This is a genomic window from Xenophilus azovorans DSM 13620 (assembly GCF_000745855.1).
In the GTDB taxonomy this organism is placed as follows: domain Bacteria; phylum Pseudomonadota; class Gammaproteobacteria; order Burkholderiales; family Burkholderiaceae_C; genus Xenophilus; species Xenophilus azovorans.
Genome location: NZ_JQKD01000005.1, coordinates 1 through 222,616, shown reverse-complemented (window position 1 = coordinate 222,616; position 222,616 = coordinate 1). Strand labels below are relative to the sequence as shown.

Sequence of the window (222,616 nt, the reverse complement as noted above, 5' to 3'; positions counted from 1 at the left end):
GCCTTCACGGCCTCGTCGATGTCTGCATCGTCCAGAACAACCAGGGGCGACTTCCCGCCCAGCTCAAGCAGGCAGCGCTTGAGCTGGCGCCCCGCTTTCTCCGCGATGATGCGGCCCACGCGGGTGGACCCCGTGAAGTTGATGCGGCGAACGGCCTTGTGGGAAATCAGCGCATCAATCACGTCGGGGGCATCGATCGGAGCGTTCGTGAGGACATTGAGCACACCGGGGGGGAGTCCTGCTTCCACGAGCGCCTCCGCAATCATCAGGTGCGTTTTCGGGCTGGTCTCCGAAGCGCGGAAAACCACCGAGTTGCCGCAAATGATGGGATAGGCGATGGCGCGTGCTGCAAGAACCACGGGACCGTTCCAGGGCACGATGCTCAGGATCACACCCACCGGTTGGCGCACTGTCATGGAAAGTGCGCCGGGCTTGTCGGTCGGAATGGTCTCTCCCTGGATCTGAGTGGCCAGCGCGGCGGCCTCACGGAAAAGATTGGCTGCCAGCACCACGTTGAACCCGGACCATAGTTCTGAAGCGCCAATCTCCTTGGCCATGACCTCGATGAACTGAGGCGTCTTGGCTTCGAGGATGTCTGCCGCTTTCAGAAAGATGCGTCGACGCTCAGTCGGTCCGCTTTGCGACCAGGACTGAAATGCACGATGGGCGGACTCCGCTGCCGCTACCGCATCCTCGACGCTCGCAGCCGCTGCCCGGGTAACGGTATCACCTGTGGTCGGGTGGATTCGGGTGTATGTGGCGCCGCCGGAAGCGGGCACGTCCCGGTTGTCGATGATGAGCTGAGTCTCCATGAATGTTCTCCTGAGTCGGGTCGATGTGCGAAAAAGCACTCGACAACTCTAGGAGCACATATGCCTCCGGTAAAACAGAGATTCCGGATGCCACGTATCGGTCAGGCCGATGGCTGGATTGCCCGGGCATCATCAGATGTTGCGCGAGAACCCGGTTGTGGCTCCTGCACATGAGGCCTGCCGCACCATCTGTCGCAACCATGTCAGATCAGGGAATTCATCTCGGCTCCGAGCCCAGATCATCACGAGATTCATTGTTGGCAATTCAAAGGGGGGCTTGAAGATATCAATCTCAAAGATCTGCACATAATGGAGCGCAAGTGAACGCGGCACCAATCCGATAATATCGGTGCCTACGACCAATTGGGGAAGAAGCGTGAAATAGGGCACCTGAAACTGGGTACGTTGTCGCAACCCAAGACGGGTCAGCGCCTCTTGCTCAATGGTGTCATGCCCGTCCGTTCGGCAATACATCGCATGCGGCCGATCAAGGTATTCGTTCTGTTTCAACGCCGTGCCGCAACAGGCATGGCCCTTCCATTGGATCGCCACCAAGTCATCCTCCATGAAAATCTCATGCTGGAAATCGGGGTCGTCACGGCTGATGCCGCAGGCTTGCCAATTCGATGGAAGATTGGGGCAGATGATCAGGTCGAGCGAGCCCTGCTGCAGTTCCTTGGCGGATGTGCCCGGCGTGGGCGTGAGTGTGAGCGTGACATTGGGCGCCTGGGCCTGCAAAGTAGCCCCAAGCCTTGACGTGACGAGCGCTGAGACATAGTCGGCTGTGGCAATGCGAAAGCGCGTTTCAGCCGTCAGGGGATCGAATTGCTCAATCTGGAATAGGCGGCCGGCGAGCTCCATGATGCGCTCAACCTCTGGTACAAGCCGCCTCGCTCTTTCAGTAAGGACCATCTCGCGTCCCCGCTGAACCAACAGTTCATCGCCGAATATGTCTCGCAACTGACGCAGCGAGCCACTGACCGTCGATTGCGTGAGATTCAGCCGGCTAGCTGCCCTTGTGACATTGGCGGACCGCAGCAATTCGGTCAAGATGGGAAGCAGGTTCATGTTGACACTGCGTAGCATGCTGACGGGATTCTTCATGACCTGCCGTTTCGTACTATGTACCTGACCGAAGACGCCAACTACAATTGACTAGTGAAATGCCCCTCGATTTAGATTTTGAATGTGATGAGATTCGACATCAAGTCAGACGGCATCAGGCTGCGCCGAAGGAGATGCACGGCGAAACGCGTCCAACTCATTGCAGGCCTTCTCTACTGCGAATATCCGGGGCCAGCGAGAAATGTCCACCATGAAGCGGCGAGCACTCTCAATCTGAGGAACCAGATAGACGTCGGCCAGGGACGGGGCATCACCAAAGCTGAAGCCCCCTCTCTTTGTATCCGAAGCGAGCAACGCTTCATAGGCGTCAAATCCAGCGGTGATCCAGGTGCCGCACCATGCATTGATGGCAGCTTCGTCGGCACCGAAGTTCTTGCGCAGGTACTCCAGGATGCGGCGGTTGTTTACCGGGTGGATGTCGCAACCGACAATGGCTGCGAGCGCGCGCACCTGGGCGCGGTGCTGCGGATCGGACGGCAGCAACGCGGGCGTGGGGTACTTCTCCTCCAGCCATTCGATGATGGCCGGCGACTGGATCAGCACGTGGGCGCCCAACTCGTCGGCCTGCAGCGCAGGCACCAGTTGCTGCGGGTTCACGGCCTTGAACGCCTCGGTCAGATGCGCCTCCTTGCCGAGATGCACCGCAATGTACTCATAGCTCAACCCCTTGAGATTGAGCGCGATGCGAGTGCGGTGCGAGGTGCCGCTACGCCAGAAGTTGTGCAGCTTCATAGCCATGTCGTGCCCCCCGCTCAGGCGGCCTGGCCGATGGTCAGGGCCACCTCGGCCACCCCTTCGACGCGGCCGGTGATCTGGTCGCCGGTCACCACCGGGCCCACACCCTCGGGCGTGCCGGTGTAGATCAGGTCGCCGGGCTGCAGGTGGTAGAACAGAGACAGGTCGGCGATGATTTCCCGGATGTTCCAGATCAGCTTGTCCACGTTGGACGACTGCTTGGGTTCCCCGTTGACTTCGAGCGCGATCACGCCCTTGTCGATCACCACGCCGTCCATGGGCACAATCTCGCTGCAGACCGAGCCGTCCTCGATGTCCTTGCCCAGGTCCCAGGGGCGCCCCTTGTCGCGGGCCACCAACTGCAGGTCGCGGCGCGTCATGTCCAGCCCGGCGGCATAGCCGTAGACGATCTCGTGGGCGTTCTCTGCGCTCACGCGAAAGCCAGGCTTGCCCACAGCCAGCACCAGTTCCATCTCGAAGTGATAGTTCTTGGTTTCCGGCGGATAGGGTACGGTGGCGCCGCTTTGGACCAGGGTCTGTGGCGATTTGGTGAAGTAGAACGGCCGCTCGGCCGACTTGTCCACCGGCCTGCCCATCTCCACCGCGTGCGCGTGGTAGTTGCGGCCGACGCAGAAGATGCGGTTGATGGCGAAGCGCTCGGTCTTGCCGCGGATCGGCAGGGATTGAACGGCGGGAGGGGCAAAGAGGTACTGGGTCATGGAGGGCTCGCGAGGGCGGTGTCTGAGTTCAGGATTGGGAGGGCATGGAGGGCTGGTCGCCGCTGCGCACCTCGTACACGCCAAGCTTGCGGTGCAAAGGCGATTCGTCGGCCACGAAAACGAAGGCCGGCACCGTGTCCGATAGGTTGCTCAGCGTGGTGGCGGCGTAGCCGGGGATGCAGCAGGTGTCGGCAGGCGCGAGATCGAAGCCCTGGGACTCGGTGGTCACGCGGGCGCCGCCTTCGATGACGTGGTAGACCACGGCCGGCGAGCGCGCGGGCAGCGCCAGCGTCTGGCCCGGACGCAGCATCAGGGCGTGGAAACCCAGGATGTTCTCGGCGTCCTCACCTGTCTCGGGATTCACATAGGTCACCTGCACGTGCGCCAAGTCGGGCTGGTTCGCGGCCAGCGACTGCAAGGCAGCCCTGGCGTCGGCCCAGGGGTAGCGCAACAGGGGATAGCGACGGCCGCTGCGGCCGAACACCGGGGTGGGCACCACACCAGCGCGGGCGTAGTTCCGCTGGCCCTCGCCGGGTTTCGTGTCCTGGCGCGCGCCGTTGAGGTGGTAGCTGACCTCCAGGTAGTAGGCCAGCGGCAGATCGAGCACGTCGAGCCAGATCACAGGGTCGGCGCCGTCGTGGCCGTGCTCGTGCCACAGCCCGGTGGGCGTGAGGATCAGGTCGCCCCGCTCCATGGGGCACTTCTCGCCTTCCACCGTGGTCCAGGCGCCCTCGCCCTCCACCACCATGCGCACCGCGTTGGGCGTGTGGCGGTGGCTGGGCGCCCATTCGCCGGGCAGCAGCAGCTGCATGCCCAGGTACATGGCGCTGGAGGCCTGCATCTTCTCCAGCGTGTGGCCGGGGTTGGCCAGCACCAGCACGCGGCGCTCGGCCTTCTCGATGGGCGTCAGCTCGCCGGCCTTGAGCAGCAGCGGCTTGATGTCGGCATAGGTCCAGTGCGTAGGTCTCGTCTGCCGCGTCGGCTGCCGCGGCGGCAGCACACCGCGCAGGCTGGGCCACAGTGGCACCAGGTTGCGCTCGCGCAGCGCCGCCACATAGTCGGCGGGCAGGTCTTCAAGACGTCCAAGTTCGTTTGTCATGCGGTTCTCCTATGGACATGGGCGAAGTCTGACGATCCGGCACCCATGAAGCAGGCCTCAGGCAAGCCCCAGGGGGGCCGGGGTACGTTCAACGATTTCGCGAAAGCGCTGGTGAAAGGCATCGGCTTCGCCAAACCCGCTCAGCGGGTCTGCGTTCTGTGCAAAGGCATGTGCAATTTCGTCCCAGTCGGCATCGGTGAGGTGGCTCTCGGCAAGCGGAATCAGCTCGTGCTCCTCCGCCTTCACATGCCTCCACGTGAATTCGGCATAGGCCGACATGGTCCGCACCAATGCGTCCATGCTTCCCGGTACGTTGGCCTGAACATTTCCCAGCCAACGCCTGATCTCGCCGAGTGCTTGCGGTTCGTGCGCGTGTTGCCGCTGGAGTTCGCCGATCAATGCATCCGCCTCATGCGTTCTCTTGCGCAAGAGCCGAAAGAGCCATTCGTCTTCCTTCGGGTGGTGCAACCGATTCGGGAAGGCATCGATGTAGTAGACCATCGACCACAACAGCGGAAAGTCGGCCCTTATACGCTGGGCATGCACCTCGGCCAATAAATCCTTGAGGTTGTGTATGACCGCCGCCAACGTCCGGTGTTCGGCACGAATGGTATTGAGTGCCTGGGTGCGTGAATCGTTCATGGTTTCAACTCCTTTGGGAGGCGCGCGACGCAGTCGTCACACCCCAAGGTACTCGTGGACGATGCGTGAGTTGGCACGCAGCCCCGCCGAATCGCCCGACCAGACCACGACGCCCTTTTCCATGACGTAGTGCTTGTCGGCCAGTTCCAGCAGGGGTCCCAGGTTCTTGTCAATGACGATGAGCGACAACCCTTCCGCCTTCAGTTCACCCAGCGAGCGCCAGATCTCGGCACGAATGATGGGTGCCAGCCCTTCAGTGGCCTCATCGAGGACGACCAGTCGCGGGTTGGTCATCAGCGCGCGTCCGATGGCCAGCATCTGCTGCTCGCCCCCCGAGAGTTGGGACCCGAGATTCGAGCGGCGTTCCTTCAGCCGGGGAAAGAAGCCATACACCCTGTCCAGCGTCCAGGGCTTGAGTTTCCCGCCGGAGCGCATGCGCGCTGTGGCAATCAGGTTCTCTTCCACCGTCAGGTTGGGGAACACCTGGCGGCCTTCGGGGACGAGACCGAGGCCCAGCTTGGCAAGCTGATGGGAGGCCAGCCGTTCCACGCGGCGACCATCCATTGAGATCTCCCCCGATGAAGGAGGGAGCAGCCCGAACAGGCATTTGATGGTGGTGGAGCGTCCCATGCCATTGCGGCCGAGCAAGGTCACCACCTGCCCTTCCTCGACGGAGAAATCCACACCGAACAGGACTTGGGCGGCACCGTAGCCAGCCTTCAGCCCATGGACTTTGAGCAGTGTATTCATGATTCGCTGATCTCCTCATCTCCGAGGTAGATGGCGCGAACCTCTTCATTGCCTCGAATTTCCTCGGGCGTTCCCGTCACCAGGATGCGCCCATAGACCAGGACACTGATGCGGTCAGCGAGCGCGAACACCGCGTTCATGTCATGCTCCACCAGCAGAATGGTGTATTGCTTCTTGAGCGTCTTGAGCAGTTCAACAACGGCGGCCGACTCCTGGACGCTCATCCCGGCCATAGGCTCATCAAGTAGGAGAAACTTGGGTTCGGCAGCAAGTGCCATGGCCAACTCAAGTTGCCGGCGCTCGCCGTAGCCAAGTTCCGAGGCCAATGCTTGCGTGCGGGGATCAAGTCCAGCAGCCTGTATCCCGCGCTTTGCAGCAGCTAGTGAAACCTCGTCATCCAGCAGACCCTTCCAGAAGTCAAATGCATTTCGACGCGCGCCTCGGGCTGCCAGGGTTGCATTTTCGAGCACGGTGAATTCATCGAACACCGATGTGATCTGGTACGAGCGGACCAGCCCGCGGCGTGCACGGGCATGGATGCCAAGCGGCGTCACGTCCTGGCCAGCAAACTCAATCCGGCCCGAACCGGGTGCAAGTTCCCCGGAGAGTTGGTTGATGAGGGTGGTTTTCCCTGCCCCGTTTGGCCCGATGATGGCGTGCAGTTCGCCCTCCTTGACGTCGATCGAAACTTCGTCGGTGACCAACAGCGCGCCATAGCGCTTGGTGATGGCATGTGTTTTCAGCAGTGAAGTCATCGCGGCGCCCCCCCTGCCGGCGCTTTCCTCAAGGCGCGATCGGCCACGGCCTTTACCCAACCGGCGATGCCACTTTTTCCGAACATTGCCATGACCAGAATCACGATGCCGAAGACAGCCATCCAGTGCTCGGTGTAGGCCTTGATGACCTCTTCAAGACCCAGAAAAGCCAGGGCGCCGATCACCGGCCCGATGACAGTGCCCATTCCCCCCATGACGACCATCACGATGAGTTCACCGGAGATCATCCAAGACATGCTGCTGGGAGAGGCATAGGCATTGAGGTTGGCCAACAGCATCCCTGCGAAGCCACAGGGAATCGCGGACAGGACGTAGGCCGTGAGTTGATAGCGCTGTAAAGGCAAGCCCACGGAGTTGATGCGCCGCGAGTTCTGCCGCCCTCCTCGCAAGACCATGCCAAAGGGCGACTTGCGCAAACGCATGACCCAGTAGGTCAACGCCAGCAGAAGTCCCCAGGCACAGTAGAAGACCGCCTCGGGCGAGTTCAAGGCCACGCCGAAGAAGTTGCTCGCCCGCGCCACGCCCAATCCGTCGTCCCCGCCGTACTGCTTGAGACTGACGATGACGAAATAACCCATCTGAGCAAAGGCCAGGGTGATCATGATGAAGGCAATCCCGGATGTGCGAAGGCTGATGAGCCCGGTGACAGAGGCAATCACGATGCAGACCGCCACGCACACGGCCAGGTGGACCCAGCCGGAGTCGATACCGTAGTGCACGGGCAAGGCGACGCTGTACATCCCGATCCCGATGAACAAGGCGTGCCCCAGGCTGACCATGCCACCGAAGCCCAGTGCGATGTTGAGCGCGCATGCCGCAATGGCATAGATCAGAACGCGGGCACTGAAAGCCACGAGAAAGCTGTCGTCGATGGCTCTCGACAACGCTGGAACGAAGACCAGAGCCGCCAAGAGCAATGCGGGCAGATAGTTCAGATAGCGAAGTGCTGTCTTCATGCATGTCCTTTGTGGGCAGGAAAGAGCCCCTGAGGCTTCCACGCCAGAACGATGGCCATGAGCAGGTAAATCGACATCGATGCCAAGGCCGGCCCCGCCGCGTTCGCAACCTCTCGATCCGCGAACTCACGGATCAGCATGGGCAAGAATGTGCGTCCCAGTGTGTCGACCAAGCCAACAATGATTCCCGCGTACAGCGCTCCATGCACAGATCCAATGCCGCCAATGACAATGACGACCAGCGTGGTGATCAGGACAGGCTCGCCCATGCCACTCTGAACGGACAAAATCGGTCCGGCCATGGCTCCGGCGAGAGCGGCCAGCGCAGCCCCCAAAGCGAAGAGCATGGCGTTAAGCATGCGGATGTTCACCCCCAGCGCGCCCACCATCTGCGGATTCACCGACCCAGCCCGAATGAGCATGCCGACTCGCGTTTTGTGAATCAGCCACTGGCTCCCTGCCGCGACCAGCAGGCCTACAGCGATGATGAGAAAGCGATAAGTGGGATAAGTGAACCCGAACAGGTCAACCGTTCCGGAGAGCGATTCGGGCAGGGAGACGAACATGGGCTGCGGTCCCCAGATCATCCGGACGACTTCGTTGAAGAAGAGCACCAGGCCGAAGGTCGCCAGAACATGATCGAGGTGGTCTCGCCGGTAGAGGCGGGATACCGCGACCCATTCCAGCAGCATGCCAACGATCAAACCAGTCGCCACAGCAGCCAGAACACCGAGAAAGAACGATCCGGTGTGCACGCCCACCACGGCTGCGGCATAGGCTCCAAGCATGTAGAGGGAGCCGTGAGCGAGGTTGACGAAGCTCATGATGCCAAAGACCAGCGTCAACCCGGCGGCCAACAGGAACAGCATGACGCCGTACTGCAGGCCGTTGAGCAATTGTGCTAACAGCAGAGAAGCCGACATGGCTTACCTCGCCTTGCACTGGGACACGTAGGCGTCCTCGTGGTTCTGCAGCGGGGTTCCAAGCTGCTTGATCACCACCTGGGAGCCCTCTTTGGCCACTTGGAAGGCGTAGTAGTTCTGCACAGGCATGTTGTTGGCGTTGAACTTGAACGGGCCCCGAATGGCCTTGAGTTCGCTGCCCGCGGCCTTGACGGCGGCAGCGAAGGCGGCCTTGTCGGAGGTATTGCCCTTCACCTTGCCGACAGCGATGTCCAGCAAGCGCGCGGTGTCATAGCCAACCGCGGCGTAGTGGCTGGGCGTGCGCCCGTACTTCTTCGTGAAGGCAGCAACGAACTCCGCATTGCCTGGTGTTGCAAGGGCAACATCCCACATGGCTCCGCTGATGACCCCTACCGACGCATCGCGCAGCGCAGGCATGGTGGTGCCATCGACCGTGAAGGCAGACAACATGGGAATCCGTTTGGAAAGACCTGCCTGGCTGAACTGCTTGACGAAGTTCACGCCCATGCCGCCGGGGTAGAAAACGAAGACGGCATCCGGGCCAGCAGACTGAAGTTGCGCGATTTCTGCGGAGTAGTCCGGCTGGTTGACTTGGGTGTACACCTCGTCGAGGACTTCGCCCTTGTAGTAGCGCTTGAAACCCGCGATGTAGTCCTTGCCTGCCTGGTAGTTGGGCGCCATCAGGTACACCCGCTTGTAGCCGCTGTCCTGCGCAAACTTGCCCATGGCTTCAGCGGTTCCATCGTTTTGCCAGGCAGTGGAAAACACATTGGGCAGGCATCCCTTGCCAGCCAACGGGGATGGACCTGCGTTGGTCGCGATGGCCACGGTTCCGGACTCGACGATTCGGGGCAGACTGGCCATGAGGACGTTGGAGAAACCCAGGCCGACAATGGCGTCCACCTTGTCCCTATCAATGAACTTGCGGGTGATCTGGTTGCCCAATTCCGGCTTGAGCTGGTCATCCTCGCGCAACACATTCACGTTCTGGCCACCGAGCTTCTTGCCGAGGGATTCAATGCCCAACATAAAGCCGTCGTACTGGTCCTGCCCCACGGCCGCGACCGGTCCCGACAGCGGACCAGAGAATCCAACGGTCACGTCTGCGTAGGCAGACTGGAGGGCCACGACGCATACACCTGCACAAACTGCCTTGAAGGAATAAGTCGATTTCATAGTTGTCTCCTGACAAAGTGGGTGAGGCCATACCGCTGTAGTACAGCAACGGGGGAAAACGCAAACGGAGCCAGGCAATCCCGGCTTGGATCCGGTCAGTCCAGGCGCAGCATCACACGCATGTTCTCGATCCTGACCGGGTACGTCTTGATGTCCTCGGTCAGCGGAGCGCACATCGCCTTGCCGGTGCAGACATCGAATCGGCCCTGGTGCAGGGGGCACTCGATCTCGCGGCCTTCAAGGAATCCATCACTCATGCGCGCTGCACCATGCGTGCAGATGTTGTCTGTGGCATAGACCTCGCCCTCCACCTCGTAGAGCGCGATGTCCTTTCCCGCCACGTTGACACCAATCACATCACCCTCGGGAACAGCGCCACGGGCAGCTGCGTCGATCCATTTCTCGGTCATGCGGCCAACCTCAGATCGGATAGATGAGGGAGTTGGCAATCATCTCGCTGTCGTACACGCACAAGCGAGACTGCAACTTCAGGCCCTCGGGCGTCCGCACGATGGCATCGCGATAGAACCCGGTGTTGAACACGGTGGATTCACCGTCCAGCTTGGTCCGGATCACGGTGTAGTTCGCTTCAGCCAGAATGCGTTCGCCGTAGATGTCACGCTCCACGGAGGTGATTCGAGGCGTGCCGACGATATGCCGCTGGTAGTACGGGTCGTGATACATGGTCTCTTTGACGCCGTAGACCCGGTCACGAATCATTGCCTTGCTCTCAAGTGCCAGCAGGCAAAGGGGAAGACCTTGTTCGTGGTTTTCGCGCGGCTGCAGCCGATAGGTGCCTGCGTCGACGAAGAACTCGGGCCACTTCTCCCACTCTGCCGAATCGCAGACCATGGCGTAGTCGCTGTACAGGTTGAGAAGCTCGAAGTAGGTTTTGAAGTCGATCATGGCTATTCCCCCATCACTTGACGCCAGTAGTTGTACATACCGCGAATCAAGGTCTCCGTGACCATGTGATCGGTGTCACCGATTTCGTGACCGCCCATCTCGATGACCGTGCGGTGACCAGGGTTCTGCTCAAAGCCCTCCTGCGACCACTCGATGACTTCGCCATCGTCGGCAGAGACAAAACCAGCAGGTCCGAATAGATTGGCTTGGATCAGACGACGCTCATGCATCTCAGGCGTATCGTCCTCAAACCCGAAGTGAGTCCAGACGAAGTCGAATGAGCCGTGACCAGACGGCTGGATATGGCGGGTCGACACGCTGTTGACCTGCTGCTGGATGATCACACTCGGGAAGATCGTGGTCATCACAGCGGTGGGCCCGCCCCACCAGGGTTCGGGCACGATGTCCAGCAGGCGCGGGTCGTTGACCTTCATCGACTCCTTGAAGCTGTCGACGCCCGTGACCACCTCCTCGTTCTTGCCGCCCTGGCCACGCGTGGAAATCATGGCTGCATGGCGAAACTTCTCGTCCATCTTCAGCTCGGATTTGTTGTCGGCGCGCCAGAGCCCGAAGGTGGAGAACCAGGTGTGCAGGAGACCAGGGTGATATGGATCCTTGATGTTCTCCTGCATCAGCTTCCAGTTGCCTGGAATGCGCTGGCGGCGGTAGCCCAGAACCTTGAGCTTGCGGCCGTTGAACACCCGGTCGAAGTACTGGAGGATGGTCGGGCCGAGAAACTCTTCGAATGGTTCGACGTCATGGTCGAACGAAGCAAAGACGACACCACCGCGCGTGGCCACCTTCAACTTGGTCAGACCGTGCTCTTCCAGCTTGAAGTCCTTGGGCATACCGCCGTTGATCTTTCCATCCTGCTTCACGCCACGGCGGAAGGGAACCCCCTGCAGATCGCCCTTGAGGCTGTAGTTCCATTGGTGATAGGGACAGAAGAAGTCCTTTGCATGGCCATTGCGTTCGCGGCAGAAACGCATGCCGCGGTGGGCGCAGACGTTTTCGACGACGTTCACTCCACCGTCGGTATCCCGCACCATGATGACTGAGCGCTCGCCGATCACGGTGCGCCTGAAGTCGCCCGGATTGGGAATCTCAGCCTCAAGACCGACGTAGCACCAGTGGCCGGAATAGAACAATCGGTCAAGCTCGCGCTTGTAGAGATCCTCGCGGGTGTACGCCCAGAAAGGAACACGACTGGTCCCATCGCCTGGCCAAGTAGGGTTTGGGGGAAACACTGTCTTGCCTTCACTCATCGTGGGTCTCCTTTAATGAAGTGTGTGGGGAATGGCGGTGCGGTCAGACACCACTGGGATAAAACGCGTCTGCATGGACATGCTCAGGAGCAATGCCCTGCTTTGCGACGAGCAGGCTGAGTGCCTCGACCATCGCCGGCGCACCGCACAGATAGGCTCGCCATCCTTCCAACGACTGAAGGTCGTTTTGGATGGCATCGGTGACCAGTCCACTGCGCAGGCCGTTGCCCGCCGGACCGGTAGCCACGACGATGTGCACCTGGAGGTTGGAGTTCTGGTCTGCAAGCACCCTGAGGCGGTCTGCGTCGTAGAGGTCTTCCTGGCTGCGGACCCCAAAGTAGAGGTGAATCGGGTTCTTCATACCCTCCGCGAGCGCGCCGCGAACGATCGATAGAACAGGAGCCAGTCCGGTCCCTCCGCCCACGCAGAGCATCGGGCCGGCGTGCTTTCGCCTCAGATACGCAGTTCCCAAAGGACCGCTGATTCGGAGGTTGGCTCCTGTCTTCAGTTCCCTGAAGATGTAGTCCGTCACCCGTCCGCCATGCACCTGACGGACTTGGAACTCCATTTCTTCGTCGCCCGGGAGGCCTGCCATCGAGTACGGCCGAATGTGGTCCGGCGTGAACTGCACGGTCGCGTACTGGCCGGGACTGAACTCAAGAGGCTTGGAAAGCCTGACCTTGATTCGACGAATGTCGTGGGTGGCTTTCTCAATCGATGTGACGGTCCCTTTGATGATCTTCGCGGGGTGGGTCACCACCTCGTCAACATCCGGAACTTCAATCGTGCAGTCGCCGGTCAAAGTCGCCTGGCATGCCAGCACGTCTCCGGCCTTGGCCGAGTGAGGCCTGCCAGTCTCTGGTCCGCCATCGAGGACGCTGCCCTCGGTCACTTTGCAGCGGCATGTTCCACATCGGCCAGACATGCAACTGTACGAGATGGGGACGTCGTTCGAGCGCAGCACATCCAGCAGGTTCTTACCGATCTCTGTCTGCAGATGTAGCTTGAGTGGCTCTATAACCAATTCCATGTGGGGCGCTCACTTTGTCTCCGAGTGGCGCGATTCTGGGGACGAACGCTGTATTAGTCGATGCAGTAAGTCTGATAGTTACAATCACCACTATGAATAATGGGGTGTGACATGAAGCTTCGCGACCTGGACCTGAATCTGCTGGTGGTGTTCAACCAGATGCTGTTGGACCGCAGTGCATCGGTGGCCGCTGAAAAGCTGGACATGTCGCAGCCAGCCGTCAGCAACGCTCTACGACGCATGCGTGAGCTTCTCAACGATGAGCTGTTTATCCGGACATCCAAAGGCATGGAGCCAACGCCTTATGCGCTTCATCTGGCCGAACCCGTTGTCTACGCGCTTAATGCGTTACAGACCGCGTTTTCCAGCAGCGAACGCTTCGACCCGAAGACCAGTGCACGGACCTTCAATCTTGCGATGACCGACGTTGGCGAGATGTACTTCATGCCTCCGTTGATGGATGAGCTCTCCCGGATTGCCCCAAAAATACAGATTCATACGCATCGCACCAACTCTGGAAACATCAAAGAGGACATGGAGTCAGGGTCGATTGACCTTGCGCTGGGATCGATGCCCCATCTGCAGACCGGATTTTTTCAGAAGCGCTTGTTTCGGCAGCGTTATGTGTGCATGTTCAGGCGAGGGCATCCTATCGCCAAGTCCCCGATGACACTTGCGCAGTTCAGCAAGCTTGAGCATGTGGGCGTTACTGCTCGGAATACCGGACACGGTGAGATCGACAGTTTGCTTGCCCGTGCAGGCGTGACGCGCCGCATCCGCCTGGTGGTGCCCCACTTCATTGCTGTTGGCCACATCCTGCAGAGCACAGACTTGATTGCCACTTTGCCGGAGCGATATGCCGACCGTAGCAAGGAGCCCTTTGACCTGATCGTATCCCCGCATCCCGTCAAACTGCCGGAGATTTCCATCAACATGTTCTGGCACGCCAAGTACAACCGGGACCCTGACAACATGTGGCTGAGGCAGTTGGTCAGCGAATTGTTTTCTGACAACTGAAGCGACGAAGACAAGTTTCGCGCCATAGCGGCGGGAAGTTAGCTGATCTCGGCATCGGCGCACGCGCAGTCCGGCAAAGCGAGCACTGCTGCGCAGATAGGTGGGGGATCGGCGTCAGCGGCGTGAAGTCGCACGAGGATTCGCCAGTGGCACAACCAGGGGGCTGTCCAACTGGCTAAGCCGGTGCCGCGACAGCTTGGTTCGCGCGAGGCCCATCACTCGCCGGACAGCGTTCACACCGTTTCAGTGGATTGGCATGCGAATCAGGATCTTCCCGATCTGTCGCCCCGACTCCATCAGTCGGTGCGCGTCCGCCACCTCGGAGAGTTCGAAGACACCATCGGTGACAGGGCAAATGGCACCTGCTTCAATTTTTGGCCAGATGTATTCGGCCAGTTCAAGCGCAATCGACTGCTTGAATGCGGAAGAACTCGCGCGAAGGGTCGAACCAGTTAGCGTAACGCGCTTCTGCATGACGGCCATGACATCGAACTGCACATGGCGTCCACCTAGAAACGAGATGAACACCACCCGACCATCTGTTGCCACCGCGGAGATATCGCGCGCCACGTAGTCACCGGCGACCATGTCCAGGATGACATCGACACCTCTGCCATGTGTCGCCGCATCCACGGCCTGCACGAAGTCTTCTCGGTGGTAGTCGATCGCTAGCGTTGCGCCCAGTTCGATGCAGGCGGCACAGCGCTCGGGTCCCCCGGCCGTGACCATGACGCGGTGGCCCAGTGCAGCAGCCATCTGGATCGCCATGGTGCCAATGCCGCTTGCGCCGCCGTGCACCAGCAACGACTCGCCGTCCTTCAGTCGACCCTGTCTCCAGACCGTGCTCCAAACAGTGAAGCACGCTTCCGGGAGTCCGGCGGCATCCAGCAGCGACACGCCCGTGGGCACCGGCAGGCATTGACTCGCTGCCACTGTGCAGTAGGTCGCATAGCCTCCGCCAGTGAGTAGTGCGCAGACCTTGTCACCAACTCTGAAGGCCGTCACCCCTTCACCAAGTTGCGCGATGGTTCCCGACACTTCAAGTCCTGGCACATCGCTGGCACCAGGAGGTGGCGGATAGTGCCCCGTCCGCTGCGCCACGTCGCCGCGGTTGACGCCTGCCGCAGCGACTCGGATCAGCACCTCCCCTGCCCCGGGCACCGGGCATGGTCTTTCCACGACGCGCAGCACTTCAGGAGGGCCTGAATGCGCGATCTCGACGCACTGCATCGTCGTGACCACTTCCGCAGTCAAGTGACCATCCATGCTCAGTCCAACCTGACGTTCGTGGCGGATGCCACCGCCGCCCATTCGGCGCGATCCCTACGGATACGGTCCGCAAACTCTTGGGACGTGCCGACCAGCGGAGTAAGGCCTTGGGTCTCGAGGTATTGCTTCTGAAAGGCTGGATCCAGCAAGATCCGGTTGACCGCCTTGTTCATTTGCTCGACGGCGGCCGCAGGGATACCGCTGGGAGCAAACATGCCAATCCAAAGCCTTGGGCTCATCCCCAAACCCTGTTCCTTCACGCTGTGGACGTTCGGGAAGTACGGCGACCGGCTCTCTCCGATAACGGCAATGGCCTTGAGTTTCCCCTTCTGAATCCACTGGTTGACGAGCCCATAGGACAGCATTGTGGACTGGATGTCTCCCGACATCAGTCCGGACACCACTGCAGCGCCTCCTTGGGCGTAGGGGACGTGATTGATCCGCGTGTTCAGCGCGCGGTTGGCCTGTCCAAGATACAAGTGAGCAGAGCTCCCGATGCCGAATGTTCCCCAGTTGAGCTTTCCGGGATTGGCCGCATCGAACTGAGCAAGCTCCTTGAGATTCGATACCGGAACGTCTGCGGTAACCACGATCGCGGATTCGATGCCGACCAGGCTCGCAACAGCGACGAAGTCGCGATCAGAATCATACGGAAGCTTGCTATAGACGGACGGATTGATCGTGACCGTATCGTTCAGGAATATGCAGAACGTCTGTCCGTCAGGGGCGGCCGCCTTGCAGGCGCTGGCGCCAATGATCGTGTTCGCCCCCGGCTTGTTTTCGACGATGACCGACTGCCCAAGAGCGCGGCTGAGGCCCTCGCCGACTGCACGCGCCGCAGCGTCTGTCGGTCCTCCAGCTGCAAATGGGACGATGAGCCTGATCGGCTTGCTCAGTGAGTTGGCGACCTGGGCCGTCGCAGGCTGGACGCACATTGCAATGCCAAGCATGGCAATTTGAAGGGTCTGAAATATTCTCATGATGTCTCCTTGGTTAGTCTGGAACCGTTGCGCGGTTGCGAATGATTGAGGCATGCGTTGAAGGCATTTCCAGCCATGGCATCTTCATCGAGTCATGAGTGCTCCTGTGAAAGTGATCGAGACGTGTGGACGGTCTTACCGTCAGGAGGATTCGGTCGGGCAACTGTTCCAGAGGCGACACAGTTCCGTGGCCGTAAGGCCTGGCGACTCCAGCGGCGCAAGGTGCCCGCACCGGGCGACGGCAACGTGACGCACGCCGCGCAGCCGACGCTCGATCTCGGGAGCGAGATCGCTGCCTCCAATGCTGTCATCGTCGCCGGTCAGCACCAGCATCGGTCCCTCCCATCCGCTTTGCAGGATCTTCAGCAGGTCGGTGGCAAACAGCACCCGAGTGGCATCGCGCATACCCTGCTCTGTGATTCCTGCAGCTAGTTCCCTGGCCGCTTCCAGCAGTTCCGGTGAGGCGTGCGGACTGACAAGACTCGGAGCGGAACGCCGCGCCACCCCCGCAGGGCCCAGCTCACCCAGCATGCTCAGCCTGGAGGCAAGCAACGCGTTGCGCTGTTCCGGCGGAAGGCTGGCATACCCCGGGGTGGGGTTCAACAATGCCAGTGACCTCACGCGTTGAGGGAAGTCGCTCGCGAGGCTCGCGGCGAGCAAGGTCCCCCACGAGTGGCCGACGACATGGACTCGCTCCTCTCCGAGGCCGTCCAGCACGGTGGCCAGCGAATCTACATACTGATGCAGTTCAGCAGCGCTGTTCAAGGGCGAACTTGCGCCATACCCTGGTGCGTTCCAAGCCACGCGGCGGCCTGGCAGCCCTTTGATCAACTCGTCCCAGCCGGACGCCGTCGCTCCGATTCCATGAAGGAACAGGGACGTCTCCCCCGTCCCGCCTCGGCACAGAACCTCGATGGTTCCATGTGCGCCCTGAATGATCTGCCGACGCATGATTGACATCCCCTGCCCGGTTCAACCTCAGGCAGCAAGCGCCACCGGCTCGAACGCCGGCATGATGTCGCGCGCCATCAGTTCCACGGTGCGCATGGATTGCTCGCGCTTCAGGTTGCCGAATGCCAGGCGGCAAAGGAGATAGTTCACGCCGGCTTCGCCGGCCTGCTCTTGCAGCATCGCACGGACCGTGCTCGTCGAGCCGACGCAGCACAGTCCCATCGTGACTGCGTCCTCGAATTTTTCGGGAAAGCTCAGGGGAACCTGCAGTTTGTTCAACTTCCACAGATACGTCAGGTTGCCGTGCCACTGTTCGTAGGCAGGAGCCGCGATCGCGATCGCTTCGGCATCTGTATCCGCGACCACGACATGCCGGCTCATGCCCATCAAGGGCAGGCTCGAGGACGGATTGCCTGCCGTGGCCCATTCACTGCGGAAGCGGCTGGTGATCTCGGCCACGGTGCCGATGGCCCCGTTGCACATGATGTTGAAATTGTTCTGTGCAGCCCAGACCGTCGTCTCCGGTCGAGCCACGCCGTACCACATCGGAGGCAGAGGCTTCTGTACCGGCGCAAGTTCCATTGGAACGTCGCGGAAGGTGAAGTGCTTGCCTTCGTAGTTGACGCGCGGGGACGTGAGGCCTTGAAGGATGATTTCGCTCGCCTCGATATAGACCTCCTGCGCCTTGTCCCCGTGGACACCGTAGAAGCCCATCTCGATGGGAGAAATGCCGCGTCCGATGCCGACGTCCAGGCGACCTCGCGTGAGCATGTCCAGCATGCAGATTTCCTCGATCAGGCGCAGGGGGTGATACAGGCTGAGCGTGAAGACCATCGCCCCGAGACGGATCTTCTTCGTGCGCTGCGATGCGGCGGCCAGGAAGACACTGGGCGAAGGGCTTTGCCCGAGCGGCGTCGAGTGGTGCTCCGCCAGGTGATAGCCGCGGAACCCGGCTCGGTCGTAGGCCTCGATGAGGGAAAGCCGGTCTTCGTATTGCGCCATCAGGTCGTTGCCGGCGCGGTCCATGTGATCAAAAACTCCAAACTGCATTGCTTTTCTCCTGTCGAAAATGAGTGGGGAAGGAGTGGCCCGTCCTGCCTTGCCGGCGCGACGGACCGCCCGCGAATGGGCTCAGGTACCCGCTACAGGCCCCGGCGGGCCATGGCAGCGGAGATGCGACCCGCCTGCTCCCGGAGCCGCTGAACGAGCGTTCCGTCAGATCTGCAGTCGATGTCGTCCGAGTACCCCATCGCAGTCAGCGCCATCACCATGCGGCCCTGGCCATCGAAAATCGGCGCACTCAAAGCGTCAATGCCTCGGAGTTGCGCCGCCGAAGAGCGCAGATCGGTCGCCGTCGCGACGCCGGTCCTGCGCACCTGTTCCAGGACCGCCTCGACCTCTTCCTTTGTTCGGGGCGTGTGGTATTGCTGTCCTCGATGCGCCGTTGCGAGTTCCTGGTCGATGTAGGGGGCGACGACCGGACGCGGCAAATGAGCCGCGAACGCGACGCCGCCCGCAGAACTGAGCACCGGCAGCACCAGCCCCGTGCGCAATGGAACGTCCAAGGGATTCTTTGGTGCCGTCCAACGCACGATGGTGGGACCGTGGTTACCCCAGACGACAAGGCACGCCGTGAGTTCATGCTCCGCGCTGAACTCCTCCAGCAGCGGCTGCGCCAATCCGACCGCTTCGATGGAGGGGGCGAATGGAAGTCCCAGATCTCCAGTGAGGGAGCCCAGGTCGTGGGGCTGCACCACCATGTATTTCCCCTGCCCGAAGGCGAGCGGTGCGGATCCACTGACAACCAGCCGCTCGACCCTGCCGATAAAGATGATGTGGTCTCCACCCGGATACATCGCCTCCTTGCGGCATTCCAGGTAGGCGGCACAACCATCGATCAATGGCACGCCTCCCAGCCCGCTTGTGATGGGCAGCCCCTCGAAGCGCGTTCCGGCAGGGCTGCCAAACCTGTGCGATATCTCAACCTGGTTGGACGCGAGGATGTTGATCGCAAAGCGATCCGCATCGCGAAACGCCGGATGGCTGGCCGCCTGTACACGCTGGCTCCACAGAATCAGCGGAGGGTCCAAGGACACCGAGCTGAAGGAGTTCGCCGTCAGGCCGACCAAACTGCCGTCTACAGCACATGTGGTGACCACGGTCACGCCAGTCACGAACTGGCCAAGGCATCTTCTGAGCTCGCGCGCATCCACGGGATCGGCGAGCTTCAGGTTCTCTGCGGTGTTCATTGTTGTCTCCATCCTTCGCGTTGTCACGGGGTGCACGCGATGGGAGAACTATAGGTGCGAGACACTCTATAATTTCAACATGAACTAGTATTTTGATAATATTGAATTAACGAAAGGAGACTTGCATGAGCACGATACGTTTTCGCACCGCATTTCACATAGGGGAGGACTTGGATTCGCTGATCAGCTTCTACACGGAAGCCATGGGACTCAAGCTGAAATTTCGCGACGGCAGTCGCTGGGCTGAATTTCAGTTGGGGGACGGCCGGTTTGCGCTTGGTTCACCGGAAGAGGCCCCTGCGGGTATGCGCTCCGGGGCAGTGAGCGTCTTCCAAGTGACGGAACTCGACGTCCTGCTAGAAAAGGTTGCTCACGCTGGAGGCACGGTTCTCGATGTGCGCGACATGGGCACGCATGGACGCGTCGCGACGCTCCTGGACCCCGCCGGGACGGTCTTCCAAGCGTTGGAGCTCGCGGCGAAGTGAGGAACAGGCAGACAAAGGCAGGCGCTGCGCGTCACCTGCAGTCCCACCGGCCAGGTGGAGCTCCCAGCTGCCGGGAGACCTTTCTCGCGGTCGCAACCAGTTCGGCGATCTGCTTGCTCTTCGCGGAAGCGTCAATGGCACCCGTTGGGCCTGTGATGGTGAGTGCGTAGATGACTTGGTCCTCCGACGACCATACGGGCGCCGACACCGATTTGTAGCCAGGCAGTTCACTTAACTCCGTCACCGCGTACCCGGCTGCGCGCACGGATGATGCGATGCGCGAGTGCAACTCTCGCGCCTTCCGCGCGGACAAACCCTCCACGGCGGCTTCCTCGATGAATGCGGGCAAGGTCGCTGCGGCCTCAAGGTAGCCCACGAATACATTTCCGCCACCCGTGTGGAGGATCGAAACCGGGCCGTTGCGCAGGTCGAACGGGCCGCGGCGCTTGCCCTCCTTGAAGTACACAATGGACGTCCCCCCATGGGTCCACGTAAGGATTGCGACGCCGAGTTCGGTGCGCTCGGAGAGAACCACCGCCTCCGCCCGGACGACCTCAAACGAGTTGGTATGTCGAAGGGCTGAAAGCCCAAGCGACGCCGTACTGGGGCCAAGCTGATACTGTCCCCGGCCGACTGCTTCCACCATGCCGATTCTCATGAAGCTGGCCAGGTAGTTGTGAACTGCGCTTGAGGTCATCTCCGTACGTTCGGCAATGGCCTTTAGCGACGCCGGCTGCCCGGCCTGCAGGGCCACCAGTATTCGGTAGCCGATCTCGATAGATTGAATCCCGCGGCTTTTGTTGCTGACACTCATAGTCTGAGCAGTGTACGGCTCGTTCGCTGGTGGGGAGGACGGTTGCTGGTTTGATCAGACCGTTGACGTCCCGCCCCGGTCGACCAAGCAGGTCACCAACGGAGTTGGATGTCCCGTGCCGTTGGGGGGCACTGACGCACCAAAGATGGGATCAGCACAATGCCCCCCGACTGCGTGTGGCGCCAGCAGGTTGTTGCTGGAAAGTCCGCGTTTGCGTGAGACCAAGCCAGAAGGGCGCTCATCTACGGAGCGGTCTCCAAGTCGCTCGATCCGGCGTGGACTCATGCCAAGCCAAGCAGGAGCGCCGCGCGAGCACGGAATCAAACGCAATCGTGGGCGCGCTGAAACGCCTCGGCGTTACACGCGACGGCGATCTATCGACCTAGGCTTTTCGCCGAGACATCCGCAATCCCCCAGTTCTCCTTCGGTACGTCGTGCAGCCACACCCGCACGTTCTCCTTCGGCGCGTTAACGGCCTCGACGATCGCCTGGGTGACCTTCTCGATCAGCGCGCGCTTCTGCTCCTCGGTGCGGCCCTCGATCAGGTAGATCTGTGCAAACGGCATGGTGATGTGCTCCTATCGATCAGATGAAACGCAGTCCGACGCTGCCCATACCCTGTACCTTCAGCGTAACCGCGTCCCCTGCCTTCACGGCCACCGCCTCGGTGATGCCGCCCGACAGAATCAGCGTGCCGGCCGGAATCTCCTCGCCGCGCACGCCCAGGTGGTTGGCCAGCATCGCGATGGCTGCAGCCGGATGGCCCAGCACAGCCGCGCCTGCGCCAAAAGCCACCGGCTCGCCGTTCTTCTCGAGCACGATGCCTGTCGTGCGCAAGTCGACCTCGCTGACCGGCACAGCGCGGCCGCCAACCACGAAGCGCGAGGCCGAGGTGTTGTCGGCCACCACGCTCTTGAGGTCGAACTTGAAATCGCGATAGCGGCTATCGATCACCTCGATGCCTGGCAGCACGAAGTCGGTGGCCGCCAGGACTGCGCCGATGTGGCAGCCCGGCCCCTTGAGCGCACGTTTCGTGACGAATGCGATCTCGGGCTCCACCTTCGGATGGATCAGTTCGCTCACCTTGCACTCGCCTCCCTCGGGCACCGCGTAATTGTCGGCCATGAAGCCGAACACGGGCGTGGTCACACCCATCTGCTTCATCTTGGCATGCGAGGTCAAGCCCGCCTTCAGGCCGATGATGCGCTGCCCGCGCGCGAGTTTGCGGCGACGGATCTCGTTCTGGATGGCATAGGCGTCGTCCCAGTCCATCTGCGGATATTCGTCGGTGATCTTGGGCGTGTCGCGTGCCTCCAACTCGCAGGTTTCAAGAAGCTCGGCGAGTGCGGCGATGATCTTTGCGTCGAGCTTCATGCCGTCACCTCCTGCGCCGCATTCATAGCCGTCGAGGCCTGCGCGGGCTGCGCATTCTGCTCGGCCTCTTTCTCGCGCGCCAGTGTGATCGCCGTGTCCTCGATCATGTCCTCCTGCCCGCCGACCATGCCGCGCCGCCCCAGTTCGACCAGGATCTCGCGCGCCGGCACGCCGTACTTCTTCTCGGCCCGCTTGGCGAACAGCAGGAAGCTCGAATACACACCCGCGTAGCCGAGGGTGAGCGAGTCGCGGTCGATGCGGATCATGTGATCCATGATCGGCACGACGCGATCCTCGGCCACGTCCTGGATGCCGAACACGTCCACGCCGGTTTCGATGCCCATGCGGTCGCATACCGCGACGAGCACCTCCATCGGCGTGTTGCCGGCGCCAGCGCCCAACCCTGCGGCAGCCGCGTCGATGCGGTTTGCACCCGCCTCCACCGCCGCGATTGAGTTCGCGACACCCATCGCAAGGTTGTGGTGGCCGTGGAAGCCCAACTCGATCTCGGGCCTCAGCGCCGCACGCACGGCGCGCAGCCGCGCCTTCACGTCGTCTGGCAACATGTAGCCCGCCGAGTCGGTCACGTAGATGCAGTTGGCGCCGTATCCTTCCATCAGCAGGGCTTGGCTTACCAGCATCTCAGGCGAGGCCATGTGGGCCATCATCAGGAAGCCCACCGTGTCCATGCCAAGCCTGCGCGCCATCGCGATGTGCTGCTCCGATACGTCGGCCTCGGTGCAATGCGTAGCCACGCGCACCGTGTGCACGCCCAGGCCGTGGGCCATGCGCAGGTGATCGACGGTGCCGATGCCGGGGATCAGCAGCGCCGAGACCTTGGCCTTCTTCATCAGCGGGATCACCGCACCCAGGTACTCCTCGTCGGAATGAGCCGGAAAGCCGTAGTTCACCGAACTGCCGCCCAGGCCATCCCCGTGCGTGACCTCGATCAGCGGCACGCCCGCCTCGTCGAGCCCGGTGGCGATGTGCTTCATTTGCTCCAGCGTCATCCGATGGCGCTTGGGGTGCATGCCGTCGCGCAGCGTCATATCGTGCACTGTGACGCGGCGGCCTTGTAGGTTCGTGGTGGTTGTGGTCACGGGATGGTGCTCCTAGGCCTCGGCGTGTTCGGGTTGCGGGGCGCCGGCCAGCATCGACTCGGCGAACATCTCCGCCGTGCGCGCCGCGGCGGCAGTCATGATGTCGAGGTTGCCGGCGTACTTGGGCAGGTAGTCGCCCAGGCCTTCGACCTCGAGGTAGATCGACACACGCCGACCATCGAACACCGGCCCGTTCACCAGCCTGTAGCCCGGCACGTACCTGCGGACCTCGGCCACCATCTCGATCACCGAGGCCGTGATGCGCGCCTCGTCGGGCACTTCCTCGGTCAGGCAGTGCACCGTATCGCGCATGATCAACGGCGGCTCGGCCGGGTTGATGATGATGATGGCCTTGCCCCTCCTGGCGCCGCCTACCTTCTCCACCGCACCGGCCGTGGTGCGGGTGAACTCGTCGATGTTCCTGCGCGTTCCCGGGCCGACGGAGCGGCTCGACACCGTTGCGACGATCTCGCCGTAGGTCACGGGCTGCACGCGCGACACCGCCGCCACCATCGGGATGGTGGCCTGCCCGCCGCAGGTGACCATGTTGACGTTCGCGGGCCGCTCGCCCGGCTGCGCCAGCAGCGTCTTCAGGTTGACCGGCGGCACGCAGAACGGGCCGATGGCTGCCGGCGTGAGGTCGATCATCAGCACGCCGAGCGCGTTGAGCTTGGTGCTGTTCTCGGCATGCACGTAGGCGCTGGTCGCATCGAAGGCGATCTGCACGCCGTCGGCCTCCACATGCGGCAGCAGGCCGTCCACGCCCTCGGCCGTGGTCTTCAAGCCCATCTCGCGGGCGCGCTTCAGGCCGTCAGACGCCGGGTCGATGCCCACCATCCAAACCGGCTCGAGCAACGGGCTGCGCTGCAGCTTCGCCAGCAAGTCGGTACCGATATTGCCCGGCCCGATCAGTGCACATCGGATCTTCTTCGTCATGGGGTCGTTCTCCTTCAATGGAAGCGCACCGAGCAGCCGCCGAGGCCACCAATGGACACGCGGAAGCTGTCGCCGGCCTTGGCCGGGAACATGGCGGCGAGCGCGCCCGACAGGATCACCTCGCCCGCCTTCAGCCCGATGCCAAGCGCGCCGAGCGTATTCGCCAGCCAGGCAACCGCGTTGACCGGTGAGCCGAGCGCTGCCGCACCGGCGCCGGTGGCGATGACTTCCCCGTTCTTCTCGAGCACCATGCCGCAGGTGGAAAGATCGATGCGGCGCGGGTCGACCGCGCTGTCGCCCAGCACGAAGACACCACACGAGGCATTGTCGGCGACGGTGTCGGCGATCTTGATCTTCCAGTCGCGAATGCGCGAGTCGACGATCTCGAAGCAGGGCATCACGCACTCGGTGGCCGCCAACACATCGGCATTGCCGATACCCGGCCCCATCAGATCGCGCTTGAGGATGAAGGCGATCTCGCCCTCGGCCTTGGGCTGGATCAGCGTGCCGCTGTCGATGGACTCGCCCTCGCCGGCGATCATGCGGTCGAGCAGGTAGCCGAAGTCAGGTTGGAAGACGCCGAGCATGTTCATCACCGCGCGCGACGTCACACCGATCTTCTTGCCGACGATGCGCTCCCCGGCATCAAGGCGGCGGGCGATCATGCGCTGCTGCACGCCGTAGGCATCGGCGATGGTGATGCCCTCGTGGCGGCTGGTGAGCGGGTCGACGGCGCTGCGCGCGCGCAGCGCGTCGTAGAGCTCGTCGCCGAGCTTCTGGATAAGCGTAGGGTCCATAGTTAGTCTTTGCGGTGGATCAGTGAATGAAATCGATCGGCCTGAGCCTTCACAGCTTGATGCACACGTTGCGCAGCTCGGTGTAGAACTCCAGCGAGTGCACGCCACCCTCGCGGCCGATACCCGAAGTCTTGGCGCCGCCGAACGCGGTGCGCAGGTCGCGCAGGAACCAGCTGTTGACCCAGCAGATGCCCACCTCGACCCGCTTGGCCACGCGGTGCGCCGTGCCCAGGTTCTCGGTCCACACGGTAGTGGCCAGGCCGTAGTCGGTGGCGTTGGCCAGCACGATCGCTTCTTCCTCGGTGTCGAAGGGCGCGATGTGGCAGCACGGGCCGAAGATCTCCTCGCGGATCACCGCCGCCGTCTCTGGCAGGCCGGTCCAGATGGTGGGCTGCACCCAATGGCCTTCAGCCAGCGCGCCCTTCATGGACGGCACGCCGCCGCCGGTAACGACGGTGGCGCCCTCGTCCTTCGCCTTCTGGTAGTAGGACAGCACTTTCTGCTGGTGCTCGCGCGAGATCAGCGGGCCGATGCCGACACCGGGCTCCTGCGGCGGCCCCGGCTTCAGCGCCTCGGCCCTGACCTTCAGCGCCGCGACGAACCTGTCGAAGATCGGCCGCTGCACGTAGACGCGCTCGGTGCCCAGGCACACCTGCCCGCAGTTCTCGAACGCCGAGCGCGTGATGCCGGCCACCGCCTTGTCGAAATCCGCGTCGGCGAACACGATGCCAGCGTTCTTTCCACCGAGCTCGAAGGACACCGGCCGCACGCCCTTGGCGGCGGCCGCCATGATGGCCTCGCCGGTGCGCGTCTCGCCCGTGAAGGTGATGCCGTTCACGCCGGGGTGCCTGGTCAGGAACTCGCCGGCCGAGTCGGGGCCGAAGCCGTGCACCACGTTGTAAACACCGGGCGGAATGCCCACCGCGTTCATCACTTCGCCAAGCAACGTGGCGGTGGCCGGGGTTTCCTCCGACGGTTTCACGACCACGGTGTTGCCACAGGCCAGCGCGGGGCCGACCTTCCAGGTCATCAGCAGCAGCGGCAGGTTCCAGGGGCATACGACGCCGATCACACCCAGCGGCGAGCGCACCGCATAGTTGATGGCCTGTCCGCCGTCGGGCGTGGCCATCTCGAAGCTCTCGGCGGGCACGTTCTTCACGATGTCGGCAAACACCTTGAAGTTTGCAGCGCCGCGCGGGATGTCGACGTGCGAGGCAAGCGCGTGCGGCTTGCCGGTGTCGGCCATCTCCGCCGCCAGAAAATCGTCGAAGCGCCGGTTGATCTCGTCGGCCACCGCATGCAGCAGCTCGACGCGCTTCGCCACACTCATGCGACCCCATTCGCCGGTGAGGGCGGCGCGCGCCGCCTTCACTGCCGCATCCACCTCGGCTGCGCCTGCCTCGTGTACCAGACCGATCAGCCCGTTGTCGACCGGCGCCCGGTTCTCGAAAGTCTTCCCCGTGGCGACGAATTCGCCACCGATGAAGTTCATGAATTGCTTCATCGTCCGCTCCTCAGGTCAGAACACTCAGGAAGTTTTCGTTGAGTTTGCGGTCGTGATAGAAGATCGCGCGTCCGAGTTCGTCGTCGGTCCACACCAGCGGCGGCTTGTCCGGGTAGTAGATGTAGCCGCCCGAGAACACCTCGTTGCGGTTGCCGCTCGGATCGAAGAAATAGATGGTCTCGCCGCGCGTGATGCCGTGGCGCGTAGGGCCGATGTCGAGCGATACGCGCCTCTTGGTGATGATGTCCGCCGCCTTCAGCACCTCGCCCCAGTTGTCCAGCAGGAAGGAGGCGTGGTGGAACTTGTTCTTCTCCGGATGGCGGATGAAGGCGATGTCGTGTGGCTTGGTCGAGCAACTCAGGAAGGCCGCGATATGCATGCGCTCGGGGCCGGCCACCACGCTCTCGGCGAGCTGGAAGCCCAGCACGTCGATGAATAGCTTCATCGTGCCATCGAGGTCGTCGCCGTACAGCAGGCAGTGGTCGAAGCGCGAGGGTGCCATGCCCTTGAGATCGTCGGGATAGACCTCGGGGTTCTCGTAGGGCATGCCGTTGCCGACTTTTTCCTTTTCGGCGAAGAGTTCGATCGCGTGACCGGTGGGCACGGTGAAGCGGAAGCGCTGGCCGGTGCGCAGGTGTTCGCCGGCCTCGATCCATTGCATGTCCGTGGCCAGGCCGCTGGCCTTGACGTCGGCCGCGAGCTTTGCCAGCGTGGCTGGCGAATCGACGCGAAAGCCCATGAAATCCATGCCGGCCGTGTCGGCCTCACGCAGCACCACGCTGTGGTGGTCGTGCTCGTCCCAAGCCTTGAGATAGATGCGGCCCTGGGGATCGCGAGCGGTCTCGATCAGGCCTATGACGTCGCGGTAGTGCCGGACGGCGGCCTCTATGTCGAGCACGCGAAGCTGAACGTGTCCTGGGCGGATGATGCCGGTGATTGCCATGAGAGTTTCCTTTGTGGCTGGAAGAATTCAGGTGAGGGAGCGGGAAGCGGTGGGAGCCGGGCGAGCGGCATGGCGCTCGATGCAGCGCGCCAGTCTCTCGACAGCGCGCAGCGCGAGATCGCTCTGGGGATAGGCGCGGCAGGCGAGCACGAATCCTTGTGCCTCCTCCTCGGCGCTGACGTGGCAGCGGCTCATACGTTCGCTGCGTACTGCACCGGACTCGATGCGCACCTTGCACACGCCGCAGCCACCACCGCGGCAGCCGACCGGGATGCCCTTGCGGCCGAGTTGCTCCATGCCGCCGAGCAGAGTCTGGTCAGGGCGGCAGACATAGCGCTCGCTGGTATTGCGAATGGCAACCGAGAAGCTCATGGATGCAGCCCTCCCATCAAAGCGGCTTGAACATCAGGATGCGCGGTGGTGCGGAGGCGGCATCGGCCGAACTGAAGAGCTTCTCCGTGTAGACGTCGAGCTCGAACCGCCGCCCATGCATCAGTGCGGCGATGCAGGCCTTGGGCGTGGAGGTCCGCACAGGCAAGTGCTCATTCCCCTTGCAACAAGGCGCAGCACTGTCCGTGCTTTTCGACTCGTCGGAGCGAACTGATTCCCAGGCGACTGTTGCGTCCACGATATGTCTCCAGTGCTCTAAAAATGACCTCTTTAGCTTTGGGTCTCGGCAGGCAGCAAACTCTATCAGCAATGACTACTGAATTCAACACTGGATCATTTTTCAATATTATTGAATTTACGTTTCAGCCCCCGCCTTTGCCTGCCTTTAACAGTGAGCTGCCCGCTCAAGGGCCTCGGAAAGCCAGCAAGGCACCTCGGTTCATCGCTTGGAAGCCCCTGCGATGACACAGAAGCTTCCGCATTCGGCAGATCCGTCTGTGAGAGGCCGCGCTACCTGGAGCGTCTCGCGGTCATCATGCTGTCGATTCGTTGGTACCTTCGCTTCAAGTTCCGGTTCGGGGCGGTTGGCCATCGCCTCTACAGGAACATCGCCGCGTTTGGTCTTGCAGCTAAGCCTGGCCTGGGAGTCTGGGCGGCCGAACGCGAAGTTGCTGCCGTCGTGGGTAAGGTGTCGTCCGTTGATGGCGATGGCCGCAAACTACCTTTCCTGCGAGCCGCAGAAGATGCTGCTGCTTCCAGAGACACTGCAGGAATGGCCGAACCACCGAACGGTTTGATCAGGAACGTTTTGAGCGTCCGTCAGTTCAACGTGCGTGACTACACCCAGTACAAGCCGAGCGGAAACTCGTGTGCATGGCGCTGAATTTGCGAAGGATGGCGACGATGCAGGCGGGTTAAATTGCTGCATAGGCCCTCCAGACCCCTCTGAGGTGTCGCAGCGCCGCAATTTGCGACTCCTTGCACTCACACCGCGCCAATCCACTGCTGGAGCTACATTGAAGCCGCGCACTGTCCAACTGCGAACCGTCTGCCGCCCAGGACTCCTCGGCGACGTGCCGCATAGCGCGCTGCCACAGGGCACTGTTACGACGACGCAGCAGTTCTGTGGCAATTCGGAGGCTCACGCAAAGATGCGCCCATCGTTCTAATTCGGGGGCGGCAAGCATCCCGACCGCACCAGAGGATGGCGCGAGCATCCCTGCGCTCATTGGGTGGCCACACGCGGCGACGTAGCGTCTCAGCGCAGACGGCAACGATAGAAGTAGTTACATCTTAGTTGTGACTCTTTATTTGTACGGCCGAATCCGTGCTATGACGCAAAGTCTGTGTAGTTAACCGGACTCTCGCGAAATGTTCTAGTGACGGTCGCTTCGCTATATGGCGAGGCAGTGCTGGGCAGGCGCTATCCGGTTTCTCTCTGGCATGAACTCGTGTCGTTCCATGGTGTCACAGGCTGTGACTCTATTGAAAGGATAGACATGCATCTGCGTCAGATTCGAGCTTTCATCACCGTGGCCGAAGAATTGCACTTTGGCCGGGCCGCGAAGCGCTTGCACATCGAGCAGTCGCCGCTGTCGCGCACCATCCGCAGGCTGGAGTCGGATCTGGGCGTTACGCTATTGCATCGCCCGCCCCGCGGCGTGCACCTGACCTTGGCCGGTCAACTCTTCCTGGAGGATGCCCGTCGAATCCTGCTGGCCGTCGAGCAAGCACAGGCACGGGCAAAGGCTGTTGCAGTGGGGTATCACTGCACATTGCGTGTCGGTTTGTCGGGCGACATTGGGCAAACGCGGCTATCAACATTGCTTGCGCTGTGCCGGGAGGAGGCACCGCAGGTGAAGATCCAACTTTCCGAGATGCCGCTGACCCAACTGGTGCATGGTCTGGGCGCGACCTTGTTTGACGCCGGCTTTGCGATGCTTGACCAAGCGGAGGCTGGGATCGTGTCTGCGCCAGTGTGGAATGACCCCTTCGTGGTGGCCCTACCCGCACGGCATCCGCTGTTGGCCTTCAAGGAGGTACCGCTGGAGGAAGCGGTGAGCTATCCGCTGGTGCTGTGCGACCCACAAGCGTGCCAAGGTTGCAGCCTGCAGCGCGAACGACTGTTCCGTACGGTGGATGCGCAACCGGCTATGGTCGAGTACGTCGCTACCCATGGACTGATGCTTGCGTTTGTGGCTGCCGGGTATGGCGTTGGCCTTTCAACTGCCGCGCACCTGGCGGCTTGCCAGCAGCCGGACGTGGTCTCCCGTCCCTTGGCCGGTCAAACCGCAGTACTGACCACCTTTGTGCTGCGGGCCGAGGGAGATGTTACAGAGCCGCTGCGCCATTTCATCAACCGGGCCGAGCGCGTCGGCCGCCAGGACACAGGCGATCTCCGCCGGATTTGACTCGGCCCATCGGCGGGTACGTAGGCCGATTTCCCGGATTGCACCATACTTTTTGAGTCTTGTACCGGACCCAATTTGCACCACTGAAAAGCAGTACTGCTTCCGCTTTATGGAGGAAAAACTGCTCTGCCATTCTAAATAGCGGCGGCCCGGAGATGCATGCGTACCGTCGAGGTCACTGCACTGACACAGAACGCATGAACTCCGGCCGGATGCAAACCGCCTCAGTGGTCTGACGCATTGACGCTTTACCCCGATGGAATTCCTGCGAAAACTTTGACCTGGTTTCGGGTAAAGCGCAGTCCCCCATGCTTGACGCCTGGGTTTCGCAACCGCCAAACCGTTCGCATTATGGTGGAGAAGTTTCAAGCGTAGCAAGATGTTGCTGCTTCAGGCCGGCGATCAGCGCCGATGCAACGCTTACCTCCCCGATGCCATTCGGCCCCGCGCTTCATCCGGGTTTTTGGGCATTCGCCGCGCCCGATGGTGGCCGCGCGCGTCTGCCGGAATTCAATCCGAAGATGGGAAGCGCGCGATATGCCGCAATCGAGCAGCCTTGCCTTTGGCGCCAAAACCTACTACCGCCCGATCGAGGCAGCCATTCGCTGGGCCGACTTGTTGCGTTTCGAGCGAAGAATTCTGGAAACCCTTGGGCAGCGCGCCATGCCAGAACCGAACGACTTCCCAAGTTGGCCGATGCTGTGCCTGTTTGCCGAACGCATTTTCGATGCGTTGGCGCATGGCGAACTGCCCTTTGGCAAGGCCGGCACCATGCAGAAATCGCAGCGCCCTTCGCTCGAAGATACGGAACTGATAGTTCGCCACGTCGATTTGAAGGCATGGATGACGCACTACTACCCCGGCGAGCGGCCGCCGTTTCTGTTCGATGGCATCGAGCGCGACCTGCATCCCGCCATCACCCTGACCACGCTCAGCGTCTTGCTGGCCGAGCGCGAAGCGGCCAAGGTGCAATTCGCCGAACTGTCCCAGGCTCATGAGACGCTGCGTGCAGCGTACGAAGCACTGGCGCAGGACCACGCCATCCGCATTGCCGACATCAAGGGGGCACACGAACCCGGCCAGCGCAGCGAGTCAACTTATCTGAACATCATTGGCGGCTTGCTGACGCTGCTGCTCGGCACGTCGCCGGCGGGCACGGCATACTCGTCGTTCCGAAACATGGATGCCGTGGTCAACGCGCTGCTTGCGCACTACGAAGGCCGACCCGGACTCAGCGAGCGAACGCTGTGGAGCAAGCTTGCGCAGGCGCGTCGCCACCTAGAGGCATCCCGCTGACGGCGTTGCGACGTACTGCAATTGCAGCTGCGCTCTCTGCAGTTGCAGTGCATTGAGCCGCCGCGGTGTATTGAATGCGAGGCACTTTCCGAACAACGCCTGTGAGCGTCAAGGAGTGTCTCTCATGTCTTCGCAGACCAACGCGCCGGCTGTGCCGGCGGAGCACCGCATCCTGCGCCGCGCTGAAGTCGAGGCCAAGACCGGCTTCAAACGCGCACACATTTACAGCCTCATGAAGGAAGGTAAGTTCCCCAAGGCGCTGCGTCTGGGGGTGCGCGCGGTAGGCTGGGATTCGGTCGAGATCGACTCGTGGATCACCGAGCGACTCAAGGAGCCGGCCTGATCGGCCCTCGCCCGGATGGCCCCTTCCACCAGGAGAGCGCACCATGCAGGTGGTTTCAGTTATCTCGACGAAAGGCGGCGTGGGCAAGACGACCACAGCTGCCAACCTTGGTGGCCTTGCTGCCGACGCAGGCCTGCGCGTGCTGCTGCTGGATCTCGACGTACAGCCCACGCTATCAAGCTATTTCACCCTTGATGCGCAGGCGCCGGCCGGCATCTACGAGATGCTGGCGTTCAACGAGCGGCGCATCGAGCAACTGGTCTCGCGCACCGCCATCGCGGGCCTGGACCTGGTGCTGTCGAACGACGACCGCGGCGAACTGAACACGCTGCTGCTGCATGCCCCAGACGGGCGCCTGCGGCTGCGCCACCTACTGCCGACGCTGGAGCCACTGTATGACCTGCTGCTGATCGACACCCAGGGCGCGCGCTCCGTCCTGCTGGAGATGGCGGTGCTGGCCTCAGACCTGGCACTGTCTCCCGTGACCCCGGAAATCCTCGCGGCGCGCGAGTTGAGACGGGGCACGCTGCAACTGATCGAGGACATCGCGCCGTACCGGCACTTCGGGATCGAACCGCCGCCGCTGCACTTGCTCATCAACCGCGTGCATCCAGTGTCGTCGAACGCGCGGCTGATCCAGCAGGCCCTGCGCGACCTGTTCCAGGAACACGGGGGCATCCGCGTATTGGCTACCGATGTGCCAGCCATCGAAGCGTATCCCCGCGCCGCGACGCGCGGCCTGCCGGTGCATCGGGTCGAGCATCGCCAGCCACCGGGCAGAGTCGCGCCCGCGGCGCTCGACACGATGCGTGCACTCGCCATTGAGTTGTTCCCTCACTGGCTCGCGCGCTTCGAACTCGTGACCGGTCGACCAGACGCGAGGGCCACGGCGGGGGGCGCAAGCCATGGCAAGCGCCCATGATCTGGCACGCGGCCACAAGCGGCTGCGCGCCCTGATCGAATTCGCCGTGGGCGAAGGCTGGCACGTCAAGCGCACGCCCGGTGGCCATCTCAAGTTCACCAAACCGGGCTGCGCTGCGATCTACACCAGCTCGACGGCGAGCGACCACCGTGCCGCGCTCAACGCCCGTGCGCAGCTTCGCCGCGCCGAACGCGAGGCCCGGGCCGCCAACGCCCAGGGATGCGGCCATGGCTGACATGACCCCCCAGGACATGGCCGGCAAGCTCCTCGCCGCCGGGTTCGAGCGCAGCGGCCCATCGGCCACGGTGCTCAGCGACCCGATTGCCGACACGCCCATGGTCGTCACCCTGGACCAGTTGCGCCCCTATGACCACGACCCGCGCGTCAAGCGCAATCCCGCCTACGAAGAAATCAAGGCCTCCATCCGCGAACGCGGCCTGGATGCGGCGCCGGCCATCACGCGGCGGCCCGGCGATGCGCACTACATCATCCGCAACGGCGGCAACACCCGGCTGGCGATCCTGCGCGAACTCTGGTCGGAGACCAAGGACGAACAGTTCTTCCGCATATCTTGTCTATTCCGGCCTTGGCCCGAGCGCGGTGAAATCGTCGCGCTGACCGGGCACCTCGCCGAAAACGAACTGCGCGGCGGTCTCACGTTCATCGAGCGCGCCCTCGGTGTCGAGAAGGCGCGCGAGTTCTACGAACTGGAGAGCGGCAACCCCCTAAGCCAGTCCGAACTGGCCCGCCGCCTGGCCGCCGACGGCTATCCCGTGCAGCAGTCCCACGTCAGCCGCATGGCCGATGCGGTGCGCTACCTGCTGCCCGCGATTCCGACCATGCTCTATGCTGGGCTCGGCCGCCACCAGGTCGAACGCCTGTCGGTCATGCGCAAAGCCTGCATGCTCACCTGGGAGCGCTACGCCAAGGGCCGCTCCCTGGTACAGGACTTCGACGACTTCTTCCAGGAAGTGCTGTCGCACTTCGACGCCCAAGGCGACGAGTTCTCATCGCAGCGTGTGCAGGACGAACTGATCGGCCAGATGTCCGAACTGCTGGGCATCGACTACGATGTGCTGGCGCTGGATCTCACCGAATCCGAGAGCCGCCACCGCGCCTTGGTCAGCGACCCGACGCCACCATCGGCGCCGCCCGCACTGCCAGAGCCTGGAACCGTCGCCCGCCCGCCGGCCGCCCCCGCGCCATCCACCACGACGCCGGCAGCCGCGGCTCCCACGCGCGATCGCGAGGACGGTTCGGTTACAGGCAATCCGTCCCCAGGGAGCTCCGCGTCCGTGGCTGGTGACCGGCTTCAGGAGCACATCGTCTCGCCGGCGCCGACGACCGAGCGACTGCGGTCCATCCAGCGCATGGTCGCCGATCAGCTGGGCGATGCGCTGCCGCCCGATTTCTCGGCCAATGTGCTGCAGTCCATCCCGGTGCAGGCCGGTGGGCTCTATCCCATCTCCGATGTCTGGTACATCGACCCCGGCCTGGACACGCCCGACCGCTTGCGCATCCACATCGCGCAGTTCGCGCGCGAGATCGCGGGCGAGGCAGATCTGGACGAGTGCATTGATGACCGTCCAGACGGCATCGGCTTCGCATGCCGTGCCTACACCCAGGCCCCGTCGCCGCTGGGCCGCGCCGTGCTCGCGCTGCTGGCCTGCCTGGCCGGCCAGCCGCCTGCAGACGTTGGTGTGGACGGCGGGCAAGTCGCCATCGACCTGCCAACGCTTCTGCATGGCCAGGGCGATGCTGCCCGGCGGTTGAGCGACACCGCGCTGGTCAAGCTGTTCCGGCTGTTGCGGCTGGCCCGGCGCCTGTTGGACTTGGGGGCCGGGACCATGGATTCCGGGACGTGAGCGAAAGACGCCGCATGCCTGCATCACACCCGCTCAACCAGGCCGTCATCGCCCAGGCGCTCTATGACCTGCGCAACGGGCAACTGCGCCGGTGCAAATCAATGGGGTTCGGCGAGGAAGAACTGGATGCGCTCAAGCATCCCGCCCTCATCAGCGTACTGGCCAACGCCAGCGTCTCCTGGTGCTCCGTCTCCGTGAACCGCGAGGTGCTCAAGCGGCTGTTGAAGCAGGCGCACGACGTGGAGAAGGAGATCGCCACGGTCGACCGCATGTTGCGCCTCGGTGCCAGCACGGAGATGGTGAGCCGCTTCTACGGCCTCACCCATCAGGAGGTCGCCCTGCGCCGCGGTATTCTCGGTCTGCCCAAGCGCAAGGGACGCCATCCGGTCCTGGACGAAACCCAGGACACGGCGTTGTGGCGGCAATGGAAGGCCGTGACCAGCAGCAGAAACGTCGATCTGGAGGACGAGACCTCGATTCTCGGCGCGGCGATGGACCTGGCCGAAGGCATGTCGCTGCCGCTGTCGGTGGTCTGGGCCGCGATCAAGAACTGGGTCGATCAGGGCTTGGGATAGGCGGCGGCCGTGGACGACACCCCACCACGCGCACCACGCCACGGCCCCGTCGCCCTCGCCGATCTGTTCGACGGTGCCCTGAAGCAACTCGCGCCCGCACCCGGCACACCTGCGCCCGGTGACGGCTTCCTGTTCAGCGGCAACCGGCACGAGAGTGTGCCGAGGCGACTCTTCCTCGACCGCCGACTGACGCCGCTGGAGCGCAACGCCTGGCAGGTGTGCCGGCTGATGCTCAACGACGATGGCGTCACCGCGTTCCCCACCTATGAGCAGTTGCGCCCCTGGCTGGCGTCGATGCCGTGCGCGGGACAGGCCTCCCACGAGACCGTGGCGCGGGCGCTGACGCTGCTGCGCCTCACGCGCTGGCTGAGCCTGGTGCGCAGGCGCCGGGACCCCAAGACCGGCCGCATCCTCGGCAACCTCTACGTCCTGCACGACGAGCCCCTGACGCCCTTCGAAGCGATGCAGCTCGACGCGGACTATTTGCAGCTCATCAGCCACGCCCTCGGGCATTCGGCCAAGGCCGTCCAGATGGTGGGACTCAACGCCCTCAAGGAGATCGCGGAAGACCCGCTGCTGTCCGGCCGCACGCTGCCGTCGCGGCTGCAGCTGCTCGCCGAGCGCCTGGCCCGCCAGGGCATCGACGCTTCCGAAAGTTATCCACAGGAGGGTACCGTCCACGATTCCGAAGAAGGGGTTTCGGACCTTCTTCGGAATGAAGCTGCGCCGTCTTCGGAATCCGAAGCAGGCTCGAAACCCGCGCCAGACCACGCTCTTCGGAATCCGAAGCAGGACCGTACTGTACGTAGTAGTCGTATCCATGAAGTACGTACTACCGCGCGCGCGGCGCATGGCCTGCGTCTGCCCGAGCGCTTCCTTGCCTTGAAGGAAGAACAGCAGGCAGGCGCGCTGGTGGCGCTGCAGCAGGTCGACGCGCCATTGCGGCAGGCCGTGCTGGACGAATGGGCCGAGCGCTGTCGCGGCGCGACCGTCCGCAACCCTGCCGGGTATCTGTTCGGCATCATCCAGCGCGCCATCCGCGGAGAGTTCAATGCCTGGACCAAGCAAACCGACACGGCACCAACGACACCTGCGGCCGCGCGGGCGCCTCCGGAGCCACCGCGCAACGTGGTTCCACCCGAGGTGGCCCGGCAGCACATCGACCGGCTGCGCGAGCTGCTGCGCAAGACCTGACGCCGGGGGTGGCAAGGCCATGGAGCAGACACCCGTGGCCTTCAGCAAAGCTATCCCCTGGGGATAGCCGCGCGCAAACGCTGGACGCTGAATGGGTGCAAAGCAGGTATCGGGTGCCGGCGCCGGTGCGATCCTGTCCGAACTGCCCTCGGCGAAGAGCATTCCCTGGCGCTCCATGGCGCTATCCCCAGGGGATAGATGTGGTGCAAGGTGCAACAAGCGCAGGCATGGACCGTCGCGCGTGCGGGCCGATTCAGAACGACCTCATCTCGGCGGATAGCCATGCCCTCGGCGCGAGCAGCGCTCCATGGTGTTTGATGGAGCTATCCCCTGGGGATAGCTCCTGCCACGAGCGGCTGTCACGCCCCCAACCGGGGTCTGGCCGATATCGGTTTGTTGACTGACTGCCTTCCGCTGCGTGCCGATGCTGGCAGCTCCTTGTCCCTGAGCGAGCTGTCCCCATGGCCACCAATGAACCCTTGCAGTTGAACCTCGGTTCGCTGCGCAGCGCGATGTCGCTGACGCTGCACACCCACCACGCCTCGCGCATCTGGCATGGCCGCGCCGCCGCCGAGGGGCGGCCGGGCATCGTCGGCCTGAACGGCTACATCGCCGTCATGAACAAGATGAAACGCGGTTCGGAACAGGACGACCCGTACAGCGACTGGTGGATGCTGCGCATCGAAGACAAGCTCGACCAGACCAAGGCAACGCTGCAATCGCTGCGCGAGCAGGTGGACCAGGCGCTGGCCGGAGTGCCCGCGGCATTGAGCCTGGGCGAGAACCTCAACGTGCAGCCCGTCAAGCTCCCGCTCTTCGTCAACGCCCAGCTCGGCTTTGCCGCGGTCTATCTCCTGGCCGACTACGACGACATCGCCCGCAAGCTGATCCTCGCCCACCACACCGCGCTCATCGACCGCAGCACGCTGGAGCGCTGGCTCAACGATGGCGCGCATGCGCTGCGCAGCCTGTTCTCGCTGGCCCAGCAGTACCGCTACTCGGGCACGACGCGCGCCGACTTCGCCTCCAGGAATGCCGCAGCGCGGGCGGCGCTGGAGAAGTTCGGCGAGTTGCCGCAGGAGGTGCTCGAAGGCACGCGCCGCTCGAAGTTCGCGCCGCCTGTCGTGCGCCGTGGCCTGCAGCAGCGCGGCGACAGTTCTGCCGCGACCGCGCCTTCCAGCGACGAAGCCACCGCCGCCGATCCGGCCAAGGCCAGCACCGGCGAGGACGATCCGGCATGAGCGACCCGAACCACGAAGCCCGCCACTTCCGTCGTCTGGAACAGGGCGCCTTCATGAAGCTGGAACACGCGGCCTCTCTAAAGGGCCTTTTGAAGCCTTTTAAGGGTAAGGGGGATCTTGAGGACTGGGCCAGCCAATGCTTCGCCCTGCGCGACGAGTTGATCGCCCTGGCGCAGCGGCAAGTGCTGGCGCAGGCGTGCAGGCACCCCTTCCACCTGCTGCCCGTCGAACTGGCCCAGCAGACCACTGGCGCAGGAACGACGTTCCTCCGCTGGCGCAGGCACGACCGTTCAGCCATGGGCGTGGCCCTGTGGCAGGAGCTGATGGCCAGCACCAGCACGCCGGTCAACCTGCTCGCCGACCTGCACGCGATCGAACTGCAGCGCATCGTGCTGAACCTGCAGATCAGCCTGCTGCACACCCTGGGCAGGCAGGCCCGGGAATGCGCCAGCAAGGCCGCGCAGGCCGATGACGCCTATCTGCGCCGGATGACAGCGGTCGCCAGCCGCCGCTCGGGCGCACGGGAACCGTGATGCAACCGCCCACGTGCCGTTGGCTGGACCGGACCCACGCCGGGGACTGCCTGGGTCTGCTGGAGCGCATGCGCTCGGACGGCGTGCGGATACAGACCTGCGTCACCAGCCCGCCGTACTTCGGACTGCGCAGCTACCTCCCGCCGGACCATCCCGACAAGCACCTGGAGATCGGCGCGTGCCGCACGCCCGAGCAGTACATCGGGCGCCTGGTTCGCGTGTTCCGGGCGGTGCGCGACCTGCTGGCCGACGACGGCACGCTGTGGATCGTGATCGGGGACAGCTACGCGGCACCGCGCACCTACCAGGCCGCGAGCAGCAAGGGCGGCGCCAAGCACGGCACGGCCCAGGCCGCCGCCGGCGCGATCTGGCCTGCGGGCGACGTGAAGGCGAAGGACATGCTGGGCATCCCGTGGATGCTGGCGTTCGCACTGCGGCGCGACGGCTGGTATCTGCGCCAGGACCTGATCTGGCACAAGCCCAACACCATGCCCGAGAGCGTGGCCGACCGCTGCACGCGCTCGCACGAGCACATCTTCCTGCTGTCCAAGCGCCCCCGCTACTACTTCGACCAAGCCGCCATCCGCGAGCCCTCGACCGACCCGCGCGGACCCGGCAACCTGCGGCCCGTGCGCCAGCCGCCCGGCGAACGCGCCACCAGCGCCAACGCCAACCTGCGGGGCGGCCTGCACCGGATCGGCGCCCGCGCCCTGCGCAACAAGCGCGATGTCTGGACCGTGGCCACCCGGCCGTTCAGGGACAGCCACTTCGCGGTGTTTCCCGACCGCCTGATCGTCCCCTGCATCCTGGCCGGTTCCCGCGCGGGGGACACGGTGCTGGATCCCTTCATCGGCAGCGGCACCACCGGCGCCGTGGCCTTGCGACTTCAGCGGCATTTCATCGGCTGCGAACTCGTCCGGTCGTTCATCGACCAGCAGCGCCTGCACTGACGCACGTCGGCGCGGGTTTCAACCACCCTGATGGAGATTGCAACATGAGCACGCATTTTTCGGGCGAAGGCAACATCGGCTCGCCCCCCGAGTACCGGGAGTTCCCCAACGGCAACGACGAACCGCGGCGCCTGCTGCGGCTGAACGTGTACTTCGACAACCCCGTCCCCACCAAGGGCGGCGACTTCGAGGATCGCGGCGGCTTCTGGGCGCCGGTGGAGATCTGGCACCGCGAGGCCGCGCACTGGAAGGACCTCTACCAGAAAGGCATGCGCGTGCTGGTCGTCGGCCGCATGGAGCGCGAACCCTGGACGGACAACGAAGATCAGCCGCGCGAGACCTGGCAGATCAACGCGCGCAGCGTCGGCATCCTGCCGTACCGCATCGAGTCCGTGGCCCTCAGCCCGAAGCCGCAGGACGCTGAGCCGAAGCCCCAGGCCACCCAGGAACCGGCTGCCCCGAAAGAGGCCAAGCGCAGGAAGTAATCCGGCATGGCGGGCGGTTGCCGAGTGCTTCGCCGCCCTCCATGCCCTCGCGAGCTATCCCCAGGGGATAGCTCCATCAACATCCACCGGCTTCCACGCGCTCCCGTAAATCGCGGCTCCCGGCCCGCACACCGCCGAGCGCACGCCATCCCCGCCCAGCCATTTCGTCTCGCCAAAGCGGTCGCGACCGCATGCCGCTTGTTTGCTGCCGCCCCTCGTGATGCCCGGCATTCTCGATCCCGGCAACTCAACGAACCACGGGAATCGGATGGACGGACATGCGGCTGTTCTTGTGCGAGAAGCCCTCCCAGGGCAAAGACATCGGCCGGATTCTCGGCGCCACGCAGCGCGGTGAAGGCTGTCTCAATGGCTCCGGCGTCACGGTCACCTGGTGCATCGGCCATCTCGTGGAAGCAGCGCCGCCCGAAGCCTACGACGCGCAGCTCAAGCGCTGGTCCATCGAGCAGTTGCCCATCATCCCAGAGCGCTGGCGGGTCGAGGTCAAGCCCAGGACCGCTGCGCAATTCAAGGTCGTCAAGGCGCTCCTGGCGAAGGCGACCCACCTCGTCATCGCCACCGATGCCGACCGTGAAGGCGAGTTGATCGCCCGCGAGATCATCGAACTGTGCGGCTACCGCGGCCCCATCGAGCGGCTGTGGCTGTCGGCGCTCAACGATGCGTCCATCCGCGCCGCGCTCGGCAAGCTGCGGCCCTCGGCCGAGACGCTGCCGATGTATTACTCGGCGCTGGCGCGTTCGCGGGCCGACTGGCTTGCGGGCATGAACCTCAGCCGCTTGTTCACCGTGCTGGGGCGACGGGCGGGCTACGACGGCGTGCTGTCGGTCGGCCGCGTCCAGACCCCGACGCTCAAGCTCGTCGTCGACCGCGACCGCGAGATCGCGGCCTTCGTGTCCGTGCCGTACTGGGCCATCGACGTGGCCTTGTCCACGGGCGGCCAGGCTTTCAGCGCGCAGTGGGTTCCGCCCGATGCCTGCACCGACGACGCGGGCCGCTGCGTGCAACAGCCGGTCGCACAGCAGGCCGCCCAGCAGATCCGCGCTGCGGGCAGCGCGCAGGTGGTGTCGGTCGAGACCGAGCGCGTGCGCGAAGGCCCGCCATTGCTGTTCGACCTGGGCACCTTGCAGGAGGTCTGTTCCAAGCAGCTTGGGCTGGACGTGCAGGAGACCCTGGAGATCGCCCAGGCCCTGTACGAGACGCACAAGGCGACGACATACCCGCGCTCGGATTCCGGCTATCTGCCCGAGAGCATGTTCGCCGAGGTGCCCACGGTCCTGGACAGCCTGCTCAAGACCGATCCCTCGCTGCGTTCCATCATGGGCCAGCTCGACCGCTCGCAGCGCTCGCGCGCCTGGAACGACGGCAAGGTCACGGCCCACCACGGCATCATCCCGACGCTCGAACCGGCGAACCTCTCGGCCATGAACGAGAAGGAACTGGCGGTGTACCGGCTCATCCGGGCGCACTACCTGGCGCAGTTCCTCCCCCATCACGAGTTCGACCGCACGGTGGCTCAGCTTGCCTGCGGCCAGCAGACGCTGGCGGCGACGGGCAAGCAGGTCGTCGTCAAGGGTTGGCACCTGGTGCTGGCCGCACCCGAACATGAAGGTGGTGCCGGCGAGGACGGCGACACCGCGGTGCGCAGCCAGGGGCTGCCCGCGCTGCCGAAACTGCATGAAGGCCTGGCATGCCCGGTGGCCGAGGCTGAGATCAAGGCGCTCAAGACGATCCCGCCGAAGCCCTATACCCAGGGCGAACTGGTCAAGGCTATGAAAGGCGTTGCGCGCTTCGTGACCGATCCGCGCCTGAAGCAGAAGCTGAAGGACACAACGGGCATCGGCACCGAGGCGACGCGGGCCAACATCATCAGCGGCCTGATCGCACGCGGCTATCTCGTGAAGAAGGGCCGCTCGATCCGCGCATCGGATGCGGCTTGCATGCTGATCGACGCTGTGCCCGCGGCGATCGCCGACCCCGGCACCACGGCCGCCTGGGAGCAGGCGCTCGACATGATCGAGGCCGGACAGCTCACGCTGGACGTGTTCATCGGCAAGCAGGCCGCGTGGATTTCGCAGCTGATCGCGCAGTACGGCAGCGCCTCCCTGTCCATCAAGGTTCCCCAGGGGCCGGCATGTCCGCAGTGCGGCGCCCCCACGCGCCAGCGCAGCGGCAAGAGCGGCCCGTTCTGGTCGTGCAGCCGCTACCCAGACTGCAATGGCACGCTGCCGGTCGAATCCGGCACATCCAAGCGTGGCGCCTCGCGTCCCCCACGCCGGAACAGCAGCGGCCGCAAGAGCCCCTGACCGACCCCGTTCCCCGTGGGCCGTGCCCGCCGTTGGCGGCGCAGCCCGTGTCCCGCATGCCCCGCGGGACGCCCAGCGCGCAACGCCTTCCTGCTCCGTGTGCGCGTCCCGCCCAGCCGTCCCCCTCCACGCGGGCGAGGCGAGATCTGAAGGTGGCTTCTCCACGAACCGCGCCACGCGCGTTCTGCTGATCTGCGTTTCTTCCGCCGATTGCGAAGGGTCCTCCGATGGCTTGCCTGCCGCGCAAGCCATCGGGAGACCCCTTGCGGTCAGCGGTATTCGGTGCCGGTGCCCGCCGGTGCAACAACGGGCTCCCTTTGTGCGCGGATGTGCGCCAGACGATGCCGGCCCCAGCCACGACATGGGCCGGGTGTGATTGCTTGATGAGCAGCCGGTTCCAGCGACGACCGGGCCTGCCACAGCCCACGGGTGGTTCTGTCCTCCCGAGCCGAAGGCCGCAGGGCCTTCGGCGCCTTTCTCCTGCCCATCAACGTCCCGGCCCGGCTTCTGGCCTGGGCCACACGAACAGGAGACCCGACATGAACCCGCAACCTGGCACCCCTCGCGGTGCGCCGCGCAACGCGCCGCTGCTGTACGGCAGCGTGTGCAGCGGCATCGAGGCCGTGAGCCTCGCCTGGCATCCGCTCGGCCTCGAAGCCGCGTGGTTCGCCGAGATCGAGCCGTTCCCGAGCGCCGTGCTCGCCCACCGTTACCCCCGCGTGCCCAACCTGGGCGACATGACCGCGATCGCCCGCCAGGTGCGCGCCGGCACCGTGCCGGCGCCCGACATCCTGGTCGGCGGCACGCCGTGCCAGTCGTTCAGCATCGCCGGCGCACGCGGGGGCCTGGACGACCCGCGCGGCGCCTTGACCCTTGCCTATGTGGAGTTAGCCAATGCCATCGACCAAACCCGCCGCCAAGACCGCCGCCCGCCGGCCACCCTCGTCTGGGAAAACGTCCCGGGCGTCCTCAACGACCGCAGCAATGCCTTCGGTCATTTCCTGGGCGCACTGGCCGGAGAAAGCCGTGCGCTCGAACCGCCAGGGCAAAAATGGGCGCACGCTGGTTGTGTGTCTGGACCCCGGCGCAGCATCGCCTGGCGCGTGCTCGACGCTCAATATTTCGGTGTCGCCCAACGCCGCAAGCGCGTGTTTCTTGTGGCAAGTGGTAATCCTGATCTCGATCCCGCAGAAGTACTTTTTGAGCGCACGGGCCTGCGCGGGGATTCTGGTGCGGGCTTCGCGCCGTGGCAAGACGCTGCCCGCGCTGCTGGACCTGGCGCTGCGGCAGCAGGCGGACATGCGGGACTGAAGCAGCCCTACGGCAAGGTGACGACGACGTTCGGGTTCGGCAATGGATGCGGCCCGTCCGATGTGGCCGCGAGCCTGCTGGCGGCCGGCCCGAAACACGACATCTGCACCGAGACATACCTGGTGCAGTCGGTCGCTGGCGGCATCAGCCACACGCTGTGCACCGCCAACGGCGGCAAGGGCTGCGGCGAAGATGGCACGGGCAAGGGTGTCCCGATCATCGCCTTCACGGCCCAGGGCTGCGGCGCCGATGTGACGGTGGGGAGGACGCCGACGCTGCGTGCAGGCGGGCATCGCGGCAGCCATGCGAACGCGGGCGTGGTCCCGGCCATCGCCTTCGCGCAGAACTCGCGCGGCGAACTGCGGCTGGAATCCGGTCATGGCCAGGTCGCAGGGGTTCTCTCGACGGGGGGTGGCAAGCCGGGCCAGGGCCGGCCGATGGTGCTCGGCGTGGTGCCAGGCCACGGGGCGCATTTGCGCTACGACTGGAATGAGCCCGGCCCGGGGGATTGGTCGCAGTGGCGGGTGCGGCGGCTGATGCCCACCGAGTGCGAGCGGCTGCAGGGCATGCCCGACGACTACACCCTGGTCCCGTACCGCGGCAAGCCCGCCGCGGACGCCCCGCGCTACAAGGCGATCGGCAATTCCATGGCCGTGCCTTGTGTCGCATGGCTGGGCCAGCGGCTGGTGCAGTGCCTGCACAAAACGGGATCGACCGCTTCGGATTGATGCACGACGCAGCCAGCAGGCCGCGCCATCCTCGTTCCTGCATAGCCGAGCATCGGCAACTGCCAGCAGCCACGGTCGTTCAGGCTGCGCCGCGGGTTCCCCGCGCCGACCGTCCTTGTCCGCATCGCATCGTGCCGCGGACACGCGCCCGACCAGGGCGTTGATGCCGCTTCTTCAACGGGCCGCCGAGCCCATCCCCCTCCATACCGGCCCATTCCCGCCCGCCACGCCATCGCGGCGGGCATCGGCGTGTGCCGCTTCTTTCCAGCGCCCCACCGGCGCATGACCTCATCCAAGGAGCCATGCCATGACCACCATCCGTCTTCAAACGAACCAGAACCGCCTGATCGCCACCCTGCGCCATGCGTTCACCCCGGCCTCGATGCTGGGCGAGCTGTTGCAGAACGCCCGGCGCGCCAAGGCCCGCCACATCCACATCACCGCCGAAGGCGACACGCTCACCGTCAGCGACGACGGCGAGGGTATCGCCGACCTCCAGGCCCTCATCTGCATCGCCGAGTCCGGCTGGGACGAGGAACTGAAGGCCCGGGAGAATCCCTTCGGCATCGGCGTGCTCTCCACGCTGTACTTCGCGCGCAGCCTGCGCGTGCATTCGCTGGACAAGGCCTTTCGCGCCGCCACCGCCGCGATCATCGGCGGCGACGAGGTGGAGGTGATTACCGCGCCGGCGCGCATCGGCACCGAGATCCGCCTATGTGGTGTCGAGCCGCCCTACCAGGGCCCGACGCTGACCGAGTGGGTCGAGCAGCAACTGGTGCGGCTGTGCGAAGCCTTCCCCGTCCGCGTGACCTTCAACGGCACGGAGTTCGACCGGCCGCTGTCACGGCCTGGTCTGCCCTGGCGGGACACCGCCGTCGGCCAGGTTCTCATCGACTTGAACGGGGCACCGTCGCAATACCGTTGCTATCTCCAAGGGCTCCCCATCGGGTCTGTCCCTTCGTCGCCGGACCACCAGATCGTGGTGCTGCGCGACGACATGATCGCCCGCCCGCCGGACCGGCGGCATCTGCTCAATGAAGACGAGGATCACAAGCGCATTCGGGCGGCGGTCGAGGAGGCCTTCCGCCAGGCGTTGACCGAAGCCAAGGACCGGTTGTCCGGTGCCGAGTTCGTGATGCAGTACGCATCCACGTGCCTGTCCTCATCGAACGCGGATCTGCTCAACGATATTCCCTTCGTGCCGCGCAGCTGGTTCCGTGACTGGGCCCATGAGCCGCCGGGCTTCCGCACCCATTGGGGCCGGTACTGGGATCGCCACCAGGCCGAAGGCGTCGTCGCCCGGGAGGCGCTCCAGGAGGTCGGCGTCTGGGCCATCGACGCCGAAGACGACGAGGATGTGCCGACCGCCGAGGTCTATCTGGCGGCCAGGCAGGTTTTCCTGCTGGAGGAGCACCGCCTCGATGGCGGCCACTGGCTGATCGAGATCGTCAACTTCGCGGACCCGGCGCAGATCGGCATCCACCATGGCGCGGTTCTCCACGCGGACGACTGCCTGCCGCTGCACGGTGACGCCATCGGCGTCACCCTGGTCGGAACGCTGGCCGCCAGCCTGGGAAATGAATCCCGCGAGTATGCAGTGGCCGCCATCCGCAGGCATGGAATGCTCTACGTGGCACCCCACGCGCACGACGTGACCAGACTCATCTCCGATTACGTCTTCGACGACCGCTACGACGAAGAGCGCGAGGACGAGGATGCGCAGACCATCGCCACGTTCATCGCGGTCGGTTGCTCGGACTCGCCCGCCCGTGCCATCGAGGAACTGCTGCCCACGTCCTGGCGATTCTCAAAGCAGCCCAAGCTCGCCGGCGCCACCGTGTGCCTGGGCTTCGACGGTGAGGGCAAGCTGGCGAGCGTGCAGTGATCCCCCTTCAGCTCCCTCCGGGGAGCTTTCTCTTGGGCTGCGGCAATCCGGCCGCGATGAATCCAGATTGCCGGATGACGCACGCGGGTGCTGGGCCGATGCTCCTTCGCATGTGTCGCTGCCGTGGCAGCACCATGCCCGCAGCCAGGGTGTCGAGGCTGCCGTGGGTTCCGCCCACGCCACCCGCCAGTTCGCCCCGGCATCCCACCGGCGAACGCTGCCCACCGGGGCATCGATGCCTCCTCTTCTCCAACCCACGGGATGGTCGCCACATCCCGTAGGGGCGTGTCGCCACCCGGTCGACTTCAGGACTTCCCATGGAAACCATCACCCAACAAGACCGCATCACGCTGAAGAACCTCAAGGTGGCGGATTTCGCCAGCGAAGAAACGCTGTGCTTCACCGCCACCGTCGTGTTCGACGGCACTCCCATCGCCGAGGCCCGCAACGACGGGCATGGCGGCTCGACGTTCGTGCGCGCGCTGCAAGGCCAGGCCGCGCTGCTGGCCCAGGCCGAGGCATTCGCCAAGGGCCTGCCGCCGGCCACGCTCGACCTCGAACGCGAGGACGAGGAGCCGCTGCGCATCGACATCACGCTCGACTTCCTCGTCGACCAGTTGGCCGACGCGATGCACGCGGAGCGCAAGCTGCGCACCGCGTTCAGCCGCGACATCGGCAACAAGGTGCTGTTCATCAAGGACGGCAAGCTGAAGTTCCTCAAGGGCATCAAGCTCAAGGCCATCGCGGACCGCAAGGCGTACTTCGCGTCGCTGCGGGCCCGGCAGGCCCAGCCCATCGTCATCCTCGCCGAGCTGCCGCCGGACGAGGCATTCGCGCTGTGGAAACAGCATGTCCTGGGCGACAAGCCCCGCTGATCCTGCGCCACCGCACCGTCCTCACAGCCCCGCACGCGATGCGGGGCTTTCTTTTTTGCGCGCGCCCATCAATCGGGAGCGGGCCGGGTGCCGATTTCCGGCTGACGCGCGCTGGCCCCCGGACGAAGCTGCCCGCATGTGTCGCTGATCCGTCAGCACATGCCAGCAGCCAGGGTTTCCAGGCTGCCGCGGGGTTCTCTCCGCGCCACCCTCCAGTCCGCCATGCATCGATCCTGCGGACGAGCGTCCTTGCGACGCCGATGCTTGTTCTTCAACCGCCTGCGGGAGCTGCCATCCCGCGAGGGACAAGGCCCCGCCTCTTCAAGGAGCCCATCCATGTCCCAGAACCCCTCTTTCGGCCGATCTTTCGGTCAATTGGCCTTGGTCTACTGCGGCAAGTTCCTGCCGCTCGAAGTCCTGCACAGTGCCGCGGGCCACTACATCGGCACGCGCGACACCGAAGGACCCGTTTCACGGGAATCCTGCGAGTACTTCCGCAGCCATGCCGCAGCGGAACGCGCCCTCGAAAGAGGCGGCTGGTCCCAGCTCGCCAATCCCTGATGGATCAACTCTGCAAGGAGTCTGTCATGCGCCAGCTTCTGCCATCGGACATCGTCGAACAGATCGCACGGGAGGAGCGGCATTTCGCTGCTGCGCCCAAGGCGTTTCTCCAAGCCTGGAAGCGGGGTGTGCGGCTCGCCGGACCGCAATGGTTTGGCGACGGCACCCCCGAAGGGCTGAACCAGGCACGGGACAAATGGGATCTGTGCCCGGATGTACCGAGGATCAGCAAAGCCCTCAGCGTCCTGAGCGGCGGGGAACGCATGTTCCTCGCCGCCATGGTCAGCTTCTACAACGAGCGCAAGGGCGGCACGCTGCTCAAGCGCTGCGGCTTCCATGGGCTCGCCGACTTCGGTGGGCTCGACATGGAACGCCGCGGTGTGCTTGCCGACCTGCTGCTGCACTACGGCGGCTGGTGAGCCCACCCGGCGCACCACCGCTGTTTCCTTCATCCCACCCCACAAGGGACATGCGCCCCCGTCCGGGGCCATGTCCCTCTTTCTCTTCACAGGAGCGAACATGTCCCCTACCCCTTCCATCGCGGTCGTTCTCGAAGGCGGGCTGGTACAGGCCTTTATCGTGCAGAACTGGCCCGCCCACCTCGCGCTGCCCCGCGTCGCCATCGTGGACCACGACACCGAAGGCGCGGACCGCGAGGAACTGACCCGCTTCCACATCGGCAATGATGTCGTCGAGGCCTTCTGCCGGGGCGAAGATCCCCTGGTCTACACGGACCAGGCGGATGTGCTGTCACCCGGCGCGGTGCTGTCGGCCATCGGCCAGCCCATCGACGACGAAGACGCCGACGACCCGCCAGTCGTCAAGCTGCGCGAACTGCGCAAATACATCGTCGATGCCGACGAACTGCTCATCAAGTCAGACCAGTCGCCGACTGGCGAGGACTATGAGCAGTTGTACCAGCTTGTCCACGACAGCCTGGTGGAGGTGCTGAAGGCCATGGGCGATCCCACGGACTTCGGCGGCTGATCCCGGCCAGCCAGCCATCCATCGAATCCACGCCCGGATTCGGTGCCTTCCCCTGCGGATGCCATCGTCCGCATGGGCCTGGCTCCGCCTTCACATCGCAGGAGCCACCATGGCCAACAACTACTACGACGCCACTGGCGTTCTCGTTCTCGACCGGGTGACACCGGTCATCTCCGCGCTGTTCGGCCGCTTCCGGCTGGAAGGATCCCATCCCGGCAACGGCAGGGCTTACATCGCCCGCCTCTCCGAGGCGCACGTTCCCGAGTGGGACGGCGTGCTGCTCGACCTCATCACGCTGGCTGCGCAACTCGACCTTCCCGCACCAGAATCCGACGACGCGCAGGACGACAGCGACGACGTGTCGATCCAGGTCATCCTCGACCTGCTCGCCTCCCGCTTCGGTGCGCAGGAGGACACGGATCTTCTGAACCTCATCGAGCACCACGGATTCAAGGGCGAGGCGGACCTCGAAGCCCTGTTCTTGCTCGCCACCGCCTTCGACGACGGCCACCGGCTGGTGGCCATCGAGTTCGAGGGCAGTTGGTATTGCAGCAAGCCCTTGCTGTTCGAGTTCGGCGGTGCGGCCAGCTTCCTGAGCCGCGAGGTCCGGGTGTTCCGCGGGTCATCCACCGCCATACCGCTGGGGCAGGCACTGCGAAAGGCCGTCGTCGACCACGATCCCGAAACGGCTGCCGCGCTGATCGACAAGGAGACGCAGGGCCTGTTCGCAGGCATCCAGGACGACCACTTCCGCATGGGCGTGCGCCAGCGCGTTGCCGAACGCCTGGCCCGAGCGCCGGCCGCCCGCACCTGACGCCCTTTTCGTTTTCCACCCACCGGGGTTTCACTCCCCGGCGGGGAGTGGCCTCGGTATTCTCTACGGAGGAACCATTCCATGTCCGAGTCCAACAACCCCTTCATCCGCGGTTATCGGAATCTGCGCACCATCCGCACATTGCTCATCACCTACGAGGACGACAGTCCTCCGGTCTGGCGGACTCTTCATCCCACCCAGGCACATCTGCCCGACGATCAGGTGGCGCAGTTCCCGTGCCTGGTCGGAAAGGACTTCGCGCTGATCACCGAGGGACAGGAAGTGCCCGAGGAACTGGAAGCGCAAAGCCAGGCCGACGGTATCGTGCGTTCGGTGGTCTATGCCATCGAAGGAGAAGACTTCGACGGACGCCGCGGACTCGTAGGCGACACCTACTCCGAGGAAGCGGCTCGCGAGGTGATACGGCGGCTGAGCTTCGAGACCGGTATCTACAGCCGGTGCTGGGAAGTCAGCAGCGCGCACATCACCGAGGAATCCGGCCACTATCTGGCCGAGCGGGCCGACATCGACACGCCCGAGGCCTTCCTGTTCATCGCCTTCCGCATCCCGTACAGCCCGGCGGTCGGCGTCAAGCTGCTCACCACGCCGTGGACGGACGAGAACCTGATGCAGGCCGAAGGCATCACCGCCGGGCAATTGCGCCAGGAGCATCTTTCCAGGGGCATGCCCGAAGACCTGGCCCATGTGCTGGCGCTGGCCGGCCAGGCCGATGTGCGCATCCTCATCCTCGACGCCGACGCGCCTGTGCTGCCGGGCCTGCCGCTGGCCGGGCCCTGACGGGCTCGCACCGCGCCAACTTTCTCTTTGTCATCCATGCCGGCCCGTCTCCCGCCAGGGAGCCGGGCTGGACCCCTTTTTCACAGGAGCGATTTCATGTTCCCAGACCTCATCACACCTGCCCTGGACTTCGAGCAGCAACTCGGTGCCTGCGTCAGCGCCATGTGCCAGGACGACGCCATCGGCCAGACCCTGGTGTTCGAGCGCGACAAGGGCATGCTGCACATGCGCCCCATCGCCATCGACGACCTCGTGGACACCGACATCGACCGCTACGACATGGTGGTGTTCGACGGCGGCACCCTCAGCGGCGACAGCTGGAAGCACGTGTTCTTCCCACGGCAGCGCACGCACTGCTTCGTGTGCGGCGCCTGACACCTCCAGCCCCTCACTTCAATCGAGGGGCTTTTTCTCGGCTCGTCGCGGGGCGCGATACCGTCGGCCGATGACCGCGCCGGCCTGGATCTGGAGAATAGTTGCACAATCAGCACCATGAGCCCCGAGAGTGAGAAGCACGACATGGGCCGTCGATACGTCGGCTGGGCCGTGCTGCTGTTCGGCACGGTCGTCGCTGCGTTCGGCGCGCGCGACGTCGTTGGCTTCGAACCGTTGCCCACTGTGATCTCGCCGGAGAACATCCTCGCGTTTCTCGATTTCCGGCGTTACTTTGGGATCTGGCCCGGGCTGTTGGGGATGGTGACGGGCGTAGGTTTTCTCGTGGTCGGGCTGCTTGTGTTGATGGGCTTGGGCATCAAGTCTGTGCCGGGCCACGAGGAAGTGCCGCCTCCAACCGACTGACGCAGCAGCTTCTGTCTGCAGGTCCCTTCGGCTTGGGGCCCGCACGATGCTCGTACCGGCCTTTTCTTCAGGTTCCAGCACCGATTGCTTCCGGCGCAGTACGCGCACAGTTCCGATCCTGGGGCGCTTAGTCGCCTCCCACCGCTATTTCTTGACGACTTCCTGCTTGCTGCAGCGCAGGAAAGCGGGCGAGATGCGGTGCCGTTTCCTGTGAGCGGGCCGCCTTGTACCACGCCATCCTTGCCCCTATGTTCGTCGGCATTGCCGACACATGCCCAGGCAGCCGAGACCTTCGAGGCTGCAGGTGCGGGAAACCGCGCTGGTCGTTTCTTTCCACGGGCGCGCCGCGTCCATCCACGCCACCCCCAAGGGACCCTTCCCTTGCGGGCGGGGAGTCCCTTGTTCTTTCTCAAGGAGATTCCCATGGACCGTTCCTTCATCAAGTCCCTGATGCCTTCGCTCGTCGCAGGCCACGTGCCTCGCAACGTGCGGTCGTTCAAGTACCGCGTGTTCGACGATCAGCCCCAGTCTTCGGCACTGGGCTTCGCCATCGACCCCCAACCCTTCGACGGAAAAGTGGTCGCGGCCAACGACGACGCCATCGTCGTCAAACTCAAACCCAGCGAGTTCGCGGTGCTCGATCCCAACCTGGTGACCACCGTCCCCAGCGAAGGCGCCAAGGTGCATGTCCAACCCTACGCACGGCGCCGTTTCGATGGACTGCGCGCGGACACTCCTCAAGAGCGCACGGAGATGACGTCCGACGGCGTTCCCTACACCGTCAAGACGCACATCCTGGGCTCCGCGCCAGCCAAGCTGCCCATTCCCGCGCCGCAGTGCATGGAACTGGGCCAGCTCATCGAGCAGTTGGAGGAGATGCCAGCGCCCGACGGCTTCCGGCGCATCACCCACATGCTGGTCGATGCGGGCGCCCGGGATTTCACCTGGGTCGATCCGAAGCCGTCCAAGATCATCGAAACGCCTCCGGCGATCAGCTTCACGGTCTCGACCGCGAAGTTCGAGGGCCGGGTGACGGTGCTGTACGACCGCGCGGGCGACGTCTACGTGGTGGAACTGCACCGCGACGGCGAATTGGTCGAACGGCACGACGAGGTGTACTTCGACATGCTCGGCGAAGTGCTGGAGCGGCTCATCGACGACGGGCGCTGGCGCCTGATCGGCGTGAGCGTGATCGACGCGAAGGCGGCCCGGCAGCGCCAGGCCGCCGCGGCATGAAGCCTCGCACCGAAGCCAGGCGGCTCTTCTTCACTCGCCTCCTGCACACCGCGGACGATCTGATGCTGTCTGCCACCGCCACGCACCTGTCGTGGGAGGTGGCTGCACCGGCATAGCGCGGCATCAGCCGCTCGTCCCTCGCGGCCCCCACCGGGGGCTTTCTCTTTTCTCCGCACCGCGGCCATCACCGCGCGTGCGCGCTCGTCTCCGGCCGCCATGGCCTGCCTCGCCGGCCCACCCGCCGGCATGCCGCCAGAGACAACCGCATGCACGACCCGTTCAAGATCACCCAACCGACCTGCATCAGCTTCAGCGGCGGGCGCACGAGCGCCTACATGCTCTGGCGCGTGCTGCAAGCCAACGACGGCCTTCCTGCCGACACCGTGGTCTGCTTCGCCAACACCGGCAAGGAAGTAGAAGCGACCCTGCGCTTCGTGCGAGACTGCGCCGAACACTGGCGGGTGCCGATCCACTGGCTCGAATACCTGCCCTCGGAACTGGGCTTCGCGTTGGTCGACTTCGACCGGGCCAGCCGGCAGGGCGAACCGTTCGAGGCGCTGATCCGCAAGCGCCAGTATTTGCCCAACCCCGTGGCGAGAGGCTGCACCAGCTTGAAGATTCGCCCGATGCACCGCTTCCTGCGGCATCTGGGCTGGACGGACTGGGACCAGATGATCGGCATCCGCGCCGACGAGCAGCGGCGCGTCGCCAAGATCCGTGCGCGCGGCCACTCCACCGAATCGACGCACGAGACCATGTGCATGCCGCTGGCGGACGCCGGCGTCACCGTGCGCGACGTGGGCGCCTTCTGGCAAGCGCAGCCGTTCGACCTCGACCTGCTCACGGTGAACGGACGCACGCTCGAAGGCAACTGCGACCTGTGTTTCCTGAAGCCGCGCGGGCAGCGCCTGGCCCTCATCAAGGCCCGGCCCGAAGCCGCTGTCTGGTGGATTCGCATGGAGTCCCTGAACCTGGCGAGCAAGCCCAGCGGCGCTCGGTTCCGGGCCGACGGCCCCAGCTACGCCGACCTGGCGCGCTTCGCCGCCGACCAGGGGGATCTGTTCGACGCCGCCGAAGAGCCGATCGCCTGCTTCTGCGGCGATTGAAGGCGGCGCCAGCGTGCGCGCCGCCGGCTGGCGGCTGGTCGGCACGCGCGGCGGCGGCGTCTGGAGCCGTCCGAGCCGCCCCCGCACCGACACCCCCGAGCACCTGCGCGGCCCCAAATGCCTTTGGCAGGCGCCGGGCGGGGTGGACAAAGGGAAGCACCCGGATGCCGATTGATTGCTGCCGCGCGCGCGAGGCCTGGTCATGCTGCCTCCATGCCTGCTGACGTGTTCAGCGACATGCCCGGCAACCATCGGTCTTCGAGGTTGAGGCGCAGCGCCCGCTGCGTGACCGAGCCAGCTCGCACCGCATCCATCCGCGAGCGGCCACCAGTCTCTGGTGGCGGATGCTTTCGCCTTCTCAACCCACCGCGGGGTTACGCACCTTTCCCCGCATGCGTGGGCCGGTGTGTCTCCGCCTTCTTCCCAATGGAGATTCACCATGAACACCCCATCCAACGAGAAATCGTACTTCGACCTCCACACCTCGGGCATCGGCTATCTGCAGCGTGCCCGTGAAGTGCCTGTCAAGGGCGGCCGCCGTGCCCAGCCCTTCCTGGCATGCACCATCGCCGCGCTGGTCGGTCCCGCCCGGGACCCGAGCTACCGCTACATCGATGTCAAGGTCTCCGGTGCCGAGGCCAAGAAACTGGTCGAGCGCCACATCGGCGTTGACGATCCCAAGCAGCGTCCGCTGGTGCGGTTTCGCGTCGGCGACCTGCGCAGCGATCCCTACATCCGCGACAAGGGTGAGCACAAGGGCAAGGTTGCCGCGTCCATCAAGGCGCGGCTGCTCAAGGCCGAGCTGATCGACCGGGCCGAACTGGCTTCGATCCAGCAGCACGAGCTGATCACCCGCGGCATCGGCTATCTCAATCGTCCCGAGGATGTCAGTCCCCCGGATGGCGACCCATTCCTCGCATGCTCCATCGCCGCACTGGTGGGGCCTGTCGATGAACCGGAGTATCGGTACTTCGACACGATCGTCGGTGCTCCCGAGGCCGAGCATCTGGTTCGCCGGTGCGTCCAGGCCATCGAGGGGGACCGCAAGGTGCTGATCGCCTTCCGTCTGAACGACATGAAGATCGATCCGTACATTCGTACAAAGGGCGAGCACGCTGGGGAACCGGCCGCGAGCCTGGAATCCACGCTGGTCCACATCGGTCTGATCAAGATCGACGGCACCCGGGTCTATCCGACGAGCCAGGCGCAAGCCGAGGCGCCGCCGGCCGAGGACGCACCCGCGCCCGAAGCCGGGGACGCCGCCGACACCGCCGACACCGCTGCCGAGCAGCTTGCCGAGCGCGAGCCCGCAGGCGAAGTCGAGGAGCAGGCGCCGGCATTGGCTGCTTCGTTCTGATCCGGCATGGCCCCTCACGGGGCCTTGCCTTTTTCCTGTTCCCCAAGGAGAACCATCATGGCAGCCACATCGGCACCCACAAGATCAGTCCTGCCCATCGTCGTCCCGGGCCAGCTCACGTTGCGGACCATCCGCGGCAAGAACGGTCCGTTCACGGTCGGTCGCCTGGCCACACCCATCGGCGAGTTCGCCGTCAAGGATGCGGAACTGGAGCAGTACCCCGAAGGCAAGTACGACGGGGATTTCGTCATCCGCTACATCTTTGCGAAGTCCTATCCGGTCGCGGGCGGCGCGCGGTTTGAAGTCCGCGCCAGCCTGGACGGGATGACGCTGAACGGCATCGACAAACTGAGCCGCGACGAGGCCCGCAGCTTCGCTCCGCAGGAGGTTGATCCGCTCGATGAAGAGCAAGGGACGCAGCCTGCGGCATCGCCGGTCAAGCCCGCCAAGGCATCCAGGCCCGCCAAGCCCGCACCCGTGCAGGCGTCCGTGGACCCGCTGGTCGATACCACACCGTTCGGTGCGGATGCACCGCCGCCCGCTGCGGTCACGGCCCCCGGCAGTGCCGAAGATGGCGATGCTGCACTGTTCGGCATCCTGTGGCCGCTGGGTGAGTCCGTGAAACTTGATTCGACCATCGACCGCCGCGCCCTGCGCGCGCAGATCGCCCGCCTGGGCGAACTGGGCTACGCACTGGACTTCAAGACGCAGGAGTGGAGCCGCGAGGCCGAACTGCAACCTGCGTGATCGCAGACGCCGCATCCGCGGTGTTCTTCATCCACCCGCCGGGGCTCCTTCCCCATGCGGGGGAGGCCTCGGCTTTTTTTCTGGAGGTCTCCATCATGTCCACCATCGCTTGCGATACGCCCCGTTCCGCACTGGATGAACCCGCGTGGCGGGCTCTCTGCAAGACGGCTGCCGCACACGCCCAGCGCGGCTGCGGCCTGTCCTGGGACCACTGGGTCACGCTTTTCAGTTCGGAGATCGACGCGCAAGCCAGTCGGTTGCCGGAAAGCCAGCGCGTTCATGCTCTGGAAATCGCGGCCCAGGAATGGGACTACGCAACACCTGCCGAGCGGCAGGAAACCCAGGACTGGCTTGCCGAAAACGGCTTCTGCACGCACGGCATCGAACTGGGTTACTGCCCGGCCGGCTGCGGTTCCTAGTCTGCACTGGGTTCCATCGCCGCACACGCGGCATTCCATCACCCGCTGGGGGTTCTCCCCGCGGGGAGACCTCCGGCTCCACTTTTCACGGAGGCCTGTCATGGGCTGGTATTTCTCTCCTCAATCGCGGTCTGAACTGATCGCGGAGCTGATCGCACCGCAAGAGACCGAGCGCGGCAGCGCGAAGGTCATCGCCCACACCCTGCGCGGTAACGTGCTGTGGTCCGTGATCGAAATGACCGCCAAGGTCGAAGGCTTGCATCATGATCTCGCGCCGGGCCAATCCCTGCGTTACATCCGCTGCGACCTGCTGGAAGGCAGTGGCCGCCAATGGGGCTACAAGCCGATGGACGAGTCCATGCACCCGTTCTACTACTCGTGCCCACTGTCCTATCTGGATCTCGCGCCGGAGCAGTCCGCCCAATGGCGTGCAGGCGTTCGCGCCTACCACGCGCAATCGAGCTCACCCACGGCAGCCGCGGCTCCCGCCGCGGAACTGACGGCCTGAGCATTTTCCCTCCGCCCATTGGGACGGCACTTGCCCCTGCGGGCGGTGCTGTTCCAGCTCATCCATGCACACCACCATGAGTCAGCACCTCTTCGAAACCCATCACAAGGGATTTCCCATCACCGTGATGATCGGCTGGGATCGGCCGCTGCGCTACTTCTTCCTGACCATTTGCAAGCCTGCCGAGTTGATCGACAGCGCCATGAAGGTCAAGGACGAGGATTTCCTGTACAGCAACCTGCACGAGGAAGACCCGTTCGGCCACGGCCTGGACTACTACCGTGCAGTCCTGGGCCATTTCCACATCGACGTGCCCGACACCATGTTCACCGAAGTCCAGCAGGACTACGTGGGAAATGTCGGCAATCGCGTCGTCAAGCACCAGGCCGACGGTTCGTTCGCCGAACTGGGAGCCTGACGTCACCTGCGGCGCAGTCGAGGCATCCGCCCCAAGCACTGCGCGCTCCTTCATCCTTAACGGGGCATTCACTGCCCCTGCGGGCGGTGCGCCCCTCACATCGAGGAAACCACCATGCCTGCCACTTCATCCGACCAGCCCCTGTACCGCATCGACGAATGCAGCGACCTCATGGCCGATGCCTGCGTCTGCGGGGACCAGGGCGACCTGATCTTTCTCTCGGTCTGGGCGCGCGACACCGCCATCCAGCAGTTCATCGGGCGGCTCACCCTGGGTCGCAGCGAGGACGGCCTGGACCAGTTCCACGTCATCACCAGCGAAGGCAGCTCGCTGCCCGTGTTCGTCGGCTCGGTCGAGCGGCTGGAAAAGCGCCTGACCCGCAGCTATCGCCGCACGCTGTTCGGCTCGATGGTCAATCTCTGGCTCTTCGACCGGCGCTGCATCCGGCCCGACAAGAGTTCGGCCAGCGCCTTGGCGCTGCTGCCGCGCTCCGCGGCCGATCCCACGTCACGCCTGTGGCACCTGGTCAAGGACACGTGCCCGCTGCCGCTGCTGGACCACTGGCAATCGCCCGTCCTGGCGCTGCTGCGCGAGCGCGAAATGCTGTGCTCCCTGCCCGTGGCCCTCGGGCCGCTGCAAGGGTTCCGGCTCGCCATCGACGTGCCCGCGCTCACCAACGCGCTGGGCGACCTCATCCGCCAAGGCGTGCTCGCCGCCCATCCGACCCAGCAGCCGGCTCCGGCCGCGCTGGAGATGGCGGCCACCGCCTGACGTTGCCGCGATGGATGCGTGCCCTGCGCGCATCCATCACTTCCTTCATACCCGCCAGACAGGAGATTTCCATGGCATTGATGTTCCCCAGGCTCGCTCGGAATTTCGCCAAGAACGGCTACTACCCGACCGACGCAACCACCCTCGAAAGAACCCTCGGCGCACTGGCGCCCGCAGACTCCACATCCAGCGGGTCGATGTGCATTCTTGATCCCTGCGCAGGCGAAGGCGTTGCCATCGCCGAAGCCGCCCATGCCCTCGGGCCTGAGCTGGCCAGCGCCTATGCGGTCGAGTTCGACCAGGAGCGGGCCAGCCATGCCCGGCTGCTGGTCGATCACTGCATCCACGGTGACCTGATGGACACCATGATCTCGCGGCAGGCCTTCGGCCTCCTGTGGCTCAACCCGCCCTATGGCGATCTCGCAAGGGACACCAGCGGCAACCTGGGCTACGAAGGCAAGGGCCGCGCCCGTCTGGAAAAGCTGTTCTACCAGCGCACGCTGCCCCTGTTGCAGTACGGCGGCATCCTTGTCTTCATCCTACCGTCCTATGTGCTGGATCAGGAGATGGTCGGCTGGCTGACACGCCATTTCACGGACCTGTCCGTGTTCCAGGCGGCGGACAAGCAGTTCAAGCAGGTCGTGGTGTTCGGACGACGTGTCCGGCAGCGCGACCAGGCCGGCGATGACGTGAAAGCGTTCCGCGCCCGGCTGCTGCAAATCGGCCTGGGCGAACAGGAGGCGGATGAATTGCCGTCCGAATGGACGCTGCTGCCGTATGTGGTCCCCACGGCCCAGGCCGAGCCGGAGCATTTCTACCGGATCAGCATGGAGCCGGAGCAGTTCGCCGATGAAGTGCGGCGCCTCAACGGCCTGTGGCCCGCGTTCGAGACCCACCTCGGCGCGACCCAGCAGACCTTGCGCGCTCCGGCACGTGAATTGTCCAAATGGCACCTGGCACTGGCCCTCGCGGCCGGTGCGATCTCGGGTGTCGTGAAGTCACTCGGCGGCCGCATCCTGGCCGTCAAGGGCGACACGTTCAAGCAGAAGTCTTCCGCGGTGGAGTACCGCGAGCGCGACGACGGCTCCTTGGCCGAGACCCGCATCCTGACGGACAAGTTCGTCCCGGTGATTCGGGCCTGGGACCTCACGCCCGGCTCGGCCACGCTGGGCCAGGTTCTCACCATCCATTGATTCCCAAGGGCGGCTTGCCGCCTGGTCTTCATCCCTTGCAAGGAGTATCCCCATGCTGTCCATCTTTCAGGGGCGCAAGCCCCCAGTTCAACCGCTGTTCGCACTGGGCACGCTCAAGCTGAGCGAGAAGGTGCATTGGCTGGCGAGCAAGAGCCTCATCGATCCTTTGCCCTTCGTGCAGCGCCATCTGCGCGGCGACTGGGGCGAGGTCAGCGAGGCCGAGCGCCAGTCGAACGACGTCGCGCTGGAACAAGGCGCGCCGATGACGTCGCGCTTCCAGATCACGCCACGGCTGTTTCTGGTCGTCATCACCGGTGACGACCAGCGCATCACGGTCGTGCAATTGCCCGAAGAAATGGCATTGATCTGATCGCAGAACGTCCGCAGCCGCGGCGTTCTTTCTTTCCACCCACCGGGGTCTGCGCCCCGATGGGGCGCCATGGCCCTTCCATCTCCAAGGAGCCATCCATGGCACCCGAATCCGTCTTCATCAGCCTTGTTCCCAATGTTCGCTTTGACCCGGGCCAGATCGTCATGACCAATGGCGTGTCAGCACTGGTCCAGCAAGGCCGTCTCAATCCCAACGTCTATCTGCGCCGCCATCTCGGTGGCGACTGGGGCGACCTCGACGACAGCGACCGGCGCCAGAACGACGCCGCGCTGAGGTCGGGCGAGGACCGTCTGTTCTCGGCCTACGAGGTCGGCCCGAACCTGAAGGTCTGGGTCATCACCGAATGGGATCGCAGCGTCACCACAGTGCTGCTGCCCAGCGAGTACTGATCGTCGTCATCACCGGCCAGGTCCCGAATCCGGCCGACCTTTCCTTCCCACCCTGGGGCATGCCATCGCCCCTTGGGGAGTGGTGCATGCCCCGTTCTTCTGGAGCATCACCATGAACGCGCAAGCCATCGAAGCGGCCCCGGCCGCTGATATCTCGTCCCCCGTGGACGATCTGCTCGAACAGGAATCGTCCGAGCTGTCCATGAGCCTTCAGGACTTCGTTTCCGAGTTCGGGGACGAGCTGCTGGAATCCCTCAACCGGGCGAACCCGCCCGTCTACAGCGGCACGCCGCGCCCGCACCGCCAGCTGGTGCTGGCCGGGCTGAAACGCCAGTTGTTCCCCGCCCAGGCCGAGGTCGTGCATGCGGCCTCGGAACTGCTCGTCAACCAGGGCGAGCGGGCTGTCTTCGTCAATGGCGAGATGGGCACCGGCAAGACCACCATCGGCATTGCGCTGGCGGCGGTTCTGCACGCCGAGGGCTACCGCCGCACGCTGGTCCTGAGCCCGCCGCACCTGGTCTACAAGTGGCGCCGGGAAATTCTCGAAACCGTCGCGGGCGCGAAGGTCTGGGTGCTCAATGGCCCGGACACGCTGCTCAAGCTCATCAAGCTGCGCGAGCAGTTGGGCGTGCCTTCGCCGGCGCAGGAGTTTTTCGTCCTCGGTCGTGTCCGCATGAGGATGGGGTTCCATTGGAAACCCGCCTTTGCGCACAAGCGCACCCGCCACGGCGACGTGGGAGTCTGCCCGCACTGCGGGGAGGTCATCACCAACCTCGACGGCGAGCCGATCCCTGTTCAAGAACTGGAGGCAGAAGAGTTCCGCCGCAAGTGCAGCGGCTGCGGCGGCGCGCTGTGGACGCTGATGCGTCCACGGGCCCTCTCCGGCAGCGATCAGTCCTCGGCCGTACTGCGCGCCCTGAAGCGCATCCCGACCATCGGCGAAGCCACCGCGCAGCGCCTGATGAAAACCTTCGGGGACGGCTTCCTGGCCTCGATGCTCGGCGACAACCTGCACAACTTCATCAACCTGATGGACGCGAGCGGGAAGCTGGTGTTCTCCGATCGCCAGGCGCACCGCATGGAGCGGGCCATGGCGAACATGGAGTTCGGCTTTGGCGAAGGCGGCTATCAGCCCAGCGAGTATGTGAAGCGCTATCTGCCGCGCAGCACGTTCGACTTACTCATCGCAGATGAGGCCCACGAGTACAAGACCGGGGGTTCCGCCCAAGGCCAAGCCATGGGCGTCATCGCGTCCAAGGTCCGCAAAACGGTCTCGCTCACCGGCACGCTGATGGGCGGGTATGCCGACGATCTTTTCCATTTGCTCTTCCGCGCGCTTCCGGGCCGCATGATCGAGGACGGCTACATCCCCGGCCGCAACGGCAGCATGAACGCCGCCGCGATGGCCTTCATGAGGGATCACGGGGTCTTGCGGGATATCTATTCGGAGTCCGACGGCCCGGCGCACAAGACGGCCAAGGGCAGCAAGGTCACGGTCAGAACGGTCAAGGCTCCGGGCTTCGGCCCCAAGGGTGTGCTGCGGTGCATCCTGCCGTACACCATCTTCCTGAAGCTGCGCGACATCGGTGGCGTTCTGCCGCCGTATGACGAAGAGTTCCGGGACGTGGCGATGAGCGCCGAGCAAGGCGAGGCGTATCAGAAGCTGGCTTCCAGCCTGACGCAGCAGCTCAAGGAGGCCCTGCGCAAGCGGGACACCACCTTGCTGGGCGTGGTCCTCAACACGCTGCTGGCGTGGCCCGACTGCTGCTTCAGGGCGGAGACGGTGCGCCATCCGCGCACGCGCGAGGTGCTGGCCTTCACCCCGGCTCAGTTCAACGAGCTCCAGGTGATGCCCAAGGAGCGCGAACTGATCGACATCTGCCGCCAGGAGAAGGAAGCGGGTCGCAAGACCTTGGTCTATTCGGTCTATACCGGCACGCGGGACACCACGAGCCGGTTGAAGATGCTGCTGGAGCAGGAAGGTTTTCGGGTGGCGGTGCTGCGCGCGAGCGTGGATGCCAGCCAGCGCGAGGACTGGATTGCCGAGCAGCTGGACCGGGGCATCGACGTTCTCATCACGAACCCCGAACTCGTCAAGACGGGGTTGGATTTGCTCGAATTCCCCACGATCGTGTTTCTGCAATCGGGGTGGAACGTCTACACGCTGCAGCAGGCCGCGCGCCGCTCCTGGCGCATCGGCCAGAAGCTGGCCGTGAGGGTGATCTACCTGGGGTATGCCGCCTCTTCGCAGATGGCATGCCTCGCGCTGATGGCCAAGAAGATCCTCGTGTCCCAAAGCACGTCGGGAGACGTGCCCGAGTCCGGGCTGGATGTGCTCAACCAGGATGGTGATTCCGTCGAGGTCGCACTGGCCCGGCAGCTTGTTGCCGCCTGATCCCATGCCAACGCCGGCCTAGTGCCGCCGGCTTTCCGTTGTTTCCACCTTGCAGCCACGCCCACGATCTCAGTGGTCGTGGCTGCGCTTTTTCCATCCCAAGGAGATTTCCATGAATACCCATACCCAAGCTACGCCCGAAACCGTCAATGCTCGCCTGACGCTGGACGTGACCTATCTGCTCAACGGTGAGGCCGCGCCTGAAATGCTGGCACGGCTACAACGCATGTGGGAACGCGCCATCGGCGAGAGGTTGCTAATCGATGAGACCGCCGCGAAGGTGGATGCCTGGTCGATCGAGGTGACCGAGTTGCCCTCGGCGACTAACAGCGATGCGCTCGAAGCCGAGATCGCCGCCTTCATGCAGCAGCGCATCGAGGACGGCAACCTCGGTGCAGAGGACATTCCCTTGCGCCTGGCGCGCTATGGCCTGATGGCCCCCGAGGATTTCGTCGACGAAATGCGCGAGCGCATGGGCATGGCCGACGAAGTTCCCTCGGGCCAAGCCATCATCCCCTCGACCGAACCTGCCGATGACGGTGAGATCGAGATGCAAGTCGCGGTTGCCTGCATCGATGTCTCTGGCAGTCCCGACATGCCAGTCTTCAAGGTCTGGATCACCCAGGAAGAATACGACCTGGGTATCCACTACGGCAAGGCCAAGGACTTGGCCGAAGAAGCTCGGTATGAAGGGCCGTTCGTCTGCTTCGACGCAGCCGAACACGGAGCCGTCCTGTCGGCCGCCCGCGAACTGGGTCTTGTCCCGCAGGTCATCGTGCTCGATATGACCGACCGCCAAATCCAATCTGTCCGCTGCGACGCCGGCCAGGTCAAAGTCATCTGCTACGACACCAGCGACTTGGGCGGGTATTCGTCAGCGATGGCGGTTCGGCCAGTCGGCGAAAACGGCCAGCTCGTGCGCTGTTGGGCGCATACCCAGCTGGCGCAGGTCGATCCCGGCCTGAAGCTGGCCAGGGATTGATCCGGCGAAGTACGACAACCATTTTCACAGGCCCCACCCGGGGCCTTTTTCCTGGGCGCTATGGCAAGTGCCTGAAATACGCCTCGCGCACGATCTCGCCCGCCCGGTCCACATCGAAGGCCGGCAGGCCGGGCCGCAGCAGCGTGTCCATGTCATGGCGGAAGCCCGCCTTGCCCAGGCGCGCGTCCAGATGCGCGTTGGCTTCCTGGGCGCTGAACTGCGTGCCTTCCTTCTCCAGATACCAGACGAACGCCTGCATGGCCTTGGCCCCATCGACGGCGTAGGGCGTGCTGCCGGCCTCGCTGAGCTGCCAGGCGTGGGCCAGGTCGAACAGGTCGCGCCCTTGCTCGCGCTGCATCAGCGCGCGCGTCTTGGTGCCCAGCATTTCGTTGATGTCGTAGGAGCGCGCCACGGCCTGCAGGGGGTCGCCCTCGTCGTCGAGCACGTCCAGCGCCACGTCGACCAGGGGATAGAGGGAGGCGCTTTCGTTGAGGTTGACCTCGACCTTGATGGTCTCCTCGCGCTGCAGGCCCAGCGGCACGAACTTGAAGGCCATGCGCAGGATCTTGGAAGGCCGCAACACGTTGCGGATCGCCAGCCAGGCATCGGCGATCAGCGAATCGCTGGGGCGGCCCAGCACCGGCGCCAGCACGCGGCGCAGGTGGCGGTCCAGCGTGTCGGTGTCCATCGCCTTGACCAGCACCAGGTCGATGTCCTCGGAGTAGCGCGCCGCCGGCGCCAGGTGGGCCTTGTGCAGCACCGTGCCGCCGCGCATGGCCAGGTGCTCGCGCAGCACTTCGTCGGCAAAGATCGCGGCCACGCCACGCGACAGGCGCAGGTCCTGTTCGACCTGGCTGCGCTTGGGCCAGGGGGCATGGGACTGCCAGGCTGTCAGGTGGGTTTGCTGCATCACGTATTGGCTCCTTGCTGGGGTCCCATCCAGACCTTGAAATCTGTATTGGTGTGGTCGCTGCGTTCTTCACCTGGGGGAAGCGGGCCTTCGAGCGCGATCAGCCGCATCGGCCTGCCCCGCAGCCAGTGGGACAGCGGCGCCAGCAGGTTGGCCTGCTCGTCGAGCGTCAGGAGCGCGCCGAGCCGTTGCGCCACCGGCACGCTCTGCAGGGCGTCCAGCGCCTGGGTCAGGCCCGCCGGCGTGCAGTGGGACCAGAGCGCGCGCAGAACTTCCCGCACCCGGCCCATGCCGCCCAGCGCGCTGTCGCGCTGGATCAGGTCCAGCGCGGTCAACTCGGGTGTGCTGACCTTGAAGCGGCCATCGGCACTCTCGTGCCAGCGGGTCGGCATCGCTTCGATGCGCGCGCAGGTGTGGAAAACGAGTTCGTGCCGGCCAACGGTGATCGGGCGGCGCTTGGTTTCCACCATCACCTGCGTGACCATGACGGCATAGGGCGAGGCGCCGTGGGCCTCCGCCGCGCTGAGCAGCCCGACGTAGTAAGGCGTCTCCAGGGTCTTGCGCAGGTAGGCGTCGAGCCAGGCCTCCAGCGGCGGACTGCCGGTGGCCGCGTACTGCAACGGCACGATCAGCCAATGGTCCGAGCCGCGGGACAGGCGCACCAGCCGCCCGGCCCGCTGCTGGCGGTACAGCGCCTTGCGCAGTGCCTCGGGGCTCGCATCGGGCAGCTTGGCGTGTAAGTCCTTGCCGCGCACGTTCAGCTTGCCCGCGCGCTCACAGGCGTTCAGGACATCCGACAGGTGTTGAGGCATGGCCAGGGCGATGTTTTGCAATGGATTCGCGCAATGTACCATTTTATGTCCCACATCGCGAATCAAATGCAAATCGCCATGCAGTAGGCCAAGCTGGCTGCCCGTCTACGCGCCACAGCCATTGCAACGTCGGCGTGCCCCCAGACGATACGCCCCGCCCCGCCAAAACCGGGCAGCCCGCAGTTCGCATTTCTGGCTGACCGCGCCGCGGCGTGCGGCCAAGGTATCAGCATCCCAACAGAAGAGCCGATGCCATGCTCGCAATCCATCTCCCCCGGCGTCTGGTCGGCGCCGGCCTGCTGGCCGCGGTCCTGGCCAGCGGCTGCGCGACCACCGCAGCGCCACCGGCGCCCGACGCCATCGAGGAAGCCTCGCCCGCGCCCGCACCCGAGGCGTCAGAACTCATCCCCGTCGTGCGCTACGGCCGCTACACCCTCGTGGAACTGGCGCCGCTGGCGGCGCAGCGCGACCTGCTGCTGCAGACCATCGACGTGTCCATGCCCGAGGACGCCCGCGCCACGGTCGGTGACGGGCTGCGGCACGTGCTCAAGCGCAGCGGCTACGGCCTGTGCCAGACGGCGCATGCCGCGATCGAACTGTACGCGCTGCCGCTGCCGGCAGCGCACCTGCATCTCGGTCCCATGAGCCTGCGCGATGCGCTGCTCACCCTGGCCGGGCCGGCCTGGGAACTGCACGCGGATGACCGCACGCGCCAGGTCTGCTTCGAGCGGCCCGGCGGCGACGCAGCGGCCGAGCCGGTTCCCGAGGCACCCGCCGCCGAGGCGGTGCAGACATTTCCCATCGACGGAGGCCAGCCATGAACGCCGCGCAGCCTCCCCGGCGCGCGACCGCCGCCGTGGTCGTGCAGAGCCTGCTCTGGCTGTGGCTGCTCTGTCTCAGCGTCTTCGTGCTCCTGGGCTCCCAGGCGATGAACGAACTGGCCGACCGAGAGCGGGCCGATGCCGGCCTGCAACGCCTCGCAGCGCAGGTGGCCGGGCTGGCCGAGACCACCCAGGCCTTGCAGCAGCGGCCAGCGGCCGCCACGGCAGCAGGCCTGCAAGACACCCGCCAGGCCCTGGAGGCGCGCATCGCGCAGGCCGAGCAAGCGCTGGGAGGCCATGCCGCCGCGGAAGAGCTTCAGGCGCTGCGTGCCGAAGTCGAGCAGATCAAGGCGCGCCAGACAGCGGCGCGTGCTCCCGCACCAGTACAACCGCGCCCACCCAAGCCCGCCGCCGTCACCCCCGTGCCACCGCCGCTGCCGTTCCGTGTCGTGGGCGCCGAGTTGCGCGCCGGCCAGCGCAGCGTGTCCGTCGCGCCAGCTGCGGGGGATTTCACCGCCGACCAGGTGCAGGTGCTGCTGCCGGGCGATGCCGTCGGCCCATGGCGCTTGCAGGCCATCGAGGGCAGCACCGCCGTGTTCCAGGCCGGCGAGCAGATCCGCCGCGTGGCGGTTCCTTGAGGAGGCCACGCGATGCAACGCCATCCCATCCTCATCCTGTCTCTGCTGGCAACGCTGCACCTGCCGGCGCCAGCACAGCAGACACCCCAGCAAGCCTCCAACGTCCAGCCCGCCCGCACGAGCCAGAGTCAGATCGCGCACAGCCAGGACTCGCGGCTGGCGAAGGAATGGGGCCTGCGCGACGACGAGTTCGTCCGCTACCGGGAACTCATGGAGGGGCCGCTGGGCATCTACTCGCCCAACCTGGACCCGCTGTCCGCGCTGGGCGTCGAGGCCCGCTCGGATGAAGAGCGGCGGCGCTATGCCGAATTGCAAGTGCAGGCCGAGGCGCGCCGCGTGGAGAAGCTGCTCGCCTACCAGCGCGCCTATGACGCCGCGTGGCAGCGCCTGAACCCCGGCATGCAGCGCGTGAACCTGCCCGACGACATGCCGGGCACCACAGCAAGCGCCGCAGCCGTGCGCAGCAGCGGCCGGACGGCGGTTTTCGTGAAGGACGGCTGCGCGGCCTGCGGGCAGCTCGTGCAGCGCCTGCAGACATCAGGTTCCCCGTTCGACCTGTACATGGTCGGCAGCCGCCAGGACGATGCGCGCATCCGCGACTGGGCCAAGCGCGCGCAGATCGACCCGGCACGGGTGCGCAGCGGCAGCATCACGCTCAACCACGATGGCGGCCGCTGGCTGTCGCTGGGCCTGCCCGGCGAACTGCCGGCTGTCGTGCGCGAGGTCAACGGCCAATGGCAGCGTCAACCCTGATCGCCGTGCCTGCCTCGCGCATGTTGCTCGCGCTGCTGCTCGCCGCCGGCTCGAACGCCGGCACCGCCCATGCCCAGGAGGTTCCACCGCCGGCCTACCAGCTCGCCGCGCAGCGCGCCGGCATTCCCTCGGCAGTGCTCTACGCCGTGGCATTGCAGGAGAGCGGGATTCGGCGCAACGGGCGGATCGTGCCGTGGCCGTGGTCCCTCAACGTCGCCGGTCAGACACGTCGCTTCGCCACCCGCGCCGACGCCTGCACTGGCCTGCAGCAGGCAATGCGCTCCACGCCGCACACACGCATCGACGCCGGCCTGGGGCAGATCAACCTCGGCTACCAGAAGCACCGCTTCACCAGCCCGTGCGACCTGATGGACCCGTACCGCAACCTCGCCATCGCCGCCGAGATCCTGAAAGAGCAATACGTCCCCGGCGAGGACTGGCTGCTCGCGATCGGCCGCTACCACCGCCCCGCAGGCGGAGAGCCCGCCGCGCGGTATCGGCGCAGCGTGTCCCGGCATCTCGCCCGCGTGCAGGGCACGCGCCCCACCGTCGCGGCGCTCGCCGTGCGTCAGGAGACCTCCCCATGACGAAATCTCATCTGGCCAATCTCACGTTGAAAGGCCTTCTCGTGCTGGTGGCGGCGATGCCGCTGGCCTCGCATGCCGCCGAGCCGCTGATCGTGGTCGAAGACCGGGGCGGCACCTCGGCACTGCCGTACTACGAAGCCCTGAACCTTCAGCCTCGCAAATCGGATGGCAACGGCACAGCGCGGCCGCCCATCCCTGTACCCCAGGTCCCGGCAACGCCTGCCGATGAGGCAGCGATGCTGCCAGTGCGCAGCGCCAAGCTCACGCCCGGCACCGTGGCGCGGCGGGTGATCGAAGCGCCGGGTCTGCGGCCCTTCGTGGTCGTCGGAGACGACGCGGCGTCCCAGGCGTGGCTGCGCCGCCATGCGGCCTCGTTGCGCGAGCGCGGTGCGGTCGGCCTGGTGGTCAACGTCGAGACCGCACAGGCCCTGGCGCGGCTGCGCGCACTGGCGCCCGGCGTGCCGCTGGCGCCCGCATCCGGTGACGACCTGGTAGAACGCCTGGGCCTACGGCACTACCCGGCGCTGATCACGGCCACCGGCATCGAGCAATGAAGCCATGTCGGGGAAACAGCCGGTCGAGGTTCTGCTGCGCCCAGCGGTGGAGCTATACACCGTCGCCGCATGTGCGGGCGCCGCGTTTCTGTCCCTGGTGGCCCCGTGGTCGCTCGCGTTGAGCCCGGCCATGGGCGTCGGCAGCGCGCTGGCGTTCGGCGCCTACGGCGCGATCCGCTACCGCGATGCCCGCGTCATCCTGCGCTACCGGCGCAACATCCGCAGGTTGCCGCGCTACGTGATGACGAGCCGGGACGTGCCGGTCAGCCAGCAGCGCCTCTTCATAGGGCGGGGCTTTCTGTGGGAGCAGAAGCACACCCATAGGCTCATGCAGACGTACCGGCCGGAGTTCCGCCGCTACGTGGAGCCGACACCTGCTTACCGGCTGGCGCGGCGGCTGGAGGAGCGGCTGGAATTCGCACCGTTTCCGCTTTCACGCCTGCCAAGGCTCACGGGCTGGGATGTTCCCTTCAATCCGGTGCGGCCGCTGCCGCCCGTGGGCGGTCTGCCACGGCTGCATGGCATAGAGCCCGAGGAGGTGGACGTCAGCCTGCCCCTGGGCGAGCGGGTCGGCCATTCGCTGGTGCTGGGCACCACGCGCGTGGGCAAGACCCGGCTCGCCGAGTTGTTCGTGACCCAGGACATCCGCCGCAAGAACGCCGCGGGCGAGCATGAGGTCGTCATCGTCATCGACCCCAAGGGCGATGCCGATCTCCTGAAGCGGATGTATGTCGAGGCCAAGCGCGCGGATCGCGAGGGCGAGTTCTACATCTTCCATTTGGGCTGGCCGGAGATTTCCGCGCGCTACAACGCCGTGGGACGCTTCGGGCGGATCTCGGAGGTGGCCACCCGCATCGCGGGCCAACTCTCCGGCGAGGGCAACAGCGCGGCGTTCCGCGAATTCGCCTGGCGCTTCGTGAACATCATCGCGAGGGCATTGGTGGAGTTGGGGCAGCGCCCGGACTACATGCTGATCCAGCGGCACGTCATCAACATCGACGCGCTGTTCATCGAGTACGCCCAGCATTACTTCGCCAAGACCGAGCCCAAGGCCTGGGAGGTGATCGTCCAGATCGAGGCCAAGCTCAACGAGAAGAACATCCCGCGCAACATGATCGGGCGCGAGAAGCGCGTCGTGGCGCTGGAGCAGTACCTCTCCCAGGCTCGCAACTACGACCCCGTGCTCGACGGCCTGCGCTCTGCCGTCAGGTACGACAAGACGTACTTCGACAAGATCGTCGCCAGCCTCCTGCCGCTGCTGGAGAAGCTCACCAGCGGCAAGATCGCTCAGCTCCTGGCCCCGAACTACTCCGACCTGGCCGACCCGCGTCCGATCTTCGATTGGATGCAGATCATCAGGAAGCGCGCCATCGTCTATGTGGGCCTGGATGCGCTGTCCGACGCCGAGGTCGCCGCGGCGGTCGGGAACTCCATGTTCTCCGATCTCGTGTCGGTCGCCGGGCACATCTACAAGCATGGGATCGACGACGGCCTGCCTGCGGCGTCGGCGGGTACGCGCGTGCCGATCAATGTGCATGCCGATGAGTTCAACGAGCTGATGGGCGACGAGTTCATCCCGCTCATCAACAAGGGCGGCGGCGCCGGGCTGCAAGTCACCGCGTACACGCAGACCCTCTCGGACATCGAGGCCCGCATCGGCAACCGCGCGAAGGCTGGCCAGGTGATCGGCAACTTCAACAACCTGTTCATGTTGCGGGTCCGGGAGACGGCCACCGCCGAACTGCTGACCCGGCAATTGCCGAAGGTCGAGGTCTATACCACCACCATCGTCTCGGGTGCGACGGACAGTTCGGACATCCGCGGCGCGACGGATTTCACGTCGAACACGCAGGACCGCATCAGCATGTCCAGCGTGCCGATGATCGAGCCATCGCACGTCGTCGGCCTGCCCAAGGGGCAGTGTTTCGCGCTGCTGCAGGGCGGACAGCTCTGGAAAATCAGGATGCCGCTGCCCGCACCTGACCCCGATGAGGTGATGCCGCAGGATCTGCAACAGCTCGCGGGCTACATGCGCCAGAGCTATACCGAGGCTACGCAGTGGTGGGAGTTCACCAGTTCCCCGGCCTTGCAGGACGCGGGCTTGCCCGATGACCTGCTGGACGATGCCGCTCCGGCCGCGCCTACTGCCGCAGCCACCGGCGCTGACGATGGCACCGGCGACGAGGCCTCGCCATGAAGGACGCCGCCTCGACTGCGCAGCGCGAGCAGAACCAGCGCCAGGGCCTGATCGTCGGCACCATCACCTTGCCGTTCCGGCTGCTCGGGGTGCTGATCGGCTCGTTGCTGTTTTCGATCGTGGTGGAGTGCGTCGGCATGCACCTGTTCTGGAAGGACCAGGGCTGGCGCCACTCCCAGCAGATGCTGCAGTACGAGCTGGGGCACCTTTCCGGCCACTTCACGCGCAGCGTGGTCGTGCAGGAGCCAGGGCGCACGGCGCACGAACTGGTGGATAGAGGGTATGAGTGGGTGTTCGTGCACTCGGGGCTGCTGGAGCGCATGAGCCAGACCGCTGAGCGCGCCCGCGCACCCAGCCATGGGAAAAACCAGGACGGGGGGCGCAACTTCCGCTACTACATCAGCCAAGTCTATGTCTGGGCCGAGAGCTACCTGATCGCCGTGGCCTTCACGACGTTGACCTTCCTGGTGCGCCTGCTGGTCCTGGTGCTCACGTTGCCGCTGATCTTCACGGCAGCCTTCGTCGGTTTGATCGACGGCTTGGTGCGGCGTGACGTGCGCCGGTTCGGCGCGGGCCGCGAATCCGGCTTCATCTACCACCGTGCCAAAGCCAGCCTGATGCCACTGGCCTTGCTGCCTTGGGTCACGTATCTGGCGTTGCCCATCTCGGTGCATCCGCTCGCGATCCTGCTGCCCAGCGCCGCCTTGCTGGGACTGGCGGTGAGCCTGACCGCGGGCAGCTTCAAGAAGTACCTGTGAGACTCAGTGGAGCGGGCAGCGTTGACACCAGGCGGTGCTCAGGCCTTGATTCGCTCGTACACCTTCGCCCACGCCTGCGTGGCTTGAACCTGCGCCGCCTCCATTTCGGCGCGGATCAGTTCGGCCATCTCGGCATGACCGGCCTCGGCTTCTTCCCAGATAAAGTACCGGCGCATCTCGTGCGTCGTGTCGTCTGCGAAGACCATCGTCTCGAACAAGGCCGGATCAGCGCCGGGTACGGGATTGTGGTCCAGGCCGAGGAAGACCGTTGAAATACGGACGTCGTCGATCCATGTTTCCGCCACGCGACGGTCGGCCACCTCGTACCACGCGGACCACTCCACCATGCTGTCGCACAGCACTGCGCGACGACCATCGAGCTTGTAGTGCATGAGACGCGAAAAACGCCAATCTGACATATCGAAAGAATAATCCAGAGCGCTCTTTCACCCAATCGCTCGAACGGCCAATTCTGCGTTCGGTGCTGGCACATGTAGCCACTTTCCAGCACCGAAGGCCTCCTGCGATTCCATCAATCCGGTCGCCAGCGAGTTCCCATTGTTTGCGGCCTGAAGCCACCCCGATCTCCACGATCAAGCCATTGCTGATCACACAGGAATGGCGCGATGGTGGCTTCAACCTGGCTGCGCGCCGCGCATCGCGGCGTGCCCACTTTTTTCGTGACGGCCCTCCTGCTGGGCCAGTCCCAGACGGCGTTGGCCGAATCCCCGGCGCAACGCCAGGAGCTGGTCGCCGCGCTGCGCCAGCTCGACGCGCTGGAGCGCACCGTCACGGACAGCGCCGCGCATGCCCCCGTCCAGCCGGGCGAGCGCTACCACTTCGATTACCCACGGCTGCTGGTGGACCTGGCGCGTGTGCGCGCTGGCATCCAGGCCCACCTCACGCCGTCGCGTGCCCAGCCACGCGACCCCACCGAACTGACCGGCGACTACCGCGCCGAGCGGGCCGCCCCACCATCACCGTCGACGTCTGCGGAGGGCAAGCCATGAACGGCGCCCAGGTCTCGGCATTTCAAGCCAACAGCGGCATCGCGCCTTCCGCGATGGCGACCGTGCTGGTCGGCGCCGTCTTCGCCGTGCTGCTCGTGTGGGGCGTGTGGGCCATCCGAACGGCCTACGTGGGGTGGTCGGAAAGCCGCCTCAACCAGCGCCAGTTCCTGGGCGTCTGCATCCGCTTCGTCGCGATGTACCTCGTCCTGAGTTTCTTCCTCCTCTCCTGACCTGAAAGGCCTGACCATGCAAAACCGCATCCTCAATTCCCGTCTCGCCCAGCGCGCCGCCGTGGCCCTGGGCACCGCCGCGCTGCCCGCGCTGTCGTTCGCGCAGGGCCTGCCGCAACTGGAGAACCCCACGCGCGGCACCGGCAACGGCATCATGGAGACCATCCGCAACTACGGCTACGACATCATCATGCTCGTGGCCTTGCTGGTGGTGGCCTCCATGTTCATTGGCGTGTGCTACCACGCCTACGGCACCTACGCAGAGATCCACACCGGCCGCAAGACCTGGGGCCAGTTCGGCCTCACCGTCGCCATCGGCGCCGTGCTGCTCGTGATCGGCATCTGGCTGCTCACCGAAGCCACCGGCATCCTGTAAGCGGGGGCGGGCCATGTCCGAGCACCAGCACGTCCGTGCGGACGGAACGGTCACGTTCCTTCCGCACCGGCTCAACCGCCATCCGGTGGTCGTGCGCGGTCTCACGGCGGACGAGCTGTGGATCTGCTGCGCCCTGTCCGGCGCCGCCGGCTTGCTGATCGGCGCACCGCTGTCCTGGGTGTTCCGCACGATCGCGCTGGCGCCCACGTTCATCGTCCTGGGCGTAGCCCTGGGCGTGTTCGTGGGCGGCGGCATCCTGCGCCGGCTCAAGCGCGGACGGCCCGACACCTGGCTGTACCGGCAGTTGCAGTGGCGCATCGCCACACGGCATCCGCTGGCGGCAGGCTGGGTGGGTGGTCATCTGCTGATCTCGCGCTCGGGCTTCTGGACCACCCGAAGGTGCGTGCCAAGGGGGACTCGATGAGCCGTTTCAAGAACGAGATCACCCACTTGCAGGCGCACATCAAGACGCTGCGCCTGGGCGCTGGCGCGCTGGTGGCCATTGCGCTGCTGATGGGCGGCGGCTGGTGGAGCGCGCCGCGCGATCTGACCATCCACGTTCCGCCCGACCTGCGTTCCGGCAGCACCCGCAAGTGGTGGGAAGTGCCGCCCGAGAGCGTGTACGCCTTCACGTTCTACGTGTTCCAGCAGCTCAACCGCTGGCCGGCCAATGGCGAGGACGACTACCCGCGCAACCTGCATGCGCTGTCGCCGTACCTCACGCCGTCCTGCCAGGCCTTCCTGCGGGCCGACTACGACTACCGGCGCAGCACGGGCGAGCTGCGCCAGCGCGTGCGCGGCCTCTACGAAATCCCCGGCCGCGGCTACGGCGACGACCCCACCGCCCGCGTGCGCGTGGTCTCCGACCGGGATTGGGTCGTGACGCTGGACATCAGCGCCGACGAGTACCACGGTGCCGAGCAGGTCAAGCGCGCCCTGGTGCGCTACCCCATCAAGGTCACGCGGGTGGACGTCAATCCCGCGCGCAATCCGTTCGGCCTGGCGCTCGATTGCTACGAAGGCACGCCCCAGCGCATCACCGTGCCGGAGCCCGCGCGTCCGGCGCCAGGCGGCCTGTCTCCGCAAGCGCCTCAAGGAGGAAACACCCCATGAAGCCCATCAAGCACCTTGTTCTCGCGTTGCTGGGGCTGCTGGCCGTGGCTTCGGCGCCTGTTGCCCAGGCGGTGGAGATTCTGCGCTGGGAGCGCATGCCGCTGGCCGTGCCCCTGCGGGTCGGCCAGGAGCGCATCGTGTTCATCGACCGGAACGTCCGCGTGGGCGTGCCGGTCGGCGTGGGCGAGCGGTTGCGCGTGCAGAGCGCGGGCGGCGCGGTGTACCTGCGCGCGAGCGAGCCGATCGAACCCACGCGGCTGCAGCTGCAAGACGCCGACACGGGCGCGTTGATTCTGCTGGACATTACCGCCGAGCCGGCCAAGGACGAGGAGCCCGCGCTAGAACCGGTGCGCATCGTCGAGGGCAACGTCACCCCCTCGCGCTATGGCGACCAGGCGGCAAGCTCCGACGAGGCGCCAGCACGCCCCAATGACCAGGCGGGCACACGGTCGCTGCGGCGCGAAACCCCGGTCCCGGTCGTGCTGACGCGCTTTGCCGCGCAGAACCTCTACGCGCCGCTGCGCACGGTCGAGCCGCTGCCGGGCGTCATGCGGGTCACCCTGCGCCGCGACCTGGATCTCGGCACGCTGATGCCGACGCTGCCGGTGCGCGCCGTCGCGCTCGCCTCGTGGCGCCTGGAGGACCAGTGGGTGACCGCCGTGCGCCTCACCAACACCAGCACTGGCTGGATCACGCTCGACCCGCGCATGCTTCAAGGCGATTTCCTCACGGCGGCCTTCCAGCACGAGGCACTGGGCCCGCGTGGCACCCCAGAGGACACCACCGTCCTGTACCTGGTGACGCGCGGCCGCGGCCTCGCGCAATCGCTGTTGCCCGCCATCCACCGCTTCGACCCCGCCGTGCATCTTCCGCAGCCGGCTCCCGAGGCCCAGGCCGACAAGGAGGTCCGCCATGCGCAGTAACGGCCTGCTCAAGTGGCTGATGATCCCGGTGGCCCTCCTGGTGCTGTTCATCGGCATCCGGCTGTTCTCGGGCGGCGGCGCCTCGGCGCCCTCCCCGGCCGGCATGGGCAGCCAGCTCACGCCCGAAGAGATGAAAGCACTCGGGATCGCGGGCGACACCCCGCGCGACACCGTGGCGACGCTGGTGGCACAGGTCAAGCAGCTGCGCACCGAGCTGCAGACCGCGCTCTCGGACAACAAGTCCCAGCGCGAAGAGAACCAGCGCCTGCGCCAGCGCGAGAACTCGATCGACCAGCGCATCAACTCGGCGCTGGAGGCCGAGCGCTCCAACCTGCGCCGCGACCAGCAGCAGGCGGCCGGTGAACGCCAGCAGACGGAGGGGCTGCTCGCCGACCTGCAACGGCGCCTGGACAGCATCGGCAGCCGCGGTGGCGCTCATGCCGATCTGCCGGTGGGCCTGGGGCTGCGCGATGGTGATGAGGCAGGCATGGAAGGCGGCCTGCGCTGGGTGGAGCCTCAGGATGCGAAAAAGGCCGAGGGGCGCGGATCGTCCAGCGGCGGCATGAGCTTCCCGACGAGCTTCGGCCCGGCGCAGCGCACGCAGGAAGCCTCGGCGGAAAGCGTGGCGAACACCGGCGCCCGCGCCGCCGGGGTCAAGGGGGCCAAGCCGGTTTACACCGTCCCGACGAACTCAACGCTCATGGGGTCGGTCGCGATGACGGCGCTGATCGGCCGCGTGCCGATCGACGGCACGGTCAACGATCCGTACCCGTTCAAGGTGCTCGTCGGCCCCGACAACCTGACGGCCAACGGCATCGACATTCCCGATGTAGCGGGTGCCGTGTTCAGCGGCACGGCTTCCGGCGACTGGACGCTTTCGTGCGTGCGCGGCCAGGTGCGCAGCATCACCTTCGTGTTCCACGACGGGACGATCCGCACGATTCCAGAGGACCGCGAGGGCAACCAGCAGAACAACCATCAGGGCGGGGGCCTGGGCTGGATCAGCGATCCCCACGGCATTCCCTGTGTCAGCGGGGATCGGCGCAGCAACGCCCAGCAGTACCTCGGCTCGCAAGCCCTGATCACGGCAGCCGGTGCCGGCGTGGCCTCGCTCATCAAGAGCGACAGCGGCCGGGTGTCCTACGTGGGCTCGGACGGCTCCATCGGCACCGTGGGCATCAGTGGCCAGGAAGCGGTCGGCCGGATTCTCGCCGGGGGTGTCCAGGAGATGTCGAACTGGGTCAACAAGCTGTACGGCCAGGCTTTCGCGGCGGTCTATGTGCAGCCCGGCGCCAAGGTCGCGGTTCACCTCGAAAAGCCGCTCGCCATCGATTTCGATCCCGAAGGCCGCAAGGTCGATCACCGCGCAGGAGAAAGCCATGCTCTCGAATTGGACTAACCGGGCCCAAGGCCTCGCGCTGGCCGCCGCCATCGCGGTGCTGGGCGGCTGCGCCACCAGCAAGGAGGAACTGCTGACCCATGGCGACCGCACCATGATGGACATCTGGCAGCAGGAGACTGGTGACAGCGCAGGTGGTGGCGCAGGTCAGGTGGCGCGCCGCCAGCTGCTCGATGCGCGCCAGAGTCTGCGGCGGCCGCTGACCGAGGCGGACGTGCAGGCCGCGCCCGCCGAGCAGATGCGCTACACGCGCACGGCTCGCAACGAGATCCATCGCCAGTTCCAGCGCCTGCCCAACCCCGACCTGGTGATGTATGTCTTTCCGCACTTGACAGGCACGGACCCGGTGCCTGTGCCGGGCTACACGACGGTGTTCCCCCTGTACCAGCGGGTGCAGTACGCGATGCCGGGCGAGCGCGTGGAGGACTACTGATGCGCTGGACCCTCCCATGGCCGAAGCTGGCCGCCGGCGGCATCGGAGGCCCGGCCGACGATGGACAGCTGGACGGCTGGCAGCGCCACGTCGAGGCCCTGCGGCAGGCAGGTATTCCCGAACCTGGCGCGGCGGTCCAGGGCCGCAGGCCGGCGACCATGGCCGACGAGCAGGCGCTGTACGACGTCGCGCCGTCGTTCGTGGAGCTGCTGCCCTGGGTAGAGTTCCTGCCGGAATCGAAGTCCATGCTGCTGGAGGACGGGCAGTCCGTGGCCGCCTTCTTCGAGCTGGTGCCGCTGGGCACCGAGGGCCGCGAGCCGGCCTGGCTGGCCCAGGCCAGGGATGCGTTGGAGAACGCGCTGCAGGACAGCTTCGATGAACTGGACGAGAACCCTTGGGTGCTCCAGCTCTATGCCCAGGATGAACCCAGCTTCGACCAGTACATGCAAACCCTGCGCGACTACGTGCAACCGCGCGCCCGCGGCACGGCGTTCACGGAGTTCTACCTGCGCTTCTTCGGCCACCACCTGCGCGCGGTGGCCAAGCCCGGAGGCCTGTTCGAGGACACGGTGGTCACGCGGCTGCGCTGGCGCGGCCAGACGCGGCGCGTGCGCATGGTGGTCTATCGCCGCGTGACCGGACAAGGACAGGGCCAGGGCCAGGCGAGCCAGATCATGCGCAGGGGCCAGACGCCCGAGCAGATGCTGAACATCGTCTGCGACCGCCTGTGCGGCGGGCTGGCGAACGCCGGCATCCAGGCCCGGCGCATGCTTGCGGCAGACGTTCACGACTGGCTGCTGCGGTGGTTCAACCCCCGCCCTGCCCTGCTCGGGCCTGGAGTCGAGGATAGGGAGCGCTTCTATGCGCTGGCACGGTACCCCGCCGAGACCGAAGACGGCGAGATCGAACTGGCGAGCGGACGGGATTTCAGCCAGCGGCTGTTCTTCGGGCAGCCGCGCTCTGACGTCGCGCACGGGGCCTGGCACTTCGATGGGATGCCACACCGCGTGCTGATCGCCGACCGGCTGCGCATGCCACCGGGCACGGGGCACCTGACCGGCGAGACCCGCAAGGGCGACGCGATCAACACGCTGTTCGACCAGATGCCCGAGGACACCTTGATGTGCCTGACGATGGTCGCCACGCCGCAGGATGTCCTCGAATCCGATCTCAACCATCTGGCGAGGAAGGCCGTGGGCGAGACGCTGGCGTCGGAACAGACCCTCAAGGACGTGCATGAAGCCCGCTCGCTGATCGGCAGCGCACACAAGCTCTACCGGGGCACGCTGGCGTTCTATCTGCGCGGGCGCGACGAAGCCGAGTTGGACCGGCGCGGCCTGGATCTGGCGAACGTGATGCTCAACGCAGGCTTGCAGCCGGTGCGCGAAGACGACGAGGTGGCACCGCTCAACAGCTACCTGCGCTGGTTGCCGTGCTGCTACAACCCCGGCCAGGATCGGCGCAAGTGGTACACGCAACTGATGTTCGCCCAGCACGCGGCGAACCTGTCGCCGGTGTGGGGGCGCAGCCAGGGCACAGGGCATCCCGGCGTGACGATGTTCAACCGTGGGGGTGGACCGCTCACCTTCGACCCGCTCAACCGGCTGGACCGGCAGATGAACGCCCACCTGTTCCTGTTCGGGCCGACGGGCTCGGGCAAGTCCGCCACGCTCAACAACTTGCTGAACCAGGTCACGGCCATCTACCGGCCGCGCCTGTTCATCGTGGAAGCCGGCAACAGCTTTGGTTTGTTCAGTGACTTCGCCAAGCGCCTGGGTCTGACCGTGAACCGCGTAAAGCTGGCACCCGGCTCGGGCGTGAGCCTGGCGCCGTTCGCCGACGCGCGCCGGTTGATCGAGACACCCAGCGACGTGCAGACGCTCGACGCCGATGCGTTGGACGAAGACACGCCACCGGAGGCCGCCCACGCCGACGAGCAGCGCGACGTGCTGGGCGAGCTGGAAATCACCGCACGGCTGATGATCACGGGCGGCGAGGACAAGGAAGAAGCCCGCATGACGAGAGCCGACCGCTCGCTGATCCGCCAGTGCATCCTCGATGCCGCCGAGCACTGCTATGGCGAAGGTAGCGAGGGCGGCGAGCAGCGCACGGTGCTCACGCGCGACGTGCGCGATGCGTTGCGCACACGCGGCAGCGACACCACGCTGCCCGAGATGCGGCGCGTGCGCTTGCTGGAGATGGCGGATGCGATGGACATGTTCTGCCAAGGGGCCGACGGCGAGATGTTCGACCGGCCCGGCACCCCGTGGCCCGAAGCGGACATCACCCTGGTCGATCTGGCGACCTATGCCCGCGAGGGCTACAACGCGCAGCTCTCCATCGCGTACATCAGCCTCATCAGCACGGTGAACAACATCGCCGAGCGCGACCAATACCTCGGCAGGCCGATCATCAACGTCACCGATGAAGGACATGTGATCACCAAGAACCCGCTGCTCGCGCCTTACGTCGTGAAGATCACGAAGATGTGGCGCAAGCTGGGCGCGTGGTTCTGGTTGGCCACCCAGAACATCGACGACCTGCCGCGTGCGGCCGAGCCCATGCTCAACATGATCGAGTGGTGGGTGTGCCTGTCGATGCCGCCCGATGAAGTCGAGAAGATCGCGCGCTTTCGCGAACTTTCGCCCGCGCAGAAGGCATTGATGCTCTCCGCGCGCAAGGAAGCGGGCAAGTTCACCGAGGGGGTGATCTTGTCGAAGTCGATGGAGGTGCTTTTCCGGGCCGTGCCGCCGAGCCTTTTCCTGGCGTTGGCCCAAACGGAGCCCGAGGAGAAAGCCGAGCGCTACCAGTTCATGCAGCAGTACGGCATCAGCGAACTGGAGGCCGCGTTCAAGGTGGCCGAGAAGATCGACCAGGCGCGCGGCATCGAGTCGCCGGCCCTGGACCTGCCGCAATAATCGCCGGAGAGTCCCATGACGCCGAAACGCCCTTCCCTTCCGATCGAGATGCAAGCCTTTCGACGGCGGCCACGCCGGTGGCTTCGCTTGCTCTGGGCACTGGCGGCGGGCCTGACCGCGGCGCTGCTGATCTGGTTCATGTTCAGTTCCTCCGGCGAGCCGGGGCCGCAACCCTCGCGCGAGGTCGATGCCACGGAGGTGGCCGCGCGCCCGTGGCGGCTGGGCAGTCCCGAGGCACGTTTCACTATCGTCTTCTATGCCGATCTCGAGTGCCCATACTGCAAGGCGTACTCACCGCAGCTGCAACAGTGGATCGACGCGCACCAGGACGTGAACCTGCAGTGGCACCACGTGCCGATGTCCATCCATGAACCCGCCGCAAGCCAGGAGGCACGCCTGGTCGAGTGCGCCGGCCAGGCGGGAGGGCACGAAGCGTTCTGGGCCGCGGTCCAGTGGGTCTATGCCAACACGCGCAGCGATGGCCAGGGCGTGCCGGACCTGGAGATGTTTCCCGGCATGTCCGCTGACCTCAAGGCATGCCTGAGCGGCGAGCCATCCGCGCGCATCGTGCATGCGCAGGCCGCAGAAGCCGCCGCGTCGGGCATCACGGCGACGCCTTCGCTGCGCCTGATCGATCGCACGAGCGGCAGGAGCATCGTGCTGCCCGGCCCCGTGCCGGGCGACGCATTGCTGTCGGCGATCGACATGCTCGCCGCGAACGACCTGGCCGAGACAAAGCCCTCGGATGGTGCCGGAACGCCAGCCAGCGGCGCCGGCGACGTGCCCAGGTAGCCGGCGAATCACATGGTTGTGCTGCGGCCTGCGCCGCGCCGGCGATGGTTCATTCGGCGATCTGCCGGCGGGCTTCGCGCACGCCCATCCCGAGCACTTCGCGCACGCGCACCAGTTGGGCCTCGCGGGGAGTGACCTTGCCGGTCTCCCATTTGTAGACGCTCAGCGCCGAGACGCCGAGCAGGTGCGCCATCTCTTTCTGGGTCATGTGGAACGCCTGCCGCTTCGCGACCAGCGCTTCGTGACTGAAGACGAATGCACGGCCTCCCGGCTTCGCAGGCGCCTGCGCCCCCGAAGACGAATCATCGGACTGCTTGCGGGGTTGCTGGCGCGCGGCCGCTGCGACGGCTTTTTTCAATGCCTTGGTCAGGCTGCGCACCTGCCCGGCCAGGTCCTTGACGTCGCGCTTGAGTGTCGCGATCTCAGAGCGCTGGTTCGTGGCCGTCTTGCGCAGGGAGCTCATCTCCCCTTTGTTCTCCTTGCGCGCTATGCGAGCAACTTCCGAGCGGAACGATTCAGAAAACGCAGTCATGGTCGGTGGCACCGTCGCCGGTGGATTGGATGGAGATCAGTCGAAGAAGCCAATGCGGGCTGGCCCTTTGCAGCAGCGGCACCTGCCCAGGCAGTCAGGACTACTTGCCAGTCTTTTCCGCCTTGCGCTTGGCCGCCTTGGGATCGACCACGGCCTTGAACTTGGCGCCCGGCACGAACTTCGGCACGGTCGATGCGGGGATCTTCAGGGCCGCGCCGGTGGCGGGGTTCTTGCCCGTGCGCGCGGCGCGCTTGGCGGATTTGAAGGTGCCGAAGCCAACCAGTTGAACGGCATCGCCTTTCTTCACGGCCGTCTGGACAGTGTCGATCAAGGTCTCGAGGACGGCGTTGGCAGCAGCCTTGGACAGGTCGTTCTTGGCAGCGAGGATTTCAACGAGTTGGACGCGATTCATATCGAAGGTATGGGTTGAGGTTGCGATCCCTGGTTTATATCCGATGCCCGACCGTGCCCATCCAGCAGCGCATGTGCCGGTTTCGCTGCCGAGTGGCACGGCCTCACCTGCACCAATAGGGGCACGCCACGCTGCGCATTGTTCGTGGCCCGCGGCAGCGCTTTGGTTTGGACTAACGGGGTCATCCCTCTTTGGGTCCCCCATCATGTCCTTTTCCACGCCCACATCCCCGCGCCAGCGTTTGTGCAGGCCCACATTGGCGCTCATGGCAACTCTGCTGTGGTCGGCCACTTGCGTGGCCCAGGAGGTCTGGTTCATCACCGACTCCACACGGCCGCTGCAAGGGAAACGCCTCCCCACGCGCACGATCGAACTGGATGCCGCCCGGCGCATCGAGGCGGAACTGTCGGCGGGCTTGCCCCGTGATCCGCAAGAGGCCCAGTCCATCGTGCGCCAGCGTCTCCAGGCGGGAGGGCCGACCCTCCAACGCCGCCTGCAGATGGCCTACCAGGGCATCACCGACGCATGGAGCCTGGGTATCACCAGCATCCCAGCCGTCGTGGTGGACCAGCGCTATGTGGTCTATGGCGAGCCGGACGTGGCCCTGGCCGTAGCCCGCATCGAGCGGCATCGGAGGGCGCAACCGTGATCCGCCGTCCATTCGACCTGCTGCGCCGCCTGCGCGTTGCCGTGGCCTCGCTGCTGCTGATCAGCGCCACGGGCAGCTACGCCTTGAACACCGCCACCATCGTGTCCTCCGTCATGTCGCCGGACTGCCTGGAGTACCGGGTGGTGGGCATCTGCTACTGGCTCTACTGCAGTTGGTCCGGCTGCAGGGTGCGCACGTCCGTCAAGGTGCGCCATTACGTGCCCGATGCGGTCGTCTCCAGCTACAGCAACACCGGCGAGAACCCCTGGGTCGAAGTGCGTGCCATGAGCACGCCCAACCCGTCGGCCCAGGCCGGCGGCGACGGCACCACCAACGAAGACCACGAGAACAATCTCGCGAAATTCAAGAACGCCGACGTCATCGGCCATCCCGGTGTCGAGGTGTTCAACCAGTTCATCTCGTCGTCGGGCTACTTCTGCGAGGGCGCAGGCACAGCATTCATGCCGTATCTGCTCAGTACCCTGGACACGCTGGCCTGGCGCTACAACGTGCCCGAGATGGCGTATCCGGAAGCGCTGATCCCGGGCCTGCGCGAGGTCGGCGCGCGCTCGACCTTGAACCTCTGGGGCAACGTGTATCCCCGCGGTGGGTTCCTGCACCAGACCGACGACCACAAGGCCGGTGCCGTGGTGGCCCAGCGCGCGGGCGATGTCGTCACGCGCCGCGGGCAGATCCACGTCTATCAACCGCTGCTCGCCAACTCTCGCGACGGCTACTGGCCGGCCGGCGCGCTGATGGAGGGCGATGCCACGACCGGCAAGTGGCAGGAACTCACGCCCGTCCTGTCCTCGTCCTGCACGGTCTTCCCGCGCAGCGGCTTCCTGACGCAGGCACAGCAAGGCGACTACGCCTGGGCGCTGTGGCGGCCCTACGCGTGCTGCGAACGCCGTGGGCAGGTGTTCCTCGGCAGCGTCGATTTCAACTGAGGGCACGGCGATGAAACGTCCTGAACTTGCAAATCTCTCCGCCAAGGCGTGCCGCCTGCTGCGTTCGACGGCGCTGGCCGGCGCGCTCGCCCTGGGCTGCGGCCTGGCGTGGGCACAGGTCGGCTTCCAGAACAGCGGCCCGGTCATCGGCGATGAGGTCATGTACTCGATCGGCGGCGGCAGTGCGGTGTCGATGGGCCGCGCGGCCGGCATGCGCTCGATCGGCGTGGGCGTGGGCTGGAACAGCAACCTGATCTGCGGCGACATGAGCATCCAGACCACGCTGCGCAACCAGCTCAACGGCCTCACTCAGGGCTTCCAGCAGATCATGAGCAACGTGATCCAGAGCGCGACCAGCGCCGTGGCATCCCTGCCGGCGCTGATCATCCAGCGCGCCGATCCCGGTCTCTACAACCTGCTGACCAACGGCGTGCTGCAGGCGCGGCTCGATTTCGACCGCTCGAAGCTGACGTGCCGCGCGATGGCCGAGAAGATGGCCGACATGGCGGGCGGCCAGCTCGGATGGAGCCAACTCGCCGAGGGCATGGCGCTGCGCCAGGCCGTGTCGAGCACCGATGCCGTGTCCGCGATCGAGCAGGCCGAGACACGCCGGGGCAACGACGGCGTTCCCTGGGTGGGCGGCGGCAATGCCGGTGGCGCCGGCCAGTCGGCCATCCGGGTGGTCGGCGACGTCACCCGCGCGGGCTACAACCTCGTCAACGGCCGCGGCGTGACCGACACGTCCTCCATCGCACCGGCGAGTTGCACGAGCCTGTCCTGCCAGACCTGGACGTCGCCACAGCAGGCGGTCGAGTGGGCCACGCGGGTCCTGGGCGAGAAGGAGCAGCGCACCTGCGATTCCTGCACCAAGACCCAGACGGTGCCTGGCGTCGGGCTCACGCCGCTGATCCAGGAGGAATACGAGGCCAGGCTGCAAGCCTTGCAGGAGTTGGTCTCCGGCACCCGCAACACGACGTTCGAGAACCTGCGCGAAGCTGGCAGCACCTCGCTGCCCATCACGCGCGGCGTCATCGAGGCGCTGCGCGACGAGCCGGACCAGGACCTGCTGGCGCGCCGCCTGGCATCCGAGGTCGCGCTGTCGTCGGTGCTGGAGAAGGCATTGCTGCTGCAGCGCACGCTATTGACGGGCAAGAAGGAGCCCAACGTCGCCGCCAATGAACTCGCGGTCGAGGCAGTGAACCACGAGAGCGACGCGCTCGACCGCGAGATCCAGAACCTCAAGACCGAGCTGGAGCTGCGCCGCGAGCTGGCGAACAACTCGCCCATGGCCATCATCCAGCGCCACGGCACGCGTGCGGCGGGCTCGCGCGGCATCTACGAGGGCGACCCGGTGCCCGATCGCCTCGACCGGTTGCAGAAGGGCAATCCGGGAGGCCGGCCATGAACCTGATGCACCCGATGCGTGCGGCCTGGCTGCGGCCACGCTGGCTGTTCTGCCGGCGCGCGGCGAAGGCGCTGCTGTGGACGGCGCTGATCGTCGCCGCTGCATTGGCGGCCAACGTCGCCGGCATCTACCTGGTCGGCAGCGTTGCCGGCTGGGAACGGTGGCTGGCGGCCGCGTCAGGCTACTTCCTGGTGTGGCGGCTGTGCCTGTACAGCGCAACGGCTTACGGCTGGGTCTGGATGCGACGGCGGCTGCTGGCGCGCGAGACCGACGCGCAGGCGCGGCGCCGCATGGGGCGCAGCGAGATCGCTGGTGTCGCCGCCATCGTGGCGCTGGAAGCCAGCCTGTTGATGCAGGGCTGAAGGGAGATTCGGGCCATGACGCTGTTCACGACCGACTATCTGGAGTACTACCTGACGCTGGTCTCCTGGATCGTCCACAACGGGATCTGGGCAGTGCTGGTGTCCAGCGGCGTGTTCGCCCTGCCCTTCGTGGCGATCATCGTGCAGGAATGGCTCAAGGCCCGCTCGGAGGGTGCCGACGAAGGCAACAAGGGCGTGCTCTCGGCCGCGCGCATCGAGAACCGGGTTTTCGTCGCCATCGTGGTCGTGATGTTTGCGGGCATCCCGTTCATCGACGTGGATCTGAACACCATCCAGTACGACAGTTCGCGCTCGGCGCAGTGCCAGGTCAGCGTGCCGCAGCCCACCGACACGGGATGGTCGCAGTCCTTCAGCACGCTCAACAACCAGTCGGCGAAGGTGCCGGTCTGGTGGGGCTTCATGCACGCTCTGTCGCGTGCGGTCACGGGCGCCTCGGTGGCGGCGATCCCGTGCGGTACCGACCTGCGGCAGATGCGCATGGAGATCGACGCCACGCGCATCGGCGATCCGGTGCTGGCCCAGGATGTGGCGGATTTCACGCACGACTGCTACGGGCCTGCCCGCGCCAAGCTGTTCATGCAGCGCCCTCAACTTGATGAGGCGCAGATGCACGACGTGACGTGGATCGGCTCGCGCTTCTTCACGGACACGGCCGGCTACTACGACAACTATCGGTCCAGCACGCCACGCGACGATTGGCCCTACGACAGCAACCGCGATGCCGGGCTGGCGCAGGTGGCCAGCGGGGGCGGCTACCCGACCTGCAGGCAATGGTGGGCCGATGGTGGCAACGGCCTGCGGGCGCGGCTGCTGGGTCAGGTGGACCCCAGCCTTCTCACGCGGCTGGCGGGCTGGGCCGGGTTCCTGAGCCGCGCCGAGGTGGATGACTCGGTGATCCGCACGATCGCCTCGCCGCGGCAGCAGAAGCTCAACAGGGGTTCGGTCTATACGGACTACGGCGGGCAGATCGACAAGACACTGCCGAACATCGTGACACGCGCTGCTGGCGATGCGGGGCTTGCGGTCGGAGCCATTGGAGCGTTTCCTGCTATGGATGTCGTGCGTCAGGCCGTGCCGATGGTGATGGCACTCCTCAAGATGGCGCTCGTGATCTGTATCCCGCTTCTGCTGGTCGTCGGCACCTATGACCTGAAGACCCTTGTAACCGTGAGCGTGGTCCAGTTCTCGTTCTTCTTTGTCGATTTCTGGTTCCAGTTGGCTCGCTGGGTCGATTCCACGATCCTCGACGCGCTCTACGGATGGGGCTGGGGATGGAATCGGCCGCACAGCAATTTCGATCCTGTGATGGGGCTGAACAACGCTTTTGGCGATCTGCTACTCAACTTCGTCATGGGCACCATGTTCATCGTGCTGCCCACCTTCTGGGTGGCGGCTCTGGGTTGGGCAGGCATTCACGCTGGAGGTTCGCTACAGGGTTTGATCAACGGTACAGGCGACGCCAAAGCCGCTGGCGGGAAGGCGAGCAACATGGCATTCGGTGGCGCCATGAGGATGGCCGGAGCACCCGCCAAGAAAAAGTGAGCCGCCTCGAATCTAAGGCTAAGTCTCATCTCTGAAATCGTGCGGATCGATCCGATACCCGTCGTATGTGTAGAGGCCAAAGCCGACCGGGCCCTCCCTCCACTCGGGTTCCGGCAGATCTGGCTCGGCTGCCCAATCACCGTGAGTCGCTGCGACCAGGAACGCCAGCAATAGCGCCAACCAGAAAGCGTAGTAGAGCAGCCCACCGAGGACACTCAGCTTAATCGCCCACAGCAGTACTTGAGCAACACGCGCCGGCAGGCCCTGCCGAACAAGCCAGCCCGAAAGCCAGCGCTCGCCACGCAGATAAGCGCGCCATCCATGGCCGAGCCAGCGGCCAAGGCGCTGTGCGGTACTGCTGCGGGTTGTCGTGTTCATGGTCGTCTCCTGCTACATGAGGAAGGCCTACTCCAGTTTGCTCCAATCCATTCTGCTCGTGACTTCAACGTGTTTTCTAGCTGCTTCAGGACGCTTCGTCATCAGGTTCCACCGGGCCGGGATCGGGTGCCACGCCGATGCGATAGGTGGCAACGAAACGCGGCCAGTCCACATGGTCAACCAAGTCGATGTCCTCGATGACACTGATCTTCGCCCTGGCTCGCTCGAACAGCGCGATGCTCGCGGCCGGATAGTTGTTGCGCGAGGGATAGAGCACCCCGTCGAACAGCGGCAGGCCGTCATCTCCGAGCATCGCATGCGCCTGAGCAGACACCTGTTGCGTATGCGTGTAGTCCCGACTGGCCAACTGCTCCAGATTCAAGCCGAAGCGGCCCGCCATGACGCCCGGTGCCGTGAGATCGGCCAAGCGCAGGTCTTCCAGGACGCCTACGGCGCGCACCATCCGGCTCTGGACTTCGTTCAGCGCGATGGAGCGCTTCGTGTCCACGAGCCACTGGTGCTTGTGAAACACCGACTCCATCAGCGCTGTGGGAAGGTCACGGCCCAGGTAAAGCACGCCGTAGGCTTGCTCGGGGTCGTCGTAGCGATTGGTGCCGTCGCGGCCGTAGTACAGCGGACTGCCCCGATACGCGATGCGGCTCACGTGCTGGAGCAGTTCACCTGCATCGATCGGAAGCGACGGCAACTTGATGCTCACGGCAACCTCATCTCAATGCACGTGCACGCCCAGCACATTGAACACAGCGTTGGCCACGTCGTCGATCGTACCGGGCGTCACCGCCTCCACCGGCGAACGCCCGCCCAGGCCTTCGAGCGGTTCGGACAGCGCGCGGTAGATCGTCCAGTTGTCGATGCCCTCGACCTCCTGGAGCACCGTCTGCGTCAACTGCTGCTTCACAGGATCGAGTTGCCAGTCGGGCAGCTTCTGGCCACGCGGCCCCACGTTCAGCGCAAGCAGCCGACGGGCGATGATGTCCTTATAAATCTGCTGGCGCGACTTGTCGGCCAACTTGGCGAACTCGGCCAGCGGCAGGTTGTGCGGCTGCTCGAAGGCGTCCAGCAAGACGGCGCGGCCGCGCTGGATGTCGGTTTCGCCGGGCACCCAGCGCGTACCGGCGCGCAGTGCAGCTGCCTTGCGGGCCAAGGTCTGCCCCACCGTTTCCATTTCCAGGCCGGCGGGAAGCTCCACCGCCTCCACCCGCTCGTGGACGAACGCTTGCAGTTCGGCCGCGAAAGCCCCTGCATCCCGGATTTCGACAGTCGCGGCGAAACGGCGCACGTCCTCCACCGTGACGCGCGGCAGATGGTCAGCAATGAATCCGAGGGTCTTGGGCATGGTCATCTCCCACAGGCAGATTGAGACAGGAGTCACTTTAGTCTCCTACGTCTCACTTGTCAACTTTGACAACTTGCGGAGTGACTCACTTCGGCAAAGGCCATTGCCGCCCGGCCGGGCGGCGGTATGCGCTCAGCATAGGGCCAGCCCTCGCGCCGGGTCGCCGTCCAATCCGAGTCGACCCAGTTCCCTTTGACGGTGGAGCGGCGTGCGGGGCAGCGCTATACCAAATGGTTGAAGGGCAAAAGGCTGGGCAAGGGAATGGATGGCAAGGGGAAAGGCCCTACCTTGAAAAGGCAAAAAGGCCTCCCGGTCGGCCCGCCACCAGCACACCCACATGCTCTCCCTGTTCCAGCGAAAACGGACTTCGGTCGCAGCCGCTCCGTCGCCAACACCCGCAGCCGATCCCCCCAAAGGGCTGCTGCGGCCCGAGTCGGCCGCATCTCTGCTGGCCACGCCGCGTCGGCAGAAGCTGCTGGAACACATCTGGCAGCGCACGTCGCTGTCGCGCAGACAGTTCGCCACCCTGTACCGCGCACCACTGGGGCGCTACGCGGAACTGGTCCAGCAGTTTCCCGCCTCCGAGAGCCACCACCACGCCTACCCGGGCGGCATGCTGGACCATGGCCTGGAGATCGTCGCCTACAGCCTGAAGCTGCGGCAGTCCCATCTGCTGCCCATCGGCTCCAGCCCCGAGGACCAGGCGGCGCAATCCGAGGCCTGGACGGCCGCCGTCGCCTATGCAGCGCTGCTGCACGACATCGGCAAGATCGCCGTCGACCTGCATGTCGAGTTGGCCGACGGCTCAATATGGCACCCTTGGCACGGCCCGCTGCAACAGCCGTACCGCTTCCGCTACCGCGAGGATCGCCAGTACCGACTGCACAGCGCGGCAACAGGCTTGCTGTACCGCCAGGTGCTCGACCAGGACATCTTCGACTGGCTGGTGGGCTATCCCGATCTGTGGGCCGCGCTGCTGTATGTGCTGGCCGGCCAGTACGAGCACGCCGGCACGCTCGGCGAACTGGTCGTGCAGGCCGATCAGGCTTCGGTCGCCCAGGAACTCGGCGGAGATCCTGCAAAGGCGATGGCCGCCCCGAAGCATGCCCTTCAACGCAAGCTGCTCGATGGACTGCGCTACCTTCTCAAGGAGGAATTCAAGCTGAACCAGTCCGGTGCCTCGGATGGCTGGCTGACCCAGGACACGCTCTGGCTAGTGAGCAAGACCGTCTCGGACAAGCTGCGCGCCCACCTGCTGTCGCAGGGCATCGACGGCATCCCAGCGAACAACACAGCGGTTTTCAATGTGCTGCAGGACCACGGCATCGCCCTGGCCACGCCGGAAGGCAAGGCGATCTGGAAGGCGACCGTCACGAGCGATGCCGGCTGGTCGCACAGCTTCACTTTTCTGAAGCTCTCGCCCGCGCTGATCTGGGAGGCGGCTGAGCGACCAGCGCCGTTCGCGGGCCAGGTGCAGGTCGAGCAAGAGGATCAGGGCGTGTCGCCGCCACTGACGCCCGTCGCGCCTGATGTCCAGCCTGTCGTGCCCGCGGCGGGAACGCCGCCGAGCACAGTGTCGGCTCCGTCGACGGACAGTGGCGTCATGGCGCTACTCGATGTGCTGGGCGTGGCGCAGGCTGCGCCAGTACGGCCCGGCTCTCCCACCCAAGAGACAGAGCGCGAGCCCACCTCGGCGCCAGCACCAACGCCAGCCCCCCCTCTGGCGGCAAACACCGCGGCCACGGAGGCGCGGCCCGAGCCTTCCGGCGCGCACTTCATGGCTTGGCTGCGTCAGGGCATCCTGGCACGCAAGTTGATCATCAACGATGCGAAAGCGCTGGTACATACCGTCGCCGGCACCGCCTACTTGGTCAGCCCCGGTGTTTTCCAACGATATGCGCAGGAGCATCTGCACGCTGCAGCCCTGGCCAAGCAGGAGAAGCTAGAGGCGTGGCAGTGGGTGCAGAAAGGCTTCGAGAGGCTGGGCCGGCACCGCAAGCAGGCCAGCGGCTTGAACATCTGGACTTGCGAAGTCACGGGGCCGCGCAAGTCGAGGCGCCTGCATGGCTATCTCCTGGCCGACCCGGGCGCGCTGTTTCAGGAATTGCCCCCAGACAATCCCTTCCTGAGTCTCGTCAACGAAGCCATGAAGCGCGAAAGTCCCACCCCTGGGGAGAGGAACAGCGCGCAGTAGTCGACGCGCGGCCACTAGCCAGACCGACTCTAGCTCTCGGACTTGGCTGTCGCCGCTTTCGCTAGCTTGGACTCCGTCAGTGTCATCAGGTGGGCAGCACTGCACTTCAACGCACGGGAAATCTTGAGGATCAGGGCGAGCGTGGGCATGTGCTCGCCGCGCTCGATCTTGCCGATATGCGAGCGATCGATTCCGGACAGGTCGGACAGCATCTCCTGGCCAATTCCTTGCTTGGCTCGTTCCTCACGCACGGCCGCGCCGAACGCGACGGCGGGCGCTTCCTCGTAGGTGGTCGTGCCGACGGGCCGGCCTATTTGAATCTGACGCTTCTGCATTGGCAAAAGCGTCAACCAAAGAAGCGAACTAAACCACGGTAAACTTAACTCAAAATCTTCGCAGATCCCACTGCGTGTATTCACCATGTCGATTTCCACTAAAGGCTGGACTCGTGGAGCCGAGCCGGAGCATTGGCGGAGAGGATTCGAGTGGAGGATCGGACTTTTTTTTCTTTGAGGACAAGGCTTTGAGCGGCAGGTGACGACATGAGAATTGATGCGAGACACCCTGGCATGTTCTTCGGTTGGCTGTTCGCGCAGTCCAGCTTCAGCGAAAATTTGAAGCACCCTTCCAGGATCTAGCGGAGAACCACCTTCACACATCTAAGGGGCGCCGATGTGAGATCAAGTGACGCCAGCGCAGAAATCCGGGTGGCCGTGCTTGGCGACTGGGTGCCGCCGCAGCTCGCTAGTGTGTTGGCGCTGCAGCGAGCAGACGAACCCGGGTCCGCCGCAGAATTGATCGGTTGCACCACCACAGAGCAGGCAGAAGGGCCGCCGGACGCATGCTTCGATCTTGCCTTGTCCACGACCCCACAGCAGTGGTCCGGCTGGGAATGCGAGCCACTGTGGCATGACACGCTGGCGGTCGCTGTCGCCAAGCGCTCTCATCTTCTCGCCTATCGAGAAGTGCCTTGCCAAGAACTGCTCAAGCAGTCACTGATCTACACGCAATCGACCGGCGATGAACCGTGGCGCTCTACGGCGCGAGCTCTGCTCGGCTACGTACCGCATGAGCGCGAGCAGACGGCGCGCAGTTTCGACATCGCGATGACGCTGGTTGCCGCTGGCTATGGGGTCTTCATCGCACCCGCCGCCAGGTTGATCGGCCACTTGCACCGCGGCATCGCACTGCGGCCACTGGAGGACCGACCGACCATCGTGGTGACCTACCTGCTGCGCCCTTGCACGAGCTTAACGGCACCGCAGGCGCGTTTCATTCAACGAGCCCGCGTTACCCTCTGAACACCGAAGTCTTATGACGCCTCATTCCCGTTCGATGACCTTCACGCCGCTTCGATAGCGGGCCAAAGGTCTCCGTGATCTACGCTCTGGCCTCGCCGGCCGCCATCATGTTCGCAGCGAGTGCCCTAGGCGTGGAGCCAAGGTGTCGCAGTTCGATCATCATGAACACAAGCGCTCATGTGCACTGACAGTGACTTGCCGACGTCAGCGCTGCGACTTCCATCCTCGAGCAGGTTGATTTTCATGCAGGCCTTTCGACCATCGAGAAAATCACAGCAATGCTCTCTACCGTTGATGGCCGCGTAGTCAGTCAGCCGATTCAAAATTGACGACGAAATCTTCCGGGGGCACCTTGGCAGCCCACACAGCGGTCACGTCTTCGGGCGAGCCATCCATCACGGTCCAGCCGGAATCGTCCTCCGGAATGACGTCCATGTCCCAGAACATTTCGACCAGACTACCCCAGGGATCGCGAATGTAATGGAAGAAGTTCGACCCCGCCACATGGCGACCCAAACCGAAGCAGTCACGGTAGCCTGCATTGATCAGGTTGCGTGCGCCCAGTTCAATGTCGTCCACGCTGTCCACCTCGAAACTCAGGTGGTGGAAGCCCACATGAGAACTCTTGGCGAATGCCAGGGTGTGGTGATCCCCTCCGTTTGAGCAGCGAAGGAAGGAAATGATGTCCTGCGCACGGTCCGACTCCTTCATCCCCAGCACGCGGGTATAAAAGTCCACCGAACGACGCACATCGGGCGTGAACTTGATCAGGTGCCCCAGACGGCGGGGGCTCACGGAAGCGACCGGGGTACAGGCCCCAAAAGCGCGGTCGGTGAGACGACGGACACGCCCGGGCATGTTGACCTCACGGGCCGGGGCGCGTTTGGACGGCGCGTCCTCAGCGACACGCAGGTTGACCCACAAGCCGTCGGGGTCCTGGCACCAGATGCCCTCTTCCACGCCCTTGAACGGCATCCGGTTCAGCGGTACTCCTGCCGCTTCCAAGCGCGTCTTGGCGGTACGCATGCCTGCTTCGTCGGTGCCGAAGGCAATGTAGCTCAGACGCTTCTTGGCCCCTTCAACAAGGCGCAGTTGGTCTTGATCGCGGTCGGCGCAACGCAACACCAAGTCGTTGCCACTGGCCTGGTCGTTGAGACCGAAGATTTTGTAGAACTGTCGGCCCACTTCAAGGTCGGGCACCGTGAAGCCCACATGGTGCAGGGATCGAATCATGTCTCGTTCTCCTTGGGTTAACGGTCAAACACCTCATGGAAACCGAGCTTGCGCTGCATGGGGGCATCGTCCACCATGAACAGGAACGCCGGTGCAGTCTTCGACGCATTGCTCAAGACAATCGTCGCGTGCGTCGGTGCGGCCAGTGTGTCGGCCTCTTCGAAGGTCAATACCTCGCCATCGATCGCGGCCGAACCGCCCCCCTCAACCACATGGAACACGGCCGAGGACGAACGACGCGGCAAGCGCACCTCTTCCCCAGGGCGCAGCATGATGGCGGAGAAACCCAGGGTGGGCATGCACTCGCGACCGGTCTCCGGATTCACATAGGCCAGGTGCACGGCCTGCCCAAGGGGAGTAACACGCGCCAACTCAACCAACGTGGAGCGCACGTTGTTCCAAGCGAAGCGCAACATCGGGTAGTCACCGCGGGGACGGTTCAGGGTGGCGTAGGGAACTACACCGCCTTGCGCAAAGCGCACGGCCGATGAGTTCAATGGATCAGTGATGACTTGGGATTTGTGGCCATCCACGCAGTAAGAGGCCTCGACTCCATAGACCAATGGCAGATCCAGCGCATCGAGCCACACCACCGGTTCATTGCCGTCGTGACCATGCTCGTGCCACATGCCAGGAGGGGTCAGGATCAGGTCACCCCGGTGCATCGGCAGCTTCTCGCCGCGCACGACGGTATACCCGCCCTTGCCCTCCACCACAAAACGCACGGCCGAAGGTGTGTGCTTGTGGTTGGGCGCGGATTCACCCGGCAAGATAAGCTGCAAGCCGATGTAGATGGTGGGCGTGGCTTTGAGCTCGTCCAAACCCAGGCCGGGATTGCAAAGCACGAGCACACGCCGCTCGGCCTTTTCAATGGGGGTCAATTCACCTGCACGCATCAGATCCGGACGAACCTCCTGCCGATAGCGCCACAGTGCAGGTTTGGTCCGGCGCGACGGCATGTCGAAGGGCAAGGCGGCACGCAATGATGGCCACAGGGGCATCATGTTCCGGCTGCGCAATCCGTTGTAGTAGTCCGGAGGCAGATCTTCAACGCGACCGAGTTCTGTGCTCATGATGTCTCCTTTGAAAAGATGAGTCAGTGAATACCAACGACTGAAGGTTCAGCCATTCAATCGAACCAACGCGTCAAGAGCCAAAGCGCCCTCGCTGTTGACCCGCAGCGGGTTGATTTCTACCTCTGCGATTTCAGGGTGCTCGAACATCAACCGGGAGATACCGAGCATGGCGTTTGCAATCGCTTCTCTGTTGCACTTGGGCAGCGTGCGGAAGCCGTCGAGCAAATCGCGTCCACGCAGGCTGTTCAACATTTGTTCGACATCGAGTCTGCTGATCGGCACCAGGCGCACCGTGGTGTCGGCCAAGGCTTCGGCCATGACACCACCGAGCCCAACCACCACACAGGGGCCCCAGGAGGGATCACGCACACCGCCAACAATCAACTCAACCCCCGCAGTGGCCATTTGCTCGAGCAGATAGGCTTTCGGGCCCAGGGTGGGAATGCGGTCTATCGCATCGAGTGCCACGCCCAGACGGGTTTCGTTGTCGATGCCCAAATGCACGCCACCGACTTCGGTTTTGTGGGGAATCTCTTTCGACACGACTTTCACCACAAGGGGCGTCTTGAGGGAGCGGAACGCGCCCACGGCTTCCTCACGGGTGGTGCACAAAGTACGACTCGGACTGTCAATGCCATACCCCGCCAGCAAGCGCTTGGCGCTGTCTTCGTCCAGATGCCCCGTGATGGGGGTGGCCGTTCCAACCGCCCCAACGGGTTCGACGCGGGCTTTGCGCCAGCGGGCACGTGCGTCGGTGGCCAAAGCCAGCGCCGCCTGCACCAAACGCTCCGGACTTTCCACCATGGGAATGCCGGCGGACGCCAAGGCATCACGCGTGGGCGTGGTGTCGCCGATCGGTCCCAACGAACCGAACACCACCGGCTTGCCCAGCGTCGCCGACACGTCTGGCAGCACCTGCACGGGGTCCAGCACCGCGGGCTCGTGCAGCTCGAAAACCAGCAAAGCGTCGATGGCAGGATCGCGCCCCACCGTGCGCAGCAACTCGGCGAAACCAGGACCCGGGCGACCAGTGTCAATCGGGTTCTTCAGATAGGTCATGGGCGGCAGCAGAGTGGCCACGCCGGCCACAGTATCTGGCGACAAAGGAGGCACCGCGAGAGACTCGGTCTTGAGGCCATCGGCGACCAGCAAACCCGGCCCGGCCTGCCCCGTCACCAACGCAAAGCCCGGTTCCGGCATAGGCGGCAGACGGAAACAACTCAACACCGCGACCGCTTGCACCAGTTCCTCCGTCGAATCAACGACCACCACACCGGCCTGAGCGAGTCCGGCCACGGTGCGTTGGTGCGAGCCGAGCAACTTGCCGGTGTGCGACACGGCGAATTCACCCACATCGGAGCGCCCAGCGGGCAATGCCACCACCGGCTTCTTCTCAGTGACACGGGACAGCACGTCGAACAACTCCCGACCGTTCGGGATGCCTTCCAGGTGCAGTGCAATGGCCGACGTGCCGGGCTCGTCCCCCAGCCACTCAAGCACTTCCGCTGTATCCACGTCCACCGCGTTGCCCAAGCCCATCGCGAAGGAGACGCCTTGTCCCAAGCGATCGAGCAGGAAGCACAGCGACAGATTGACCCCGCCGGACTGGGCCACCACCGCCACGCGGCCCGGCTTCAGGCGATCGGCGCCGGGCACGAAACTGGCCACGCATTGCGCTGCTGGATGAATAAACCCAGATGTGTTGGGCCCCAACACACGCAGGCCCGTTTCCTGGCAAATCGCGTGCAGTTCCGCTTGTAGCCTGGCCCCCGCTTCGCCACTTTCCCCGAACCCACCGGAAACAATGAGCACCCCCCCCACACCGCGAGCCGCAGCCTCTCGCGCAGCTTCGACGCAGCGCTCGGCCGGAATGGCCAACACCGCAAGGTCTACCGGCTCCGGCAAGGCTGCAAAGCTGGGATAGCAATTGACGCCCTGGATCTCCTTTTCGCGGGGGTGAACGGCCACCCGTCGCCCAGGAAACCGGCTCAGCACCTGCAGTGCTTGCGAACCGGCCTTGGTCGGATCTGCCGAAGCACCGACGACCGCGATGGACGTCGGTGAGAGAAGCCGCGCCAAATTGCGACGGCGGATGTCTGTGATCATGCGGTCGGTGGCCATACGGATTCCAAACAACTTAATGCGAAGCGGTACCGAGCGTCATTTCGCGGCGAGTTCAGGATGCAGCTTTTCGAACGCTGCGGCCAGGTTCGGGTCGCGGCGGCGCATTTCGGCGTGGTCCACGCGGCCAGTGCGGGTCATGTAGCTGTAGGCGAACTCGACCGGCGACATCCTCTTCATCTTGTCGGTCATGTCTTCGTACCAGCGCAGGCTGATGTTGGCCGCGTCCCAGATTTTTTTCATTGGGGGTTGACGCAGCTCTTGGTAACGAGACAGGGCAGCCTTCACATCGCCGGTGTCTTTGAAGACCTTGGCCAGCACCACCGCGTCCTCCATGGCCAGACGGGTGCCGGAGCCGATCGAGAAGTGTGCCGTGCGCAGCGCATCGCCCATCAGCACCACATTGTCAAAACTCCAGTGCTGGTTCCAGATCGCGGGGAAGTTGCGCCAGTAGGAGTTGTTGGACACGATGGGATGGCCGTCCAGGTCCTTGGCAAACACTTTTTCGCAATAGCGAATCGTGTCTTCCGGGCTCATCTGGTCGAGGCCCGCGTTTTTCCAAGTGACGTCTTCGACCTCGACCAGGAAAGTGCTCATGTCGGGGGCGAAACGGTAGTGGTGGGCACAGAACACGCCCTTGTCGGTTTCACGGAACGTCAGCGACAGGCTGTCAAAAGCCTTGGTGGTGCCATACCAAATGAACTTGTTGGGACGCCAGTCGTAAATGGTCCCGAACTTGTCTTCATTCTCGGCGCGGACCCACGAGAAAGCACCGTTACAGCCCACCACCAAATCAGCGCCGGCCAGCTTCTCATCTTTCAGCGACAGGATTTCCGAGTCAAACTGAACTTGAACGCCCAGCTTTTCCGCATAGGCGTACATCAGCTGCAACATATGCAGACGGCCAATGGCAGCAAACCCGTTGCCCGTGATCGGAATAGTGGTGTCGTTGTAAACAATGGTCAGGTTCGGCCAAGTTTCCATGTGAGGCGCCAGGTACTGGTACATCTCTTCGTCATCGGCACGCAGAAATTCCAGGGCACGGTCAGAGAACACCACACCGAAGCCCCAAGTGGCGCCACGAGGGCCGCGCTCGTGGATCACGATGTCGTGATTGGGGTTCTGGCGCTTCATCAGGCTCGCGAAATACAGGCCGGCGGGGCCTGCACCAATGATTCGAATTTTCATGACTATCTCCTTGAATATGAGAAGGAATTTCAGGACTTAGGAATAGCCCAACCTTGCTCGGTGAGCTTGGCCAGAATGGTCTCGCGCAACTGGCGCTTGAGAATCTTTCCCACCAGGCTGGTCGGAAACTGCTCAACCACTTCCAGTCGCTCAGGCAACTTGAAGCTGGCGATGTTCTGCTTTTTCAAGAACCCGATCAGTTCTTCAAAAGTCAGCGTTTGTCCGGGTTTGGTCACCACAAAGGCACACGCCTTTTCGCCAAACACGGGGTCTGGCATGGCCACCAGCGCAACTTGATGTACCGCAGGGTGTTTGAAGATCAGGTCTTCAACTTCTTCACAGCTGATCTTTTCACCCCCACGGTTGATGAGATCCTTCTTTCGCCCTTCGGCGAACACGTAGCGGCCTCGCTTGCGCACCACGTCGCCCATGCGGTAAAAACCGTCCTCGGTGAAGGCTTCCTTGTTCTTTTCGGGAGCGTTGTAATAGCCCTGAATGGTGTAAGGACCCCGGCAGAGCAGTTCACCGGCCTCGCCATCCGGCACCTCGTTGCCGTCGTCATCCACGACCTTGATCTCATCTTCGTCACAGACCGGCGCGCCAGAGCTTTCGAGCAACAGGTCCTCCGGGTCGTCCAGACGGGTCATGTTGATCAACCCCTCGGCAGTGCCGTACACCTCCTGCGGGATGCAGTGCAATTGCTCCATGATGCGGCGACGCAGTTCCGGAGCCAGACGCGCCCCACCGTTCTGGATGACTTTCAGCGACGACAGATCGTGTTGAACCGCTGCAGTGGACTGCAGCCAGTTCGCAATCATGGGAACTGCGGCGGCGATCACGTTCACACGGTGCTTGGCGATCTGCGGAAACACCGCTTCGGCATCGGTGCCCGCCCCCACCAGCACCGTTCCGCCGAAGTAGAAAACAGCCAGCATGCCGGGGGAAGCCAGGTTGTAGTTGTGGCCCAACGGCAGCACCGCCATGAACACGGTGTTTTCGTCGAACCCGCCCGCCTTGCCGCACAAGCGGGCATTCAGCACGAAATCGTTGTGCGTGCGCGGAATCAACTTGGACATGGAAGTGGTGCCCCCAGACAGCAGCATCGTCGCCACTTCGCTGGGGTCTACACTGACCTTGGCCAACTCAGCAGCCACCACAGCCTCGTCGAGCGGCTCCGTGAACATGTCAGTCAACGAGACTTGTCCGGCAGCAGGCTGACCCAAGACAAAGGTTCTTCTCAGCGAAGGGCACTGCCGCGCCACGGCCTCGGCCATCCTTCGGTAATCAAAACGGCTGTACTCGGCGGGGATCATGTATCCCGCTGCTGCCGCCGAACGCACGAAATGGAGAATCTCGGTTTCGCGGTGCGCCCGCAAGGCCATGACGGGAATGGCACCGATTCGGGTGATGGCCAGGTAGGCAAAGATGAATTCCGCCGAATTGGGCAGCTGCATGACGATGCGGTCTCGCGGACCCATGCCTTCGCGCAGCAGGCGACAAGCCAGTCGATCCACCCTCTGGCGCAACTGCCCATAGGTGTACTGGCTCTGCCCGTCAATGACGGCAATCTTGTCCGGATGACGGGCCGCCACGGCATACACCATGTCGGTGATGGTTCGTTCCTCCCACAGGCCGGCCTTGATGTATTTTTCGGCCGCGTCTTTGGGCCAGGGAATGAATCCGTCGAGCATTTTGTCTCCAAGAAATCGCTGGGTGCGTCGCACCACGCACTGGAAGCGAATGTAGGATTCCCGCTGTTTTTTTTCGAGAAATTCTGCCGATAGGCTTTATTTGGATTTCAAATAGTGGTCTGTGTGCGCGTGCTGATGCGATGGGCGGGAAGCACCGAACCAAGGACCCCAAACAATGCTGAGTTCATCCCTAGAAACGCATGTGCGAGACATCGACCTCAACCTGCTGGTCGCCTTCACGCAGGTTTACCGTGACCGGAAGGTGTCGCTCGCGGCAGAGAACCTGGGGCTGTCACAGCCCACTGTGAGCGCAGCCTTGGGGCGTCTGCGGCGCATCCTCAACGATGAGCTGTTCGTGCGCACCGCCAGTGGCATGCAGCCCACGCCCTTGGCCGATCAGATTGCACAGCCCGTCAGCCGGGCGTTGCAAAGCATTCGCGACACTTTGACAGGACAAATGATGTTTGATGCCGCATCCGTCATCCGGCAGTTCCGGCTGGCCATGACGGACATCGGCGAATTTCACTTCCTGCCGCAACTGATGGCCACCCTGGAATCGTCCGCCCCCGGCATTTCCATCAGCACCGTGCGCGGCACTGCCGTCAACCTGAAGTTCGAGATGGAGGCCGGCAACATCGATTTCGCACTGGGGTATTTGCCCGATTTGGTCACCGACTTTCATCGGCGCACCTTGTTTTCGCAACGCTATGTCTGCCTGTTTCGCCAAGGGCACCCCATGGACCAGGCCGGTGCCGGCCTCGACGTTTTCGCCCAAAGCGAGCACGCCGCCGTGATTTCTGCCGGCACAGGCCACGGTCGGGTCGAGGAGATCATGGAGCGCTCAGGCGTGCGGCGCCAAGTGCGATTGCGCGTTCCGCACTACGTGGCCTTGGCCGATGTGCTGGAAGGCTCCAACCTAATCGCGACGGTTCCCGAGGTGTTTGCCATCCGCAGCGTCAAGCACTTCAACTTGCGTTACTGCCCACACCCCATCGACCTTCCCCAAATCGACATTGGCCTGTATTGGCACACTCGATTCCACCGAGACCCGGCCAACCGCTGGTTGCGCAGCCTTCTCGCTGACCAGTTCCGCCATGTCTTGTTGCACAAAGCTGGCATCCTGGACTAGCGGATAGTGCAGACAAGTCTGTCGAGCGACTCGATGCGGTTTGAGCTGGAGTGCCTGCAGCTGCCGCGCCACCGTGCTCTTGCTGAGACGGGTTTCTGCGGCGAGCGCGCGGGGCTCGGTGAGTGCCGCCGTCGGCAGGCTTCGTTGAGCGCCATCCCGGCTCTTGGCAGTGGCATTGAGTAAGGCGGCACCTCCAAGGATGCCGTAAATCCGCGCAGATGTCGCGCCTACGAATGAATGGGACGGAGCACCAGCAGTTGCGCGTCACGCGCATGATCCACCTGGAGCCGAAACCATTGGGTGCCCCGCTGTGCAGCCTCGACGGCCACCGTGCTCGCCGTTGCGCAAGATGCCATCGAGCGACGCACCCAGATCATCCGAGAATGCACGGGCCACACGCCGCCAGCTCAGAGCATGGTTGAGCCAACACATCCGCAACTGGCGGCAGCCAGAAGCTGCGTCACCAGTCAGACGCTGGTGTAGCCGCCGTCAACCACCAACTCCGCGCCTGTCATGTACGACGATTCGTCAGACGCCAAGAACAGGGCCGCATAGGCAAGCTCAAGCGGTGCAGCTGCGCGCCTGATCAGCGCGGAACCGAGCAATGTGTCAAGGGATTCAGGCGTGGCGATAAGGTCACGGGTCATGTCCGTTGCGACAAGCCCGGGATGAAGCGAGTTCACGCGGATGCCGTATGGCGCCAATTCTGCCGCGAGCGCCTTGCTCATCATTCGCACCGCCCCCTTCGAAGCGCAATAGATCGAGAAGCCTGGGCGACCGACAATGGCGAAGTTCGATGAGACATTCACAATCGCGCCGCCGCCGGCTCGCTTCATTTGTGGTACTACCGCTCGACAGCCAAGGAACGTTCCACGAGCATTGACCGAGTTGACAATGTCCCACTGCGATTCGGTGGCCGCTTCGATCTCGCCGTAAACATAAGTTCCGGCGTTGTTGACCAGAACAGTGATCGGTCCGAAAGTCGCTTCCGCGAGGGCTGTGACGCCTTCCCAGTCCTGAGCGCTCGACACATCGAGCGGCGAGAAGATGGCATTGCCGCCAGACTCCACAATCTGCGCCGCCACGGCAGCGCCAGCGCGCTCATCACGGTCCGTGACAACGACCTTAGAACCCTCCTTCGCGAACAGTTCCGCGTGAGCGCGCCCCATGCCATGCGCGGCACCCGTGATGAGCGCCACCTTGTTGTTTAGTCGTGCCATAGAACCTCCCTGTGCTTTCGTTGCCAACTGAGTTCGAAGATTGGCCGCCGTTGGCGAGCCTGCATGGATCGAAGCAGCTTAGCTTTTGGTAGAACCAGGGACAAATTCTGTTTTGCACCGGTTTGTTGCTCAGCAGGTATGAATGCGTGCGCATCGTTCTTGCGCCCCGTGACCAGGCCTCCCACCATCTCTGTGTCAATCTCCGACATAGGCGTCCACCTTGTTCTACATGGGCATGTAAGCTTCACCAAGCAGTAGAGCTGCATCACAGCGCCATCGCCGAAATTAGGTCGATCCGACATCGCTTCGGAAGATCCATGGGACACACTTTCGGAGTCGATTCGCAAATGGTTCCGATCGCATCCACATGATCGCCATTCACGAGACGACTGGTTGTGCCCTCCATCTCCGGAGGGCAATCTCGCCCGCGGCTCAGGGCGAGGTGAATCTGCCGCTCTGGAAATCTGCGACCGCCTGAAGCAATTCGCCCTGCGTGTTCATCACGATGGGGCCGTACTGCATGATGGGCTCACCCAACGGGCGGCCGGCGATCAGCAGCGCGCGCGCCTCGGTTGGCGCCTCGAGCACGACGCCATCGGCCCTCAGGTCGTTGGCCAGGATGGCCATGTGGCCTTGCTGAATGGAACGGCCAGCCACATTCAGCGACCCGCGATAGAGGTAGAGGAATGCGTTGTGTTCGGAGGGCAGCGGCACGGCAACTCGTGCGCCAGCCTGCAGATGCACATCCAAATATGTTGGACTTGTCGCCTCGCGGTGCACGAGGCCGCCAACCTCGCCGAAGCTGCCGGCAATCACGACGACGGTCACGCCAGGACGTGCGATCCGCGGCAGATCCTGATGTGCAATGTCCCTGTATGCTGGTTCGCACAGCTTGTCGCGCGCCGGAAGGTTGATCCAGAGCTGAAAGCCCTCGAGCAACCCATTTTCCTGTTCGGGCATCTCCGAGTGGATGACGCCTCGCCCCGCGGTGAGCCACTGTATGTCACCTCCGAGCAATAGGCCCTCATTTCCTAGGCTGTCGCGGTGACGCATTCGTCCCGCCAGCATGTACGTCACAGTCTCGAAACCACGATGCGGATGCTCTGGAAATCCCGCGATGTAGTCGCTCGGATTCTCGCTTCTGAAGGCATCGAGCATGAGAAATGGGTCCAGCCGCTGGTGCAGCGCCTCACTCAGGACCCGCGTGAGCTTTACACCCGCGCCATCCGTCGTGGACACTCCCTCGACAAGCTGATCGACATTGCGCGAGCGGATGACAGTGGTGGTCCCGGTATCACGTCCCTGATGTGGCATGCTGGTACTCCCTGCGCTGAATGGGACTCAGACGGTACTGAAACCGCCGTCCACCATGTACGCCGCACCAGTGACGTACGACGCTTCGTCGCTAGCCAGGAACGCGACGACGTTGGTGATCTCCTCGGGTCGCGCGAGACGGCGGATGAGAGTCGGGCCCAGCAGCATCTCCACGGCTTGGGGATCGCCAACGAAGTCTTTGATCATGGGCGTGGCCACAAGACCAGGGTGCACGGAGTTCACCCTGATGTTGAATGACACAAGTTCCGCGGCCGCGGACTTCGTGATCATGTTGACCGCACCCTTGCTCGCCTGGTAGGCCGCCACTCCCGGTGCCGCCACACTGCCGAGGACCGAAGACACATTGACGATGGCGCCGCCGTGCCCCTTCATCAGCGCACCGACCTCCCGGCAGCCCAGATAGGTGCCCGTGCTGTTGACGGCCATCACCTTCTCCCACTCGGCCGTGCTGGTGTCCAAGAGCGTCTTGTAGATGATGATGCCGGCATTGTTGACGAGGACATCGATGTAACCGAAGTCCTTCTGCGCCCGTGAGCAAGCTTGCTTCCACTGCTCTTCTTGGGTCACGTCCAGCAGTTGAAAAACGGCCCGGCCCCCCGCTGCCGTGATCTCACCGCAAACCGCTGCTCCATCCGCGGCGTTGACGTCGGCCACAACGACCGTGGCCCCTTCGCGGGCCAGCCGCAGTGCGTGAGAGCGGCCCATGCCGTTGCCCGCTCCGGTGACCAGCGCCACCTTGTCCTTGAACCTGCTCATGTCCGTTCGCTCCGTGCGTGGTTGGCGGTCTGCGGATGGCGTTCCGATCAGGCGAACACCGGGCCGATGTCCATGTAGATGCGATAGTCGCTGATCAAATCACCATCGAACTCGAAGATGTTGGTGCAGGGCAAGGTCAGCTTGCGTCCGTCCTTGCGTGTGTATTCCACTTCGAGCTTGACGATGGCGGTGCTCGCCTGCTCCCAGTAGCCGCGCAGGTGGTGGCGTAGGCCGTCGATCGAAGAGAAGAACCCCGCCACGGTCGCCTCCACGGCATCTCGACCTCGAACCTCGGAGGCGTTGCCGAACTGGAAGTGCACGTTCGGTGCGAGAGACTCAGCAAAACGTCCGGCCGACATCGTGTCAATGGCGTCGAACAAGCGTTGGACTCGATCCTGGTACATAGCTTCTCCTGCTTTCGGGGGGGGGTGGGTTGAAGTTTGATTCGCTGAATTTGTCTCTACCTTGCCGAAGCGCTCGAACGAAGCCGGCTAGGCTGAAGGCACGACCGTCTGGGGAGTCCGCTTGGTGCGGGCCGCTGGCTCCAGTAGGAAATGGGCCAAAGCCGGGAGCAGGATCAGCGCGCCGAGCATGTTCCAGAGGAACATGAACGCCAGCAATAGGCCCATGTCGGCCTGGAACTTGATCGGCGACGCTGCCCAAATGCAGACTGCGCCCGACAAGGTGAGGCCTGTCAGCACGACGACCTTGCCGGTGAACAGCAGCGCCGAGTAGTACGCCTGCGAAAGGGTCTTCCCGCGGCGCAACTCCGCCAGCGTCACGGTCAGCACGTAGAGGGCGTAGTCAACGCCGATGCCCACACCCAAGGCGATCACAGGCAACGTCGCCACCTTTACGCCAATGCCCAGAAGCACCATCAATGCTTCCGCCAGCAGTGTCGTAACAACGAGCGGGATGATTGCGCAGGCAACGGCACGCACAGACCGAAACACGACGAAGGCCAGGATCGTCACCGCAGCGTAGACCAGCCACAGGATCTTGCGGTCGGCTTCTTTGACAACGATGTTCGTCGCGGCCTCGATGCCTGCACTTCCGGCCGCCGAGAGGAACTTGATCTTGTCGCTGTTGTGCCGCGTCGCGAAATCGCTGACCACCTTCACAACACCCTCCAGCGACTCCGCCTTGTGGTCTGTGAGGTAGGCATACAGCGTGACGAGGTCGCAGTTCTGGTTGATCAGCTCTCGTGGCGCACCGCGGTTGGCTACCGAGTTCAGTTGGCCCTGGTTGCGAGGAATGTCGAACCAATGAAACGACCCCTCGTTCATGCCGACCGAGGCCTGCTTGGCGAAACCGGAGAACGAACGCGTCGACTCGACCTGTGGCAATTGTTGGAGTTCCCACTCGAGCGCGTCGATCGCTGCGAGCGATTCGTAGGTATTGCACTGGAAGGGCTGGGTCCTGACCATCACGACGTAGGCGTCGCTGCTGGCCGCGTAGTGGGCCGTGATGTAGCTGTTGTCCTGGTTGTATCTGGAACTCGGCCGCAGTTCCGGCGCGCCAGGCTCCAGATCACCGATCTTCAACCCACGGCCCACTCCGTATCCCAGCACCGCGAGGATCACAGCCACGGCCAACGCCCAGGTAGCCCACCGACGCTGCGTGAAGAGGTCAAGGAAAGCCCACATCGGGTGCTTGCGATGTGACGCTTCGGCAACGTCCGCTTGATTCGCTTCCATGGATCGCGCTGCGGCCTCCGGGCTGACACCGACATAGGAAAGCAGAATCGGCAACAGCACCAGGTTCGTGAAGATCAAGATCCCGACACCCAGGCTGGCGGCCACCGCCAAATCCTGGATAACCTGAATCTGAATCACCATGAGGACGCCGAAGCCAACGGCATCTGCCAGCAATGCTGTAGTGCCAGCCAGGAAAAGGCGCCGGAACGTGTATCTGGCCGCGACGACTTTGTCCATGCCTCGACCAACGTCCTGCATGATCCCGTTCATCTTCTGAGCGCCATGGCTCATGCCAATGGCGAAAACGAGGAATGGCACCAGGACTGAATATGGGTCGAGCTCATAGCCGAGGGCTGGCAGCAGGCCCAGGAGCCAGACCACAGCCAACAACGAGCAGGCGACGACCAGCGTGGTGCTGCGCCAGCATCGTGTGTGCGCGTACAACACGATCGTACAGATCACGATCGCGAGGCCAAAGAACATCAGGACTTCGCGCAACCCATCGATCAGTTCGCCCACGACCTTGGCGAAGCCAATGATATGGACCTTGACCCCCCCCTTCTCGTACTTGGCTCGAACCGCCTCCAGCTGCTGCGAAAACGCGTGGTAGTCCAGTTGGCGTCCCTCTGGATCCCGATCGAACAGCGGCACGTAGATGGTGGTGGACTTATAGTCAAAGGCGACCAGTTGGCCGAGTTGCCCCGAACGCATGACGTTGGTGCGGAGTTCCTCAAGGCTCGCCGGCGAACCATCGAAGTTGTCTGGAATGACTGGCCCACCTTCGAGCCCGTCTTCCGTGACTGCCACCCACCTCACAGCCGGCGTCCACAGGGACTTCATGTGCGAGCGCTCCACGCCCGGCAACAGGAAGACCTCATCGTTGATCTTGCGCAGCACCTCCATGTACTCAGCCGTGAAGATATTTCCCTGCTCCGTGGAGACAACGATCCGCAGCGCATTGCCCAAGCCCGCGAGTTCGCTCTTGTTCGCCATGTAGTTCACGACGAATTCGTGCTGCAGCGGGATCATTTTCTCGAAGCCCGCATTGACCTTCAGCCGTGTTGACTGCCAGCCGAGCAGCACGGTGGCAATCAAGCACAGAAGCAGCACGATCAGCCGATGGTTGAAGAGCGCGCGCTCGAGCAGTGACCCTGACCGCCGGTCAAACGCCATGGTGTTCTCGAGAAAAACTTCGTCGCTTGTCTTCATGGAGATCATGGTTTACCCGACGAAGCAGTTGATCGGCGCACCATGCCTCGCAACGTAGCCATCACAAGTGAGCCGTCCGGGGCCTGAACGACCGCGTTCAGTGATGGAAGATCGTCCTTGCCCAGTGCAGTGAGTCCGCTACCAGACACGCTCTCGACCAGGACGCGACCGGCTTGATCGATCAGGACAACGCGTCCGTCCGACAGCAGTTGACCGTGGGTGACGCTCGTGGCCTCGGCATTGGCGAGTTTCGTCCACGTCGAGCCAGCATCGGACGTACGGAACACGTTCCCGCGCAGCCCGTACACCAACCATTCGCTCTCGGAAGCAGCCACCAGGCCGAACAGCGTTCCGGCATAGGGAAGAGCCATTTCCTCAAAGGAGCGGCCACCGTCCCGACTGAAGAACAGCGCGCCTTGCTCTCCAGCCAGCCAGAGCAGATCCTTGTGGACCACGATCCGGTACAAATGCTTGCGCTTCGGGTTCGGGATGCGGTGACCGATCGGCTTCCAATGGACACCACCGTCTTCCGTGGTCAATGCCATGCCGAACGCGCCCACGATCAGGCCGTTCTTCTGATCGCTGAAGCGCACGTCGAGAAACGGCTTGTCGGGACCATCTTCGACGAGTCTCTTGGCCTCACCCACGAGTGCGAGTCGCTCGGGGTCATCGAGGTCCGTGCGCGATTCGGCGTCCACCAGCATCAGGCCGGCCGCCTGACGCCCATCAAGGATGCGCCTCCAGCTCAGTCCGCCATCCGCGGAAGCAAGCACCACGCCTCCATGGCCAACAGCGTAGCCGTGTCGGGCATCGGGAAAGTTCACGGCGGTCAGCGTGACGCTGACCGGGGTCGCGACTTGTTTCCATTGTTGGCCGTTCGAGTCCGAGACCAGCACGATGCCGCGCTCACCAACAGCCACCAGGCGGCTTCCTGCGCGCCCCACCGACAGCATGGCCGCCTGCACGGCCTTCGCGCTCGTCATCGAGGGACGAGCCAGCACGTCCTCCAGGGCGGCCTGTGCGGAGGGCCAGCAGGTCAGCAACATGACCAACATCAGGAGAACCGAGCCCGGCCTGCGCGCCGCGCCGATGGAGTCGAGGAGCGCGAACACGTCAGCGCGCTCCTTCGCCCGCCATCGCGTCCGGCGTGAACCGGGTCAGCGGCACCTTGGTCCGATCGATGATCCGCTGGTGGAACTTGTAGTTCGGGTTGGTCCAGTCGGACAGTGTTGCCGACAGGTACCAGGTCCTTGCGCCCTTTGGCCGCGATCTCGTCGATGATCACGATCCCATCGTCCCGCTTCTTGACTGCGCCCTCGCCTTTCTTCAAGCACGGCGCGTCATCGCAGTGGTTGCATGTCTTCGGGATGTAGGTGACATCCACGTGCGTGCCCTCGCCCCGGACATGACGATCGACCCGGAACCACTCAGAGCCGTGCAAGGGCTGACTCGCGGCGTACCCGGGAAACGTGTTGCCGACATACTCGTCCTTGATCGCGAGCGAGCAGTTGCCGCAGTTGCAGCACAGGTCGACGTCAATGATCAGATTCCACTTGCTCATGCCGCCTCCAGAACAACGCGATCCCACTTCTCGATCTCGACCAGGCATGAGTTGGGCGCGATGCCCTGAGCGGTGGCGCTGATCGAACGGCCCGGAGTCAACAGATTCAGGCAACCGCCGAGGTCGACCGGCCCATTCGGTGTCTCTACCATTTCAAACACCGCGCATGATTCGAACGCCTTGACCACGCCTCCGAACATCAAAGGCATCACGTCTACAGCACAGATGACCGCCCCGCGGTCATTAAAGACACGCACCAAGTCATGCGGACGAAGGCCACGTGACTCTGCGTCCTTCGGACTCACGCGCAGCACCCAGTAAGCCCGTCCGTCCACCGTGATGCGATGATCCTCGATGTCATTGATCGTGCTGTTCTTGCCGTCGCCGTACGTATGGAAGCTGTACGCCGGGTGAGCGGTCAGCAATTGAAGTGGATACCGTTGGGCAAGCCCGTCGGTGCCATGCCCTTCCCAGGGAGGGATGTACCGGTTGACGGCCGGACGACCTGGGTCCGACGACTCGATCCGCCTCAGCGTACTCGGCACGAATTCAAACTTGCCGGATTGTGTAGGCAGTCCGCGTCCGAATTCCTCCGTGTACTGTGCCGGCATCGGGTTGGGTTCGGGTACGTCCTTGGGGCGCCCCTCTGCGTACCACCGCATATCGACTGGCGTCGGCATGCTGGGCGGATCGGGCGGCACCACGTAGTACCCCTTCTTGAGGAACTCCTTCCAGCTGATGCGGGACGGCAAATCGGAGGAATCGAAGATGCGCTTGCACCACGTGAGGTCGTCACACCCACCTTCCGAGAACAACGCGCCCAGTCCGAGTCGCGCAAGTACGTCGGTGAATATCTCGTAGTCGGACTTCGATTCACCCAGGGGCTGGATGCACTGGTGCTGCATGACGACCATGCGGTGATTGAGCTGGTTCTGGTTGTGCACGATGTAGCCCGCACAATTGGCGGACTCCGCGATGTCCCAGCGTTCCAGCGATGTGCAGGCGGGCAAGATGACGTCGGCGAACTGGACCTCGTTCTCCATCCAGATCGACTGGTTGACGACGAATTCCAGCGACGGATGCCGATAGGCTTCGATCAGCCGGGCCGAGTTGGCCACCGTGCCGAGCGAGGACCCGCCGTAGCGGTAGAGCATGTGCACCCGCGAGTGGCCCTCGAGCGGATACTGGTAGGCGGGAAACTGGCCCTCCATGGACATGCCGTCCCAGAGATGACCCGTACACTTCCCCTCGATGATCGCCTCGGGGAAGAGCTGTCGCGGGATCATCTGCTTGTTGGGATTCATCGTCACGACATGCGGCATGCGGTTGAAGTTGTGGAAGGCGGCAGCCGTGTTGATGACGTCGCCGGAGATGCCGCCATCGGCATACCCCGGGAAATAAAAGTTCAAGTCCATCGGCGTTCCAAACTGCAGGTTGCCGAAGTTCACGCCTTCCTTGCCCCAGCCCTGCATTGCAAGAAGCTGGACCATGCAGCGTGCCCACTGGTCCCCAGTCGCCGAACGGCATGCGCCACCGAAGCCGGCGCCAAGCCCACCAGCGCCGAGGTAGACCTTGCGGCGGCCCCAGCAACGAGCGAGACTGCGGACATCCTTTGCCGGAATACCAGTCTCTTTCTCCTGCCATTCCGCGGTCTTTGGCACGCCGTCGCTCTTGCCGAGCAAGTAGTCTTTCCACTCGCCGAACCCGGTCGTGCGCTTTTCGACGTATTCCTTGTCGTAGGTGTCATCGACGATCCACTGGTACATGATCGCCTGCGCCAGCGCCGGGTCCGAGCCTGGTCGGATGGGCATCCATTTGCCCCCGAGGAGCTGAGCCGTCTTGTTGAAGTGCGGATCGATGTGCACGAACTCGATCCCGAGTTCCTTCGCCCAGAGCCGCCGTTGTGTCGCCTCGAAGCCGGCATACAGGCCGTTGGTGCTTTCGGGATCGCTGGACCAGAACACGATCATGTCCGCGTGCTGGAGGCAGTCCTCGAGCGTGCCGTAGAAGCCGGGAGTACCCAGGCGCAAGTTGTTTCCGAAGTGGTGAGTTGCGCCCCAGTACCAACCCTCCCAGCTGATCGGACTGAACCCCATCTTCGTGGCCCCGATCAAGTTGCTGAAGCGGAACAGCGCCGAAAGCCAATAGTTCAGGTTCCCCCACTGGTGATGCGCGGGATGGAACACCGCGATCGAACCGAGGCCGTGTTCCTTCTTCATGCGCTGGATTTCGCCTGCGACGATGTCGAGCGCCTCATCCCAGCCAATCCGCACGTAACCCGACTTGCCCCGGTTCTGCACATTGCGTTCACCGGTCGGATCGAAGTCCACGCGCTTCATCGGGTAGAGCAGACGCTTGTCCGAATAGACCATGGACTTCAGGCTCAGCGCGTGCGGACTCACGAGCGCCTTGCGGACCGGGCTGAACTGGCGCCCGCGCGCCGATATCGTCCAACTCGGCGCGTCCTCGCTTTTGAGATCGATGGGTACCGTACGCAGAATTTTCCCGTCCTTGACATCGACGTAGATCGGCCCGCCATTGGTCAGGTTGGTGTATCGCACCACACCGTCACCCAGCTCTACACCGGCTTTCCAGCCGGCAGCTCCCACGGCGCTCATCAGCCGACCGAACCACACCAGCGCAACATCTTTTCCGCCAGCGGTGACCTTGAAGTTCTTGAGCGCATCGATGACGATGGCGTAGTCGGGCGACGGGTTCAGCATGGCCAACGCCATGTCGACCGACTTGAACACCATCTCGCCGTCGGGGCTGGGATGCAGGCCGGCATGACCACGCACCCGTCCGGCCTTGAAGATATAGTGGTGGGCTAGGCTGCCGTCCCTGAGGCGCACTTGAATCACGCGATTGGCCCCGGCGAGTCGGGCACGAACAGGTTGGCTTTTCTTCGCCGCCAAACGGATGGCAAGGGGCAGCGCGAGCAGGATGGTTTTGAGCGCAGTTCGCTTGAGCATGTGGTGGTCGTAAAGTATGGATTCGGCCGACGTCTACGGGTAGATCAACTCGGGGCTTGCGCCAAGGCGGAGGACAGGAAGGACCTGAGCAAGCCCCGCTCGCGACACGGCAGCCAGCCGCCTCAGTGGCAGGCCACTGTCACTGTTGCTCGGAACCCTTTCGCAGCGCACTGCTGACTCAAGCGTGCATTGGGGCTGCTCCAGGCACCCTCGTGGGCAGTTGTTCATGGTTGTCTCCTTGGTCCGGCTGTCTTCGCCGTTTGCATTGCTTCGCTGCCTCTGACTCGAGCGCAGACCGGCGCGTTGCCTCGCGATCGGCGGATCGTAAAGACGACCCTCGCGAAACACAATTTCTCAATATGCAGGCAGTAATACACCAAGCACATAAGTGAACACTGGTGTTGCACCGCCGCACTCCCCTCGTCCGCCAAGAAGGCCGCCTTCACCAATCCATCACTTCTATCTATACATTGATATAATTAAATTAGCGTAGCTTGTCGTTGTTTGGGGGTTCAAAATGGGCTAGGGTCAGTCCCGACACCTAGGCACGGATGATTGGCGCACCACACCCGACGCGAGAAATCACCGCGCGCAGACGCGGAACGACGACAAGGGGTACACGCCCTGACTGGAGACAAGCATGTCGCGCATAGACCTTAGACACATTGAGTGCTTCATAGCCGTGGCCGAGGAGCTGAGCTTCGTGAAGGGTGCCGATCGGCTGCACACCACGCAACCGCCCGTCACGCGCATGATCCAGCAACTTGAGGAGTACCTTGGAGCCGAACTGATTCGGCGTACCACTCGCAGCGTTGCACTCACCGTGGTGGGAGAAGTCTTCCTGAAGGAAGCCTATTTGGTGGCCTCTCAGTTCGGCAATTCGATCGAGCGCGCCCGCCAGGCGGCGGTCGGGCTCACACAGGAACTGGTGGTGGGCTACGAGGCGTCGTCGGCCATGGATATGCTTCCGCGCGCCATGAAGCAGTTCAAAGAGGAATTTCCTGGGGTTTCGCTGCGACTTGTCGAGATGGTCACGGACGAGCAGGCCAGTGCCCTCAAGAACTCAAAGATCGACCTCGGATTTGTCGTGCCACCCATCTACGACACGGCCCTCCGAGCCACCCCGATCCTTAGCGAACCACTGGTCGTCTGCATGAGCGAAGGTCACCGGCTGGCTGGGAGAAACCCGATCTCGCTCGCCGAGCTGACTAGTGAGGCGTTTGTACTATCCCCAAGATCCAAGCGCTGCGGCCTGTATGACCAAGTGATACGCGTCTGCAACTCCGCGGGGTTCAATCCAGCCGTCGCCCAAGAAACTGGCGAGATGCAGATCATGCTCGGCTTCGTCGCGGAAGGGGTGGGGATCACCCTGCTACCTGCACATGTGACGAAGCTGGTGGCACAGGGAGTCGTTTTCCGCCCTCTTCTGGAAGCTTCAGCGGCGGTCGAGCTTGCCATCGCGCACCGCGCCACCGAGTCGTCGACCGTCATCGAGCGATTCACGCAGCTCATCCGAGAATGCACAAATTACACACCACCCACTCAGGGCAAGGTTGAGCGAACGTATCTCCAACTGGCAGTTGCCTGACGCTGAGCGTGTAGCTGACGCTGGTGCAGTCACCGCGAACCCTGCCATGGAGCGCCCTGTGCTTTCCTGTCATCTGGTGCGGGAAAGTGGCTGCCGGTCAGGCGCGCTTTCAGTCGTACCAGGGACAAATGCTGACGTGTGCTGGCTTGTTGCTCCACAGATATGAATGTGTGTCGGCCCATCTTGCGGTTTGCCGTGCTCCATTGTTCCGCTGTCGGAATTAATGACCCGAATAATGGCATTGGACTGCCCTGCCGGCCCCGCCGATCATTGCGTCGGAAATTCAAGCGCCGGGGCGCGATATGTGTCGCCGCCCATGAACCTTTTCGTACCCTCACTCCCAGGAGACCTGCATGACCGCCTCTACCATGGACCGTCTGACGCCGGACAATACCGCACTGCTGTTGATCGACCACCAGACGGGTCTGTTCAATGGCGTCACCACCCAGACGCCACACGACTTCCGGGCCAACATCGTTGGCTTGGCCAAGCTAGGCAAGATCTTCAAGCTGCCGACCATCATCACCACGAGCGCCGAGAAGGGCCCCAACGGTCCTATCCTGAGCGAGATCACCAGTTTGCTGCCGAACGCGAAGATCGTGTCCCGGCCCGGCGAAATCAACGCGTGGGACAATAGCGAGTTCGTCACGGCCGTGGAAGCCACGGGCCGAAAGAAGCTGCTGGTCGCCGGCATCTCGACCGAAGTATGCGTGTCGTTCGTTGCGCTTTCGGCAGTGCGGGCCGGCTACGAAACCTATGCGGTGCTGGACGCCAGCGGAACCTGGAGCAAGCTCGTCGAAGACATCGCTGTCCAGCGCATGGTCCAGGCTGGTGTCAAGCCGACAAGCGTTGTCGCCTGCGGCGCCGAGTTGCAGGGTGATTGGCGCAACCCTTCAGCAGCCGAGTTCGGTCCCTTCATGGCCGAAGTGCTCCCGTTCTACGGCAGCGTCATCGGCAGTTACTACGGTGCCAAGGCCTGACCCGAGCGCAAGGGACCTTCGTAAGAACCTCGCCCTGCCGGTCCGCTTGGCCGGCAGGGCTTTTTTCCTTTCTAGGAGTTCTTCAATTCGACACGACGAGCGTGGCGATACCCCTCAAGATCTCAGTTCTGATTTCTGAATAGCGGATCCCCCTTGATCACCCTGGACGTCCACACGCGCGGGCTATCGGCGTCAGGTCGAGCAGTCTGACCGTTGCCAAAGGCTCGCCACCCAGCACGATGGAAGCGAGATCGTTTGAGTTGATGATGACACTGGTGGCTGCAGGCTAGGCGGTGTAAATTGAGCAGTACCGCCCTCTGGGCGTTGTGGGACGCACTATCGCAGATCGCGCGCCCCTGACGACCTATCTGCTTCGCAAGAGCCAGTAGAAGAACGTCTTGCACGATCGGTTCACCCAATCAATCCAGACCCAACTGCGCGAATACCATTTCCTCCGCGGCGGCGAGCTTGCCCGCAGCAACGGCGACCACAGGCGCAAGTCCCTCCAGATCGTCCCGCGGCTCGGACAAGGTCCGATAGAGCACCCATGAATCAATCCGCTGTGCCCGCTCCATCACCTTGTGCACGAAGCGCTGGCACAGCGGATTGAGTTGCCACTCCGGGATGCGCTGACCACGGTTGCCCAGGCTGATGGACAATAGCCGCTTGGCCTTGATTTCCCGATTGATCTGGTCGCGGGATTTTCCAGCCAGCTTGGCGAACACAGGGACTGAGAGGTTTTGCGGCGCTTCGAAGGTCGCCAGCATCTCGGCATGGGCACGCTGGAAATCGGTCATCACCGGTTGCGGGCGCTGGTCGCGACGCGCGATGATGGTCATCGGGCTCGGTGGCGGCGGCAGTGGCCCATCCGGATTGGCATTCTCCATCGTGTTGTCGGCAACTGCGGCATGGTCCTGTGCAGGGTTGGCTGGCGAAATCGTGTGCGAGCCGGCGACCTGGGTGCTGGAAGCGTTCATGAGGTCCGCATCCGGCGGCTGGTTCGCCCAAGCATCCAGCCGATCGGCCCAGTCCTGCATCATCCCCCGGCGCTGCTCAACGTACTCCGCGTGGTTGTAGGCCGAACTGATTTGATTGGGATCGGTATGCGAGAGTTGGGCATCCACCCATTTCCCGTTGTAGCCGAGTTCGTTCAGCGCCGTGGAGATGGTGCCCCGGATGCCGTGCCCAGTCAGTTGGTCCTTGTACCCCATGCGCTTCAGAGCAGCGTTGAGGGTGTTCTCGCTGATGCGCTTCTTGAGGTCACTGCGATGTGCAAGCAGATAACGCTGTGCCGGCGCCATGTCGTCCAACAGGTGCTGGAAGATTTCGATGGCCTGACGCGGCAGGGGAACGATGTACGGCGGGATGTCCCTGTCTTCCGTGCGCAGCGGCTGCTGAAGCTGCTTCACAACCTCGGCAGGGATGATCCAGAGGCCTCGCTCAAGGTCAAACTGGTCTCGCATCGCCAGCCTCAGTTCACCGGTTCGTACTCCCGTGAGCAATAACAGCCACACCCCCAGTTGCGTCTTGGTTTCGCCGCGGTAGGCACGCAGCTTGCGCAGGAAAGCCGGCAACTCGTGCATGCGCAGGAACGGGTTGTGTTTGACCGGAGGCTGCGGCATCGCCACGATGTCCAGGTCGGCGGCCGGGTTCTCCGGCAAGTTCACCTCGACCATCGCGAAGCGGAAAAGCTGATTGAACCAGGTTCTGCACTTCTCGGCCGTGGTAAGAGCCCTGCGCCGCTCGATTTTGCGCAGGATCTCCAGCAGATCCTGGCGCTTGATCTCGAAGATCGACAGGTTGCGCAGTGTGGGCAGGACATCCTTGCCGAAGATGCGATCGATCTGGGAGAGCGTGCTTTGGCGTCCAGTCTTCAGGCTCATCGCCTTGAAAGCACGCCACGACTGAAACATCACCTCGAAGGTGTTCTCTGCAGCACAGATCGCCGCAGCCCGCTGGGTGCGACGGTGCATGCGTGGATCAATGTCCTTGGCCACGAGAGCACGACACTCGTCGCGTCGCTCGCGCGCCTCCCGCAGGCTAATCTCAGGGTAGGTACCCAGCGAGATGCGGGGCTGCTTGCCCGCCCAAGAAAACCGGAAGTGCCAACTCTTTCCACCACGTGCAGTCACGTAGAGGCTCAAGCCATCGTTGTCATGGAGTGCATAGTCTTTGCGGTCAGCCTTGGCTTGACGGACCACGGTATCGGTGAGAGCCATCGCACATACATCCTCGGTCTCGTTTGAGTTGAGGAGCTTTGTACGATCCCGGTAAGGCTGGCACTTGGAAGAAATCGATCTGCCAAGCCACCGGATTTCTGTACTAGAAAATGTACTAAAAACCTGTGGCTGAAGACGGATTCCAGTGGACCTCACTGGATGAAAAAAGGGGCGAAAAGCCCCTGTTTTCAATGACTTATGGAATTCTGTAGAACTCCATAGATCGCAAATTGGAGCGGGAAAGGAGTCTCGAACTCCCGACCTCAACCTTGGCAAGGTTGCGCTCTACCAACTGAGCTATTCCCGCGCTGTGTTCAGCTTCTTCCGTTTGTCGGAAGCCTCGCATTATATGCCGAAAACGAGGCCCTTCGGACAACCGGCGGGCCTCGCGCACGACATCAATGCTTGACCGAGCCGTCGGTGGCCGGCGCCGGGGCGCCGGCACGCTGCTTGGCCAGTTCGGCCATCGCCGCCTGCGAGGCCGCGACCTCCTCGTCCGACAACGGCTCGGGCTGCTTTTCCAGCGCCAGCTCGAGCACCTTGTCGATCCACTTGACCGGCACGATCTCCAGGCCGTTCTTCACGTTCTCGGGGATCTCCTGCAGGTCCTTGGCGTTCTCTTCGGGGATCAGCACTGTCTTGATGCCGCCGCGCAGCGCGGCCAGCAGCTTTTCCTTCAGGCCGCCGATGGCCGTGACCTCGCCGCGCAGCGTGATCTCGCCCGTCATCGCCACATCGCCGCGCACCGGGATGCCGGTGAGCGCCGACACGATCGCCGTCGTCATGGCGGCGCCGGCGCTCGGGCCGTCCTTCGGCGTGGCGCCGTCGGGCACGTGGATGTGGATGTCCTTCTTCTCGAACAGCTCGTCGCGGATGCCCAGGCGGTGGGCGCGGCTGCGCACCACCGTGCGCGCGGCCTCGACCGACTCCTTCATCACGTCGCCCAGCGAGCCGGTGCGCGTGATCATGCCCTTGCCCGGCAGCGTGGCCGCCTCGATGGTCAGCAGGTCGCCGCCCACCTCGGTCCAGGCCAGGCCGACCACCTGGCCCACCTGGTTCTGCTGCTCGGCGCGGCCGAAGCTGTACTTGCGCACGCCCAGGAAGTCGTTGAGGTTGCCGCTGTCGACGGTGACCTTCGGCTCCATCTTCTTGAGCTGCAGGCCCTTGACCACCTTGCGGCAGATCTTCGAGAGCTCGCGCTCCAGCGAGCGCACGCCGGCCTCGCGGGTGTAGTAGCGCACGATGTCGCGCACCGCGTCCTCGGTGACGAGCAGTTCACCTTCGCGCACGCCGTTGTTCTCCATCTGCTTGGGCAGCAGGTACTTCAGCGCGATGCTGGTCTTCTCGTCCTCGGTGTAGCCCGCCAGACGGATGACCTCCATCCGGTCCAGCAGTGCCGGCGGGATGTTCATCGAGTTGGAGGTGGCGACGAACATCACGTCCGACAGGTCGAAGTCGACCTCGACGTAGTGGTCGCCGAAGGTGTGGTTCTGCTCCGGGTCCAGCACCTCCAGCAGCGCGCTGGACGGGTCGCCGCGGAAGTCGGTGCCCAGCTTGTCGATCTCGTCCAGCAGGAACAGCGGATTGCGCGTGCCCACCTTGCTCAGGTTCTGCAGCACCTTGCCGGGCAGCGCGCCGATGTAGGTGCGGCGGTGGCCGCGGATTTCGGCCTCGTCGCGCATGCCGCCCAGCGCCATGCGCACGTACTTGCGGCCGGTGGCCTTGGCGATCGACTGGCCCAGCGAGGTCTTGCCCACGCCCGGCGGGCCGACCAGGCACAGGATCGGCGCCTTGACCTTGTCCACGCGCTGCTGCACCGCGAGGTACTCGAGGATGCGGTCCTTGACCTTCTCCAGGCCGTAGTGGTCCTCGTTGAGCACCGTCTCGGCGTTGGCCAGGTCGTGCTTGATCTTGGTCTTCTTGGCCCATGGCAGGCCGACCAGCACGTCGATGTAGTTGCGCACCACGGTGGCCTCGGCCGACATGGGCGACATGAGCTTGAGCTTCTTGAGCTCGCCCTCGGCCTTCTTGCGCGCGTCCTTGGGCATGCGGGCGGCCTTGATCTTCTTCTCGATCTCCTCGATGTCGGCGCCCTCCTCGCCCTCGCCGAGTTCCTTCTGGATCGCCTTGACCTGCTCGTTGAGGTAGAAGTCGCGCTGGTTCTTCTCCATCTGCCGCTTCACGCGGCCGCGGATCTTCTTGTCGACGTTGAGGATGTCGACCTCGCGCTCGAGCTGGCCGAACAGGTTCTCCAGCCGCTCCTTCACGCCGGCCAGGTCGAGCACCGCCTGCTTGCTGTCGAGCTTGAGCGGCAGGTGGGCGGCGATGGTGTCGGCCAGGCGGCCGGCGTCGTCGATGCTGGAGATCGAGGTGAGGATCTCGGGCGGGATCTTCTTGTTGAGCTTGACGTACTGGTCGAACTGCTGCATCACCGCGCGGCGCAGCGCCTCCACCTCGGTGCTGGCGGCGCCGCCGTCGGTCTCGAGCGGCACGACGTTGGCGGTGAAGTGCGTCTCGCCGTCGTCGATGCGCGCCACGCGCGCGCGCTGCTGGCCCTCGACCAGCACCTTCACGGTGCCGTCGGGCAGCTTGAGCATCTGCAGGATGGTCGAGACGCAGCCGACCTCGAACATGTCGTCGACCGACGGCTCGTCCTTGGCGGCGGCCTTCTGGGCCACCAGCATGATGCGGCGCTCGGCCTCCATGGCGAGTTCCAGCGCCTTGATGCTCTTGGGCCGGCCCACGAACAACGGGATGACCATGTGGGGGAAGACCACCACGTCGCGCAGGGGCAAGAGCGGCAAGTCGATGGGATCGGAAGGCAGGGGGGTATGGCCGGACATGGCAATCCTCTGGGTTGTCAGGCAAAGATGGACGGCGCGCCGCCATTTTCAAGGCGGAACGCCGTCGGCATCGGATTCAGCGTCAAAGGCGCGCGGCGGGAAGGGGCAGGAGGAGCGACGGCAGCGACCTGCACCGGCGGGCTTCTCAGGCCTTCTTGGCCGCCTCGCGGTACACGAGCAGCGGCGGTTTGTTCTCTTCGATGGTCGATTCGTCCACGACCACCTTCTCGACGTTGCCGACGTTGGGAAGCTCGAACATGGTGTCGATCAGCGACTGCTCCAGGATCGAGCGCAGCCCGCGGGCGCCGGTCTTGCGGGCCAGCGCCTTGCGCGCCACGGCGCGCAGCGCGGCGGGACGCACTTCCAGCTCGACGCCCTCCATCTGCAGCAGCTTGGAGAACTGCTTGACCACGGCGTTGCGCGGCTCGGTCAGGATCTGGATCAGCGCGTCCTCGCTCAGCTCGGCCAGCGAGGCCACCACCGGCAGGCGGCCGACCAGTTCCGGGATCAGGCCGAACTTGATCAGGTCCTCGGGCTCCACCTCGCGGAACACTTCCGTCAGGCTGCGCTGCTGCTTGCTGCGCACCACGGCGCCGAAGCCGATGCCCGAGGCCTCGGTGCGCGCCTCGATCACCTTTTCCAGGCCCGCGAAGGCGCCGCCGCAGATGAACAGGATGTTGGTGGTGTCGATCTGCAGGAAGTCCTGGTTGGGATGCTTGCGCCCGCCCTGCGGCGGCACGCTGGCCATGGTGCCCTCGATCAGCTTGAGCAGCGCCTGCTGCACGCCCTCGCCCGACACGTCGCGGGTGATGCTGGGGTTGTCGGACTTGCGGCTGATCTTGTCGATCTCGTCGATGTAGACGATGCCGCGCTGGGCGCGCTCGACTTCGTAGTTGCAGCTTTGCAGCAGCTTCTGGATGATGTTCTCGACGTCCTCGCCGACGTAGCCGGCCTCGGTCAGCGTGGTGGCGTCGGCCATCACGAAGGGCACGTCGAGCTGGCGCGCCAGCGTCTGCGCCAGCAGGGTCTTGCCCGAGCCGGTGGGGCCGATCAGCAGGATGTTGCTCTTGCTGAGTTCGACGTCGTCGCCGCCCTTGGACGAAGGCGCCTTTTCCTTGTGCTTGAGGCGCTTGTAGTGGTTGTAGACCGCCACCGCCAGCATGCGCTTGGCGGCCTCCTGGCCGATGACGTAGTTGTCGAGGTTGGCCTTGATCTCGGCCGGCGTGGGCAGGTCGCCCCGGCCCTCGCGGCCTTCCTCGGCCGGGGGCATCTCGTCACGGATGATCTCGTTGCACAGGTCGATGCACTCGTCGCAGATGAAGACCGACGGTCCGGCGATGAGTTTCTTGACCTCGTGCTGGCTCTTGCCGCAGAAGGAGCAGTACAGCGTTTTCTCGGTCGAAGAGCCTTTTTTTTCGGCCATGGGCGGGTGCCTCGGAGGGGGATTTCCAATGATAACGAAAGAAAAAACGGCGTCCCCCGCGCGGGAAACGCCGTCCGGCAACGCCCGGCGGGCCGTTCAGCCGCGCTGGGAGATCACCTGGTCGACCAGGCCGTAGTCCTTGGCCTCGTCGGCGGTCAGGAAGTAGTCGCGCTCGGTGTCGGCCTTGACCTTCTCCAGCGGCTGGCCGGTGCGTTCGGCCAGGATGCGGTTCATCTGATCCTTGGTGCGCAGGATGTCGCGGGCGTGGATCTCGATGTCGGTCGCCTGGCCGCGCGCGCCGCCCAGCACCTGGTGGATCATGATCTTGCTGTTGGGCAGGCTGTAGCGCTTGCCCTTGGCCCCGGCCGCCAGCAGGAAGGCGCCCATGCTGGCCGCGAAGCCCAGGCACATGGTCGAGACGTCGGGCTTGATGAACTGCATGGTGTCGTAGATCGACATGCCGGCCGTCACGCTGCCTCCGGGCGAGTTGATGTACAGCGAGATGTCCTTGTCGGGGTTCTCGCTTTCCAGGAACAGCAGCTGCGCCACCACCAGGTTGGCGGTCTGGTCGTTGACCTCGCCGACCAGGAAAACGACCCGCTCCTTGAGCAGGCGCGAATAGATGTCGAAGGAGCGTTCGCCGCGCCCCGACTGCTCGATGACCATCGGGATCAGGCCGAGGGCCTGGGTGTCCTGTGAACTCATGTTTCTCTCCGGAAGAGCTGCCAACTGTACGACCAAACCCGTACGCTCAAATGAAATGGGGCCTGTGCCCGCGAGCACAAGCCCCAGATGCCGCGAGGGGGCGGATCAGCCCTGCTGCGCCATCAGTTCGTCGAAGCTCACCGCCTTGTCGGCGACCTTGGCCTTGCCGAGCACGAAGTCGGTGACGTTGTTCTCGATCACCACCGCCTCGACCTCGGCCAGGCGGCGGTTGTCGCCGTAGTACCAGCGCACCACGTCGGCCGGCTTCTCGTAGCTGGAGGCCAGCTCCTCGATGTGGGCCTTGATCTGCTCGGGCTTGGCTTCCAGGCCGTTGGCGCGCACCAGCTCGGCCACCACCAGGCCCAGGCGCACGCGGCGCTCGGCCTGCGGGCGGAACACGTCGGCCGGGATCGGGGCCTTGTCGGCGTCCTTGATGCCGCGCTGCTTCAGCTCGGCGCGGGCGCCTTCGACCATGCGGTCGATCTCGGCCTGGACGATGGACTTGGGCAGGTCCAGCTCGGCGTTGGCCAGCAGCGCGTCCATGACGGCGTTCTTGTTGCGCGCCAGCAAACGGAACTTGACCTCGCGCTCCAGGTTCTTGCGCACGTCGGCGCGCAGGCCCTCGACCGTGCCGTCGGCGATGCCCAGCGACTTGGCGAACTGCTCGTTCACCTCGGGCAGGTTGGCGGATTCGATCTTCTTGACCGTGACCAGGAAGTCGGCCGTCTTGCCGGCCACGTCCTTGCCGTGGTAGTCGGCCGGGAAGGCCAGCGGGAAGGTGCGGCTGTCGCCGGCCTTCATGCCGCGCACGGCGTCCTCGAACTCCTTGAGCATCTGGCCTTCGCCGACGATGAACTGGAAGTCGGTCGCCTTGCCGCCGTCGAAGGGCTCGCCCTCGATCTTGCCCTCGAAGTCGACCGTGACGCGGTCGTCGTCCTGGGCGGCGGCGTCCTGGGCGCGCTGAGCGAAGGTGCGGCGCTGCTTGCGCAGGATGTCCAGGGTGCGGTCGATGGCCTCGTCGTTGACCTCGGCCGCCAGGCGCTCCACCTCGGCGCCGGCCAGGTCGTTGATCTTGACCTCGGGATACACCTCGAACACGGCGTCGAAGGCGAGCTGGCCCTCGGGTGCGCCGTCCTTCTCGGTGATGGTGGGCTGGCCGGCGACGCGCAGCTTGGCCTCGTTGGCGGCCTGGGCGAAGGCCTGGCCGACCTTGTCGTTCATCACCTCGTACTGCACCGAGTAGCCGTAGCGCTGGGCGACCACGTTCATCGGCACCTTGCCGGGACGGAAGCCGTCCATCTTGACGGTGCGCGCCAGGCGCTTGAGGCGCGAATCGACCTCGTTCTTGATGGTGTCGACGGGCAGCGTCAGGGTGATCTTGCGCTCGAGCTTCTCGAGCGTTTCAACGTTCACGGTCATGTGTCTTTCCTTGTGGAGGTCGCTGGTGCGCGGGGGGGGACTCGAACCCCCACACCATTGCTGGCGTCAGGACCTAAACCTGGTGCGTCTACCAATTTCGCCACCCGCGCAACGTCGATGGAAACGAAAACGGGCGGCCCGTGCCTGGACCGCCCGCCGAAATCGGTCAACCGATTATTTTAAGCGGGTTCCGGACCGGTTTTTTCCCGCTTGACCCGGAACCACGCCGCGTACATGGCGGGCAGCGCCAGCAGCGTCAGCACCGTGGCCACGATCAGCCCGCCCATGATGGCCACCGCCATCGGCCCCCAGAACACGCTGCGCGACAGCGGGATCATCGCCAGCACGGCCGCCGCCGCCGTCAGCACGATGGGCCGCAGGCGCCGCACCGCCGCCTCGACGATGGCATCCCAGGTCGGCACGCCGGCGGCCCGGTCCAGCTCGATCTGGTCGATCAGGATCACCGAGTTGCGCTGGATCATGCCCATCAGCGCGATCACGCCCAGGAGCGCCACGAAGCCGAAGGGCCGGTTCAGCAGCAGCAGCGCGCCGGCCACCCCTGCGATGCCCAGCGGCCCAGTGAGGAACACCAGCATCGAGCGGCTGAAGCTGTGCAGCTGCAGCATCAGCAGCGTGAAGACGATGAACAGCATGATCGGCACGCCCGCCACGATGGAGGAGGAGCCCTTGCTGCTCTCCTCCACCGCGCCGGCCACCTCGATGCGCGCGCCGGCGTCGCCGGCCTCCTGCCAGCCCGCCTCCAGGTCGCGCAGCTTCGGCAGCAACTGCTCGGTGACGGTGGCGCCCTGCAGCCCCTCGACGATGTCGCCCTGCACGGTGATGGCGTAGTCGCGGTTCCAGCGCCACATCACGCCCGGCTCCCAGGTGAAGACGGGGCGCGCGATCTGCGTCAGCGGGATGGCCCGGCCGCTGGCCGTAGGCAGGTAGGCGTTGCCGATGTCCGAGATGGCCTCACGCTCGTCGGGCGACTGGCGCAGCACGATGTCGATGAGCTTGTCGTCCTCGCGGTATTGGCCGACGGTGGTGCCCGTGAACATGATGCGCGAGGCCTGGGCGATCGACTGGCTGGTCACGCCCAGCGCGCGCGCCTTGGCCTGGTCCACCTCCAGGCGAATGGCCTTGACCGACTCGTTCCAGTTGTCGTTGACGCCCAGCATGTTCGGGTTGGCCCGCATCACGGCCTTGACCTCGTCGGCGCGCTGGCGCAGCTGCGCCGGGTCGGAGCCGATCACGCGGAACTGCACCGGGTACGGCACCGGCGGCCCGTTGGGCAGCAGCTTGACGCGGCCGCGCGCCTCCGGCACCTCCTGCGCCAGCAGCGCCGGCAGGCGCTGGCGGATCGCCTCGCGCTGGTGCAGGTCCCTGGCCAGCACGATGAACTGCGACACGTTGGTCTGCGGGAAGACCTGGTCCAGCGGCAGGTAGAAGCGCGGCGTGCCCGACCCCACCCAGGTGGCGACGCTCTCGACGCCCTCCTCCTGCATCAGCCGCTGCTCCAGCCGTTTGGAGACCTCCTCGTTGGCCCGGAACGAGGTGCCCTCCGGGAACCACAGGTCCACCATGATCTCGGGCCGGCTGGAATCGGGGAAGAACTGCTGCTGCACGCGCGTCATGCCGAAGATGCCCAGCGCGAAGATGCCCACCGTGGCCGCGATGGTGAGCCAGCGGTGCTGCACGCACCAGCCCACCGTCCGGCGGAAGCGCGTGTAGAACGGGGTGTCGAACAGTTCATGCGGCGGCGCGTCGGGGTCGTGCGGCTTGACCTTCAGCAGCAGCGTGCCCAGGTAGGGCACGAAGTACACCGAGACGATCCACGACAGCACCAGCGCGATCACTGTCACCGCGAAGATCGCGAAGGTGTACTCGCCCGTGACCGACTTGGCGATGCCGATGGGCAGGAAGCCCGCCGCCGTGATGAGCGTGCCGGTGAGCATCGGCTTGGCTGTCACGTCGTAGGCGAAGGTGGCGGCGCGCGTCTTGTCGTAGCCCTCCTCCATCTTCCGCACCATCATCTCCACCGCGATGATGGCGTCGTCCACCAGCAGGCCCAGCGCGATGATGAGCGAGCCGAGCGACACCTTGTGCAGCCCGATGCCGAAGTAGTTCATCGCCAGGAAGGTCACGGCCAGCACCAGCGGGATGGTGATGGCCACCACCAGGCCGGGCCGGTAGTCGATGTACCAGCCGAAGCGGCCGCCCTTGTGCAGCCCGAGCGAGATGAAGCTCACCGCCAGCACGATCACCACCGCCTCGATCAGCACCTTCACGAACTCGTTGACCGAGGCGGCCACCGAGGCCGGCTGGTCCTGCACCTGCGCCAGCGTCACGCCGGCCGGCAGGGTCTTCTCGATGCGCCGTGTGGCGTCGCGCAGCGACTGGCCCAGCGCGATGATGTCGCCGCCCTTGGCCATCGAGATGCCCAGCGCGATCGCCTCCTGTCCCTGGAAGCGCACCTTGACCGAGGGCGGATCGACATAGCCGCGGCGCACCTCGGCGATGTCGCCCAGGCGCAGCTGGTGGCCGGAGCTGCCGCGGATCGGCATCGCACGGAGCTGCTCCACGTCGTTGAACTGGCCGCCCACGCGCACCTGCACCACGTCCTGCGGCGACTGCACGGCGCCGGCGCTCTCCACCGCGTTCTGCGCGCCCAGCTGTTGCAGCACCGCGTTGAAGTCCAGCCCGAGCTGCGCCAGGCGCCGCTGCGAGACCTCGATCCAGATCTTCTCGTCCTGCACGCCGAAGGGCTCGACCTTGGCCACGTCCTTCACGCGCAGCAGCTGCTGGCGCACGTCGTCGGCGAAGTCCTTCAGCTCGGCGTAGCTGTAGCCGTCGCCCTGCAGGGCGTAGATGACGCCGTACACGTCGCCGAACTCGTCGTTGAAGAAGGGCCCCTGGATGCCGCCCGGGAGCGTGTAGCGCATGTCGCCGATCTTCTTGCGCACCGTGTACCAGACCTGCGGCACCTCGGCCGGCTTCGACGAGTCCTTGATCTCGAAGATCACCTGCGACTCGCCCGGCTTGGAGTAGCTGCGGATCTTGTCGGCGTAGGGCACCTCCTGCAGCGTGCGCTCGATCTTGTCGGTGACCTGCTCGGCCACCTGCTGCGCCGTGGCGCCGGGCCAGTAGGTGCGCACCACCATCGCGCGGAAGGTGAAGGGCGGGTCCTCGTCCTGCCCGAGCTGGAAGTAGGCGGCGAAGCCCAGCACCATCAGCACCACCATCAGGTAGCGCGTCAGCGCCGCATGGTCCAGCGCCCACTTCGAGAGGTTGAAGCCGGATTTCGCCGGCGCCGGGGCCTCCATCAGCGGCTCCCCGCGGCGGCCGGGTTCGCTGCACCGCCAGGCGGCGGGGGCGGCGCAGTCCCTTTCTCCCTGTAGACCGCGACCTTCTGCCCGGCGGTGAGCACGTGCACGCCGGCCGTCACCACCTGCTGGCCCGGCGCCAGGCCGGCGGCGATCACCGCCTCGTTGCCGTCGGCCGTCGCCACCTGGACCGGCTGCGACTTCACCGTCATGGACGCCGTGTCGAGCACCCACACCGCCGTGCCCTGCCCCTCCTGCCGCAGCGCGCTGGTGGGCAGCTTGATGACCGGCACCCCGCCGTGCGCCAGCGCCTGCGGCCTGGCGTACACGGTCGCCCCCAGGGCCGGCGCGTCGGCGGCATCGATGCCGACCTTGACCGTGTAGGTGCGCGTCACCGGATCGGCGCTGGCCGCCACCTCGCGCACCCGGCCCTCGATCTCGCGGCCGCCGGCCCAGCCCCGCACCTGGACGGGCGAGCCCAGCGCGAGCGCGCCGGCCCGGTCCTCCGGCACGGCGAAGACCACGTCACGCGGCCCGTCCTGCGCGATGCGCACCACCGGCGTGCCGGCCGAAACCACCTGCCCCGGCTCGGCGTCGATGCCCGTCACCACCCCCGCCACGTCGGCGACCAAGGTGGTGTAGCTGGCCTGGTTGCCCTGCGAGGCGACCTGCGCCTGCGCCTGCTCGAACTGCGCCTGGGCCGACTTGAAGCTGGCCTCGCGCCGGTCCAGCTCGGCGCCGCTGATGAAGTTCTGCTCGCGCAGCTCGCGGTAGCGCCGCAGGTCGGCGGCGGCGAGGTCGCGCTGCGTCTGCGCCGCGGCGGCCTGGGCGCGCGCCGCCTCGGCGGCCAGGCGGTAGTCCTGCGGATCGAGCTGCGCCAGCACCTGGCCGCGCTCGACGTGCTGGCCCAGCTCGGCCTGCCGCCGAGTGATCTTGCCCGCCACGCGGAAGCCCAGCCGCGACTCCACCCGCGCCCGCACGTCGGCGGAGAACTCCGGCGACGCGTCCAGCGCGCCCACGCCCACCGTCATCACCTTCACCGCCCGCACCGGCTCCTCGGGCGGCGGCGGCCTGGAGCAGCCGGCCGCAAGCACGACCGCCGCGGCGAGGAACAACCGTCCTGCGGCAGGCCGCGCACGGAGAAAGGACAAGGCAGGGGCTGCGACCATGGGCATGCACCGGGAAGGGAAGACGGGATGTGCGGTCATGCATTTAATGACCGACGGGTTAGTAATCTAGGCGATCGGTCTCCCACCTGTCAATGCGGTGACTGCGCGCGGGCCGCGCGGGCTGCGCCGCGACAATCGCCGCCGTGCCCGTCCGCCCTGCCCCGCCGGCCGTCGCTCCCACGCGGGCGGCGGCGCCCGACCACTACGAGAACTTCCCCGTCGCCTCCTGGCTGTGCCCGGCCCGGCTGCGGCCGCCCATCGCCGCGATCTACCACTTCGCGCGCACCGCGGACGACATCGCCGACGAGGGCGATGCATCGCCCGACGCGCGGCTGGCCGACCTGCACGCCTACCGCGAGGAGCTGGCCGCCGCCTGCGCCGGCCGGCCGCCCGCGCCGCGCTGGGCCCGCGTGTTCGGCCCGCTCGCTCAGGCGGTGCGCGACTTCGGCCTGCCCGAGCCGCTGCTGGCCGACCTGCTCGACGCCTTCGCGCAGGATGTCGCCTGGACGCGCGACGGCCGCCGCTTCGCCGACCGGGCCGAGCTGCTGGACTACTGCCGGCGCTCGGCCAACCCGGTCGGCCGGCTGCTGCTGCACCTCTACGGCATCGGCGACGCCGAATCGCTGGCGCGCAGCGACGCCATCTGCAGCGCGCTGCAGCTCGCCAACTTCTGGCAGGACCTGTCCGTCGACTTGCCGCGCGGCCGCTTCTACCTGCCGCTGGACGACTGCGCGCGCCATGCACTGGCGCCCGGGGACTTCGACGCCTTCGAACCCCTGAAGCCCGCCCCGCCCCCGCGCGCAGCCATCGCGCTGGTGGCCGACGAAGTGCGCTGGGCGCGCGAGCTGATGCAGCAGGGCGCGCCGCTCGTGCATCGGCTGCCGGGCCGCATCGGCTGGGAACTGCGCCTGGTGGTCCAGGGCGGCCTGGCCATCCTTCGCAAGATCGAGGCCCGGGGCTTCGACAGTTTTTCGCACCGCCCCACGGTGAGCAGGGCCGACGCACCACGGCTGCTGTGGCGCGCCCTGCGCATGTGACGGCGCGCCCGATGCAGCACCGACAATCGCCGCCCATGAGATCCGCCCTGCCCCGATGACCACCCCCGAGCAGTACGTCCAGGACAAGGCCGCCGCCTCGGGCAGCAGCTTCTACTACGCCTTCCTCTTCCTGCCGCCGGAGCGCCGCGCGGCAATCACCGCCTTCTACGCCTTCTGCCGCGAGGTGGACGACGTGGTGGACGAGGTGCGCGACCCCGGCGTGGCCGCCACCAAGCTGGCGTGGTGGCGCACCGAGGTGGCGAGCGCCTTCGCCGGCCAGCCGCGTCATCCGGCGATGCAGGCGCTGATGCCGCACGCCGCCGCCTTCGGCCTGGAGGAGCGGCAGTTGCAGGAGGTGATCGACGGCTGCGAGATGGACCTGCAGCAGACGCGCTACCTCGACTTCGCCGGCCTGGCGCGCTACTGCCACCTGGTGGCGGGCGTGGTGGGCGAGGTGTCGGCGCGCATCTTCGGGCAGACCGATGCGCGCACCACCGGCTACGCGCACAAGCTCGGCCTGGCGCTGCAGCTGACCAACATCATCCGCGACGTCGGCGAGGACGCCATCCGCGGGCGCATCTACCTGCCCGTCAACGAGCTGCAGCAGTTCGACGTCAAGGCGCACGAACTGCTGGGCCGCGTGTACTCCGACCGCTTCGTCGCGCTGATGAAGTTCCAGGCCGCGCGCGCCCATGCCTTCTACGACGAGGCCATGGCCCTGCTGCCCGACGCCGACCGACGCAGCCAGAAGCCGGGCCTGATGATGGCCAGCATCTACCGCACGCTGCTGCGCGAGATCGAGGCCGAGGATTTCGCCGTGCTGCAGCAGCGCATCGCCCTCACCCCGCTGCGCAAGCTGTGGCTGGCGTGGAAGGTCCAGGCGCTGGGGCGGATGTGAGCCGCACGGTCGCCGTCGTCGGCGCCGGCTGGGCCGGGCTGGCCTGCGCGGTGCGGGCCGTGCACGGCGGCCACGCCGTCACCGTGTTCGAGGCGGCGCGCACGCCGGGCGGCCGCGCGCGCCGCGTGGACGCCGAAGGCGGCCTGGCGCTCGACAACGGCCAGCACATCCTGATCGGCGCCTACCGCGCCACGCTCGAACTGATGCGCACCGTGGGCGTGGACCCGCAGCAGGCGCTGCTGCGCGCCCCGCTGGCGCTGCGCTTCCCCGACGGCGGCGGGCTGGCGATTCCCGCCGGCATGAAGCCGCCGATGGACCTGCTGGCCGGCATCGCCGGCGCGCGCGGCTGGTCGTGGCGGGACCGGTATTCGCTGCTGCGCACCGCGCTGCATTGGCGGGCGCGCCGCTTCGCCTGCGCGCCGGAGCAGACGGTGGCCGGCCTGTGCGCCGGCCTGCGGCCCCGCGTCGTCGACGAGCTGATCGCGCCGCTGTGCGTCTCGGCGCTCAACGTGCCGGTGGCGCGCGCCAGCGGCGCCGTCTTCCTGCGCGTGCTGCGGGATGCGCTCTTTTCCGAGCCCGGCGGCGCCGACCTGCTGCTGCCGCGCACCGACCTGGGCACCCTGCTGCCCGATGCCGCGATGCGCTGGCTGTCGGCCCGCGGCGCCGCGATGCGCCTGGGCCACCGCGTGCAGGCGCTGCAGCCCGACGGCGAGGGCTGGCGCGTGGACGGCGAGCACTTCGACCACGTCGTGCTCGCCGCGCCGGCCTGGGAGAGCGCCCGCCTGGCGCATGCCACCGGCGTGGCCGATGCGGCGGCCTGGGCGCGCACGGCCGAGGCGCTGGCGCACGAAGGCATCGCCACCGTCTACCTGCGCGGCGCGCCCTCGTGGCCGGGCCTGCCGATGCTCGCCCTGCGCGGCGGCCCGGCGCAGTTCGTGTTCGACCGCGGCCGGCTCGGCGGTCCCCAGGGGCTGGCGGCCTTCGTGGTCAGCGCCTGCGGCGAGGCGCGCGACGCGCTGGAGGCGCAGGTCATCGGACAGGCGCGCGAGCAACTGGGCTGGACCGGCCTGGCGCCCGTGCAGACCATCGTCGAGAAGCGCGCCACCTTCGCCTGCACGCCGGGGCTGCAGCGGCCGGGCGCCCGGGTCGCCCCGGGCCTGCTGGCCTGCGGCGATCACATCGAAGGCCCCTACCCGGCCACGCTCGAGGGCGCCGTGCGCAGCGCACTGGAGGCGGCGGCGCTGCTGGACTGAGTCAGAACCCCCACACCAGCCTGCGCGCCACCCAGCCGACCACGCCGGCGCCGGTGCGCACCTTGACCCAGTCGCCGCGCCGGTCCAGCGTGCGCAGCACGTCGCCATAGCCGGCCCTGGCGACGATGCGTCCCCGCGCGGCCGGCGTGGCGCGGACATTGAGCACGCTGGCCTTGGAGACCATGTGCGCCCGGCGGTTGGTGCGCGAGCTCAGCACCCAGGCGCGGTCGCCCTCGAAGTCGCGCACCTGCAGCCAGGCGCCTCTGCGGCCGACGACCTGCAGCGGATAGCCGCGGTCCACCGACCACTTGGCCTTCGCCCGCTCGCTGGCACCGCTGCGCAGCATCACCCCGTCGCGCGCCGCCGCCACCATCTGCTGCGCGTGGGCGGCCGGCCAGGCCAGCAACAGGGCGCAAAGCAACACGAACAGGGCGGGCAGGCGGCGGAGCGCGATGGACATGCGGAACGATCCTTTCTCGAACAGGGGTGGAAACACGGACGACCCGGCCCACCGTCGATCCCGGCAAGCCGTGTTCCGTGTGTTTCAAGGCGGGCGGATTGGTTCCCGAATGTGTCCGGACCGTCCTGCTCAGCGATCCAGCGCCAGGCACAGCGCATGCAGGTTGGGCACCACCAGTTGCGGCCGCGCACCCTCCGCCCAGGGGCGTGCATCGCGCACCACCCAGGCCGCCTGCATGCCGGCGTTGAGGGCGCCGGCCACGTCCAGTTCAGCGTCGTCGCCCACGTGCAGCACGTCGCGCGGCAGCAGGCCGACCGAGGCGGCAGCGGCGCGGAAGATGGGCGCATGCGGCTTGCCGCTGCCGAAGCTCCGGGCGCTGAAGCCGGTGCGGAACCAGCGCGCGATGCCGGTGCGCTGCAGGTCGGCGTTGCCGTTGGACACGGCCACCAGGGGATAGCGCTCGCTCAGCCAGCGCAGCGCGGGCAGCACGTCGTCGTACAGCTCCACCCGCTGGCGCTCGGCGAAGAAGATGTCGAAGGCCGGGTCGGCCAGCGCCGGGTCTTCGCCGGCACGGCGCAGCGCGGCGCGGATGGACTCGCGGCGCAGCGCGCTGAGGTCGTGCGCCAGGTCCGACAGTTCCTTGGCCGTGGCCTGGCGCAGCTCGCGGTGGACCTGCGGATCAGCCAGCAGTTGCGCGGTGGCCGGCGCGCGGCGCTCCAGCCATTCGTGCAGGGTCTGCTCCGCGCGTTCAATGGTGGGCCAGATCGGCCAGAGCGTGTCGTCGAGGTCCAGCGTGATCGCCGCGATGCGCTTGACGTCCAGGGGGGGTGCTTCGGTCGCGGAGGCGGCGCGGGTCATGGCCCAGAATATCGCATGCCCCGCTTCCGTCCCGAGCCCGATTCGATCCAGAGCCCCCCGGTGGCCGCCTCGCGCACCGCCGTCCTGTGGTGCAACCTCGGGTCGCCGCAGGCGCCCACCGCCGCCGCCGTGCGGCCCTACCTGGCGCAGTTCCTGGGCGACCCGCGGGTGGTGGAGATCCCGCGCCCGGTGTGGCTGCCGCTGCTGCACGGCCTGATCCTGCGCCGCCGGCCGGCGGCCTCGGCGGCCAAGTACGCCAGCATCTGGAGCGCCGAGGGTTCGCCCCTCGCGGTGTGGACGCACAGGCAGGCCGCGCTGCTGCAGGGCTGGCTGGGCGAGCGCGGCCACCGGGTGGCGGTGCAGCCGGCCATGCGCTACGGCCCGCCCTCCATCGCCGCGCAGCTCGACGCGCTCAAGGCCGGCGGCATCGACCGCGTGCTGGTGCTGCAGGCCTATCCGCAGTACTCGGCCACCACCACCGCCAGCGTGGTCGACGAGATCAACGCCTGGCAGGCGCGCCAGCGCCGGCAGCTCGAACTGCGCTTCGTCAACGACTACCACGACGACGCCGGCTACATCGATGCGCTGGCCGCCAGCGTGCAGAGCCACTGGCAGGCCCACGGCCGGCCCGACCGGCTGCTGCTGAGCTTCCACGGCATCCCCGAGCGCAACATCCGGCTGGGCGACCCCTACGAGACGCAGTGCCGCCGCACCGCCATGCAGCTGATCGAGCGCCTGCAGTGGCGCGAGGACGCCTGGAACGTGACCTTCCAGTCGCGCTTCGGCCGCGCCGCCTGGCTGCAGCCCTACACCGAGCCCACGCTGCGCGAGCTGGGCCGCCGCGGCGTCGGCCGCGTGGACGTGCTGTGCCCCGGCTTCCCGGCCGACTGCCTGGAGACGCTGGAGGAGATCGCGATGGAGGGCCGCGCCGCCTTCCTGGACAGCGGCGGCAAGGCGTTCCACTACATCCCGGCGCTCAACGACGCCAGCGCATGGATCACCGCGCTGGCCGGCATCGCCGAGCGCCACCTGTCCGGCTGGCCGACGCGCGGCGAAGTCGGCTGAGGGCCTTCGTCAACCCGGCGGCGCAGCAGCGGCGTCCGCCGCCTCGATCTCCGCCACCACGCGGCGCGCGTCCACCTGCTCGCCCACCTGCACGTGCAGCGCCGCCAGCCGGCCGGCCACCGGCGCCGCATGGACATGCTCCATCTTCATCGCCTCCAGCGTGACGATGGGCTGGCCGGCGCGCACCTGCTGGCCCACCTCGGCCAGCACCGCGACCACGCGCCCGTTGGTGGAGGCGCGCAGCCGGCCGTCGCCGCCCTCCTCTCCCCGGCGCAGCGCGGGGGCGAGCGTCCTGTCCTCGATGCGCAGCGCCTGGCCGCGATAGTGCAGCAGCAGCGTCGTGCCGTCGCGGTGGAAGTCCGCGTGCTCGAACACGCCGTCGCAGGTGAAGCGCGCGTGGTGCTCGCCGGTCTCGGCGATCTCGACGGCGACCGTGCGCCCGCCGACCCTCGCCTCGAAGCGGCTGCCGCGGCCCGGCACGAGGTCCACGCGCCAGGTGTGACCGTCGATCTCCAGGCGCTGCGAGACCGGCAGCCGGTGCGCGAGCGGGCTGCGGGCGCTGCCGTGCAGCAGAACAGCGCCCAGCGCCACGGCGCGCTCGCGGGCGCCGGCCTCCTCGGCGAGCAGTTCGTCCAGGTGCCGGCCGACGAAGGCGGTGGTCGCGCCGCCGGCGGCGAAGACGGGATGCGCCAGGCAGCGGTGCAGGAAGCGCTGATTGGTCGCCACGCCCAGCGCCGCCGCGTCCTCCAGCCCGCACATCAGCTTGCGCCGCGCCTCGTCGCGCGTGGCGCCGTGGGCGACGAGCTTGGCGATCATCGAGTCGTAGAAGGGCGGCACCTGCGCGCCGGGGCGCAGCGCGTCCTCCACGCGCAGCAGCGGCGCGGGCATCCGCCACAGCGCGACGGCGCCGCTTTGCGGCATGAACCCCCGGGCCGGGTCCTCGGCGCACAGCCGCACCTCGATCGCATGGCCCGAGAAGCGCACGTCCTCCTGCGCGAGCGGTAGCGGCTCGCCCGCGGCCACGCGAAGCTGCAGCGCCACCAGGTCCAGCCCGGTCACCGCCTCGGTGACCGGATGCTCGACCTGCAGGCGCGTGTTCATCTCCATGAAGTAGAAGCTGCCTTCGCCGTCGAGCAGGAATTCCAGCGTGCCGGCGCCCTCGTAGCCGATGGCCTGGACGGCCGCCACGGCGGCGGCGCCCATGCGCTCGCGCAGCGCGGGCGTGACGGCGGGACTGGGCGCCTCCTCGATCAGCTTCTGGTGGCGCCGCTGCACCGAGCAATCACGCTCGCCCAGGTGGATGGCGTGGCCGTGGCGGTCGGCGAAGACCTGGATCTCGATGTGGCGCGGATCGGCGATGGCGCGCTCCAGGATCACCCCGGCATCGCCGAAGGCGCTCTGCGCCTCGGAGCGCGCGCTGCGCAGCAGTTCCGCGAATTCCGCCGCCGATGCCGCCAGCCGCATGCCGCGCCCGCCCCCGCCGGCAGTGGCCTTGATCATCACCGGGAAGCCGATGCGCGCGGCCTCCTCGGCCAGGCGCGCCTCGGTCTGGTCCTCGCCCTGGTAGCCGGGGATGCAGGGCACGCCGGCGCGCCGCATCAGCGCCTTGGCGCCGGCCTTGTGGCCCATCGCCGCGATCGCCTCGGGCGAGGGGCCGACGAAGACCAGGCCGGCGTCGCGGCAGGCGCGGGCGAAGGCCGCGTTCTCGGCCAGGAAGCCGTAGCCCGGATGCACGGCGTCGGCGCCGGTGCGGCGCGCCGCCTCGACGATGGCGTCGATGCGCAGGTAGCTGTGCACGGGCAGCGGCTCGCCGATGCACACGGCCTGGTCGGCCTCCAGCACGTGGCGCGCGCCGGCGTCGGCGGTGGAGTACACGGCCACCGTGCGCAGGCCGAGCGCGCGTGCGGAGCGCATCACGCGCAGCGCGATCTCGCCGCGGTTGGCGACGAGGATCTTGTGGAAGGGCGTGGCGTGGGACGACGCGTTCATGATGGCGGCGGGGTCGTTGACGGACATCAGGGACGCGCCACGCCGAACTGCATGGGCTTCGGCCGGCGCAGCCCGGCGTCGCGGCAGATGGACAGCACCTGCGCCAGCACGGCGCGCGTGTCGCGCGGGTCAATCACGCCGTCGTCGAGCAGGCGCGCGCTGGTGGTGAACACGCTCATCTGGCTGTCGAAGCGCTCGACGATGCGGCGCTCCATCTCGGCGAGCTTGGCGCGGTCGACCTCGCCGCCCTTGCGCCGCATCGCCGCCTCGGTCACGTTGACCATGGTCTGCGCGGCCTGCTCGCCGCCCATCACCGCCGTGCGCGCGTTGGGCCACGAGAAGCAGAAGCGCGGCTGGAAGCCGCGCCCGCACATGCCGTAGTTGCCGGCGCCGAAGGAGGCGCCGCACTGGATGGTGATCTGCGGCACCGTGGCGTTGGTGACGGCCTGGATCATCTTGGAGCCGTGCTTGATGATGCCGGCCTCCTCGTACACGCGCCCGACCATGTAGCCGGTGGTGTTCTGCAGGTACAGAATCGGCGTTCCCGCCTGGCAGCAGGCCTGGATGAAATGCGTGGCCTTGGCCGCGCCGGCCGGGTCGATCGGGCCGTTGTTGGTGATCACGCCCAGCGGCAGGCCCTCCACCTTGGCGAAGCCGGTGACGGTGGCGCTGCCGTAGCGCTCGCCGAATTCGAGGAACTCGGAGTCGTCGACGATGCGCGCGATCACCTGCTTCATGTCCACCGGGCGCTTGAGGTCGGTGGGCATGATGCCCAGCAGTTCCTCGGCGTCGTGGCGCGGCGGCCGGAAGCGGTGCGCCGGCGCCGGCGCCGGCGGCAGGTCGCGGTTCCAGTCGATGTGCGCCAGGATCTCGCGCGCCAGGCGGATCGCGTCGCGGTCGTCCTCGGCCAGGTAGTCGCCCAGGCCGGAGATGCCGGTGTGCATCTCCGCGCCGCCCAGCTCCTCCTCGGTGGCGATCTCGCCGGTGGCGGCCTTCAGCAGCGGCGGGCCGGCCAGGAAGGCCCTCGAGCGCCCGCGCACCATCACGATGTGGTCGGACAGGCCGGTCTGGTAGGCGCCGCCGGCGGTGGAGGAGCCGTGCGTCACCGTCACCACCGGCAGGCCGGCGGCCGACATGCGCGCCAGGTTGCGGAACAGGCTGCCGCCGGTGACGAACTCCTCCACCCGGTAGGTCATCAGGTTGGCGCCGGCGCTCTCCACCAGCTGCACGAAGGGCAGCCGGTTCTCCAGCGCCAGTTCCTGGATGCGCAGCTGCTTGGGCAGCCCCATGGGCTGCAGCGCGCCGGCGTCGATGCCCGAGTCGGAGGCGGTGACCATCACCCGCATGCCGGACACCCAGCCGATGCCGGCGATCACGCCGCCGCCGGGCACGCTCTTGTCCAGGTCGGGGTTGTCCAGGCCGAGGCCGGCCAGGCTGGCGATCTCCAGGAAGGGTGTGCCGGGGTCGAGCAGCAGCGACAGGCGCTCGCGCGGCAGCAGCTGGCCGCGCTGCTCGAAGCGCGCGCGCGAGCGTTCCGAGGCCTCGACCGCGCGGCGCTCGCAGGCGCGCACGCGCCCGAGCAGCGCCAGCATGCCCTCGCGGTTGGCCTGGAAGGACGCGCTGCCGGGCGAGAGGGTGGATTCGAGGGTCGCCATGCCGCCAGCTTAGGAAACGGCCGGCGCCGGGTCTTGCGCCCAGTGGCTGCCCGCTCAGCCCGCGGGCGCGAGGCGCAGCTTGGACAGCAGCGCCGCCGGCCGGTAGGACATCTTGCTGCGCCGGAAGCCCGCGATGCCCATGTCCTGCTCGAAGTTGAGCCAGTGCAGCGGCCGGCCGAACTGCGGCTCGAAGGCCCGGCAGAAGTGCCGGAACATGTGCGGGTACAGGCCGGGGTGGCCGTCCCGCCCCTTGGCGAAGCGGATGGCGCAGACGCCCGGCGCCAGCATCTGCCCCAGCACCACGCCGACGGGGCGCGCGCCGTCGAAGTGCACGAAGCCCTCCAGCCCGAAGGCCCCGGCCTGCGCGAAGGCCTCGATGCAGGCGGCCTCGTCGGCCTCGCCGCACGCCCTGCCCTTGTGCGCCATCCAGCCGGCCAGCACCTCGCGCGCGGCGCCCTCCAGCGCCGGCGCATAGGGCAGTGCCTGCGGCCGGTGCACGGCCAGGAAGCGGCGCAACTGGTTGCGCTTGGCAGCCAGCGGCCGGCCCGCATAGTCGGCGAAGGCGGCGGCGCGGTAGAGGTAGTCCGCGTCGTCGCGCGATTCGGTGGCGGTGAAGCGCCCCGCCGCCAGCGCCTCGGCCTGGTCGCGCGCGACGGGATAGAGGTGGCCGTGCGCTACGACCAAGGCGTGCAGCACTTCGGCCGGCGCCTGCGCGGGCTCGAACAGCGGCATCAGGTGGCGCGCCCCGTCGTAGCTGCGGCCGGCGATGGCGGGCCACGGCCCCGGCAGGTAGCGGTAGGCGTGGACCTCGCGGAACAGGTAGAGGTTCGAGAAGCACCACTCCGACAGGCAGCGCTCGCCGCGCCCGGCGCGCAGCCGTGCCAGCGCCGCCTCGATGGGCGCCTGCAGCGCCAGCGTAAGCGGCTCGCCGGTCATCAGGCCGCCGGCTTGCGCACGCCCGGCGCCGGGCCGTCGGCCGGCGGCCCTGCGAAGCACTGCGCGATGGCCAGCCACCGGCTGGCGCTGCCCTCGCTCGCCGCCAGCGCGGTGTCGGCCACATGGCGGCGCTGGGTGACGACCAGGCAGAAGTCCTGCGCCGGGCCGCGCACCCATTGCGGTGCGTCCAGGTCGCCCCAGGTCCAGGTGCTGCCGTCCGGCGCATCCAGCGCCACCCGGGGCACCGGCTCGGGCACCGGCAGCCCGCGGTTCACGAAGGTCCAGCGGTAGGTCGTCACGCCCAGGTGCGCGATGTGCCGCAGGCGCGGCGTGGCCGGGCGGACGCGGCCCGCCACGTCCCACACGTCCTGCCCGTGGGCCCAGGTCTCCATCAGGCGCGCGGTGGCGAAGGAGCGCGCGCTCATGTCCGGCCCGTACCACGGCAGCCGCGCCCTGGGATCGAGCGCGGCCAGCGCGTCCGCCAGCCGCGCGCTGAGCGGCGTCCAGTGCGCCAGCAGCGCGGCGCCGTCCAGGTGGCCGTACCGCTCGCGGGCGATGGCGCTGATCTCCTCGCCGCGCGCGAGCCGGCCGGCCAGCGCCCGGGTGTCGCGCGCGAAGGCGTCGGCGTCGGTCGCGGCGAGCAGGCCGGCCTCGTCGAAGTAGCACAGGTGGGCGATCTCGTCCCAGGCGCTCCAGCCATAGAAGGCGCTGGCGACGCGCCACTGCGCCGGCACGAGCCCACCGCACAGCGCGGCCAGTTCCGCGCACTCGGCGCGCAGGTCGGCGATGACGTCCTCGCGGCCCATGATTCTTCAGACGCCCAGCTGCCGCGCCGCGAGGTCCTTCAGCACCTCCTCCGAGCCGCCGCCGATCATCATCACCTTGACCTCGCGGTAGATGCGCTCGCTCTTCGTGCCGCGCATGAAGCCCATGCCGCCGAGCAGCTGCACCGCCTGGTCGGCGCAGAACTGCAGCGCCTGCGTCGCCTGCACCTTGGCCAGGCACACGCGCGCCACCAGTTGCGCCGGCCGCGCCTGCGCGTGCTGGATGCGCCAGGCCAGGTCGTAGACCAGCGCGCGCGCCGCGTCGATGCGCACCGTCATGTCCATGAGCTTGTGGCGCACCACCTGCCGCTGCGAGAGCGCGCTGCCGGAGACCTGGCGCTGCCGCGTCCAGTCCAGCGCCTCCTGCAGGCACACGCCGGCCAGGCCGCAGGCCTGCGCCGCCATGAACAGGCGCTCGCTGTTGAAGTTGTCCATGAAGACCCTGAAGCCGCGGTTCTCCTCGCCCACCAGGTTGGCCACCGGCACGCGGCAGCCGTCGAAGCGCAGGTGCGCGGTGTCGGAGCACCACCAGCCCATCTTCCTGAGCGCCGTGCGCGTCAGGCCCGGCGTGTCGCCGTCGATCACCAGCACCGAGATGCCCTCGGCGCCGGGCACGGAGGGATCGGTGCGCACGGCGGTGGTGATGAAGTCGGCGCGCATGCCCGAGGTGATGAAGGTCTTCTCGCCGTCGACGACGTAGTGGTCGCCGTCGCGCACGGCGCGGGTGCGCAGGTGCGCCACGTCGGAGCCGCCGCCGGGCTCGGTCACGGCCAGCGCGGCGATCCTGCGGCCGGCCAGCACCGGCGGGATCACGCGCTGCCGGATCGCCTCGCTGCCGGCCTTCAGGATCGGCGGCAGCGCGATGCTGTGCGAGTTGAGCGAGGCCGACACGCCGCCGCAGGCGCAGCGGGCGAACTCCTCGGCCACGATGAGCTGGTGGAACAGGTCGGCCGGCGTGCCGCCGTAGGCCTCCGGGTAGCCCAGACCCTGCACGCCGAGCTCGGCGGCGCGTTCGTAGAGCGCGCGCGGGAAGGTCTCGGCCTCGTCCCATTCGTCGACGAAGGGCGTGATCTCGCGCGCGATGAACGCGCGCAGGCCGGCGCGGAACTGCTCGTGCTCCGGCGTGAAGTAGTGGGGCTGCGGCGGCGCGTCCAGGAACTCCATGAAGCTCTCTCCTTGCGACGACCGAGGCTAGCGGCGCCGCGCGCCGGGGTCTTGCGGGGAGTGGCTGCCGCGGGATCTTTCAAGTGGTGAAGGACGGCGGGAACGGATGCGCCGCCGGCCGCGGCGCCCGCCATGCCAGGTCGCGCGCCGCGTGCGGGCGCTGCGCCTGTGCCGGCCGTGCGGGCAGCCGCACCGCCAGGCCCGTCTCGCCCTGCCGCGCCTGCAGCCACTCGCCGATGCGCGCGGCCTTGGTGGCGCCGAGGCCGCGCACCGGATACCACCACCGCGAACCGGCCTCGTTGATGCGGCCGGCCAGCGCCGCCAGCGTGGGCAGGCCGGCCTGCACCAGCCGGCCGGCCAGCATCGGCTCGAACCACTCGGCCACGCCGTCGCCCGCCTGCGGCGCGCGCGGCGGCCGTTCGTCGTCGGCGCGCAGCACGGCGACCTGCATCATGCCGCCCTCGCCTGCGGCGCCGCGCCGCCTGCGTCCGCGGCGCGGATGAAGGCCTCGACCGGCTCCAGGTGCGCCGGCACGTTGAGCGCGGGCGCATGCCCGCAGCCGGGCACCTCGATCACCTGCAGCCGGCCGGCGGCGCCGGGGCCGCGGTGGCGCATGCGCTCGACCACCTCGGGCAGCACCAGGTCGGACTCGGCGCCGCGCAGCAGCAGCACCGGCACCTCGATCGCATCGTAGTGCTCCCAGATCAGGTAGTCGTTCTCGTGCGCGGTGAACTGGCGCACCATCGCCGGGTCGTAGTGCGGCGTCACCCGGCCGTCGGGCAGGCGCCGCGTGGAGCTTTCGGTGAGGCGCCGCCACTGGGCATCGCTCAGCCAGCCGTAAGGCCGGTAGACGGTGCGGAAGAAGACCTCCAGCTCGGCCACCGTGTCGAAGGCCGGCGGCTGGCCCGCGTAGGCCTTGATGCGTTCCAGCGCGGGAGCCGCGAGTTCGGGCGCGTTGTCGTTGAGCACCAGGCTGGCGATGCGCGCCTTCATCCGCGGCGCGAGGCCGCCCGAGGCGCACACGGTGCCGATGGCGCCGCCCATGGAGGTGCCGATCCAGTGCACGCGCGCCAGGCCCAGGTGGTCGCACAGCGCATTGGCCAGCCGGGCGTAGAAGGCCAGCGTGTATTCCTCGTCCGGCGCCGGGCTCCACTGGCTCAGGCCGCGGCCGAGCGTGTCGGGGCAGATGACGCGCAAGCCCCGCTGCGCGAGGTGCTGCGCCAGCTCGTCCATGTCGCGGCCGGTGCGCGCCAGGCCGTGCCAGGCGATGACGGCGGGTGCGCCCTCCTCGCCCCACTCCACCCAGTGGATCTCGCGCCCGCACAGCGGGGCGTAGCGGGATGCGGGTGTGCTCATCGTGCGCTGCTCCTTGCCCTGAGTTTTCCGACGATGCCCGTCGGGAAGTAGTAGACCGACAGCACGAACAGCAGGCCCAGCCAGAGCAGCCAGCGGTCGGGCGACAGCAGGGCCGCCAGCCAGGGCAGGCCCGACACGGCTTCATTGCCCAGCCGCAGCAGGTCCTGCAGGTAGCTCTGCGCCACCACGAACAGCACCGCGCCGATGGCCGCGCCGTAGACCGTGCCCATGCCGCCGATGACGACGATCAGCAGCACGTCGATCATGATCTCGAAGGAGAGCGAGGTGTCCGGCCCGTTGTAGCGCAGCCAGAGGGCCAGCATCGCGCCGGCCAGCGTGGCGAACAACGCCGACAGCACCGCCGACAGCGTGCGGTACACCACCACGCGGTAGCCGATCGCCTCGGCGCGGAACTCGTTCTCGCGGATGGCCTGCAGCACGCGGCCGAAGGGCGAATTGACGATGCGCAGCAGCGCCAGCACCAGCACCACCGCCACCACGAACAGCAGGTAGTAGCACAGCAGGCGCCCGTCCAGCGAGACGCCGAGGAAGGGCTCCTCGCTGAACTCGAAGCTGGGCGAGATGATCTCCGGCAGCCTGAAGCTCAGGCCGTCCTCGCCGCCGGTGAACTCCGACAGCTGCGAAGCCAGCGTCTGGAAGGCCGAGGCCACCGCCAGCGTGATCATGGCGAAGAAGATCGCCCGCACGCGCAGCGAGAACAGGCCGATCGCCAGCGCCAGCACCAGCGACACCGCGAGCGAGCAGGCCAGCCCGACGGCGACCGCGTCCCAGCCCGCCCCCATGCGCGTGGCGGCGATGGCGATGCCGTAGGCGCCGATGCCGAAGAACATGGTGTGCGCGAAGCTGACGATACCGGTGTAGCCCAGCAGCAGGTCGAAGCTGGCCACGAGCACGATGAACACCAGGATCTTGGCCGCCACGTTGAGCGCCTTGACGCCCGGGAAGACGAAGGGCGCCAAGGCCAGGCCCAGCAGCACGGCGATCAGCAGCACCGCCAGCACCTTGCTGCGCGGCAGGTCGTTGGAGAGCAGGCGGCGCAGCATCAGCGGCTCCCCGCCACGGGGTACACGCCCTGCGGCCGCCACAGCAGGATGGCGACCATCAGCGCGATGTTGGAAAAGAGCGCCACCTTCGGCGCGACGAAGCCGGTGTAGTTGGCCATCAGCCCCACCAGCAGTGCGCCGATCAGCGCGCCGGTGGTCGAGCCCAGCCCGCCGATGATGATGACGATGAAGATCAGCACGTTGACCTGCGCGCCCATCTGCGGGATGACGTTCTGCTGGTACAGCCCCCACATCACGCCGCCGAGGCCCGCCAGCGCGCTGCCGGCCACGAAGATGCCGACGAACAGCACGCGGATACGGTAGCCGAGCGACTCGACCATCTCGCGGTCCTGCACGCCGGCGCGGATCAAGAGGCCGATCTTGGTGCGCGCCAGCGTCCAGGCCAGCAGGCCGAAGACGAGCGCGCCGACGACGACGGCCAGTACGCGGTACTTCTCCACCGCCGCATCGCCCCACAGCCACGAGCCGCGCAGCCCCTCGGGCAGCGGCAACGGGATCTGCGCCGGGCCCCAGATCACCTTGATCAGCTCCTCGCCGATGATCATGCCGCCCATCGTGATGAGGATCTGCTTGAGGTGCTGGCCGTACACCGGCCGCACGATGAAACGCTCGAAGGCCAGGCCCACGGCGCCGGCCACCAGCATCGCCACCACCATCGCCGGCAGCACCGCCGCCAGGTTGGCGAGGATGGACTGCGACTGCGTCCAGTCCCCCATCGCGCCCAGCACGCTGGTGGCGACGAAGGCGCCCAGCGCGATGAACACGCCGTGGCCGAAGTTCAGCACGTCCATCAGGCCGAAGACCAGCGTGAGGCCGGAGGCGATGATGAACACGATCATCCCCATCGCCAGCCCGGCGACGGTGAGCGTGAGCCAGGTGCTGGGCGAACCCACCAGCGGCAGCGCGAGCAGCGCCAGCGCGGGCACCAAGAGCAGCGGTTTCCAGTCGACATCCATCTTGAGACTCATAGGGACAGCCCCAGCAGGCGCTGCTGCAGTTGCGCATCGGCCGAGAAGTCGGCCATCGAGCCTGCGTGCACCACGCGGCCGTTGTCCATCACGGCCACCGTGTCGCCCAGGCGCTGCGCGAAGTGGATGTTCTGCTCCACCAGCAGGATCGTGACGCCGCTGGCCTTCAGCTCGGCGAAGGCGTCGATCATGTTGTTGATGATGGCCGGCGCCAGGCCCTTGCTGGGCTCGTCGATGATGAGCAGTTGGCGCGGCTCGACGATGGCGCGCGAGACGGCCAGCATCTGCTTCTGCCCGCCGGAGAGCTTGCCGGCCGGGTGGTTCCAGAACTTCTCCACGGCGGGGAAGAGGCGGAAGATCCATTTCAGCCGCGCCTCGTCCATGTCCTGCGCGCGGCGGGCGGCGCGCGCGGCCAGCAGCATGTTCTCCTTCACGGTCAGGTCCGCGAAGATGCCCATGGTCTCGGGCACGTAGGCGATGCCCAGGTCGGCGATCTGCGGCGTCGCCAGGCCGCCGATCTCCTTGCCGGCGAAGGCGACGCGGCCCTGCGCCACCTTCCACAGGCCCATGACGGTCCGCAGCGTGGTCGTCTTGCCGGCGCCGTTGCGGCCGAGCAGCATGGTGAGCCGGCCCTTGGGCACGGCGAGGTCGACGCCGTGGAGGATGTGGTACGCGCCGATGTGCGTGTGCACGCCCTGGAGTTCAAGCAGGTTCATGCCGCCTCCTTCGCCACGCCCAGGTAGGCCTCCTGCACCACCGGCGAGGCGATCACCTCGGCCGGCTCGCCGTCGGCCACCAGCGTGCCGTTGTGCAGCACGATGATGCGGTCGGCCAGCTCGCGCACCACGTCCATCTTGTGCTCGACCAGCAGGATGGTCTTGGATGGGTCCTGCTTGAGCCTGCGGATCAGGTCGAGGATGACCGGCGCCTCGGCGGCGTTCATGCCGGCGGTCGGCTCGTCGAACATGAAGACCTGCGGCTCCAGGGCCATCAGCAGCGCCACCTCCAGCTTGCGCTGGTCGCCGTGCGGCAGGCTGGCGACGACGTCGTGCTCGCGGGCCTTGAGATGGGTGTCGGCCAGCAGCGCGTCGGCGCGCTCCGTCAACGCACGGTGGTCGCTCCAGATGCTCCACAGGTTCAGGCCGCGGCGGTGCGGGCCTGCATGCGCCGCCTGCACGGCCAGGCGCACGTTCTCCAGCACCGTGAGGTTGGGGAACAGGTTGGTGAGCTGGAAGGCGCGGCCCAGGCCGGCACGCGTGCGGGCCGATGCGGGCAGCGTCGAGAGGTCGCGCCCATCCAGCAGCACCTTGCCGGCCGTGGCCTTGAGCTGCCCCGAGATCAGGTTGAAGTACGTGGTCTTGCCCGCGCCGTTCGGGCCCACGATGGCCGTGAGCGTGCCCGGCGCGAAGCGGCAGCTCACGGCGTTCACCGCGACGTGGCCGCCGAAGCGGATGGTGAGCTGATGGGTTTCGAGCATGAAATGGAAGTCAGCCGGCGAGCCGGGCGATGCCTGTGCGGGAACACCCGCGGAACCGGCTTTGCCGGGCCGCAGGGTGTGCCCCCTGCAAGGGGGTTGGCGGAGCGCGAAGCGCGGAGACTGGGGGTGAGCCCGATTACCGCTTGTTCTTGATGGGGATGTCCATCTCGGACGCCTTGATCTCGTGCACCAGCTCCGGCACGCCCCAGGCGAAGGCCGGGTCGTTCTTGATCTTGAAGTGGTACATGCTCTGCATGGCCTGGTGGTCTTCCTTGCGGAAGGTCATCGTGCCCTTGGGCGTGTCGAAGCTCATGCCTTCCATGGTGCTGATGAGCTTGTTGGTGTTCGTGTCGCCGCCCGTTTTCTTCAGCGCCGTCACGACCGCCATCGCCGCCGAGAAGCCGCCGGCCGTGAAGAAGTCCGGCGGCGTCTTGTATTCCTTGTAGTGCATCGACACCAGCGCGTCGTTCACCGGGTTCTTCGGGATGCCGAAGTAGTAGTAGGTCGCACCCTCCATGCCCGGGAACTGCTTGTAGCTCGCCATGGCCGGCAGGATGTTGCCGCCGGTAGCGATCTCGATGTTGTAGCGCTTGAGGTCCAGGTCGGCGATCTTGAAGGGGTTGCCCGCGCCGGCCCAGATGATCCAGATCACCTTGCGGCCGGGCTGGTCCTTGAGCTTGTCGATCAGGCGCTGCGCGCCGGCGGTGAAGTCGGTGGTGTTGGCCGGCAGGTATTCCTCGTGGACGATCTTGGCCTTCTTGACGGCGTCCTTGAAGGCCTTCACGCCGTCGCGGCCGAAGGCGTAGTCCTGCGCCAGCGTGGCGATCACGGTGCCGGGCTTGTCCAGCGCGACGGCGTTGCTGATCGCGTCCTGGCTGGAGTTGCGGCCGGTGCGGAAGATGTACTTGTTCCACTTGTCGCCGGTGATGGAGTCGGCCACGGCGGGCTCGACGATCAGCACCTTCTTGTACTCCTCGGCCACCGGCAGCATCGCCAGGGCCACGCCCGAGGAGCTGGGGCCGACGGCCAGCGCGGCCTTGTCGTCGGAGTAGGCGGCGGCCAGCAGCGACTTGCCCAGGTCGGGCTTGCCCTGGTCGTCCTTCTCGATCACCACCAGCTTCTTGCCGTTGACGGCCATGGTGCCGCCGGTGGCGTACTCCAGGCCCATCATCAGGCCGGCCTGCGTCTGCTTGCCGTAGGCTTCCAGCGGGCCGGTCTTGCTGTAAACGTGGGCGATGCGGATCTCACCCGACTGGGCCCAGGCAGGGGCGGTGGCGACGGCCGCAAGTGCGGCGCAGGCGATGAGGTGGCGACGGTGCATGGGAGGTCTCCTTCTGTCAGATGACTGGATATTGCACAGTTCGTGCCATCCACCCAACCTGCTGTCACAAAAGGAAATTCTTCCGCGCTCACCCCTGAATTGACTGAATTTCAGTCGTTTGATTTGACTGAAATTCAGACATTTGTCCAATGTTTACTCAGGGTTTTCCAGGCGCCCGTAGAGCGTGGCGCGAGAGATGCCCAACAGCCGCGCCGCCTTGAGCTTGTTGCCGCCGGTGTGCGCCAGCGCCGCCTGGATCGCCCGCCGCTCCAGCCCCGCGACCTGCTCGGCCAGCGGGCGCAGCAGGGCCGCCTCGTCCTGCGCCGGATCGCCCGGCTCCGGCGGCGCGGCCGGCGCGACCTCGCCCGCCCCCGCCTGCCGCAGGATGCGCGTGAGCTGCGCCGCATCCACCCGCCGCGAGTCGCTGTGCATCGCTACCTGCTCCAGCACGTTGCGCAGCTCGCGGATGTTGCCGCGCCAGCGCTGCCCGGCCAGCAGCGCCAGCGCGTCCGGCAGCAGCTCCGGCGGCGCGTCGCCGGTGCGCTGCGCCATCTCCTCGCCCAGCGCCTCCACCAGCGCCGGGATGTCGGCGCGCCGCTCGCGCAGCGGCGGCACGCGGATGGGCAGCACGTTCAGGCGGTAGTACAGGTCTTCGCGGAAGCGCCCCTGGCGCACCATCTCCGGCAGGTCGCGCGAGGTGGCGGCGATCACCCGCGCGTCGAAGGGCACCAGCTTGTTCGAGCCCAGCGGCTCGATCTCGCCCTCCTGCAGCGCGCGCAGCAGCTTGGCCTGCACGGTCGGCGGCATGTCGCCGATTTCGTCCAGGAACAGCGTGCCGCCGTCGGCGAACTTGAACTTGCCCTCGCGCCCGCGCCGGTCGGCGCCGGTGAAGGCGCCGGGCGCGAAGCCGAAGAACTCGGCCTCCAGCAGCGTGTCGGGCACGGCCGCGATGTTGACGCTGACGAAGGGTCCGGCCGCGCGCGCCGAGGCGCCGTGGATCGCGTGCGCCAGCAGTTCCTTGCCGGTGCCCGTCTCGCCCAGCAGCAGCACCGGACTGGTGGACTGCGCGGCGCGGCGCGCGTGGCGCTTGACCTCCGACGCCGCCGGGCTGCTGCCGATGAAGCTGGCCAGGCTGTATTTGGCCTGGCGCGGCGCCTCGCCGCCGCGCGCCGCGCGGGCGCGCTGGCTGGCCAGCTCGCGCCGCGCCTCGTCCAGGTCGCGCTGCAGCAGCGCGAACTTGCTGATCAGCGGCTGCAGCGTGGTCTGCGGATGGTCGAACAGCACGATGCCGATGGCGCCGATCAGCTCGCCCGGCGTGCCGTCGGGGCGCTCGTCGCGCAGCGGCAGGCGGCTCACGACGAAGGTGCCTGCCTTGTTGGTCAGCAGGTCCACCAGCACCGGTTCGCCGGTCTCCAGCACGCGGCGCATCTGCGTGTTGGGGATCACGTCCTCCACCATGTGGCCGAGGAACTGGTCGACCGAGGCGAAGCCCAGGTCGGGCAGGAAGCGGCGGTAGCCCTCGTTGACCCACACGATGCGCCCCGTGCGGTCGATCAGGAACATGCCCTGGCTGATGCTGGAGAACAGCTGGAACATGGAACGCGCCGCCAGCGCGAGGATGCCCTCGGCGTCCAGCGGCAGCGCGGGCGATGGGGATGCGGCGGCCATGGCGCACGATCGTAGCCTGCGCATCCGGCATCAATCCGCCACGCCATCGTCATCAATGCGCCGGCAGGGTCCGCCCACAATGCAGGCGGGCAGGCAATGCCCCTGTAGGCGCCGTGGCCGAGTTCAATCAAACGATTGACCTTCGTGCTCTAATCTGCCCCTCGATGCCCATCCCCCCGATCACGGCGGCGCGCGGCGCGCGCAGCGACGGCCTGGAGGCGCGCAAGCGCCTGCTGCTGGCCGCGCTGCGCCTGTTCGCCGAGCGCGGCTTCGCCAAGACCTCCACGCGCGAGATCGCGCAGGCCGCCGGCGCCAACCTCGCGGCCATCAGCTACTACTTCGGCGACAAGGCGGGCCTGTACGCGGCCTGCTTCAGCGAGCCCATGGGCGGCAACGCCGGCGACCTGGTCGCACTGTACGACGCGCCCGGGCTGGAGGTCGGCGAGGCGCTGCGCCGCTTCCTCTCCAGCTACGTCGAGCCGCTCAAGCGCGGCGAGATCGTGCGCCAGTGCATGCGGCTGCACATGCGCGAGATGCTCGAGCCCACCAGCCAGTGGGCCAAGGAGTTCGAGCGCGACATCAAGGGCCCGCACGCCGCGCTGGTGCGCATCCTGTGCCGGCACCTGGACGTGAAGCCCGACGACGACATCCACCGCCTGGCGCTGGCCATCACCGGCCTGGCGCTGCAACTGTTCGTGGCGAACGACTTCGTGCTCGCCGTGCGCCCCTCGCTGATGCGCCGCGCGCAGGACATCGACCTGTGGGCGCAGCGGCTCGCGCAGTACGCCGTCGCGCTCGTCGAGGCCGAGGCGAAGCGGCGCGCCCCCGCGTCCTCGCCGCCGGCGGCCACACGCATCCGGCGCACCCGCGCCCGCACCACCACCGCATGAACCGCTTCCTTCCCCCTGCCCCTCCCTTCAGGTGCGCCGGCCTGTGCCTGGCCGCGCTGGCGCTGGCCGGCTGCGCGCTGGGCCGCCCGCCGGCCCAGGTCGAGGCGCCGGTGCCGGCACGCTGGCAGTCGCCGGTGCCGGCCGAGGCGCTGGCGCACGGCGGCTCGCTGTCCTCGCTCGACCAGTGGTGGCGCCAGGCCGGCGACCCGCTGCTGGCCGACCTGGTCGATGCCGCCCAGGCGGCCAGCCCCAGCGTGGCCAGCGCCGCCGCGCGCATCGCCGAGGCGCGCGCCAGCCGCGTGCAAGCCGGCGCGGCGCTGGCGCCCAATCTGGAAGGCACGCTGTCCGCCACCCGCAGCGCCTCGCCGACCACCGGCGTCGGCGGCACGGGCACCGGCACCGGCGACACGGGAAGCGCCGGCCTGGGCGCGTCCGGCGCCATCCCGGCGGTCACCGTCCTGCAGGCCGGCCTGCAGTCGAGCTGGGAGATCGACCTCTTCGGCGGCCTGCGCGCCGGCCGCGACGCCGCCGCCTCGCGCCTGGCGGCCAGCGAGGCGAAGTGGCACGACGCGCGCGTGGCCGTCGCCGCCGAGACGGCGAACGCCTATTTCGCCGAACGCGCCTGCGCGCGCCAACTCGCCGTGGCGGAATCGGACACGCGCTCGCGCCAGGAAAGCGCCCGCCTCACCCAGCTCTCGGCCGACGCCGGCTTCACCGCGCCGGCCGACGCCGCGCTGGCCCGTGCCGGCGCCGCCGACGCGAGCGGCCGCCTGGTGCAGCAACGCGCCCAGTGCCAGGTGCTGCGCCAGGGCCTGGTGGCGCTGACCGGGCTGGACGCGCAGGACCTCGCGCGCCGGCTCGACGAGCGCCCCGTCGACCTCGCCCTGCCCGCGCTGCACCCCGTGAGCAGCGTGCCGGCGCAGACGCTGGCCCAGCGGCCGGACGTCTACGCCGCCGAACTCGCCGTGGCCGCCGCCAGCGCCGAGGTGGGCCAGATGCAGGCGCAGCGCTATCCACGCCTGTCGCTCACCGGCTCCATCGGCCGCATGCAGCTGCGCGTGAGCGGCTTCCGCGAGACGCTGGACACCTGGAGCATCGGCCCCGTGGCGCTCACGGTGCCGATCTTCGACGGCGGCACGCGCGCCGCCAACACCGAGGCGGCCAAGGCCCGCTACGAGGAGGCGGCCGCGCAGTACCGCGCCGGCGTGCGCCAGGCCGTCAAGGAAGTGGAAGAGGCCCTAACCAACCTCCAGGCCACCGACGAGCGCAGCGCCGACGCCGAGCGCGCGGTGAAGGACTACCAGGCCTCCTTCGACGCCACCGAATCCCGCTGGCGCAGCGGCATGGCCAGCCAGTTCGAGCTGGAGGAATCGCGCCGCACCCTCTTCGCCGCGCAGACCGCCCGCGTCGGCCTGCAGCGCGAGCGCGCCCAGGCCTGGGTGTCGCTCTACCGCGCCCTCGGCGGCGGCTGGGCGCGCCCCGACGCGCCGCAGGCCGCCCGCGACGGCGCCCTCGCCCCGAAGCCCTGAGAAGGCGTGAACGAACCCGACATGCCCGCTCATCCCGCCAAAACGCACCCGCTCCGCGTTGCAAATGCTCGCCATAGCCCGAGCTATGGCTGCGCTTTGCGCCTTGATCGGGCACGTTTTGACGGCCTGCTCGGGCACGCCGGATTCATTCACACCTTCTGAGAACTTCGCCATCCATCGCACCATGACACGCTCCAAGCGCAACCTTCTCATCGCCGCCCTCCTCGTGCTGGCGGCGGCCCTGGCCTTCTGGCTGATCGCCAGGCCCTCGGGCGACGCCCCCGCGGGCGGCCGCGACGCGGCCAAGGCACCGGACCCGGCCGCGCCGCGCCCGGCGCTCGCCGTCACTGTCGCCTCGCCGGAGCCGGCCGAGCTGAGCGTGACGCTCGCGGCCAACGGCAACATCGCCGCCTGGCAGGAGGCCAGCATCGGCTCCGAGTCCAGCGGCCTGAAACTGGCCGAGGTGCGCGTCAACGTGGGCGACGTGGTGAAGAAGGGCCAGGTGCTGGCCGTCTTCACCGGCGACACGGTGCGCGCCGACGTGGCGCAGGCCCAGGCCAGCCTGGCCGAGGCCGAGGCGCAGGCGGCCGACGCCGCCGCCAATGCCGAGCGGGCCCGCACGCTGGAGAAGACCGGCGCGCTGAGCCAGCAGCAGATCAACCAGTACGTGACGACGGCGCAGACCGCCCAGGCCCGCGTGCAGGCGGCGCGCGCCGTGGTGGCGGCGCAGCAGGTGCGCAGCCGCAACACCCAGGTGCTGGCGCCCGACGACGGCGTGATCTCCGCCCGCGGCGCCACCGTGGGCAGCGTGGTGAACGCGGGCACGGAGCTGTTCCGCCTGGTGCGCCAGGGCCGGCTGGAGTGGCGCGCCGAGGTCACCTCCGCCGAGCTGTCGCGCATCGCGCCGGGCACGCCGGCCGTCGTGACCGCCGCCAGCGGCGAGCAGGTGCGCGGCACGGTGCGCACCGTGGCGCCGACGGTGGACCCGCAGACGCGCAACGCCCTGGTCTACGTGGACCTGCCGGGCGCGCTGCAGAAGACGGGCGCGAGCGCCGCACGGCCGCCCGAAGGCGCGAGCACCCCCTCGGGGGGGGGCGCCGGACGCGAAGCGCCAAGCCTGGGGGCCATCAAGGCCGGCATGTTCGCGCGCGGCGACTTCGAGCTGGGCAAAAGCAACGCGCAGACCGTGCCGCAGGCCGCCGTGGTGCCGCGCGACGGCTTCAACAACGTGATGGTGGTGCAGCCCGACGGCCGCGTGCAGCAGACCCGCGTGGAGACCGGCCGGCGCGTCGGCGACCGGGTGGAGATCACCTCGAAGCTGCCGGCCGACGCCCGCATCGTGGTGCAGGGCGCCGGCTTCCTCAACGACGGCGACCTGGTGCGCGTGGTCGACGCGCCGGCGCCGCAGGGCGCGCCCAAGTAAGGAGCAGCGATGAACGTCTCGGCCTGGTCCATCCGCAACCCCATCCCGGCGGTGATGATCTTCGTGCTGCTGACGCTGGCGGGCCTGTTCTCGTTCCGCGCCATGAAGGTGCAGAACTTCCCGGACATGGACCTGCCGGTGGTCATCGTCACCGCCGCGCTGCCCGGCGCCTCGCCGGCGCAGCTCGAGAACGACGTGGCACGCAAGATCGAGAACTCGATCGCCACGCTGCAGGGCCTCAAGCACATCACCTCCACGCTGACCGACGGCTCGGCCACCATCGCGGCCGAGTTCGTGCTGGAGAAGCCGATCCAGGAGGCGGTGGACGACGTGCGATCGGCCGTCAGCCGCGTGCGTTCCGACATGCCGGCCGACCTGCGCGACCCGATCGTCACCAAGCTGGACCTGGCCTCGCAGCCGATCCTGGCCTTCGCCATCGCCTCCGACCGGCTGGACGACGAGGGCCTCTCGTGGTTCGTCGACGACACCATCGCGCGCCGCCTGATGGCGGTGCCGGGCGTCGGCGCGGTCAACCGGGTGGGCGGCGTCGCACGCGAGATCCGCGTGGCGCTGGATCCGGCGCGCCTGCTGGCGCTGAACGCCACCGCGGCCGACGTCTCGCGCCAGCTGCGCCAGGTACAGCAGGAAAGCGCCGGCGGACGCACCGACCTGGGCGGCGCCGAGCAGCCGGTGCGCACCATCGCCACCGTGCAGTCGGCCGACGAGCTGCGGCGCATGCAGATCCCGTTGTCGGACGGCCGACGCATCGCGCTGGCCGACGTCGCCACCGTCGACGACACGGTGGCCGAGCCGCGCGCCGCCGCCCTGCTCAACGGCAAGCAGGTGGTGGGCTTCGAGGTGGCGCGCAGCCGCGGCGCCAGCGAGGTGGAGGTGGGCGCCGGCGTCGAGAAGGCGCTGCAGCAACTGCAGAAGGACTTCCCTCACATCCACCTCACGCGCACGCTGGACTTCGTGAAGATCGCCGCCGAGGAGTACGACGCCTCGATGCACCTGCTGTACGAGGGCGCGCTGCTGGCGGTGCTGGTGGTGTGGCTGTTCCTGCGCGACTGGCGCGCCACCATCGTCTCGGCGGTGGCGCTGCCGCTGTCGGTGATCCCGGCCTTCATCGGCATGTACCTGCTGGGCTTCTCGATCAACATCATCACGCTGCTCGCGCTGTCGCTGGTGGTCGGCATCCTGGTGGACGACGCGATCGTCGAGGTCGAGAACATCGTGCGCCACCTGCGCATGGGCAAATCGCCCTACCAGGCCGCGATGGAGGCGGCCGACGAGATCGGCCTGGCGGTGGTCGCCACCACCTTCACGCTGATCGCGGTGTTCCTGCCCACCGCCTTCATGAGCGGCGTGGTGGGCAAGTTCTTCAAGCAGTTCGGCTGGACGGCGTCGCTGGCGGTGTTCGCCTCGCTGGTGGTGGCGCGGATGCTCACGCCCATGATGGCCGCCTACATGCTCAAGCCGCTGGTAGCACAGGAGAAGGAGCCGACCTGGCTCGCCACCTACATGCGCTGGGTGCAGGCCTGCCTGCGGCACCGCTGGCGCACCATGATCGGCGCCACGCTGTTCTTCTTCGTCTCGCTGGCGCTGATCCCGCTGCTGCCCTCCGGCTTCATTCCGCCGGACGACAACGCCCAGACCCAGGTGCGTGTGGAGCTGCCGCCCGGCGCCCGGCTGGAGCAGACCATCGCCACCGCCGAGCAGGTGCGCCAGCGGCTGCTGAAGATCGACCACGTCGGCGACATCTACACCGCCATCGGCGCCGGCAGCGCGGGCGCCGACCCGTTCTCGGGCAACTTCGTCGAGGCGCGCAAGGCCACGCTGACGCTGCAGTTGGCGCCGCGCGGCACGCGGCCGAAGAAGCAGGTGATCGAGCAGCAGATCCGCGAGGCGCTGGCCGACCTGCCCGGCGTGCGCTGGGGCGTGGGCCTGGGCGGCTCCAACGACAAGTACGTGCTGGCCCTGTCCGGCCAGGACCCGCTGGCGCTGCGTCAGGCGGCCACCGACGTGGAGCGCGAGTTGCGCACCATCCCCGGCATCGGCAACGTGACCTCGCTGGCCGGCCTGGTGCGGCCCGAGATCGTGGTGCGGCCCGACTTCGCCCGCGCCGCCGACCTGGGCGTGACCAGCGCGGCCATCGCCGACACGCTGCGCGTGGCGACGATGGGCGACTACGACAGCCAGCTGCCCAAGCTGAACCTGGCCGAGCGGCAAGTGCCGATCATGGTGCGCCTAGCCGACAGCGCGCGGCAGGACCTCGCCCTGCTCGGCCGCCTGGCCGTGCCCGGCGCGCACGGGCCGGTGCGGCTGGACGAGGTCGCCACGCTGCAGCTCGCCGGCGGCCCCGCCGTCATCAGCCGCTACGACCGCGCGCGCAACATGAACTTTGAGATCGAGCTGTCCACGCGCGGCCTGAACGACGTGACCGAGGCGGTGCGCCAGCTGCCCGCGGTGAAGAACCTGCCCCCGTCGGTGCGCATCATCGACGTGGGCGACGCCGAGGCGATGGCCGAGCTGTTCACCGGCTTCGGGCTGGCGATGCTCACCGGCATCGTGTGCATCTACATCGTGCTGGTGCTGCTGTTCAAGGACTTCCTGCAGCCGGTCACCATCCTGGCGGCGCTGCCGCTGTCGCTGGGCGGCGCCTTCGTCGGGCTGCTGCTGGCGGGCAAGAGCTTCTCCATGCCCTCGCTGATCGGCCTCATCATGCTGATGGGCATCGCGACCAAGAACTCCATCCTGCTGGTGGAGTACGCCATCGTCGCGCGCCGCGAGCACGGCATGAGCCGCTGGGAGGCGCTGCTGGACGCCTGCCACAAGCGCGCCCGCCCGATCATCATGACCACGCTGGCGATGGGCGCGGGCATGCTGCCCATCGCCGTGGGCTGGGGCGCGGCCGACGCCAGCTTCCGCTCGCCCATGGCCACCGCCGTGATCGGCGGGCTGATCACCTCCACCGTGCTCAGCCTGCTGGTGGTGCCGGCCGTGTTCACCTACGTGGACGATGTGGAGCACTGGATCCGCCGCACGGTGCGGCGCGTGCGGCGGCAGCCGCCGGACCCGCACATCGACGACGACCTGCGAGGGGCGACCGATCCGGTGCGCTGAAGACGCGTCGGGGGTGCGGCGCTTCGACAAGCTCAGCGTGAACGGTGAGGGGTGTGAACGGGCGAGGCCTCACCGTACCATTCGGCTCCCCGCTCCGCCTTCATGCTCCATGCCCGCCACGCCGCTCGCCCACGTGCTGACGCTGTCCAACGCCCACACCCTCGTCGAGGCCGCCGGGACGCTGGCCTTCGCGCTGTCGGGCCTGCTGGAGGCCGCGCGCAAGCGGCTGGACGCGGTGGGCGTGGTCATGGTCGCCGGGCTGGCGGCCTTCGGCGGCGGCACGCTGCGCGACGTGCTGCTCGACCGGCGCCCCTTCTTCTGGGTGCAGCATGGGCTGTGGCTGTGGGCGCTGCTGGCGCTGTGCATCGCCGCCATGCTGTTCCTGCGCGCGCGGCACTTCGCCTGGACCGAGCGCGCCATGCAGTGGCCCGACGCGCTCGGCATGGGCCTGTTCGCCGCCAGCGGCACGCAGATCGCGCTGGCCGCCGGCATGCCGGCGCTGGTCGCCGTGCTGATGGGCGTGATGACCGCCGTGTTCGGCGGCGTGCTGCGCGACATCGTGTGCAACGAGATCCCCCGCGCCTTCTCCGACCACCGCCCCTATGCGCTGTGCGCCTTCGCCGGCGGCTGGGTGGTGGTGGCGGCGCAGGGCGCCGGCCTGGCCGAATGGCTGGGGCTCACCGTGGCGGCGGCCACCGCCGCGCTGCTGCGCGTGCTGGCGATGCTGTGCGGCTGGACGCTGCCGGCGTGGAGAACATGAGCCACCCACGGACGCCCCCATGACTTCCCCTGCCTTCACCCTGCGCCCCGCCACGCCCCGGGACGTGCCGGCCATCGTCGGCATGATCCGCGAGCTGGCCGAGTTCGAGCGGCTCGAGCACCTGATGGAAGCCACGCCCGAGCGCCTGGCCGCGCAGCTCTTCGGCGAACGGCCCGCGGCCGAGGCGATGGTGGCCATGGCGGACGGCGAGGCCGTCGGCTACGCCCTCTTCTTCCCGACCTTCTCCACCTTCCTGGCCCGGCCCGGCCTGTGGCTTGAAGACCTCTACGTGCGCCCCGCATGGCGCAGCCGTGGCCTCGGCCGGGCCCTGCTGGCGCGCGTGGCCGCACTGGCTGCCGAGCGCGATTGCGGCCGGCTGGAATGGAGCGTGCTCGACTGGAACCGGCGCGCCATCGCGCTCTACGAGGGAATGGGCGCCACCGTCATGCCGGACTGGCGCATCTGCCGCGTGACCGGCGAGCGGCTGGCGGCGCTGGCTGCAGGCGGCGACGCCTCCAGCGAAAGCTGAGAGGAAGACCGGCCGGCCTCAGCGCCGGTCAGAGGCGAGCCGCTGCGCGCGCGCGACGGCGGCCTCCAGCACCTGCAGTTCGGTCGGGCTCGCGCGCATGCGCTGGGCCTCCTGCTTGAGGATGCCTCCACCCTCGTCGCCGGCCAGGCTCTGCAGCTGCGACTGCAGTTCACGCCGCCTGCGCACCAGCGCGACGGTGGGGGTTTCCTTGGTGCGGCGCCCGACGCGGCGCCAGATGAGCACGGCGGCGATCACGACGATCAGCGCAGCCGCGATCCAGGCCAGCAAGGTCCAGAGGGTCATCGATGGGTGGGTGTTCGGCGCGCGCGGCAGCGCGGCCATGCAGGAACAAAGACAGTCGAGTCTAGGGGCACACCCTCTCGTGTGCGGAGAGTGTTTCTCCTTGCAACATTCTCATTAGCCGCCGATGGCCCACCGCATCCGCTCACGCCGCCTGTTCACGCAGCCGGCGCTGCGACATGCGCTTGGCCACGCGCGGCAGCACGAGCACCGCCAGCACCACGACGATCAGCGCCAGCGACATCGGCCGCTGCAGGAACACCAGCGGGCTGCCCTCGCCGATGGACAGCGCGTTGCGCAGCTGCGCCTCGGCCAGCGGCCCGAGGATCATGCCCACCACCACCGGCGCCGTCGGAAAGTCGAAGCGCCGCATGATCACGCCCAGCACGCCGATGGCGTAGAGCAGGAACAGGTCGAAGGCGCTCTGCCGCATGCCGTAGGCGCCCACCGTGGCGAAGATCAGGATGCCGGCGTAGAGCTGCGGCTTCGGGATCTTCAGCAGCTTCACCCACAGGCCCACCATCGGCAGGTTCAGCACCAGCAGCATCACGTTGCCGATGTACAGCGACGCGATCAGCGCCCACACCAGCGCCGCGCTGGTGGTGAAGAGCTGCGGCCCGGGCTGGATGCCGTAGTTCTGGAACGCGCCCAGCAGGATCGCGGTGGTGTTGCTGGTCGGGATGCCCAGCGTCAGCAGCGGGATCAGCGCCGCCGTCACGGTGGCGTTGTTGGCGGCCTCGGGGCCGGCCACGCCCTCGATGGCGCCGGTGGTGCCGAACTCGGCCTTGTCCTGCGGGTCCTTCGCCATCTTCTTCTCGGTGGCGTAGCTCAGGAAGGTCGGGATCTCGGTGCCGCCGGCCGGAATGCAGCCGAAGGGCGTGCCGATGGCGGTGCCGCGCAGCCAGGCGCCGATGGAGCGCTTCCAGTCGCGCCGCGTCATGTGCACGCGGCTCAGGCGGTTCTGGCTCTCGACGACGCGGCCCTCGTACAGCACGGCGTACAGCACCTCCGCCACCGCGAACAGGCCGACGGCCACGAGCACGATCTCGATGCCGTCCAGCAGCTCGGGGACGCTGCCCACGTAGCGGCCCTGGCCCGAGATCTGGTCCATGCCGACGCAGCCCACCGCCAGGCCGACGAACAGCGCCGTCATGCCGCGCAGCGTGCTCTTGCCCAGCACCGCGCTCACGGTGGTGAAGGCCAGCAGCATGAGCATGAAGTACTCGGGCGGGCCGAGCTTGACGGCGAAGTCGGCGACGTAGGGCGCGAACAGCGTGACGATCACGGTGGCGATGGTGCCGGCGACGAAGGAGCCGATCGCCGCCGTCGCCAGCGCGGCGCCGGCGCGGCCGCTCTTGGCCATCTTGTTGCCCTCCATGGCCGTGACCATGCTGGCGGTCTCGCCCGGCGTGTTCAGCAGGATGGAGGTGGTCGAGCCGCCGTACATGGCGCCGTAGTAGATGCCGGCGAAGAAGATCATCGAGGCCGTGATCTCCACCTTGGCGGTGATGGGCAGCAGCATCGCCACGGCCACCGCCGGGCCGATGCCGGGCAGCACGCCCACCGCCGTGCCCAGAGCGCAGCCCAGCAGGCACCACAGCAGGTTGGAGAAGGTGATCGCGTGCGAGAAGCCGACCAGGAGCGCGTTGAAGATGTCCATGGTGCCTCCCTCAGAGCCAGCCGCTGTTCGTCAGCCCCGGCAGGCTGATCGCCAGGAACTTGGTGAAGGTCCAGTACACCGGCGCCGAGATGATGAGGCCCACCAGGACGTCGACGATCCAGGTGCGCGGCGCGTTGGCGATGGGCTGCCCGCCGGCCCGCCGCAGCCCCTGCACCGCCAGCAGGTAGCACAGCGCGCAGCTCAGGATGAAGCCGATCGCGGTGATCAGCGATGCGTTCAGCAGCAGCCCGGCAGACACCCAGACGAAGCCCGTCCAGTACGGCGGATGGGCCGGCGCGCCCTCCTCGTCCATCTCGCGGAAGCCGCCGGTACGCGCCTCCCAGAGGATCCAGGCGCCGCACACCGTGAGCACGACCGCGCACATCCACGGGAAGAAGTTCGGGCCGATGCCGCTGTAGCCGGCATCGGAGGAAATGCCCATGGCGCCCCAGCCCAGCCCCAGGCCGGTGGCGAGGACGCCCAGCCCCACCAGCGTCTGGGGCCAGTTGCCGCCCTGGCCGGGCGCGCGTTCCTTGGTGTTTGTCGTGGTCATGTTGCCTTTCTCCGCCATCGCGCGCAGGCGCGATGGTCAATGCGAGAGAAAAAGGCACGGGCCCCGCTCGCGTGGGTACCGTGCCGAAGCCGGCGGGCCCTTCGGCCCTTGGGCGTGTGACAGCGTGATGCGTCCGTCCTCTCAAGAAAACGCCGGGCCGCCCCAAGTTTTCTTGCCCCCTCGGGGGCGGGGTGGGCGCAGCCCGGCCCTGGGGGCGCTCAGACCATGCCGGACTGGGTCATGATGTCGCGCAGGTTGGCGAAGTCGTCGTCGACGAACTTGGCGAACTCGTCGCCCGAGAGCACCGCCGGCGTCCAGTCGTTCTTCTTCAGCGCCTCGGCCCACGAGGCCGACTTCAGCGCCGCCAGCACCATGTCGGTCAGCGCCTTCTTCTGCTCGGTCGTGATGCCGGGCGCGCCGTACACGCCGCGCCAGTTGCCGATCTCCACGTCGATGCCCTGCTCCTTGAGCGTGGGCACGCTGCTGCCTTCCAGGCGCGTGCCCGAGGTGACGGCGATGGCCTTCATCTTGCCGTCGGCGATGTAGGGCGCGAACTCGCTGTAGCCGCTGCCGCCGATGGTGACGTTGCCGCCGAGGATGGCAGCCGTCGCCTCGCCGCCGCCGCGGAAGGCCACGTAGTTGATCTTCTTCGGATCGACGCCGACCTGCTTGGCGATCATGGCCGCCGCGATGTGCTCGGTGGCGCCGCGCGAGCCGCCGCCCCACTTGACGCTGCCCGGGTCCTTCTTGAGCTGCGCCACCACGTCGGCCATGGTCTTGAAGGGCGAGTTGGCCGGCAGCACGAACACGTTGTACTCGCTCGTGATGCGGGCGATCGGCGTGGCCTGCGACAGGTTGACCGGCGGCTTGCCGGTGATGATGCCGCCCAGCATCACGGCGCCCATCACCATCAGCGCGTTCGGGTCGCCCTTGGAGCCGTTGACGAACTGCGCCAGGCCCAGCGCGCCGGCGGCGCCGCCCTTGTTGTCGTAGGCCACCGTGTCGGCCACCTTCGCGTCCACCATCGCCTTGCCCAGGGCGCGGCCGGTGGTGTCCCAGCCGCCGCCGGGGTTGGCGGGGATCATCATCTTCACGTTGGCCGCGGCGCGGGCCGTGAGCGGCAGGGTGCCCGCGGCCGCCAGCGCGGCCAGGGACTTGAGGAAGGTGTCACGACGCATGTGGAAGGTCTCCTTGACTGATGGAATGGCACGCACGCTGCAGGCGCGTTGCGTGGCTATCATGCGCGCCGCTCCTGTCAGTTGGCTGTCCGGCACCTCGGGGAAAACACTGAGCGTTGAAGATGAAAGTGCTCCTGGTCGAAGACGACCCGGCCATGCAGGCCACCCTTCAGCGCACGCTGGCGCGCCGGCAGATCGACGTGCGGCCCTGCGGCGACGGCGCGCAGGCGCTCGAACAATGGCGCGCGCTGGAGCCCGACGTGGTGGCGCTGGACCTGAGCCTGCCCGGCCTGGACGGCCTGCAGGTGCTGGCCCAGGCCCGCGCCGCCGGGCTGCGCACGCCGGTGCTGCTGCTCACCGCGCGCGGCACGGTGGGCGACCGCGTGATGGGCCTGAACGCCGGCGCCGACGACTACCTGCCCAAGCCCTTCGACCTCGACGAGCTGGAGGCCCGCCTGCGCGCCCTGCGCCGGCGCCACCAGGAGGCGCCGGGCGCCGAGCCGGTGCCCACGCCGATGGAGCTGGGCGCGCTGCGCTTCGAGCCCGCCAGCGGCGCCATCTACCTGCGCAGCGAGCCGATGGAGCTGACCCCGCGCGAGCTGGCGCTGCTGCGCGCGCTGATGGCCCGCCCCGGCCACGCGGTGAGCAAGGAGCGGCTGTTCGAGCTGGTCTTCCCGGGCGAGGCGGCCGTGCAGTACGAGGCCATCGAGGTGGTGGTCTACCGCCTGCGCAAGAAGCTGGCCGGCACCGGCTGCGCCCTGATGACCCTGCGCGGCCTGGGCTACCTGCTGCGCAAGGAATGAAACCACCCCCGTTTCTCCCGGACTTCGCGGGTCTCATCCGAGCAGCCGCCAGAGGCGGCAGCCCTTCAGGCCGTCCAAGCCTGCGCAGGCAGGCTTGGAGCCGCGGCCTTCAGCCCCTCGAGGGGGCGCACCCAGCGGCCCGGCCAAGCCGGTTCCGCGGGTGCCCCCGCAAAACGACTGCGCCAGACTCGCGCATCCCATGCCATTGAGCACCGCGCCCCGCCGCACCTCGCTGCGCTTCCGGCTGCTGCTGGGCCTGCTGGCGCCGGTGGCGCTGTTCATCGTCATCAACAGCGTCAGCGTCTACCGCCAGGCGCTGGCCGCCGCCACCACCGCCTACGACCGCACCCTGCTGGCCTCGGCCAAGACCATCGGCGAGCAGCTCGACGTGACCGGCTACGACGAGGCCGCCGTGCTGCGCGCCACCGTGCCCTACTCCGCGCTGGAAGCCTTCGAGGCCGACAACCAGAGCCGCATGTACTACCGCGTCTCGACCCAGCGCGGCGAGCTGGTTTCCGGCTTCGAGGAGCTGCCCTTCTGGCACGGGCGCCTGCCGGACCGGCCGCCCTACGCCGCGCTGGTCGACTTCTACGACGACCGTTTCCGCGCCCGCCCGGTGCGCGTGGCCGTGCTGCTGCAGCCGGTGGCCAGCAGCCAGGGCCGCGGCATGGCGGTGGTGCAGGTGGCCGAGACGCTGGAGCTGCGCGAGGCGCTGGCGCGCCGCCTGCTGGTCGACATGCTGTGGCGCCAGCTCCTGCTGGCGGCGGTGATCGCGGGCGTGACGGTGCTGGTGGTGCAGCTGGCCACGCGCCCGGTGCGCGCGCTGGGCCGGGCCATCGAGGCGCGCGCGGCCGGCGACCTCTCGCCCATCGACGCGCCCGACGCGCCGCGCGAGCTGCTGCCGCTGCTGGACGCGATGACCGGCGTGATGGGGCGGCTGCAGCGGCTGCTGGACCACCAGAAGCGCTTCGTGCGCGATGCGGCGCACCAGCTGCGCACGCCGCTGGCGGTGCTCAAGGCGCAGGTGCAGTCGGCGCGGCGCGGCGACCTGCCGGCGGCCGAGGCGCTGGCCGACATCGGCGGCACCGTCGAGCGCGCGACGCTGCTGGCCAACCAGATGCTCTCGCTGGCCAAGATCGAGCAGTTGCGCCAGCAGCCGGAATGGGAGACGCTGGATTTGGGCGAGGTGGTGCGCCAGGTGGCGCTGGACCTCTCGCCGCTGGTGGCGGACAAGGCGCTCGACTTCGAGCTCGCCGTGCAGCCGGCCGCCGTGCATGCGCACCGCTGGATGCTCACCGAGCTGGCGCGCAACCTGCTGCACAACGCCATCAAGCACAGCCCCGCGGGCGGCAGCCTGGCGGTGCGCGTGGCTGCGCAGGACGGCCGCGCCGTGCTGCGCGTGGGCGACGCCGGCCCGGGCATCCCGGCCGAGCTGCGCCAGCGCCTGTTCGCGCCCTTCGCCGCCGGCGACGTGGCGCGCGGCTCCGGCCTGGGGCTGGCCATCTGCCGCGAGATCGTCCACACGCTCGGCGGCGACATCGCGCTGGACAATCGCACGGCGCCCGACGGCCGCATCACCGGGCTCGACGCACTCGTCCGGCTGCCGCTGGCGCGACACTGAGCACTTCCCTCATCATCACACTCCGTCATACACACGCCTTCATGGAGCGCATGCGCATCGACAAGTGGCTGTGGGCCGCCCGCTTCTACAAGACCCGCTCGCTCGCGGTCGACGAGATCGAGCGGCACCGGGTGCAGGTCAACGGCGAGAACGCCAAGCCCTCGCGCGAGATCCGGCCGGGCGACACCGTCGCGCTGCGCCAGGGCGATGCGACGCGCACCGTGCGCGTGCTCGGCCTGAGCCTGCAGCGCGGCCCGGCGCCGGTGGCGCAGCAGCTGTACGAGGAAACCCCCGAGAGCCTGGCGGCCCAGGCCGCCGCGCGCGAGCAGCGGCGCGTGGCCCGCGAACCGGCGCTGGCCATCGAGCAGGGCCGCCCCACCAAGCGCGACCGCCGGCAGCTCGACCAGGCGCGCCACGGCTGGGGCGACCGCTGGAGCGCCAGCGTGGACGACGACATCAAGTAGGCTGCGCACCATGAGCCGTTTCAAGCCCTACCGGGTCGATCCCGGCCGCACCCCCGACCTGTCGCGCATCGATCCGGGCGACACGCCCTTCCTGCGCGGCGGCGGCGAGGACGAGCACCGCGCCGAACTCGACCGCCTGGCCGAGGAGCTGGACGAACTGCAGAACCTGCTGCACGCCGAGGGCCGGCGCAAGCTGCTGCTGGTGCTGCAGGGCATGGACACCAGCGGCAAGGACGGCACCATCCGCTGGGTGTTCTCGCGCACCTCGCCGCTGGGCGTGCGCGTGGCGGCCTTCAAGGCCCCCACCGAGGAGGAGAAGGCGCACGACTTCCTCTGGCGCTGCCACGCCGTGGTGCCGCGCGCGGGCGAGATCGCCGTGTGGAACCGCAGCCACTACGAGGACGTGCTGGTGCCCGTGGTCGAGGGCTGGATCGACAAGGCGGAAACCAAGCGCCGCTACGCCCAGATCAACGACTTCGAGCGCCTGCTGGCCGAGACCGGCACCACGCTGGTCAAGTGCATGCTGCACATCAGCCGCGACGAGCAGCGCGAGCGGCTGCAGGCGCGCATCGACTCGCCGGGCAAGCAGTGGAAGTTCAGCATGGGCGACCTGGCGGTGCGCACGAAATGGGCCGACTACCAGCGCGCCTACGCCAAGGCGCTGGGCGCCACCTCCACCCGCCATGCGCCGTGGTACGTGATCCCGGCCGACAGCAAGCTGCACCGCAACCTCATGATCGCCCGCCTGCTGGTGCGCACCCTGCGCGGCCTGGACCTGCGTCCGCCGCCGGCCGATCCGGCGCTGCAGGGCCTGCGGGTGGCGTAGCCCCGCCGGCCGGCGCAAGGCGCCGGTGCGCGAGCCAGTCGCCGCCCGGCACCACCGGCGCCCCGGCGATGCGCGCGGGGTGGATCTCGTAGATCAGGCAGCGCAGCACCGCATTCGGGTGCACGGCCACGTCGCACTCGCGCCGCAGGTACTCGCCGCTGCCGTCGGGCCGCACGCCTTCCAACCGGTCCAGCGCCGCCTCCAGCGCCGGCCCGATGCGCCAGACCTCGCCCACCAATTCGCCCTCGCCCGCAAGCACCGCGCCCGGGTAGGCGCCCAGGTCGTGCATCGTGCCGCGCAGCCGGGCGTGGCCGACCCAGGCCGGCGCCGGCCGCATGCAGCGGATGTCGTTGCTGCCGCCCGCGCGCAGCGTGCCGTAGACGAACACGTGGCGCGCCGGGCCGGAGGTCTCATCGGGCATGATCGGGGTGCTTCCTCCGGCACATCAGAGCGCGCAGTCTATTGAACCCGCACCATCCGCCCCGGCTCGTCGCGTACGGCTGCCTCGCGCTGAGCATGTCGCTGGTCGGCGCCTACGTGGCGCTGTCCAAGCCGCTGACCGCCGCGTTCCCCGTCATGCTGCTGGCGTGGCTGCGCTTCGGCATCGCGGCGCTGGCCATGCCGCACTGGCTGCGCCGCCCGCCGGGCGAGCCGCCCATGACGCACCGCACCCGCGCGCTGGTCTTCCTGGAGTCCTTCCTCGGCAACTTCCTCTTCTCCGTGTGCATGCTGTTCGGCGTGACCATGACCAGCGCCGTGTCGGCCGGGGTCGTCATGGCCTCGATCCCGGCGGTGGTGGCCGTGGGAAGCTGGCTGTTCCTGCGCGAGCGCATCGGCGCGCGCACCGTCGCGGCGATCGCCTGCGCGGCGCTGGGCATCGGGCTGCTGGCGCTCTCGCCCGCCCACGGCGCGGCGCCGGGGAGCACGGGCGCGCCGCCGCGCATGCCCTGGCTGGGCAACCTGCTGATCTTCTGCGCGGTGCTGTGCGAGGCTTCGTACGCGGTGATCGGCAAGTCGCTCACCGGGCGGCTGGGCCCCAAGCGCATCTCCTCGCTCATCAACCTCTGGGGCTTCGTCCTGTCCACGCCCTTCGGCGTGTGGCTGGCGCTGCGCTTCGACTTCGGCGCGGTAGGCGCGGGCCTGTGGCTGCTGCTGCTCGTCTACGCGCTGGCGGCCAGCGTCTGGACGGTGTGGCTGTGGATGACGGGCCTGAAGAGCGTGCCCGCCGCACGGGCCGGCGTGTTCACCGTGATGCTGCCGGTGAGCGCCGCGATGGTGGGCGTGCTGGTGCTCGGCGAGCCCCTGGCGCCCCTGCAGATGGCCGCTTTCGCGCTCGCGCTGGCGGGTGTGCTGCTCGCCACCTGGCCCGCCCGGCGCCCCGCCGCGCAGGCCGTGCATTGAGCGCACGGGCGCCGCCGCGCCCTTCCCCGAGGGAAAACGCACTCGAAAAAAACAACAACTCCCAATGAAAAATCAGCGATCTCCCTTGGAAACGCGTTTTTTCTCCCTTAGCATCCGCAATGCCAGTGGAGACTGCGTTTTCATTGGCAGAACGTTCTGTCCAAACCAAAAGGAAATCAACCATGGCAACTGCAAAGAAGGCACCGGCGAAGAAAGCGCCGGCCAAGAAGGCCGCACCGGCGAAGAAGGCGGCTCCCGCCAAGAAGGCCCCGGCGAAGAAGGCCGCCCCGGCCAAGAAGGCTGCTCCGGCGAAGAAGGCGGCTCCCGCCAAGAAGGCCGCTGCGAAGAAGGCGCCCGCCAAGAAGCGCACCCCCAACGCCGCCTTCATGAAGGCCCTGACCCCCAGCCCCGCGCTGGCCGCCGTGGTGGGCTCGACCCCGCTGCCGCGCACCGCCATCGTCTCCAAGCTGTGGGACTACATCAAGAAGAACGGCCTGCAGGACAAGGCGAACAAGCGCATGATCAACGCCGACGCCAAGCTCAAGGAGATCTTCGGCAAGGCCCAGGTGTCGATGTTCGAACTGGCCTCGCTGATCGGCAAGCACGTCAAGTAAGCTGATCCAGCCCCACGAAAAAGCCGGCTCGCGCCGGCTTTTTCTTTTTATGAGCGGGGCGGGTTCCGGCTACAGCACCAATTCGACGAGGCTGGGCCCTTCCGTCGCGTTGGCCCGCCTCACGGCGTCGCCGAACTGGCCCAGGGTCGACACCCGGCAGGCCGGAACGCCCTGCCCGGACGCAAGGGCCACCCAGTCCAGCGCCGGCCGGTCGATGCCGAGCATGTCGCCCGCGCGGCGACCCGGCGAGCCGGCACCCACCTGCGCATACTCGCCCCTCAGGATCTGGTAGCTCCGGTTGGCGAAGACGACCACCGTGACGTTCAGGCTCTCGCGGGCCATGGTCCACAGCGCCTGCAGCGTGTACATCGCGCTGCCGTCGCCCTCCAGCGCGAGCACCCTGCGCCCGGGCGCCGCGATGGCGGCGCCGACGGCCACCGGCAGCCCATAGCCGATGGAGCCGCCCATGTTGGTCAGCCAGTCGTGGGGCGCGGCATCGCGGGTGGTCGCGTCGAAGGCCCGCCCGGTGCTGATGGCCTCGTCCACCACGATCGCGTTCTCCGGGATCAGCGCGGCCAGCAGCGCGCCGATGGACGCCGGCGTGACGGGTCCCTCCTCCAGTTCGGCATGCGCCGCCGCGCGGCCGCAGGTTGCCGGGTTCACGCGCATGGCGCCCAGTTCCTCGCAGACCATGCGCAGGGCCTGCGCGGGGTCCTGCGCGTGGGTGGACAGCGTCGCGAACGTGGTGCCGGGTGCTGCCAGGCGGCCGGGCTTGTCGGGATAGCCGAAGAACGCCACGGGCTCGGCAGCGCCCACCAGGACGATGTGGTCGAAGCGGGACAGCGCGTCGACGGCGCCCTGCACGGCATAGGGCAGGCGCGGCACCGGCACGCGCCCGGCTCCCCGCTCGATGCGCTCGGCGTAGAACTCCGACATGACGGCGCAGCCCGTGGCCGCCGCGATCCGGCCGGCCCACTCCGTGGCCCGGGCCCGCACGGCACGGCCGCCGAGCAGCAGCAGCGTCGAGCCGCCGTGGCGGCGCAGGATGCGCGCGGCCGCGATGACGGCCTCCTGCTCGACCGGCAGCGCGACAGGCTCGCGCACGGCGCCCAGCGCCGGCGGCGCGGCGGCCGTGTCGGACCAGGCCATGTCGGCCGGCAGGGCCAGCGTGGCGACGCGCCCCGGACGGCCCGAGGCCTGCACCACTGCCTCGCGGCAGTCCGACGCGATGGCATCGGCGCTGCGCACCGTGCGCACCCAGTGCGACATGGGCACGGCCAGGCCCTGGATGTCCGAGGTCAGCGGCGCGTCCAGCGCCAGGTGCGTGGTGGCGTGCTCGCCGACCACGTTGACGATGCCGGACCTCGCCTTCTTCGCGTTGTGCAGGTTGGCCAGGCCGTTGGCCAGGCCCGGGCCCAGGTGCAGGAGCGTCGCGGCGGGCCGGCCGGCCATGCGGTAGTAACCGTCGGCGGCGCCGGTGACGACGCCCTCGAACAGCCCCAGCACGCAACGCATGCCGGCGATGCGGTCCAGCGCGGAGACGAAGTGCATCTCCGAGGTGCCGGGGTTGGCGAAGCAGGTGTCCACGCCCGCATCGAGCAGGGTGTGCACCAGGGATTCGGCGCCGTTCATGTGCCTGGTCTCTCCTGGAAGGTGAAAGGTCGATCCGCCCGCATGGGCGTCGGCGACGATTGAAGCACGCGGGGCCGCGCGCAGGCCATGCGGTTCGTTGATGGCGCCATCAACCGCCAGGCATGGCCGCTCGCCGGCGACGCGCCTAGATTCCCATGCCACGGCGACGACGTCGAACCGCCCCGACTCCTTTCAACCCTCCCGGAGACATCCATGCCCACGCTCAACCCCACGCCCGATGAAATGGAAAAGCGCATCGTGCGCGCCAGGACCATCCAGCCCAAGAAGCGCCGCTTCGACGCGACCGGCGGCATTCCCGCCGCAGCGCTCGAATCGATCGCGGCCGACTCGATCTACCTGTACATGGCGCCGGGCGAAGGCGTGGGCGCCAGCAGCCGGAACCCGGGCATCGTCGGCTTCCCGGGCCTGACGGTGAACCTGTGCCGCTGCCCGGTGGGCCAGGGCCCCGACCTGCATGCACATGCCCGCACGCTGGAGACCTTCATGTGCCTGAGCGGACAGTTCGAGGTGCGCTGGGGCGACGACGGCCAGTACAAGACTCTCCTCGACGAGCACGACATGATCTCGGTGCCGCCGAACGTGATGCGGGCCTTTCGCAACACGGGCAAGACGCCCGAGGCGGTGCTGCTGGTGCTGATCCAGGGCGAGAACAGGGACGTGGCGTCCGACGTGCAGTACGCGCCGGCCACCGGCGAGAAGATCGAACGGAACTTCGGCCCCGATGTCCGCCAGCGCATCGAGGAGATGGGCTGGCGCTTCGACGCCGTGCTGGGCAGCCAGGTCGGCGAGGCCGCCTGAGATGCGGCGCCGCCACCTGTTGGCGCTCGCGGCGGTGGCCGCGAGCGGGGCCGGCCTGGCCCAGGGAACCTATCCTGACCGACCGATCAAGCTGGTCGTCGCCTTCGCCCCAGGCAGCGCGCCCGACATCATGTCGCGCGCCTACGGCGAGCAGCTCAAGGAACAGATGGGCCAGCCCATCGTGGTGGACAACCGCCCGGGCGCGACCGGCGCCATCGGCGCGGACATCGTGGCCAAGGCGCCCGCCGACGGCTACACCCTGCTGCTGAACTCCAGCGCCATGGTGATCAACCCCTGGGTGAAGAAGCAGCCCTTCGACTTCCGCAAGGACCTCGTGCCCGTGGCGCGCCCGGCCGACACGCCGTACCTGATGACGGTGAACCCGAAGCTGCCCATACACAACCTGGCGGAGTTCATCGACTACGCCAAGAAGCACCCAGGCCAGCTCAGTTGCGCGACCTACGGCGTCGCCTCACCACCGCACCTGGCGCTGGAACTGCTCAAGAAGGAGACCGGCATCGACGTGCTGCACGTGCCGTACAAGACCTTCGGCCAGGTCCTGCCCGACCTGGTCTCGGGGCAGGTCTCGTGCAGCATCGATCCACCCACCTCGCCGGCGCCGCAGGTGGCCGCGGGCCACATCCGGGCAGTGGCGCAGACCGGCAACGCGCCGATGGCGGCCTTCCCCCAGGTGGACGCGATCGGCCAGCGCTTTCCGGCGGCGACGGTGGTGGGATGGCAGGTGGTCTACGCGCCTGCCGGCACGCCGGCACCGGTGCTGTCCAGGCTGCGCGCCGAGTGGCAGAAGGCGCTGGCCAGCCCTGCCGTGCAGAAGACCATCCGCGACGCCGGCTTCGAACCCTCGAAGGGGTCGCTGGAGGACTTCTACAAGGAGATCGAGGCCGACTACCAGAAGTTCGGCCGCGTGATCAAGGACAACGACATCCGGCTGGACTGACGAGATGACACGACAGGACGCGACGCGCCCGCTCCCTCCACCCGCACCCCTGGCCGTCGAGCGCGGCAGCCACAGGATCCCCGCGGTCCACTGGCAGCCGGCGGACGGCGCCAGGGGGCTCGTCCTGGCATGCCACGGGGGCAGCGGACACAAGACCTCGAACGCTGTCCTCATGATCGCCCGGGCCTGCCTGCCGCTGGGGCTGGCCGTCCTGGCCGTCGACGGCCCGGTCCATGGCGAGCGCCGCGGCGACGGCGACCTCGCGCCCAGCACCGCGCGCGCGGCCTTTCGCGAGGCATGGCGCGCAGGTGTGGCACGCACTGGCATGGGCGAGGACATGCAGGCCGCGCTGGACGCCATCCAGCGCGTGCCCGGCTGCGCGGATCTGCCGATCGGCTATGTCGGCGTGTCGATGGGCACCGCGTACGGCATCCCGATGCTGGCGGCCGAGCCGCGCATTCGCGCCGCGGCCATCGGCCTGTGGAGCACGACCTACGCCGCCAGCGAGCACCTGGCGGAAGCGGCCCGCAGGATGCGGTGCGACGTGTGGTTCACGCAGCAGTGGGACGACGAGTTCTTCGACCGCGACGGCACGCTGGCCCTGTTCGACACGATCGGGTCGGCCGACAAGCGCCTCGTCGCCTATCCCGGGCCGCACCGCGAGCTGGAGGGCGAGCGGCTGTCGGATGCCATCGCCTTCGTGGCCGGTCGCCTTCTGGAGCGCTGACAGGCGCGCGGTGCGCGGCCGGGCTCACAGCGTCGGCCGCTTCGAGAGCTTCCGACCGATGTCCCGCAGGGATTCGCGCAGCCACCTGTGCGCGGGGTCGTGGTGCAGACGCTCGTGCCAGACCATGCTCACGTCCACGCTCGGCACCTTGAAGGGCAGCGCCAGGAGCTGGATCGGCAGTGCCCGCGCCGCCGCCCGGGCCATGTGCTCGGGCACGACGGCGAGCAGGTCGGAGCCGGCGACGACGTCCGGCAGCAGCGTCAGGTTGGACACCAACAGGCTGACGCGCCGGGCGTGTCCCTGCGCGTCCAGCGCCTCGTCGACCATCGCCTCCATGGTGGCATGGGCCACGGGCGGCGCGCCCCAGCGGGCGTGCTGGCAGGCCACGAATGCGTCCAGGCCGATCTGCCCGTCCACCGCCGGGTGCCCAGCACGCGCGATGCACAGGAGACGCTGCGGATAGAGCACGGTCTGGCGCAGTTCGGAGGGCGGCGAGCGCACGAAGGTCAGGGCCAGGTCGAAGTCGCCGTCGCGCAGGTACTCGGACAGCCGCCGCGGATCGCCAGGGTGGACGGTGAAGCGCATGTTCGGGGCGCCGCGCGCAGCCACCGCCATCATCTCGGGCAGGAGCGTGCGCGAGATGCCGTCCGAGGACATGACGCGCCAGCGCGCCTGGGAAGTGGCGGGATCGAAGTGCCCGGCCTCGAAACCCCGGCCCTCCAGCATGTCCGCGATCTCGCGCACGCGCCGCACCAGGTCCAGCGCGCGGGGGGTGGGCTCCATGCCGGTGGTGGTCTTCACCAGCAGCACGTCCCTGAACACCTCGCGCAGGCGCGCCAGGGCGGTGGACATGGCCGGCTGGCCAATGCCCATGCGCTCGGCCGCGCGGGTGACGTGGCGCTCCTCGACCAGCGCCTGCAGGTACTGCAGGTGCTGGAAGGTCAGTCGCGTCAGGGCTGTGGAATGTGTCTCCTGCCGTGTCCCGGGGGGCATGAACGGCTCCTTCCTTGTGCTCTGTGGATTCTCCCCTGCGGGCACGCCGAAGGATGCCCGATCGCCGCGGCCGCATCGCCTCGCGGCCATTGACGCGTGTGAATGACGCATTGAAGCGCCTGCATGGCTTTCGGCGATGCCTCTGCGTCCAATGACGTCTTCGATCACTGGAGACCGTCGATGACCCCGTCCCACGCCGCACGCCCCGGTGCGCTGAGCGCAGAAGCGATGCGCCGGCACATGGCCCCGTTCCCCGGCTACGGCGCCAGCAGCACGGCCCCTGCAAAAAGGTTCGCAACCGAAGTGCAGGCGCTGTGGGGTGGCGTTCTGACGCCCATGATGGCCAGCGGCGACACCGCTGGCCGGTTCGCCGGTGCGGCCCTCTCGTGCCCGCCCACGGCGTGCACGGGCGCCCTGGAACTGGCGGCCGGCGCCTGCACGCAGCCGTATCGCAATCCCTGCGCCATCGAGAACCTCGTCTGCGTCGAGGGGCGCGTGGAGGTGTCGTTCGGGCCGGCGCTGGCAGACAGCATCGTGCTGGAGGCGAAGGACATGCTGTCGGTGCCCGAGGGTATGCGGCACCGCGTGAGGAACGCCGGCGATTCCCTTGCCCGCCTGGTCGTGGTCTAGAGCATTCCTGCGCAAGGCCACTGTGGCGCCGTCTTCGACGCGGCGGCGGCGACATCCGTGGGTGAACAGGCCCGCGACGAACTGGCCGTGGGCTTCGACAGCTTCGAGGGCGAGCCCGCCGATCCTGCGGCGCTGGCCGGCCGGACCACCCGCTTCGCGACCCTGGTGCCCTACAAGAAGGACCTCGACCGCACCGGCGGCCTGCCGCCCGAGGCGACGATGCGGCTGTCGGCCGGCTCGGTCTTCCCGCTGATCGTGCCGGAGGGCCATGCCGGACGCTCGCGCACCGCGCCGATGCATGGCCACCAGGGGCTGTACATCTCGATCGCCGAATGCACGGCCGGCGACGACGGCCCACCGCCCCACGCGCACTCCGACACGCAGGAGTCCTTCTATGTCCTGGACGGCGGCTTCGACATCTGCACCGGCTTCGACAACGAAAGCGTGGTTGCCGCGCGGCCGAACGACCTGTTCGCCGTGCCCCCGAAGGTGATGCGCACCTTCAGGAACACCAGCGGCAAGCCCGCCCGGCTGCTGGTCATCATCCAAGGCCCGGATCGGATGCAGGACACGGTGTCGTTCTCCCGCGCCATCGGAGAGGACTTCAAGGCGCGCTTCGGCGAGGAGATCATCGGCAGGTACGCCGATATCCGCATGACCTTCGACGCCGAGGACAGGCTCGGCACCTGACGCCGACGCGCGCCGCCCGGCGTCAGGCCTTGCCCTGCGCCGCCCGCGTGATGGCGCTGAGCGTGCCGCGCGTGGTGATGACCTCCGGGTCCAGCGGAATCTCGATCAGCGTGCCCGTCTCGCATGCCAGCGCGCGCAGCAGCGCCGGCTCGAATTGCGCCGTCTCGGTCACCCGCTCGGCGGCATAACCGTAGGCGCGCGCCAGCGCGCAGAAATCCGGGTTGGCGAGCGCTGTGCCGCTCACGCGCTCGGGGTACTCGCGCTCCTGGTGCATGCGGATGGTGCCGTACATGCCGTTGTTCAGCAGCACGACGATGCTCCTGCCGCCGTGCTGGACGGCGGTGGCCAGTTCCTGCCCGTTCATCAGGAAATCGCCGTCGCCGGCGATGGTGAAGGCCACGCGGCCGGTCGCGATGCTGGCCGCGACGCCGGCCGGCACGCCGTAGCCCATCGCGCCGCTGGTGGGCGCGAGCTGCGTCTTGAAGCCCTTGGCCAGGCCGTGGTGGCGGAAGAAGCGATGGATCCAGCTCGCGAAGTTGCCGGCGCCGTTGGTCAGCACGGCGTCGGCGGGCAGGTGCGCCTGCAGGCTGCGCACGATGGCCGGCATGTCGATGGGGCCGGGCAGCGGCTGCGGCACCAGGTTGGCCTCGTAGTCGGCATGCGCGGCCTCGGCCCAGGCGCGCCAGGGCAGCTCGGGCGGCGGCGCCAGCGTCTCGAGCGCGCAGGCGGCGGCGTTCATGGTCGTGTTGAACGCCAGGTCGGCCTGGTAGACGCGGTTGAGTTCTTCCGCGTCGGCGTGGAAGTGCACCAGCTTCTGCTTCGGCCGCGGCGCCTCCAGCAGTGTGTAGCCGCCGGTGGTCATCTCGCCCAGGCGCGGGCCGACGGCGATCACCAGGTCGGCCTCGCGCACGCGCGCCGCCAGCTTCGGGCTGATGGCGATGCCGACGTCGCCCGCGTACAGCGGGTGGTGGTTGTCGAAGGTGTCCTGGAAGCGGAAGGCATTGGCCACCGGCAGTTGCCATTGCTCCGCGAAGCGCTGCAGCGCCTGCGCGGACTGCGGCGTCCAGCCGCCGCCGCCGGCGATCACCAGCGGGCGCTGCGCGGCCAGCAGCATCCCGCGCAACTCATGCAGGCCGGCCGGGTCTGCCCAGGCCGGGGTCGGCGCCACCCGCGGCAGCGGGGCGGCCTGCACGGGGGTGCGCAGCATGTCCTCCGGCAAGACCAGCACCACCGGGCCGGGACGGCCGTTCATGGCGGTGGCGAAGGCGCGCGCCACGTACTCGGGCAGCCGCGCCGCCTCGTCCACCCGCTCCACGCGCTTGGCGAAGCCCTTGGTGCTGGGGCCGAAGAAGCTGGCGTAGTCCACCTCCTGGAAGGCCTCGCGGTCGCGGAAGTCGCTGCCGACGTCGCCGACCAGCAGCACCATCGGCGTCGAGTCCTGGAAGGCGGTGTGCACGCCGATCGAGGCGTTGGTCGCGCCGGGGCCGCGCGTGACGAAGCACACGCCCGGCCGGCCGGTGAGCTTGCCGTGCGCCTCGGCCATGAAGGCGGCCCCGCCCTCCTGCCGGCAGATGACGAAGCGGATGCGGTCGGCGTGGTCGTGGAACCCGTCCAGCGCCGCGAGGTAGCTCTCGCCCGGCACGCCGAACACGTGGCTGACGCCCTGGGCGACGAGGCATTCGACGAGAAGGTGGCCGGCAAGCTGAGGGGTCATGATCGGGAGGACGTCTGGCAGTTGGGCGATTATCGGCAGCCACGATTGCGATGCCTCTCAATTAACCGTACAGTGAATAAAACAGCATGAGCGCCCCTCCCATCGCCACCGAACCCCGTCTGCGCGACGCCGAGCGCTCGCAGGCCGCCATCCTGCTGGCCGCGCGCGAGGAGTTCGCGTCCTTCGGGCTGGCGGGCGCGCGCGTCGACCGCATCGCCGAGCGCGCCGAGATCAACAAGCGCCTCATCTACTACTACTTCGGCAGCAAGGACGACCTGTTCCTGGCGGTGCTGGAACAGGCCTACGCCGACATCCGCAACGCCGAGAAGCAACTGCGCCTGCTGGAGATGGAGCCGGCCGCTGCGGTGCGCCGGCTCACCGAGTTCACGTGGGAGTACTACCTGGCGCACCCCGAGTTCATCACGCTGCTGAACAGCGCCAACCTGCACCTGGCGCGGCACCTGGAGAAATCGCAGCGCGTGCAGGAGATGAACTCGCCGCTGGTCCAGACGCTGGGCGACATCCTCGAGCACGGCCGCCGAGAGGGTGTGTTCCGCGGCGGCATCGACCCGGTGCAGCTCTACATCTCGATCGCCGGCATCGCCTACTTCTACCTGTCCAACAACCACACGCTGTCGGCGATCTTCGGGCGCGACCTGATGTCGCACAAGGCGCGCGCCGAACGGCTCTCGCACATGTGCGACGTCATCCTAGGGTATGTCCTGAAAGATTGAGGCCGCCGACGCGTTGACCTTTCTTTCCCGAAGACACCACAATTCACTCGTTAGTTAATTGCAACACGAGGGATTTCCACATGACCGTGTCTTCGCTCGCAGGCCTGGCCCGCCGGACCGCCCTGTTCACCGCCCTGTCGCTGGCAGCCTCCTGCGCGTTCGCGCAGTGGAAGCCTTCGCGCCCCATCAACCTGATCGTGCCGTGGGCCGCCGGAGGCTCCACCGACCAGGTCACGCGCGTCGCCGCCGTCGAGCTGGAGAAGGCGCTGGGCCAGACGATCGTGATCGTCAACCAGCCCGGCGCATCGGGCGCCATCGGCACCAAGAGCGCGCTGGACGCGCCCAAGGACGGCTACACCTGGACGGCAGGCGCCGCGCAGGATCTGGGCGCCTACGAGACGCTGGGCTCGCTCAAGACGCGCATGAGCGACTGGCACCTGTTCCTCTCGGTGGCGAACATCCAGGTGATCGGCGTCAACCCTTCCACGCCCTACAAGACGGCCAAGGACCTGATCGACGCCATGAAGGCCAAGCCGGGACAGATTTCGGTGGCGACCGCCGGCGTCACCTCGGCCGGCCACAACGCGATGGACTTCATCACCAAGGCCACCGGCGTGAAGTACCGCGAGGTGGCCTATGACGGCGGCAACCCCGCCGTGGTGGCCACGGTGGCGGGCGAGACGGAGGTGACGACCCAGCTGGCGGTGGAGCAGGCCGACATGCTGCGCGGCAAGCGCCTGCGCGCCCTGGCCACGGTGAGCAGCAAGCCGCTGGAGATCGACGGCTACGGCACCATCCCGCCGCTGTCGAACAGCGTGCCCGGCTTCACCGCGCCGCCCAACTACTTCGGCATCTTCATCCCCAAGGGCGTGCCGGACGAGGTGGTGCAGACGGTGCAGAAGATCTGGACCGAGAGCATCCCCAAGAGCGAGGCGCTGAAGAAGTACGCCCTGAGCCGCGGCGCGCTGTTCGATCCGCTCTCCGGCGACGCCGCACAGAAGGCCGTGGCACCCGCGGTGCAGGCCAACGCCTGGAACCTGTTCGCGGCCGGCAAGGCGAAGGTCTCGCCGGACACGGTCGGCATCCCCAAGCCCTGACGCGCCGGTGATGAGTTCCTCCGACGAGGCTGGCACGCAAGCGCACGGCGAGGAAGCCGCCTCGCCGCGCGCCGACTTCAAGGACGCGATCGGCTGGACCGCGCTCGGCGTGGCCACGCTGATCGCCTCCATCACGATGGATCGGCTGGAAAGCCAGGACATCAACCCCTACACGGTGCCCGGCCTGCTGCCGGGCCTGCTGGGGATCGCGCTGATCCTGCTGGGCGCCGCCATGGCCGTGCGCAGCTGGCGCCGCGGCGCCCTCCGGCCGAAGGCGCATGCCGCCGATCCGATGCGGGCGCAGCAGCGCCGCCGCGTCGGCCTGACGATCGTCCTGTGTACGGGCTACTCGGTGGTGCTGGTGGGGCACGGCCTGCCGTTCTGGCTCGCCTCGGCCATCTACGTCACCGCGTCCATCCTGCTGTTCCAGCGGCTGAGCCTGGACGAGGCCGAGCGGCGGCTGGGGTTGCGCGCGTGGGCCAAGGCCCTGGCCATCGGCGTCGGCGTGTCCCTCGTCATCTCGCTGGTCTTCGAGCAGGTCTTCCTCGTGCGTCTCCCCTGACGCCACTCGCCGCCCGCCGTCGGGCGGCAATCTCCTTCCTTTCTTTCAGAGCTGACTCATGTTGCAGGGCCTCACCGACCTCGGCCAAGCCTATCTGAGCTTTCTCAACCCGATGACGCTGCTCTACGGGCTGGGCGGCGCCTTCGTGGGCATCGTGATGGGCATCCTGCCGGGGCTGTCGGCCACGCTGGCCATCGCGCTGCTGACCACGCTGACCATCAAGCTCAGCCCCAACGACGCCATCCTGGTGCTGATCTGCTCCTACGTGGGCGCGCTGTACGGCGGCTCGCGCACGGCCATCCTGCTGAACATCCCCGGCACGGCCGCCAACGCCGCCTCCTGCGCCGACGGCCACGCGCTGGCGCTGCAGGGCCAGGCCGGGCGCGCCATCGGCATCGCCACCAGCGGGGCCTTCGTCAGCACGCTGATCGGCGTGGTCTGCCTGGCGCTGTTCACGCCGCTGCTGGCCGAAGTGGCGCTCAAGTTCGGCGCCTTCGAGTTCTTCTGGCTCGCCCTGTTCGGCGTGACCATGTCGGGCAGCATCGTGGGCGACGACCCGATCAAGGGCTGGCTCATGGGCCTGCTCGGCCTGCTGCTGGCACAGGTCGGCCAGGAAAGCCTCTACGCCTACGACCGCTTCACCTTCGGCTGGGACGAACTGGCCGGCGGCATCGGCCTGATCCCGGCGCTGGTCGGCGCCTTCGGCCTGGCGGAGGTGCTGACCACGCTGGCCGACCCGATCGAGCGCAAGATCATCGACATGAAGGACTCGGTGCTGCCGCGCTGGCGCGAGGTGATCCAGTACCGCTGGACGGTGCTGCGCTCGGGCATCATCGGCGTGGCGACGGGCCTGCTGCCCGGCGTGGGCGAGGACGCCGGCGCCTGGATGTCCTATGCCGCGGCCAAGGCCGTGAGCAAGGAGAAGGAGCAGTTCGGCAAGGGCTCCATCGACGGGCTGATGGCGGCCGAGACGGGCGACATGTCCTCCATTCCCGGCCACATCATTCCCTCGCTGGCCCTGGGCATCCCCGGCTCGGCGCCCTCGGCGGTGCTGATGGCGGCCATGATCATCCACGGCGTGCAGCCCGGGCCGATGCTGATGATCCAGAACCCGCACTTCATCTACCACGTGGTCGCCATGACCACGCTGGCCTCCATCACCATCCTGCTGTTCGGCCTGTTCGGCGTGCGGCCGCTGCTGCACGTGCTGAAGGTGCGCCGCGGCATCCTCATGCCGATCGTCTTCGTGCTGTGTACGGTGGGCGCCTTCGCCACCGCCTCGCGCCTGTTCGACGTGTACGTGATGCTGGCGATCGGCATCGGCGCCTTCTTCCTGCGCCGCCGCGGCTACGAGATGGCGCCGCTGGTGCTGGGCCTGGTGCTGGGCCACCTGCTCGACAAGAGCCTGCGCCGCGGGCTGGTGCTGTCCGACGGCAGCATCGCGCCCTTCTTCACGCGCCCCATCTGCATCGTGTTCGCTGCGGTGACCGTCTTCACGCTGCTGATGTACCTGCCCTCGTTCAAGGCCGCGGTGAAGTCCTTCACCGGCGCCATCGGCGGGCGCATCGCCGCGTTGTTCGGCCGCAAGGCGGGCACCTGATGAGGATCGGCCTGTGCAACGAGGTGCTGGCGGCGCTGCCGCTGGAGCGCCAGTGCGAGTACGCGGCGGCCCTGGGCTATGACGGCCTGGAGATCGCGCCCTTCACGCTGGACGACGCGCCCGAGCGCATCACCACGGCGCAGGCGGCGCGCATCCGGGCCACGGTCGAGTCCTTCGGCCTGGTGGTCACCGGGCTGCACTGGCTGCTGGTGCGGCCCGAGGGCCTGTCGCTGACCGATCCCGACGCCGCGCTGCGCGAGCGCACGCTGCAGGTGATGGAGCGCCTGGTGGGGCTGTGCGCCGAACTCGGCGGCGCCGTGCTGGTGCACGGTTCGCCCAGGCAGCGCGCCGTCGCGCCCGGCGAAGACAAGGCCACCGCCCTGGGCCGGCTGCAGGAAGGGCTGGCGCGCGCCGCCCGCGCGGCCGCGGCGCACGGGCTGGTCTACTGCATCGAGCCGCTGTCGCGGCACGAGACAGAGGTGGTCAACACCATCGAGGAGGCGGCCGGCCTGGTGCGCGCGATGAACGAACCCGCCCTGCGCACCATGCTCGACTGCAGCGCCGCGGGCCTGGCCGAATCGGCGCCGGTGCCCGAGCTGATCGACCGCTGGCTGCCCACCGGCCTGATCGGCCACGTGCAGGTCAACGACCCCAACCGCCGCGCGCCCGGCCAGGGCGAGATGCGCTTCGCGCCGATCCTCGCCGCGCTCAAGCGCCATGCCTATGCGGGCGCCATCGGCGTCGAGCCCTTCGACTACGTGCCCGACGGGCCGGGCGCGGCGGCCTTCGCCGCGGGCTACCTGCGCGGGCTGCGCGAGGCGCTCGACTGCTGAAGCCATCCCTCTCGCCGCCATGTCCGTTCCCTTCCGCATCACCGACATCCAGCTCTACGAACGCGGCGTGCGCATGCGCCTGCCCTTCCGCTTCGGCGTCGTCACGCTGACGGCCTGCCCGCAGGCCTTCGCGCGGGTGCGCATCGCCACCGCCGACGGACGCGAGGCCGAGGGCGCCGCCGCCGAACTGCTGGCCCCCAAGTGGTTCGACAAGAACCTGGCCCTGAGCAACGAGGACAACTTCGAGCAGTTGCGCGCCTCGCTGCGCCTGGCGCGCGACGCCTACCTGGGCGCGGCGGCCGAACGCGATGCCTTCGGCCATTTCGCGACGCACTACCAGCCGCAGATCGACGCCGCCGCGCGGCAGGGCCTGAACCCGCTGATCGCCTGCTTCGGCCCCGCCCTGATCGACAAGGCCCTGCTGGACGCGCTGTGCCGCGCGCAGGGCCTGCCCTTCCACGAGGCGATGCAGCGCAACCTGCCGGGCATCGACGCGCGCCTGACGGGCGACCTCGCCGGCTTCGACATCGACGCCTTCCTGGCGAGCCTCGCGCCGTCGCCCGCCATCGCGCTGCGGCACACGGTCGGCATGCTGGACCCGATCACCGGCGCCGACATCGCGCAGCGGCTGGACGACGGCCTGCCCGAGAGCCTGGAGGACGTGGTGGCGGCCACCGGCTGCCGCCACTTCAAGCTCAAGGTCGCCGGCGATGCCGAGGCCGACATCGCGCGCCTCACGCGCATCGCGCAGGTGCTGGACGACAGCCTGCCCGACTACCAGGTCACGCTGGACGGCAACGAGCAGTTCGCCGACGCCGCGTCGGCCGCTGCCTTCTGGCAGCAGGTGGAGCGCACGCCCGCCCTGCGCCGGCTCGCGCAGGCCACGCTCTACATCGAGCAGCCGCTGCCTCGCGCCATCGCGCTGGACAGCGACGTGCGCCCGCTGGCCGCGATGCGGCCGGTGCTGATCGACGAGTCCGACGCCACGCTGGACGCTTTTCCGCGCGCACTGGCCTGCGGCTACACGGGCGTCTCCAGCAAGGCGTGCAAGGGCATCTACCGCTCGGTGCTCAACGCGGCGCGCTGCCGGCAGCTCAACGAGCAGGCCCTGCGCGAGGGCCGCGAGGCCGTCTACTTCATGTCGGCGGAAGACCTGACCACGCAGGCCGGCCTGGCCGTGCAGCAGGACCTGGCGCTGGTCAGCCTGCTCGGGCTCGCGCACGTGGAGCGCAACGGCCACCACTACGTCGACGGCTTCGGCACGGCGCCGCCAGCGGAGGCGCAAGCCTTCGCCGCCGCCCATGCCGACCTGTACCAGCCGCCCGGCCGGCCGCGCCTGCACATCCAGGGCGGACAGATCAGCCTGCGCAGCCTCCATGCCGCCGCCGGCTTCGCCTCGGCCGCCCATCCGCTGTGGGACACGCTGCAGCTGATGGCTGTGCCGCAATAAGTCACCAAATAGTTAATTTCCGGGCAACCGATCCAGCGCACCCCGGCTGCCTCACGAGCCTCACGGCACGCCAACTTCGCGCCGACCCCTTCATTTATTGGGGGAAACCATCAGACGCCTCACCATGGAGAGGCTTGAAGCCACCCATGCATCACCCCTAGAATCACCCTCAATTCACCAAATAGTTAATTAACCCAGGCACCCGGAGACAACCGTGAAACTCGCCATCTTCCTTCCCGCACTGGCCGCGCTCGCCCTCGCCGCCCCTGCCCAGGCGCAGGACGGCTACCCCAACAAGCCCATCCGCGTCGTCGTGCCTTTCGCGGCCGGCAGCACCACCGACATCATTGCGCGCGCCATCGCCGACAAGATGGGCCAGAGCATGGGCCAGACGCTGGTGGTGGACAACCGCGGCGGCGCCAGCGGCACCATCGGCCAGCAGGTGGTGGCCTCGGCCGCGCCCGACGGCTACACGATCATGATTCACTCGTCCTCGCACACGGTGAGTCCGTCCACTTTCGCCAAGCTGCCCTTCGACACGCTGGCCGACTTCGCGCCCGTCACGCCCATCAGCACCACGCCCAACGTGCTGGTCATCTCGCCGGCCAAGGGCGTCAAGTCGGTGCAGGAACTGGTGGCGAAGGCGAAGGCCGAGCCGGGCAAGATGAACTTCGCCTCCGCCGGCCAGGGCAGCGCCACGCACCTGAACGCCGAGAAGTTCAAGATGGCCGCGAAGATAGCCGCGACCAACATCCCGTTCAAGGGCTCCGGCGAAGCCGTGAGCGAGGTGCTCGCGGGCCGGGTGGACTACTACTTCTCGCCCATCGCGCCGGTGATCGGCCAGATCCGCGAGGGCCAGCTGCTCGCGCTGGCTGTGGGCTCGCCCCGGCGCGCCGCCGCCCTGCCCGACGTGCCGACCACGGCCGAAGCCGGCGTGCCCGGCTCGGAGTTCAACTTCTGGATCGGCATGATGGCCCCGGCCAAGACGCCGCGCGCCATCGTCGACCGCCTGCACGACGAGGTGGTCAAGGCCCTGGCGACGCCGGAGGTCAAGGAGCGCTTCCTGAAGCTGGGCGCCGACGCCTGGACGCTCAAGCCGGAGCAGTTCGACGCCTACATCAAGGGCGAGATCAAGAGCAACGCCGCGCTGGTGAAGGCGGCCGGCCTCTCGCCCGCGCAATGACGCTTTTCTTCCCCACCCTTCATCCCTGAGGCAAAAGACATGGCAACCCAACGACTCGGCCTGATCATGCACGGCGTCACCGGACGCATGGGCATGAACCAGCACCTGATCCGCTCCATCGTGGCGATCCGCGCCCAGGGCGGCGTGACGCTCTCGAACGGAGACAAGGTGATGCCCGACCCGATCCTGATCGGCCGCAACGCCGAGAAGATCGAGGCGCTGGCCAAGGCGCACGGCATCGCGCGCTGGGGCACCGATCTGGACGCGGCCCTGGCCAACCCCGACGACACCGTCTTCTTCGACGCCGGCACCACGCAGATGCGCCCCACCCTGCTGGCCAAGGCGATCCGCGCCGGCAAGCACGTCTACTGCGAGAAGCCCATCGCCACCAACCTGAACGAGGCGGTGGAGATCGCCCGGCTGGCCGAGGAGGCCGGCAGGACCAGAGGGCTGAAGCACGGCGCCGTGCAGGACAAGCTCTTCCTGCCCGGCCTGCGCAAGCTCGACATGCTGCGCCGCGCCGGCTTCTTCGGCCGCATGCTCAGCGTGCGCCTGGAGTTCGGCTACTGGGTGTTCGAGGGCGACCTGCAACCCATCCAGCGCCCGAGCTGGAACTACCGCAAGGAAGACGGCGGCGGGATGATCCTGGACATGATGTGCCACTGGCGCTACGTGCTGGACAACCTGTTCGGCGAGGTGAAGTCGGTGAGCTGCCTGGGCGCCACCCACATCCCGAAGCGCTGGGACGAGAACGACCAGCCCTACGAGGCCACCGCCGACGACGCCGCCTACGCCACCTGCGAACTGACCGGCCACAACGGCGAGCCGGTGATCGCGCAGATCAACATGAGCTGGGTCACGCGCGTGCGGCGCGACGACCTGGTGACCTTCCACGTCGACGGCACCGACGGTTCGGCCGTGGCCGGGCTGCAGGAGTGCCGCGCCCAGTCGCGCGTGGCGACGCCGCGGCCGGTGTGGAACCCGGACATCAAGCAGACGATGAACTTCTTCGACCAGTGGCAGGAGATTCCGGACTCGCAGGTCTACGACAACGGCTTCAAGATCCAGTGGGAGCACTTCATCCGCCACGTGGTGGAGGACGCCCCCTACAAGTGGACGCTGCCCGAGGGTGCCAAGGGCGTGCAGCTGGTCGAGGCCGCGCTGCAGAGCTGGGGCGAGCGGCGCTGGATCGACGTGCCGGCGCTGGCCGTCTGACGCCGCGGAGCACGCCATGGCACTGACCCTGCGACTGCCCACGGCCGCCCGCGCGATCGAGACCTACACGCTGCGCGGCAGCGTGCCGGTGAAGCCGCCCGCGGGCGTGAAGTTCGACCGCATCGCCTACTCGGCCGCGCACGTCGTGGCCGACCCGCTGGCCGCCGTCGACCCCTGGCTCACGGCCGCGGTGGACTGGGACGCCACCATCGCCTACCGCCGCCACCTGTGGTCGCTGGGCCTGGGCGTGGCCGAGGCGATGGACACCGCGCAGCGCGGCATGGGCCTGGACTGGAAGACCTCGCTGGAGCTGATCCGCCGCTCGCTCGACGCCGCGAAGGACGTGCCCGGCGCCTTTGTCGCCAGCGGCTGCGGCACCGACCACCTCGACATCGACGCCGTGAAGAGCGTCGACGACGTGATCCGCGGCTACGAGGAGCAGATGGAGGCCATCGAGGCGCTGGGCGGCAAGCTCATCGTGATGGCCAGCCGCGCCCTGGCGCGCGTGGCGACCGGCCCGGCCGACTACGAGCGCGTCTACGGCCGCGTGCTGAGCCAGGCGAAGCAGCCGGTGGTGCTGCACTGGCTGGGCGACATGTTCGACCCGGCGCTGGCCGGCTACTGGGGCACGCAGGACCTGGACGCCGCGATGGACACGGCGCTGGGCATCATCGCCGCGCATGCCGCCAAGGTGGACGGCATCAAGATCTCGCTGCTCGACAAGGACAAGGAGATCGCCATGCGCCGGCGCCTGCCGCCGGGCGTGCGCATGTACACCGGCGACGACTTCAACTACGCCGAGCTGATCGCCGGCGACGGCTTCGGCAGCGAGCCGACGCACGGCAGGAGCGACGCGCTGCTGGGCATCTTCGACGCCATCGCGCCGGCGGCCAGCGCGGCGCTGGGCGAGCTGGCGGCCGGCAACGTGGAGCGCTTCCACGCCATCCTCGGCCCCACCGTGCCGCTGTCGCGCCACATCTTCCAGGCGCCCACGCGCTTCTACAAGACGGGCGTGGTCTTCATGGCCTGGCTCAACGGGCACCAGTCGCACTTCACGATGGTGGGCGGCCAGCAGAGCACGCGCTCGCTGCAGCACCTGGCCGAGCTGTTCCGCCTGGCCGACGCGGCCGACCTGCTGGAGCGGCCCGAACTCGCGGTGCAGCGCATGAAGACGCTGCTGGCCACCTACGGCGTGGAATGACATGAACCCCCACGCTCATCACTTCGTGTATCGCTGCCCCCCGAGGGGGCGCTCAGTGCCCTTCGGGCGGCCGGACGGGCACTGACATGCGCGACTTCTCCGCCGACCACGGCTGGCTCTCCGTCAACACCGCCACGCTGCGCCGGCAGCACGGCGCGGAAGTGCCGCTCGCGAAGATCATCGACCAGTGCGCGGCGCAGGGCGTGCGCGCCATCAGCCCCTGGCGCGACCAGGTGGCGGCGGCCGGCCTCGACGCCGTGGCGCGGCAGTTGAAGGCGCACGGCATGGCGCTCTCCGGCTACTGCCGCGGCGGCTTCTTCCCGGCCGCCGACGCGGCCGGCCTGAAAGCCGCGCTGGACGACAACCGCCGCGCCATCGACGAGGCGAAGACGCTCGACGCCCCCTGCCTGGTGCTGGTGGTCGGCGCCCTGCCCGGCGCGCTGGAAGGCAGGCCGGCCTACAAGGACATCGCCCGCGCGCGCGGCGAGGTGCGCGACGGCATCGCCGCCTCGCTGGCGTACGCGCGCGAGGTCGGCATGCCGCTGGCCATCGAGCCGCTGCACCCCATGCAGGCGGCCGACCGCGCCTGCATCAACACGCTGGAGCATGCGCTCGACCTGTGCGACGAGCTGGACCCGGCCCGCAGCGGCATGCTGGGCGTGGCGCTGGACGTCTACCACGTGTGGTGGGACCCGAAGCTTCGCCAGCAGACCGAACGCGCCGGCCGGGAGCGCCTGCTCGCCTACCACGTCTGCGACTGGCTCGCGCCCACGCGCGACCTGCTCAACGACCGGGGCATGATGGGCGACGGCGTGATCGAACTGAAGAAGATCCGCGGCTGGGTGGAAGACGCCGGCTTCGCCGGCTTCAGCGAGGTCGAAATCTTCTCCGCGCAGGACTGGTGGCAGCGCAGCGGCGAGGAGACGCTCGCGACCTGCATCGAGCGCCACCGCAGCGCGGTGTAGCCCCGCGGCGGCGCGGGCAGCGCCGCCGCGCTACCCTCGCGCGCTTGCTGCTGCCCATGCCGACCTCCTCCCCCACCCCCCGCTCCCCCGCCCGCCGCGCCATCGTGCTGATGGTGGGTGCCTCCGCCTGCTTCGCCACCAACGACGCGCTGGTCAAGTTCGTCAGCCAGTCGCTGCCCTCGGGCCAGGTCATCCTGCTGCGCAGCCTGATCGCCGCGGCGCTGATCCTGCTGGTCGCCCGGCACACCGGCGCCACGCGGCAGCTCGGCCTGGCGCGCGGCCCGCGCGTGCTGTGGCGCAGCGTGGCCGACGCCTTCGGCACCTCGATGTACCTGCTGTCGCTGTTCCACCTCCCGCTGGCCAACGCCACCGCCATCAACCTGGCGGCGCCGGTGTTCATGACGGTGCTGGCCGTGCTGCTGCTGGGCGAGCGCGCCTCGGCCGCGCGCTGGTCGGCGGTGGGCCTGGGCTTCGCCGGCGTGCTGGCCGTGGTGCAGCCCACCGGCGACGGCTTCAACGCCTGGGCGCTGCTGTGCGTGACCGGCACGCTGCTGCACGCGGTGCGCGACCTGCTCACGCGGCGCATCGACCCCGCCGTGCCCTCGCTGGTCATCGCGCTGTCCAGCGCCGTGGCGCTGGGCCTCATCGGCGGCGCGATGCTGCTGTGGCAGGGCTGGCGGCCGGTGGCGTGGTGGCACCTGGCGCTGCTCGCGGCGGCCGCTTCGCTGCTGACCTCGGCCTACCTGCTGCTCATCGGCAGCCTGCGGCTGGCGGAGATCTCGCTGACCGCGCCTTTCCGCTACAGCTCGCTGCTGTTCGCCGTGCTGCTGGGCTACGGCGTGTGGGGCCACGTGCCCAACGCCTGGGCCTGGGCCGGCATCGCGCTGCTGGTGGGCTCGGGCCTGTACATGGTGTACAGCGAGCGCGGCCGCAGCGCCGCGGCCCAGGCGCTGACGCAGCCGCCCGAGTGACAGCGCGGTTTCCCGCGGCTGTCTAGAATCCCCCGGCGGCCCCGACTCCAGCGGGGCCGCAAGCGTTCTCAGGGCGGGGTGCAATTCCCCACCGGCGGTGATGGCGGCGCCTCGCAAGGGCAGCCGCACGAGCCCGCGAGCGGCCATGCCTCGCAACGAGGTGCGGTGTCAGCAGACCCGGTGCGATCCCGGGGCCGACGGTCACAGTCCGGATGAAAGAGAGCGCGAAATGCGGCGACCCGCCCGCGCTCCCTTGCGCGCGCGTGCGGTGCAGCCGTTCTTTCGTGCGCCCTGATTCAGGCAACCCTTCCTACCAAGGCAAACCATGAGTCAGCTCAACGACCTTCCTCTCTCCTCCTTTGCGGCGGGCGGCAACCAGCGCATCGCGCTGGTCGAAGCCCAGTGGCATGCGGAGATCGTCCACCAGGCGCGCGACGCCTTCCTCGAGGAGATGGCGCGCCTGGGCGTGCCGCGCGAGCGCATCGACGTGCTCGACGTGCCCGGCGCCTTCGAGATCCCGCTGCACGCCAAGCGCCTCGCCCTCTCGGGCCGCTACGCCGCGGTGGTGTGCTGCGCGCTGGTGGTGGACGGCGGCATCTACCGCCACGAGTTCGTCGCCAACACCGTCGTCAGCTCGCTGATGGCGCTGCAGTTGGAGACCGGCGTGCCGATGATCTCGGCCGTGCTCACGCCGCACCACTTCCACGAGCACATCGAGCACCGCAAGTACTTCCAGCGGCATTTCGCCGTGAAGGGCACCGAGGCGGCCGAGGCCTGCGTGAAGACCATCGAGGGGCTGGCGCGGGTGGATGCGCTGATCGCGGCCTGAGCGCGCCGCGACGCAGGCGCGGCAGGCCCTTGCCGCCCGCCTGCCCGGCCGCGACACTGGCCCGATGGCACAGGACGCATCCACCCCCTACACCCTCTACGGCGCGCCCGGTTCGGGCGCCACCCCCATCCATGCGGCGATGACGCTGATCGGCCTGCCGGTGCGCACGGTGGACATCGCGCCCTGGGAAGGCGAAGCCGAGCGCGAGCGCGCCGGGCAGGTCAACCCGGCACGCCAGGTGCCGGCCCTGGTCACGCCCGAGGGTGAACTGCTCACCGAAAGCGCCGCCATCCTGGTCTGGCTGGGCGACCGGCACCCCGAGGCCGGCCTGGCGCCCCTGCCAGCCGACCCGCTGCGCGGCCAGTACCTGCGCTGGATGAGCTACGTCGCCACGCAGATCTATGCGCTGTTCTGGGTGCGCGACGCGCCCGGCCGCCTGACCGCCGACGCCGCCGCGCAGGCGGTGCTGCTGGAGCGCTCGGCCGAGCGCATCGCCGAATGCTGGCGCCTGATGGACGCGGGCATCCGCCCGCTGGGCTCGCCGGAGCGGCCCTGGCTGCTCGGCGAGCGCCCGAGCCTGCTGGACCTGTACGTCGCCGTCGCCTCGCGCTGGACGCCCAAGCGGCGCCGCTTCTATGCCGAGGCGCCCTTCATGGCCGGCGCCGTGCGCCGCGTCGATGCGCTGCCGGCCCTGGCCGCGTTCTGGGCCGAGCGCTTTCCCTTCTCGCCCGGCTGGGAAGACGACTGAACCGCAGCAGCGCTCAGCCCGCCGGGCAGGCCGCGGCTTCGGCCTGCGTGAAGCGGCTGCCCGGCGCCACGCCGGGCGCGCCCTGCGCCACCTCCAGCACGCCTTCGCGCCAGCGCAGGCCCGGACGTGGCGGCCCGCCCACCGGCGGCGGCAGTTGCGCGCCATGGATGCGCCCCTCCCACCGGTGCGGCACCGGCCCCTCGATCTGCGCGCGGTAGTGCTGGAAGCGCTGTGCGATGCGCAACGCCACCGGCCCGGCGCACCACAGGCCGTCCACCGGCGCCGGCACCCGCCACAGGTGCACGCGGCTGAGCTTTTCCCGGCCCACCGCCTTGTCGGGCACGGGCAGCGTGGCCGTCCGGTCCGGCCGCCAGTCGCCCAGGTCCCAGTCGTGCGAGACGATGCGCGTGCCCGGCGCCAGCGCCAGCAGGCGCGGCCGCAGTTGCAGGTTGATCTCCGGCAGCAGGTACATGGTGACCACCGTGGCGCGCGACAGGTCGGTCTGGAACAGGTCCTCGGTGCGGAACGCGACCCGGTCCGCCACGCCCGCCTGCTGCGCATGCGCACGGCTGCGCTGCACCAGTTCCGGCACGATCTCCACGCCCAGGCCGCTGGCGCCGAAGCGCCGCGCCGCCGTGATGACGATGCGGCCGTCGCCCGAGCCCAGGTCGATCAGGTGATCCCGGGGGCCCACGCCCGCCAGCTCCAGCATGCCGAGCGTGACGTGGTCGGGCGTGGTGATGAAGGGCACCTCCTCCACCCACTGCGCGGCCGCGGCCGCCGCAGCGCAGGCGAACGGAAGGAAGACGGCGAATCGGCGCAGCATGGGCGCGAGTATGGCGCTGCGCTGCCTATCATCGGCGCATGCCCTCATCCGACTACGTCATCTATCACAACCCCGGCTGCAGCACTTCGCGCAACGTGCTCGCCATGCTGCACGAGCGCGGCATCGAGCCGACCGTCGTCGAGTACCTGAAGACCCCGCCGGGCCGCGAGCGCCTGGCCGAGCTGGTCGCCGCCATGGGCGGCTCCGTGCGCGACCTGCTGCGCCGGAAGGCCCCGCCCTACGAGGAACTGGGCCTGGACGACCCCAAGTGGACCGACGCGCAGCTGCTCGACTTCATGGTGGCGCACCCGGTCCTGATGGAACGCCCGGTCGTCGTCACGCCGCTGGGCACGCGGCTGTGCCGGCCGAAGGAGAAGGTGCTGGAGGTGCTGCCGGCGGCCTGAAGGGCGCTTGTGCTCACCACGCCTCCATCCACGGACGCACTTCCGTCTCGTGGGTCCACGCATCGCGCGGCTGCATGTGCAACTGCCAGTACAGCTCGGCGATGTGCGCCGGGTCGACGATGCCGCCCTGCGCCCGGGTGGCATAGCGCTCGGGGAAGTTGCTGCGGATGAACTCGGTGTCGATGGCGCCGTCGACGATCGGGTGCGCCACGTGGATGCCCTTGGGCCAGAGCTCCCGGGCCATGCTCTGCGCCAGCGCGCGCAGCCCGTGCTTGGCGCCGGCGAAGGCCGCGAAGCCCTCGCGCCCGCGCAGGCTGGCCGTCGCGCCGGTGAAGATGATCGTGCCGCGGCCCCGCGGGAGCATCGCCTTGGCGGCCTCGCGCCCCATCAGGAAGCCGGCGAAGCAGGCCATCTCCCAGACCTTGTAGTACACCCGCGCCGTCGTCTCGGCGATGCCGAAGCGGACGTTGGCGCCGATGTTGAAGACCGCCACCTCGATCGGCGCGATCTCGGCCTCGATCTTCTGCACCAGGGCCACCATCTCCTCTTCCTTGCGCGCATCCGAGCCGAAGCCGTGCGCCTCGCCGCCCGCGGCGCGGATCCGGTCGACCAGGGGCTGGAGCTTGTCGGCGCTGCGCCGCGTCACGCACGCCACGTAGCCCTCGCGCGCGAAGCGCTGGGCGATGGCGCCGCCGGTGGCGTCGCCGGCGCCGATGACCAGGATGGCCTTCTTGTCCGCCATGGGAATCTCCTTCGTCCTTTTTAACGTCAGTTATCCATTGCGCTGCGCGCCACCCGCAGCCTACAAAACAGAACGCCCTTCTCCGCTCCGAAGGCCGCGAAGCAGACCATGCAAGGGCACCCGCGGAACTGGCTTGGCCAGGCCGCCGGGTGCGCCCCCTCCCGCCGAAGGCGAGAGAGGGGGAGCGGCGAAGCCGCTTGGGGGGTGTTTCATTTCATGCCGCCAGCAGCCGCTCGATCACCCGCCACTCCCCGGGCGTCACCGGCGTGATCGACAGCCGGTTGCCCCGCTGCAGCAGGCGCATGCCGGCCAGCTCGGGCACCGTGCGCAGTTCGGGCAGGCCGAGCAGGCGCGTCTTGCGCAGGGCCTGCACGTCCACCAGCAGCCAGCGCGGGGCATCGGACCTGGAGGCCGCATCGTGGTAGGGCGAGGCGGGATCGAACTGCGTCGGGTCCGGGCGCACGCCGGAAGCCACCCGCGCGATGCCGGCGATGCCGGGCTCGGGGCAACTCGAGTGGTAGAACAGCACGCCGTCGCCCACGCGCATCGCATCGCGCATGAAGTTGCGCGCCTGGTAGTTGCGCACGCCGGTCCAGGGCACCGTGCGGCCGGGGGCGGCCAGCGCATCGTCGATCGAGCACTCGTCGGGCTCGGACTTCATCAGCCAGTACTGCGTCGCGGTCATGCCGCGGATTGTGCGGCGTGCGGCTCAGCCGCGCTGCAGCAGCGCGGGCACCGACGAGACCAGCAGCACCACGCCCGAGACGGTCAGCAGGCTCAGCACCACGTGGCGGAAGGCCAGCTCGCTCAGGCCCACGTACAGCCTCGCGCCCAGCAGCACCGGCACCAGCACGCACACGGCGACGATGGCCAGCATCGGCAGCATGGCCGCCGGCACGTGGCCGGCGCCGATCTGCAGGGTGAAGGCCACGGCGAGCATCGAGAGGTTGAAGTTCTGGATGATGGCGCGCTGCGCGTCGCGCTCCAGACCGCGCAGCGTGCACCACAGCGTGGGGATCGGCCCGGTGAAGCCCCCCACCCCGCCGCACACGCCGCCCAGCAGGCCCGACACGGCGTCGGCCGGCCGGCCGCCCCAGCGCACGCGCGGCAGGCTGCGGGCGAACAGCATGGCCAGGCACCAGGGCACCAGCAGCGCGCCCAGGCAGGCCTTGAACAGCACGGCGTCCAGGTGCGGCAGCAGCCACACGCCCAGCGGCACGCCGACCAGCCCGCCGATCACGAAGGGCAGCAGCGCACGCATGTCGAAGCCGCGCCGCACGGTCACGGCGGCGATCACCTGCCCGGTGAGCGCGCCGAAGGTGGCGAGCACCGCCGCCAGCCGCGGCTCCACCGACCAGGCCCAGATCGACATGGCCGTGAGCCCGAAGGCGAAGCCCGACAGGCCCTGGACGAAGCCGGCGATGCCGGCGCCCAGCGCCACGAGCAGGTACAGGGACAGGCCGTCGCTCAAGCGGAGGCCGGCAGCGGCAGCGCCTCGCGCCGCACGCGGCGCACGTTGAAGGCGCTGACGATCAGCACCGCCTGCACCAGCGCCAGGCCGAGGATGACCGCGCCGTAGCGGCCGTGGTCCATCAGCGGGCCGAAGATCAGCGGCGCCACGGCCTGGCCGATGTCCAGCCCGGCGTAGACCACGCCGTAGACGCGTCCGCTGGCGTTGGCCGGCGTGGAGCGCTTGACCAGCAGGTCGCGCGAGGGGCCCGCGATGCCCGAGGCGAAGCCCATGGCGCCGAACAGCACCGGCACCACCACCGGCGGGAAGTCGGCCAGCGCCATCACCAGCGCGAACACCGCCGCGACACCGAAGCCGATGCCCACGATGCGCTCGCAGCGCGACGGGTCGGCGGCCAGGAAACCGCCCGCCACCATGCCCACCGAGCTGGCGACCATGTACACCGTCAGGCAGATCGCCACCAGCGCCACCGGCACCGCGTGCAACTGGCCGGCCGCCGCCGGCGCGAAGGTCTGCACGATGCTGATGACCATCGCGTAGAAGAAGAAGAAGCCGAAGCACATCCACACCGCCGGGATGCGCAGGAAGTCGAAGGTGCCGGCGGCCGGCGCGCCGTCGCCCTGGCCTGTGGCCTTGTGCACGGCCTTCACGTCCAGCGCCAGCACGCCGCGGTTGAACCACAGCACGGCGAGCACCACCAGCGCCAGCACGCCGGCCGCGGCCAGCGCCACGCGCCAGCCCCAGCCCATGGCGATCGGTACCACGAAGGCCGGCGCCAGCGCCCAGCCCAGGCTGCCGGTGATGCCGTGCACGCTGTAGGCGTGGCCCAGCCGCGTGGGCGCCACCTTGCGGTTGAACAGGGTGTAGTCCACCGGGTGGAACACGCCGTTGCCCACGCCCGCGAGCACGGCGCCGGCCAGCAGCACCCAGTAGTTCGGCGCCGCTGCATAGACGAAGGCGGCCAGCCCCAGGCAGCCCAGCCCGACGAACAGCACCGGCCGCGGCCCGAGCTTGTCGACCACGAAGCCGGACGCCGCCTGCACCGCGCAGGAGACGACGAAGAACACCGTCAGCACCGCGCCCAGCTCGGTGTAGCTCACGCCGAAGGCGTCCTTCAGCCAGGGGAACAGCGGCGCCAGGATGAGCTGGCTGAAGTGGCTGATGGCGTGGGCCAGGCCGACGAGGCCGATCAGCTTGGCGTCGGAGCCCAGCGAAGGCGGGGTGGCGGAGGAAGCGGGGTTGGAGGCGGACATGACAGATCTGGAAACAATGCGCTCGGGCAGCCCTGGATGCTAGGGGCTGCTTTCGCGGCAGAATGGCGATACAGCGACAACATTTGTCGGAAACATGACAAGCGCCGTCCACAGCGTGGGTCCGCTCACGCCCCATCTGTATGCCCCCGATGCGGTGCGGCCCCTGCGCGCCAAGGAGCACTTCCTCCAGGCCGACACGCAGGTCGAGCTGCACCAGCATCCCTGGCCGCAGCTCACCTTCTCCACCCGCGGCGTGATCCGCCTGTCGACCACCGACGGCAGCTACATCGTGCCGCCCTCGCGCGCCGTGTGGGTGCCGGCCGACGTGCCGCACAGCATCAGCCTGATGGAATACGCCGAGCTGCGCACCGTCTACCTGCATCCCTGGCTGGGGCCGCACTGGGAGCGCTGCGAGGTGCTGGAGATCAGCCCGCTGCTGCGCGCCCTGATGCTGGCGCTGGACACCACGCCCGACGGCCTGCCGCCGGCCGACCCGCACGCCGCCCAGCGCGAGCGCTGGATCGCCCCGCTGCTGGTGGACGAGCTGGAGCGCGCCACGCAGATCCGCATCGACGTGCCGCTGCCGGCCGACAAGCGCCTGCGCCAGTTGTGCGAGACGCTGCTGCGCAACCCGGCCGGCCGCGCCACGCTGGCCGAACGCGCCGCCGCCATCGGCGCCAGCGAGCGCACCGTGGCGCGCCTGTTCCGCGACCAGATGGGCATGAGCTGGCAGCAGTGGCGCCAGCAGGCCGTGCTGGCCCATGCGCTGCCGCTGCTGGCGCGCGGCATGGCGGTGAGCCAGGTGGCCGCCGCCAGCGGCTACGCCACCGACAGCGCCTTCTGCGCCATGTTCAAGCAGGCGACGGGCAAGTCGCCCACCGCCTTCCAGCACAGGAAGAAACCGTAACGCCTGCCGCGGCGCCAGCGGCTATCGTCCGGGCATCGCCGTACCTTCAAGGAGATCCGCCATGCATCGTTCCCTCCCCGCCGCCGCGCTGTGCGCGGCCCTGCTCGCCGCGGGCGGCGCTGCCCACGCCAACAAGTACCTCGACGCGATGAAGGAACAACTGGGCAGTTCCGGCCAGGCCGATGCCGGTTCCGCCTCCGGCGGCGGCGCGGCCGCACTGGCCAGCGGCCTCGGCCTGTCGATGCCGGCCATGGGCAACAGCACGCTGGGCAACGCGGCCGGCGTGATCCAGTACTGCGTCAAGAACAACTACCTCAGCGCCGCCAGCGCCAATTCGGTCAAGGACAGGCTGCTGGGCATGGTCACCGGCCAGAAGCCGCAGCAGACCGGCTTCGCCAACGGCGCCAAGGGGCTGCTGCAGGGCGAGAACGGCAAGTCGCTCAACATGAAGAACCTCTCCTCCAAGCTCAAGGAGAAGGCCTGCGACTACGTGCTGAAGAACGCGACCTCGCTGCTCTGACCCCTGCCGGGAGGCCGGCCCCGGCATCCCGGACAATGGCGGGCGCTCCGAGGCCCATCACAACAAGCGTCCGCCGCGCCCGCCCGCCGGGCGCACCCAGCCATGAATCCAGCTCCTGCCACACCAGCCAGCCGCCGCGAACGCCTCGCGCACTGGCTGCCCTTCCTCGCCTGGCCCCGGCCCGACCGTCCGCTGCTCATCAACGAAGCGCTGGCCGGCATCACCGTCGCGCTGATGGTCATCCCGCAGGGCGTGGCCTACGCCTCGCTGGCCGGCATGCCGCTGGCCACCGGCATCTACGCGGCGCTGTGGCCGGCGCTGGTGGCGGTGCTGTTCAGTTCCTCGGCCCGCCTGTCGGTGGGGCCGACGGCGCTGTCGAGCATCCTGATCGGCGCCGCGCTGGCGCCGCTGGCGGTGCCCGGCAGCCGCGAATGGGTGTCGCTGGCCGTGTGGCTGGCGCTGCTGTCGGGGCTGATGCAGGTGGTGCTGGGCGCGGCGCGCTTCGGCTGGCTGCTGCGGCTGGTCAACTCGCCGGTGCTGATGGGCTTCACTCAGGGCGCGGCGGTGCTCATCACGCTGTCGCAGCTGCCGGCCCTGCTGGGCTTCACCGGCCGCAGCTTCTGGCAGGCGCTGCAGGGGCCGCCGCCGGACTTCATCGCCATCGGCTTCGGCCTGGGCGGCATGGCGATGCTCTGGCTGGGCAAGCGCTTCACGCCGCGCTTTCCGACCACCATGGCGCTGGTGGCGCTCAGCGCCTTCATCAGCTGGCTGATCGGCTACGCGCTCGGCGGTGGGGCGGTGGTGGGTGCGCTGCCCTCCGGCCTGCCCTCCTTCTACCTGCCCGGCCTCCTGAGCTGGCACGAACTGGGCGCGCTGATCCTGCCGGCCTTCCTGGTCACGCTGGTGAGCTTCCTGGAGACGGCCTCCAGCGCCAAGGTGGACAACGCCCGCGCCGGCACGCTGTGGAACGAGAACCAGGACCTGATCGGCCAGGGCCTGGCCAAGATCGCCTCCGGCTTCTCGGGCTCCTTCCCGACGAGTTCGTCCTTCTCGCGCTCGGCCATCACGCTGTACGCCGGCGCGCAGACGCAGTGGGCCACCCTGTTCAACGTGGTGGTGGTGGCGGCCGCACTGCTGTGGGCGATGCCCCTGCTGTACAACGTGCCGCAGGCGGTGCTGGCGGCCATCGTGGCGTCGGCCACCATCGGGCTGCTCAAGCCGTCGGCCTTCGTCGCGCTGTGGCGCATCTCGCGCATCGAGGCGGCCATCGCCTTCGGCACCTTCGTGCTGACCATCGCCACCTCGCCGTCCATCTACTGGGGCGTGCTGGGCGGGCTGCTGGCAGCGCTGGCGCACTACATGTACCGCCACCTGCACCCGCGCATCATCGAGGTGGGCCTGCACCCCGACGGCAGCCTGCGCGACCGCCACCTGTGGCAGCTCCCGCCGCTGGCGCCGGACCTCTACGCGCTGCGCATGGACGCCGAGCTCGACTTCGCCACCGCCAGCACGCTGGAGCGCGCCATCAGCACCGTGCTGGCCGAGCGGCCCGGGCTCAAGGACGTGTGCCTCTTCGCCCACCCCATCAACCGCGTGGACCTGACCGGCGCCGAGGTGTTCGGCAGCATCCGCCGCCTGCTGGAGAGCAAGGGCGTGCGCCTGCACCTGAGCGGCCTGAAGCTGCCGGCCTTGCAGGTGCTGGAGCGCGCCGGACTGCTCGCGCCGGGGCCGATGCTGTTCACCTACCGCACGGACGCCGAGGCGCTGGCAGCGCTGCAGGCGCCGCAGCCGCCCGCCGGCGCCTGACCTTCCGCGCGGCCTCCGCCCCCTCTTGAAAGGGGGTTCGGACACCCTATGTGCGCCAGCAGGAAGTCGCCTGCGGCACCGCTTCCGGCGGCTTCCTGCAACGCATCTTTGCAAGGAGGTTTTCGCCATGTACCGATCCCTGTTTCCGCGCGACCTGTTCGCCGAGCTGGATCGCCTGCAGCGCGACGTGCAGCAGGCGTTCGACCTGTCCCCCACCATCCGCGGCATCGGCCGCGGCGGCTTTCCGGCGCTGAACGTGGGCGCCACGCCGCAGTCCATCGAGCTGTACGCCTTCGCGCCGGGGCTGGACCCGGCCTCGATCGACGTGCAGATCGACCGCGGCGTGCTCAGCCTGTCGGGCCGCCGGGCCTCGTCCCTGCCCTCCGGCAACGGCGGCGAGGCGAAGGAGCGGCCGGTCGTGCACATCAACGAGCGCTTCGCCGGCGAGTTCCGCCGCACCGTGAGCCTGCCCGATGACGCCGACCCCGATGCCGTCACGGCCGGCTACCGCGACGGCGTGCTGCGCGTCAGCGTGCAGCGCCGCGCCTCGGCGCAGCCGCGCCGCATCACCGTGCAATGAAGGAGGACCGACGATGAACAACACCCCCAACACCCCGAACGCCCCAGCCGCCCGCGACGCCGCCGGCCGCGAGGCGCAGCCCGCGCTGCTGCCGCCCGTGGACGTGGTGGAGGACGCCGGCGCCATCACCCTGTGGGCCGACCTGCCGGGCGTGACCCGCGAGGGCCTGAACCTGCAGGTGGACGGCGACCAGCTCGCCATCGAGGGCGAGGTCACGCTGCAGTTGCCGGAAGGCATGCAGGCCTCGCACGCCGAGGTGGGCCTCAACCGCTACCGCCGCGTCTTCACGCTGAGCAAGGAGCTGGACACGCAGCGCATCGAGGCCAACCTGAACCAGGGCGTGCTGCAGCTGCGCATCCCGAAGGCCGAGCACGCGCGGCCGCGCCGCATCGAGGTGCAGGCGGCGTGACGACCGCCTAGTCGCGCACCGCGCCGCGCAGGCGCTTGACCTCGGCGCGCTGGCTCTTGCCTTCGAGCCGCCGCCGCACCGAGGCCCGCGTCGGCCGCGTGGCGCGGCGCACGCGCGGCGGCGAGGCCACGCGGTCGACCAGCGCCTGCAGCCGCGCCAGCGCGTCGGCGCGGTTCAGCTCCTGCGTACGGTGCTGCTGCGCCTTGATGACGATCACGCCGTCCTGCGTGAGCCGGGCGTCGTGCAGCGCCAGCAGCCGCGCCTTCACGTCCTCGGGCAGCGAGCTGGCGCCGACGTCGAAGCGCAGGTGTACCGCGCTCGACACCTTGTTGACGTTCTGGCCGCCCGCACCCTGGGCGCGGATCGCCGTGAACACGACCTCGCGCTCGTCGACCTGCAGCGGGCGCGAGGCCATGCCGCGTCAGACCCGTTCGAAGATCGCTGCGATGCCCTGCCCGCCGCCGATGCACATCGTCACCAGGGCGTAGCGGCCCTGCACGCGGTGCAGTTCGGCGATGGCCTTGGTGGTGATGATCGCGCCCGTCGCGCCCACCGGGTGGCCCAGCGAGATGCCCGAGCCGTTGGGATTGACCTTGGCCGGGTCGAAGTCCAGTTCCTTCGCCACCGCGCAGGCCTGCGCGGCGAAGGCCTCGTTGGCCTCGATCACGTCCAGGTCGCCGATCTTCAGGCCGGTGCGCTCCAGCACCTTGCGCGTGGCCGGCACCGGACCGATGCCCATGTAGGCCGGCTCCACGCCGGCGTGCGCGTAGCCCACCAGCCGCGCCAGCGGCTTCAGGCCCAGCGCCTTGACACGCCCGCCCTCGGCCAGCACCACGGCGCCCGCGCCGTCGTTGATGCCCGAGGCGTTGCCGGCCGTCACCGTGCCGCCCTCCTTCTTGAAGGCCGGCTTCATGCCCGCCAGCACCTCGACGGTCGTGCTCGCCTTCACGTGCTCGTCGGTGTCGAACACCACCACGCCCTTGCGCGTCTTGATCTCGACCGGGACGATCTGCTCCTTGAAGCGGCCGGCGGCGATGGCGGCCGCCGCGCGCTGGTGGCTCAGCGCGGCCAGCGCGTCCTGCTCCTCGCGCGTGATGCCGTGGCGCTCGGCCACGTTCTCGGCGGTGATGCCCATGTGGATCTTCTGCCACGGGTCGTGCAGGATGCCCAGCATGTAGTCCACCAGCGTGGCGTCGCCCATGCGGGCGCCGTAGCGGGCAGAGGTGTCGAAGTAGGGGCCGCGGCTCATCGACTCCGAGCCGCCGCCGATGGCGATGTCGCAGTCGCCCAGCGCGATCGCCTGCGCCGCCGACACGATGGCCTGCAGGCCCGAGCCGCACAGGCGGTTGACGTTGAAGGCCGGCGTCTCGATCGGGCAGCCGGCGTCGATGGCGGCCACGCGGCTGAGGTAGGCGTCCTTGGTGTCGGTGGGGATCACGTTGCCCATCACCACGTGGCCGACCGCGTCGGGCGCCACGCCGCTGCGCGTGAGGGCGGCCTTGACGGCGGTGGTGGCCAGCTGGGTGTTGGGCACGTCCTTGAGCGAGCCGCCGAAGGTGCCGATGGCGGTGCGGGCGGTGCCGACGACGAAGATGTCGCGTTGGGTCATGGTGCAGTCCTCGAGAGTGAAAAAAGCGGGGTTCAGCGGCCGGTGAAGGCGGGCTTCGCCTTGGCGAAGAAGGCGTCGACGCCAAGGCGGAAGTCTGCGCTCGCGGCGCAGGTCTGGAAAGCGGCCGCCTCGGCATCCAACTGTGCCGCCAAATCGCGCTCCAGGCTGGCGCGCATGAGACGGCGCAACTGCCCCAGCGCCACGGTGGGCCCGGCCGCCAGCCGCTGCGCCAGGGCCATCGCCTCGGCCGGCAGCGCCCCGGCCGGCAGCACGCGGTTGACCAGGCCGATCCGCTCGGCATCGGCGGCCTCCAGCGTGTCGCCCAGCAGGGCGATCTCCAGCGCGCGGCGCAGGCCCACGCGGCGCGGCAGCGCCCAGGAGGCGCCGACGTCGCAGCTCGTGCCGATGTTCACGTAGGCCAGGTTGAAGCGCGTGCCCTCGGCCGCCAGCACGAAGTCGGCCTGCAGCATCAGCGACAGGCCCGCGCCGGCCGCCACGCCGTGCACCTGCGCCACCACCGGCGCGTCGATGCCGGCCAGCACCACCAGCGCCTCGTGCAGCGGGCCGATCAGCGCCGCCGCGCCGCCCTGCGGGTCGGCGCCCAGCAGCGCCAGGTCGCCGCCGGCCATGAAGCCCTTGCCCTCGCCGCGCATCAGCACGGCGCGCACGCCGCGGTCGGCGGCGATGCCCTTCACCGCGGCCAGGAAGCCCTGCGCCATCGGCACGTCGATGGCGTTGAGCGCCTGCGGGCGGTTGAAGGCGATCGTGGCGACGGCGCCTTCGCGGCCGACGACGAGCGTGGGGGTGGCGGAATCCGAATTCATGCGGGAATCTCCTGGGTCTTCTTGCGCTGGCGCGCCGCTGCGCGCCGCTGCGCCGGCGCCAGCACGCCGCCCAGCAGCAGCGCCACGGCCTGCTCGGCGATCTGCTGCGGGTCGAGTTCGCCGTCGGGACGGTACCAGCGGCCGACCCAGCTCAACGCGCCGCCGATCATGAAGGCGGCCATCTTCGGGTCGCAGGGCGCCAGGCTGCCCTCCTCCACGCCGGCGGCGATCAGGCGGCGGAACTCGTGGTCGACGCCGGCCTTGAGGCGCCGCAGCTCCTTCTTCAGCGGCGGCGGCAGCGGGTCCTCGCCGTTGCGGATCACGCACATGCCGAAATCCTGCATCACGATGTCGACGTAGATGCGCATGCAGGCCACGAGCTGGTCCAGCGCGCGGCCGCCGCTCTCGCGCACGGCGTCGATGCCCTCCTTCATCATGCCCAGCGCGGCGCGCACGCATTCGAGCAGGATGTCGTCCTTGCTCTTGACGTAGTAGTAGAGCGTGGGTTTTGTGACGTGCAGCTGGCGGGCGATGTCGTCCAGCGAGGTGGCGTGGAAGCCCCGCTCGTTGAACAGCCGCGCCGCCGTCTGCAGCACCGCCTGGCGTTTCAGCTCGCGCTGCCGGCCGCGCTGGTCCGGCTTCGTCCAGGGCGAGGCGGCGGCGGGCGGGCGGCGCGTGCGGGTGGCCATGCGTGGAGCGTGGGAACGGGCGGTTTGGGGGAAAGTCCCGATGCCCCTGCGCACCGCCGTCCGGAAGATCGCGCAGGTTACCGGTGGGTAGGCATTCTACGGACGAGTAGCCTCGCTTCGCAGCCCGACCCGCCTCCGAGCAAACTCCAGTGCCGCCAGAGCACGACCGACGGAGACGCCTTTGAACGACGCCGCTGACGCACCAGCGAACGCCGCCGAGCCGGTGCTGCGCCTGGATGCGCTGACGCTGGCCTTCGGCGGCGTGAAGGCGCTGTCGGGCGTGGGCTTCGACGTGGCGCCGGGCAGCATCACCGCCGTCATCGGGCCCAACGGCGCGGGCAAGACCTCGCTGTTCAACACCGTCTCGGGCTTCTACCGGCCGACCGCGGGGCGGGTGCTGTTCGAGGGCCGCGACATCACGCACCTGCCGGCGCCGAAGCGCGCCGCGCTGGGCCTGGCGCGCAGCTTCCAGAACATCGCGCTCTTCCGCGGCATGACGGTGCTGGACAACATCAAGCTCGGCCGCCACGCGCACCTGAAGAGCAACGTGTTCGACGCCCTCTTCTACCTGGGCCGCGCCCGCCGCGAGGAGGCCGAACTGCGCCGCGAGGTGGAGGAGCGGATCATCGACTTCCTGGAGATCGACCACATCCGCCATGCGCCGGTGGCCGCCCTGCCCTACGGCCTGCGCAAGCGGGTGGAGATGGCGCGCGCCCTGGCCATGCAGCCCAAGGTGCTGATGCTGGACGAGCCCGTGGCCGGCATGAACCGCGAGGAGACGGAGGACATGGCCCGCTTCATCCTCGATGTGCGGCGCGAGTGGGGCATCACCGTGCTGATGGTGGAGCACGACATGGGCATGGTGATGGACCTGTCGGATCACGTGGTGGTGCTCAACTTCGGCCAGGTGATCGCGCAGGGCGCGCCGGCCGCGGTACAGGCCGATCCGGAAGTCAACCGCGCCTACCTGGGCGGCGGCGACGTGGGCGAACTGCGGCGGCGCCTGCGCGCGCAGCCGCTGGCGCAGCCGGCCTGAGCGGGGCATCGCTCATGGACTGGGCCTACCTGTTCGAGATCGCCCTCACCGGCCTGGCCGGCGGCGGCCTGTACGCGCTGGCGGCGCTGGCCTTCGTGCTGGTCTACAAGGCCACGCGGGTGGTCAACATCGCCATCGGCGAGATGCTGATGGCCGGCGCCTACCTCTTCTTCGCCTTCGCCGTCACCTTCTCGCTGCCGCTGTGGCTGGCCATCCCTGCCGCGGTGCTGGGCAGCGGGCTGCTCGGCGCCGTCATCGAGCGCACCATGATCCGCCCGCTGCTGGGCGAGCCGCCCATCTCGGCCTTCATGGTCACCGTGGGCCTCGGCTCCATCCTGGTCGGCCTGGTGGAGATCATCTGGACGGCCGACCAGCGGCGGCTTCCGGAGTTCTTCCCCAACCGCCCGGTGATGATCGGCGACGCCTTCCTCGCGCCCAAGGTGGCCTGCGGCGCGCTGGCGGCGATGGTGCTGATCGCGGCGGTGCTGCTGCTGTTCCGCTTCTGGCGCGGCGGCGTGGCGCTGCGGGCCACCGCCTCCGACCAGGGCGCCGCGTACATGATGGGCATCGCGGTGCCGAAGGTGTTCTCGCTGGCCTGGGTGGTGTCGGCCATGATCGCCGCCGTCGCCGGCATCGTGGTCGGCGCCATCGGCGGCATCTCGTCCTCGATGGGCGTGTTCGGCCTGTCGGTGCTGGTGGTGGTGATCGTCGGCGGGCTCGACAGCGTGCTGGGCGCGCTGGTCGGGGGCCTCTTCATCGGGCTGGTGGAGGCGCTGGCCGGTGCCTACCTGGGCGGCGAATACAAGCTGCTGGCGACCTTCGTGGTGCTGGTGGCGGTTTTGCTGGTGCGGCCCTACGGTCTGTTCGGCACCCATGAAATAGAGCGGCTATGAGGATCGGCACCCTCAAGGAAAGCTACGTCGCCGATGCGGCGCTGTTCGACTCGCGCACGCAGAAGGCGTGGCTGGCGATCGGCGCCGCGCTGCTGGTGTGCTTCCCCTTCGTCGCCAGCGACTACTGGCTGTATCTCGCCTGCCTGGTCGCCATCAACATCGCCAGCAGCACGGGCCTGAACATCCTCACCGGCTACACCGGGCTCGTCAGCCTGGGCCAGGCGGCCTTCATGGGCCTGGGCGCGTACACCGTCGCCATCCTGCAGATCCGCTTCGGCACGCCCTTCCTGTTCAACATCCTGGCCGGCGGCGTGGTGGCGATGCTGGGCGGCATCGTGGTCGGCCTGCCTTCGCTGCGCGTCAAGGGGCTGTACCTGGCCATCGCCACCATCGCCGCCTCGTTCATCGCGCACTTCCTCTTCGCCAACCTGGCGCTCACGGGCGGCACCACGGGGCTGTCGCTGCCGCCGGCCTCGCTGTTCGGCGCCGTGCTCGACACGTCCTTTCGCCTGTACTGGCTGATCGTGCCAGTGACGATCCTGATGCTGCTGGGCGCGGCCAACCTGTTCCGCACCCGCGTGGGCCGCGCCTTCATCGCCATCCGCGACCGCGACATCTCGGCCGAGGTGCTGGGCATCCCGCTGCTGCGCTACAAGCTGCTGTCCTTCGGCCTCTCGTCCTTCTACGCCGGCGTGGCGGGCGGGCTGTGGGCCTACTTCTTCCGCGTGGTCACGCCCGAGAGCTTCCCGCTGCTCATGTCCATCTTCTTCCTGGCCGCCATCATCGTCGGCGGCATGGGCACGATCCTCGGCGGCATCCTGGGCGCGGTGTTCATGACGCTGGTGCCCGAGGTGCTCAAGCTGGTGTTCGAGCTGCTGCCGGGCGGCACCGAGATGACGGTCTTCCTCTCGCCGGTGCGCACGGTCGTGTTCGGCCTGCTGATCGTGGGTTTTCTGGTGTTCGAGCCGCACGGGCTCGCCGAAGTGTGGCGGCGGATCCGCCGCTTTTTCCATCTCTGGCCTTTCCGGAACTGACCAAGGAGACAGACCATGCGTGAGACACAGCAGCTTCCCGCCTCGCTCCGCCGCCGCAGCCTCGTGCTGGCGGGCGGCGCCACCGCCCTGGCCGCCGGCGGCCTGCCGCTGGCGGTGCAGGCCCAGGCCGAGGACATCGTGATCGGCGGCTCGATCCCGATGACCGGCGTGTTCGCCTTTGCCGGCATCGGCATCAACGCCGGCATCGCCGACTACGTGAAGATCGTCAACGACGACGGCGGCATCAAGGGCCGCAAGCTGCGCTACGTGCCGGAGGACACCGGCTACAAGGTCGACGTGTCGGTGGCCGCCTTCAAGAAGATCACCAGCCAGAACAAGGTCAACCTCTACTATGGCGACTCGACCGGCTTCTCCAAGACCATCAACCCGGAGCTGGACCGCAGCGGCCAGATCCTGATGGCGGGCGCCTCCTTCGCCACCGAACTGAACAACCCGCAGAAGTACCCGCACCAGTTCCTGGTGGGGCCGGACTACACCGAGATGTTCGGCATCCTGCTCAAGCACATCGCCAAGGAGAAGCCGGGCGCCAAGGTGGCCTTCGTGTATTCCGACTCCGAGTTCGGCCGCGACCCGATCGAGGCCAGCGAGGCGGCGGCGAAGAAACTGGGCCTGTCGGTGCCGATCAAGATCATGACGCCGCCGGGCAGCGTGGACGTGTCCACCGAGGTCATCAAGCTGCGCCGCGCCGCGCCCGACTACACCATCTTCCACGGCTACGTGCTGGCGCCGATCCCGGAATTCATCCAGCAGGGCAAGCAGCAGGGCATGACGAGCAAGTGGATGGGCACCTTCTGGACGATGGACAGCTCCACCGTCATGAAGATGGGCGAGGCCGGCGACGGCTTCATGGGCGTGATGCCCTTCCGCTACTACTACGACACCGAGAAGGCGCCGATGCTGGAGAAGATCCGCGCCCTGCGCCCGGAGTACCAGAGCACGGCCTACATCCAGGGCTTCCTCACCGCGATGCTGTTCACCGAGGCCGCCAGGCGCACGCTGGACGCCGGCAAGCCGCTGGACGGCAAGAACCTGAAGGCGGCGCTCAACAGCATCAAGGACTTCGACACCGGCGGGCTGGTCGGCGTGCCGATCACGATTTCCGGCAACTCGATTCCGGTGGGGCGTGTCTACAAGGCCGACATGAAGGCGCAGAAGATGATCGCCGCATCCGATTGGATCAAGCTCTGAGCGCATGAGTGCGGCGGCCGGCCCGATCCTCGAAGTCAACAACATCGAGGTGGTCTACAACAAGGCGGTGCAGGTGCTGCGCGGCCTGTCGCTGGCCGTGCCGCGCGGACGGATCGTGGCGCTCCTGGGCAGCAACGGCGCGGGCAAGTCCACCACGCTCAAGGCCATCACCGGCCTGCTGCCGCTGGAGGACGGCGAACTGCAGGCCGGGCAGATCCGCTTCGACGGCGAGCCGACCGGGCGCGTGCCGCCGCAGGCGCTGGTGCGCCGCGGCCTGGCGCACGTCATGGAAGGCCGCCGCGTGTTCGAGGACCTGACGGTGGAGGAGAACCTGGTCGCCGCGACCTACGCCCTCACCGGCCGCAAGCCCCTGCCGCGCGACTTCGATGCGGTGTATGGCTACTTCCCGCGCCTGCACGAGCGGCGCAAGGGGCTGGCCGGGTATCTCTCGGGCGGCGAGCAGCAGATGCTGGCCATCGGCCGCGCGCTGGTGGCCGAGCCGCTCTTGATGCTGCTGGACGAGCCCTCGCTGGGCCTGTCGCCGAAGCTGGTGGAGGAGATCTTCGCCATCATCGCGCGCATCAACGCCGAGCGCGGCGTCTCGATGCTGCTGGTGGAGCAGAACGCCAGCATCGCGCTGGCGGTGGCCGATGCCGGCTACATCATGGAGAACGGCAAGATCGTGATCGACGGCAGCGCCGAGCGCCTCGCCGCCGACCCGGACGTGCGCGAGTTCTACCTGGGCGTGGGCGGCAGCGGCGAGGCTCGCAGCTTCAAGGACCTGAAGCACTACAAGCGGCGCAAGCGATGGCTTTCATGACCACCCCCGTTTCTCGCCCACTGCGTGTGCTCGCATCCCCCCTCGAGGGGGCGCACGCCGCGGCCTGGCAGAGCCAGTTCCGCGCGTGCACGCGCATGGCCTGCTCCGCGGCCTTTCGATCGGCGAAGCGCGGTCCCAGCCGGGAATGCCGGCCGTGACGGCGTCCACACTGCCCGAAAAAACGCTGCCGCAGATGCTGCGCGAGCAGGCCGCGCGGCAGCCTGGGCACATCGCCATCCGCCAAAAGGATTTCGGCATCTGGCAGCCGCTGAGCTGGACGGACTACCTGCGCCGCGCCAGCCACGTCGGGCTGGGCCTGGCCGCGCTGGGGCTGGAACGCGGCGGCCACCTCGGCGTGATCTCCGAGAACTGCGTCGAATGGGTGCTGGCGCAGATGGGCGCTGGCCTGATCGGCGCCGTGACGGTGGGCGTGTACCCCACCAGCCCGAGCAACGAGGTGGCCTACGTGGTCGGCCACGCCGACGTGGAGGTCGTCGTCTGCGAGGACCAGGAGCAGGCCGACAAGGTGCTTGACGCCCTGCCCTCGCTGCCGCGGCTGCGCCACATCGTCGTCGTCGAGACCAAGGGCCTGGCGAGCTACGCGCCCGAGGCGCGCAGGATCATCCGCACCTTCGCCGGGGTCGAGCAGGCCGGCGCCGCGCTGCATGCGCGCGAGGGCGATGCGCGCATCGACGCCGCCCTGGCCGCGCAGGCGCTGGACGACATCGGCCTGATGATCTACACCTCGGGCTCCACCGGCGCGCCCAAGGGGGCCATGATCTCGTGGCGCAACATCCGCGGCATGGTGCCGGGCGTGGTGCAGCGCCTGGGGCTGGACGGCGGCACCACGCACCTCTCGTACCTGCCGCTGTGCCACGTGGCCGAGCAGATGCTCACCACCTTCATCCCGCTGTACCTGGGCTCGCAGGTCAACTTCGGCGAATCGATCCGCACCGTGCAGGAAGACCTGCGCGAAGTGGCGCCCAGCATGTTCCTCGGCGTGCCGCGCATCTGGGAGAAGCTGCACGCCGGCATCCACATCAAGATGCAGGAGGCCGGCCGGCTGCAGCGCGCGCTGTACGGGCGCGCCATCGCCGCCTGCGCGCCGCTGGCCGAGAAGCCGCGCGCGCAATGGACTTTGGACGAGCGCCTGCGCTTCGCCCTCGCCTACTGGACCGTGCTGCGGGCGCTCCAGAACTTCATCGGCCTGCGCGAAGCGAAGGTCGCGCTGACCGGCGCCGCCCCGATCCCGCCGGACGTGGTGCGCTTCTTCCGCACCCTCGGCGTGCCGCTGGTGGAGGTGTACGGCCTCACGGAATCCACCGGCATGGTCACCGGCCACGCGCTTCACGACGTGAAGGTGGGCACGGTCGGCACGCCCGTGGCGGGCGTGGAGCACCGCATCGCGGACAGCGGCGAGCTGCAGCTCCGCGGCGAGATGGTGTTCGCCGGCTACTACAAGAACCCCGAAGCCACCGCCGCTTCCGTGCAGGACGGCTGGCTGCACACCGGCGACGTGGTGGCCGCCACGCCCGAGGGCCACCTGCGCATCGTCGACCGCCTGAAGGACATCATGATCACCGCCGGCGGCAAGAACCTCACGCCCTCGGAGATCGAGAACACGATGAAGGCCAGCCCCTTCGTCAAGGAATGCATCGTGATCGCGGAGGGACGCAAGTTCGTCTCCGCGCTGGTGCAGATCGACTACGAGACGGTGGGCAAGTGGGCCGAGGCGCAGCGCCTGGCGTTCACGCACTTCCGCTCGCTGGTGGAGCTGCCGCAGGTGCACGAGATGGTGCAGGCCGAGATCGACAGGGGCAACGCGCGCCTGGCCCAGGTGGCGCAGGTGCGGCGCTTCCACCTGCTGACCAAGGAGCTGGACCATGACGATGGCGAGGTGACGGCCACCATGAAGGTGCGGCGCGCCAGCATCTACAAGACCTACGCAGCGGAGATCGAGGCGCTCTACCGGGCTTGACGTGCGCCAGAATGGGCGGGTCGCAACATCCCGATGGAGTCCGCATGCTGTCCCGCCGCCGCTTCGCCTTCGCCGCCTCGGCCCTCGCCCTGGGCCTGTCGCTCGCAGCCCCCGCCCACGCCGGCGCGCGGCTGGACCGCATCCTCGACAGCAAGGTCATCCGCGTGGGCACGCCGGGCGACTACCGGCCCTTCGCCATCAAGACCGACACCGGCTACAGCGGCCATGACGTCGACCTGATCGAGCGCATGGCGAAGGAGCTGGGCGCGCGCATCGAATGGGTGCCCACCAGCTGGCCCAACCTGCTCAAGGACATCCAGGCTGACAGGTTCGACGTCGCCGTGGGCGGCATCACCCGCAACGTCGCCCGCATGCGCGTGGTGGCCATGCTGCCGGGCTACGCGCCCTTCGGCAAGGTGGCGCTGGTGCGCGCCGCCGACAAGGCGAAGTTCACCACCCCCGAATCGCTCAACCAGAGCGGCGTGCGGGTCATCAAGAACCCGGGCGGCACCAACGAGGCCTTCGTGCTGGAGCACCTGAAGGCGGCGCAGGTGAGCACGCACGAGAAGAACGCGGAGATCCCGGCGCTGATCGCCGAGGGCAAGGGCGACGTGATGATCACCGAGACCTACGAGGCCCTGCACTACGCCAGGGCCGACCCGCGCCTGGCGGCCGCCTTCGTCGACGCGCCGCTCACGCCCAAGAACTACCTGGGCTTCATGCTGCCGGCAGACGATGCCGACTACCTGCGGGTGATGAACTTCGTGTGGGAGCTGCTGGACAGCCGCGGCGCCGTCAAGCAGGCCGCAGACCAATGGCTGAAGTGACGGCCGCCCGGCGCCGGGCGCCTGTCATTCCCGGCCCGTGACGGGCCGGGCGCGCACGTCGGTCACGTCCTTGTCGCTGGCGCCGCGCGCCCGCGCCGAGGCCACGTCCGCCGCCGAGGGCGCGTCCTGGCGGGCCGCCGCGCTGCGGAAGCGCTCGAAGCCGGCGCGCGGATCGAAGCGCTGGCCGAACATCACCGACCAGGGCGTCACCGGTTTGCCGGTGAGCCGCGCCCAGGCGAGGCGGGCCATCCACACGGCCAGCAGCAGCAGCGCCGCCACCGCCAGGCTGGCCGCGAAGAGCAGCCCCATCAGGAACAGGAAGACCCGGAGGACGAAGTTGAGCATGCCCATTAGGCAGCCACCCCGGCCTCGGGTTCCCTCGACTTCTCGAAACCGAAGCTGCCGGGCGAGCGCACCGGGTCGCTGGTCACGCGCAGCGTGTCCTTGGGGCCGAAGGCACCTTCGAGCAGCAGCTTCGAGAGCGGGTTCTCGATGCGCTGCTGGATGGCGCGCTTGAGCGGCCGGGCGCCGAACACCGGATCGAAGCCGACCTTGGCGATCTCCGCCAGCGCGTTGGGCGCCACCTCCAGCCCGATGTCGAGCTTGGCCAGCCGCTGCTCCAGCACCTTGAGCTGGATGCGCGCGATGGACTCGATGTGCTTCGCGTCGAGCGCGTGGAACACCACCGTCTCGTCGATGCGGTTGAGGAACTCGGGGCGGAAGTGGGTCTTCAGCTCGTCCCACACCGCTTCCTTGATCTCTTCCGCCGGCCGGCCCACCATCGCCTGGATGATCGGCGAGCCGATGTTGCTGGTCATGACGATCACGGTGTTCTTGAAGTCCACCGTGCGGCCCTGGCCGTCGGTCAGGCGGCCGTCGTCCAGCACCTGCAGCAGGACGTTGAAGACGTCCGGGTGCGCTTTTTCCACCTCGTCGAGCAGCACCACGCTGTAGGGCTTGCGGCGCACGGCTTCCGTCAGGTAGCCGCCCTCCTCGTAGCCCACGTAGCCGGGCGGCGCGCCGATCAGGCGCGCGACCGAGTGCTTCTCCATGAACTCGCTCATGTCGATGCGGATGAGGTGGTCCTCGCTGTCGAACAGGAAGCCCGCCAGCGCCTTGCACAGCTCCGTCTTGCCCACGCCGGTGGGGCCGAGGAAGAGGAAGGAGCCGGTCGGCCGGTTCGGGTCCGACAGGCCCGAGCGCGAGCGGCGGATGGCGTTGGCCACGGCCGAGATCGCCTCGTCCTGGCCGACCACGCGCTCGTGCAGCCTGTCTTCCATGCGCAGCAGCTTCTCGCGCTCGCCCTGCATCAGCTTGGCGACCGGGATGCCGGTGGCGCGCGCCACCACCTCGGCGATCTCTTCCGCGCCGACCTGGGTGCGCAGCAGCTTCGGGCCGGCGCCGTCGCCGCCCTTCTTCTGCTCCGAATCGAGCGCTTCCTTCAGGCGCTTCTCCAGCCCGGGCAGCTTGCCGTACTGCAGCTCGGCCACCTTGTTGAAGTCGCCCTTGCGGGTGAACTCGTCGATCTGGAACTTGATCTCGTCGATCTCCTTGCGGATCTCGGCGCTGCCCTGGGCCTGCGCCTTCTCGGCCTGCCAGATCTCGTCGAGGTCGGCATATTCCTTCTGCAGCTTGCCGATCTCGTCCTCGATCAGCTGCAGGCGCTTCTGCGAGGCCTCGTCCTTCTCCTTCTTCACGGCCTCACGCTCGATCTGGAGCTGGATGATGCGGCGGTCGAGCCGGTCCATCACCTCGGGCTTGGAGTCCATCTCGATCTTGATGCGCGCGGCCGCCTCGTCGATCAGGTCGATCGCCTTGTCGGGCAGGAAGCGGTCGGTGATGTAGCGGTCCGAGAGCTCGGCCGCGGCCACGATGGCCGGGTCGGTGATCTCCACGCCGTGGTGCACCTCGTACTTCTCCTGCAGGCCGCGCAGGATGGCGATGGTCGCCTCCACGCTCGGCTCGCCCACGAGGATTTTCTGGAAGCGGCGCTCCAGCGCGGCGTCCTTCTCGATGTACTTGCGGTATTCGTCGAGCGTGGTGGCACCGACGCAGTGCAGTTCGCCGCGCGCCAGGGCGGGCTTGAGCATGTTGCCGGCGTCCATCGCGCCCTCGGCCTTGCCGGCGCCCACCATGGTGTGCAGCTCGTCGATGAAGACGACGGTCTGGCCCTCGTCCTTGGCCAGCTCGTTGAGCACGGCCTTCAGCCGCTCCTCGAACTCGCCGCGGTACTTGGCGCCGGCCAGCAGCGCCGCCATGTCGAGCGACAGCACGCGCTTGCCCTTGAGCGAATCGGGCACCTCGCCCGAGACGATGCGCTGCGCCAGCCCCTCGACGATGGCGGTCTTGCCCACGCCGGGCTCGCCGATCAGCACGGGGTTGTTCTTGGTGCGGCGCTGCAGCACCTGGATGGCGCGGCGGATCTCCTCGTCACGGCCGATCACCGGGTCCAGCTTGCCCTGGCGGGCGCGCTCGGTGAGGTCCAGCGTGTACTTCTTGAGGGCGCCGCGCTGCGCCTCGGCGTCGGCGCTGTCCACGCCCTGGCCGCCGCGCACGGCCTCGATGGCCGCCTCCAGGCTCTTGCGGGTCAGGCCGTTCTCCTTGGCGATGCGGCCCACGTCGGCCTTGCTGTCGGCCACCGCCAGCAGGAACAGCTCGCCGGCGATGAACTGGTCGCCGCGCTTGATGGCCTCCTTCTCGGTGGCCTGCAGCAGCTTGGCCAGGTCGGGGCCGACCTGCACCATCTCGCCGCCCTGCACCTGGGGCAGGCGTTTGATGGCGTTCTCGGCCGCGGCGGACAGGCCCGGCACGTTGGCGCCGGCGCGCTCCAGCAGGGCGCGGGGCCCGTCCTCCTGGCGCAGCATGGCGGCCAGCAGATGCACGGGCTCGATGTAGGGGTTGTCGTTGCCCAGGGCCAGCGACTGGGCGTCGGCCAGCGCCTCCTGGAACTTGGTGGTCAGTTTGTCTTGTCGCATGGTGATGAAGGAACTTCCGGGATTGCAGCCGATATGGGGCCCTCGCAGCACGATTCAACCCGGCCGGCGGGCAAAAGGCTGCCGGCGGAGGTCGCGCTTGCGCTCGATCAACCGCCTTTGCGGCCGCGGCGGGCGCGTTTCGTGCGAGCAATTTCGGCATCATTGCGCTTTTCTCCCGGAGTTCGCCCCATGCCCCTTGCCTCTTCCCTCCCCTTTGCCTCGCGCCTGCTGCGCCGCACCTTCGCCGCCGGCATGCTGCTGGCCGCCGCCGGCCTGGCCGCGGCCCAGCCTGCGGGCACGCCGATCCGCCTGCTGGTGGGCTTCCCGGCCGGCGCCGGCTCCGACGCCATCGCCCGCGTCCTGGCCGAGAAGCTCAAGGACGAGCTGGGCACCAACGTGGTGGTCGAGAACCGCGCCGGCGCCGGCGGCCAGATCGCGGCGCAGGCGTTGAAGGCCGCGCCCGCCGACGGCCACACCCTCTTCCTGACCCACGACCACAGCATCTCCATCCTGCCCCAGGTGACCCGCAACCCCGGCTTCGACCCGGCCAGCGACTTCACGCCGGTGGCCGGCTTCGCCACCTTCGCCAACGTGCTGGCCGTCTCCGGCGCCACACCGGCGAAGACGATGCAGGAGTACGTGAACTGGGTGAAGACCGCCAAGGGCGGCAAGGACACGATCGGCGTGCCCGCGCCGGGCTCAATCCCCGTCTTCCTGGTGCAGCTCATCGCCAAGAAGTACGGCATCGACGTGCAGGCCGCGCCCTACCGCGGCAGCGCGCCCATGACGGCGGACATGCTGGGCAACCAGATCTCCTCGGGTATCGCCTCGGTGCCGGACTTCATCGAGTACCAGAAGCAGGGCAAGGTGCGCATCGTCGCCACCATCGGCGCCAAGCGCGACCCGCTGCTGCCCGGCGTGCCCACCTTCACCGAGCTGGGCTTCCAGAACCTGACCGACTACCCCTGGTACGGCATCTTCGCGCCCGTGGGCACGCCCCAGCCCGTGGTCGACCGCTTCGGCGCCGCGCTGCAGAAGGTGCTGGCCATGCCCGACGTGAAGAAGAAGCTGACCGACATGGGCCTGAACGTCGCCTACGAGCCGCAGGGCCAGTTCGCCGGCCGCGTGCGCACCTACACGCAGACCTGGGAAGGCATCATCAAGGCGAGCGGCTTCCAGCCGCAATAACCGGGCGGCGCCCCGTCTCCTGTCTCGCCCGTTACGCCGGAGCAGGCGTGGCGGCCGATAGCATCGCCGCGCCACCACTGCGATCCGGAGACAAGCCATGCGCCCCTTCCTGCTCCCCGCGGCCACCCTGGCCGCCTGCCTGCTTTCATCAGCCTGCACCACCCCGCCACCGACCACGGTGGCCGAGGTGGGCGAGTCCCGCCCGGGCTCCGGCTACCTGAACGGCTACCTGGCGCGGGCCGAGCTGCCGGACAGCCTGGCGCTGCTGCCGCCGCCGCCGGCGGAAGGCTCGGCCGCGCTGGCCGCCGACGGCGAGGCCTTCCGCGCCCTGACCGCCCTGCGCAGCGGCCCGCGCGGCGCACAGGCCACGAAGGATGCCGTGCTCCGGTTCCCGCAGGCCGCCGGCCATTTCTCTTGCGCGCTGGGCGTCGACATCTCCGAGCGGAACACCCCGCACCTGAACATGCTGCTGCGCCGGACGCTGTCCGACGCCGGCCTGTCCACCTACAAGGCCAAGGACAAGTACCAGCGCACCCGGCCCTTCGTGGCCTTCAACACCGGCTCCTGCACGCCGAACGACGAAGCGGCCCTGCGCAAGGACGGCTCCTACCCCTCGGGCCACTCCGCCCTGGGCTGGGCCTGGGCGCTGGTGCTGACGGAAGTGGCGCCCGACCGCACCGACGCGCTGCTGCAGCGCGGCCGCGCCTTCGCCCAGAGCCGCGGCGTCTGCGGCGTGCACTGGAAGAGCGACATCGAGGCCGGCCGCCTGATGGGCTCGGCCACCGTGGCGCGGCTGCACGAGAACGCCGTGTTCAAGGCCCAGGTGGCCGCTGCCAGGGCCGAGGTCGCCGACGCCCGCGCCAGGGGCCTGGTGCCGCCTGCGGCCGGCTGCGCCGCCGAGGCGGCCGCCCTCGGCACCTCGACCGGGCTGGCCCCCTGAGCCGGCCCTTCAGCCCGGCGCGTTGGCGGCCTGGATGCCCCAGCGCGCCAGCGCCTCGTCGTCGGCCACGCGCGCGTCCACCCAGCGCGCGCCCTCGGGCGTGGACTCCTTCTTCCAGAAGGGCGCCTGGGTCTTGAGGTAGTCCATCAGGAACTCGCAGGCCTGGAAGGCCTCGCCCCGGTGGGCCGAGGTGACGGCCACCATCATGATCTGGTCCAGCGGCAGGAGCGGGCCCACGCGGTGCACCACGCGCGCGCCGAGGATGCCGAAGCGCTGCTGCGCCTCGTCGATCATGGCCTCGATGGCCTTCTCGGTCATGCCGGGGTAGTGCTCCAGTTCCATGGCCGCGACGGTCTCCCCGTCGCTGCGGTCGCGCACCGTGCCGACGAAGCTGCACACGGCGCCTGCGCGCGCATCGCCGGCGCGCAGCGCGGCGACTTCGGCGGCGAGGTCGAAGTCCTGGGTCTGGATGCGCACGCGCGGTGCTGGAGACGGGGTCATCGGCAAATTGTGGCATCCGCGCCGCACGGATGCAGCCGCGCCGACGCTAGACTCGTCCCATGGCTTTCCGCTCGTCCGCACTGCGCTTCGCGCCGGCCCTCCCAGGCCCGGTGCCGGCATGCGCGGCGGCGGCCAAAGCCGAAAAACCCCAGCTCGTCTGACCGGAGCTGCGGTTCCGTCGTCGGATGAGCGACGGAGCCGCGGACAGCCACCCGCCCTGGTCGGCCTTCCCTGCATCGCACTGCGCCCGTCCGCCGATGGACCCCCATCGGTCATCGTCACGCGTCTTTGCAAAGGAACCCCGACATGTCCCACCCACCTTCCCCGGCCGACTTCTCCGGCCTCTGGATCCCGCTGGTCACGCCCTTGCGCGGCGGCCAGGTCGATCACGATGCCCTCGCCGCCCTGTGCCGGCGGCTGGCCGCACAGGGCATCGCGGGCTTCGTCGTCTGCGGCTCCACCGGCGAAGCGGCCGCGCTGGACGAGGCGGAACAGGCCGCCGTGCTGGAAACGGTGGCGGCAGCGGCGCCCGCCGTGCCCCGTGTCATGGGCTTGTCCGGCCAGCACATGGGCCGGATGCTCGAGCGCGTGCGCCGCTTCGGCCCAGGCAGCGTGGCCGGCCTGCTGGTGTCCGCGCCGAGCTACATCCGCCCCTCGCAGGCCGGCTTGCTGGCCTGGTTCGAGGCCATCGCCGACGCGAGCGCCGTGCCGGTGCTGCTCTACGACATCCCGTACCGCACGGGCGTCACGATCGCACCCGACACGCTGCTGGCGCTCGCGGCGCACCCGCGCATCGTGGCGGTGAAGGACTGCGGCGGCGATGCCGGCAAGACCCGCGCCCTGATCGCCGACGGACGCCTGCAGGTGCTGGCAGGCGAGGACGCGCAGGTCTTCGCCACGCTGGCCGAAGGCGGCGCGGGCGCCATCGCGGCCAGCGCGCACCTGCACACGGCGCGCTGGGCCCACATGGTCGCGCTGCTGCGCGAAGGCCGCCTGGCCGAGGCACGCCGGCTGTGGCAGCCCCTGCAGCCGCTGGTGGACGCCCTCTTCGCCGAGCCCAACCCGGGCCCGCTCAAGGCGCTGCTGGCGCAGCAGGGCGAGATGGCGAACGAGCTGCGCGCACCGATGACGTGCGCCTCGGAGGCGCTCGCCCGGCGCCTGGCCGGGCTGCTGGCCCGCGTGCCCGTCCAGTGAGCGCCGCGCGCCCGCGCCATGCCCCGGCACAATGCCGCGCGTGCCAGCCGCCCAGTCCGCCCCGCTTTCGCCCGACAACCTGCGTGCGCTGCGCCACGTCCTGTCCAGCGGGCGCCTGGAGGCGCGCTTCGGCATCGGCGGCGCCATCGCGCTGCTGGCCGGCTGCGCGCCACTGGGCCTGGCACTGCACGGGCGCCCCGCGGGCAGCGACCGCATCGTCCTGGCCGCCATGCTGGCCACGGTGCTGCTCTTCGCCTGCCTCCTGCTGCGCAAGCTGCTCAGGCAGCGTACGCGCCTGTGGCGGCCGCTGGCCGAGGCGCTGGCGGACGGCGCCAAGCAGGTGACGCACGGACATCTGCACACCCTGGAAGCCGCCGGCGAGGGCGGTCTGCGCTACACCGTCGACGGCGAGGTACTGCACCTCTGGCCGCTGGCCGGCCCTTTCGACGGGCCCGGCCTGGCACCGATGCAGCGCATCGACCGGCTCCAGCACCTCGCCGGCACGGAGGTCGCGCTGCACTGGCTGCCGATCGCGCCGCAGCAGGGCCTGCTGCTGGAGGCGCACTATCCCGAGGCGCCTGCCAGGCGCCGCTCCCGCCCCTCGGAAGACGGGGACCATCGCCGCGCCGCCTGGCATGCGCGCGAACTGATCCTGGTGCTCGCGCTGGCGCTGCCGGCGGGCACGCTGCCCCTGGCCTTCGCGGACGGCTTCGATGCCGGCGGGCTCGGCCTCACGCTGGCAATCGGCCTGCTCACCTGCGGCGCGATCGCCGTGCTGGGCTGGCTGCAGGTCCGGCGCCGGGCCGGCCGCGGGTTGCGGCTGGCGACGCTCACCGGGCCGGTGACCGAGTGCTTGCGCACGCCGCCCGGCGGCAAGCACCGGCCCGCGCGCCACTGGTATCGCGTCGGCGGCGTGCTGATCTGCCCCGGAGGCCGCCGCACCGCGCCGGTGAACCTGGGGCAGCATGTGGACGTCGAATTCCTCGCAGGCGACGGCGAGGCGGACGATGTCCTTGTCGCTTTCGGTCCGGCGGTCGAACCGCCTGCCGGCGCCTGAATCAGCCGCCGGTCACCGGCGGGAAGAAGGCGACCTCCGCCCCTTCGCGCAGCACGGCCGCATCCGTGCTCATGACCTGGTCCAGCGCCATGCGCACGGCCCGGCCGCGCGCCAGCGTCCCGGCGTAGGGTTCGCCGCGGGCGATCAGTTCATCGCGCAGCGCGCCCAGCGTGGCAGCGTCGGTCTGCACGGCCTCGCTGTCGCGGCCCAGGGCCTCGCGCACCGAGGCGAAGTAGCGCACCGTCAACTTCATCCCAGCCAACCCGCGAAGGGGATGAAGCGCACGCTGTCGCCGCGGGCGATGGTCCGGCCGGCTGGATGGTCGATCACGCCGTCGCCCCACACGGTGGAGGTCAGCACGCCCGAACTCTGGTTGGGGAACAGGTCCAGCCCACCCTCGGTATTGCAGCGCACGCGCAGGAACTCGCGGCGCCGGTCGGCGCGCGGCAGGTCGAAATCGGCCCGCATCTCGAAGGACGGCGGCGCGAGGGCGACGGCACCCTGCAGCGCCAGCAGGAAGGGGCGCACCAGCAGCATGAAGGTCATGAAGCTGGAGACGGGGTTGCCGGGCAGGCCGCAGACGTGACAGGCCATCGAGACGTCCATGCCCCCCCCCGCTTGGCGGGGGGGCACAGGGGGGGTGCCCACACTCGGCGCATCGCGCCGGCTCGATTGCCTCGCAATCGAGCCGTAAGCGAAAGGCTTGCCGGGCTTCATCGCAACGGACCACAGCTCCAGCGTGCCCAGCGTCTCCACCGCGGCGCGCACGTGGTCCTCCTCGCCGACCGAGACGCCGCCGGTGGTGATGACCACGTCGTTGCGCGCGGCAGCGGCGCTCAGCGCCGCCAGCGTGGCGTCGAGCCGGTCGGGCACCAGGCCCAGGTCCTGCACCTCGCAGCCCAGGCGCTGCAGCAGCGCGCGCATGAAGAAGCGGTTGGAGTTGTAGATGGCGCCGGGCGGCATCTGCTCCGGCGGCACGTCGCCGGGCATGACCAGTTCGTCGCCGGTCGACAACAGCGCCACGCGCGGGCGCGGTGCCAGCGGCAGCCTGGCGAAGCCGATGCTGGCCGCCAGGCCGAGGGCCTGCGGCGTGAGGCGGGTGCCGCGGGACAGCACCACGCTGCCGGCCTGCACGTCCTCGCCGGCGCGGCGGATGTGCTGGCCGGCCGCCGGCGTCTGGCGGATGCGCACGCGGCCCAGGCCCTGCGCGCCGTCCTCGGCCGGCAGCGCCTCGGCGTCCTCCTGCATCACCACGGCGTCGGCGCCGTCGGGAACCTGGGCGCCGGTGAAGATGCGCGCCGCCGTGCCCGCCGCCAGCGGCTGGCCGACGATGCCGGCGGGGATGCGCTGCGCCACCTGCAGCACGGCATTGGCGGCGGCGCAGTCGGCGCTGCGCACGGCATAGCCGTCCATCGCGCTGTTGTCGCGCGGCGGCACGGTGAGGCCGGCCACCAGGTCCTGAGCCAGCACGCGGCCGTCGGCCTCGAAGGTCGAGGCCTCGTCGGCACCCGGCAGCGGCGCGGCATGCGACAGCAGGCGCGCCAGGGCGTCGTCCAGCGACATCAGCGGCGGTCGGGGAGTGTTCGGGTCAGCCATGGCTCTCGGGGTTGTAGTGGAATCGCCCGCCGCTGGCCAGCAGCCATTGCGCGACGGCGGGAGCGTCGTCCAGGTGGAAGACAGGCACATCGGTGGGCGCGGGCAGGTGGTCGGGGCGGCGGTCGGTGGCGATGGCGCAGATGCGCGCGTCGCCGGGATACAGCGCCGGCCGCGGCGCCTGGCCGGGCTCGACGCGGCGCATGACCTCGATCTTGGGCAGGTCGCTCAGCTTGAAGCCCTCGACCAGCACCCAGTCGACGTCCGCGCGCAGTTCGGCCAGCAGCGCATGCACGTCCAGCTCGGCCGGCTGCTCGAACTCGCGCATCAGCGCCAGGCGCCGGTCGGACGCGACCAGCACCTCGAAGGCGCCCGCCTCGCGGTGGCGCCAGCTGTCCTTGCCCGGGTGGTCGATGTCGAAGCGGTGGTGCGCGTGCTTGACCACCGACACGCGCTGCCCATGGCGCCGGAGTTCGGGGATCACGCGCTCCACCAGCGTGGTCTTGCCGGCGCCGGAGTAGCCCGCGAAGGCGATCACTTTCATCGTCTGCTGCTCGTTGACGGTGGCCGCACGCCACCTGGCCTCGCTAGGCGCAATGCTCGGCGATGTAGCGCTTCACCGCCTCGACGTCGGCGGGCATCCGCACCACGCGCCGGGGCAATTGCTCGATCCCCTCGAACTTCGCCGGCCGGTCCGGCTCGCGGCCCAGCGCCTCGACGATGGTGGCGGCGAACTTGATCGGCAGCGCCGTCTCCAGCACCACCATCGGCACGCCGGGCTCCCGGTGCTCGCGCGCCACCTTCAGCCCGTCGGCGGTGTGCGTATCGACCAGTACGGCGAAACGCCGGTCGGTGTCGCGGATGGTCGCCAGCCGGTCGGCGTGCGTGCTGCGGCCGCTGGCGAAGCCGAACTTCGCGGCCGCGTCGGCGAAGGCCGGGTCGCCGCTCAGGTCGAAGCGGCCCGTGCGCCCGACCTCGTCGGCGAACAGGGAGCGCGTCCGGGCGCCATCGCGGCCCACCAGGTCGAACACGAAGCGCTCGAAGTTGCTGGCCTTGCTGATGTCCATCGACGGGCTGGAGGTCTCGTGCGTGTCGGCCGCGCCGCGCACGCGGTACACGCCGGTGCGGAAGAACTCGTCGAGCACGTCGTTCTCGTTGGTCGCCACCACCAGCCGGCGGATCGGCAGCCCCATCATGCGCGCCACGTGGCCGGCGCAGACGTTGCCGAAGTTGCCGCTGGGCACGGTGAAGCTCACCTCGCCGCCCTGCGGGCCGGTCGCCTCGAACCAGCCCTTGAAGTAGTACACCACCTGCGCCAGCAGCCTCGCCCAGTTGATCGAGTTGACGGTGCCGATGCGGTACTGGCGCTTGAACGCCAGGTCGTTGCTCACGGCCTTGACAATGTCCTGGCAGTCGTCGAACACGCCGGCGATGGCGATGTTGTGGATGTTGGCGTCCTGCAGGCTGAACATCTGCGCCTGCTGGAAGGGGCTCATGCGGCCGTCGGGCGAGGTCATGAACACGCGCACGCCCTGCTTGCCGCGCATGGCGTACTCGGCCGCGCTGCCGGTGTCGCCGCTGGTGGCGCCGAGGATGTTCAGCACCTCGCCGCGCCGGCCCAGTTCGTACTCGAACAGGTTGCCCAGCAGCTGCATGGCCATGTCCTTGAAGGCCAGCGTGGGGCCGTTGGACAGGCCCTCGAGGTACACGCCGTCCTCCAGCTCGCGCAGGGGCGTGATGTCTTCGCTGCCGAAGACCTCCGCCGTGTACGTCTTCGCGCACAGCGCGCGCAGGTCGTCCGCGGGAATGTCGTCGATGTAGAGCGACAGGATCTCGAAGGCCAGCTCGTGGTACGGCAGGCCGCGCCACGTCGAGAGCGTCGCCGCATCGACCTGCGGATAGCGCTGCGGCATGTACAGGCCGCCGTCCGGCGCCAGACCCTCCAGCAGGATCTCGCAGAAGCGGCGCGGCGTGGCGTCGCCGCGGGTGGAGATGTATCTCATGGCACTCAGCTCAACTCTTCCTTGCGGATGCGCACGATCGGCGCCAGCACGCTGGGCAGGCTCTGCAAGTGGGCCTGCACCTCGTCCAGCGTGCCCTCGCGCGTGTCGTGCGTGAGGATGATCAGGTCGGTCTGCGTCGAGCCTTCGCCGCCCACCTCGTCGGCCTCGCGCTGCAGCACCGCGTCGATGCTGATGCCGGCCTCGGCCAGCAGCGAGGTGACGCGCGCCAGCACGCCTGCCTCGTCGGCCACGCGCAGGCGCAGGTAGTAGCTGGTCACCACCTCGCTCATCGGCAGCACGGGCGCGTCGCTCATGGCGTCGGCCTGGAAGGCCAGGTGCGGCACGCGGTGCGCCGCGTCGGCGGTGTGCAGGCGCGCGATGTCCACCAGGTCGGCGATCACCGCGCTGGCGGTGGGCTCGCTGCCCGCGCCCTTGCCGTAGTAGAGCGTGGTGCCCACCGCGTCGCCGTGCACGACGACCGCGTTCATCGCACCCTCCACGTTGGCCAGCAGCCGCTTGGCCGGCACCAGCGCCGGGTGCACGCGCAGCTCGATGCCCTTGGGCACGCGCTTGGTGATGCCCAGCAGCTTGATGCGGTAGCCGAGCTGCTCGGCATAGCGGATGTCCTGCGAGGCCAGCCTGGTGATGCCCTCGACGTGCGCCTTGTCGAACTGCACCGGGATGCCGAAGGCGATGGCGCTCATGATCGTGGCCTTGTGCGCCGCGTCCACGCCCTCGATGTCGAAGGTCGGGTCGGCCTCGGCGTAGCCCAGGCGCTGCGCCTCCTTGAGCACGACGTCGAAGTCCAGCCCCTTGTCGCGCATCTCCGAGAGGATGAAGTTGGTTGTGCCGTTGATGATGCCGGCGATCCACTGGATGCGGTTGGCCGTCAGGCCCTCGCGCAGCGCCTTGATGATCGGGATGCCGCCGGCCACGGCGGCCTCGAAGGCGACCATCACGCCCCTGGCATGCGCGGCGGCGAAGATCTCGGTGCCGTGCACCGCCAGCAGCGCCTTGTTGGCCGTGACGACGTGCTTGCCGGCGGCGATGGCCTCGAGCACCAGCGTCCGGGCCACGCCGTAGCCGCCGATCAGCTCGATGACGATGTCGATGTCCGGGTTGGCGATGACCTCGCGTGCGTCGCCCACGACCTTCACGCCCTCGCCCGCCACAGCCTGCGCGCGCGCCGTGTCCAGGTCGGCCACCATGGTGATCTCAATGCCGCGGCCGGCGCGGCGCTTGATCTCTTCCTGGTTGCGCTGCAGCACCTTGAAGGTGCCGCCGCCGACGGTGCCGATGCCCAGAAGGCCGACCTGGATGGGTTTCATGGATGCAGTCTTTTCAGTCAGGGAAACAGGGCGCGTGGGCCGCGCCCGCGGGAAAGCTCAGGCGAAGCGCGTGCGGTAGCGCTCGAGGAAGCGCGCGATGCGGTTGATCGCCTCGCGCAGGTCCTCCTCGTGCGGCAGGAAGACGATGCGGAAGTGCTGGTTGTCGGGATAGTTGAAGCCCGAGCCCTGCACCAGCATCACGCGCGTCTCGCGCAGCACCTGCATGAAGAACTGGCGGTCGTCCTCGATGGGGTAGACCTTCGGGTCCAGCCTCGGGAACATGTACAGCGCCGCCTGGGGCTTCACGCAGCTCACGCCCGGGATGGCCGTGATCAGCTCGTACGCCAGGTCGCGCTGGCGGCGCAGGCGCCCACCTTCCTTCACCAGGTCGTTGATGCTCTGGTAGCCGCCCAGTGCCGTCTGGATCGCCCACTGGCCCGGCACGTTGGAGCCGAGCTTGAGGTTGGCCAGCATGTTCAGGCCCTCGACGTAGTCGCCGGCGTCGGCCTTCGGGCCCGACACCACCATCCAGCCCGCCCGGTAGCCGCAGGAGCGGTAGGCCTTGGACAGCGAGTTGAAGGTCAGCGTCAGCACGTCGGTCGACAGGCTGCCCATCGCGGTGAACTTCACCCCGTCGTACAGCACCTTGTCGTACACCTCGTCCACCAGCAGCACCAGGCCATGCTCGCGCGCCAGCGCCACGATGCCCTTGAGGACGACATCGGGGTAGAGCACGCCGGTGGGGTTGTTCGGGTTGATGACCACGATGCCGCGGGTGCGCGGCGTGATCTTGGCGCGCATGTCGTCCAGGTCGGGCAGCCAGCCGCTGTCCTCGTCGCAGCGATAGTGCACCGGCGTGCCGCCCGACAGCGAGGTCACCGCCGTCCACAGCGGGTAGTCGGGCATGGGCACCAGCAGTTCGTCGCCGTCGTTGATCAGCGCGTTGACGGCCATCCCGATCAGCTCGCTGGCGCCGTTGCCCAGGTAGATGTCCTCCAGGGTGACGCCCTCGATGCCCAGTTGCTGGGTGTAGTGCATCACCGCCTTGCGCGCGGCGAAGATGCCCTTGCTGTCCGAATAGCCCGCCGAATCCGGCAGGTTGCGGATCATGTCCTGCTGGATCTCCTCCGGCGGGTCGAAGCCGAACGGCGCCATGTTGCCGATGTTCAGCTTGATGATCTTCTGGCCCTCGTCCTCCATCTGCCGCGCCGCGTCCACGATGGGTCCGCGCACGTCGTACAGCACGTTGGCCAGCTTGGCCGATTTCTTCAGTGGTTTCAAAGTCCCTCCGAGGGGCCAGTCAACAGGGAAAACCTACAATTGGAGCACAGTTCAACGGGTGCGTGCCGCCGCTGCGCCCGCCTTTTCCCCTCCTCCCATGAAGCTCCAGCCCGACCGCCCCGACGTGCAGACCGTCACCGCACACGGGCCGGGCTGGGTGGCCATCAACGGCGAGCGCGTCGAGGCCAGCGTGGTGCTCGGTTCGCGTGACGAGCGCCTGCCGTGGGCCTGCGAGCGCTTCGAGGACCTCGGCGCCGAGCACTTCGCGCAGTTGGCGGCGCTGGGCGCGGAAGTCGTCATCTTCGGCAGCGGCGAACGCATCCGCTTCCCCCGCCCCGCCTGGATCGCACCCCTGATCGCGCAGCGCACCGGCGTCGAGACGATGGACACCGCGGCGGCCTGCCGCACCTACAACATCCTGGCTGGCGAAGGCCGCCACGTCGTGGCGGCGCTCCTCATCGAACGCCCCTCGAATGGCGAGTGAGAGCTGTTTCGGGGTAAAATAGCGGGTTGCAGACCGGACTACCCTGCGCCTTGTGCGATGGGTAGTTTCGCGTTCTATCTCGGGAACTCACGCGGAGAAAACAAGTTTCATGGCGATCGTAGTCAACAAACCCATTCCCGAATTCGAAGCCAGCGCAACCGGCGGCGTCAAGGTCTCGAACACCTCCCATCTCGGCCAGATCGTGGTCCTGTACTTCTACCCCAAGGACAACACCCCCGGCTGCACCACCGAGGCGATGCAGTTCCGCGACCACTACAAGGACTTCGTCAAGGCCGGCGCCGCGGTGTTCGGCGTCTCGCGCGACAACATGAAGTCGCACGACGAATTCAAGGCCAAGCTGGAGCTGCCCTTCGAGCTCATCGCCGACACCGAAGAGAAGATGTGCCACATGTTCGGCGTGGTCAAGAACAAGATCATGTACGGCAAGAAGGTCAAGGGCATCGAGCGCAGCACCTTCCTGATCGGTCCCGACGGCATCCTCAAGGCCGAGTGGCGCGGCCTGAAGGTACCGGGCCACGTCGACGAGGTCCTCAAGGAAGTGAAGGCGCTGAAGAAGGCCGCCTGACGTCGTCGTTGGCGGCGGGCAACGGCCAGGCAGACAGGTCACGCGGCCTGTGCATAATGGGCCGCATGCCGTTGACTTCCGCGACTGCATCCTCCCGAAGAAGCCGCTCTGGTCTCCAGGCGGCTTTTTTGTTTTTCGGACTGCGCACCCTTGCGGTGCATCCTGAATCCACGAGTTCCGTCCTCCATGCCCCTGCCTCCCGCCCCCACCCGCCGTGCCGCCCTGCTCTCGCCCGACGCCATGGATGCGCCGGCGCGTTCCGTCGCCAAGGGCAGCCGACGAAACGCGGCCGAGCGCCACGCGGAGGACACCCCGGCCCGGAGCCATCAGCCGCTGGCGCTGTTCGATGACCGGCGCGAGGGCGGCGGCGCGCCCAGCCCTGCGATAGCCCGCGGCCCGGCCACCGAGCCCCGGCCGGCGGCGGCAGTTCCCGCGCAACCCGCCGCCACGCCGGGGCAGGTGCCGTCGTCCCGCACGCGCCGCGGCAAAGCCAATGGCCCGGCCCGGCTCTTCGTGCTCGACACCAACGTGCTGCTGCACGACCCGACCTGCCTGTTCCGCTTCGAGGAGCACGACATCTACCTGCCGATGATCGTGCTGGAGGAACTGGACGGCCACAAGAAGGGCACGACCGAGGTGGCCCGCAACGGCCGCCAGGCCAGCCGCACGCTGGACGCGCTGGCCGGCGCGCAGGGCGCGGACATCGGCAAGGGGCTCAAGCTCGACTCCACCGGCCACAAGGAGGCCGGCGGCAGGCTGCTCTTCCAGACCGAGCCGCTGCAGTACCAGTTGCCCATGAGCCTGCCCCAGGGCAAGGCCGACAACCAGATCCTGGGTGTGGTGCAGGCGCTGCGCACGCGCTACGAGAAGGAGCGCAGCGGCGCCGACCGGCGCGAGGTGGTGTTGGTGTCCAAGGACATCAACATGCGCGTGAAGGCGCGCGCCCTGGGCCTGGCCGCCGACGACTACCAGAACGACAAGGCGCTGGAGGACGGCGACCTGCTGTACGCCGGCTCGCTGGCGCTGCCGGCCGACTTCTGGACGCGTCAGAGCAAGACGGTGGAGAGCTGGCAGTCCGGCAGCAGCACCTTCTACCGCATCACCGGGCCGCTGGTGCCCAGCCTCTACATCAACCAGTTCGTCTACTTCGAGGCGCCGGGCGAACCCAGCATGTACGCGCGCGTGACCGAGATCCGCGACAAGACGGCCGTGCTGCGCACACTGAAGGACTACGCCTCCGGCAAGAACGCCGTGTGGGGCGTGACCACCCGCAACCGCGAGCAGAACTTCGCCATGAACCTGCTCATGGACCCGGAGGTCGACTTCGTGACGCTGGCCGGCACGGCAGGCACCGGCAAGACGCTGATGGCGTTGGCCTCGGGCCTGACGCAGGTGCTGGACGATCGCCGCTACACCGAGATCATCATGACCCGCGCCACGGTGAGCGTGGGCGAGGACATCGGCTTCCTGCCCGGCACCGAGGAGGAGAAGATGGGCCCGTGGATGGGCGCGCTGGACGACAACCTGGAGTTCCTCGCCAAGGGCGACAACTCGGGCGCCGGCGAATGGGGCCGTGCCGCGACCAACGAACTCATCCGCTCGAAGATCAAGATCAAGAGCATGAACTTCATGCGCGGGCGCACCTTCCTGAACAAGTACGTGATCATCGACGAGGCGCAGAACCTCACGCCCAAGCAGATGAAGACGCTGGTCACGCGCGCCGGCCCGGGCACCAAGATCATCTGCATGGGCAACCTGGCGCAGATCGACACGCCCTACCTGACCGAAGGTTCCTCGGGCCTGACCTTCGCGGTGGACCGCTTCAAGGGCTGGCCGCACAGCGGCCACATCACGCTGGCGCGCGGCGAGCGCTCGCGGCTGGCGGACTTCGCCAGCGACGTGCTGTAGGGCATCCGGCCCTCCGGTGCCAGCCTCCTGACAAGACGTTGTCAGGAGGCCCGGCGCAGCATCGAAGCTCCTCAACACGTTCAAGGAGCTTTTCATGCACAGCGCCAACACCTGGTTCGAAATCCCCGTCGCCGACCTCTCGCGCTCGCAGCGCTTCTACGAAGCGATGCTCGACCGCGCGATGCTCGGCACCGAGGACCTGGGCGGCGACACCATGGCTGTGTTCGCCCACGAGAAGCCCGGCGCCGGCGGCTGCCTGGTGCTCCGGCCCGGCCAGTCCCGCCCCGCGGCCGGCGGCACCCTGGTCTACCTGGACTGCGCACCCAGCGTCGAAGCCGCTCTGGCGCGCGCACAGGCGGCCGGGGGCCGCGTGGTGACGCCGCGCACCCTGATCGCGCCCGGCATTGGTTATTTCGCCCATGTCGAGGACCCGGACGGCAACCTCGTGGGCCTGCACGCCGCCGACTGAGCAACCGTCTTGCTCGTCAAGCGCAATGCATAGTCGAATCCCACATCGAGCCATGTTTGGCGATGGCGTTGAGCATCGTCAGCAGCTTGCGCATGCAGGCGACCAGGGCGACCTTCTTGCGCTTGCCGGCCATCAGCAGGCGCTCGTAGCACGCCTTGAGCGCCGGGTTGTACCGCACTGCCGTGAGGGTGGCCATGTACAGCGTTCGTCGCACATCGGCGCGCCCACCCCAGATGCAACGCTGCCCGCGCATCTGGCCGGAGTCGCGATTCAAAGGCGCCACGCCCACCAGCGCGGCGATGCGGCGCCGGTCGAGCTTGCCCA

At 67.5% G+C, this 222,616-nt stretch carries 221 protein-coding genes, 2 tRNA genes, 1 pseudogene and 1 riboswitch (1 of these 225 cut by a window edge); of the genes and pseudogenes, 121 read left to right on the top strand and 103 right to left on the bottom strand.

What is annotated here, in order from left to right; translation table 11 throughout:
- From Q392_RS03940 to Q392_RS03870, 15 genes are all read right to left on the bottom strand, one after another.
- Positions 1-812, bottom strand: the 5' portion of a protein-coding gene (locus tag Q392_RS03940; protein WP_038201550.1) for an aldehyde dehydrogenase. It extends 640 nt beyond the left edge of the window; the window shows 812 of its 1,452 coding nt (coding positions 1-812); the start codon lies at positions 810-812; its stop codon lies beyond the left edge, outside the window.
- A gap of 132 nt (positions 813-944) precedes the next feature.
- Positions 945-1,916, bottom strand: a complete 972-nt coding sequence (locus Q392_RS31195; RefSeq protein ID WP_060987787.1) for a LysR family transcriptional regulator — start codon at positions 1,914-1,916, stop codon at positions 945-947.
- 105 nt (positions 1,917-2,021) lie between these two features.
- Positions 2,022-2,669: a maleylacetoacetate isomerase gene (maiA, locus tag Q392_RS03930; RefSeq protein ID WP_038201834.1), complete on the bottom strand. Its 648-nt coding sequence runs from the start codon at positions 2,667-2,669 to the stop codon at positions 2,022-2,024.
- 20 nt (positions 2,670-2,689) lie between these two features.
- Positions 2,690-3,391 (bottom strand): fumarylacetoacetate hydrolase family protein, encoded by a 702-nt coding sequence (locus Q392_RS03925; RefSeq protein ID WP_038201547.1) that lies wholly within the window; start codon positions 3,389-3,391, stop codon positions 2,690-2,692.
- Positions 3,392-3,419: 28 nt separating this feature from the next.
- On the bottom strand, positions 3,420-4,490 hold the full coding sequence (locus tag Q392_RS03920) for a cupin domain-containing protein (RefSeq protein ID WP_038201544.1): 1,071 nt from the start codon (positions 4,488-4,490) through the stop codon (positions 3,420-3,422).
- 57 nt (positions 4,491-4,547) lie between these two features.
- Complete coding sequence (locus Q392_RS03915) at positions 4,548-5,132, bottom strand: hemerythrin domain-containing protein (protein ID WP_038201541.1); 585 nt, start codon at positions 5,130-5,132, stop codon at positions 4,548-4,550.
- Positions 5,133-5,168: 36 nt separating this feature from the next.
- On the bottom strand, positions 5,169-5,882 hold the full coding sequence (locus Q392_RS03910; protein WP_038201538.1) for an ABC transporter ATP-binding protein: 714 nt from the start codon (positions 5,880-5,882) through the stop codon (positions 5,169-5,171).
- On the bottom strand, positions 5,879-6,637 hold the full coding sequence (locus Q392_RS03905) for an ABC transporter ATP-binding protein (RefSeq protein ID WP_038201535.1): 759 nt from the start codon (positions 6,635-6,637) through the stop codon (positions 5,879-5,881). Before Q392_RS03905 ends, Q392_RS03910 begins: the two co-directional genes overlap by 4 nt.
- Positions 6,634-7,614 carry a branched-chain amino acid ABC transporter permease gene (locus Q392_RS03900; RefSeq protein WP_038201532.1) on the bottom strand — a complete coding sequence of 327 codons (981 nt, stop codon included), beginning with the start codon at positions 7,612-7,614 and terminating at the stop codon, positions 6,634-6,636. The genes Q392_RS03905 and Q392_RS03900 overlap by 4 nt, the downstream gene beginning before the upstream one ends.
- Positions 7,611-8,537: a branched-chain amino acid ABC transporter permease gene (locus Q392_RS03895; protein ID WP_038201529.1), complete on the bottom strand. Its 927-nt coding sequence runs from the start codon at positions 8,535-8,537 to the stop codon at positions 7,611-7,613. The genes Q392_RS03900 and Q392_RS03895 overlap by 4 nt, the downstream gene beginning before the upstream one ends.
- 3 nt (positions 8,538-8,540) lie before the next feature.
- On the bottom strand, positions 8,541-9,713 hold the full coding sequence (locus tag Q392_RS03890; RefSeq protein ID WP_038201526.1) for an ABC transporter substrate-binding protein: 1,173 nt from the start codon (positions 9,711-9,713) through the stop codon (positions 8,541-8,543).
- 95 nt (positions 9,714-9,808) lie between these two features.
- Positions 9,809-10,123 carry a non-heme iron oxygenase ferredoxin subunit gene (locus Q392_RS03885; RefSeq protein WP_038201523.1) on the bottom strand — a complete coding sequence of 105 codons (315 nt, stop codon included), beginning with the start codon at positions 10,121-10,123 and terminating at the stop codon, positions 9,809-9,811.
- A 10-nt stretch (positions 10,124-10,133) separates the two neighbouring features.
- Positions 10,134-10,619, bottom strand: coding sequence for an aromatic-ring-hydroxylating dioxygenase subunit beta (locus tag Q392_RS03880; RefSeq protein ID WP_038201520.1), 486 nt, complete (start codon positions 10,617-10,619; stop codon positions 10,134-10,136).
- Between the two features lie 2 nt (positions 10,620-10,621).
- Positions 10,622-11,884: an aromatic ring-hydroxylating dioxygenase subunit alpha gene (locus tag Q392_RS03875; RefSeq protein WP_038201517.1), complete on the bottom strand. Its 1,263-nt coding sequence runs from the start codon at positions 11,882-11,884 to the stop codon at positions 10,622-10,624.
- 43 nt (positions 11,885-11,927) lie between these two features.
- The gene (locus Q392_RS03870) at positions 11,928-12,914 is read right to left on the bottom strand and encodes a 2Fe-2S iron-sulfur cluster-binding protein (RefSeq protein WP_038201514.1); all 987 of its coding nucleotides are present in this window, start codon (positions 12,912-12,914) and stop codon (positions 11,928-11,930) included.
- 111 nt (positions 12,915-13,025) lie between these two features.
- Between Q392_RS03870 and Q392_RS03865 the strand changes: the two genes are divergently transcribed.
- The gene (locus Q392_RS03865) at positions 13,026-13,931 is read left to right on the top strand and encodes a LysR family transcriptional regulator (RefSeq protein ID WP_038201831.1); all 906 of its coding nucleotides are present in this window, start codon (positions 13,026-13,028) and stop codon (positions 13,929-13,931) included.
- A 243-nt stretch (positions 13,932-14,174) separates the two neighbouring features.
- Here the strand turns inward: Q392_RS03865 and Q392_RS03860 are convergent, their stop codons facing one another.
- From Q392_RS03860 to Q392_RS34130, 5 genes are all read right to left on the bottom strand, one after another.
- Positions 14,175-15,161, bottom strand: a complete 987-nt coding sequence (locus Q392_RS03860; RefSeq protein ID WP_038201829.1) for an NAD(P)H-quinone oxidoreductase — start codon at positions 15,159-15,161, stop codon at positions 14,175-14,177.
- Positions 15,162-15,199: 38 nt separating this feature from the next.
- Positions 15,200-16,180 carry a Bug family tripartite tricarboxylate transporter substrate binding protein gene (locus Q392_RS03855; RefSeq protein WP_051952854.1) on the bottom strand — a complete coding sequence of 327 codons (981 nt, stop codon included), beginning with the start codon at positions 16,178-16,180 and terminating at the stop codon, positions 15,200-15,202.
- A gap of 141 nt (positions 16,181-16,321) precedes the next feature.
- The gene (locus Q392_RS31700) at positions 16,322-17,131 is read right to left on the bottom strand and encodes an alpha/beta fold hydrolase (RefSeq protein ID WP_169748278.1); all 810 of its coding nucleotides are present in this window, start codon (positions 17,129-17,131) and stop codon (positions 16,322-16,324) included.
- A gap of 27 nt (positions 17,132-17,158) precedes the next feature.
- A complete protein-coding gene (locus tag Q392_RS03845) occupies positions 17,159-18,181 on the bottom strand; it encodes an LLM class flavin-dependent oxidoreductase (protein ID WP_038201508.1) in 1,023 nt (340 codons plus the stop codon).
- A gap of 92 nt (positions 18,182-18,273) precedes the next feature.
- Positions 18,274-19,380: a flavin reductase gene (locus Q392_RS34130; protein WP_038201505.1), complete on the bottom strand. Its 1,107-nt coding sequence runs from the start codon at positions 19,378-19,380 to the stop codon at positions 18,274-18,276.
- A gap of 125 nt (positions 19,381-19,505) precedes the next feature.
- Here Q392_RS34130 and Q392_RS03835 point away from each other — a divergent pair, with 125 nt between their 5' ends.
- Positions 19,506-19,865 (top strand): VOC family protein, encoded by a 360-nt coding sequence (locus tag Q392_RS03835; RefSeq protein WP_038201502.1) that lies wholly within the window; start codon positions 19,506-19,508, stop codon positions 19,863-19,865.
- Positions 19,866-19,896: 31 nt separating this feature from the next.
- Here the strand turns inward: Q392_RS03835 and Q392_RS03830 are convergent, their stop codons facing one another.
- The 10 genes from Q392_RS03830 to Q392_RS33610 form a co-directional block, all read right to left on the bottom strand.
- Positions 19,897-20,679 carry an IclR family transcriptional regulator gene (locus Q392_RS03830; protein ID WP_038201500.1) on the bottom strand — a complete coding sequence of 261 codons (783 nt, stop codon included), beginning with the start codon at positions 20,677-20,679 and terminating at the stop codon, positions 19,897-19,899.
- Between the two features lie 374 nt (positions 20,680-21,053).
- Positions 21,054-21,245, bottom strand: a complete 192-nt coding sequence (locus Q392_RS03825; RefSeq protein ID WP_038201497.1) for a 2-hydroxymuconate tautomerase — start codon at positions 21,243-21,245, stop codon at positions 21,054-21,056.
- A gap of 19 nt (positions 21,246-21,264) precedes the next feature.
- On the bottom strand, positions 21,265-22,053 hold the full coding sequence (dmpH, locus tag Q392_RS03820) for a 2-oxo-3-hexenedioate decarboxylase (protein ID WP_038201495.1): 789 nt from the start codon (positions 22,051-22,053) through the stop codon (positions 21,265-21,267).
- Positions 22,050-23,153: a 4-hydroxy-2-oxovalerate aldolase gene (dmpG, locus tag Q392_RS03815; protein WP_281173387.1), complete on the bottom strand. Its 1,104-nt coding sequence runs from the start codon at positions 23,151-23,153 to the stop codon at positions 22,050-22,052. Before dmpG ends, dmpH begins: the two co-directional genes overlap by 4 nt.
- A 12-nt stretch (positions 23,154-23,165) precedes the next feature.
- Positions 23,166-24,089, bottom strand: coding sequence for an acetaldehyde dehydrogenase (acetylating) (locus tag Q392_RS03810; RefSeq protein ID WP_038201493.1), 924 nt, complete (start codon positions 24,087-24,089; stop codon positions 23,166-23,168).
- 14 nt (positions 24,090-24,103) lie between these two features.
- Positions 24,104-24,886: a 2-oxopent-4-enoate hydratase gene (dmpE, locus tag Q392_RS03805; RefSeq protein WP_038201491.1), complete on the bottom strand. Its 783-nt coding sequence runs from the start codon at positions 24,884-24,886 to the stop codon at positions 24,104-24,106.
- Between the two features lie 49 nt (positions 24,887-24,935).
- On the bottom strand, positions 24,936-26,390 hold the full coding sequence (locus Q392_RS03800) for a 2-hydroxymuconic semialdehyde dehydrogenase (protein WP_038201489.1): 1,455 nt from the start codon (positions 26,388-26,390) through the stop codon (positions 24,936-24,938).
- A 10-nt stretch (positions 26,391-26,400) separates the two neighbouring features.
- Complete coding sequence (locus tag Q392_RS03795; RefSeq protein ID WP_038201486.1) at positions 26,401-27,333, bottom strand: catechol 2,3-dioxygenase; 933 nt, start codon at positions 27,331-27,333, stop codon at positions 26,401-26,403.
- A gap of 27 nt (positions 27,334-27,360) precedes the next feature.
- Entirely contained in the window at positions 27,361-27,705 is a 345-nt protein-coding gene (locus tag Q392_RS31695) for a 2Fe-2S iron-sulfur cluster binding domain-containing protein (RefSeq protein WP_060987790.1), read from the bottom strand.
- A gap of 16 nt (positions 27,706-27,721) precedes the next feature.
- Positions 27,722-27,961, bottom strand: a complete 240-nt coding sequence (locus Q392_RS33610; protein WP_211260197.1) for a hypothetical protein — start codon at positions 27,959-27,961, stop codon at positions 27,722-27,724.
- Positions 27,962-28,258: 297 nt separating this feature from the next.
- Between Q392_RS33610 and Q392_RS34150 the strand changes: the two genes are divergently transcribed.
- The 37 genes from Q392_RS34150 to Q392_RS03615 all read left to right on the top strand — a co-directional run bounded on the left by Q392_RS34150 (position 28,259) and on the right by Q392_RS03615 (position 62,528).
- Complete coding sequence (locus tag Q392_RS34150; protein WP_157007746.1) at positions 28,259-28,606, top strand: hypothetical protein; 348 nt, start codon at positions 28,259-28,261, stop codon at positions 28,604-28,606.
- 616 nt (positions 28,607-29,222) lie between these two features.
- A complete protein-coding gene (locus tag Q392_RS03790; RefSeq protein ID WP_038201483.1) occupies positions 29,223-30,134 on the top strand; it encodes a LysR family transcriptional regulator in 912 nt (303 codons plus the stop codon).
- Positions 30,135-30,671: 537 nt separating this feature from the next.
- The gene (locus Q392_RS03785; RefSeq protein ID WP_038201479.1) at positions 30,672-31,430 is read left to right on the top strand and encodes a hypothetical protein; all 759 of its coding nucleotides are present in this window, start codon (positions 30,672-30,674) and stop codon (positions 31,428-31,430) included.
- A gap of 124 nt (positions 31,431-31,554) precedes the next feature.
- Positions 31,555-31,773 carry an AlpA family transcriptional regulator gene (locus Q392_RS03780; RefSeq protein WP_038201476.1) on the top strand — a complete coding sequence of 73 codons (219 nt, stop codon included), beginning with the start codon at positions 31,555-31,557 and terminating at the stop codon, positions 31,771-31,773.
- Between the two features lie 43 nt (positions 31,774-31,816).
- The gene (locus Q392_RS03775; protein WP_038201473.1) at positions 31,817-32,695 is read left to right on the top strand and encodes a ParA family protein; all 879 of its coding nucleotides are present in this window, start codon (positions 31,817-31,819) and stop codon (positions 32,693-32,695) included.
- Complete coding sequence (locus Q392_RS03770) at positions 32,679-32,930, top strand: hypothetical protein (protein WP_038201470.1); 252 nt, start codon at positions 32,679-32,681, stop codon at positions 32,928-32,930. The genes Q392_RS03775 and Q392_RS03770 overlap by 17 nt, the downstream gene beginning before the upstream one ends.
- On the top strand, positions 32,923-34,560 hold the full coding sequence (locus tag Q392_RS03765) for a ParB family protein (protein ID WP_038201467.1): 1,638 nt from the start codon (positions 32,923-32,925) through the stop codon (positions 34,558-34,560). Before Q392_RS03770 ends, Q392_RS03765 begins: the two co-directional genes overlap by 8 nt.
- 14 nt (positions 34,561-34,574) lie before the next feature.
- On the top strand, positions 34,575-35,135 hold the full coding sequence (locus tag Q392_RS03760) for a DUF2857 domain-containing protein (protein ID WP_038201465.1): 561 nt from the start codon (positions 34,575-34,577) through the stop codon (positions 35,133-35,135).
- 9 nt (positions 35,136-35,144) lie between these two features.
- Entirely contained in the window at positions 35,145-36,329 is a 1,185-nt protein-coding gene (locus Q392_RS03755) for an STY4528 family pathogenicity island replication protein (protein ID WP_038201463.1), read from the top strand.
- 461 nt (positions 36,330-36,790) lie between these two features.
- Positions 36,791-37,570: a PFL_4669 family integrating conjugative element protein gene (locus Q392_RS03750; RefSeq protein WP_038201462.1), complete on the top strand. Its 780-nt coding sequence runs from the start codon at positions 36,791-36,793 to the stop codon at positions 37,568-37,570.
- The gene (locus Q392_RS03745) at positions 37,567-38,103 is read left to right on the top strand and encodes a DUF3158 family protein (RefSeq protein ID WP_038201460.1); all 537 of its coding nucleotides are present in this window, start codon (positions 37,567-37,569) and stop codon (positions 38,101-38,103) included. The genes Q392_RS03750 and Q392_RS03745 overlap by 4 nt, the downstream gene beginning before the upstream one ends.
- Positions 38,103-39,053 (top strand): DNA-methyltransferase, encoded by a 951-nt coding sequence (locus tag Q392_RS31190; protein ID WP_051952847.1) that lies wholly within the window; start codon positions 38,103-38,105, stop codon positions 39,051-39,053. Before Q392_RS03745 ends, Q392_RS31190 begins: the two co-directional genes overlap by 1 nt.
- A 44-nt stretch (positions 39,054-39,097) precedes the next feature.
- Positions 39,098-39,538 carry a single-stranded DNA-binding protein gene (locus Q392_RS03735; protein WP_038201456.1) on the top strand — a complete coding sequence of 147 codons (441 nt, stop codon included), beginning with the start codon at positions 39,098-39,100 and terminating at the stop codon, positions 39,536-39,538.
- Between the two features lie 278 nt (positions 39,539-39,816).
- A complete protein-coding gene (locus Q392_RS03730; protein WP_038201453.1) occupies positions 39,817-41,859 on the top strand; it encodes a DNA topoisomerase III in 2,043 nt (680 codons plus the stop codon).
- A 539-nt stretch (positions 41,860-42,398) separates the two neighbouring features.
- Complete coding sequence (locus tag Q392_RS03725) at positions 42,399-43,898, top strand: DNA cytosine methyltransferase (protein ID WP_038201450.1); 1,500 nt, start codon at positions 42,399-42,401, stop codon at positions 43,896-43,898.
- 307 nt (positions 43,899-44,205) lie between these two features.
- Positions 44,206-45,783, top strand: a complete 1,578-nt coding sequence (locus Q392_RS03720; protein WP_038201447.1) for an HSP90 family protein — start codon at positions 44,206-44,208, stop codon at positions 45,781-45,783.
- 317 nt (positions 45,784-46,100) lie between these two features.
- Positions 46,101-46,658, top strand: coding sequence for a hypothetical protein (locus Q392_RS03715; protein WP_038201445.1), 558 nt, complete (start codon positions 46,101-46,103; stop codon positions 46,656-46,658).
- A 336-nt stretch (positions 46,659-46,994) separates the two neighbouring features.
- Positions 46,995-47,219, top strand: a complete 225-nt coding sequence (locus Q392_RS03710; protein WP_038201441.1) for a hypothetical protein — start codon at positions 46,995-46,997, stop codon at positions 47,217-47,219.
- A gap of 26 nt (positions 47,220-47,245) precedes the next feature.
- The gene (locus Q392_RS03705; protein WP_038201438.1) at positions 47,246-47,638 is read left to right on the top strand and encodes a hypothetical protein; all 393 of its coding nucleotides are present in this window, start codon (positions 47,246-47,248) and stop codon (positions 47,636-47,638) included.
- A 100-nt stretch (positions 47,639-47,738) separates the two neighbouring features.
- The gene (locus Q392_RS03700) at positions 47,739-48,206 is read left to right on the top strand and encodes a hypothetical protein (protein WP_038201435.1); all 468 of its coding nucleotides are present in this window, start codon (positions 47,739-47,741) and stop codon (positions 48,204-48,206) included.
- A 109-nt stretch (positions 48,207-48,315) separates the two neighbouring features.
- Positions 48,316-49,020: a hypothetical protein gene (locus tag Q392_RS03695; RefSeq protein ID WP_038201432.1), complete on the top strand. Its 705-nt coding sequence runs from the start codon at positions 48,316-48,318 to the stop codon at positions 49,018-49,020.
- Positions 49,021-49,101: 81 nt separating this feature from the next.
- Positions 49,102-49,818, top strand: a complete 717-nt coding sequence (locus tag Q392_RS03690) for a DUF5983 family protein (RefSeq protein ID WP_038201429.1) — start codon at positions 49,102-49,104, stop codon at positions 49,816-49,818.
- A 96-nt stretch (positions 49,819-49,914) separates the two neighbouring features.
- Positions 49,915-50,193, top strand: coding sequence for a hypothetical protein (locus Q392_RS03685; protein WP_038201426.1), 279 nt, complete (start codon positions 49,915-49,917; stop codon positions 50,191-50,193).
- 117 nt (positions 50,194-50,310) lie between these two features.
- Positions 50,311-50,616 (top strand): hypothetical protein, encoded by a 306-nt coding sequence (locus Q392_RS03680; RefSeq protein WP_038201423.1) that lies wholly within the window; start codon positions 50,311-50,313, stop codon positions 50,614-50,616.
- A 423-nt stretch (positions 50,617-51,039) separates the two neighbouring features.
- Positions 51,040-51,852, top strand: coding sequence for a hypothetical protein (locus Q392_RS03675; protein ID WP_038201420.1), 813 nt, complete (start codon positions 51,040-51,042; stop codon positions 51,850-51,852).
- Between the two features lie 266 nt (positions 51,853-52,118).
- Positions 52,119-52,958, top strand: coding sequence for a phosphoadenosine phosphosulfate reductase domain-containing protein (locus Q392_RS03670; protein WP_038201417.1), 840 nt, complete (start codon positions 52,119-52,121; stop codon positions 52,956-52,958).
- A gap of 439 nt (positions 52,959-53,397) precedes the next feature.
- Positions 53,398-54,315, top strand: a complete 918-nt coding sequence (locus tag Q392_RS03665) for a DUF3577 domain-containing protein (RefSeq protein WP_038201414.1) — start codon at positions 53,398-53,400, stop codon at positions 54,313-54,315.
- A gap of 57 nt (positions 54,316-54,372) precedes the next feature.
- Positions 54,373-55,062 carry a DUF3275 family protein gene (locus tag Q392_RS03660; RefSeq protein ID WP_038201411.1) on the top strand — a complete coding sequence of 230 codons (690 nt, stop codon included), beginning with the start codon at positions 54,373-54,375 and terminating at the stop codon, positions 55,060-55,062.
- A 95-nt stretch (positions 55,063-55,157) separates the two neighbouring features.
- On the top strand, positions 55,158-55,481 hold the full coding sequence (locus tag Q392_RS03655) for a hypothetical protein (protein ID WP_038201825.1): 324 nt from the start codon (positions 55,158-55,160) through the stop codon (positions 55,479-55,481).
- A 100-nt stretch (positions 55,482-55,581) separates the two neighbouring features.
- Positions 55,582-55,989, top strand: coding sequence for a hypothetical protein (locus Q392_RS03650; protein WP_038201408.1), 408 nt, complete (start codon positions 55,582-55,584; stop codon positions 55,987-55,989).
- Between the two features lie 76 nt (positions 55,990-56,065).
- The gene (locus Q392_RS03645; RefSeq protein WP_038201405.1) at positions 56,066-56,407 is read left to right on the top strand and encodes a hypothetical protein; all 342 of its coding nucleotides are present in this window, start codon (positions 56,066-56,068) and stop codon (positions 56,405-56,407) included.
- A gap of 114 nt (positions 56,408-56,521) precedes the next feature.
- Complete coding sequence (locus Q392_RS03640; RefSeq protein ID WP_038201402.1) at positions 56,522-57,178, top strand: hypothetical protein; 657 nt, start codon at positions 56,522-56,524, stop codon at positions 57,176-57,178.
- 14 nt (positions 57,179-57,192) lie between these two features.
- Positions 57,193-58,371, top strand: a complete 1,179-nt coding sequence (locus Q392_RS03635) for a DUF6094 domain-containing protein (RefSeq protein WP_281173386.1) — start codon at positions 57,193-57,195, stop codon at positions 58,369-58,371.
- Positions 58,372-58,423: 52 nt separating this feature from the next.
- Positions 58,424-58,741, top strand: a complete 318-nt coding sequence (locus Q392_RS03630; RefSeq protein WP_038201394.1) for a hypothetical protein — start codon at positions 58,424-58,426, stop codon at positions 58,739-58,741.
- A gap of 98 nt (positions 58,742-58,839) precedes the next feature.
- Positions 58,840-59,151 carry a hypothetical protein gene (locus tag Q392_RS03625; RefSeq protein WP_038201390.1) on the top strand — a complete coding sequence of 104 codons (312 nt, stop codon included), beginning with the start codon at positions 58,840-58,842 and terminating at the stop codon, positions 59,149-59,151.
- Positions 59,152-59,263: 112 nt separating this feature from the next.
- Positions 59,264-61,546 (top strand): helicase-related protein, encoded by a 2,283-nt coding sequence (locus tag Q392_RS03620; RefSeq protein WP_038201387.1) that lies wholly within the window; start codon positions 59,264-59,266, stop codon positions 61,544-61,546.
- A 112-nt stretch (positions 61,547-61,658) separates the two neighbouring features.
- Positions 61,659-62,528, top strand: a complete 870-nt coding sequence (locus Q392_RS03615; protein ID WP_038201384.1) for a hypothetical protein — start codon at positions 61,659-61,661, stop codon at positions 62,526-62,528.
- A 58-nt stretch (positions 62,529-62,586) separates the two neighbouring features.
- Here Q392_RS03615 and Q392_RS03610 read toward each other — a convergent pair whose 3' ends face one another.
- Positions 62,587-63,438, bottom strand: coding sequence for a nucleotidyl transferase AbiEii/AbiGii toxin family protein (locus Q392_RS03610; protein ID WP_051952845.1), 852 nt, complete (start codon positions 63,436-63,438; stop codon positions 62,587-62,589).
- Positions 63,438-64,271 carry a type IV toxin-antitoxin system AbiEi family antitoxin domain-containing protein gene (locus Q392_RS31185; protein WP_051952843.1) on the bottom strand — a complete coding sequence of 278 codons (834 nt, stop codon included), beginning with the start codon at positions 64,269-64,271 and terminating at the stop codon, positions 63,438-63,440. Before Q392_RS31185 ends, Q392_RS03610 begins: the two co-directional genes overlap by 1 nt.
- Positions 64,272-64,504: 233 nt before the next feature.
- Here Q392_RS31185 and pilL2 point away from each other — a divergent pair, with 233 nt between their 5' ends.
- From pilL2 to Q392_RS03570, 7 genes are read left to right on the top strand one after another with little or no spacing between them, the layout of a single operon-like run.
- On the top strand, positions 64,505-65,071 hold the full coding sequence (pilL2, locus tag Q392_RS03600) for a PFGI-1 class ICE element type IV pilus protein PilL2 (RefSeq protein ID WP_038201382.1): 567 nt from the start codon (positions 64,505-64,507) through the stop codon (positions 65,069-65,071).
- Entirely contained in the window at positions 65,068-65,709 is a 642-nt protein-coding gene (locus Q392_RS03595) for a hypothetical protein (protein WP_038201379.1), read from the top strand. The genes pilL2 and Q392_RS03595 overlap by 4 nt, the downstream gene beginning before the upstream one ends.
- Positions 65,710-65,721: 12 nt before the next feature.
- Positions 65,722-66,462, top strand: coding sequence for a TIGR03759 family integrating conjugative element protein (locus Q392_RS03590; RefSeq protein WP_038201376.1), 741 nt, complete (start codon positions 65,722-65,724; stop codon positions 66,460-66,462).
- Positions 66,444-67,049 (top strand): transglycosylase SLT domain-containing protein, encoded by a 606-nt coding sequence (locus Q392_RS03585; RefSeq protein ID WP_082753608.1) that lies wholly within the window; start codon positions 66,444-66,446, stop codon positions 67,047-67,049. The genes Q392_RS03590 and Q392_RS03585 overlap by 19 nt, the downstream gene beginning before the upstream one ends.
- Positions 67,046-67,603, top strand: a complete 558-nt coding sequence (locus tag Q392_RS03580; RefSeq protein ID WP_038201373.1) for an integrating conjugative element protein — start codon at positions 67,046-67,048, stop codon at positions 67,601-67,603. Before Q392_RS03585 ends, Q392_RS03580 begins: the two co-directional genes overlap by 4 nt.
- A 4-nt stretch (positions 67,604-67,607) precedes the next feature.
- Positions 67,608-69,800, top strand: a complete 2,193-nt coding sequence (gene traD, locus Q392_RS03575; protein WP_038201370.1) for a type IV conjugative transfer system coupling protein TraD — start codon at positions 67,608-67,610, stop codon at positions 69,798-69,800.
- On the top strand, positions 69,797-70,558 hold the full coding sequence (locus Q392_RS03570) for a TIGR03747 family integrating conjugative element membrane protein (protein WP_038201367.1): 762 nt from the start codon (positions 69,797-69,799) through the stop codon (positions 70,556-70,558). Before traD ends, Q392_RS03570 begins: the two co-directional genes overlap by 4 nt.
- A gap of 38 nt (positions 70,559-70,596) precedes the next feature.
- Here Q392_RS03570 and Q392_RS03565 read toward each other — a convergent pair whose 3' ends face one another.
- On the bottom strand, positions 70,597-70,950 hold the full coding sequence (locus Q392_RS03565; RefSeq protein WP_245610630.1) for a hypothetical protein: 354 nt from the start codon (positions 70,948-70,950) through the stop codon (positions 70,597-70,599).
- Between the two features lie 234 nt (positions 70,951-71,184).
- On the opposite strand from Q392_RS03565, the gene Q392_RS03560 reads away from it, so the two are divergent.
- From Q392_RS03560 to Q392_RS03515, 10 genes are read left to right on the top strand one after another with little or no spacing between them, the layout of a single operon-like run.
- Entirely contained in the window at positions 71,185-71,568 is a 384-nt protein-coding gene (locus tag Q392_RS03560) for an integrative conjugative element protein, RAQPRD family (protein ID WP_038201362.1), read from the top strand.
- On the top strand, positions 71,565-71,798 hold the full coding sequence (locus Q392_RS03555) for a TIGR03758 family integrating conjugative element protein (protein WP_003821106.1): 234 nt from the start codon (positions 71,565-71,567) through the stop codon (positions 71,796-71,798). Before Q392_RS03560 ends, Q392_RS03555 begins: the two co-directional genes overlap by 4 nt.
- Positions 71,799-71,814: 16 nt before the next feature.
- Entirely contained in the window at positions 71,815-72,174 is a 360-nt protein-coding gene (locus tag Q392_RS03550) for a TIGR03745 family integrating conjugative element membrane protein (protein WP_038201357.1), read from the top strand.
- Between the two features lie 13 nt (positions 72,175-72,187).
- Positions 72,188-72,598 (top strand): TIGR03750 family conjugal transfer protein, encoded by a 411-nt coding sequence (locus Q392_RS03545; RefSeq protein WP_038201354.1) that lies wholly within the window; start codon positions 72,188-72,190, stop codon positions 72,596-72,598.
- Positions 72,595-73,287: a PFL_4703 family integrating conjugative element protein gene (locus tag Q392_RS03540; RefSeq protein ID WP_038201351.1), complete on the top strand. Its 693-nt coding sequence runs from the start codon at positions 72,595-72,597 to the stop codon at positions 73,285-73,287. Before Q392_RS03545 ends, Q392_RS03540 begins: the two co-directional genes overlap by 4 nt.
- On the top strand, positions 73,284-74,210 hold the full coding sequence (locus tag Q392_RS03535) for a TIGR03749 family integrating conjugative element protein (RefSeq protein ID WP_425425156.1): 927 nt from the start codon (positions 73,284-73,286) through the stop codon (positions 74,208-74,210). The genes Q392_RS03540 and Q392_RS03535 overlap by 4 nt, the downstream gene beginning before the upstream one ends.
- Positions 74,200-75,609 carry a TIGR03752 family integrating conjugative element protein gene (locus Q392_RS03530; protein ID WP_038201349.1) on the top strand — a complete coding sequence of 470 codons (1,410 nt, stop codon included), beginning with the start codon at positions 74,200-74,202 and terminating at the stop codon, positions 75,607-75,609. Before Q392_RS03535 ends, Q392_RS03530 begins: the two co-directional genes overlap by 11 nt.
- Positions 75,590-76,042: a TIGR03751 family conjugal transfer lipoprotein gene (locus Q392_RS03525; RefSeq protein ID WP_038201346.1), complete on the top strand. Its 453-nt coding sequence runs from the start codon at positions 75,590-75,592 to the stop codon at positions 76,040-76,042. The genes Q392_RS03530 and Q392_RS03525 overlap by 20 nt, the downstream gene beginning before the upstream one ends.
- A complete protein-coding gene (locus Q392_RS03520) occupies positions 76,042-78,960 on the top strand; it encodes a conjugative transfer ATPase (protein WP_038201343.1) in 2,919 nt (972 codons plus the stop codon). The genes Q392_RS03525 and Q392_RS03520 overlap by 1 nt, the downstream gene beginning before the upstream one ends.
- A gap of 15 nt (positions 78,961-78,975) precedes the next feature.
- The gene (locus tag Q392_RS03515; RefSeq protein WP_038201341.1) at positions 78,976-79,752 is read left to right on the top strand and encodes a DsbA family protein; all 777 of its coding nucleotides are present in this window, start codon (positions 78,976-78,978) and stop codon (positions 79,750-79,752) included.
- Positions 79,753-79,801: 49 nt separating this feature from the next.
- Here Q392_RS03515 and Q392_RS03510 read toward each other — a convergent pair whose 3' ends face one another.
- Positions 79,802-80,215 (bottom strand): helix-turn-helix domain-containing protein, encoded by a 414-nt coding sequence (locus tag Q392_RS03510; RefSeq protein ID WP_245610629.1) that lies wholly within the window; start codon positions 80,213-80,215, stop codon positions 79,802-79,804.
- Positions 80,216-80,384: 169 nt separating this feature from the next.
- Complete coding sequence (locus Q392_RS03505) at positions 80,385-80,900, bottom strand: HU family DNA-binding protein (protein WP_483855399.1); 516 nt, start codon at positions 80,898-80,900, stop codon at positions 80,385-80,387.
- A 61-nt stretch (positions 80,901-80,961) separates the two neighbouring features.
- On the opposite strand from Q392_RS03505, the gene Q392_RS03500 reads away from it, so the two are divergent.
- Genes Q392_RS03500 through Q392_RS03480 form a run of 5 tightly spaced genes read left to right on the top strand, consistent with a single transcriptional unit; the run spans position 80,962 to position 85,622 of the window.
- Complete coding sequence (locus tag Q392_RS03500) at positions 80,962-81,345, top strand: TIGR03757 family integrating conjugative element protein (RefSeq protein WP_342665580.1); 384 nt, start codon at positions 80,962-80,964, stop codon at positions 81,343-81,345.
- Positions 81,345-82,292, top strand: coding sequence for a TIGR03756 family integrating conjugative element protein (locus Q392_RS03495; protein ID WP_038201813.1), 948 nt, complete (start codon positions 81,345-81,347; stop codon positions 82,290-82,292). Before Q392_RS03500 ends, Q392_RS03495 begins: the two co-directional genes overlap by 1 nt.
- Before the next feature lie 10 nt (positions 82,293-82,302).
- Complete coding sequence (locus tag Q392_RS03490; RefSeq protein ID WP_038201330.1) at positions 82,303-83,697, top strand: integrating conjugative element protein; 1,395 nt, start codon at positions 82,303-82,305, stop codon at positions 83,695-83,697.
- A 5-nt stretch (positions 83,698-83,702) separates the two neighbouring features.
- On the top strand, positions 83,703-84,059 hold the full coding sequence (locus Q392_RS03485) for a hypothetical protein (RefSeq protein ID WP_038201810.1): 357 nt from the start codon (positions 83,703-83,705) through the stop codon (positions 84,057-84,059).
- Positions 84,060-84,074: 15 nt separating this feature from the next.
- Positions 84,075-85,622 (top strand): conjugal transfer protein TraG N-terminal domain-containing protein, encoded by a 1,548-nt coding sequence (locus tag Q392_RS03480; RefSeq protein ID WP_038201327.1) that lies wholly within the window; start codon positions 84,075-84,077, stop codon positions 85,620-85,622.
- A gap of 18 nt (positions 85,623-85,640) precedes the next feature.
- Here Q392_RS03480 and Q392_RS03475 read toward each other — a convergent pair whose 3' ends face one another.
- The 3 genes from Q392_RS03475 to Q392_RS03465 all read right to left on the bottom strand — a co-directional run bounded on the left by Q392_RS03475 (position 85,641) and on the right by Q392_RS03465 (position 87,357).
- Positions 85,641-86,000 carry a DUF3742 family protein gene (locus tag Q392_RS03475; RefSeq protein WP_038201325.1) on the bottom strand — a complete coding sequence of 120 codons (360 nt, stop codon included), beginning with the start codon at positions 85,998-86,000 and terminating at the stop codon, positions 85,641-85,643.
- Positions 86,001-86,085: 85 nt separating this feature from the next.
- Positions 86,086-86,718 (bottom strand): RES family NAD+ phosphorylase, encoded by a 633-nt coding sequence (locus Q392_RS03470; protein ID WP_038201323.1) that lies wholly within the window; start codon positions 86,716-86,718, stop codon positions 86,086-86,088.
- 12 nt (positions 86,719-86,730) lie between these two features.
- Positions 86,731-87,357: a hypothetical protein gene (locus Q392_RS03465; protein WP_038201807.1), complete on the bottom strand. Its 627-nt coding sequence runs from the start codon at positions 87,355-87,357 to the stop codon at positions 86,731-86,733.
- A gap of 337 nt (positions 87,358-87,694) precedes the next feature.
- Here Q392_RS03465 and mobH point away from each other — a divergent pair, with 337 nt between their 5' ends.
- Entirely contained in the window at positions 87,695-89,551 is a 1,857-nt protein-coding gene (mobH, locus tag Q392_RS03460) for a MobH family relaxase (RefSeq protein WP_038201320.1), read from the top strand.
- Between the two features lie 29 nt (positions 89,552-89,580).
- Here mobH and Q392_RS03455 read toward each other — a convergent pair whose 3' ends face one another.
- Positions 89,581-89,886, bottom strand: a complete 306-nt coding sequence (locus Q392_RS03455; RefSeq protein ID WP_038201317.1) for a helix-turn-helix domain-containing protein — start codon at positions 89,884-89,886, stop codon at positions 89,581-89,583.
- A 339-nt stretch (positions 89,887-90,225) separates the two neighbouring features.
- Between Q392_RS03455 and Q392_RS03450 the strand changes: the two genes are divergently transcribed.
- Complete coding sequence (locus Q392_RS03450; protein ID WP_038201314.1) at positions 90,226-90,852, top strand: LysR substrate-binding domain-containing protein; 627 nt, start codon at positions 90,226-90,228, stop codon at positions 90,850-90,852.
- A gap of 306 nt (positions 90,853-91,158) precedes the next feature.
- Here Q392_RS03450 and Q392_RS03445 read toward each other — a convergent pair whose 3' ends face one another.
- Genes Q392_RS03445 through Q392_RS03425 form a run of 5 tightly spaced genes read right to left on the bottom strand, consistent with a single transcriptional unit; the run spans position 91,159 to position 98,161 of the window.
- Positions 91,159-92,085: a VOC family protein gene (locus Q392_RS03445; RefSeq protein WP_038201310.1), complete on the bottom strand. Its 927-nt coding sequence runs from the start codon at positions 92,083-92,085 to the stop codon at positions 91,159-91,161.
- A 17-nt stretch (positions 92,086-92,102) separates the two neighbouring features.
- Positions 92,103-93,158 (bottom strand): cupin domain-containing protein, encoded by a 1,056-nt coding sequence (locus tag Q392_RS03440; RefSeq protein WP_038201307.1) that lies wholly within the window; start codon positions 93,156-93,158, stop codon positions 92,103-92,105.
- Positions 93,159-93,206: 48 nt separating this feature from the next.
- On the bottom strand, positions 93,207-95,282 hold the full coding sequence (locus tag Q392_RS03435; protein ID WP_084216799.1) for an acetate--CoA ligase family protein: 2,076 nt from the start codon (positions 95,280-95,282) through the stop codon (positions 93,207-93,209).
- A gap of 39 nt (positions 95,283-95,321) precedes the next feature.
- Positions 95,322-96,470 (bottom strand): FAD-dependent monooxygenase, encoded by a 1,149-nt coding sequence (locus Q392_RS03430; RefSeq protein WP_038201304.1) that lies wholly within the window; start codon positions 96,468-96,470, stop codon positions 95,322-95,324.
- 29 nt (positions 96,471-96,499) lie between these two features.
- Positions 96,500-98,161, bottom strand: coding sequence for a (2,3-dihydroxybenzoyl)adenylate synthase (locus Q392_RS03425; protein ID WP_038201301.1), 1,662 nt, complete (start codon positions 98,159-98,161; stop codon positions 96,500-96,502).
- A 175-nt stretch (positions 98,162-98,336) separates the two neighbouring features.
- Between Q392_RS03425 and Q392_RS03420 the strand changes: the two genes are divergently transcribed.
- Positions 98,337-99,290, top strand: coding sequence for a LysR family transcriptional regulator (locus tag Q392_RS03420; protein ID WP_038201298.1), 954 nt, complete (start codon positions 98,337-98,339; stop codon positions 99,288-99,290).
- A gap of 467 nt (positions 99,291-99,757) precedes the next feature.
- Here the strand turns inward: Q392_RS03420 and Q392_RS03415 are convergent, their stop codons facing one another.
- The 8 genes from Q392_RS03415 to Q392_RS03385 form a co-directional block, all read right to left on the bottom strand.
- Complete coding sequence (locus tag Q392_RS03415) at positions 99,758-100,510, bottom strand: SDR family NAD(P)-dependent oxidoreductase (protein ID WP_038201295.1); 753 nt, start codon at positions 100,508-100,510, stop codon at positions 99,758-99,760.
- 432 nt (positions 100,511-100,942) lie between these two features.
- Entirely contained in the window at positions 100,943-101,824 is an 882-nt protein-coding gene (locus Q392_RS03410; RefSeq protein WP_038201291.1) for a pirin family protein, read from the bottom strand.
- Between the two features lie 27 nt (positions 101,825-101,851).
- On the bottom strand, positions 101,852-102,601 hold the full coding sequence (locus Q392_RS03405) for an SDR family NAD(P)-dependent oxidoreductase (RefSeq protein WP_038201288.1): 750 nt from the start codon (positions 102,599-102,601) through the stop codon (positions 101,852-101,854).
- A gap of 47 nt (positions 102,602-102,648) precedes the next feature.
- A complete protein-coding gene (locus tag Q392_RS03400; protein WP_169748277.1) occupies positions 102,649-102,981 on the bottom strand; it encodes a nuclear transport factor 2 family protein in 333 nt (110 codons plus the stop codon).
- Between the two features lie 111 nt (positions 102,982-103,092).
- Positions 103,093-105,507 (bottom strand): efflux RND transporter permease subunit, encoded by a 2,415-nt coding sequence (locus Q392_RS03395; protein WP_211260196.1) that lies wholly within the window; start codon positions 105,505-105,507, stop codon positions 103,093-103,095.
- Positions 105,508-105,512: 5 nt separating this feature from the next.
- Positions 105,513-106,619 carry a WD40/YVTN/BNR-like repeat-containing protein gene (locus tag Q392_RS03390; RefSeq protein WP_051952841.1) on the bottom strand — a complete coding sequence of 369 codons (1,107 nt, stop codon included), beginning with the start codon at positions 106,617-106,619 and terminating at the stop codon, positions 105,513-105,515.
- Positions 106,562-107,068 (bottom strand): 4Fe-4S dicluster domain-containing protein, encoded by a 507-nt coding sequence (locus Q392_RS31690; protein ID WP_084216797.1) that lies wholly within the window; start codon positions 107,066-107,068, stop codon positions 106,562-106,564. Before Q392_RS31690 ends, Q392_RS03390 begins: the two co-directional genes overlap by 58 nt.
- Positions 107,065-110,040: a molybdopterin-dependent oxidoreductase gene (locus Q392_RS03385; RefSeq protein WP_038201279.1), complete on the bottom strand. Its 2,976-nt coding sequence runs from the start codon at positions 110,038-110,040 to the stop codon at positions 107,065-107,067. The genes Q392_RS31690 and Q392_RS03385 overlap by 4 nt, the downstream gene beginning before the upstream one ends.
- A gap of 640 nt (positions 110,041-110,680) precedes the next feature.
- Between Q392_RS03385 and Q392_RS03380 the strand changes: the two genes are divergently transcribed.
- Both Q392_RS03380 and Q392_RS03375 read left to right on the top strand, forming a co-directional pair.
- Positions 110,681-111,628, top strand: a complete 948-nt coding sequence (locus tag Q392_RS03380; protein WP_051952839.1) for a LysR family transcriptional regulator — start codon at positions 110,681-110,683, stop codon at positions 111,626-111,628.
- A gap of 353 nt (positions 111,629-111,981) precedes the next feature.
- On the top strand, positions 111,982-112,608 hold the full coding sequence (locus tag Q392_RS03375; RefSeq protein ID WP_038201276.1) for an isochorismatase family protein: 627 nt from the start codon (positions 111,982-111,984) through the stop codon (positions 112,606-112,608).
- Between the two features lie 419 nt (positions 112,609-113,027).
- Here the strand turns inward: Q392_RS03375 and Q392_RS03370 are convergent, their stop codons facing one another.
- From Q392_RS03370 to Q392_RS03330, 9 genes are all read right to left on the bottom strand, one after another.
- A complete protein-coding gene (locus Q392_RS03370) occupies positions 113,028-114,827 on the bottom strand; it encodes a tyrosine-type recombinase/integrase (protein ID WP_051952837.1) in 1,800 nt (599 codons plus the stop codon).
- A gap of 231 nt (positions 114,828-115,058) precedes the next feature.
- A tRNA-Gly gene (locus tag Q392_RS03365) sits at positions 115,059-115,134 on the bottom strand.
- Between the two features lie 91 nt (positions 115,135-115,225).
- Positions 115,226-117,670, bottom strand: a complete 2,445-nt coding sequence (lon, locus tag Q392_RS03360; RefSeq protein ID WP_038201273.1) for an endopeptidase La — start codon at positions 117,668-117,670, stop codon at positions 115,226-115,228.
- Positions 117,671-117,815: 145 nt separating this feature from the next.
- On the bottom strand, positions 117,816-119,093 hold the full coding sequence (gene clpX, locus Q392_RS03355) for an ATP-dependent Clp protease ATP-binding subunit ClpX (protein WP_038201270.1): 1,278 nt from the start codon (positions 119,091-119,093) through the stop codon (positions 117,816-117,818).
- A 96-nt stretch (positions 119,094-119,189) separates the two neighbouring features.
- Entirely contained in the window at positions 119,190-119,798 is a 609-nt protein-coding gene (clpP, locus tag Q392_RS03350) for an ATP-dependent Clp endopeptidase proteolytic subunit ClpP (protein ID WP_038201265.1), read from the bottom strand.
- 105 nt (positions 119,799-119,903) lie between these two features.
- Positions 119,904-121,217: a trigger factor gene (gene tig, locus Q392_RS03345; protein WP_038201262.1), complete on the bottom strand. Its 1,314-nt coding sequence runs from the start codon at positions 121,215-121,217 to the stop codon at positions 119,904-119,906.
- 23 nt (positions 121,218-121,240) lie between these two features.
- Positions 121,241-121,327: transfer RNA gene (locus tag Q392_RS03340), tRNA-Leu, on the bottom strand.
- A gap of 69 nt (positions 121,328-121,396) precedes the next feature.
- Positions 121,397-124,540, bottom strand: coding sequence for an efflux RND transporter permease subunit (locus Q392_RS03335; protein WP_038201260.1), 3,144 nt, complete (start codon positions 124,538-124,540; stop codon positions 121,397-121,399).
- Positions 124,540-125,715 carry an efflux RND transporter periplasmic adaptor subunit gene (locus Q392_RS03330; protein WP_038201257.1) on the bottom strand — a complete coding sequence of 392 codons (1,176 nt, stop codon included), beginning with the start codon at positions 125,713-125,715 and terminating at the stop codon, positions 124,540-124,542. Before Q392_RS03330 ends, Q392_RS03335 begins: the two co-directional genes overlap by 1 nt.
- Before the next feature lie 137 nt (positions 125,716-125,852).
- Here Q392_RS03330 and hpnC point away from each other — a divergent pair, with 137 nt between their 5' ends.
- From hpnC to hpnE, 3 genes are read left to right on the top strand one after another with little or no spacing between them, the layout of a single operon-like run.
- Positions 125,853-126,746, top strand: a complete 894-nt coding sequence (hpnC, locus tag Q392_RS03325; RefSeq protein WP_038201254.1) for a squalene synthase HpnC — start codon at positions 125,853-125,855, stop codon at positions 126,744-126,746.
- A gap of 55 nt (positions 126,747-126,801) precedes the next feature.
- Positions 126,802-127,644 (top strand): presqualene diphosphate synthase HpnD, encoded by an 843-nt coding sequence (hpnD, locus tag Q392_RS03320; RefSeq protein WP_038201251.1) that lies wholly within the window; start codon positions 126,802-126,804, stop codon positions 127,642-127,644.
- Complete coding sequence (gene hpnE / locus Q392_RS03315; RefSeq protein ID WP_038201248.1) at positions 127,641-128,897, top strand: hydroxysqualene dehydroxylase HpnE; 1,257 nt, start codon at positions 127,641-127,643, stop codon at positions 128,895-128,897. The genes hpnD and hpnE overlap by 4 nt, the downstream gene beginning before the upstream one ends.
- Position 128,898: 1 nt before the next feature.
- Here hpnE and Q392_RS03310 read toward each other — a convergent pair whose 3' ends face one another.
- Entirely contained in the window at positions 128,899-129,357 is a 459-nt protein-coding gene (locus Q392_RS03310) for an SH3 domain-containing protein (RefSeq protein WP_038201245.1), read from the bottom strand.
- 129 nt (positions 129,358-129,486) lie between these two features.
- On the bottom strand, positions 129,487-130,215 hold the full coding sequence (locus tag Q392_RS03305) for an HAD family hydrolase (RefSeq protein ID WP_038201242.1): 729 nt from the start codon (positions 130,213-130,215) through the stop codon (positions 129,487-129,489).
- Positions 130,216-130,230: 15 nt separating this feature from the next.
- Here Q392_RS03305 and hemH point away from each other — a divergent pair, with 15 nt between their 5' ends.
- Complete coding sequence (gene hemH, locus Q392_RS03300; protein ID WP_038201239.1) at positions 130,231-131,280, top strand: ferrochelatase; 1,050 nt, start codon at positions 130,231-130,233, stop codon at positions 131,278-131,280.
- A gap of 9 nt (positions 131,281-131,289) precedes the next feature.
- On the opposite strand, the gene Q392_RS03295 is transcribed toward hemH, so the two are convergent.
- The 13 genes from Q392_RS03295 to Q392_RS03235 form a co-directional block, all read right to left on the bottom strand.
- A complete protein-coding gene (locus Q392_RS03295; protein WP_281173385.1) occupies positions 131,290-133,296 on the bottom strand; it encodes an acetyl/propionyl/methylcrotonyl-CoA carboxylase subunit alpha in 2,007 nt (668 codons plus the stop codon).
- Positions 133,296-134,924, bottom strand: a complete 1,629-nt coding sequence (locus Q392_RS03290; RefSeq protein WP_038201237.1) for an acyl-CoA carboxylase subunit beta — start codon at positions 134,922-134,924, stop codon at positions 133,296-133,298. The genes Q392_RS03295 and Q392_RS03290 overlap by 1 nt, the downstream gene beginning before the upstream one ends.
- Positions 134,925-134,978: 54 nt before the next feature.
- The gene (locus Q392_RS03285; protein WP_038201234.1) at positions 134,979-135,860 is read right to left on the bottom strand and encodes a phosphatidylglycerol lysyltransferase domain-containing protein; all 882 of its coding nucleotides are present in this window, start codon (positions 135,858-135,860) and stop codon (positions 134,979-134,981) included.
- Positions 135,860-136,666, bottom strand: coding sequence for a TIGR03084 family metal-binding protein (locus tag Q392_RS03280; RefSeq protein WP_038201231.1), 807 nt, complete (start codon positions 136,664-136,666; stop codon positions 135,860-135,862). The genes Q392_RS03285 and Q392_RS03280 overlap by 1 nt, the downstream gene beginning before the upstream one ends.
- 6 nt (positions 136,667-136,672) lie before the next feature.
- Positions 136,673-137,848, bottom strand: a complete 1,176-nt coding sequence (locus tag Q392_RS03275) for an acyl-CoA dehydrogenase family protein (protein WP_038201228.1) — start codon at positions 137,846-137,848, stop codon at positions 136,673-136,675.
- 79 nt (positions 137,849-137,927) lie between these two features.
- Positions 137,928-138,302, bottom strand: coding sequence for a phage integrase family protein (locus tag Q392_RS03270; RefSeq protein WP_245610628.1), 375 nt, complete (start codon positions 138,300-138,302; stop codon positions 137,928-137,930).
- Positions 138,299-139,204: an alpha/beta fold hydrolase gene (locus Q392_RS03265; protein ID WP_038201225.1), complete on the bottom strand. Its 906-nt coding sequence runs from the start codon at positions 139,202-139,204 to the stop codon at positions 138,299-138,301. Before Q392_RS03265 ends, Q392_RS03270 begins: the two co-directional genes overlap by 4 nt.
- The gene (locus Q392_RS03260; RefSeq protein ID WP_038201222.1) at positions 139,201-140,268 is read right to left on the bottom strand and encodes a branched-chain amino acid ABC transporter permease; all 1,068 of its coding nucleotides are present in this window, start codon (positions 140,266-140,268) and stop codon (positions 139,201-139,203) included. The genes Q392_RS03265 and Q392_RS03260 overlap by 4 nt, the downstream gene beginning before the upstream one ends.
- A complete protein-coding gene (locus Q392_RS03255; protein WP_038201219.1) occupies positions 140,268-141,257 on the bottom strand; it encodes a branched-chain amino acid ABC transporter permease in 990 nt (329 codons plus the stop codon). The genes Q392_RS03260 and Q392_RS03255 overlap by 1 nt, the downstream gene beginning before the upstream one ends.
- Positions 141,254-141,973, bottom strand: coding sequence for an ABC transporter ATP-binding protein (locus Q392_RS03250; protein ID WP_038201215.1), 720 nt, complete (start codon positions 141,971-141,973; stop codon positions 141,254-141,256). Before Q392_RS03250 ends, Q392_RS03255 begins: the two co-directional genes overlap by 4 nt.
- Positions 141,970-142,734: an ABC transporter ATP-binding protein gene (locus Q392_RS03245; protein ID WP_038201212.1), complete on the bottom strand. Its 765-nt coding sequence runs from the start codon at positions 142,732-142,734 to the stop codon at positions 141,970-141,972. The genes Q392_RS03250 and Q392_RS03245 overlap by 4 nt, the downstream gene beginning before the upstream one ends.
- A 136-nt stretch (positions 142,735-142,870) precedes the next feature.
- Positions 142,871-144,055: a substrate-binding domain-containing protein gene (locus Q392_RS03240; protein WP_038201210.1), complete on the bottom strand. Its 1,185-nt coding sequence runs from the start codon at positions 144,053-144,055 to the stop codon at positions 142,871-142,873.
- Between the two features lie 153 nt (positions 144,056-144,208).
- A complete protein-coding gene (locus tag Q392_RS03235) occupies positions 144,209-145,723 on the bottom strand; it encodes a sigma-54 interaction domain-containing protein (RefSeq protein ID WP_038201208.1) in 1,515 nt (504 codons plus the stop codon).
- A gap of 164 nt (positions 145,724-145,887) precedes the next feature.
- On the opposite strand from Q392_RS03235, the gene Q392_RS03230 reads away from it, so the two are divergent.
- From Q392_RS03230 to Q392_RS03205, 6 genes are all read left to right on the top strand, one after another.
- Positions 145,888-146,613 carry a CerR family C-terminal domain-containing protein gene (locus Q392_RS03230; protein WP_038201206.1) on the top strand — a complete coding sequence of 242 codons (726 nt, stop codon included), beginning with the start codon at positions 145,888-145,890 and terminating at the stop codon, positions 146,611-146,613.
- Positions 146,610-148,142: an efflux transporter outer membrane subunit gene (locus Q392_RS03225; RefSeq protein ID WP_051952834.1), complete on the top strand. Its 1,533-nt coding sequence runs from the start codon at positions 146,610-146,612 to the stop codon at positions 148,140-148,142. The genes Q392_RS03230 and Q392_RS03225 overlap by 4 nt, the downstream gene beginning before the upstream one ends.
- 184 nt (positions 148,143-148,326) lie before the next feature.
- On the top strand, positions 148,327-149,565 hold the full coding sequence (locus tag Q392_RS03220) for an efflux RND transporter periplasmic adaptor subunit (protein ID WP_038201204.1): 1,239 nt from the start codon (positions 148,327-148,329) through the stop codon (positions 149,563-149,565).
- A 9-nt stretch (positions 149,566-149,574) separates the two neighbouring features.
- Entirely contained in the window at positions 149,575-152,688 is a 3,114-nt protein-coding gene (locus Q392_RS03215; RefSeq protein ID WP_038201203.1) for an efflux RND transporter permease subunit, read from the top strand.
- A gap of 109 nt (positions 152,689-152,797) precedes the next feature.
- Positions 152,798-153,448, top strand: coding sequence for a trimeric intracellular cation channel family protein (locus Q392_RS03210; protein ID WP_051952832.1), 651 nt, complete (start codon positions 152,798-152,800; stop codon positions 153,446-153,448).
- Between the two features lie 19 nt (positions 153,449-153,467).
- Positions 153,468-153,977, top strand: coding sequence for a GNAT family N-acetyltransferase (locus Q392_RS03205; RefSeq protein WP_038201189.1), 510 nt, complete (start codon positions 153,468-153,470; stop codon positions 153,975-153,977).
- 18 nt (positions 153,978-153,995) lie between these two features.
- Here Q392_RS03205 and Q392_RS03200 read toward each other — a convergent pair whose 3' ends face one another.
- The 4 genes from Q392_RS03200 to Q392_RS03185 form a co-directional block, all read right to left on the bottom strand.
- On the bottom strand, positions 153,996-154,280 hold the full coding sequence (locus tag Q392_RS03200) for a hypothetical protein (protein WP_157007737.1): 285 nt from the start codon (positions 154,278-154,280) through the stop codon (positions 153,996-153,998).
- A gap of 142 nt (positions 154,281-154,422) precedes the next feature.
- The gene (locus Q392_RS03195) at positions 154,423-155,937 is read right to left on the bottom strand and encodes a tripartite tricarboxylate transporter permease (protein WP_038201186.1); all 1,515 of its coding nucleotides are present in this window, start codon (positions 155,935-155,937) and stop codon (positions 154,423-154,425) included.
- Positions 155,938-155,947: 10 nt separating this feature from the next.
- On the bottom strand, positions 155,948-156,490 hold the full coding sequence (locus Q392_RS03190; RefSeq protein WP_038201769.1) for a tripartite tricarboxylate transporter TctB family protein: 543 nt from the start codon (positions 156,488-156,490) through the stop codon (positions 155,948-155,950).
- Between the two features lie 218 nt (positions 156,491-156,708).
- A complete protein-coding gene (locus Q392_RS03185) occupies positions 156,709-157,668 on the bottom strand; it encodes a Bug family tripartite tricarboxylate transporter substrate binding protein (RefSeq protein WP_038201185.1) in 960 nt (319 codons plus the stop codon).
- Positions 157,669-157,790: 122 nt separating this feature from the next.
- Here Q392_RS03185 and Q392_RS03180 point away from each other — a divergent pair, with 122 nt between their 5' ends.
- The 4 genes from Q392_RS03180 (at position 157,791) to Q392_RS03165 (ending at position 161,382) form a co-directional block, all read left to right on the top strand.
- Positions 157,791-158,471 carry a response regulator transcription factor gene (locus tag Q392_RS03180; protein WP_038201181.1) on the top strand — a complete coding sequence of 227 codons (681 nt, stop codon included), beginning with the start codon at positions 157,791-157,793 and terminating at the stop codon, positions 158,469-158,471.
- Between the two features lie 199 nt (positions 158,472-158,670).
- Complete coding sequence (locus Q392_RS03175) at positions 158,671-160,092, top strand: sensor histidine kinase (RefSeq protein WP_038201165.1); 1,422 nt, start codon at positions 158,671-158,673, stop codon at positions 160,090-160,092.
- A gap of 41 nt (positions 160,093-160,133) precedes the next feature.
- On the top strand, positions 160,134-160,556 hold the full coding sequence (locus Q392_RS03170) for an RNA-binding S4 domain-containing protein (protein WP_038201162.1): 423 nt from the start codon (positions 160,134-160,136) through the stop codon (positions 160,554-160,556).
- Between the two features lie 10 nt (positions 160,557-160,566).
- Entirely contained in the window at positions 160,567-161,382 is an 816-nt protein-coding gene (locus Q392_RS03165) for a polyphosphate kinase 2 family protein (protein WP_038201159.1), read from the top strand.
- On the opposite strand, the gene Q392_RS03160 is transcribed toward Q392_RS03165, so the two are convergent.
- Complete coding sequence (locus Q392_RS03160) at positions 161,288-161,803, bottom strand: gamma-glutamylcyclotransferase (protein WP_038201156.1); 516 nt, start codon at positions 161,801-161,803, stop codon at positions 161,288-161,290. The two genes, Q392_RS03165 and Q392_RS03160, sit on opposite strands and share 95 nt — an antisense overlap.
- A gap of 41 nt (positions 161,804-161,844) precedes the next feature.
- On the opposite strand from Q392_RS03160, the gene Q392_RS03155 reads away from it, so the two are divergent.
- The gene (locus tag Q392_RS03155) at positions 161,845-162,783 is read left to right on the top strand and encodes an EamA family transporter (protein WP_038201153.1); all 939 of its coding nucleotides are present in this window, start codon (positions 161,845-161,847) and stop codon (positions 162,781-162,783) included.
- A 182-nt stretch (positions 162,784-162,965) separates the two neighbouring features.
- On the top strand, positions 162,966-163,397 hold the full coding sequence (locus tag Q392_RS03150) for an SWIB/MDM2 domain-containing protein (RefSeq protein ID WP_038201150.1): 432 nt from the start codon (positions 162,966-162,968) through the stop codon (positions 163,395-163,397).
- 69 nt (positions 163,398-163,466) lie between these two features.
- Here Q392_RS03150 and Q392_RS03145 read toward each other — a convergent pair whose 3' ends face one another.
- Positions 163,467-165,029, bottom strand: a complete 1,563-nt coding sequence (locus tag Q392_RS03145) for an acetolactate synthase large subunit (RefSeq protein ID WP_038201147.1) — start codon at positions 165,027-165,029, stop codon at positions 163,467-163,469.
- A gap of 213 nt (positions 165,030-165,242) precedes the next feature.
- Here Q392_RS03145 and Q392_RS31180 point away from each other — a divergent pair, with 213 nt between their 5' ends.
- From Q392_RS31180 to Q392_RS03130, 3 genes are all read left to right on the top strand, one after another.
- Positions 165,243-165,848 carry a cupin domain-containing protein gene (locus tag Q392_RS31180; protein WP_051952830.1) on the top strand — a complete coding sequence of 202 codons (606 nt, stop codon included), beginning with the start codon at positions 165,243-165,245 and terminating at the stop codon, positions 165,846-165,848.
- A 1-nt stretch (position 165,849) separates the two neighbouring features.
- Entirely contained in the window at positions 165,850-166,806 is a 957-nt protein-coding gene (locus Q392_RS03135) for a Bug family tripartite tricarboxylate transporter substrate binding protein (protein WP_038201144.1), read from the top strand.
- Positions 166,807-166,978: 172 nt separating this feature from the next.
- Complete coding sequence (locus Q392_RS03130) at positions 166,979-167,533, top strand: alpha/beta fold hydrolase (protein WP_051952828.1); 555 nt, start codon at positions 166,979-166,981, stop codon at positions 167,531-167,533.
- A gap of 24 nt (positions 167,534-167,557) precedes the next feature.
- Here the strand turns inward: Q392_RS03130 and Q392_RS32630 are convergent, their stop codons facing one another.
- Complete coding sequence (locus Q392_RS32630; RefSeq protein ID WP_051952826.1) at positions 167,558-168,526, bottom strand: LysR family transcriptional regulator; 969 nt, start codon at positions 168,524-168,526, stop codon at positions 167,558-167,560.
- Positions 168,527-168,706: 180 nt separating this feature from the next.
- On the opposite strand from Q392_RS32630, the gene Q392_RS32625 reads away from it, so the two are divergent.
- Positions 168,707-169,156: a cupin domain-containing protein gene (locus Q392_RS32625; RefSeq protein ID WP_169748276.1), complete on the top strand. Its 450-nt coding sequence runs from the start codon at positions 168,707-168,709 to the stop codon at positions 169,154-169,156.
- Between the two features lie 57 nt (positions 169,157-169,213).
- Positions 169,214-169,846 (top strand): cupin domain-containing protein, encoded by a 633-nt coding sequence (locus tag Q392_RS31175; RefSeq protein ID WP_051952824.1) that lies wholly within the window; start codon positions 169,214-169,216, stop codon positions 169,844-169,846.
- Positions 169,847-169,868: 22 nt separating this feature from the next.
- Here Q392_RS31175 and Q392_RS03110 read toward each other — a convergent pair whose 3' ends face one another.
- Positions 169,869-171,560 (bottom strand): thiamine pyrophosphate-binding protein, encoded by a 1,692-nt coding sequence (locus Q392_RS03110; RefSeq protein WP_211260195.1) that lies wholly within the window; start codon positions 171,558-171,560, stop codon positions 169,869-169,871.
- Between the two features lie 86 nt (positions 171,561-171,646).
- Here Q392_RS03110 and Q392_RS03105 point away from each other — a divergent pair, with 86 nt between their 5' ends.
- From Q392_RS03105 to Q392_RS03045, 13 genes are all read left to right on the top strand, one after another.
- The gene (locus Q392_RS03105) at positions 171,647-172,294 is read left to right on the top strand and encodes a TetR/AcrR family transcriptional regulator (protein WP_038201135.1); all 648 of its coding nucleotides are present in this window, start codon (positions 171,647-171,649) and stop codon (positions 172,292-172,294) included.
- An 80-nt stretch (positions 172,295-172,374) separates the two neighbouring features.
- Positions 172,375-173,391: a Bug family tripartite tricarboxylate transporter substrate binding protein gene (locus Q392_RS03100; RefSeq protein WP_038201132.1), complete on the top strand. Its 1,017-nt coding sequence runs from the start codon at positions 172,375-172,377 to the stop codon at positions 173,389-173,391.
- 10 nt (positions 173,392-173,401) lie between these two features.
- The gene (locus Q392_RS03095) at positions 173,402-173,953 is read left to right on the top strand and encodes a tripartite tricarboxylate transporter TctB family protein (protein WP_038201129.1); all 552 of its coding nucleotides are present in this window, start codon (positions 173,402-173,404) and stop codon (positions 173,951-173,953) included.
- A 58-nt stretch (positions 173,954-174,011) separates the two neighbouring features.
- The gene (locus Q392_RS03090) at positions 174,012-175,553 is read left to right on the top strand and encodes a tripartite tricarboxylate transporter permease (protein WP_084216788.1); all 1,542 of its coding nucleotides are present in this window, start codon (positions 174,012-174,014) and stop codon (positions 175,551-175,553) included.
- Positions 175,553-176,386, top strand: a complete 834-nt coding sequence (locus Q392_RS03085; RefSeq protein WP_038201126.1) for a sugar phosphate isomerase/epimerase family protein — start codon at positions 175,553-175,555, stop codon at positions 176,384-176,386. Before Q392_RS03090 ends, Q392_RS03085 begins: the two co-directional genes overlap by 1 nt.
- Positions 176,387-176,405: 19 nt before the next feature.
- Complete coding sequence (locus Q392_RS03080; RefSeq protein WP_038201123.1) at positions 176,406-177,836, top strand: enolase C-terminal domain-like protein; 1,431 nt, start codon at positions 176,406-176,408, stop codon at positions 177,834-177,836.
- 214 nt (positions 177,837-178,050) lie between these two features.
- On the top strand, positions 178,051-179,019 hold the full coding sequence (locus Q392_RS03075) for a tripartite tricarboxylate transporter substrate binding protein (protein ID WP_038201120.1): 969 nt from the start codon (positions 178,051-178,053) through the stop codon (positions 179,017-179,019).
- A gap of 39 nt (positions 179,020-179,058) precedes the next feature.
- Complete coding sequence (locus Q392_RS03070; protein ID WP_038201117.1) at positions 179,059-180,234, top strand: Gfo/Idh/MocA family protein; 1,176 nt, start codon at positions 179,059-179,061, stop codon at positions 180,232-180,234.
- 16 nt (positions 180,235-180,250) lie between these two features.
- Entirely contained in the window at positions 180,251-181,435 is a 1,185-nt protein-coding gene (locus Q392_RS03065) for a dihydrodipicolinate synthase family protein (protein WP_038201114.1), read from the top strand.
- A gap of 86 nt (positions 181,436-181,521) precedes the next feature.
- The gene (locus tag Q392_RS03060) at positions 181,522-182,400 is read left to right on the top strand and encodes a sugar phosphate isomerase/epimerase family protein (protein ID WP_038201112.1); all 879 of its coding nucleotides are present in this window, start codon (positions 181,522-181,524) and stop codon (positions 182,398-182,400) included.
- A gap of 56 nt (positions 182,401-182,456) precedes the next feature.
- Positions 182,457-183,371: a DMT family transporter gene (locus Q392_RS03055; RefSeq protein WP_038201744.1), complete on the top strand. Its 915-nt coding sequence runs from the start codon at positions 182,457-182,459 to the stop codon at positions 183,369-183,371.
- Positions 183,372-183,431: 60 nt separating this feature from the next.
- Positions 183,432-183,599: riboswitch (FMN riboswitch) on the top strand.
- A gap of 97 nt (positions 183,600-183,696) precedes the next feature.
- Positions 183,697-184,200 carry a 6,7-dimethyl-8-ribityllumazine synthase gene (locus Q392_RS03050; RefSeq protein ID WP_038201109.1) on the top strand — a complete coding sequence of 168 codons (504 nt, stop codon included), beginning with the start codon at positions 183,697-183,699 and terminating at the stop codon, positions 184,198-184,200.
- A gap of 64 nt (positions 184,201-184,264) precedes the next feature.
- Positions 184,265-184,948, top strand: a complete 684-nt coding sequence (locus Q392_RS03045) for a glutathione S-transferase family protein (protein WP_038201107.1) — start codon at positions 184,265-184,267, stop codon at positions 184,946-184,948.
- Between the two features lie 13 nt (positions 184,949-184,961).
- Here the strand turns inward: Q392_RS03045 and Q392_RS32620 are convergent, their stop codons facing one another.
- A complete protein-coding gene (locus Q392_RS32620) occupies positions 184,962-185,774 on the bottom strand; it encodes an SAM-dependent methyltransferase (protein WP_051952819.1) in 813 nt (270 codons plus the stop codon).
- A 38-nt stretch (positions 185,775-185,812) separates the two neighbouring features.
- On the opposite strand from Q392_RS32620, the pseudogene arsC reads away from it, so the two are divergent.
- Positions 185,813-186,169 (top strand): annotated as a pseudogene (gene arsC / locus Q392_RS03035) (arsenate reductase (glutaredoxin)); the annotation flags it as partial.
- 22 nt (positions 186,170-186,191) lie between these two features.
- Here arsC and Q392_RS03030 read toward each other — a convergent pair.
- The 4 genes from Q392_RS03030 to Q392_RS03015 all read right to left on the bottom strand — a co-directional run bounded on the left by Q392_RS03030 (position 186,192) and on the right by Q392_RS03015 (position 189,644).
- On the bottom strand, positions 186,192-186,920 hold the full coding sequence (locus Q392_RS03030; protein ID WP_038201106.1) for an SDR family oxidoreductase: 729 nt from the start codon (positions 186,918-186,920) through the stop codon (positions 186,192-186,194).
- Positions 186,921-187,134: 214 nt separating this feature from the next.
- Positions 187,135-187,605: an EVE domain-containing protein gene (locus tag Q392_RS03025; protein ID WP_038201103.1), complete on the bottom strand. Its 471-nt coding sequence runs from the start codon at positions 187,603-187,605 to the stop codon at positions 187,135-187,137.
- 24 nt (positions 187,606-187,629) lie between these two features.
- Entirely contained in the window at positions 187,630-188,391 is a 762-nt protein-coding gene (locus Q392_RS03020) for a sulfite exporter TauE/SafE family protein (protein WP_211260194.1), read from the bottom strand.
- On the bottom strand, positions 188,388-189,644 hold the full coding sequence (locus Q392_RS03015) for an MFS transporter (RefSeq protein ID WP_038201101.1): 1,257 nt from the start codon (positions 189,642-189,644) through the stop codon (positions 188,388-188,390). The genes Q392_RS03020 and Q392_RS03015 overlap by 4 nt, the downstream gene beginning before the upstream one ends.
- 94 nt (positions 189,645-189,738) lie before the next feature.
- Between Q392_RS03015 and Q392_RS03010 the strand changes: the two genes are divergently transcribed.
- The 5 genes from Q392_RS03010 (at position 189,739) to Q392_RS02990 (ending at position 193,866) form a co-directional block, all read left to right on the top strand.
- Complete coding sequence (locus tag Q392_RS03010) at positions 189,739-190,551, top strand: AraC family transcriptional regulator (protein WP_038201099.1); 813 nt, start codon at positions 189,739-189,741, stop codon at positions 190,549-190,551.
- A 61-nt stretch (positions 190,552-190,612) separates the two neighbouring features.
- Positions 190,613-191,071 carry a DUF2501 domain-containing protein gene (locus tag Q392_RS03005; RefSeq protein WP_038201097.1) on the top strand — a complete coding sequence of 153 codons (459 nt, stop codon included), beginning with the start codon at positions 190,613-190,615 and terminating at the stop codon, positions 191,069-191,071.
- Positions 191,072-191,173: 102 nt separating this feature from the next.
- Positions 191,174-192,877 (top strand): SulP family inorganic anion transporter, encoded by a 1,704-nt coding sequence (locus tag Q392_RS03000; RefSeq protein ID WP_051952817.1) that lies wholly within the window; start codon positions 191,174-191,176, stop codon positions 192,875-192,877.
- 127 nt (positions 192,878-193,004) lie between these two features.
- Complete coding sequence (locus Q392_RS02995) at positions 193,005-193,457, top strand: Hsp20/alpha crystallin family protein (protein WP_038201096.1); 453 nt, start codon at positions 193,005-193,007, stop codon at positions 193,455-193,457.
- A 13-nt stretch (positions 193,458-193,470) separates the two neighbouring features.
- A complete protein-coding gene (locus Q392_RS02990) occupies positions 193,471-193,866 on the top strand; it encodes an Hsp20/alpha crystallin family protein (protein ID WP_038201094.1) in 396 nt (131 codons plus the stop codon).
- A 7-nt stretch (positions 193,867-193,873) separates the two neighbouring features.
- Here the strand turns inward: Q392_RS02990 and arfB are convergent, their stop codons facing one another.
- The 4 genes from arfB to Q392_RS02970 are packed head-to-tail and all read right to left on the bottom strand — an operon-like array spanning position 193,874 to position 196,988.
- Positions 193,874-194,281: an alternative ribosome rescue aminoacyl-tRNA hydrolase ArfB gene (arfB, locus tag Q392_RS02985; protein ID WP_038201091.1), complete on the bottom strand. Its 408-nt coding sequence runs from the start codon at positions 194,279-194,281 to the stop codon at positions 193,874-193,876.
- Between the two features lie 6 nt (positions 194,282-194,287).
- Positions 194,288-195,475, bottom strand: coding sequence for an acetyl-CoA C-acyltransferase family protein (locus Q392_RS02980; RefSeq protein ID WP_038201088.1), 1,188 nt, complete (start codon positions 195,473-195,475; stop codon positions 194,288-194,290).
- 32 nt (positions 195,476-195,507) lie between these two features.
- Positions 195,508-196,299, bottom strand: coding sequence for an enoyl-CoA hydratase/isomerase family protein (locus Q392_RS02975; RefSeq protein WP_038201085.1), 792 nt, complete (start codon positions 196,297-196,299; stop codon positions 195,508-195,510).
- Positions 196,296-196,988 (bottom strand): TetR/AcrR family transcriptional regulator, encoded by a 693-nt coding sequence (locus Q392_RS02970; protein ID WP_051952815.1) that lies wholly within the window; start codon positions 196,986-196,988, stop codon positions 196,296-196,298. Before Q392_RS02970 ends, Q392_RS02975 begins: the two co-directional genes overlap by 4 nt.
- Positions 196,989-197,169: 181 nt before the next feature.
- Between Q392_RS02970 and Q392_RS02965 the strand changes: the two genes are divergently transcribed.
- The 7 genes from Q392_RS02965 to Q392_RS02935 all read left to right on the top strand — a co-directional run bounded on the left by Q392_RS02965 (position 197,170) and on the right by Q392_RS02935 (position 204,785).
- Positions 197,170-198,024: an ABC transporter ATP-binding protein gene (locus tag Q392_RS02965; protein WP_038201083.1), complete on the top strand. Its 855-nt coding sequence runs from the start codon at positions 197,170-197,172 to the stop codon at positions 198,022-198,024.
- Positions 198,025-198,038: 14 nt separating this feature from the next.
- Positions 198,039-198,917 carry a branched-chain amino acid ABC transporter permease gene (locus tag Q392_RS02960; protein ID WP_038201080.1) on the top strand — a complete coding sequence of 293 codons (879 nt, stop codon included), beginning with the start codon at positions 198,039-198,041 and terminating at the stop codon, positions 198,915-198,917.
- The gene (locus Q392_RS02955) at positions 198,914-199,951 is read left to right on the top strand and encodes a branched-chain amino acid ABC transporter permease (RefSeq protein WP_038201077.1); all 1,038 of its coding nucleotides are present in this window, start codon (positions 198,914-198,916) and stop codon (positions 199,949-199,951) included. Before Q392_RS02960 ends, Q392_RS02955 begins: the two co-directional genes overlap by 4 nt.
- A gap of 15 nt (positions 199,952-199,966) precedes the next feature.
- A complete protein-coding gene (locus Q392_RS02950) occupies positions 199,967-201,160 on the top strand; it encodes an ABC transporter substrate-binding protein (RefSeq protein WP_038201074.1) in 1,194 nt (397 codons plus the stop codon).
- Positions 201,161-201,164: 4 nt separating this feature from the next.
- Positions 201,165-201,980 carry an ABC transporter ATP-binding protein gene (locus tag Q392_RS02945; RefSeq protein WP_038201070.1) on the top strand — a complete coding sequence of 272 codons (816 nt, stop codon included), beginning with the start codon at positions 201,165-201,167 and terminating at the stop codon, positions 201,978-201,980.
- 193 nt (positions 201,981-202,173) lie between these two features.
- Positions 202,174-203,958 carry an AMP-dependent synthetase/ligase gene (locus tag Q392_RS02940; protein WP_425425159.1) on the top strand — a complete coding sequence of 595 codons (1,785 nt, stop codon included), beginning with the start codon at positions 202,174-202,176 and terminating at the stop codon, positions 203,956-203,958.
- Positions 203,959-204,002: 44 nt separating this feature from the next.
- Positions 204,003-204,785, top strand: coding sequence for a transporter substrate-binding domain-containing protein (locus tag Q392_RS02935; protein WP_038201064.1), 783 nt, complete (start codon positions 204,003-204,005; stop codon positions 204,783-204,785).
- A gap of 24 nt (positions 204,786-204,809) precedes the next feature.
- On the opposite strand, the gene Q392_RS02930 is transcribed toward Q392_RS02935, so the two are convergent.
- Together Q392_RS02930 and clpB are read right to left on the bottom strand one after the other, a co-directional pair.
- Complete coding sequence (locus tag Q392_RS02930; protein WP_038201726.1) at positions 204,810-205,130, bottom strand: hypothetical protein; 321 nt, start codon at positions 205,128-205,130, stop codon at positions 204,810-204,812.
- 5 nt (positions 205,131-205,135) lie between these two features.
- Positions 205,136-207,760, bottom strand: coding sequence for an ATP-dependent chaperone ClpB (gene clpB / locus Q392_RS02925; RefSeq protein ID WP_038201061.1), 2,625 nt, complete (start codon positions 207,758-207,760; stop codon positions 205,136-205,138).
- Positions 207,761-207,949: 189 nt separating this feature from the next.
- Here clpB and Q392_RS02920 point away from each other — a divergent pair, with 189 nt between their 5' ends.
- A complete protein-coding gene (locus Q392_RS02920) occupies positions 207,950-208,948 on the top strand; it encodes a Bug family tripartite tricarboxylate transporter substrate binding protein (protein WP_038201058.1) in 999 nt (332 codons plus the stop codon).
- A gap of 97 nt (positions 208,949-209,045) precedes the next feature.
- Complete coding sequence (locus Q392_RS02915) at positions 209,046-209,888, top strand: acid phosphatase (protein ID WP_038201055.1); 843 nt, start codon at positions 209,046-209,048, stop codon at positions 209,886-209,888.
- A 9-nt stretch (positions 209,889-209,897) separates the two neighbouring features.
- On the opposite strand, the gene Q392_RS02910 is transcribed toward Q392_RS02915, so the two are convergent.
- Entirely contained in the window at positions 209,898-210,389 is a 492-nt protein-coding gene (locus tag Q392_RS02910; RefSeq protein ID WP_038201052.1) for a molybdenum cofactor biosynthesis protein MoaE, read from the bottom strand.
- A gap of 306 nt (positions 210,390-210,695) precedes the next feature.
- Here Q392_RS02910 and dapA point away from each other — a divergent pair, with 306 nt between their 5' ends.
- Complete coding sequence (gene dapA / locus Q392_RS02905) at positions 210,696-211,583, top strand: 4-hydroxy-tetrahydrodipicolinate synthase (RefSeq protein ID WP_038201049.1); 888 nt, start codon at positions 210,696-210,698, stop codon at positions 211,581-211,583.
- A gap of 40 nt (positions 211,584-211,623) precedes the next feature.
- Entirely contained in the window at positions 211,624-212,640 is a 1,017-nt protein-coding gene (locus Q392_RS02900) for a hypothetical protein (RefSeq protein ID WP_157007726.1), read from the top strand.
- A gap of 1 nt (position 212,641) precedes the next feature.
- On the opposite strand, the gene moaD is transcribed toward Q392_RS02900, so the two are convergent.
- From moaD to Q392_RS02870, 6 genes are read right to left on the bottom strand one after another with little or no spacing between them, the layout of a single operon-like run.
- A complete protein-coding gene (gene moaD, locus Q392_RS02895; protein WP_038201043.1) occupies positions 212,642-212,893 on the bottom strand; it encodes a molybdopterin converting factor subunit 1 in 252 nt (83 codons plus the stop codon).
- On the bottom strand, positions 212,890-214,236 hold the full coding sequence (locus tag Q392_RS02890) for a molybdopterin molybdotransferase MoeA (RefSeq protein WP_038201040.1): 1,347 nt from the start codon (positions 214,234-214,236) through the stop codon (positions 212,890-212,892). The genes moaD and Q392_RS02890 overlap by 4 nt, the downstream gene beginning before the upstream one ends.
- Positions 214,229-214,777 carry a molybdopterin-guanine dinucleotide biosynthesis protein B gene (gene mobB / locus Q392_RS02885; RefSeq protein WP_038201036.1) on the bottom strand — a complete coding sequence of 183 codons (549 nt, stop codon included), beginning with the start codon at positions 214,775-214,777 and terminating at the stop codon, positions 214,229-214,231. Before mobB ends, Q392_RS02890 begins: the two co-directional genes overlap by 8 nt.
- 43 nt (positions 214,778-214,820) lie before the next feature.
- Positions 214,821-216,236 (bottom strand): threonine synthase, encoded by a 1,416-nt coding sequence (thrC, locus tag Q392_RS02880; RefSeq protein WP_038201034.1) that lies wholly within the window; start codon positions 216,234-216,236, stop codon positions 214,821-214,823.
- A gap of 5 nt (positions 216,237-216,241) precedes the next feature.
- Positions 216,242-217,564 (bottom strand): homoserine dehydrogenase, encoded by a 1,323-nt coding sequence (locus tag Q392_RS02875; protein WP_038201031.1) that lies wholly within the window; start codon positions 217,562-217,564, stop codon positions 216,242-216,244.
- A 57-nt stretch (positions 217,565-217,621) separates the two neighbouring features.
- Positions 217,622-218,845, bottom strand: coding sequence for a pyridoxal phosphate-dependent aminotransferase (locus Q392_RS02870; RefSeq protein ID WP_038201029.1), 1,224 nt, complete (start codon positions 218,843-218,845; stop codon positions 217,622-217,624).
- A 97-nt stretch (positions 218,846-218,942) separates the two neighbouring features.
- On the opposite strand from Q392_RS02870, the gene Q392_RS02865 reads away from it, so the two are divergent.
- From Q392_RS02865 to Q392_RS02850, 4 genes are all read left to right on the top strand, one after another.
- Entirely contained in the window at positions 218,943-219,329 is a 387-nt protein-coding gene (locus Q392_RS02865; RefSeq protein WP_038201024.1) for an Mth938-like domain-containing protein, read from the top strand.
- A gap of 109 nt (positions 219,330-219,438) precedes the next feature.
- On the top strand, positions 219,439-219,915 hold the full coding sequence (locus Q392_RS02860) for a peroxiredoxin (RefSeq protein ID WP_038201019.1): 477 nt from the start codon (positions 219,439-219,441) through the stop codon (positions 219,913-219,915).
- A gap of 186 nt (positions 219,916-220,101) precedes the next feature.
- The gene (locus Q392_RS02855; protein ID WP_038201013.1) at positions 220,102-221,823 is read left to right on the top strand and encodes a PhoH family protein; all 1,722 of its coding nucleotides are present in this window, start codon (positions 220,102-220,104) and stop codon (positions 221,821-221,823) included.
- Between the two features lie 94 nt (positions 221,824-221,917).
- Entirely contained in the window at positions 221,918-222,292 is a 375-nt protein-coding gene (locus Q392_RS02850; RefSeq protein ID WP_038201010.1) for a VOC family protein, read from the top strand.
- 16 nt (positions 222,293-222,308) lie between these two features.
- Here the strand turns inward: Q392_RS02850 and Q392_RS02845 are convergent.
- Positions 222,309-222,616 (bottom strand): transposase (locus Q392_RS02845; RefSeq protein ID WP_038201005.1); only part of this gene is annotated, 308 nt, incomplete at its 5' end.

What these genes read in the sequence shown, in the direction of transcription:
- Q392_RS31195 (WP_060987787.1), bottom strand. Translation starts at nt 1,916, where the DNA reads ATGAAGAATCCCGTCAGCATGCTACGCAGTGTCAACATGAACCTGCTT.
- maiA (WP_038201834.1), bottom strand. Translation starts at nt 2,669, where the DNA reads ATGAAGCTGCACAACTTCTGGCGTAGCGGCACCTCGCACCGCACTCGC.
- Q392_RS03925 (WP_038201547.1), bottom strand. Translation starts at nt 3,391, where the DNA reads ATGACCCAGTACCTCTTTGCCCCTCCCGCCGTTCAATCCCTGCCGATC.
- Q392_RS03920 (WP_038201544.1), bottom strand. Translation starts at nt 4,490, where the DNA reads ATGACAAACGAACTTGGACGTCTTGAAGACCTGCCCGCCGACTATGTG.
- Q392_RS03915 (WP_038201541.1), bottom strand. Translation starts at nt 5,132, where the DNA reads ATGAACGATTCACGCACCCAGGCACTCAATACCATTCGTGCCGAACAC.
- Q392_RS03910 (WP_038201538.1), bottom strand. Translation starts at nt 5,882, where the DNA reads ATGAATACACTGCTCAAAGTCCATGGGCTGAAGGCTGGCTACGGTGCC.
- Q392_RS03905 (WP_038201535.1), bottom strand. Translation starts at nt 6,637, where the DNA reads ATGACTTCACTGCTGAAAACACATGCCATCACCAAGCGCTATGGCGCG.
- Q392_RS03900 (WP_038201532.1), bottom strand. Translation starts at nt 7,614, where the DNA reads ATGAAGACAGCACTTCGCTATCTGAACTATCTGCCCGCATTGCTCTTG.
- Q392_RS03895 (WP_038201529.1), bottom strand. Translation starts at nt 8,537, where the DNA reads ATGTCGGCTTCTCTGCTGTTAGCACAATTGCTCAACGGCCTGCAGTAC.
- Q392_RS03890 (WP_038201526.1), bottom strand. Translation starts at nt 9,713, where the DNA reads ATGAAATCGACTTATTCCTTCAAGGCAGTTTGTGCAGGTGTATGCGTC.
- Q392_RS03885 (WP_038201523.1), bottom strand. Translation starts at nt 10,123, where the DNA reads ATGACCGAGAAATGGATCGACGCAGCTGCCCGTGGCGCTGTTCCCGAG.
- Q392_RS03880 (WP_038201520.1), bottom strand. Translation starts at nt 10,619, where the DNA reads ATGATCGACTTCAAAACCTACTTCGAGCTTCTCAACCTGTACAGCGAC.
- Q392_RS03875 (WP_038201517.1), bottom strand. Translation starts at nt 11,884, where the DNA reads ATGAGTGAAGGCAAGACAGTGTTTCCCCCAAACCCTACTTGGCCAGGC.
- Q392_RS03870 (WP_038201514.1), bottom strand. Translation starts at nt 12,914, where the DNA reads ATGGAATTGGTTATAGAGCCACTCAAGCTACATCTGCAGACAGAGATC.
- Q392_RS03865 (WP_038201831.1), top strand. Translation starts at nt 13,026, where the DNA reads ATGAAGCTTCGCGACCTGGACCTGAATCTGCTGGTGGTGTTCAACCAG.
- Q392_RS03860 (WP_038201829.1), bottom strand. Translation starts at nt 15,161, where the DNA reads ATGCAGTGCGTCGAGATCGCGCATTCAGGCCCTCCTGAAGTGCTGCGC.
- Q392_RS03855 (WP_051952854.1), bottom strand. Translation starts at nt 16,180, where the DNA reads ATGAGAATATTTCAGACCCTTCAAATTGCCATGCTTGGCATTGCAATG.
- Q392_RS31700 (WP_169748278.1), bottom strand. Translation starts at nt 17,131, where the DNA reads ATGCGTCGGCAGATCATTCAGGGCGCACATGGAACCATCGAGGTTCTG.
- Q392_RS03845 (WP_038201508.1), bottom strand. Translation starts at nt 18,181, where the DNA reads ATGCAGTTTGGAGTTTTTGATCACATGGACCGCGCCGGCAACGACCTG.
- Q392_RS34130 (WP_038201505.1), bottom strand. Translation starts at nt 19,380, where the DNA reads ATGAACACCGCAGAGAACCTGAAGCTCGCCGATCCCGTGGATGCGCGC.
- Q392_RS03835 (WP_038201502.1), top strand. Translation starts at nt 19,506, where the DNA reads ATGAGCACGATACGTTTTCGCACCGCATTTCACATAGGGGAGGACTTG.
- Q392_RS03830 (WP_038201500.1), bottom strand. Translation starts at nt 20,679, where the DNA reads ATGAGTGTCAGCAACAAAAGCCGCGGGATTCAATCTATCGAGATCGGC.
- Q392_RS03825 (WP_038201497.1), bottom strand. Translation starts at nt 21,245, where the DNA reads ATGCCGTTTGCACAGATCTACCTGATCGAGGGCCGCACCGAGGAGCAG.
- dmpH (WP_038201495.1), bottom strand. Translation starts at nt 22,053, where the DNA reads ATGAAGCTCGACGCAAAGATCATCGCCGCACTCGCCGAGCTTCTTGAA.
- Q392_RS03810 (WP_038201493.1), bottom strand. Translation starts at nt 24,089, where the DNA reads ATGACGAAGAAGATCCGATGTGCACTGATCGGGCCGGGCAATATCGGT.
- dmpE (WP_038201491.1), bottom strand. Translation starts at nt 24,886, where the DNA reads ATGGACCCTACGCTTATCCAGAAGCTCGGCGACGAGCTCTACGACGCG.
- Q392_RS03800 (WP_038201489.1), bottom strand. Translation starts at nt 26,390, where the DNA reads ATGAAGCAATTCATGAACTTCATCGGTGGCGAATTCGTCGCCACGGGG.
- Q392_RS03795 (WP_038201486.1), bottom strand. Translation starts at nt 27,333, where the DNA reads ATGGCAATCACCGGCATCATCCGCCCAGGACACGTTCAGCTTCGCGTG.
- Q392_RS31695 (WP_060987790.1), bottom strand. Translation starts at nt 27,705, where the DNA reads ATGAGCTTCTCGGTTGCCATTCGCAATACCAGCGAGCGCTATGTCTGC.
- Q392_RS34150 (WP_157007746.1), top strand. Translation starts at nt 28,259, where the DNA reads ATGCTGTCGATTCGTTGGTACCTTCGCTTCAAGTTCCGGTTCGGGGCG.
- Q392_RS03790 (WP_038201483.1), top strand. Translation starts at nt 29,223, where the DNA reads ATGCATCTGCGTCAGATTCGAGCTTTCATCACCGTGGCCGAAGAATTG.
- Q392_RS03785 (WP_038201479.1), top strand. Translation starts at nt 30,672, where the DNA reads ATGCCGCAATCGAGCAGCCTTGCCTTTGGCGCCAAAACCTACTACCGC.
- Q392_RS03780 (WP_038201476.1), top strand. Translation starts at nt 31,555, where the DNA reads ATGTCTTCGCAGACCAACGCGCCGGCTGTGCCGGCGGAGCACCGCATC.
- Q392_RS03775 (WP_038201473.1), top strand. Translation starts at nt 31,817, where the DNA reads ATGCAGGTGGTTTCAGTTATCTCGACGAAAGGCGGCGTGGGCAAGACG.
- Q392_RS03770 (WP_038201470.1), top strand. Translation starts at nt 32,679, where the DNA reads ATGGCAAGCGCCCATGATCTGGCACGCGGCCACAAGCGGCTGCGCGCC.
- Q392_RS03765 (WP_038201467.1), top strand. Translation starts at nt 32,923, where the DNA reads ATGGCTGACATGACCCCCCAGGACATGGCCGGCAAGCTCCTCGCCGCC.
- Q392_RS03760 (WP_038201465.1), top strand. Translation starts at nt 34,575, where the DNA reads ATGCCTGCATCACACCCGCTCAACCAGGCCGTCATCGCCCAGGCGCTC.
- Q392_RS03750 (WP_038201462.1), top strand. Translation starts at nt 36,791, where the DNA reads ATGGCCACCAATGAACCCTTGCAGTTGAACCTCGGTTCGCTGCGCAGC.
- Q392_RS03745 (WP_038201460.1), top strand. Translation starts at nt 37,567, where the DNA reads ATGAGCGACCCGAACCACGAAGCCCGCCACTTCCGTCGTCTGGAACAG.
- Q392_RS31190 (WP_051952847.1), top strand. Translation starts at nt 38,103, where the DNA reads ATGCAACCGCCCACGTGCCGTTGGCTGGACCGGACCCACGCCGGGGAC.
- Q392_RS03735 (WP_038201456.1), top strand. Translation starts at nt 39,098, where the DNA reads ATGAGCACGCATTTTTCGGGCGAAGGCAACATCGGCTCGCCCCCCGAG.
- Q392_RS03730 (WP_038201453.1), top strand. Translation starts at nt 39,817, where the DNA reads ATGCGGCTGTTCTTGTGCGAGAAGCCCTCCCAGGGCAAAGACATCGGC.
- Q392_RS03725 (WP_038201450.1), top strand. Translation starts at nt 42,399, where the DNA reads ATGAACCCGCAACCTGGCACCCCTCGCGGTGCGCCGCGCAACGCGCCG.
- Q392_RS03720 (WP_038201447.1), top strand. Translation starts at nt 44,206, where the DNA reads ATGACCACCATCCGTCTTCAAACGAACCAGAACCGCCTGATCGCCACC.
- Q392_RS03715 (WP_038201445.1), top strand. Translation starts at nt 46,101, where the DNA reads ATGGAAACCATCACCCAACAAGACCGCATCACGCTGAAGAACCTCAAG.
- Q392_RS03710 (WP_038201441.1), top strand. Translation starts at nt 46,995, where the DNA reads ATGTCCCAGAACCCCTCTTTCGGCCGATCTTTCGGTCAATTGGCCTTG.
- Q392_RS03705 (WP_038201438.1), top strand. Translation starts at nt 47,246, where the DNA reads ATGCGCCAGCTTCTGCCATCGGACATCGTCGAACAGATCGCACGGGAG.
- Q392_RS03700 (WP_038201435.1), top strand. Translation starts at nt 47,739, where the DNA reads ATGTCCCCTACCCCTTCCATCGCGGTCGTTCTCGAAGGCGGGCTGGTA.
- Q392_RS03695 (WP_038201432.1), top strand. Translation starts at nt 48,316, where the DNA reads ATGGCCAACAACTACTACGACGCCACTGGCGTTCTCGTTCTCGACCGG.
- Q392_RS03690 (WP_038201429.1), top strand. Translation starts at nt 49,102, where the DNA reads ATGTCCGAGTCCAACAACCCCTTCATCCGCGGTTATCGGAATCTGCGC.
- Q392_RS03685 (WP_038201426.1), top strand. Translation starts at nt 49,915, where the DNA reads ATGTTCCCAGACCTCATCACACCTGCCCTGGACTTCGAGCAGCAACTC.
- Q392_RS03680 (WP_038201423.1), top strand. Translation starts at nt 50,311, where the DNA reads ATGAGCCCCGAGAGTGAGAAGCACGACATGGGCCGTCGATACGTCGGC.
- Q392_RS03675 (WP_038201420.1), top strand. Translation starts at nt 51,040, where the DNA reads ATGGACCGTTCCTTCATCAAGTCCCTGATGCCTTCGCTCGTCGCAGGC.
- Q392_RS03670 (WP_038201417.1), top strand. Translation starts at nt 52,119, where the DNA reads ATGCACGACCCGTTCAAGATCACCCAACCGACCTGCATCAGCTTCAGC.
- Q392_RS03665 (WP_038201414.1), top strand. Translation starts at nt 53,398, where the DNA reads ATGAACACCCCATCCAACGAGAAATCGTACTTCGACCTCCACACCTCG.
- Q392_RS03660 (WP_038201411.1), top strand. Translation starts at nt 54,373, where the DNA reads ATGGCAGCCACATCGGCACCCACAAGATCAGTCCTGCCCATCGTCGTC.
- Q392_RS03655 (WP_038201825.1), top strand. Translation starts at nt 55,158, where the DNA reads ATGTCCACCATCGCTTGCGATACGCCCCGTTCCGCACTGGATGAACCC.
- Q392_RS03650 (WP_038201408.1), top strand. Translation starts at nt 55,582, where the DNA reads ATGGGCTGGTATTTCTCTCCTCAATCGCGGTCTGAACTGATCGCGGAG.
- Q392_RS03645 (WP_038201405.1), top strand. Translation starts at nt 56,066, where the DNA reads ATGAGTCAGCACCTCTTCGAAACCCATCACAAGGGATTTCCCATCACC.
- Q392_RS03640 (WP_038201402.1), top strand. Translation starts at nt 56,522, where the DNA reads ATGCCTGCCACTTCATCCGACCAGCCCCTGTACCGCATCGACGAATGC.
- Q392_RS03635 (WP_281173386.1), top strand. Translation starts at nt 57,193, where the DNA reads ATGCGTGCCCTGCGCGCATCCATCACTTCCTTCATACCCGCCAGACAG.
- Q392_RS03630 (WP_038201394.1), top strand. Translation starts at nt 58,424, where the DNA reads ATGCTGTCCATCTTTCAGGGGCGCAAGCCCCCAGTTCAACCGCTGTTC.
- Q392_RS03625 (WP_038201390.1), top strand. Translation starts at nt 58,840, where the DNA reads ATGGCACCCGAATCCGTCTTCATCAGCCTTGTTCCCAATGTTCGCTTT.
- Q392_RS03620 (WP_038201387.1), top strand. Translation starts at nt 59,264, where the DNA reads ATGAACGCGCAAGCCATCGAAGCGGCCCCGGCCGCTGATATCTCGTCC.
- Q392_RS03615 (WP_038201384.1), top strand. Translation starts at nt 61,659, where the DNA reads ATGAATACCCATACCCAAGCTACGCCCGAAACCGTCAATGCTCGCCTG.
- Q392_RS03610 (WP_051952845.1), bottom strand. Translation starts at nt 63,438, where the DNA reads ATGCAGCAAACCCACCTGACAGCCTGGCAGTCCCATGCCCCCTGGCCC.
- pilL2 (WP_038201382.1), top strand. Translation starts at nt 64,505, where the DNA reads ATGCTCGCAATCCATCTCCCCCGGCGTCTGGTCGGCGCCGGCCTGCTG.
- Q392_RS03595 (WP_038201379.1), top strand. Translation starts at nt 65,068, where the DNA reads ATGAACGCCGCGCAGCCTCCCCGGCGCGCGACCGCCGCCGTGGTCGTG.
- Q392_RS03590 (WP_038201376.1), top strand. Translation starts at nt 65,722, where the DNA reads ATGCAACGCCATCCCATCCTCATCCTGTCTCTGCTGGCAACGCTGCAC.
- Q392_RS03585 (WP_082753608.1), top strand. Translation starts at nt 66,444, where the DNA reads ATGGCAGCGTCAACCCTGATCGCCGTGCCTGCCTCGCGCATGTTGCTC.
- Q392_RS03580 (WP_038201373.1), top strand. Translation starts at nt 67,046, where the DNA reads ATGACGAAATCTCATCTGGCCAATCTCACGTTGAAAGGCCTTCTCGTG.
- traD (WP_038201370.1), top strand. Translation starts at nt 67,608, where the DNA reads ATGTCGGGGAAACAGCCGGTCGAGGTTCTGCTGCGCCCAGCGGTGGAG.
- Q392_RS03570 (WP_038201367.1), top strand. Translation starts at nt 69,797, where the DNA reads ATGAAGGACGCCGCCTCGACTGCGCAGCGCGAGCAGAACCAGCGCCAG.
- Q392_RS03565 (WP_245610630.1), bottom strand. Translation starts at nt 70,950, where the DNA reads ATGCACTACAAGCTCGATGGTCGTCGCGCAGTGCTGTGCGACAGCATG.
- Q392_RS03560 (WP_038201362.1), top strand. Translation starts at nt 71,185, where the DNA reads ATGGTGGCTTCAACCTGGCTGCGCGCCGCGCATCGCGGCGTGCCCACT.
- Q392_RS03555 (WP_003821106.1), top strand. Translation starts at nt 71,565, where the DNA reads ATGAACGGCGCCCAGGTCTCGGCATTTCAAGCCAACAGCGGCATCGCG.
- Q392_RS03550 (WP_038201357.1), top strand. Translation starts at nt 71,815, where the DNA reads ATGCAAAACCGCATCCTCAATTCCCGTCTCGCCCAGCGCGCCGCCGTG.
- Q392_RS03545 (WP_038201354.1), top strand. Translation starts at nt 72,188, where the DNA reads ATGTCCGAGCACCAGCACGTCCGTGCGGACGGAACGGTCACGTTCCTT.
- Q392_RS03540 (WP_038201351.1), top strand. Translation starts at nt 72,595, where the DNA reads ATGAGCCGTTTCAAGAACGAGATCACCCACTTGCAGGCGCACATCAAG.
- Q392_RS03535 (WP_425425156.1), top strand. Translation starts at nt 73,284, where the DNA reads ATGAAGCCCATCAAGCACCTTGTTCTCGCGTTGCTGGGGCTGCTGGCC.
- Q392_RS03530 (WP_038201349.1), top strand. Translation starts at nt 74,200, where the DNA reads ATGCGCAGTAACGGCCTGCTCAAGTGGCTGATGATCCCGGTGGCCCTC.
- Q392_RS03525 (WP_038201346.1), top strand. Translation starts at nt 75,590, where the DNA reads ATGCTCTCGAATTGGACTAACCGGGCCCAAGGCCTCGCGCTGGCCGCC.
- Q392_RS03520 (WP_038201343.1), top strand. Translation starts at nt 76,042, where the DNA reads ATGCGCTGGACCCTCCCATGGCCGAAGCTGGCCGCCGGCGGCATCGGA.
- Q392_RS03515 (WP_038201341.1), top strand. Translation starts at nt 78,976, where the DNA reads ATGACGCCGAAACGCCCTTCCCTTCCGATCGAGATGCAAGCCTTTCGA.
- Q392_RS03510 (WP_245610629.1), bottom strand. Translation starts at nt 80,215, where the DNA reads ATGAGCTCCCTGCGCAAGACGGCCACGAACCAGCGCTCTGAGATCGCG.
- Q392_RS03505 (WP_483855399.1), bottom strand. Translation starts at nt 80,900, where the DNA reads ATGGGGGACCCAAAGAGGGATGACCCCGTTAGTCCAAACCAAAGCGCT.
- Q392_RS03500 (WP_342665580.1), top strand. Translation starts at nt 80,962, where the DNA reads ATGGCAACTCTGCTGTGGTCGGCCACTTGCGTGGCCCAGGAGGTCTGG.
- Q392_RS03490 (WP_038201330.1), top strand. Translation starts at nt 82,303, where the DNA reads ATGAAACGTCCTGAACTTGCAAATCTCTCCGCCAAGGCGTGCCGCCTG.
- Q392_RS03485 (WP_038201810.1), top strand. Translation starts at nt 83,703, where the DNA reads ATGCACCCGATGCGTGCGGCCTGGCTGCGGCCACGCTGGCTGTTCTGC.
- Q392_RS03480 (WP_038201327.1), top strand. Translation starts at nt 84,075, where the DNA reads ATGACGCTGTTCACGACCGACTATCTGGAGTACTACCTGACGCTGGTC.
- Q392_RS03475 (WP_038201325.1), bottom strand. Translation starts at nt 86,000, where the DNA reads ATGAACACGACAACCCGCAGCAGTACCGCACAGCGCCTTGGCCGCTGG.
- Q392_RS03465 (WP_038201807.1), bottom strand. Translation starts at nt 87,357, where the DNA reads ATGCCCAAGACCCTCGGATTCATTGCTGACCATCTGCCGCGCGTCACG.
- mobH (WP_038201320.1), top strand. Translation starts at nt 87,695, where the DNA reads ATGCTCTCCCTGTTCCAGCGAAAACGGACTTCGGTCGCAGCCGCTCCG.
- Q392_RS03455 (WP_038201317.1), bottom strand. Translation starts at nt 89,886, where the DNA reads ATGCAGAAGCGTCAGATTCAAATAGGCCGGCCCGTCGGCACGACCACC.
- Q392_RS03445 (WP_038201310.1), bottom strand. Translation starts at nt 92,085, where the DNA reads ATGATTCGATCCCTGCACCATGTGGGCTTCACGGTGCCCGACCTTGAA.
- Q392_RS03440 (WP_038201307.1), bottom strand. Translation starts at nt 93,158, where the DNA reads ATGAGCACAGAACTCGGTCGCGTTGAAGATCTGCCTCCGGACTACTAC.
- Q392_RS03435 (WP_084216799.1), bottom strand. Translation starts at nt 95,282, where the DNA reads ATGGCCACCGACCGCATGATCACAGACATCCGCCGTCGCAATTTGGCG.
- Q392_RS03430 (WP_038201304.1), bottom strand. Translation starts at nt 96,470, where the DNA reads ATGAAAATTCGAATCATTGGTGCAGGCCCCGCCGGCCTGTATTTCGCG.
- Q392_RS03425 (WP_038201301.1), bottom strand. Translation starts at nt 98,161, where the DNA reads ATGCTCGACGGATTCATTCCCTGGCCCAAAGACGCGGCCGAAAAATAC.
- Q392_RS03420 (WP_038201298.1), top strand. Translation starts at nt 98,337, where the DNA reads ATGCTGAGTTCATCCCTAGAAACGCATGTGCGAGACATCGACCTCAAC.
- Q392_RS03415 (WP_038201295.1), bottom strand. Translation starts at nt 100,510, where the DNA reads ATGGCACGACTAAACAACAAGGTGGCGCTCATCACGGGTGCCGCGCAT.
- Q392_RS03410 (WP_038201291.1), bottom strand. Translation starts at nt 101,824, where the DNA reads ATGCCACATCAGGGACGTGATACCGGGACCACCACTGTCATCCGCTCG.
- Q392_RS03405 (WP_038201288.1), bottom strand. Translation starts at nt 102,601, where the DNA reads ATGAGCAGGTTCAAGGACAAGGTGGCGCTGGTCACCGGAGCGGGCAAC.
- Q392_RS03395 (WP_211260196.1), bottom strand. Translation starts at nt 105,507, where the DNA reads ATGAAGACAAGCGACGAAGTTTTTCTCGAGAACACCATGGCGTTTGAC.
- Q392_RS31690 (WP_084216797.1), bottom strand. Translation starts at nt 107,068, where the DNA reads ATGAGCAAGTGGAATCTGATCATTGACGTCGACCTGTGCTGCAACTGC.
- Q392_RS03385 (WP_038201279.1), bottom strand. Translation starts at nt 110,040, where the DNA reads ATGCTCAAGCGAACTGCGCTCAAAACCATCCTGCTCGCGCTGCCCCTT.
- Q392_RS03380 (WP_051952839.1), top strand. Translation starts at nt 110,681, where the DNA reads ATGTCGCGCATAGACCTTAGACACATTGAGTGCTTCATAGCCGTGGCC.
- Q392_RS03375 (WP_038201276.1), top strand. Translation starts at nt 111,982, where the DNA reads ATGACCGCCTCTACCATGGACCGTCTGACGCCGGACAATACCGCACTG.
- Q392_RS03370 (WP_051952837.1), bottom strand. Translation starts at nt 114,827, where the DNA reads ATGGCTCTCACCGATACCGTGGTCCGTCAAGCCAAGGCTGACCGCAAA.
- lon (WP_038201273.1), bottom strand. Translation starts at nt 117,670, where the DNA reads ATGTCCGGCCATACCCCCCTGCCTTCCGATCCCATCGACTTGCCGCTC.
- clpX (WP_038201270.1), bottom strand. Translation starts at nt 119,093, where the DNA reads ATGGCCGAAAAAAAAGGCTCTTCGACCGAGAAAACGCTGTACTGCTCC.
- clpP (WP_038201265.1), bottom strand. Translation starts at nt 119,798, where the DNA reads ATGAGTTCACAGGACACCCAGGCCCTCGGCCTGATCCCGATGGTCATC.
- tig (WP_038201262.1), bottom strand. Translation starts at nt 121,217, where the DNA reads ATGACCGTGAACGTTGAAACGCTCGAGAAGCTCGAGCGCAAGATCACC.
- Q392_RS03335 (WP_038201260.1), bottom strand. Translation starts at nt 124,540, where the DNA reads ATGGAGGCCCCGGCGCCGGCGAAATCCGGCTTCAACCTCTCGAAGTGG.
- Q392_RS03330 (WP_038201257.1), bottom strand. Translation starts at nt 125,715, where the DNA reads ATGCCCATGGTCGCAGCCCCTGCCTTGTCCTTTCTCCGTGCGCGGCCT.
- hpnD (WP_038201251.1), top strand. Translation starts at nt 126,802, where the DNA reads ATGACCACCCCCGAGCAGTACGTCCAGGACAAGGCCGCCGCCTCGGGC.
- Q392_RS03310 (WP_038201245.1), bottom strand. Translation starts at nt 129,357, where the DNA reads ATGTCCATCGCGCTCCGCCGCCTGCCCGCCCTGTTCGTGTTGCTTTGC.
- Q392_RS03305 (WP_038201242.1), bottom strand. Translation starts at nt 130,215, where the DNA reads ATGACCCGCGCCGCCTCCGCGACCGAAGCACCCCCCCTGGACGTCAAG.
- hemH (WP_038201239.1), top strand. Translation starts at nt 130,231, where the DNA reads ATGCCCCGCTTCCGTCCCGAGCCCGATTCGATCCAGAGCCCCCCGGTG.
- Q392_RS03295 (WP_281173385.1), bottom strand. Translation starts at nt 133,296, where the DNA reads ATGTCCGTCAACGACCCCGCCGCCATCATGAACGCGTCGTCCCACGCC.
- Q392_RS03290 (WP_038201237.1), bottom strand. Translation starts at nt 134,924, where the DNA reads ATGGCGACCCTCGAATCCACCCTCTCGCCCGGCAGCGCGTCCTTCCAG.
- Q392_RS03285 (WP_038201234.1), bottom strand. Translation starts at nt 135,860, where the DNA reads ATGACCGGCGAGCCGCTTACGCTGGCGCTGCAGGCGCCCATCGAGGCG.
- Q392_RS03280 (WP_038201231.1), bottom strand. Translation starts at nt 136,666, where the DNA reads ATGGGCCGCGAGGACGTCATCGCCGACCTGCGCGCCGAGTGCGCGGAA.
- Q392_RS03275 (WP_038201228.1), bottom strand. Translation starts at nt 137,848, where the DNA reads ATGGAGTTCCTGGACGCGCCGCCGCAGCCCCACTACTTCACGCCGGAG.
- Q392_RS03270 (WP_245610628.1), bottom strand. Translation starts at nt 138,302, where the DNA reads ATGATGCAGGTCGCCGTGCTGCGCGCCGACGACGAACGGCCGCCGCGC.
- Q392_RS03265 (WP_038201225.1), bottom strand. Translation starts at nt 139,204, where the DNA reads ATGAGCACACCCGCATCCCGCTACGCCCCGCTGTGCGGGCGCGAGATC.
- Q392_RS03260 (WP_038201222.1), bottom strand. Translation starts at nt 140,268, where the DNA reads ATGCTGCGCCGCCTGCTCTCCAACGACCTGCCGCGCAGCAAGGTGCTG.
- Q392_RS03255 (WP_038201219.1), bottom strand. Translation starts at nt 141,257, where the DNA reads ATGAGTCTCAAGATGGATGTCGACTGGAAACCGCTGCTCTTGGTGCCC.
- Q392_RS03250 (WP_038201215.1), bottom strand. Translation starts at nt 141,973, where the DNA reads ATGAACCTGCTTGAACTCCAGGGCGTGCACACGCACATCGGCGCGTAC.
- Q392_RS03245 (WP_038201212.1), bottom strand. Translation starts at nt 142,734, where the DNA reads ATGCTCGAAACCCATCAGCTCACCATCCGCTTCGGCGGCCACGTCGCG.
- Q392_RS03240 (WP_038201210.1), bottom strand. Translation starts at nt 144,055, where the DNA reads ATGCACCGTCGCCACCTCATCGCCTGCGCCGCACTTGCGGCCGTCGCC.
- Q392_RS03235 (WP_038201208.1), bottom strand. Translation starts at nt 145,723, where the DNA reads ATGGCCGCCGCATCCCCATCGCCCGCGCTGCCGCTGGACGCCGAGGGC.
- Q392_RS03230 (WP_038201206.1), top strand. Translation starts at nt 145,888, where the DNA reads ATGCCCATCCCCCCGATCACGGCGGCGCGCGGCGCGCGCAGCGACGGC.
- Q392_RS03225 (WP_051952834.1), top strand. Translation starts at nt 146,610, where the DNA reads ATGAACCGCTTCCTTCCCCCTGCCCCTCCCTTCAGGTGCGCCGGCCTG.
- Q392_RS03220 (WP_038201204.1), top strand. Translation starts at nt 148,327, where the DNA reads ATGACACGCTCCAAGCGCAACCTTCTCATCGCCGCCCTCCTCGTGCTG.
- Q392_RS03215 (WP_038201203.1), top strand. Translation starts at nt 149,575, where the DNA reads ATGAACGTCTCGGCCTGGTCCATCCGCAACCCCATCCCGGCGGTGATG.
- Q392_RS03210 (WP_051952832.1), top strand. Translation starts at nt 152,798, where the DNA reads ATGCCCGCCACGCCGCTCGCCCACGTGCTGACGCTGTCCAACGCCCAC.
- Q392_RS03205 (WP_038201189.1), top strand. Translation starts at nt 153,468, where the DNA reads ATGACTTCCCCTGCCTTCACCCTGCGCCCCGCCACGCCCCGGGACGTG.
- Q392_RS03200 (WP_157007737.1), bottom strand. Translation starts at nt 154,280, where the DNA reads ATGACCCTCTGGACCTTGCTGGCCTGGATCGCGGCTGCGCTGATCGTC.
- Q392_RS03195 (WP_038201186.1), bottom strand. Translation starts at nt 155,937, where the DNA reads ATGGACATCTTCAACGCGCTCCTGGTCGGCTTCTCGCACGCGATCACC.
- Q392_RS03190 (WP_038201769.1), bottom strand. Translation starts at nt 156,490, where the DNA reads ATGACCACGACAAACACCAAGGAACGCGCGCCCGGCCAGGGCGGCAAC.
- Q392_RS03185 (WP_038201185.1), bottom strand. Translation starts at nt 157,668, where the DNA reads ATGCGTCGTGACACCTTCCTCAAGTCCCTGGCCGCGCTGGCGGCCGCG.
- Q392_RS03180 (WP_038201181.1), top strand. Translation starts at nt 157,791, where the DNA reads ATGAAAGTGCTCCTGGTCGAAGACGACCCGGCCATGCAGGCCACCCTT.
- Q392_RS03175 (WP_038201165.1), top strand. Translation starts at nt 158,671, where the DNA reads ATGCCATTGAGCACCGCGCCCCGCCGCACCTCGCTGCGCTTCCGGCTG.
- Q392_RS03170 (WP_038201162.1), top strand. Translation starts at nt 160,134, where the DNA reads ATGGAGCGCATGCGCATCGACAAGTGGCTGTGGGCCGCCCGCTTCTAC.
- Q392_RS03165 (WP_038201159.1), top strand. Translation starts at nt 160,567, where the DNA reads ATGAGCCGTTTCAAGCCCTACCGGGTCGATCCCGGCCGCACCCCCGAC.
- Q392_RS03160 (WP_038201156.1), bottom strand. Translation starts at nt 161,803, where the DNA reads ATGCCCGATGAGACCTCCGGCCCGGCGCGCCACGTGTTCGTCTACGGC.
- Q392_RS03150 (WP_038201150.1), top strand. Translation starts at nt 162,966, where the DNA reads ATGGCAACTGCAAAGAAGGCACCGGCGAAGAAAGCGCCGGCCAAGAAG.
- Q392_RS03145 (WP_038201147.1), bottom strand. Translation starts at nt 165,029, where the DNA reads ATGAACGGCGCCGAATCCCTGGTGCACACCCTGCTCGATGCGGGCGTG.
- Q392_RS31180 (WP_051952830.1), top strand. Translation starts at nt 165,243, where the DNA reads ATGCCCACGCTCAACCCCACGCCCGATGAAATGGAAAAGCGCATCGTG.
- Q392_RS03135 (WP_038201144.1), top strand. Translation starts at nt 165,850, where the DNA reads ATGCGGCGCCGCCACCTGTTGGCGCTCGCGGCGGTGGCCGCGAGCGGG.
- Q392_RS03130 (WP_051952828.1), top strand. Translation starts at nt 166,979, where the DNA reads ATGATCGCCCGGGCCTGCCTGCCGCTGGGGCTGGCCGTCCTGGCCGTC.
- Q392_RS32630 (WP_051952826.1), bottom strand. Translation starts at nt 168,526, where the DNA reads ATGCCCCCCGGGACACGGCAGGAGACACATTCCACAGCCCTGACGCGA.
- Q392_RS32625 (WP_169748276.1), top strand. Translation starts at nt 168,707, where the DNA reads ATGACCCCGTCCCACGCCGCACGCCCCGGTGCGCTGAGCGCAGAAGCG.
- Q392_RS03110 (WP_211260195.1), bottom strand. Translation starts at nt 171,560, where the DNA reads ATGACCCCTCAGCTTGCCGGCCACCTTCTCGTCGAATGCCTCGTCGCC.
- Q392_RS03105 (WP_038201135.1), top strand. Translation starts at nt 171,647, where the DNA reads ATGAGCGCCCCTCCCATCGCCACCGAACCCCGTCTGCGCGACGCCGAG.
- Q392_RS03100 (WP_038201132.1), top strand. Translation starts at nt 172,375, where the DNA reads ATGACCGTGTCTTCGCTCGCAGGCCTGGCCCGCCGGACCGCCCTGTTC.
- Q392_RS03095 (WP_038201129.1), top strand. Translation starts at nt 173,402, where the DNA reads ATGAGTTCCTCCGACGAGGCTGGCACGCAAGCGCACGGCGAGGAAGCC.
- Q392_RS03090 (WP_084216788.1), top strand. Translation starts at nt 174,012, where the DNA reads ATGTTGCAGGGCCTCACCGACCTCGGCCAAGCCTATCTGAGCTTTCTC.
- Q392_RS03085 (WP_038201126.1), top strand. Translation starts at nt 175,553, where the DNA reads ATGAGGATCGGCCTGTGCAACGAGGTGCTGGCGGCGCTGCCGCTGGAG.
- Q392_RS03080 (WP_038201123.1), top strand. Translation starts at nt 176,406, where the DNA reads ATGTCCGTTCCCTTCCGCATCACCGACATCCAGCTCTACGAACGCGGC.
- Q392_RS03070 (WP_038201117.1), top strand. Translation starts at nt 179,059, where the DNA reads ATGGCAACCCAACGACTCGGCCTGATCATGCACGGCGTCACCGGACGC.
- Q392_RS03065 (WP_038201114.1), top strand. Translation starts at nt 180,251, where the DNA reads ATGGCACTGACCCTGCGACTGCCCACGGCCGCCCGCGCGATCGAGACC.
- Q392_RS03060 (WP_038201112.1), top strand. Translation starts at nt 181,522, where the DNA reads ATGCGCGACTTCTCCGCCGACCACGGCTGGCTCTCCGTCAACACCGCC.
- Q392_RS03055 (WP_038201744.1), top strand. Translation starts at nt 182,457, where the DNA reads ATGCCGACCTCCTCCCCCACCCCCCGCTCCCCCGCCCGCCGCGCCATC.
- Q392_RS03050 (WP_038201109.1), top strand. Translation starts at nt 183,697, where the DNA reads ATGAGTCAGCTCAACGACCTTCCTCTCTCCTCCTTTGCGGCGGGCGGC.
- Q392_RS03045 (WP_038201107.1), top strand. Translation starts at nt 184,265, where the DNA reads ATGGCACAGGACGCATCCACCCCCTACACCCTCTACGGCGCGCCCGGT.
- Q392_RS32620 (WP_051952819.1), bottom strand. Translation starts at nt 185,774, where the DNA reads ATGCTGCGCCGATTCGCCGTCTTCCTTCCGTTCGCCTGCGCTGCGGCG.
- Q392_RS03030 (WP_038201106.1), bottom strand. Translation starts at nt 186,920, where the DNA reads ATGGCGGACAAGAAGGCCATCCTGGTCATCGGCGCCGGCGACGCCACC.
- Q392_RS03025 (WP_038201103.1), bottom strand. Translation starts at nt 187,605, where the DNA reads ATGACCGCGACGCAGTACTGGCTGATGAAGTCCGAGCCCGACGAGTGC.
- Q392_RS03015 (WP_038201101.1), bottom strand. Translation starts at nt 189,644, where the DNA reads ATGTCCGCCTCCAACCCCGCTTCCTCCGCCACCCCGCCTTCGCTGGGC.
- Q392_RS03010 (WP_038201099.1), top strand. Translation starts at nt 189,739, where the DNA reads ATGACAAGCGCCGTCCACAGCGTGGGTCCGCTCACGCCCCATCTGTAT.
- Q392_RS03005 (WP_038201097.1), top strand. Translation starts at nt 190,613, where the DNA reads ATGCATCGTTCCCTCCCCGCCGCCGCGCTGTGCGCGGCCCTGCTCGCC.
- Q392_RS03000 (WP_051952817.1), top strand. Translation starts at nt 191,174, where the DNA reads ATGAATCCAGCTCCTGCCACACCAGCCAGCCGCCGCGAACGCCTCGCG.
- Q392_RS02995 (WP_038201096.1), top strand. Translation starts at nt 193,005, where the DNA reads ATGTACCGATCCCTGTTTCCGCGCGACCTGTTCGCCGAGCTGGATCGC.
- Q392_RS02990 (WP_038201094.1), top strand. Translation starts at nt 193,471, where the DNA reads ATGAACAACACCCCCAACACCCCGAACGCCCCAGCCGCCCGCGACGCC.
- arfB (WP_038201091.1), bottom strand. Translation starts at nt 194,281, where the DNA reads ATGGCCTCGCGCCCGCTGCAGGTCGACGAGCGCGAGGTCGTGTTCACG.
- Q392_RS02980 (WP_038201088.1), bottom strand. Translation starts at nt 195,475, where the DNA reads ATGACCCAACGCGACATCTTCGTCGTCGGCACCGCCCGCACCGCCATC.
- Q392_RS02975 (WP_038201085.1), bottom strand. Translation starts at nt 196,299, where the DNA reads ATGAATTCGGATTCCGCCACCCCCACGCTCGTCGTCGGCCGCGAAGGC.
- Q392_RS02970 (WP_051952815.1), bottom strand. Translation starts at nt 196,988, where the DNA reads ATGGCCACCCGCACGCGCCGCCCGCCCGCCGCCGCCTCGCCCTGGACG.
- Q392_RS02960 (WP_038201080.1), top strand. Translation starts at nt 198,039, where the DNA reads ATGGACTGGGCCTACCTGTTCGAGATCGCCCTCACCGGCCTGGCCGGC.
- Q392_RS02955 (WP_038201077.1), top strand. Translation starts at nt 198,914, where the DNA reads ATGAGGATCGGCACCCTCAAGGAAAGCTACGTCGCCGATGCGGCGCTG.
- Q392_RS02950 (WP_038201074.1), top strand. Translation starts at nt 199,967, where the DNA reads ATGCGTGAGACACAGCAGCTTCCCGCCTCGCTCCGCCGCCGCAGCCTC.
- Q392_RS02945 (WP_038201070.1), top strand. Translation starts at nt 201,165, where the DNA reads ATGAGTGCGGCGGCCGGCCCGATCCTCGAAGTCAACAACATCGAGGTG.
- Q392_RS02940 (WP_425425159.1), top strand. Translation starts at nt 202,174, where the DNA reads ATGCTGCGCGAGCAGGCCGCGCGGCAGCCTGGGCACATCGCCATCCGC.
- Q392_RS02935 (WP_038201064.1), top strand. Translation starts at nt 204,003, where the DNA reads ATGCTGTCCCGCCGCCGCTTCGCCTTCGCCGCCTCGGCCCTCGCCCTG.
- Q392_RS02930 (WP_038201726.1), bottom strand. Translation starts at nt 205,130, where the DNA reads ATGCTCAACTTCGTCCTCCGGGTCTTCCTGTTCCTGATGGGGCTGCTC.
- clpB (WP_038201061.1), bottom strand. Translation starts at nt 207,760, where the DNA reads ATGCGACAAGACAAACTGACCACCAAGTTCCAGGAGGCGCTGGCCGAC.
- Q392_RS02920 (WP_038201058.1), top strand. Translation starts at nt 207,950, where the DNA reads ATGCCCCTTGCCTCTTCCCTCCCCTTTGCCTCGCGCCTGCTGCGCCGC.
- Q392_RS02915 (WP_038201055.1), top strand. Translation starts at nt 209,046, where the DNA reads ATGCGCCCCTTCCTGCTCCCCGCGGCCACCCTGGCCGCCTGCCTGCTT.
- Q392_RS02910 (WP_038201052.1), bottom strand. Translation starts at nt 210,389, where the DNA reads ATGACCCCGTCTCCAGCACCGCGCGTGCGCATCCAGACCCAGGACTTC.
- dapA (WP_038201049.1), top strand. Translation starts at nt 210,696, where the DNA reads ATGTCCCACCCACCTTCCCCGGCCGACTTCTCCGGCCTCTGGATCCCG.
- moaD (WP_038201043.1), bottom strand. Translation starts at nt 212,893, where the DNA reads ATGAAGTTGACGGTGCGCTACTTCGCCTCGGTGCGCGAGGCCCTGGGC.
- Q392_RS02890 (WP_038201040.1), bottom strand. Translation starts at nt 214,236, where the DNA reads ATGGCTGACCCGAACACTCCCCGACCGCCGCTGATGTCGCTGGACGAC.
- mobB (WP_038201036.1), bottom strand. Translation starts at nt 214,777, where the DNA reads ATGAAAGTGATCGCCTTCGCGGGCTACTCCGGCGCCGGCAAGACCACG.
- thrC (WP_038201034.1), bottom strand. Translation starts at nt 216,236, where the DNA reads ATGAGATACATCTCCACCCGCGGCGACGCCACGCCGCGCCGCTTCTGC.
- Q392_RS02875 (WP_038201031.1), bottom strand. Translation starts at nt 217,564, where the DNA reads ATGAAACCCATCCAGGTCGGCCTTCTGGGCATCGGCACCGTCGGCGGC.
- Q392_RS02865 (WP_038201024.1), top strand. Translation starts at nt 218,943, where the DNA reads ATGAAGCTCCAGCCCGACCGCCCCGACGTGCAGACCGTCACCGCACAC.
- Q392_RS02860 (WP_038201019.1), top strand. Translation starts at nt 219,439, where the DNA reads ATGGCGATCGTAGTCAACAAACCCATTCCCGAATTCGAAGCCAGCGCA.
- Q392_RS02855 (WP_038201013.1), top strand. Translation starts at nt 220,102, where the DNA reads ATGCCCCTGCCTCCCGCCCCCACCCGCCGTGCCGCCCTGCTCTCGCCC.
- Q392_RS02850 (WP_038201010.1), top strand. Translation starts at nt 221,918, where the DNA reads ATGCACAGCGCCAACACCTGGTTCGAAATCCCCGTCGCCGACCTCTCG.